This is a genomic window from Janthinobacterium sp. NKUCC06_STL (assembly GCF_019345455.1).
Lineage (GTDB): Bacteria > Pseudomonadota > Gammaproteobacteria > Burkholderiales > Burkholderiaceae_D > Janthinobacterium > Janthinobacterium rivuli.
On the sequence record NZ_JAHKQY010000004.1, the window covers coordinates 1 to 228,157 of the forward strand.

Genomic DNA, 228,157 nt, shown 5'->3' on the forward strand with positions numbered 1-228,157 from the left:
TGACGTCATCACTGGCAAGCGCAATAACGGCTGGCAGCTGTCGGCATTCCACCGTCAAGGTAAAGTGTTTGGCGGCGGCAATACCTTCGGCGTGCAGTACGGCGTCGGTCCCGGCACCGGCAAGGGCGCACAGTTCGGCGCTTCGGGCGACACCGGTTTGGGTTCGGACGTGAAACGCACGCGTATCTTCAATGACATGGCGATCCAGCCGATGGCCAACTTCGGCATGGAATTCGTCGCCCTGTGGCAAAAAGACGAGTCGAACGCCAACGGTTCCTCGACCTGGACCTCGGTCGGCGTGCGTCCCGTGTATGCCTTCACCGACAACTTCAAGCTGGTGGGCGAACTGGGCACGGACCGCGTGACGCAAGCGGGCGGCCAGCCGGCCAAGCGCTTGACCAAGCTGACCATCGCCCCGACGATCTCGGCCGGCCCTGGCCTGTGGTCGCGTCCTGAACTGCGCGCTTTCGTCACCTACGGCAAGTGGAACGATGCAGCCACCGCCTCGGTCAACGCGTCGAACAACGGCGGCCCGATCTACAACAACAATACCAGCGGCACCTCGTACGGCTTCCAAGTCGAAACCTGGTTCTAAACACAGAACCAAACCTGCTGCGCGGCGCGCTTTGCGGCCTGCGATGCTCACCGTGCTCCAGCACGGCTGCGCTTCTCGGCCACAAATCACTGCCGCTCGCGACGGTTTTGTTCAGTGTTGATGTTTGTAAGTGCAGATCAACCTGGCGCATCCTTCGCGGATGCGTTTTTGGCGCCGTCCCGTGATATAAATGCAGTGTAGTCATGTCATGGATCACGGCGCCGTCTTTACACCAAGATGATGCCCGTTTATAAGCGGGTCTGAGCACAAGAGCGCCGGTACAGGCGCAGATTTCACCTTTTTCGGCCCCCGTATGCCGAAGCCCCCTAAAAGCTTGATCAAAAAAGGAATGTGGAGATGAAACTGAAATTCAAGATTACCCAACTGGCCGCATTGACCACCCTGGCATTTGCCGGCAGCGCGTTTGCGACCGACGTGGAAGTGTTGCACTACTGGACCTCCGGCGGTGAAGCGAAGTCCGTGGGCCAGTTGCAGCAAATCGTGAAAGAAAGCGGCTTCGGCTGGAAAGACTTCGCCGTGGCCGGTGGCGCTGGCGAAAACGCCGCGACCGCGCTGAAAACCCGCGTCATTTCCGGCAACCCGCCGACGGCCGCCCAGATCAAGGGCCCATCGATCCAGGAGTGGGGCGCTGAAGGCGTGCTGGCCAATATCGATGATGCCGCCATTCCAGGCAAATGGGATGCCGTGCTGCCGAAAGTCGTCGCCGACATCATGAAATACAAGGGCCACTACGTTGCCGCTCCCGTCAACGTCCATCGCGTCAACTGGATGTGGGTCAATCCGGAAGTGCTGAAAAAAGCCGGCGTGGCCACCACCCCGACCACTTGGGATGCGTTCTTCGACGCGGCCGAGAAGATCAAGAAATCGGGCGGCATCGCGATCGCCCACGGCGGCCAGCCTTGGCAGGACGCCACCGTGTTTGAATCCGTCGCGCTGGGCGTGGGCGGCACGGAGTTCTACAAGAAAGCCATCCTCAAGCTGGACCAGAAGGAATTGACCGGCCCGACCATGCTCAAGGTGTTCGACACCCTGGGCAAGGTGAAGACCTACATCGACAAGGATGCGGCCGGCCGTGACTGGAATCTGGCCACCGCCATGGTCATCAACAACAAGGCCGGCTTCCAGTTTATGGGCGACTGGGCCAAGGGCGAGTTCACGGCTGCTGGCAAGGTGCCTGGCAAGGACTATCTGTGCGTGGCAGCGCCTGGCACGGACAAGGCCTACACCTTCAACATCGATTCGTTTGCCATGTTCACGCAAAAGGATGCAAATGCGAAGAAAGGGCAGATCGCCCTGGCCAACGCCATCATGAATCCGAAGTTCCAGTCGATCTTCAACTTGAACAAGGGTTCGATCCCCGTGCGTTCCGGCGTATCGAAGGACAAGTTTGACGCTTGCGCCCTGAAATCGATGGAAGACATGGACGCCACCAACAAGACCGGCGGCCTGGTGCCATCGTTCGCCCACGGCATGGCGCTGCCATCGGCCACGCAAGGCGCCGTGACCGACGTCATCGCCAAGTTCATGAACACCAACATGAGCTCGAAAGACGCGGTTGCAGCCCTGGCCAAAGCGGCAAAAGTGAAATAATCACGACGGCGCCGGCACGCTCGCCGGCGCCCGCTGCATTGCATGCATCGCCGGCGTCCGCCCTGGCTTCGACCAGGCCGGCGCCACACGCAGTTCTCTCTACGGCTCTCCTATGTCCATACGCAAGCAATTCGACCGATGGATACCGCAGATGGTGTTGGGCCCCACGCTCATCGCCAGCCTGGTATTCGTCTATGGTTTTATCTTTTTGACCGGTTGGCTATCGCTGACCGAATCGCGGCTGATGCCGAACTACGAGTTCGCCGGCCTGGTGCAATACTATGAGCTGTTCGACAATGAGCGCTGGTGGACCTCGCTCAAGAACCTCGGCATCTTCGGTGTCCTGTTCATCGGTTGCAGCATCGCCATCGGCCTGTTCCTGGCGATCCTGCTGGACCAGAAAATCCGCGCCGAAGGCGCGCTGCGCGCCATCTACCTGTATCCGATGGCGCTGTCCTTCATCGTCACCGGCACGGCCTGGAAATGGATGCTCAATCCCAGCCTGGGCCTGGAAAAGGTCATGCACGACTGGGGCTGGACCTCGTTTACCTTCGACTGGCTGGTGAACTCCGACATGGCCATTTACACGGTGGTGATCGCCGGCGTGTGGCAGTCGTCGGGCTTTGTCATGGCCCTGTTCCTGGCCGGCCTGCGCGGCATCGATGACGAGATCATCAAGGCGGCGCAAGTCGATGGCGCGTCCTTGCCGACGATCTACTGGCGCATCGTGATTCCCGCCATGCGTCCCGTGTTCTTCAGCGTGCTGCTGATCCTCGCGCATATCGCCATCAAGAGCTTCGACCTGGTCATCGCACTGACGGCTGGCGGCCCTGGCAATTCGTCGTCCGTGCCGGCCATCTTCATGTACCAGTTTTCCTTCACCCGCGGCCAGCTGGGCCTGGGCTCGGCATCGGCAATGATGATGCTGGCCACCATCGTGGCCGTGCTCGTGCCGCTGATGTACCTGGAAACGCGCAGCGCAAAGGCGATGAGATGACACACACACCTACACGTAACAACAAACTCACCCTGGGACGGGTGGTGCTATACCTGCTGCTGATTCTGTTCGCGGTGTATTACATCGTGCCCTTGTACGTGACCCTGTCGACGTCGTTCAAGTCGCTCGACGAGATCCGCAGCGGCAACCTGCTGGCACTGCCGCACGTGTGGCAGTTCGATTCCTGGGCCAAGGCCTGGTCTTCGGCCTGCACGGGCGTTACCTGCGACGGCATGCAGCCATTCTTCTGGAACTCGATCAAGATGGTGATTCCCGCCGTGCTGATCTCGACCTTCCTGGGCGCCTTCAACGGCTATGTGTTCGCGCACTGGCGCTTCCGCGGTTCGGAAATCCTGTTTGCCGCCTTGCTGGTGGGCTGCTTCATTCCTTTCCAGGTGGTGATCCTGCCGATGGCGCGCTTGCTGGGCGAATTCGGCCTGGCCAATACCACCACGGGCCTCGTCTTCGTGCACGTGGTGTATGGCACGGCGTTCACGACCCTGTTCTTCCGCAATTACTATATCGGTGTGCCGGAAGAACTGATCAAGGCGGCGCGCATCGACGGCGCCGGCTTCTTCCTGATCTTCCGCAAGATCGTGCTGCCGATTTCGGGTCCGATTTTCGTCGTCTGCATCATCTGGCAATTCACGCAGATCTGGAACGACTTCCTGTTCGGCATCGTCTTCGCCAGCGGCGATTCGCAGCCGATCACGGTGGGCTTGAACAACCTGGTCAACACGTCCACGGGCGTGAAGGAATACAACGTCAACATGGCTGCCGCGGTGATTGCCGCGCTGCCGACCCTGCTGGTCTATCTGGTCGCAGGCCGTTATTTTGTGCGCGGTCTGACCGCAGGCGCAGTCAAAGGTTAAGGAAAGAATATGTCCAGTTTATCGATACGCAGCATCCGCAAGGTGTACACGAATGGCGTCGAAGTCTTGAAAGGCATCGACATCGAGATCAAGGATGGCCAGTTCCTGATCCTCGTCGGCGGCTCCGGCTCCGGCAAGTCGACCTTGCTCAACATGGTGGCCGGCCTGGAAAGCGTCACGTCCGGCGAAATCCTCATCGACGGCAAGGTCGTCAACGACCTGCCGCCGAAAGACCGCGACATCGCCATGGTGTTCCAGTCGTATGCGCTGTACCCGTCGATGACGGTGCGCGAAAACATCGCGTTCGGTTTGAACGTGAAAAAAGTGCCGAAGGCGGAGCAGCAGGAAATCGTCGCGCGCGTCGCCGAAACCCTGCAGATCACGCACTTGCTGGACCGCCGTCCGGCGCAGCTGTCGGGCGGCCAGCGCCAGCGCGTGGCCATGGGCCGCGCCATTTCGCGCAAGCCGTCGCTGTTCCTGTTCGACGAACCGCTGTCGAACCTGGACGCCAAGCTGCGCGTGGAAATGCGCGCCGAGATCAAGCTGCTGCACCAGCGCCTGAAGGCCACCATCGTCTACGTCACGCATGACCAGATCGAGGCGATGACCATGGGCGACCTGATCGCCGTCATGAAGGATGGGGTGGTGCAGCAACTGGGCACGCCGCAGGAAATCTACGACAACCCGGCCAACCTGTTCGTGGCCGGTTTCATCGGCTCGCCGTCGATGAATTTTATTACCGTCAAGCCTGTCATCGAGGGCAACGAGGTGTTTGTCGCCATCGAGAACGCGGGCAAGAGCCTGCGTCTGGCCCTGCCGTTCGCGGCCGACAAGCTGCGCAGCTATGCGGGTCGCGACGTGGTCCTGGGCGTGCGTCCGGAGCAGATCACGGACATGAGCAGCGCGCACGGCGACGTGGGCCAGGAACTCGGTTGTTTGATCGACCTGGTCGAGCCGACCGGCCCCGACACCCTGCTGACGACGCGCCTGAACGGCGCCGCCGTCACTTGCCGCACGCATCCGCGCGAAGCCGTGCTGCCGGGGCAGACCATGCAACTGTCGTTCAACCTGTCGAAAGCGGCCATGTTTGACCCGGCCAACGGCGAACGCATCGCCTAAGCGGTACCTGCAATAGAAAACGGCCCGCTTGTCGCATGACAGGCGGGCCGTTGTCGTTTACGCCACCGTGGTTATCGTGCCAGCGATTTCTTGTACATGATGGACTGGCGCAGCTTACCCTTGTCGTCGATCAGCTCATCGAACTCTTCCCGGTTGACTTCCCGCAGCGCGCCCAGGTCCGCCGCGCGCTTGCCGTCGCTGACGCTGTCGCCGGGTTGCAGCGCCACCATCGCCTGCGCGGCCAGCAGGATGGCATTGGCATACGCGGCGGGGTCGCGCAGGTCGACCCGCGCCAGATCCGGCGCCGGTTTGCGGCGCAGCCAGTCGGCCCAGTAAAACTCGAGAAATTCCGTGGCGTGCTGCGGCGGCTCGTAGCCGATCTCGCGCGTAAAGTAGACGAGCGAGCGGTATGGGTCGTCGCCCAGCGCTGCGAGGCCGATGGCCGATGGCAGTTGCTGCGGCGTGATGGCCTGGTTGCGCCCATCTTTCAGCCACACCTTGTTTTCCGCGCGCATGCGGGTCCAGAAGGCCGCTTCGTCCAGCGCGCTGAAATTGTCGCTGACCTTGACCCACACCTTCAATTGATGATTGCGCCCGCCATCGGCATCCCAGAAGGTGGAAAACGTGTGGTGGCCATCGGTCAGGTAGACGATGCCGCGCGGGCCGATGACGACGGTCTTCATGTCGTCGGGACGGCTGCCCACGGCCGCCTTGCAGCGGTAGCCGGCCGGTGGCGCGGCCAGGGTGGCACCTGGCACATTGGCCGTGCCGGGCAGGACGTCGTGCTGGCCATTGGCTTCGCACAGGTCAGCGAATTTCCTGGGCTTGGCGATGTCGGCGAGGTGCTTTTCTTCGGCCGCATAGCGTCCCAGCTTGTAGTACACCTGGTCGTAGCCGATGGCCGGCTGGGTCGGATGCAGTTCATCAAGGCGTACCTGCAGGATGCGCGGATGGGCGGCGCTGCCCACCACGGTGGACATCAGCGCCTGCTGGCGCGCGCTCAGGGCGGGCAGCGTGGCGGCATCGCGTGCCAGTGCCGGCGGCAGGAATGCCGACTGGCAGCCCAATGCCAGCAGCAGGGCAGGGGAACGGTGGAAAATCCGGAGCATTGCATCCTCGCTAAAAGACACAGTATCGCTGATGCCATGCACCGCAGCTTGATGCCGCGCAGGCTGGCGTCAATTCATGCGGCCCGCCGTCAGCGGCCCAGCATGCGCAGGCAGGCGTCGGCGACGTCGGCGGCAAAGGCGCTGCTGTCCTGCAGTCGTGCGGCGATGGCGTCGTCCGTCACGCCATGCACGGCCGAGTAAATCATCAGGGCGGCCAGGCGCGGCTGCGGCAACGGCCATGCGCCCGCTGCCGCGCCGCCAGCGAGGATGGCGTCCAGCCGGGCTAGGACGGGCGCGCGCGCCGCGCCATGGCGTCGGCCATCATGAATGCCTTGCGCCAGGCAGGCATGACCCTGGGCGTGGCCATGCTGGGTAGCGTGATGAGCTTGCGTGCCGCCGCCATGCTGGAGCGGTCGGGACAGGTTGCCGCACTCGCCGCCGGCTTCCAGCTGGCCATGCTGCTGGCGGGGCTGGCATGCCTGGCGGTGGCCTTGCCGCTGTACTGGCTGCCAGCCAGGCAGCCCTAGGCGAGCAAGCCGCTGGGCACGCGCGGCGAAGACATCAAATCGCGGAACGCGGCCCAGTGTTCCGCGCGCGTCGCGCCCTGGCGCTCGACATAGGCTTTCGCCATGTCCTGGCCCAGGTTGTAGTTGATGACATAGGCGCCCATGGCGTCGTAGAACTGCAGGCGCTGCGCGGATTTTTCGGCCGGGTACAGGCGCACGTTGACCAGCCATTCCAGCGCTTCCTCGCGCGTGATGCTGCCTTCGAGGTACTGGCGCGCGATGTCGTTGTCGGCGTAACTCAGTTTGGCCAGCAGCGCATTGAGTTGTGCATAGCGGGGCGCCAGCGCCGGGTCGAGGCCGGCCAGCGGGTACAGCACCTGTTGTTCGAAAGCCAGCCGTTCTTCATCCGTAAAGCTCAGTTCGATGCCGTAATTGGCCGTGCCTTCGGCGATCAGGGATTGCGGCGAGTACAGCGGATAGATGCAGTATTCCAGCCAGCCCTTGCCACGCACCAGGTCGCGCTCCAGCAGCACGTTGTAGACGTGGTGGCCCGGATAGGCTTCATGGCAGCCGAGGTCGACGGCGCGATCGATGTACACGGGCAAGTCGGTATTGATCTGGATCACGCTCTGGTAGTTGCCCTTGTACCAGTTGTAGCCGCTCCATGGCTTGTCGCTGACGAATTCCAATATAAAATCTTCGCCTTCGGGCAGGGCGATGTAGCGCAAGGTGCGCTCGCGGCCCGCGCGGATGGCCGCATCCATGACGGCGCGCAGCTTGTCGGCGGGAATGACGAGTTGCGCGCGCAAGGCGTTGACCCGGTCGCTGACCGTGCCGTCGCCGGGCAGCAGCGCGTCGATCTGCGCCATCAGTGCTTCATAGTATGCGCGGCTGTGATGGGGCGAGACGGCGTCGTACAGGCGCGTGCTTTCCGTATCGAAATCGAGGCGTGTGCCTTGCAGCATGCCCGCCTTGGCCAGCACGGCTTGCAACTGCTTGCGCAGGTTGACGGCGCGCAGGCAAGTTTCACCGGCCAGCAGGGCCAGCGCCTTGTCTGTCGCGGCCTGGATATCGCTCAAACTCAGTTGCTGTGCCACCGCTTCCTGTTGCCACGCGGGCGGGCCGTAATACGCGTCCACATACGAGGCATCGTGCTGACCCATGGCCAGGACCAGCTTGACGTAGCGTTCGGCCATATCGGCGTGAAGTGGGGAGTTGCTGTCGTTGTTCGTCATGGCGGCCTGATTGTGCGGTTGGGCAGGCGCTTATTGTATAGCGCAACAGGTTGGAGTGAAGCACGGACTTGAGGCATCATTTCTCTATAACAATTAGGAAAACGCATCTTGATGTAGCTCAGTGAACCCGGCATTCACGGACTGCGTGCGCGGGTTTGGTAGCAAGATGGCGTGGTCTTCTTTTTTATGCGTGCACGTGATTTTCCCCTTGATCTTTCTTCGTTTATGGACGAATATGATGTACGAGATCCGGCACTACCTGACATCATCGGGCAGGGATTTATATACGGAATGGCTGAAACGCCAGCGCGACAATACGGCCAGGGTGGCCATCGTGCGACGCGTGCTGCGCATGATGCCCGGCAATTTTGGCGATCACAAGTTTTGCCACGACGGCGTGTGGGAGTTGCGCATCGATGTGGGCGCCGGTTATCGTATTTACTATGCCATCGACGGCGGCCAGATTATTTTATTGCTGTGTGGTGGCGACAAACGCACGCAGTCGAAAGATATCGAATACGCCTGTGCCTGCTGGCACGATTGGAAGGAGAGAGGACATGAAAGAGGACGTGAAACAGGTCATGAGCAAACCACCAAGAGACCGCTCGCATGACGAAGCGATGGCCGAACTGTACCGCGATGATCCCGATCTCGCCCTTGAACTGATCAACAATATCCTCGTCGATGGCGACCACGGCGAACTGCTGGCCGTGCTGCGCCAGCTGACGCGCGCCTTTGGCGGCGTGCCTGCCGTGGCGCAGGCGGCCAAGCTCAACCCTACCCAGCTATACCGCACCCTGTCGCCCGATGGCAATCCGTCCCTGAGCACCTTGACGGCCATCCTCGATGCCATGGGCTTGCGCCTGGCCGTGGAACCCAGGCAGCCCGAACGTTCATTTCCCGCACCGGCTGCTTGAGTTCTTGGCACGCGGCTAGAATTCCACCGGGCGCGCTTCGCGCATCGCTTGCGTCATGGCCAGGCCGATGCGCGTCGCTTCCGTCGCGTCGTGCAAGGTCAGCGACAAGGTGCGCCGGCCCAGTGCCGCATCCGTGAACTCCTGCGCCTCGATCAAAAAGGCGTCGGCGAAGCGGGCATAGAAATCCGGCGTGCATTCGTTGCGCACGCCATGCGCATCCGAGATTTCCACCCTGTTCAGGCGCGGGTTGCTGCCCACGGCCAGGCGGCCGCCCGTGCCGAACACTTCCGTCAGGGTTTCATGGCCATGCGCCATGGTGCGCGAGGCCATGAAGCTGGCCATGCTGCCATCTGAAAATTCGACCGTTGCCAGCCCGTTGTCGACGTCGCCGAAGGCCTGCAAGCCCGTGTGGATGGCGTTGGTGCCGCTCGCATACACGCGTTTGGGCACGGGATTGCCCAGCAGCCAGCGCGCCAGGTCGATATCGTGCACGCTGCAATCGAGGAAGATGCCGCCGCTGGTGGGGGCGAAACGCATGAAGGCACCGCTGGGGTCGTTCTGGTCGCAGGTTTGCGAACGCACGAGATACGGCTTGCCGATGAGCCCTTGGGCGATCTTTTGCTGCGCGTCGTGATAGCTGGCGTCGAAACGGCGCACGAAGCCGATCATGATGGTCAACTGCGGGTGGCGCGCCGCTTCCGCTTCCACCTTCAGGCAGTCGGCCAGGTCCAAGGACAGCGGCTTTTCGCAGAATACGTGCTTGCCTGCGCGCAAGGCGGCGATGATCTGATCCGCATGCAGCGAGGTGGGCGTGACGAGAAACACGGCGTCCAGGCCCGGATGGGCCAGCAGGGCGTCGTAGTCCACATAGCCGGTGGTGATGCCGAGCGTGCTGGCGGCCCAGTCCAGTTCGGCCGGCACGGGGCTGCAGGCGGCCACGACTTCGGCGTTGGGCACGCGCTGCGCCAGGTTGATGGCGTGGCGCTGGCCCAGCCGGCCCAGGCCGACGATGCCGACTTTTAATGTTGGGGATGACATGGTGTCTCCAGATATTTTTATTATTTGTTTATAAAGTGACCACGCGCTGTTCGCGCCAGGACAGCGTGGCCGCCTCGGCCAGTTCCAGTGCCTTCAAGCCATCGTGCACGGTGGTGCGCAGCGGCGTGCCGTGGCTGAGGGCGTCAAAGAAGTGCGTCATTTCCTGTGCGTAAGCCACGCGATAACGTTCCAGGAAAAAATCTTCCGGCTTGTCCACGCTGACGTTCACTGAGCCATACGCCGTCACTTCCGTCGGCTTGTGGTTGCCCGCTTGTAGCATGCCGGCACTGCCCAGCACCTCAAAACGCTGGTCGTAGCCGTAGGCGGCGCGGCGCGAGGCATTGATCTGGCACAAACGTCCCTTGGCCGTGCGGATGGTGACGACGGCCGTATCGAGGTCGCCCGCCTCGCCGATGGCCGGATCGACCAGGCAGCTGCCCGTGGCGTGCACGCTGACGGCTTCATCGGCAAGTATCCAGCGGAAGATGTCGAAATCGTGGATTAGCATATCCTTGAAGATGCCGCCCGAGACCTTGATGTAGCTCACGGGCGGCGGGCCCGGATCGCGGCTGGTGACGACCAGCAACTCCGGCGTGCCGATTTCGCCCGCTGCGATGCGTGTCTTGACGGCATTGAAAGTCGGGTCATAGCGGCGCTGGAAACCCAACATGCACAGCACCTTGGCTTCCTTGACGGCGGCGGCGCAGGCACGCGCGCGGTCGAGGGTCAGGTCGACGGGTTTTTCGCAAAAGATGGCCTTGCCGGCGGCTGCCGAGCGCAGGATCAGGTCCGCGTGCGTGTCCGTGCTCGAAGCGATGACGACGGCCTTGACTGCCGGGTCGGCCAATGCCGCCTCGACCGTGGCGCTGCTGCCGCCATGCAGGCCCGCCAGCGCGGCGGCCGCTTCCTGGTTGACGTCGACCACATACTTGAACTGCACGCCGGGTTGGGCAGCCAGGTTGGCCGCGTGGATTTTGCCGATGCGTCCGGCGCCGAACAACGCTACTTCAATCATCATGTTCTCCTGGGGTGTGGATTTCTTCGATGTCGAGCTCTAATTTGTATGCCAGTGCGATGAATAGCGCCTGGCACAGGCAGATGGTGCTGGTCAGCGAGCGGAAGGCGAAGGCGCTGCCCTCGGTGACGGTGAGCAGCGCGTCGGCGGCCCGCGCGAGCGGGGCCAGCTTGCTGTCGGTAATCACCAGGACCTTGGCGCCCTTGTCTTGCGCCGCTTTGATGCACTGCTGGGTTTCCTTGCCGTAAGGCGAGAAACTGATGGCGATCGCCACATCGCGTTCGCGCACGCTGCGCATCTGTTCGCGGTGCATGCCGCCCAGTCCGCTAATCAGGTGCACGCGCTTGTCCGTGTGTTCCAGCGCGTAGGCGATGTAGGAGGCGATCGGAAACGACCGGCGCACGCCGATCACATAGATGTTTTCCGCTTTCAGCAGCAGGTTGACGGCTGCTTCCAGCTGGGCGTCGTCGAGGCCGGCGGCCAGGTCGTCGAGGCCGGCGCGGCTGGCGCCGACGAATTCGCGCGTCAGGTCGCCCGCGCTCAGCGCCGCGTCGCGCGTGGAAATGAGCTTGCGGATGCGCTGCTGGTAGTCAGGCGTGGCGCCGGCCTGGTCCGTATAAGCCTGGCGGAAGACATCCTGCATTTCACTGAAACCTGTGTAGCCGAAGCGCTGCGCGAAGCGCACGATGGCGGACGGCTGCACCTCGCAGGCGGCAGCGATGTCGCTGATGCGCTCGAGCATCAGGCTGGCCCGGTGCTTCTCGATGTATTGGGCGATGACTTTCAGCTGGCGCGACAGGTTGTCGTACTCGGCGGCAATGTGCTGCATCAGCTGTTCGATGGGGGCGGTGGCTGCCATGTTGTTTCCTTTGGGCTGGTTCTGGCGAGAATTATAGGAGTGAATCCAGAAAATAGAAATGATTTTCTATTTAAATTTATTTTGAAAATTTTATTGCATTTGTCTTTTTTGTGGCCTAAGCTGTGCGCAGTGCATCGGGTCTTGCCAGTTTTCCGGCGCCCCGCTGACACGCGACAAAAGCTGGCAACTATAAAAATTAATCCTTCAAGGAGACATTCATGCAAAGCAATAAGCGTAAGGGATTTCTGAAGCGCCTGGCCGTGCTGGGCCTCGGCCTGGGACTGGGTCTGGGCATGAGCGCCAGCCACGCGGCGGGCGAGAAATTCGTGTTGATCAGCCATGCGCCTGATTCCGATTCCTGGTGGAATACGATCAAAAATTCCGTCAAGCAAGCTGGTGAAGACTTCAATGTCACCGTTGACTACCGCAATCCGCCGAATGGCGACCTGGCCGATATGGCGCGCCTGGTCGAGCAATCGGCAGCCCGCAACTACGATGGCGTGATCGTCAGCATCGCCGACTTCAGCGTGCTGCAAAAACCGCTGGGTCTGGTTGCCGCCAAGAAGATTCCGTTTGTCACGATCAACTCCGGCACTTTGGCGCAAAGCGAGCAGCTGGGCGCGGTGATGCACGTGGGCCAGCCTGAATTCGAGGCAGGCAAGGGCGCCGGCGAAAAAGCCAAGGCGGCCGGCATCAAATCCTTCGTCTGTGTCAACCATTACGCGACGAATCCATCGTCGTTCGAGCGCTGCCGCGGCTTTGCCGAGGCCATCGGCGTCGATTTCAAGGCCGCCACCCTGGATGCGGGCGAAGATCCGACCACCATCGAGAGCAAGCTGAGCGCCTTCCTGCGCAACAACCCGAAAACCCAGGCCGTGCTGGCGTTGGGACCGACCTCGGCCCACGCTTCGCTGAAGGCGCTGGAAAAAATGGGTTTGAAGGGCAAGATGTGGTTCGCCACGTTCGACCTGTCCGATGACATCTCGAAAGGTATCAAGGATGGCAGCATCCAGTTCGCCATCGACCAGCAGCCGTACCTGCAAGGCTATATCCCCGTTGCCGTGCTGGCCATCATGAAGCAGGACAAGACCACGGATCTGGCCAAGGTGCGCGAAAAGCTGATCAATAACGCCAAATTCAAGGCGCGCCTGGCCGAGTACGGTCTGGCACCATCGTATGGCCCGCGCCATATCGGTTCCGGTCCTGGTTATGTCACCAAGGACAATATCGGCAAGGTGGAGAAATACGCCGGCCAGTTCCGTTAAGCACCCGCTTTTCAATTCAATCAATACTTAGTTGTAGTCCCCGCGCGCAGGCCAAGCTTGCCGGCGCGCGGGTCCTGCCGCCCTGGAATTGTTGTCGAGGCTGGCAGGTTGCTATAAAACAAGGGAGACATAGCATGAGTACCGTGAAATTAAGCGTGGAGCAGGGTGGCATGGCAGCCTCGGGCACGCCGCCGCAAAAGCAGGGCGTTGATGAGCGCGTGGGGCAGGTCAGCTGGCTCAAGCGGCTGTTCAGCCGCCCGGAATTCGCCTCGATCTCGGGCGCCATCCTGGTGTTCGCCTTCTTCATCCTGACGGCCGGCGACTCTGGCATGTTCAACCTCGACGGCGTGATCAACTGGGCGCAAGTGGCCGCCTACCTGGGCATCATCGCCATCGGCGCCTGCGTGCTGATGATCGCCGGCGAATTCGACCTGTCGATCGGTTCCATGATCGGCTTTGCCGGCATGATGATCGCCATTCCTTCCGTCTACTTCCACTGGCCCGTATGGGCCGCCATCCTGTTCGCCTTCGCCGGATCGATGGCGCTGGGCTGGCTTAACGGCTACCTGGTCATCAAGACGCGCTTGCCGTCGTTTATCGTCACTCTGGCCTTTCTGTTCATCCTGCGCGGCCTGACCCTGGCCCTGTCCATCATGTTTGCCAACCGCACCATCGTCAGCGGCATCGGCGCGCTGGCCGCCGACGACTGGCTGGCCACGACCCTGTTCCACGGCGAAGTGGGCACCTCGCTGTTCGCCTGGATGGCCAAGGCGGGCTGGATCACGGCGCTCGACAATGGCGCGCCGCTGGTCAAGGGCATCCCCAAGGTCATCGTCTGGTGGGCCGGCCTGGCGCTGGTGTCCGGCTTTGTGCTGGCCCGCACCCGCATCGGCAACTGGATCTTCGCCGTCGGCGGCGACGCCAACGCGGCCAAGAACGTGGGCGTGCCCGTGAAAACCATCAAGGTATCGCTGTTCGTCTTCACCGCCTTCTGCGCCTGCCTGTTTGCCACGCTGCAAGTATTTGACGTGGGCTCGGCCGCCGCCGACCGCGGCATGCAAAAGGAATTCGAAGCCATCATCGCGGCCGTCATCGGCGGCGCCTTGCTGACGGGCGGCTACGGTTCCGTCGTCGGCGCCTGCTTCGGCGCGCTGATCTTTGGCGTGGTGCAGATTGGCATTACTTATACGAATATCAATTCGGACTGGTTCCGCGTCTTCCTCGGCGTCATGCTGCTGATCGCGGTACTGTTCAATAACTTTGTCCGTGCCCGTGTCACGGAAGCGAGATAAGCCATGAGCGAATACATCCTTGCGCTGGAAAACATCAGCAAACGTTTCGGCTCCGTCATCGCGCTGCAAAACGTCACCCTGCGCTTGAAACCGGGCGAAGTGCATTGCCTGCTCGGTGACAACGGCGCCGGCAAGTCGACCCTGATCAAGACCCTGGCCGGCGTGCACCGGCCCACCAGCGGGCAATACCTGGTCGATGGCAAGCCCGTCAGCTTCAATTCGCCGAAAGAGGCGCTCGACCTGGGCGTGGCCACCGTCTACCAGGATCTGGCGTTGGTGCCCCTGCTGTCCGTGGCGCGCAATTTCTTCATGGGCCGCGAACCGATGCGAAAAATGTTCGGCGTGCTGCCCGTGATGGATATGGAATACGCGGCTACCACGGCGCGCGACAAGCTGGCCGAGATGGGCATCATGGTGCGCGATCCGCACCAGGCCGTGGGCACCATGTCGGGCGGTGAACGGCAATGCCTGGCCATTGCCCGCGCCATCCACTTCGGCGCGCGCGTGCTGATCCTCGACGAGCCGACAGCAGCGCTGGGCGTGAAGCAGTCGTTCAATGTGCTGAAACTGATTTACAAGGCGCGCGAACGGGGCTTGTCCGTGATCTTTATTACCCACAATGTGCACCATGCCTATCCCGTGGGCGACTCGTTCACCCTCTTGAACCGGGGCAAGTCGCTGGGCACTTACACCAAGGAAACCGTTTCCAAGGACGAAGTACTCGACATGATGGCGGGCGGTGCGGAAATGCAAACGCTGATGAGTGAACTCGACGGTGTCACGATTTAAGGATAGCCATGAATAATTCCACACAATTTGCCCAGGGCCGCGCGCTGGACGTCATCTGCCTGGGTCGCCTGGCGGTGGACCTGTACGCGCAGCAGATCGGCAGCACGCTGGAAGACGCGACCAGTTTCGCCAAATACCTGGGCGGTTCCTCGGCGAACATCGCCTTCGGCACGGCGCGCCTGGGCCTCAAGTCCGCCATGCTGTCGAAAGTGGGCGACGACCACATGGGCCGTTTCCTCACCGATACCTTGTCGAAGGAGGGCTGCGACGTCAGCCACGTGGGCATCGACCGCGACCGCCTGACGGCATTAGTCATGCTGGGCATCAAGGATAAAAACACCTTTCCCCTGATTTTCTACCGTGAAAATTGCGCCGACATGGCCATCGACGCATCGTCGGTGGATGCGGCCTTCATTGCGTCGAGCAAAGCCTTGCTCATTACAGGAACGCATTTCTCCACGTCTGCCATGCACGCCGTCAGCACGCAAGCCTTGCAACTGGCCCGCGCGAACAATGTGCGCACCGTGCTCGACATCGATTACCGGCCCGTGCTGTGGGGCTTGTCGGGCAAGGCCGATGGCGAAACGCGTTTCGTCTCGAACGACGGCGTCACCAAACACTTGCAGGCGATCCTGCCGCAGTTCGACCTGATCGTCGGCACGGAAGAGGAATTCATGATCGCCGGCGGTGGCGCCGACATCATGGCGTCCTTGCGCGCCGTACGGGCCGCCACCCTGGCCACCCTGGTCGTCAAGCGCGGGCCGCTGGGCAGCGCCGTCATCGACAATGTGGTGCCGGCCAGTCTCGATGACGCCTATAACTACTGCGGCGTGCGCGTGGAAGTGCTGAACGTGCTCGGTGCGGGCGACGCTTTTCTGTCCGGCTTCCTGAAAGGCTGGCTGCGCGGCGAGGATTACGAGGCGTGCTGCCGCTATGCGAACGGCTGCGGCGCCCTGGTCGTGTCGCGGCATGGCTGCGCGCCGGCCATGCCGTCGCCCGTCGAGCTCGACTATTTCCTCGCCAATGCGGCGAAACTGACGCAGCCGGACCAGGACGCGACCTTGTCGCGCTTGCACCGCACCACGGTGGCGCGCAAGCAGTGGGACGAGTTGTGCGTGTTTGCCTTTGACCATCGCACGCAATTCTTTGAGCTGGCGCAACAGACTGGCGCGCCCGAGTCGCGTATTTCGGCCCTGAAGCAATTGATGGTGCAAGCCGTGGCGCAGACGGAAACGGCCTTGCAGCTGGCCGGCAAGACGGGCGTGCTGATCGATGGCCGCTATGGCGTCGATGCGCTCAACGATGCGACGGGGCGGGGCTGGTGGATCGGCCGTCCCGTGGAGTTGCCGGGATCGAATCCGCTGCAATTTGACTGGGGCCGTTCCATCGGTTCGCACCTGCTCAGCTGGCCGAAGGAACATGTGATCAAGTGCCTGGTGCAGTTGCACCCGGACGATGCCGTGGAAAACCGGCTGGAACAGGAAGCGCAGATCAAGGCCTTGTACGATGCGGCGCAAGTGAGCGGTCACGAACTGTTGCTGGAAGTCATACCGTCGGAAGCCTTGCCTCAGGGCGACGATACCGTCTTGCGCGCCGTCAAGCGCCTGTACAACCTCGGTATCTACCCGGAATGGTGGAAGCTGGAAAGCATGTCGGCCCAGCAATGGCAAGCCATCGATGCCCTCGTACACGAGCGCGATCCGTATTGCCGTGGCGTCGTGCTGCTGGGCTTGAACGCGCCGATTACCGCCCTGGCCGCCAGTTTTGAGCAAGCCAGTGCCAGCCGTACTTGCAAGGGTTTCATGGTCGGCCGCACCATCTTCCAGGAACCTAGCCGCCGCTGGCTGGCCGGCGAACTCGACGATGCGGGCCTGATCGCCGCAGTGCGCGCCAACTTCGAACAGCTCATTAGCTTGTGGCAACGCACGCGCAACCGCCTGGAGCGTGCAGCATGAGCGCCACCATCCGCTTGACCATGGCCCAGGCCCTCGTGCGCTACCTGGCTGCCTTGCGCACGGACGATGGACAGCCGCTGTTCGGCGGCGCCTTCGCCATCTTTGGCCATGGCAATGTCGCCGGCATCGGCGAGGCGCTGTACCAGTACCGCGACAGCTTCCCGACTTACCGCGCCCACAACGAACAGGCGATGGCGCACTCGGCCATTGCCTATGCGAAAGCCCATATGCGCCGGCGCATGATGGCGGTGACCAGCTCCATCGGTCCCGGCGCCACCAACTTGCTGACGGCGGCCGCGCTGGCCCACGTGAACCGCCTGCCGGTATTGCTGTTGCCGGGCGACGTGTTCGTCTCGCGCGCGCCGGACCCGGTGCTGCAGCAGCTGGAAGATGCCACGGATGGCAGCGTGTCCGTCAACGATGCGTTCAAACCTTTGTCGCGCTACTTTGACCGCATCGTGTATCCGGAACAGTTACTGACCGCCTTGCCGCGCGCCATTGCCGCCTTGACGGACCCGGCTGCCTGCGGTCCCGTGACTTTATCTTTGCCGCAAGACGTGCAAACGATGGCGTATGACTATCCGGCCGATTTCTTTGAGCCGCGCATCGTGCGTTTCCGTGCCGTGCCGCCCGTCGAGCAGGAACTGGAAGAGGCGGCAGCGTTGTTGAACAACGCGAAACAACCGCTGATCGTGGCTGGCGGCGGCGTGCTGTACGGCCAGGCCAGCGCCGCCTTGCAGGCGTTTGCCGAGCGCCATGGCATTCCCGTGGCGGAAACCCAGGCGGGCAAAAGCTCCTTGCCATGGGACCACCCTTTGCAGCTGGGCGCCATCGGCGTGACGGGCTCGCCTGCAGCGAACGCGCTGGCGGCGGAGGCGGACGTGGTGCTGGCCATCGGCACGCGCCTGCAGGATTTCACGACGGGGTCGAATTCCCTGTTTGCGCAAGCACAACTGGTGAGCCTGAACGTCAACCATTTTGACGCCCTGAAACGCCGTGGCCTCGGTGTGCAGGCGGATGCGACGCTGGGCTTGCAAGGCCTGTCGCGCCTGCTGGGCAGCTGGAACAGCGCGGGCCAGTGGATGGACCGGGCGCAGCAGGCGGGCCACGCGTGGCGCGTGGCGGTCGCAAGCATCACCGGCAAGCGTGACGTGGCCGGCTTGCCGTACGACGGCGAAGTCATCGGCGCCGTGCAACGGTCTTCACCAGATTCCACCTGCAACGACATCGTCGTCTGCGCGGCAGGGACTCTGCCGGCCGAACTGCACAAGCTGTGGCGCACCAGTACGCCGGGCGGCTACCACATGGAATACGGCTACTCGTGCATGGGCTATGAAATCGCTGGCGGCCTCGGCGTCAAGATGGCCAAGCCCGATGCAGAGGTCATCGTCATGGTCGGCGATGGCAGTTACTTGATGATGAATTCGGAAATCGCCACTTCCGTCATGCTCGATAAAAAACTCATCATCGTCGTGCTCGACAACCGGGGCTATGGCTGCATCAACCGCCTGCAGCAGGCGTGCGGCAATCCTTCGTTCAACAATATGTTGCCCGATAGCGCACCCCGTATCGACTTCGCCCTGCATGCCCAATCGCTGGGGGCGCTGTCCGAACACGTGGCCAATATCGTCGACCTGGAACAGGCGATGCTGCGCGCCCGGGAAGCCAGCCGCACGTATTTGATCTGCATCAATACGGATGACACGCGCACGACCGAAGAGGGCGGTTGCTGGTGGGAAGTGGCCGTGCCCGAGGTTTCCACGCAAGCCGGCGTGCAAGCTGCGCGCGCCCGTTATGAACTTGACCGCCAAGGACAAATACAATGAACGCACCGACATGGAATGTGAAGATCGGCATCAACCCGATCTCGTGGATGAACGACGACTTGCCCAGCCTGGGCGGTGAAACGCCGCTGGAAACAGCGTTGAAGGAAGGCGCCGAGATCGGCTATGTGGGCTTTGAACTGGGCAACAAGTTTCCGAAAGATGCCCCGGCCCTGAACGCCGTGCTAGGGAAATACAATCTTGCCTGTGTTTCCGGCTGGTATTCGGGTCGGTTGGCGCACCGCTCAGTGGAAGAGGAAATCGCCGCCGTGGCATCGCACTTGCGCCTGCTGGCCGACAGCGGCGCCACGGTGATGGTCTATGGCGAAGTGGCCGACGCCATCCAGGGCGAAGCGCGTCCTTTATATAAGCGCCCCCGTTTCCAGTCGCAGCAGCAATGGCAGGAATACGCCAACAAATTGACGGCCTTTGCCGCCCATCTGCTGGCGCACGGCGTACGCCTCGCGTATCACCACCACATGGGCGCTTACGTGGAAACGCCGGCCGACGTGGATCAATTGATGGCCTTGACGGGAGCCGAGGTCGGCTTGCTGTTCGACACGGGCCACATCACGTTTGCCGGCGGCGATGCGCTGGCGGTGCTCAACAAACACATCGAACGGATTTGCCACGTGCATTGCAAGGACGTGCGCCCCAACGTGGTGAAACTGGCGAGAAATGGCCATTGGAGTTTCCTGCAGGCCGTCATCAATGGCGCCTTCAGCGTGCCCGGCGACGGCAGCATCGACTTCCCGGCCATCCTCACGCGCCTATACTTGCACGGCTATGAGGGCTGGCTGGTGGTGGAAGCGGAGCAAGACCCGGCCGTCGCCCCCAGCTACGAATACGCGAAGCTGGGCCACGATTACCTGGCGCGCCTGGTCGATGCGATTCCCCGCTTGAAACGGGAGGCTGCATGAGTCCGCTGCTGGTCAAAGCGGACAAGGCCGGCGGCAAGATCGTCGAGGTGACGCCCGAGTCGGCCGGCTGGACGCATGTCGGTTTCGTCGCGCACCGGCTGGCCACCGGCGAGTCCCTGAACCTGGAGACGGGCAAGCGCGAACTGTGCATCGTCGTGCTGACGGGCACGGTCACCGTGCAGGCGGGCGGGCAGCACTGGGAAGCCATCGGCGGACGCAGCAGCGTGTTCGAAGAACGCTCGCCGTATGCCGTGTATGTGCCGCTGGAAACACAGGTCAGCATCACGGCGGTGAGTGCTGCGGAAGTGGCGTTGTGCAGCGCGCCGGCCACGACCCAGCGTCCGGCGCGCCTGATCGAGCCATCGACCATGACGCGCTCCGTGCGCGGCAAGGGTGCGAATACCCGCTATGTGTGCGACATCCTGCCACAGACGGAAGAAGCGGACGGCTTGCTGGTGGTCGAGGTGGTCACGCCGTCCGGTCATTCGTCGAGCTATCCACCGCACAAGCACGACAGCGACAATGTGCCGCTGGAAAGCTCGCTGGAAGAAACGTATTACCACCGCCTCAATCCCGAGCAGGGCTTTGCCTACCAACGGGTCTACACGGATGACCGGTCCATCGATGAAGCCATGGCCGTGGAAAACCACGACGTGGTGATGGTGCCCAGGGGTTACCACCCCGTGACCGTGCCGTATGGCTACGATGGCTATTACCTGAACGTGATGGCGGGCCCCAAGCGGGTCTGGCATTTCAAGAACGACCCGGCCCATGAGTGGCTGATGCATACCAAATAAAGGAATCCCAATGACAACGCAACAGATCGGCCACTTTATTGGTGGCAACCCCATGGCTTCGCGCTCCGAGCGCACGAGCGACGTCTTCAATCCCGCCACGGGTGCCGTCACGGCGAAGGTGTCGCTGGCCACGCCGTCCGAACTGAACGCGGCCGTGGCCGCCGCCCACGCAGCGTTTCCCGCCTGGTCGCAAACCTCGCCCCTGCGCCGCGCCAGGGTCATGTTCAAGTTCAAGGAATTGCTGGAAGAGCATGCGGATCAACTGGCCGCCCTGATCACGGCGGAGCACGGCAAAGTCTTCACGGATGCGAAAGGCGAAGTGACGCGCGGCATCGAAGTGGTGGAATTTGCCTGCGGCATCCCGCAAATGATGAAGGGGGAGTATTCGGAGCAAGTGGCCGGCGGCATCGATGCCTGGTCGATCCGCCAGGCGCTCGGTGTCTGCGTCGGCATCACGCCCTTCAACTTCCCCGTGATGGTGCCGATGTGGATGTTCCCGATGGCGATTGCCTGCGGCAATACGTTCGTCTTGAAACCGTCGGAGCGCGATCCGTCGGCCAGCTTGCTGCTGGCGCAACTGCTGACGGACGCGGGCTTGCCCGACGGCGTCTTCAACGTGGTGCAGGGAGATAAAGAGGCCGTGGACGGCTTGCTGCACCACCCGGACGTGCGCGCCGTCAGTTTTGTCGGTTCCACGCCGATTGCCGAGTATATTTATGCGACGGGCTGCGCGCAGGGCAAGCGCGTGCAAGCCTTGGGCGGCGCGAAGAACCATATGGTTGTCATGCCGGACGCCGATATTCCCCAGACGGTCGACGCCCTGATGGGCGCCGCGTTTGGTTCGGCCGGCGAGCGCTGCATGGCCATATCCGTCGTCGTGGCGGTGGGCAATGTGGCGGACCAGCTGGTCGAAGCGCTCGTGCCGCGCATCGCCGCCCTGAAAATCACGCAAGGGATGGATATGTCGGCCGAGATGGGACCCGTGGTGACGCAAGTGCACAAGGAGAAGATTGCCGGCTATATCGCCAAGGGGGTGGAAGAGGGTGCCAAGCTGGTGGCCGACGGGCGCGGTTTCGTGCTGCCCGGCCATGAACAAGGCTTCTTCCTTGGCGGCAGCCTGTTCGACCATGTGACGCCGGAAATGACGATTTATAAAGAGGAAATCTTCGGCCCCGTGCTGTGCATCGTGCGTGTACCCGATTTCGCCACGGCGCTGGACCTGGTCAATGCGCATGAATATGGCAACGGCACGGCCATCTACACGCGCGACGGCAATACGGCGCGCGAATACACGCACCGGGTGCAGGTCGGCATGGTGGGAGTCAACGTGCCGATCCCCGTGCCGATGGCCTTCCACAGTTTCGGCGGCTGGAAGCGCAGCCTGTTTGGCGACCACCATGCGCATGGCCCGGAATCCGTGCGTTTCTATACGAAACAAAAGGCCGTGACGCAGCGCTGGCCCGCCTCGACGGCGGCTGGCGCCGAGTTTGCCATGCCGACCCTGAAGTAAAGCCCATGTAAATCCGGCTGGTTCGCTTCTTGCTTACTGCAATGGTTGTGTTTAGCCATTGCAGATCGCTCCCATGACGTCCAGCCGTACCCAGCCTTTGCGCATCGTTGTCGTCAACACCATCGTCGAGCACGGCGTGCACGAGAACGCGGCCCTGGCTGCCCAGGTGCAGCGCGGCAATGCCTTGCGCATCGGTTTGCTGGAATCGGGTTTCGACATCGTCGCCTCGCTGCCAGCCGACCTCTACCTTCCCGAGCGCATCGCGCAACTGCAGCCTGACCTTATCATCATCGACGCCGATTCGGACGCGCGCGACGTGCTCGAGCACATCGTCATCGCCACGCGCGACGAGCGCCGTCCCATCGTCCTGTTTACCGAAGACGGCGCCACGGCCAGCATCGACGCGGCCATGGCGGCCGGCGTATCCGCCTATATCGTGGCCGGCTTGCAGGCCGAGCGCATCCAGCCCGTGCTGAACGTGGCGCTGGCGCGCTTTCGCCAGGAAGAAAAATTGCGCGCCGAATTGCTCGACACGCGGCACAAGCTGCAGGAACGCAAGGTGATTGAACGGGCCAAGGGCCTGTTGATGACGCATCACGGCTTGACGGAAGAGCAGGCTTACCAGCGCTTGCGCAGCATGGCCATGAACAAGAAACTCAAGCTGGCGGACATCGCCCAGCGCATCCTCGACGTGGAAGATTTGCTGGGATGAGCGGGTATGCCAATTTTATGACGTGGTTTTATGACATATCGTGGTGCAGTGCACTGTATTGGTGCAGTGCACTGTATTGGTGCAATGCTGCCAGCAAGGTCAGGTAAAGGAATCCAGTATGACAGAGCAAGCGGGTAGCCCGGTGGCAAGCAGCGCCCACGTGATGCGATCGCTGCATCCGGAAAAACAGACGATACGCATCGGCTATCTGCCGCTGACCGATTGCGCCTCGCTGGTGATGGCGGCTAAGCTGGGCCTCGATGAAAAATACGGCATCAAGATCGAACTGAGCCGGGAGATGTCGTGGGCCGGCGTGCGCGACAAATTGAACAGCGGCGAGCTCGACGCTGCCCACGTGTTGTATGGTCTCGTGTATGGCGTGCAGATGGGCATCGGCGGGCAACAGCACGACATGGCCGTGCTGATGAACCTCAATCACAGCGGCCAGGCCGTTACCCTGTCGGCGGCGCTGGCGCGCGAGGGCGCCCACGATGGACCATCGCTGGCGCGGCATATGCGCGGCGCATCGCGGCCATTTGCGTTTGCGCATACTTTCCCGACCGGTAACCACGCGATGCTGCTGCAGTACTGGCTGGCCGCGCACGGTATCGATCCGCTGCGCGACGCGCGCGTGATGACGGTGCCGCCGTCGCAAATGGTGGCCGCCTTGCGCGCGGGCCAGATGGATGGCTTTTGCGCTGGCGAACCGTGGGGCTACAAGGCCATCGTCGATGGCGTCGGTGTGACGGCCGCGACCAGTGGCGCCATCTGGCCCGACCATCCTGGCAAGGTGCTGGGTACCAGCGCCGCGTTTGCGCAGCAGCATCCGAACAGCTGCCGCGCCCTGATCGCCGCCGTGCTCGAGGCGGGGCGCTGGATCGACGCCAGCGACACCAACCGCTTGGCCATGGCGGCCACCCTGGCCGAGCCCGCTTATCTGCATACGCCGCAGGAAACCCTGGCGCCGCGCATCCTCGGCCATTACCAGGATGGCCTGGGCAAGACTTGGGACGAGGCGCACGGTTTGCGGTTTTACGGCGATGGCGCCGTGAATTTCCCGTATTTGTCCGACGGCATGTGGTTCATGACCCAGCACCGGCGCTGGGGCTTGCTGCGCGACGAACCTGATTATCTGGCCGTGGCGCGCCAGGTCAACCGCATCGACCTGTACCGCCAGGCGGCGGAAATGACGGCCACGCCCGTACCAAAGGCCCCCATGCGCAGCTCGACCCTGTGCGACGGCGTCGTGTGGGACGGCAGCGCGCCGGAAGCGTACGCGGCATCGTTTGCCATCGGCCATTTTTTCTGATTGGAGAGTGCATCATGACGCAATGTGGTAGCGTGACACTGGTCGGCGCCGGGCCCGGCGACCCGGACCTGCTGACGATCAAGGCGGTGAAGGCCATCGCGCGGGCCGACGTCGTGCTGATCGACGACCTCGTCAACCCGGCCATCCTCGCCCATGCGGCACCAGGCGTGCGCGTGGTCGAGGTGGGCAAGCGGGGCGGCTGCGCGTCCACGCCGCAAGCGTTCATCGAGCGCCTGATGCTGGCCGAAGCGCGCGCCGGCCTGCACGTGGTGCGCCTGAAAGGGGGCGACCCGTATTTGTTCGGGCGCGGCGGCGAAGAGCGCGCCTACCTGCGCGGCCATGGCGTGGCCGTCGACGTGATCCCCGGCATCAGCAGCGGCCTGGCCGCGCCAACGGCCATCGGCGTGCCGCTGACGCACCGCGGCTGGAGCCAGGGCGCCATCTTCGTCACGGGTCACGGCAAGGATGCCGTGTCCGAGCCGAACTGGGCGGCCCTGGCGCAAAGCGGCCTGACCCTCGTCATCTACATGGGCGTGGCCCGAGTGGCGGCCATCCAGGCCGGCTTGCTGGCCGGCGGCATGGCGCCCGGCACGCCCGTGGCCGTGGTGCAATCGGCCAGCCTGCCGGCCCAGCGCCAGTTGCTCAGCACTTTGCTCGCCTTGCCCGGCGACTTGCAGGCCAGCGGCCTGGGCAGCCCCAGCATCATCGTCGTGGGCGAGGTGGTGCGCTGCGCCGATGCCTGGGATGACCATGGTGCCGGCGCCTTGCTGGCCGGGGCGCTGCGGGAAGCTTAAGCACCCGGTGTTTTCCAGTGCAACCTCGTGCGCGCTTTTTTTCTTGCGCAAGCGCGTCGGGCAGGAGCTTTGATAGTATCCTCGTACTTGCTGGGCGGCCGGAGCGCAGCACATTCGAGGAAACCGGAATAAGCGATCGACAATGCACACTTTGAGCAAGGGCGGGGCGGGATCAGGCATCAGGATCTGGGCGGGTGGCCTGTTGCTGGCCCTGGCGGTGGGCGGCGCCCTGTACGCGGGCGCGGCGCGCACGGTCAATGACGACGCCGAACAGCGTTTCGACAATCTCACGCATAGTGCCCAGCATAGCCTGATCACGCGCGTCAAAAGCTATTCCGACCTGCTGCGCGGCCTCGAAGCCCTGTTTCGCACCAGCGAGCACCTGACGCGGCGACAGTTCCACGATTACGTGGCCGGCCTCGATATCGCGCGCCAGTTCCCCGCCATCGAATCGGTCAACTATGCGGTGGCCGTCCCGTCTGCGCAGCGCGCCGCCTTCATCGAGGCCGTGCGCAAAGACACCAGTCTGTCGCCGCGCGGCTACCCCGCCTTCACCATCCGGCCTGCGGGGGAGCGGCCGGAACACACGGTGCTCACCTACCTGGAACCCGATTCCCTGCTGGCCGAACGCATGGGCGTCGATATCGGCGCCAACCCGCTGGTGGCGCAATCGCTGGCGCAGGCGCGCGACAGTGGCGAGGTCAGCGCGTCGGGCCAGGTGATCATGATCAAGGGGCCGCCCGCGCACGTGGGCCTGGGCATGCGCCTGCCCGTGTACCGCAACGGCATGCCGCAGGGCAGCGTGGCCGAGCGCCGCGCCGCCTACCAGGGTTCCGTCGGCATCGGCTTTGGCGTGGCGCAACTGGTGCACAGCGCGCTCGAACGCAGCGCTCTGGAACCGCTGCACCTGACCCTGTACAGCGCGGGCGAACCTCTGCCGGCCCAAGGCGTCCTGCGCATCACGCCGCAGGACCGCCTGCTGTTCAATGATGACGGCGATCTGGCGGCGGCGCCGCCGCAACCGGGCAGCGATGCCGGCTATTTCGACCAGGTGCTGCCCGTGGCGTACCAGGGAGGCCTGTGGAAAGCCCATTTCCGCGTGCGCAAGGCGGAGCTGTACAGTCCCTTCGACCGCTATTTTCCATGGCTGGCGCTGGCCGTCGGCGTGGCCGGCACCCTGCTCATTTACGGCTATATCTTTACCCTGTACCGTTCGCGCCGCAACGCGGTGGCGCAGCGCACCCTGCTCGATACGGTGCTCGACAGCGTCGACGCCTACGTCTACATGAAGGATGCCGACCTGCGCTACCGCTATGTGAACGCGCGCACGGCGAAGATACTGGGCCGTCCGGCGGAGCAGCTGATCGGCCGCCAGGATGGCGAATTGATGCTCGGCGATGCGGCCGCATCCGCGCAGCGCACGGAGCGCCAGGTGTTCGACAGCGGCGCCAAGTTCGTCGGCGAGGAGCGCTTCGTCGATGCGCAGGGCCAGGTGCATCATTTGTGGAGCGTGAAGGTGCCGCTGGGCTTGCCCGGTCCCGTCACGGGCCTGATCGGCCTGTCCACCGACGTGACGGAACTGCACCGCCTGAAGGAGCAGGCCGACGCGGCCAGCCAGGCCAAGAGCGACTTCCTGTCGAACATGAGCCATGAAATCCGCACGCCGATGAACAGCATCATCGGCATGGCGCACCTGGCGCTGAAATCGGTGGCCGACGCGCGCCAGCGCGACTACCTGCAAAAAATCTTCCATTCGGGCCAGCATTTGCTGGGCCTGATCAACGACATCCTCGATTTTTCCAAGATCGAGGCGGGCAAGCTGGAACTGGAAGTGCTGGACTTCCGTCTCGATACCCTGCTGGCGAACATCGCCAGCCAGCTTGGCGACGCGGCCGCCGTCAAGGGCCTGGCGCTGCAGTTCGATATCGCGCCGGAGCTGTCGCAGCGCTGGCGTGGCGACCCGCTGCGCCTGGAACAGGTCTTGCTGAACCTGACCAGCAACGCCATCAAGTTTTCCGACAATGGCAGCATCTTCGTGCGCGTGCGCCAGTCCGAGGAGCGGGGCAGCCACAGCATGCTGCGCTTCGAGGTGCAGGACCGCGGCATCGGCATGAACCAGGAAGAGGTGGCGCAGCTGTTCCGCTCCTTCCACCAGGCCGACCCGTCGACCACGCGCAAATATGGCGGCAGCGGCCTGGGACTGGTGATCAGCAAGCAGCTGGTCGAGCTCATGGGCGGCAAGGTGGGCGTGTACAGCCAGCCGGGCCTGGGCAGCACCTTCTGGTTCACCGCGCGCCTGGAGAAAAGCGCGCAGGCGGCCGACGAGCGCATCGCCGAAGTCGAGCCGGAAGTACTGGGGGTGATACGCGGCGCGTCCATCCTGCTGGTGGAGGATAACGTTTTCAGCCAGCAGGTGGGCTGCGAATTGCTGGAAGACGCCGGCGCCACCGTCTGCGTCGCCTGCAATGGCCGCGAAGCGCTGGAATTGCTGGCGCACCAGCGCTACGACTGCGTGCTGATGGACGTGCAGATGCCGGAGATGGATGGCTTCGAGGCGACGCGCCGCATCCGCGCCGACCCGCAGCTTGCCGGCCTGCTGGTGATCGCCATGACGGCCAACGCGGGCAGCGAAGACCGCGCCCGCTGCCTGGCGGCGGGCATGGATGAATTCGTGACCAAGCCGATCGCCCCGAATCTGCTGTTTCGCCTGCTGGCGAAATGGTTCCGGCTGCGCGGCGGCATCGGCAACATCGGCCGCATGCGCGCAAGCGACAGGCTGGCGGCGCCGACAGCGCCGCCAGCGGGCGCCGCGCCGGAATCGCGCGATACGGCCATCCTCGACCTGGGCACCCTGGCGCTCACGTTCAGCAATGACGCCGCGAAGATGCGCAAGTACACGCAGCTGTTTCTCGACACGGCGCGCGACGGCATCGCCGAAATGGAGCAGGCCATGGCGCTGGAAGACCTGGGGCGACTGGCCGACCTGGGCCACCGCAGCAAATCGTCGGCGCTGGCCGTGGGCGCGCATGCCTTTGCCGGCCTGTGCACGTCGATCGAAGGCTTGCGCGTGGGCGGCGACCTGCAGCAGGCGCGCACCCTGCTGACGGCCCTGAGGCCGGCGCTGGCGCAGGTGGCGGAACAAATTTCCCTGGAATTTGCCGCCAGCGACACTCCCTGACGCAGGCAGCGGCGATAATATGCGTTTGACGCCTGCGGCCACCCGGCCGCAGGCGCGGCAACCCATCGGATCAGCATGCATACTCCCGTCACGCCCGGCCTCCTCATCCTGCATGGCAACCAGCTGGAACAGCTGCGCGCCGCCGTCTTCCAGTGGCTGCGCCAGCATCCGCTGGCACCCCTGGAAACGGATATTTTCCTGGTGCAGTCGAACGGCGTGGCCGAATGGCTGAAGATCGCCCTGGCCGAGGAGATGGGTGTGTGCGCCGCCACGCGCATCGCGCTGCCGGCGCGCCTGCTGTGGGAAAGCTACCGCGGCATGCTGGGGCGCGAGCGCGTTCCGCGCGTGTCGCCGTTCGACAAATCCCCGCTGACGTGGCGCTTGATGCGTCTGTTGCCGTCGCTGCTGGCCGACCCGGTGTTTGAGCCGCTGCGCTACTTCCTTGCCGATGGCGATAGCGAACGCCGGCTGCAGCTGGCCGAGCGCCTGGCCGACTTGTTCGACCAGTACCAGGTCTACCGCGCCGACTGGCTGGCCGACTGGGCGGCGGGGCGCGACCAGTTGCGCACGGCGCGCGGCGAAGCGGTCGTCTTGAAGGAAGACCAGCGCTGGCAGGCGCAGTTGTGGCGCGCCGTGGCGGCCGACGTCGAGGCCTTCGAGCGCGACACGGGCCGCGCCGACATCCACGACGCCTTTCTGGCGGCGATTGCCGCCGGTGATGCGCCTGCCGGCAAGCTGCCGCGCCGGGTGGTGCTGTTCGGCGTGTCGGCCTTGCCATATCAAACCTTGCAGGCGCTGGCCGCGCTGGCGCGCCACACGCAGGTGGTGCTGGCCGTGCCGAATCCGTGCCAGTTCTACTGGGGCGACATCATCGACGGGCGCGACTTGCTGCGCGCGCAAAACAAACGCCAGCGGCAGCGCAACGGCACCGACCTGGCCGGGATTCCGCTGGAAGAACTGCATGCGCACAGCCACCCGCTGCTGGCCAGCTGGGGCAGGCAAGGACGCGATTTCATCCGCATGCTCGACGAATTCGACGAACACGCGCAAGCCGAAGGGCGCGACGACAGCCTGCGCATCGACCTGTTTGGCGAGGAGGTGGGCGAGACCTTGCTGCAGCAGGTGCAGGTGGCCATCCGCGAACTGCGCCCGCTGGCCGAACACGAGCAGACACCGCCCGAGGCAGGCGACCGCTCGATCGAATTTCACGTGGCGCACAGCGTGCAGCGCGAAGTGGAAGTGCTGCACGACCAGCTGCTGGCCATGTTCGCACACAGCGCCGAGACGGGCTTGCGCCCGCGCGACGTAGTGGTAATGGTGCCCGACATCGACACGTTCACGGCCGCCATCCACGCCGTCTTCGGCCAGTACCGGCGCAACGACGAGCGTTTCATCCCGTTCGAGATCGGCGACGTGAAGGACCGCAGCGTCAATCCGCTGCTCGTCGCGCTCGAGTGGCTGCTGCAGCTGCCGCAGCAGCGCTGCCGCCAGAGCGAAGTGCGCGACCTGCTCGACGTGCCGGCCCTGGCCACCCGCTTTGGCCTGCAGCCGGACGACCTGGCCACCCTGGGCGCCTGGATCGAAGGGGCGGGCGTGCGCTGGGGCCTGGACCAGCAACACCGCGCCGGCCTGGGATTGGGGGCTGCCGGCGAGCAGAATGCGTGGATCTTCGGCGTGCGGCGCATGCTGCTTGGCTACGCCAGCGGCAGTGGCGCCAGCTTTGGCGGCATCGAGCCGTATGCGGAGGTGGGCGGCCTCGATGCGGCGCTGGCGGGCTCTTTGGCGCAGCTGGTCGAGGCGCTGCTGCACTGGCGCGGCGTGCTGGCCAGCGCGCGCACGCCGGCCGAGTGGGGCGTGCAGGCGCGCGCACTGCTGGCCGCCTTCTTTGATGCCGACGACGAAGGCGACCGCCTGACCCTGGCGCAGCTGGAAGGCGCTTTGCAGGGCTGGCTGGAAACCTGCGAACACGCGGGATTTGTCGAGCAGGTGCCGCTGTCCGTGCTGCGCGTGGCGTGGCTGGGTGCGCTGGACGAGCCGACCCTGAACCATCAATTCGTCTCCGGCGGTGTGACCTTCTGCACCCTGATGCCGATGCGCGCCGTGCCATTCCGCGTCGTGTGCCTGCTGGGCATGAACGATGGCGACTTCCCGCGCCGCGCGCAAAAGGCCGATTTCGACTTGCTGGCATTGCCCGGCATGGCGCGCCCGGGCGACCGCTCGCGCCGCGACGATGACCGCTACCTGATGCTCGAAGCCTTGCTGGCCGCGCGCGACAAGCTGTACGTGAGCTGGGTGGGGCGCAATGTGCGCGACAATTCCGAGCAGCCGCCTTCCGTCCTCGTGTCGCAGTTGCGCGATTACCTGGCCGCCGGCTGGTCGCTGGACCGCCACCTGGTCTCGCTGACGACCGAGCATGCGCTGCAGCCGTTCAGCCGCCGCTATTTCGAGGCCGACGGTTTGCTGACCTATGCGCGCGAGTGGCGCGTGGTGCATACCGATGCCGATGCGCAGGCCGCCGTGCTGCCGCTGGGTCCTTACGAGCTCGATCCCGGTACGCGTTTGAAACTGGGCGAACTGGCCAGCTTTTTGCGCCAGCCCGTCAAATACTTTTTCCGCCGCCGCCTGAGCGTGTATTTTGCCGACGCGGCCATGCTGGGCGAGGATGAAGAGCCGTTCGGCCTGAATGCGCTCGAACGCTATCTGCTGGAAGACACCATGCTCGACGACGGCGGCGCCGTGGAAGCCTTGGACGACGTGCGCGCCAGCCTGGAAGTACGCGCGAAAAAGCTGGCGCGCGAAGGCGTGCTGCCCATCGGCCTGATCGGCCGGCAGGTGCAGGCGCAGCTGGTCGAGGCGCTGGTGCCCGTGCGCAGCGCGTGGCTGTCCTTGCGCGCCTCGTTCCCGCTGGCGGCCGACAAGCGCGCCATCAATTTGCCCTTCGGTGAGCTGCAGATCGACGACTGGCTCGATAAATTGTGCAGCAACGGGCAGGAGACGGCCTGGCTGATGCAGATTTCCTCGAAGGTGACGGACAAGAGCGGCCTGGCGCGCGGCGACAAGCTGATGCTGATGTGGCTGCGCCAGCTGGCCGCCGCCGCCCTCGGCTTTCCCGTCACCGGCTATCTGGTGGCGCGCGACGCCATCGTCAGTATGGCGCCGCTCGACCCGGCCAGCTCACGCGAGGCGCTGGCCACCTTGCTGGCGCTGTGGCGCGAAGGCATGAACCATCCGCTGCCGACGGCCTGCAAGACGGGCCTGGCGCTGGTGCAGCAAGGCGACCCGCGCGCCGTCTACGATGGCGGTTTTGAACTGTCTGGCGAGCGCGAAGAACTGTGCCTGGCGCGCCTGTGGCCCGAGTTTTCCGCGCTGGCCGCGGAGGAAGCATGGGAAGACTGCACGTGCGAGCTGTATGGCCCGCTGGCCGACTGGCTGCAGCAGCACATCACGATAGACCCGATCAGCGCGCCCGATGATGGCGCGGGAGAAGAACAATGACGAGCCATCTGCTCAACCCCCTGGCGTTCCCGCTGCACGGCTCGCGCCTGATCGAGGCGTCCGCCGGCACCGGCAAGACCTGGACCATCGCCGCGCTGTACGTGCGGCTAGTACTTGGTCACGGCGTGGGCCACGGCGGCGAAGGCACGGCTTTTACCCGTCCCCTGCTGCCGGCCGACATTTTGGTGATGACGTTTACCCGCGCCGCCACGCGCGAATTGTCGAACCGCGTGCGCGAGCGCCTGATCGAGGCGGCCGCATATTTCCGCCACGAGTCTGGCGGCAGCGACCCGTTTCTCGACGCCTTGCTCGAGTCCTATCCGGACGAGAGCGAACGGCAAAAGGCCGCGCACCGGCTGATGCTGGCTGCCGAGACGATGGATGAAGCGGCCATTTTCACCATCGACGCGTGGTGCCAGCGCATGCTGCGCGAGCATGCGTTCGACAGCGGCAGCCTGTTCGACGAAGAACTGGTCAGCGACGAGCAAGCGCTGTTCGAGGATGCCGCCCACGATTACTGGCGCCAGCAAGTCTATCCCTTGCCGCCGCAGGCGCTCGACGTGCTGCTGGCCTGCTGGCCCGACGTGAGGGCGCTGAAGAAGGGCGCGCGCGAGCTGGCGCGCCGCGCCGACATCATGGGCATGGCGGACGAAGAACCGTTATCCATGCTGATCGCGCGCGAACAGCGGGCGCTGGCCGCCCAGCTGGCCACCCTGAAGGCGGGCTGGGTCGAGCGCGTGGAGCAGATGGCCGTGTGGATCAACGACCACCGCGCCGCCAATCCCAAGTGTTTTAACGGCGTCAAGATGAAGCCGGAGAACCTGGCGAAGTGGTTCGACGGCCTGCGCAAGTGGGCGCAGGATCCGCTCTTGCTGCTGCCGGCCATCACGGCCAAGGCGTGGGAGAGATTGACGCCGTTCGGTATCGAGGATGCGTTTGCCAAGAGTTTCACGGCGCAGGTGCCCGAATGCTTCGAGCATACGGAGGCGCTGGGGATCGCCCTGGCGGGTATCACGCCGCTGGCGCACAAGCTGCACCTGCATGCGGCGGCGGCCATCGCGCGGCGCATGGATCAGTTGAAGCGCCAGTCGCGCCAGTTCGGCTTTGCCGACATGCTGCAGCGATTGCACGACGCGCTGGCTGGCGAGAACGGCACTGCACTGCGCCAGCGCATCATCGACCAGTATCCGCTGGCCATGGTCGATGAATTCCAGGATACGGCGCCGGCCCAGTACCGGATTTTCAACCTGCTGTACCGCATCGCCGACAACGATCCGGCCCTGGGCCTGTTCCTGATCGGCGACCCGAAACAGTCGATCTACGGCTTTCGCGGCGCCGACATTCAGAGCTACCTGGCGGCGCGCCGCGCGACAACCGGGCGCCACTACCAGCTGGGTACCAACTACCGCTCCACGGCGCCGCTGGTGGCGGCCGTCAACCAGCTGTTCCTGCACGCCGAGCGCGACGAGGTGCCGCTTGGCGCCTTCCGCTACCGTCAAGGGGGCGAGAATCCGCTGCCGTTCGAGGCCGTCGACGCCAAGGGCCGCGCCGAGCACCTGGTGAACGCCAGCGGCCCGCTGCCGGCGCTGCTGGCCGCCTGCGCCAGCGATGAAGGGCTGCGCGGCGACAGCTACCGCGAGTATTTCGCGCAGCACTGCGCCGAACACATCGTCGCCATGCTGGGCGATGCACAAGCTGGTTTCGATGGCCCCGATGGTTTTGTGCGCTTGCAGCCGGCCGATGTCGCCATCCTCGTGCGCGACCGCAAGGAGGCGGCGGCCATCCGCCGCGCGCTGGCGCGCCGCCGGGTCGCCAGCGTCTACCTGTCCGACAAGGATTCCGTCGTCGATAGCGAGGAAGCGCAAGACGTGCTGCGCTGGCTGGCGGCGCTGGCCAACCCGCTCGACGGGGGGCTGGCGCGCGCCGCCTTTGCCACGCGCACCATCGGCCTGTCGCTGGGCGAACTGGCGCGCCTGTCGAGCGATGAGCTGGAATGGGAGCGCCGGGTCGAGCAACTGAAGGCCTTGCATGTGATCTGGCAGCGCCAGGGCGTGCTGGCCATGCTGCGCCGCTTCATCCACGAACTGCAGTTGCCCGCCATGCTGCTGCAGCAGACGGGCGGCGAGCGGCGCTTGACGAATCTGCTGCATCTGGCCGAATTGCTGCAATCGGCCAGCCGCCAGCTCGATGGCGAGCAGGCGCTGATACGCTGGCTGGCCGAGCAGATCGCCGGCGAAGGCGAGGGCGGCGACGAGCGCGTGCTGCGCCTGGAAAGCGATGCGGAGCTGGTGAAAGTCATCACGGTGCACAAGTCGAAAGGACTCGAATACCCGCTCGTGTATCTGCCGTTCGCCGTCACGGCGCGCAAGGTGGACAAGCGCAACCGCAGCTTCTTCGAGTATGCGGGCGAGGATGGCGAACGCCGCCTCGACTTGTCGCTGTCCGACGAGGCCATGGCGGAGGTCGAAGAGGCGCGCATCGAGGAAGATTTGCGCCTGCTGTACGTGGCGCTGACGCGCGCGCGCCACTTCCTGTGGCTGGGCGTGGCCGCCCAGGCGGCGCGCAAGGCGGGCGAGAACACCTTGCACGAATCGGCGCTCGGCTACCTGCTGACGGGCGGCGACAAGCTGCCGTTCGACCAGCTGCTGCTGCGCTGGCAGCAGGTGGCGGGCAGTTGCGACGCCATCTACGTGGGTTCTTTGGCGCAGCCCGATGCCTGCACGGTGCTGGACCGCGTCGAGCGGCGGCCCGCGTTGCGGCCCGCGCCCGTGTTCGTGGGCGAGTTCGAGCGCGACTGGTCGGTGGGCAGCTTCACGTCGCTGACGCGCCAGATCGGCGCCGTGACGGCCGCGCACGTGCCGCAGCGGGCGCTGGAAGAAACCTTGCTGGAAGACGGCACGGCGGTGGCCGTGGCCTCGCCGCTGCACATGGGCGACGCGCCGTGGCACCGTTTTCCACGCGGTTCCGTGCCCGGCAATTTCCTGCACGAGCAGCTCGAATGGATGGGCGGCGAAGGTTTTGACTGCGTCAACGATGAAAACTTTGACACCCGCCTGGCCGCGCGCTGCGAGCGGGCCGGCTGGGGCCACCGCCAGGAAGACGCCATCGCCTGGCTCAGGGAAATCGCCATCACGCCGCTGCCGCTGCTCGATGCCTCGCTGTCGCAGTTGGACAGCACCCTGTCCGAGATGGAGTTCTGGTTCCCCAGCGAGCATTTGTCGACGGGGGCGCTCGATCAGCTGTGCACGCGCTTGCTGCTCGATGGCGCGCCGCGTCCCGTGCTGCCGCGGCGCCAGCTGCACGGCATGCTGAAAGGCTTTGCCGACCTGGTCATCGAACAAGATGGCCGCTACTGGGTGCTCGACTACAAGTCGAATGCGCTGGGCGCCAACGACGCCGCCTACCACACGCAGGCACTGGCGGCCGGCATGGCGCAGCACCGCTACGATATCCAGGGCGCCATCTACATGCTGGCCCTGCACCGGCTGCTGAAAAGCCGCATGGGCGACGCGTATGACCCGGCCGAGCACCTGGGCGGCGCCATCTTCCTGTTCCTGCGCGGCATAGCGAATGCGGACACGCATGGCTGCTACTGGCTGGCGCCGCAGCTGGAACTGCTGGACGGCCTCGATCAATTATTGTCAGAAGAAGTGGAAATAGCATGAACCATGACGTGGCCCTGGACGCCCTGTTTACCCATGTAGACGGCGTCGCCGAAGCGGGCCATCTGCGCCGCCTGAGCGCCGCCTTTGCCCGCTTCATCGCCAGTCTGGACGAGCAGGCGCCGCATGCGTCCGCCGTGGCAGTGGCCTGCGTGGTGCTGTCCGAGCTGGAAGGGCGGGGGCATAGCTGTCTGATGCTCGCTGACCTGTCTGGCGAACCGTCGCAGTTGCTGGGCTGGAGCGAGGAATTGTGGCATGGCGTGCTGGCCGTTTCCGGTCCGCTGCCGGACAGCGTCGCTGGCTGGCGCGCGCTGCTGGCCGGCGCGCCGCAGGTGTGGCAGGTGGGTGCGCTCGACGTGAAACAGCCGCTGGTGCTCGATGGCGACCGCCTGTATTTGCGCCGCTACTGGCGCGATGAGAGCCTGGTGGGCGAAAAAATCGCCGCGCGCGCACAGGATTTGACGAATCCGCCGCTGGCGCAGGTGCGGCAATGGCTCGACATCCTGTTCGACCTGCCCACGCAGGATGGTGGCCCGGACTGGCAAAAGGTGGCGTGCGCCATCGCCCTGCGCGGCAAGGTGGCCATCATCACAGGCGGGCCGGGGACGGGCAAGACGTACACGGTAGCCAGTTTGCTCACCTTGCTGTTTGCCGTCTCGCCGCAGCCGGAGCAGCTGCGCATCGCGCTGGCCGCGCCCACGGGCAAGGCGGCCGCGCGTTTAAAACAGTCGATCGACAAGGCCTTGAGCGGCTTGGCGAAAAAGGTCGGGGAAGCGCTGCCCTTGCTGGAACTGGCGCGGCGCATGGGCGCGGCCCGCACCCTGCATAGCTTGCTGGGCGCGCGGCCCGATACGCGCGCCTTTGCCCATCACGCGGGCAATCCGCTCGACGTCGACGTGCTGATCGTCGATGAAGCGTCGATGGTGCATCTGGAAATGATGGCGTCCGTGCTTGACGCCTTGCCGCCCACGGCGATCCTGATCCTGCTGGGCGACAAGGATCAACTGGCGTCCGTGGAAGCGGGCGCCGTGCTCGGTGACTTGTGTCATGACGCGCAGGCGGGCGGCTATACGGACGCCACCATCGCGTATGCGCAGGCGGCCAGCGGCGTGGCCATCCCGCCCGACTTTGCGGGAGCGGCCGGCGCGCTGGCGCAGCAGACGGTGATGCTGCGCCACAGCCACCGTTTCAGCGGCCCGATCGGCGAACTGGCGCTGGCCGTGAATGGCGGCAGGCCCGATCTGGCCAGGGCCTGCTTCGCCGGCGACAGCGGTGGCCAGCTGGCGTGGACGGTGCTGGCGCAGCAGGAAGACGTGCTGCGCCTGGCCTTGCGCGGACGGCTTGACGCGCCGGGCGGGTATCAGCCGTATCTGCAACTGGTGAATGCCGGCGAGGCCGCGTACGCGCAGCATGACGACTGGGTGCGCGCCGTGCTGCACGCGTTTGAAGCATTCCGCATCCTGTGCGCCGTGCGCGAGGGAGAATGGGGCGTGGCCGGCCTGAACACGGCCATCGAGCTGCGGCTGGAAAAGGAAGGCTTGATACGCCGCAGCGAATGGTATGTGGGGCGTCCCGTGATGGTCACGCGTAACGACTACGGCACGGGCGTGTTCAATGGCGACATCGGCCTGACCTTGCGCGACCCGGCGCGGCCGGGATCATTGCGCGTGTACTTCCTGGAAGGCGAGAACGTGCGCAGTGTGCTGGCCACGCGTTTGCGCCATGTGGAGACGGCATTCGCCATGACCGTGCACAAGTCGCAGGGCTCGGAATTTCGTCACACGGTGCTGGTGCTGCCGCAGGAAGGTGGCGCCATGCTGGCGCGCGAACTGGTCTACACGGGCATCACGCGCGCGCGCGACTTCTTTACCCTCGTCTCGCCCACGCAGGCCGTGCTGTTCGACGCGATTCTGCGCCGCACGCAGCGGGCCAGCGGGCTGCGCGGCTTGATCGGCTGAGTTACTTCGCCAGCTTCGCCTTGGCCACCAGCGCCTGCACCACTTGCAGGGTCGCCTGATCGACGCCCTGGCGCGGCAAGGCCGGGTTGGCGCCGGCCACCATCGACGGATTGGTCAAATAGCGCCCGCCCACGATCAGGGTGGGCGTGCTGTCGACCTGGTAGCTGGCGGCCAGTCGCGGCAGGTTTTTCAGCCTGGTTTGCACGCCAAACGACTGGTAGGCGCCTTCGAAGGCAGCCTTGTCCAGGCCATTTTTCAGCGCCCAGTCGAGGTTATCCTTGTCGCTGGCCAGGCGCTTGCGTTCTACATGCCAGGTATGCATGACTTGCGCGTGCAGCGCTTCTTCCTTCTTCAACGCCTCCAGGGTCAGGAACAGATGCGCTTCCGGATCATTTGCCGGCGTGTGCGGCAAATGGATGCGGCGGAACGACACCGTGGCGGCATTGTCCTTGACCCAGCGCGCCAGGTTCGGTTCCAGCGCGTTGCAGGCAGGGCAGTGGTACATGAAAAATTCGATCACTTCCACTTTGCCCGGCGCCGTTTGCACGGGCTGCGGCGTGGCCAGCACCAGGTAGTCGGCGCCCTGCACGGGTGCTTGCGGCGAGGCGAAGGCGCTGGCGGCGGCGAAGCTGGCGCAGGCCAGGATGAGGTGGTGCAAACGCATGGCGGCTCCTTTGAAAAGATTGACTATGAGGCAATCGTTGTAGAGCGTCAACGGTTGATGGTGTTGCTTTGATGTAATAAACGTTTATTATTCCAAATATTGAATGATAATGTTCCGATTTTTGTGTGAGAATGCTAGTGAAGTGTGCGTGGCAAGGCTGCTGCTTCACACCATAAAAATCACTACAAGGGAGTACACCATGTTTTCATCGTTGCGTACGCGTCTGGTGCTCATTTGCGTGGCCATCGTCGTATTGTCCATGCTGGCCCTGTCGGTCGCCAATTACGTCACCACGCGCAGCAGCATGCTGGCGTCGTCGGACCAGCAGATGCAGCAGCTGCTGCACAGCCAGTCGGCCGTGCTGGCGCAATGGGTCGATGGCAAGAAAAAGGTCATGGCGTCCGTCGTCATGTCGGCCGAGACGCCCGATCCGCTGCGCGCCTTCCAGATCGCGGAAAAGGCCGGCGATTTCGCGGAAGTGTTCATCGGCTACGCGGACAAGCGCTCCGTGTTTACCCATCCGGGGCGCCCGGCCGATTTCGATCCCACGGCGCGCGCCTGGTACACGGACACCGTCAAGGCGGGCGTGCCGATGCTCACGCCGCCGTACGTGGACGCGGCCAGCCACAAACTCGTGGTGTCGTTCACGGCGCCCGTCGGACCGAAAGAGACATTGGTCGGCGTGGCGGGCGCGGACGTGCTGCTCGATACGGTGATCGCCAACGTGGTGGCAATCAAGCCGACGCCGCACAGCTTTGCCTTCCTCGTCGACCAGAGCGGCACCATCATCGCCCATGCGAACAAGGACCTGAGCCTGCAGCCGGTGGCGAAACTCGATGCGGCGCTGTCGGCCGCGCAGGTCAACCGCCTGGAAAGCGCGCGCACCAGCGAGGCCGTGCGACTGAATGAGCGCGACGGCAAGCTGTACGTCACGCGCGTGGCGGGCACCGACTGGCTGCTGGCCGTGGTGCTGGACCAGCAGGAAGCCATGCAAGCTTTGCAGACGATGCTGACGACGGCCACCGTCACGGCCGCGTTGCTGACAGGCCTGGCGGCGCTGCTGCTGTCGCTGCTGGTGTTCAGGATGCTCAAGCGCCTGGAACTGGTGCGCGATGCGCTCGACGACATCGCCTCGGGCGAAGGCGACCTGACTCGCCGCCTCGACGCTTCCGGCGTGGATGAACTGGCGCAGATCGCCGGCGCCTTCAACCGCTTCATCGACAAGATCGCCGCCGTGCTCGTGAAAATCCGCTCGGCCAGCGAATCGGTGAAAGTCTCGTCGTCGGAAATCGCCGCCGGCAACCAGGACCTGTCGTCGCGCACGGAACAGCAAGCCAGCTCGCTGGAAGAAACGGCCGCCTCGATGGAGGAGCTGACCAGCACCGTCAAACAGAACGCCGACAATGCGCGCCAGGCGAATCAGATGGCGCAATCGGCGTCCGGCGTGGCCAGCAAGGGCGGGCAAGTGGTGGCGCAGGTGGTCGATACCATGGCCTCGATCAATGATTCGTCGAAAAAGATCGTCGACATCATCAGCGTCATCGACGGCATCGCCTTCCAGACGAATATCCTCGCGCTCAATGCGGCCGTGGAAGCGGCGCGCGCGGGCGAGCAGGGACGCGGCTTTGCCGTGGTGGCAACAGAGGTGCGCAGCCTGGCGCAACGCTCCGCTGGCGCAGCGAAGGAAATCAAGCTGCTGATCGACGATTCGGTGGGCAAGGTGGACTCGGGTGCGCGCCTCGTCGACGAGGCCGGCGCGACGATGCAGGAAATCGTCGACAGCGTGCGCCGCGTCACCGACATCATGGGCGAGATCACGGCCGCCAGCGCCGAGCAAAGCTCGGGCATCGAGCAGGTGAACCAGGCGATTGCGCAGATGGACCAGGTGACGCAGCAGAACGCGGCCCTGGTGGAAGAGGCGGCCGCCGCGGCCGAAAGCCTGCAAGACCAGGCCAGTACCCTGGCGCAGGTGGTGGGCGTGTTCAAGCTCGATGAGGGGCAGGCGCCGGCGCCTGTCAAACCGGTGCTGCGCGCACCTGCCGCGCCGCGCCTCGCCAGCAGTCCGGCAAGGACGGCTGCCGTCAAGCCGGAGCGCGGCGAGGAGTGGGAGACGTTTTAAGCGCGGCTAGGCGCGCCGTGGCGCCAGGGTCGGCGCCATCTGTTTCGCCACCTCGAAAAAGGCATTGGTGGCCGGCGTATTCTGGCGCCGGTCGCGCACGGCCAGGCCCACCTTGCGGCTGACGGGCGGATTCAAGGGCAGGGCGACCAGCTCCGGATACTGCTCGCGCAGGCGCTGCGGCAGGGCCAGTTCGGCGACGATGGACAGGCCGTCGCCGCGGCTGACCATATCGAGGATGGTGATCACCTGGCTGATGCGGTAGGGCACGTTCGGCTGCAGGCCCGCGTTGGCGAACAGCGGTTCGATCAGGCAGGCGCAGCCCGCCTCGGACATGATGAACGGCCCTTCGCACAGCTGCGCCAGGGTGATGGCCGTTTCGCTGGCCAGCGGATGGCTGCGCGGCACCAGCGCCATCATCTGGTCTTCCACCAGCGGCGCCGTATCGAAACGCTCGTCGGGCAGCACGACAAAGCCGACATCGACCCTGCGTTCGCGTATCCACTGCACCACTTCATGGTCGGCGCCTTCGTCGATGCGCAGGTCGATGCCCGGATAGCGCAGACGGAATTGCGCCGTGATGGCAGGCAGCAGATTCAGCGACGACGTCGGGCCGAAGGAGCCGATGCGCAGGGTGCCCTGGCGCTGGCCCAGCACGTCGGCCGCTTCCTGGCGCATGGCTTCCGACAAACCGAGGATTTCGCGCGCACGCACGAGCAGCTGGCGGCCCACATCGGTCAGTTCGGCCGAGGCCTGGTGGCGCACGATCAGGTCCACGCCCATCTCCTTTTCCAGCGCTTTCAAGGCATGCGAGACGGCCGACTGGCTGATGCCCAGCTGCGCGGCGGCGGCGGAAAAGCCGTGCAGTTCGGCCACCAGGGTAAAAATTTCCAGTTGCGTGAAGGTCATGCTGTGGCTTTCCTGTGCTATGAGTATTTGCTCATTATTTCATGAGTTGATATTAGTATTAATATATATCTACAGCGTCCGCTGTACAAGCGATATCATAGGACTTTCCATGCGCACTACCGCCATCCCTTCCGCCGCCTTGCCTTCCGTGCAATCGCCGCTCGTTTACCTCAAACTGATTTTCGTCGCCCTGTTCTGGGGCGGTACCTTTATCGCGGGCCGCGTGCTGGCGCAGCAGATGCCACCGATGACGGCGGCCAGCGGGCGCTTCGGCGTGGCCGTGCTCTTGCTGCTGGTGCTGGCGTGGAAACTGGAAGGCGGTTTGCCGCGCCTGGACCGCAAGCAGCTGATGACGACGGCCGCGCTGGGCCTGACGGGCATCTTTCTGTACAACCTGTGTTTCCTGGCGGCCCTGTCGCGCATGCCGGCCGGACGCACGGCCCTGTTCGTGGCCCTGAACCCCATCGTCACGGCGCTGGCCTCGGCCTTCCTGTTCCGCGAACGGCTCGGTTCCTTCAAGTGGCTGGGCATCATGCTGGCGTTTTGCGGTACGGCCATCGTCATCACGCGCGGCGACCTGGCCGGCGTGCTGCACGGGAATGGCGGCGGCATCGGCATGGGCGAGGTGTTCATGTTTTGCGGCATTTCCAGCTGGGCCGCCTACACCCTGATCGGCCGGGTCGCGCTGAAGGGCTTGAGCCCGATCGCCGCCACCACGTATGCGTCGATGTGGGGCCTGGCCTTTTTGCTGGTAGGCGCGGCCGTGGAATTCCCCACCGTGCCATGGCACAGCTTTGGCTGGCAAGTGTGGGCCGCCATCGGCTACCTGGGCGTGTTCGGCACGGTGATCGGCTTTGTCTGGTATTACGAGGGCGTGAAAGCGCTGGGCCCGTCGCGCACGGCCGTGTTCAACAACCTCGTGCCCGTGTTCGGCATCGTGCTGGCGGCAGCGCTGCTGGGCGAACCCGTGCTGGTTTCGATGCTGGTGGGCGGCGCGGTGACGATAGCCGGCGTCATCATGACCAACCGGCAAGCGAAATAGTTATTTGGCGCGGCGGCGCTTCGACGGTTTCGCCGGCGCCTTCTTGTGCCGGCTGACCGAGGCGCGCATCACTTTCGGCTCTTCGATGCCGTTCTCGGCCGCCAGCATGCGGCGGATGTTGACGGCGTCCATGGCGCGCACGGAATTGGCGCGCGCGTTGAGCAGGATCATGGTGGCGAACTTGCCGGCCGACTTGATGCGCATGATCAGGCAGCGGCCCGCTTCATTCGTGTAGCCCGTCTTCGACAGGCCGATATCCCAGCCCTTGGCGCCCACCAGGCGGTTCGTGTTGTGGTATTCCACGTCGCGGCCCTTGATCTGGATCACGTCCTTCGAATCCGTCGTGATGCGGCTGATTTCCGGGTAGCGCGAGGCGGCCACGGCCATCTTGACGAGGTCGGCCGCCGTCGACTGGTTGTTCGGCGACAAGCCCGTCGGCTCTTCGATCACGGTCTGGCGCATGCCCAGGGCCTTGATCTTGGCGTTGACGGCCACGGCAAACGCCGTCGGGCCGCCGGGGAAGGTGCGCGCCAGCGAGGCGGCGGCACGGTTGTCGGACGACATCAGCGCCAGTTGCAACACGTCGTGGCGGCTCAGGGTGGCGCCCACGGGTACGCGCGACGTGCTGTGCTTCAAGGTGTCAACGTCTTCACGGTCGATGCTGATCTCTTCCTGCATATTCGCCTTGGAATCGAGCACGACCATGGCCGTCATGAGTTTGGTCAGCGAGGCGATGGGTACCACCACGTTGGAATTTTTTTCAAGCAAGACTTTGCCTGTGCCGTCTTCGACCACCAGGATCGACTGGGAACCGAAGGGCACGGCGATGGCCGCTGTCGAAAGCGTCATCAGCACCGCGGCGAACATTTTTTTGAGCATGGGATTGTATGTGGGAAAGCAGTTTTGGGGCGCCATCGTGGGCGCTGCGCGCAAATCCGGAAACGGGCCGTGCGGGGACGCGGCGTGTATCTCGGAGGCAATATTTGCCAAGCTTAAACAATACCATTAAAGATCAAGCGATGTCTACGGTATAAGCCCATGACAAGCGGCGTTGCGGCCAATTTGGCAAATAAATGGGGCTAATCTTGCCGTAGTGAAAATTGTTGCGCGATTATTGATTTCGTCTTGGAAACTTCGTATTATTTCAGCAATATTGGCAGCGCGAATCCGGCAGGCGCCGTGCGCTTCGTCGTTGATGCCTGCCGCTTCGTGCTTCGTCGCCCCACGCTATGCCCTGCAACAGGGGCGCCGTAGACTGCGTTCATGCCTGATTGACACGACAAGGAGAACGCAGCATGTGGAAAAAATTTGCCGGATGGTATCGCTGTTACGACGATGAAACCCTCAGGGTGCTTGCGCATCCGGACACGGCGGCCCAGGTCCCGCAGGGCTGGCGGCGCTGGGTGGCGTTGCGGCTCGTGACTTTGACGCCGATCGAGCGCCAGCAATTCCACGCCTTCATGCTCAAGTACCGGGGCGCCGGCTTTTACCTGGCGGCGGCCAGGCTGGTGCTGTTGTTCAGCATCATCGGCGTCGTGCTGCATCTGCTGCTGCCCGACAAGGTGGGCTGGACCAAGGCCGTGGTGCTCAGCAATGTGCTTGGCCTGGCGATGGCCTGGGGCGTGCTGGGGGTCTGGTTCAATTACCGCAAGCTGGCGCAAAAGAAGTTCAAGACGCTGCTGTTGCTACTGCTGGTGCCGGCCCTGGGCGGTGTGGCGATCGGTGTGCTGCGCGCCATGCTGGAAGGTCATGGTTCCATCGGCGTGGCCATTGAGCGCGGCGCGCGCGTGGGCGGCTGGGCCGCGCTCACTGCCGGGCTGGTCTACATGGTGCCGATGACCATCGTTGTTCTGTGGCGCAACCGCCAGTACGAAGCGCTGGCCCTGCAGCTGCAGCAGGATGCCGAGCGCGACCGTCTGGCGCGCGAGCTGAGCGAATCGCAGCTGCGTTTGCTGCGTGCGCAGATCGAACCGCATTTCCTGTTCAACACCCTGGGCGCCGTGCAGCAGCTGGCCGAGCAGGGCGCCAGCGGGGCGGCGCAGGCGGCCGCGCTGACGGCCAACCTGATCGCCTTCTTGCGCGCCAGCCTGGCCGAGATGCGCGCCGACCAGGTGCCCTTGCAAACGGAATTTGACGTGGTGCAAGCGTATCTGCAGGTTATGCAGGTACGCATGGGCGCGCGCCTGTCCTTCCGGCTGGACTTGTCGCCCGGCCTGGCGCAGATACAGGTGCCCAGCATGATCTTGCTGACCCTGGTGGAAAACGCCATCAAGCATGGCATCGAGCCATCGCTGCGGGGTGGCGAGATCGTCGTCTCGGCCCTGCTCGATGCGGACGGCGCCATGCGCTTGCGCGTGCAGGATACCGGTGTGGGCCTGGGCGCCGCGAGTGCGCCCGGAGGCGGCCTGGGCCTGGAAAATGTGCGCCGCCGGCTGCAGCTGGCCGCGGCCGCTGCCACCCTGCACGTGCAAAACGGCGAGGAGGAGGGCGTGCTCGCTGAGATCGTATTGCCGATGACTACCAAGGAACTTGCCGCATGAACACCACCATCCTGATCGCCGAAGACGAGCCCCTGATGCGCGAACGCCTGCAAACGATGCTGGCGCTGGCCTGGCCCGAGGCGCGCATCGTGCTGGTGGCGGAAAACGGCAACGATGCCTGGGATGGTTTTCTCGAGCATGAGCCGGACGTGGTCTTCCTCGACATCCGCATGCCGGGTCTGTCGGGCCTGGAAGTGGCCGAGCGCATCGGCACCCGGGCGCACGTGGTGTTTGTCACCGCGTATGACCAGTATGCCGTCGATGCCTTTGACGCGGGCGCCGTCGATTATTTGTTGAAGCCCGTGCAGGCCGAACGCTTGCAGCGGGCGCTGGCCCGGCTGCGCGACAAGCTCGGTGCCCAGCCGGCCGATATGGCCAATTTATTGCAATCGCTGCGCGCCGCCTTGCCAGCGCCGCCGCGCGAAAAGCTGAAATGGATCAGGGCCAGCGTGGGCAAGCAGATCCGTTTGATCGACATCAACGATGTGCTGTTCTTCCAGGCCGACACCAAGTACACGCGCGTGGTGCTGGCCGGCTCGGAAGCGCTGGTGCGCACGCCGCTCAAGGATTTATTGGGCGGCCTCGATCCGGAACAGTTCTGGCAAATCCACCGTGGCACCATGGTCAACGTGAAAGCCATCGAAGCGGCCGAACGCATCGATGCCGAGCGCATGCAGGTGTTGCTGCGCGGCAGCACGGAAAAACTGCCCGTCAGCCGCACGTTTACGTATTTGTTCCGCGATTAGCGTGCAAGGCAAACCGCGCGCTTACTGGATCTTGGCGATCGACACTTCCGTCGATTTCACCAGCGCGATGACTTCGCTGCCCACTTTCAGGTCCAGGTCCTTGATCGAGCGCGAGGTGATGACCGAGGTGACGATGCCGTGCGGCGTTTCCACGTCCACTTCCGAGACCACGGGGCCGAAGATGATTTCCTTGATCTTGCCGCGAAACTGGTTGCGTACATTCACTTCCGAGATAGCCATGATATTTCCTTTATGCCCGTAATACGCCATGCGGCGCGACAAGGCCAGAGTACGGCGCGTGCGGAGTTTTGACCACGAATCGATGCGCATATCGATATACGAAAGTGTTCCGATGCACGCTGTTTTCATTCGGTCATCATCAGTGTTTTTTGATCCGGGTTCTCCAGGTTTTTTTTGATGGCTGCCTCGAATACCTTTGCGCACAGCGCCGTCATGGCCTGAATCGGCGCGTCGCTGCGCTCCGGCTGCTGTTCTCGTATGGCACTCATGAAATTGATGCAGTTGTCGGTCATGTGACCTTTCTCGAGCACGGCTTTCACAATCTCGACGCTGGCCCTGGCCAGATGGCGCGCCGTGTCGGGCGACACATTGCTGCGGCCTCGGCCGCCGCTGAACTGTGCCTTTCCCGCTGCCGATGCGCTGCTGTCGGCCAACGCCACATCGAGCTTTTTCTCCAGGGTATCTCTTTCGCTTGCGGCCTTGTCGACGGCCTGCTGGGCGGCGGCCAGACGCGCATCGAGCTGGCTCAATTTCAGCTGTGCGGAACTTGCCGCATCCTGCAAGGTCTTAATTTCGGTCGCTGTTTTTTTGGGATCTGCCTTGGCTGCGTCCCGCAGAGCCTGTTGTGCCTGCTCGTTTGCGCTGGCTTGGGCAATGCGCGCATCGCGGACATCGTCGAGGTCGCCTTCGCGCTCGGCGAGGCGTTCCTCCTCCTTGTCGAGCTGCGCCTGGGTTGCCAGGACGCCGGCCGATGCGGTGGACTGGCCTTGTCCCGTCAATGCCGGCTGGCGCGCCACGACCGCACCCGTTAGCTGTTCGATGGCGAGCACGCCCATTGTCAGGTCTTGCGAGCGTTCCATCAGCAGCATGGTGTCGGCAGGGTTGATCGACTTGTTTTGCGCGTATTCGCAGATACGGAACAGATGTTCGCGCATCAGGGTGATCGATTGCGAATGCAAGCCGACGCTGGCGGCATTGGCGCTCAGGGCGGTTGAAATGGAGGCGGCGTTCTGGCCACTGTTAACGCCGGCGCCGGCGGACGAAATATAGGCTTGCAGGGCATCCGGCGTTGGCTCCGCACAGGTATGTCCTTTGGCATTGGAGTACACGAGGCGCTGGGGGGCGTCCAGATGGATGGCCTTGCCATTGCCCGGCAGTTCCGTCGTGCGGTTGATGGTGTGCAGGTTGGCGCAGCCGGACAGCGCCAGCAGGAGGGAGGCGCTCGCGGCCATGCGCAAGGGCTTGTTGCTTGCGTGGACCAAATGGAGAGTGCTGCGACCGGTATCGATTGAAGGCATGATGCTGCTCCTTGATGAGGACGAAGTTGCGGAAAACACTGGCGATGGCATGCGCATGGCGGCAGCCGTCGATGCCATGGTGCGTGCCGGAGCGTTGCCGCGCATCCTTCAAGTGAAGGATGCGGAATCGGTTTGCCGTTTTTTTTACAGGTAGGGAACGATGGACAAGGACGGCGCGGATGCCGTTATCGCCGCTTTTTACCGGGCGGCATTGGAGCCATTGCAGTGGAGCGTGGCCATGCGCGCGTTCGCCCTGCTGGCGGGCGGCGAAGTCGCCTGCTGTTTCCTGAAAGCGGAAACGGGCGCGGTGCCGTCGCGCGGCTATGTGACCGGGCTGGATCAGGGCGCCTGGGAGGGCGGCTACCGGCGCTACTACCACGCGCTCGACCCAGGCTATGCGGTGCTCACGCGGGCGCCGCCCGGGCGCATGCATCTGATGCAGGAGTATTTCAGCGAGCAGGCCGTGGCGCGCAGCGAGTATTTCCAGGATTTCTATTTGCGCGCAGGCGTGCGCTATTCCTGCAGCGGCGTCGTGCGCGACAGCGGCGCGCTCACCATCCTGTCCGCGCACCGTGCCGCCGGCCAGGGGCCGTATGACGGGAACACGCGGGGCCAGCTGCAGCGCGTGCTCGACCATCTGCCGAATGTGTTTCGCCTGCGCGATACGGCGCAGCAAGCCCAGGCGCATGGCGCGCTGGCCTGGGAGGCGCTCGATGCCTTGCCGCGCGCCATCTTGCTGACCGACGCCTGCCTGCGGCTGGTTTTCCTGAACCTGGCGGCGCAGCGCTTGCTGGCCGCCGCGTCGCCGCTCGCCTCCGTGATCACCATGCACGGCGGTAACGTGGCTCTGCGCATGAGTCCCTTGCAACAGCAATTGGCGCAGCGCGTGCGGCAGGCTTGCGTCGGACTGGCGTGCCAGCGTCCCGCTCCCTTGTATGCGAGTGACGCAGACGGCCGGCCGGCGCTGGAAATCGGCATCCTGCCGCTGCCCGTGCGTATCGGCGAGGCGGACGGGAATGGCGCCAGCCTGGCCATGCTGGCCTTGCGGCCGCTGTTCAGGGCAGGGCGGCGGCATTGGCCCGGCGCGGCCGAGCGGCCGTGCGGCTTGACGGGCGCGGAGTGGTCGCTGGCGCTGGCTCTGGCAGATGGCATGGAGCCGGCAGAGTACGCCTTGCGCCAGGGCGTGCGCATCAGCACGGTGCGCAGCCAGATCCAGGCCATCCTGGCCAAGACAGGCACGCACCGCAGCAGCGAGATCGCCAGACTGTTCAGTGCGCTCGAGTGGCACGCTGGCGCGCCTCCATAAAAAAACCGGGACATGTCCCGGTTTTGAGCTGATGCGGCGAATTTACTTTTGATAAATCTTATCGAACTCACCACCATCGTCAAAGTGTTTCTTTTGCGCCTGTTTCCAGCCGCCAAAGACGTCATCGATGGTGAACAGGGTGATCGGCTTGAAGCTGGCCGCGTATTTCTTGGCTATTGTTGCCGAACGGGGGCGCAAATAGTGCTTGGCGACCAGTTCCTGGCCTGCTTCCGAGTACAGATATTGCAGGTAGGCCGTGGCTTCCTTGCGGACGCCGCGGCGGTCGACGACCTTGTCGACGACGGCCACCGGCGACTCGGCCAGGATCGAGATGCTTGGATACACCACTTCAAAGTTGTCGCCGAACTCGGCGCGCACCAGTTGCACTTCATTTTCAAACGTCACCAGCACGTCGCCGATTTCACGCTGGGTGAAGGTGGTGGTGGCGCCACGGCCGCCGCCATCGAGCACGGGCACGTTCTTGAACAGCTTGGTGACGAGCTCGCGCGCCTGCGCTTCGCTGCCGCCTTTTTTCACGGCATAGCCCCAAGCCGCCAGGTAGGTGTAGCGGCCGTTGCCCGAGGTTTTCGGGTTTGGCACGATGACCTTGATGCCGGGCTTGGCCAGGTCGTCCCAGTCCTTGATGTGTTTCGGGTTGCCTTTGCGCACCAGGTACACCATGGTCGAGTAGAACGGCGCCGCATTGTTCGGGAATTTCTTGGCCCAGTCGGCCACCACGAGGCCGCGGTCGACGAGGATGTCGATGTCATTCGCCTGGTTCATGGTCACGACGGACGCTTCCAGGCCATCGGCGACGGAGCGCGCCTGCTTGCTGGAACCGCCATGCGATTGCTTGATGGTAATCGTTTCACCCGTTTTGGCTTTCCAATCAGCAATAAATGCGGGATTCACATCCTTGAACAATTCGCGCATCACGTCGTAGGACGCGTTCAGCAAGACCACCGGTTCAGCGGCGCTGGCGGCCATCGGCAGGCTCATGGCGGCAGCGGAAGCGGCCAGGGCGCTGGCCAGGAACCAGCGGCGCGAGCGTTGGGTGAGCGTTGCTGCGGCAGTCGATACGGCGTTGGAATGGGTCATGTTGAACTCTTGTTGTGAGAATAGATAGACATAGTCTAAAATTCCGGCCGGAAAAGAAACGAATTTTTCGTAATATGCTTAGATTCGATTCCCGTTTGCGCTAAAAAACAGATATCGATTTCTGGAAACATTCGTGGGCAAGATGCGCATCAGCACTTAGTCTGCAGGCATCGCGCCATAGGCAAAACCGGCCCGTGGCGTGCGGCAAAAAACCCGAAAGCGCCGCTTGGTGTATAGTCGAATCGCACGATACAGGGGTAAAACCGTCTGCATCGGCAACTGGAATATTTTGTGAGCGTACATGAGTCTTGAAATTCGTATTGCAACATCGACCGACGCTTTCGAGGCGTGCAACGTATTACGACGCTCCATCGTCGAATGCTGCAGCCTCGATCATCGGGACGATCCGGCCATCCTGGAAGCCTGGCTGGGCAATAAAACACCGCAGATGGTGGCGTGCTGGTTCGCGTCGCCCACCAATTTTTCGCTGGTCGCAGTCGAGGCGGGCGCCGTGGTCGGCGTCGGCTTGCTGACGCGCGCCGGCAAGCTGGCCCTGTGCTACCTGTTGCCCGAGGCGCAAGGCCGCGGCGCGGGCAAGGCGCTGGTGGAGCAGCTGGAGGCGCAGGCGCGCGAGTGGGGCATCAAGGCCCTGCAACTGCACAGCACGGCCAGCAGCCAGGCCTTTTTCGTCAAGCAGGGGTATGTCGAGGCGGGCAATGTGCGTTCGCCATATGGCGTGGAAACGATTTTTTGCTGGAAACAGATTGACCCCGCGGGTATCGCCAGCGGCGACCCCAAGCGCAAACGCTTTTGCAACTGCAATTCGGCCTGACGGTTTTGCTGCACCTCAGCCCGCCCATCCGGCGGCGGGCCATTTCCTCCATTTGAATATTCCCTTCAGTAACTGATCTGGATATATATGCCTTGCGGCGCGGCATCGTTTGCCGGCAGTAAGGTGCCGCCGGCAAACAGTTTCAGTTCGCCCGGCGCGAACGCCAGCCAGTCCTCGTTTTGCGTCAGCGGATGCGTGGCGATGACGGCGATGCGGTCGTCCAGGTGGTTGTGCTGGCGAAAGTCGATGCTGCGCTCGCAGTCGATCAGTTGCGCCACGGAAAACGGGTATTCGCGTATCACGTAGTGCAAATGCGTGGAACAGTGGGCAAACAGCAGCTCGCCGTCCGACAGGATGAAATTGAAGGTGCCGTGCGCAGCGATTTCCGTGGCGACCTCGGCGATGGCGGCGCGCAAGTCGGCGCGCGCGGGTTCACCGAGGGGGAAGCGCGTGCGCAGGCGGGCCAGCAGGTGGCAAAAGGCTTGTTCGCTGTCCGTGTCGCCGCTGGCGTGGTAGTGCGCATTGGCGGGCGCGCGCCACGTTTTCAAGTCGCCATTGTGGGCAAACGACCAGGTCTTGCCCCACAGTTCGCGGGCAAACGGGTGGGTGTTTTCCGGGGCGATGCGGCCCTGCGTGGCCTTGCGGATGTGCGCGACGATGTTTTTCGCCTTCACGGGATGCCGCTGCACCTGGGCCGCCAGCGGCGAATCGATGGCAGCCAGGTGATCCGTCAGCAGGGTGCAGCCGCTACTGGAATGATAGGCGATGCCCCAGCCGTCGCGGTGCTCGTCCGTGCGTCCGCCCCGTTCGGCAAAGCCGGCAAAGGAAAATCCCAGCGCCGCGGGCTTGCTGCTGTTCATTGCGAGTAACTGGCACATGGCGGCCCTTCCTGATGGTATCGGTACATGCCCACAGTAAGGGTGCTCGCCTGGGGCGGGAAGGAATATTTGCATCTATCGTTATGCGCTGGCCGTCGCACCTCTTATGTGCTGGGCGCATATCAAATGGCGAAACCATTCGTTCTCCTTTGCCTGGCGCTGCCTTACTCTGCACACTTTGGCGCCGTCTTCCCCATGAGGGCAGCTGGCGCAGCCCGATGAAGGAGCATGTATGCCATTTCCCGTCCTGAAAAATTACCTGGCCCGCCTGTCGCACCAAACCCAGGCCGGCACCAGCGTCTGGCTCGACGGGGAGGGCAGGGCGCTGGGGCGTTTTTTCAATTGCACCATGACCAGCGCCTTCCAGCCACTGCGCGAACTGGACAGCGGCAAGCTGGTGGCGTTCGAAGGGCTGGCGCGCAGCGTGTCGAAGGCGGACGAGGGCTTGTCGCTGTGGCGCTTGCTCGATCACGCGGCCAGCGACGATGAATCGGTCGAGCTGGACCGGCTGTGCCGCATGTTGCACGCGATCAATTTCTTCCGCCAGAGCGAAGCGGAGGAAGCCGACCTGTACCTGAACGTGCATGACCGCTTGCTGAGCGCCGTCAGCAGCAATCACGGCCACGCCTTTCAGCGCATCCTCGACGCGTTGGGTTTGCCCATCGAGCGCATCGTGCTGCAATTGCCGACGGTCACGCCGAACCAGGGCTGGCTGCTCAACTATGTGGCCGACAATTACCGCCGCAACGGTTTCCGCCTGGCCATCAACGTGGCCAGCGTGCAGGAGGCCACGGGCATGCTGGAGCGCCTGCACCCGCATGCGTTCAAGCTCGACGCGGGCAACCTCAGCGACGAGCAGGCCGTCGCCAGCTTCGTCACCGTGTGCCATGCGGCGAAAATCCGCGTCATTTTCAAACGCCTCGACACGCCGGCCGCGCTGGCTGCGCTGCAGCGCATCGCCGCCACCACGGGCTTGCCCATCGTCGCCCAGGGTTATCTGCTCGACAAGCCATTGACTGCGCTGGCGCAGGCGAAAGGCGCCGGCGTCGCCGTCGCAGCTGCCGCCTGAGGCAAAATGCCTTGAAATGAGGGCGACACGATAGGCATTGAGGGTTTTTCTTCGCGGCACAATACGCTATAGTATTCCCATCGTTATATTGGACTGACTATGGCATCGCGCAGAAATTTTCTACACCACGGTATGGGCCTGGCCGCGCTGGGCCTGGTTGCCACTCCTCTCATCGGCTGCGCCTCGCGCACGGCCGCTCCCGCCTCGGCTTCGGCCAGCGCCAAGCCGCGCGCGCCGCGTACGGCCGTGCCGCCGCAGCCGACGCAACTGGCCAGCATCGACCGCTCGGTCACCTCGCAGTCGCGCTCGGTCATCACCGAGATGGAACCGCCACCCGACATTTTTGATGCGCAGGCGCTGGACCTGGAATTCTGGCTCAAGCCCCGCACCCTGGAAGTGGTGCGCCCGGCCAGCAATGAAAAAGCCAAGCTGCTGTACTGGAAAGATGGCGAAGTCATCGATTCGGCCTACCAGGAACTGTGCCACTTGCTGCGCGACGTGAACGGCAAGAAGACGGCGCCGATCGACCCGAAACTGCTGGAAACCCTGTGGGGCACGCAAGCGTTCGTGGCCCGCTACGGCATCGAGCAGCCGCTGGAGATTTTGTCGGGCTACCGCACGGCCGAGTCGAACAGCCGCCTGCGCGAAGCGGGCGTGCCGGCCGCGCGCCAGTCGCTGCACATTTCCGGCCGCGCCGCCGATATCCGCGTGGCGAACCTGAATGCGGAAGTGCTCGGTTCGCTCGTGCGCAGCTTCAAGCAGGGCGGCGTGGGCTTCTATTACCGCAACGGCCCCCGTGGTGGCTGGATCCATGCCGATACGGGATTGCAGCGCGTCTGGAAAGGCTAGGAGCTTTTTAGTCGTAATGGTAGGGCGGCTCCGGCACGCTATCGCGTTCGGTGCGCCGCCATTCATCGAAATTCACGGGGCGTTCCCAGTAAATGCGCCAGCCCAGGCGCTGGCTGGTTTGCGCTTCTGGATGGTCGCGCAGGTAGCCGTCGATAAAGCGCGTGAATTCCGAGACATAGCCGCCGCGGCGGTAGGGAAGTGGATGAGTCATGGCTCCTCCTGCTATCGAGATTTCTTTCATTCTATCGCCGGCGGCGCAAACGTGCCGCCCGCTTTCCGCTTCCCATTTTCCGATTCCATGAAACTCTCCAGCCATAACATCGAACTGTTCCTGGCCGTCGTCGACGGCGGCTCGTTTTCGGCCGCCGCGCGCGCCTTGCGGCGGGCGCCGTCGGCCGTCAGCATGGCGATGGCCAATATCGAGGCGGAACTGGGCATCACCCTGTTCGACCGCGGCGCGCGCGAAGCCGTGCCCACGCCGGCCGCCATGGCCCTGATACCGCATGCGCGCCTGATCGCCGAGCAGTTGAAACAGTTGCACCTGCACGTGCAGGAATTGTCGCAGGGACTGGAGAGCCGCATTTCGCTGGGCATTGCGGCCGAGCTTGACCATACGCCATTCCTGGCCGCCGTGCGCGCGCTGTCGCAGCGCCATCCGCTGCTCGACATCGAAGTGCTGACGGCGCCGCAGGACGATGTGCTCGACATGCTGCACCGTGGCCGCATCAGCGCCTGCATGGCTTTCGCAGGCGGACGCATCAATCACGAGGAACAGTTCCAGCTGGTGGGCAGCGATGCCTTGCTGGCGATTATCTCGACCCGGCATCCGCCCAGCGCGGCGGGCCAGCCCTTGTATATCGAGGAATTGGTGAATTTGCGTCAGATCATCGTCGCCAGCCGCGAACTCGACCTGGCCGATGCGCGTCCCGTGGTGGGGCTGTCCTATTGGCGCACGGACAGCTTGCCGATGGCGCTGGCGATGGTGGAAGCGGGCTTGGGATGGGGCAACTTTGCCGCCTCGGCCATCCAGCACTCTCTGGCGGCGGGGCGGGTACGCTGCGTGGCGTTCAAGAATACGGGCAATGGCCTGGTCGTGCCCATCCATCTGGTGTGGATGAAGGACCGGCCGCTGGGCATGGCGGCGCGGTCCTTTCTTCAGTTGCTCAGCGAAGCGGCCTGAACATTCCCTGGCTCTTCCTTCGGCTGCTGCGCCGACAGGGGCACGCCGAACAGGCCGTCGAAGAAATAGTTAAAAATGAAGCTGTAGCACGGGATGATCAGCATCAGGGCAAAGTCCAGCACGAAGGCTTGCCACAGGCTGATGTCGAGCCACCAGGCGATCAGCGGGATCAGATAGATGACCAAGGTGATCTGGAAGCCGATCGCATGCAGGATGCGGCGCCAGACCGTGCGCGTGCGCGACACTTGCCGGATTTCCCAGTATTCGAACGCCGTGTTGTAGAGCAGGTTCCAGATCACGGCGATGGTGGTGATCATGATGGCCAGCGGGCCCGTGCTGGTGGGCGACTCGCCCGAAAGCAGAGTCAGCCAAGCCGTGGAAATGGCCATGCCGATGATTTCAAAGGCGGTGACGTAGACGATTTTGCGTTTGATGCCTTGCATGTAAAGCCTGTAAAGAAGAGATGGCGCGTATTTTAAGTCAGTCATGCTGATGTTTGAAGTCGATAGCTGTCAGTTTTTCTGACGAATTCGCCATGGGAATACCATGCGCGCCATGAACGGTGGATAATGGCGGCTGGCAGGCAACCGGTCCCGCCGCATCACCGCAGAAAAGGTCAACCAGCATGCAAGGCGCAGCAGACAGCAACATCCCCGATGTTCCCGACATTCCCGACACGCCGGCCAGCGCGGACGAACGTCCCCGTTTCCGCCCCCGTCCGTGGGAGCACCTGGAAACGCCGTACGACGTGGAAGTGTGGATCGAAGAACATAACCGCAGCATGCAGGACAATATCCGTGCCACGGAAACGGGCGTGGGCATCTGCTTTACCCTGGCCGAAGGGGGAGATATCTATATGCAGACGAGCGCCGACGGCGCCGTCGTGCTCGACGTGACGCCGGACGCGGCCTGGGTCTCTCCCCTGATCAGCGCGGCCACGGGCTGCGAGGCGCCGGACTCGTCGCTGTGGATCTTGCCTGACGATAAATTGATCCAGCTGATCGTGGGCTTATCGAGCCTGGTGGCCAGCACCTTGCTGGTGGTGGGCCATGATTTCGGCTTGCGCCGGCGCGGCATGGGCCGCTGAGCCGTCCGCACGCCGATGGGGCCGGGCGGCCACGCCCCTTGTCCGGCTCCCGTTTGCGCTGTATCATGCGGGCGTTGCAAAATATGCCATGCCCGCGCCTCGCATGCCTTCCACCTGCACTCCGATGAAAAGCCTGTAATGCATAATGACAAACTGGACCTTCGCAACATCAGCCTGGTGTGCGTGGAAACGCGTTATCCCGAGCTGGCCAGCTTTGCCATCGAGCGCTGCCTGGCCGGTGCCGATTTCAAGGAATGCCTGCTGTTCACTTCCCGCCTGCATGACTTGCCCCCGCATATACGCCAGGTACTGATCGCCCCCATCGAGAGCGTGGAAGCGTATTCGGCATTCATGGTGCATGAGCTGGGCGCCCATTTCAGCGGCACGCATGTGCTCGTCATGCAGTGGGACAGTTTCATCGTCGATGCGCGCCAATGGCAGGACGCTTTCCTGGACTGCGATTATATCGGTTCACCGTGGTCGCATCGCCCGGTGGCCGTCGGCAATGGCGGCTTTTCGCTGCGTTCGCGGCGCCTGTATGATGTCTTGCCGCAGCTGGCCATCACGCAGCCTCATCCAGAGGATTATGCGATCTGCGAATTGCATGGCGACCGGCTGCGCCAGGAGTTTGGCGTGCGTTTCGCCGATGCGGGCCTGGCCTCCAGCTTTGCCTTCGAAGGCATTATGCCGGCCGGTCCCACGTTCGGTTTCCATGGTTTTTTCAACTTTGGCGAAGTGCTGGACGACACGGAACTGACCGACTACCTGCGCAAGTGCGACGATGCCACGCTGCATGCGCCAGTCGCGCGCGGGCTGATCAAGCAGTTGTATCGCTCCGGCCGCTACCGGATGGCGCTACGGGTATTGCGGCGGCGCCTCAACGGCGGCGCGTCGTTATTCGGCGATGCATGCCTGCTTGCCTTGCGGACAGGCATGCACGCGCTCAAGCATGGCCGCTCGCGCCCGGCTTCGCCGCGCGCCTAGTCGTCCTGACGGCCGCCGCGCTTGGGCGGAAGTGTCATGCTGGCATGCATCGCTCGACACTGCGCGTTGCGCATGCTAGTCTCGGGACAGCGTCCGCCTGATTGCCTGGGCGGTGGTGCAAAGGATAGCCATGGACAATACGCCGCATGCGGTCTCAGCTCCTGATTCCTCCCTGCATGGCCACGACCCCGTGCCGTGGCCGGCCATGTCTTTGCTTGACGATGGCGTCTTCAGCCCGGAACGGGTGAAGGCCGAACGCGAACAAGCCTATTTCAATGATTTATACCTGCTGGCGCCCGTCGCCTATTTCGTGCTGGGCATCGATGGCGCGATCGTGCAGGTCAACCTGGTGGCGGCCGAATTGTTCGGCCTGGTACGCGAGCGCCTTGGTCACGTGCTGTTCCGTTCGTATGTGCACGAGGCGTTCCGCCACGATTTCGAGCAGTTCGTGCAGCGCGTGCTCAATAGCAGCGAGCCCGAGCGCATCCAGCTGCAGGTACGGCTGCGTCCGCCATGTCCCGGCGCGCGCGAGGCCGGCTTGCCCGTCAGCCTGCTGGGCAGCGCCGATCCGAACGGCCAGGCGTTGCGGCTGGTGCTGGAGCAGGCCGAAGGCAAGCTGGCCGCGCTCGAACGCAGCGAAGAGCGCTTCCGGCGTATCGTGCACAGCGCCGAGGAGGGCATCTGGGAAATCGATGCGCAGGCGCTGACCAGCTTTGTCAATCCGAAGATGGCGCAGATGCTCGGTTGCCGGATCGAGGATATGCTGGGCCAGCCGCTGGCCGCCTTCATGGATGACGAGGGGCGCGCCATCCTGGAGCGCAACATCGCGCGGCGCCAGGATGGCATTGTCGAGCGCCACGAATTCAAATTCCAGCGGCGTGACGGCAGCACCTTGTGGGCCACCCTGGCCACCAATCCCATCTTCGACTCCGGCGGCACCTATTTGGGCGCGCTGGCGCTGGTCAGCGACATCACGGCGCAGCGCGCGGCGTCCGAGCGTATCTGGCGGCAAGCCAATTTCGATCCCTTGACGGGATTGCCGAACCGCCACATGTTCCTCGACCGCTTGCAACATGAGGCGCGGCGCGCCAAACGGGAAGGCGCTTGCCTGGCCCTGCTGTTCATCGACCTCGACCATTTCAAGCAGGTGAATGACCGCTTCGGTCACGAGAAGGGCGATATGCTGCTGCGCCAGGCGGCGCTGCGCATCAGCGAGCGCGTGCGCGCCACCGATACGGTGGCGCGCCTGGGCGGCGACGAGTTCACCGTCATCCTGGCCGGCGTGGGGCAGTTGGGCGGCATCGAGCGCGTGCTGCAGGACTTGACGACGGCGCTGGCCCTGCCGTTCGTGCTCGACGGCGATACGGCGCAAGTGTCGGCCAGCGTGGGCGTGGCCCTGTATCCGGCCGACGCCGAGGCGCCGGACAGCTTGCTGCGGCATGCCGACCAGGCCATGTATGCGGCCAAGAGCGCGGGGCGCAACGGCTACAGCTATTTCACGCCGGCCTTGCAGCAGGCGGCCGACTTGCGCCGCGCCACGGTGCGCGAGATGCGCCTGGCGCTGGCGCAGGACCAGTTCGAAGTGCATTACCAGCCCATCATCCGCCTGTGCGATGGCACCATCGAGCGGGCCGAGGCGCTGTTGCGCTGGCGCCATCCGCTGCGCGGCTTGCTGCTACCCGCCGATTTCATTGGCTTTGCCGAGGCCAACGGCCTGATCATCGATATCGGCGAGTGGGTGTTTCGTCAGGTCGTGCGCCAGGCGCGCCAGTGGCAGGACGAGCATGGCGCCATGGTCCAGATCTGTATTAACAAGTCGGCCGTGGAATTTCGCTGCGACGCCGCGCTGTACCAGGATTGGGGCAACGCCCTGGCGCGCGCGGGCCTGGCGCCGGGCGCCATCGTCATCGAAACAACGGAAGCCGTGCTGCTCGACGAGGCGCGCCAGGTGATCGACCGCTTGCGCCAGTTCCGCGCCATGGGCCTGGCGCTGGCGCTCGACGACTTTGGCGTCGGCAACATCTCGCTGGCCTGCCTGAAGCGGGGCGATCTCGAAGTGCTCAAGCTCGACTCCTCGCTGGTGCGGGATCTGGGGCCGGGAGACGCTGCGCTGGCCGTATGCGCGGCCATCATCAGTCTGGCGCAGCAGCTGGGCCTGACAGTGGTGGCGGAAGGTGTGGAAACGGCCACGCAGCGTAACTTGCTGCGGGCCGCCGGTTGCGATTATGCGCAGGGTTATGTATTTTCAGGCGCGGTGCCTGTGGAGCAGCTGAGCGCAATGCTGGCCGCGGGCCGGCGTTTTTAATCCAGGCCCAGCAGCGCGACGACGCGCTCGCGGCTGATGCCGACCAGCGCCGAGCTGATCGCCAGCAGCGATTCATAGCCGGGCTGGCTGGCCTTTTCCGTGAAGTTTTCCGCCAGGGTATCCATGCTGACGTGCACTTGCACCGGTTGCGCGCGGGCCACCCGTCCCGTCGCTTGCGCCAGGGCCAGGCTGACAGAGCTGCGCGCCGCCTGCAACTGCGCCAGCGCCTGCACCACTTGCTGCAAGGTGGCGCGCAGGGCTTCCGTGTCGCCGGTATGCCATTCTTCCGGGGCGATGGCGGCCGGTTCCGCATCCGTGCGCACGCGGCTCATCTGGCCGGTCGGGTAGCGGATGCCGCTGCCGCGCACGGACAGGCTGTCGCGCACGCTGGCCCAGGCCGCTTCCGATGTGCTGAATACCAGTTCGCCATTCTTGCCCAGCTTGACGCCGATGCCGGATGGCATCAGGGCACGGTCGAAGCGCGAGACGATTTCACTTTCGCTCAGGCCAGGTTCGATATTCACCGAGCGCAAGGCCTGGTTCGCGCCGCCGACGGAAAATGCCAGCACTTCCTGCGGGCCTTCCTGCAGGCTGGCCATGGTCAGGCCGCGGATGCTGAAGTTTTGCTGCGCTGCCTGCGGGCTGGTATAGCTGAGCTGTGCATCGAGCGTGCCACCCGAGGCGCTGGCGCGCTGGCGCCAGGTATTGCTGAACTGGCGTACTCTGGCCTCGACTTGCCCTTCGCGGCCCTGGCGCGCGGCCAGCTTGGCCGCCAGTTCGCTTTTCAGCGCCTGCAACTGGCTGCTGCTGCGTTCCAGATAGTCAAGCGTTTGCTGCGCGTTAGAAATTTCGCCTTGCAACTGGTGATCCCAGTTGCTCAGGCCACGTTGCAGGCTCGCCGTCGACTTCTTCGCCGCCGGCGCATCGCTGCGCGCGCTGGCGTTGATGGCGGCGGATGCGTCATCAACGACGCGGGCTGTGCCGGCACCTTTGGCATTGACGCCGGAAGAGGAGGAAGTCTGAACGATTTGCATGATGGTCAGAGAAGATCAAACAGGGAAAGGGTGCCAACCTTGGCGTACGCTTTGTATGTTGCCTGCAGGGCAGTCTGGTAGCCGTTCAGGTCGATGGCGGCCGCGCCCATGTCGGTCTTTTTCAAATCGGACAAGGCCATGTTGTTCGACAGCGAGACATTGTCCAGGTTGCCGGCGAGCGTGGTGAGGATGTTTTGCGCGCCGCCAAAGATGGCGATCTTGCCAGAGAGTAAATCCATGCCGTCATCGGTGCCATCGAGCGCCGCGCCCACCACGCTGCGCACGGCCGGATCGTTCGGGCTGACGCCGGTCACGCTCAGCGTGGTGATGGCCTGGTCGATCTTGTTCAGCCATGCTTCCAGGTTCTTCACGTCCACGTTGGCCGCCTGCGTCACGCCATTGCCCACCACCACGGTTTGCGTGGCGGTGTTGCCGTTGTAAGTGTAGCGCAAGCCGGGGCCTGCGGCGGAATTGAAGGCGATGGCCGGCTTGTCGGTATCCGTGCCGGAAAACATGTAGCGGCCTTCCTGGTCCTTCAGGTTGGCCGTGTACAGCACGCTGTCGCGCATGGCGATCAGCGATTGCGTCATCGCATTCAGGTCGTCCGGCGCATTGCCGCCATCGGCAGCCCACACCAGCAGGTCGCGCGCCTGGCCCATGTCGGTGACCATGCTCGACAGGTAGTTTTCATTCTTCAGCAGGCGCACTTTCACCGTGGCGATATTGTCCTTGTACTGGGCCATCATGGCTTCTTCGCGCATCAGGCGCGAAATGCGTACGTTGCCGATAGGATCGTCCGAAGGCAGCTGAATGCGCAAGCCCGAGGCCATCTGCTGGGTCAGGTAATTGATGCGTTCCTGATTTTGTTGAATAGAAATATTAATCAGCGATTGGTACTGGCTGCTGGCGACACGCATGATCTTCTCCTTAACCCATCATTTGCAAAGTGGCATCAAACAAGGTATTCGCCACGGAAATGACTTTCATGTTCGCCTGGTACATATTCTGGAATTCGACCAGGTTCATCGCTTCTTCATCCTTGTTCACGCCGCTGGTGGACTTCCAGTCGTCGATGGCTTGCGCGCGCACCGTGTTGGACGTCTTCAGCAGGGACTGGTTCTGCTGGCTGTAGATAGCCAGCTTGCCGACCAGCTGCGTATCTGCATCGCTCATCAGGACGGAACCCACCCAGCTGACGTTGATCGATTGATTCTTGATATCGATCAATTTCTGCAAGTTGCCGCTGTCGCCGGCCGCGCCCGTCAGCGACAGGGCCAGGTCCTTGGCGTTGAAGCCGGGAGTAATGCTCAGCTTGCCATTCGCGTAGACCAGCAGGGGACCGCCGTTGTTGCCAGGAGGCGGGGCCATGGTCGTGCCAAGTGCCAGCTGTGCGTTGACCTTGCTGGTCAACTGGGTGGCCATGTCTTGCAGCGACTGCTGCAGCGGTTTCAGGGTATTTCTCTCGAATTCGCCCAGGCCGCCCATCTGGCCGCCGATGGCGACCATATCGAGGGTATATGATGACTTGGCGAAATCGAGGCTCAAGGTCTGGTCGCCCGTGTTCGTCATGGTGCTGGTCAAGGTGCCGGCCAGGCTGCCGATGACCAGGGGCTGGCCCGACTTCAGCGAGACATTGCGCGAGCCGTCCGGCTGGTCGAGCACATCGATACCCATCTGCGCCGCCAGGCCGTCGATCAGCTGGTCGCGCGCATCCATCAGCGACGACACGTTCGTGCCCGAGGCCGTGGAGGTGCTGATGCGCTGGTTCAGTGCGGCGATATTGGCCAGCGTGGTATTGGCTTGCGGCACGATCGCTGCGCGTTGTTGCTGCAGCGACAGCAACTGGTTGCCCATCACGGTGCTGATGCTGTTGAAGCGCTGCGACATGGCGTCGGCGGAGGTGATGATCTGCTGGCGCAGCGGCGTCGACGTCGGGTCGACGGCCGAGGCATTGAGCGCAGCGAAGAAGCCGTCGATGCCGTTGCTGATGCTGGAGGCATCGTCGCCCATCACGCGCTCAAGCTGGGTCAGGTAAGGCTGGGTCTGCGAACGGGCGCCCTGGTCGGACGCGGCGCGCCACATTTGCTGGCTTTTATAAGCATCGGCAAAGCGCAGCAGGGCGGACACTTCCACGCCATTGCCGGCCGAGCGTACGCCGGCGGTGGCGCCAAGCGAAGACAACAACACGCCTTGACGGGTATAGCCCGCCGTTTGCAGGTTGGCGATGTTCTGGCTGGCCGCATTCAGTGCGGCCTGGGCGGCGATGCTGCCTGACAATGCATTGCTGATGATGCTCATTGGGCAAGTTTCTTTCGTGAAGAGTGTGGCGCGTGCGGGAGGGCATGCCTTGAATCGTTGTTACCTTGTACAGGCGACGCTTCAGGCGGATTTATTAAGCGGCGCCGCAATATTGTCGGTCTTGACAGTGCTTTTGGCTGCCACGGCAGCGCTGGCCGCCGGCAGCAGCTGGCGCAGGATGGCGTCGGCGATGCCGAAGGCGCGCTGGCCGGCCATCTTGTCGGCTACCAGGTTGTCGGCCATTTCCAGCATGTCGCTGTTGACGGGGTCCTTGAAAACGCTGTCTTCGCCCGCCATCTCGCGCGTGCCCGAGCGCATCTGGCGCAGCATGTGCGAGATGAAAAACGCTTCGAACTTGACGGCCGCCTCGGTGGCCTTGGCCGCATAGCGGGGATCGGCCGGCGTGGCCGCCGCAGGAGACTTGTCGTCGAGCGCCGAGGGCAGGGCGCTGCTGCTGTCATTGATATTAATCATCAAATTACCACCAGTTCGCCTTCGATGGCCCCGGCTTGATCCAGGGCTTGCAAAATTGCCATGATGTCATCGGGCGAGGCACCCAGGCTGTTGACCACGTCGATGATCGATTGCAGCTTGGCGCCGGCCGGCCATTTGAACATATTGCCGTTGCCCTGGTCGACCGACACTTTCGATTGCGGCGTGACGGTGGTCTGGCCGCGGCCGAACGGCGCCGGCTGGCTCACTGCCGAGCTTTCGGAAATGACGACTTTCAGCGAGCCGTGCGTGACGGCGGCCGCCTTCACGCGCAAGCCTTCGGCGATGACCACGGTGCCCGTGCGGGAATTGAAGACCACTTTCGGCGTATCGACGCCCACATCGACGGACAGCGCTTCCAGTTTGGCCATGAAGGCCACGCGCTGGGTCGGGTTTTCCGGCGCCAGCACTTCCACGCTGGTGGCGTCGCTGGTGGTGGCAACGGCGCCAAAGCGGCGGTTGACGGCTTCGACGATATTGATGGCCGTCTCGAAATGCGGGTGGCGCAAGTTCAGGGTGACGGTCGGTTTGGTCGAGAAATCGCTGAGGATTTCGCGCTCGATGTTGCCGCCGTTGGGGATGCGGCCCGAGGTGGGCGTGTTGACGGTAACGGACGAGCCGCTCTTGCCGGTGGCGTTCAGGCCGCCGACGACGACGTTGCCTTGCGCCAGCGCATACGTTTCATTGTCGGCCGCGCGCAACTGCGTCAGCAGCAAGGTGCCGCCGCGCAAGCTTTTCGCATCGCCCAGGGACGACACGGTGACGTCGATGGCCTGGCCACGGCGGTATCCTGGAGGAAATACCGCGCTGACCATGACGGTGGCGACGTTCTTGCTTTTCGATTCGGCGCCGTCCGGCATTTTGACGCCGAACTGCTTGAGCATGTTGACCACGGACTGGCTGGAAAACTTCACCTGGGTGGTGTCGCCGCTGCCGTTCAGGCCGACGACGAGGCCATAGCCGACCAGCGGGTTGTCGCGCACGCCCTCGATGCTGACCAGGTTGCGCAGCACTTGCGCGGCGCTGGCGGGCAGGGCAAAGCCGGACAGCGCAGCGAGCATGGCTGCCAGGGGCAGGGCGGAACGAAATTTCATGAGCTCACCTTAAAACGGCATCCATGGGCCGACGAAGAAGCGCGTCAGCCAGCCTGGTTTGTTGGCTTCGGCGAGGGTGCCCTGGCCGGAATAGGCGATCTGCGCATTGGCGATGCGCAACGATGACACCTGGTTGTTGGAATCGATATCGGCCGCGCGCAGGTAGCCGCGCAGGCGCACGAATTCCTCGCCCTGGTTCAGGGTCAGGGTTTTTTCGCCCTGCACGCGCAGCAAGCCGTTCGGCAGCACTTCCTGCACGATCACCGTGATGGCGCCGGACAGTGCGTTTTGCTGCGTGCTGGTCGAGTCGCCGGCGAAGTTGCGGTCGGCCGACAGGTCGATGCCCGTCTTGGGGAAAGTCTTGCCGAGGATGTTGGCCGCCTGCACGCCGACGGACGAGCCCTTGTTGAACGAGGTGCCCGCCTTCTTGCTCGCTTGCGTGGTTTCCTGCAGGGCCACCGTGACGACGTCGCCGACGCGGAAGGCGCGGCTGTCGGAAGTCAGTGCCAGGCCCGCGTCGGGATTGAAGACGCCGCCCGCGATGCCGCCGCGCGCAGCGCTGCGCGGCGCCACGGGCAACGGCGTATCGGAAAAGCTGGGCGCCAGAGGGGCCACCGGCTGGCTGGCGCAACCGGCCGCCAGCACCAGCAGCAGCACCGCTCCGGCTTTCAGTGCGGCCTTCATCAACGTGCCGCTTGCGCCAGGTATTGCAGCATATTGTCGGCGGCCGACAGCACCTTGGTATTCATTTCATAGGTGCGCTGGGCTGCGATCATGTCGACCATCTCTTCGACCACCTGTACGTTCGAGCCTTCCAGCGCGAACTGTTTCAGCTTGCCCAGGGCGCCTTCGCCGGGACGGCCTTCCGTCGGCGTGCCGCTCGATGCCGTTTCCTGGAACAGGTTTTCACCGAGTGCCAGCAGGCCGGTCGGGTTGACGAAGCTGGAGAGGTTCAACTGGCCCAGTTCGGTACCGGCGACATTGCCCGGTACGGTGGCCGTGACCATGCCGTTTTCGCCGATGGTGATGGCCGTGGCGTTGTTCGGCACGGTGATTTGCGGCACCAGGGGCAAGCCCTGGGCGTTGACCATCACGCCATTTTCATTCAGGCTCAGCTGGCCGGCGCGCGTGTAGGCTGCCTCGCCGTTCGGGCGCAGCACTTGCAGGAACCCGTTGCCGGTGATGGCGACGTCGAATTCGCGGCTGGTCGTTTGCAGGCTACCGGTGGTAAACACCTTTTGCGTGCCGACCATGTGGGTACCGTTACCCAGCTGTACGCCCGAGGGCGAGAGGGTGTTGTCGGCGCGCTGCGTGCCCGGTTGCTGCTCGACCTGGTAAAACAGGTCTTCGAAGACGACGCGGTCGCGCTTGAAGCCGACGGTGTTGACGTTGGCCAGGTTATTCGCGATGGCTTGCAGTTTGGCATCTTGCGCCTGCACGCCGGTCTTGCTGATCCACATTGCTGGATTCATGGTTTACTCCTGGTAATTGGTTGGCGTTCGGCTTAGGCGCCCAGCAGGCGGTTGCCAGATTCCGTCATGGAATCGCTGGCCTTGAAAATTTTCATCTGCATCTCGAAACTGCGGTTCAGGCTCATGGTAGCGACCATTTCCTCGACGGCAGAGACGTTGCTGCCTTCCAGGTGGCGGTCGCGGATGCGTACCGCCGGATCGGCTTGCAAGTCTTCGCCGCCGCGCGCCACGATCAGACCCGCCTCGTTCTTGGTCAGCTCGCCCGCTTCCGCGTTGACCAGCTTGAGCTTGTCGACCGTCTGCATTTGCGCGGTGCCTGGCACCTGGATGGAAATCGTGCCATCGCCGCCGATCGACAGGCTGGTGTGCTCTGGAATCGTGATCGGACCGCCTTCGCCCAGCACGGGCCGGCCATTGATGGTCAGCGCGCCCGTTTCATCGAGGTCCATGGCGCCGGCGCGCGTGTAGGCTTCGCCGTTTTGCCACTGTACCGCGAGAAAGCCGGGGCCCGTGACGGCCACATCGAGTTCGCGTCCCGTTTCCTTGATGGCGCCCGTGCGCGTGCCGATGGCGCTCGACTGCGTCTGCGTCATGTGGCGGTCGTCGTAGCCATAGCCGTTTTGCAACGGCTGGGCGGTGGACACCTCCAGGTTGGCGCGAAAGCCACCCGTCTCGATGTTGGCCAGGTTGTTGGCGTGTACCTGCTGTGCCCGCAGGGCACGGTCGGCCCCGCTCATGGCGGTATAAATCAGCGCATCCATTGCTCTTTACCTTTGCGTGGTGGCGATTACAACGCTTGCATCAGCGATTGCAGCATGGCGTTCTCGGTCGAGATGACTTTCGAGTTCGCCTGGTAGTTACGCTGCGACGTCATCAGGCCCACCAGTTCGGAGGTGATGTCGACGTTCGACTGTTCCAGCGAGCTCGTCACCAGTTTGCCGGCCATGCCGACGCCCGGGCGGTCATAGATGGCCGTGCCGGAGGTGGTCGAGGCGACCCAGCTGGTATCGTTGACGGCCGTCAGCGCGCCTTCGTCGGGGAAGGTGGCCAGGGCGATCACGCCGATGCTTTGCTTCTGGCCGTTGGTGTATTTCGCCACGACGGAGCCGTCATCGGCCAGTTCCACGCCCGTATAGGTGCCCGAGGCATAGCCGTCGGCGCGGTCGGTCGAGGTGGTGGCTTCGCCGGCGAACTGGGTCGTGCCCGTGTAGTCGATGGCGATCGACAGCGGCGCGGCGCTTTGCGGCGTGCCCAGCGCCAGCGGGACAGGCGCGGTCGTCGTCAGCTTGCCGTTCAGGTCGAAGGCCATGTTCGTCACCGGTGTCAGATCGACGTTGTCCAGGGTGTAGTGCACGGAGACGCCCGCTGCCGTCTTGACGAAGTACTGGCCCAGCGAGTGCTTGGCGCCCAGCGAATCGTAGACGATCGAGGACTTGGCGCTGTTGTAGCTCAGTTCGTTGGTCTTGTCGAAGGGCACGGCCTTGATGGGCCATTCGGACGACATGTTGGCGGCATATGCCAGCTTGGTCGACGCCACGGCGGGAATCTGGCCCGTCGGAATGTTCATGTCGCCCAAGGTGCCCAGCGTGGTGCTGCCCTTGACGGCGGCATAGCCCTGCACCAGGCGGCCGTTCGAGTCGATCAGCTTGCCGTCACTGCTGGCCGAAAAGATGCCGACGCGGCTGTAGCTCATGGTGTTTTGCGCATCGCGCGCGACGAAGTAGCCGCGGCCATCGATGGCCGCGTCGAGCGCGCGGCCCGTGTTCAGCACGCCGCCATTGAGCGACATGCTTTGCGTGATCGAGCCGATTTCCGTGCCCGTGGCGCGCGAACCGGCGTACATGGCCGAAAAGTTGGCGCGGCTGCTCTTGAAGCCGTAGGTGCCGGCGTTGGCGATATTGTTACTGGTGCTGTTCAACTGTTGGTTGATGGACTGGATACCGGACAGGGCGATGTCGAAACTCATGTTGACTTCCTTTAGTGAAGGACGAGATTAGTGTGCAGGGAGCGAAGGGGCGGGCGGATCAGGCCGTCTTGCCGTTAAAGCCGGTGATCGCGCCAGGGTTGACTTCGCCCAGGTTCGACACGCTCAGTATCATGCTGCCGCCGGACGACAGGCGCACGCTGTTGAGTTTGCCTGCGATGTCGACCGATGGCTTTTCGGCGCCGCTGGTGCTGACCTTCATGCTGTAGGTACCAGCAGGCAAGCCCAAGGCCACGGGATCGATGGTGAACGGCACCGTGCCCGGCGCCTTGGCGCCCAGTTCGATCTTGTATTCCTTGTCGTCCAGCCCTTTCAGGGTGACGGTGGTCTTGGTGGTGCTGGCGGCCAGCGCGATGGTGCCGCTGACCTTGCTCTTGTCGAGCTGCACCGTTTCGCTGTTGACCATGACTTCGGAGCCCACTTGCGCGCCCAGGGCCAGCACCTGCATCGATTGCAGTACGCTGGCATTGGCGCTGGTCAGCGCCGACAGGTTTTGCATCGCTTCCGTCTGCGCCTGCTGCGTCAATTGATTGACGAACTGGCTAGGATCGGTTGGCGCCAGGGGATCCTGGTTCTTGATCTGTGCGACCAGCAATTTGGTGAACATATCCTGGGTGGCATTGCTTTGCGACTTGACGGCATTGCTGCCGCTGTTGCTGCCGCTGGTGTTGTTTGTAAAGAGATTGGTTTCCATGGATTATGCTTCACCTAATTTGAGGAGCGATTGCTGCATCGACTTGATGCGGCCCAGAACTTCGACATTGGTTTCAAAGGCGCGCGACGCCGACATCATGTCGGTCATCTCGGCGACCTGATTGACGTTGGGGTAGAACACCATGCCGTCGGCATTGGCCATCGGGTGGCCCGGCTCATATACCTTGCGCAACGGCTCGTCGCTTTGCACCACGTCGAGGACCTGTACCCGTCCACCGGCGCCGCTGGCGCCCGGGCCGTCCATCACGGCCGCAAACACGGGTTTGCGCGCGCGGTAGGTTTCGCCTTCGGAACCGGCAACGGAATCGGCATTGGCCAGGTTGCTGGCGATGGTATTGAGGCGCACGGTTTGCGCCGCCATCGCCGAACCGGCGATCTTGGAAATATCCTGGAAGCTCATGCTGATCCTTATTGTCCGGAAATGGCCTTGGACAGACCCTTCAGTTTCATGTTGACGAAAGTGAGGCTGGTCTGGAAGTCGGTGGCATTCTGCGAGAACGCCGCCTGCTCGACGCCGATTTCGACGGTGTTGCCGTCGCGGCTGGGGTGGTAGGGGACGCGGTACAGGGCGCTGGCATCGTCATCGGTCGACAGCAGGCCGGCCTCGTTGTCCTGCAACTGCTGCAGGGCGCTGCCGAAATCCATGTCCATGGCCTGGAAGCCGGGCGTGTTTTCATTGGCGATGTTGGCGGCCAGTACGCGTGTACGGTCGGCACGCAGCGCGAGTGCATCGGCGTGCACGCCCAGCGCATCCTTGAAATTAATCCCCATGGTCATCCTTTGTGTTGAATTCGTTCGTGCTTTTTGCGGTTCGGGCTATAAAACAGGTAGTGCAGAGGTAAAATCCCAGCCAGGTCATGTTGACGCATGGTAAGGTCATGCCGCTTCAGTATCTTTGATTAAGGTTAGCAATGATTTACTTTGAGAACTATTCCGTGATGTGGAACAAGGCGCAATGTCGTCACATACTGCTGCCAAGCCTATTTTTACTGACCAGCCTATATAGTAGTGCAGGACGCGCAGAATTGCCAGCCGACAATATATTTTCGCGTGTGGAACAATTGGCGCGCGAGCAATTAACACGGCAAGCAGCCGCGGCGGGGCTGCTGGAACCGCAGTTCCAAGTCGCCGTGGTAAAAAGCACGCGCCCCGTGCCGGCGTGCGCGGCGCCCGTCGCACTGGAAACGGCGGACAGCCGTTCGGCGCAGCGCATGCGCTTTGTGGCGGTGTGTCCTGGAAGCAACGGTTGGCGCTATGAAATGCTGGCGCGCGGCAGCATCACGGCCCAGGTGGCCGTCACCACCGTCCCCGTGACGGCGAATACGCCGTTGCAATCGGGCGACGTGACCCTGGCGCGGCGCGACGTGACGATGGTGCCCGACAGTATTGCTTCCTTGCCCGGCGCCGTCGGTCTGTCGAGCCGGCGCAGCTTGCGTGCCGGCGAAGTGTTGCGACAAGGGCAACTGGCGTCGCCCGTGTTGATCAAGCGGGGCAGTACGGTCAATATCGTGGCGCGCAAGGAGCAGGTGGAAGTGAGCATGGCCGGCGAAGCGATGGATCCGGGCGCGCTGGGCGAGGTGATTCGCGTGCGCAACGCCACCAGCGGCACGGTGATACGTGCCAGGGTGGTCGATGCGGGCGTGGTGGAACCGGCCGACATTCCCGGCCGTTAAGGAGCATCAGTCTGCGGCGGCCGTGCGCTGCAGACGTGTCGCCAGCTGCGTCAGCTTGGCGGCGTAGTTGGGATCGGTGGCATAGCCGCCACGGGCCAGGCCTTGCGCGAACGCGCCCGCGTCGGCACCCGTGTTCAGGGCGGCGCGGTAGCGCGGGTTGTCGAGCAATACCTGCGCATAGTCGCGGAAGGCGCTGGCCTGGTCCGGGTAGCTGCGGAAACGCTCGGTTTTCTTCAGGGCCGTGCCGCTGCCCGCCTCGTATTCCGTGGTGACATTGCTGGCCACGTCACCCTGCCATTTCCCGCCGGCCTTGATGCCGAACAGATTATTCGTGTCCGCGCCCGTGCCCTGGCGCAGCGGACGCTGGCCCCAGCCCGATTCCAGCGCCGCGTGGGCGGCGACGATTTCCGGCGCCACGCCCAGGCGCGCGCCCGTTTCTTGCGTCCATGGCTTGATCGAGGCAAGGAATTGCTGCTGCGTTTCGCCGATCTCGCCGCCCTGGCTGATGCTGCCCAGCACATTGACGGGCTGGCTTTGCTCCAGGTAGGCGCGGCCTTGCGGGTTCAGGCTGGTGGCGTTGCCGCCGCCCTGTTCGATGAAGCGGGCCACTTCGCCCTGTACTTGCCGGAACACGCTGCTGAAGTTGCCGCTGGAGCCCGTGGCGCGCATATTGCTCTGCACGGCGGATGTGGCTGCCGTCGATGGCGTTGCCGCCGTGGCGCGGGTGGTCAGGAAATCAGCCTGGCGCATAGGTATCTTCCTCGCCATGCAGCACGCGCTGCATGATGCTGTACTGCTCTGTTAATAAATCGCTGTTGCGGGCGTTCAGGCGCTTGCATTCAAGCACCATCTGCTCGAGCGCGGCCCAGTCGCGCTCGGCGGTGGTGCGCGCGCTTTCTTGCAACAACGCAAACAATTGTGGCATATCGCCTTGCGGGCCCAGCAGGGCAGTGACGAGGCTGACCCGCTGGCGGCGGCGCGCATCGAGCGGCTCGACGGCGGCGATGACCTGGTCTGCCAGTGCCGTTAGCTGCGCGCTCTGGTGGTGCAGGGTGGCCTGGAATTGCTCTTCCAATAAGGTGTGCAGGGCGGCATAACCGGCGCGGTCGTCCGCCATGCCTTGCAATACGCGGCGCATGGCTTCCTGGCGCGTGATGCCCTTGCGTGGCGCGGTCACGATTCGCCGCCGTGGAAACGCTGGATCAGGCCTGCCAGTTTCGACGGATCGAATGGCAATTCGCCCTTGGCCAGCGCATCGCGCAGCATGGCCACGCGCTCATGGTCTATCTCGGGCATGGCGCGCAGGGCGGCCATGGCCGGTTGCAGCACGGCCGATTGCAGTTCCGCTCCGGCCGAGGAGCCGCCCATGGCGCCAGCGGCGCCCGCGTTCTCGGCGATCGCCTCGGCCGGCGCGACGGCGCTGCTGCGTACGGCAGCACCGGTATTGCCGGAGGAGATTTTCATACGTTGTCCCTTGCCCTTAATTTGCATGCTCATCCCGCTCCTTCTTGGCGGGCAGGCCCAGTTTCTCGCGCAGGCGCTGCAAGGTGCCCGAGTCCGGTTCGCCCACTTGCAACTCTTCGCCCTGCGCCTTTTGTCCGGCCATGCCGAACATGGCGGCGATGCTGTCAGCCTGGCCACGCGTCAATATTAACAGTTCGATGCGGCGGTTGATGCCGGCGCTGGCATTTTTCACGTCCAGCGGCGCGCGGTCGGCCATGCCGACTACTTGCAGCACGCTGTCAGGACTCATGCTGCCGATCAACAATTGCGCGCGCGCCGACATGGCGCGGTTGGCCGACAGGGTCCAGTTGGAAAAGCCTTCATAGCCGGTATTGGCGTATTGCATCGAATCGGTGTGGCCGACGATCAGCATCTGGTTCTCCATTTGCGCAAACACGGGGCCCATCTGGCGCAACAGCTTGCGGAAACGGTCGGTCGGCACGGCGCTGCCGCGCACGAACATGCCTTGCTTGTCCGTATCGTGCAGCATGACGCGCAAACCGTACGGCGTGATCACCGACTGCAGGTTGCTCTTCAATCCCGCTTCGTCGCTGAGCTTGTCGAGCGCGCGCGACAGGGACAGCAAGTCTTCCGGCGACTGGTAGCTGACCTTGGTCTGATTCGGCGGGGCGGAGCCAGCCTTGCCATCCTGCATCTGCTTGCCTTCCGTGCGCGTGTCGCCCGTGCCCTTGCGGGGCATGGGGAAGCGCTCGATCAGGCTGCCGCGCGGGCCGCCTTTCTGTTCCGGCATGACGCCCTGGCCTTCGCCCTGGCGGCTGCCTGCCGACGCATCCATCATGATTTCCTTCATCGCCTGCTGCTCGCGCGCGGCCATCAGCCACAGTACGAGGAAGAGCGACAGCAGGGCCAAGCAAAAGTCGGCAAACGCTACTTTCCAAGCGCCGCCATGGCCATCGTCATCGTGCTTGCGACCGGCACGCTTGATGATGGCCTGTTCATGTTTCTCATGCGGCTTTAGCACGGCGGCCTCCCCGGCCTTGGCCTTGCTCTTGTTCGGCGCCGCCATCTTCCAGCGCATTGATCCAGCTTTCCAGCTGGGCGAAGCTTGGCTTGATGTTCAGCTGCACCAGACGACGGCCCGCATCGATGGCCAGCAGGGGCGGTTTGCCCGCCACGTGCGTGACCAGCACGACCTTCACGCATTCCATGGTCGAGCCTTCCTCGCCCACCAATTGCTTCATCATGTTGCACATCGGATCGAGCACGCCGTAGCAAAAGAAGATGCCGATGAAGGTGCCGACCATGGCGGCGCCCACTTTTTCGGAAATTTCCGCCGCATCGGCGCCGTCGGCCACGGAATTCATGGCCATCACGATGCCGAGAACGGCAGCCAGAATACCGAAACCAGGCATGGCTTCGGCGATCTTGTGCAAGGATTTCGACGGTTGCAGCAATTCATCGTGGATGGCTTCCAGTTCCTGCTCCAGCACGCCTTCGAGTTCATGCGCGTTGATCTTGCCCATCGCCATCAAACGGAAGTTGTCGACGATGAAGGCCAGCAGCTTCGGCTCTTCCAGCACCAGCGGGTAGCGCTGGAACAGGGCGCTTTCGCGCGGTGCCTCGACGTGGGCGTCGAGCGCCTTCAGGCCGCCGGCGGCCGTTTGCAGCAGTTCATACATCAGCAGCAGCAACTGGCGCTGGAATTCCGAGCCTTGCTTCTTGTGCGTGACGATCTTGCGCATCTGGTGCAGCATTTCACCGAGTACATGCTTGGGGTTGCCCAGCACCAGCGCGCCGACGGCGGCGCCTATGATGATGATCAACTCGACCGGTTGCCAGATCGCATGGACGGTGCCGCCCATCAGGGCGAAGCCTCCGAATACACACCCCATCACGATTAAGATACCGATAATTACCATGTCAACTGCCTTTCTGCGTCATTGTGCTGCGTCAATTTGATGGATAGTGCTGAAACTTATGCGTCTTGCAGCATGGCTTTCATCTTGCCCAGCGCCGTCTTGTTGAGCTGGCAGACGCGGGCGTCGCTCAGGTCCAGCACGGCGGCAATTTCTTTGTAGCTCAGTTCGAATTCGTAATACATCTGGATCACGCGCTGCTCGCGTTCGTCCAGCGTGCGCAGCGCCTGTTCCAGGCTGCGCCGCACCATCAATTGTTCTTCCGGGCTCGGTGCGCTGTCCGCTTGCCCCAGGCTTTCCTGCAGCACTTCGTCAAAACTGGCGATCAGCTCGGCGTTTTCCGCCAGCTGGTATTCCTGGAAGGCTTCCGGCGTCAGCTTCAGGGCGGCCATGATTTCCGCTTCCAGCGGCTCGCGTCCCAGGCGCCGGGTCAGGGCGCGCACGCTGTCGCGCAGGCGGTGGCTTTCCTGGCGCACGGCGCGCGGACGCCAGTCCTGGCGCCGCAGTTCATCGAGGATGGCGCCACGGATGCGCAGGCTGGCATAGCTGCCGAACGACTGGTCCGGCACGCCGTAGCGGCGCAAGGCTTCGAGCAAGCCCATCAGGCCGATCTGTTCCATGTCGTCGCGGTCGATGGCGCCCGACACCTGCGAATTGAGCTGGCGCACGATGCGCTTCACCAGCGGGGAGTACGCCACCAGATGTTGTTGCTCTTCAGCAACGCTGAGCACGGCCGCGCAAGCGCTGGCGGCGGCATATTCGCCGGCGCCATACGCTTCCTGGTATTGCTCTACATAGGCCAAGGGATCTCCCACTAGGTCGGCTGGCGTGTCGGCTTATTCAATGATCAGCTTGCCGACCATGACTTCGGTGAACGGCTTTTCCATTTGCTCGCGTTCATAGCTGACATTGAAGGCCTTGTTGATCTGCTCGGCAAATTGCTCCACCGTCATGGTCTGCGCCTTGTCCATTGGGAAACTCGACAGGGTGCTGACGGCGATCGAGCGCATCAGCGGCAAGTGGTCCTTGGTCAGCTTTTCCTTTTCCTCGGTGGTGGCGATCACCAGGTCGGCCGACAGGTAATGCGTTTCACCTTCGCCGGGGCCGCGGCGCAGCATCACGATGACCTTGTCCAGCGTGATGAACTTGCGCGCCTTCTTGCCTGTGGCGGGGGGCGGGGCTTTCGCTTCGGCCACCTCGGCATGGCCGGCAACTGGCTTGGCCAGATACCACATGGCGCCGCCAGCCGCGCCGGCGGCCAGGACGGCCACGGCGACAAAGCCGCCTATCAGTTTCATTTTCATATTCATCAGGCAGTTTCTCGCTCATGCATGGCGTAAGTGGTACCGGCTGTGCTGCCGTCGGACAGTGCGCGGCCCGGCTCGGCATCATCGTTCTGGCGGCCCGGTTGGCGCTGGCCTCGCGCATCGCCTTCGGCAAATGCCTGGGCGGCCGGGCTGCGCGGGGTGGCGCTGATATTCACGGCCACGTCGGTGTACTGGCGCTGCGCCAGGTCGCTGCGCATGTTTTCGCCGATGCCTTGCAGCTGGCGCAACACTTCCGAGTTCGACGCGGTGACGTTCACCTGCAGCGCGCCGGCCGTGTGGCGGATGGAAATTTCAATGCGGCCCAGCATCGGCGGGTCGAGGCGGATCGTCGCGTGTTCGCTGTTGCGGCCGAGTTGCGTCTGCAGGCGTTCGCCCAGCGCTTCGCGCAGCGGTTCCTGCCATTGCTGGGCAGGGCCGCTGAGCTTGATGGTATCGCCGGCCGGGGCCGCCGCAGCCGTATTGCCGACCGCGCCCGTCAGGCCCAGGTTCGGCGTAACGGGGGCTGACGTCGCGGCGCCACGTTCGCCCTTGCGCGCGGCAGGGGCCGCTGCGGCGGTCACCGGAGCGGCTTGCTGCAGCAGCGATTCGAACGGCTGTGCCGGCGCATTGCCTTTGGCGGCCGTCGCCGGGTTGGCCGCTGCCAGCGGCTCGCGCGTATCGCGGCCTGCCGGCTGCGCCGCTCCCTGTGCGGTGAGGGTGATTGCCGCCGGGTGCAGGCTGATGTTGAGTGCAGGGTTGGCTTGCGCCACATTCGCCTGCGTTTGTGTCTGCGCTTGTGCGGCGGCGCGTGCCTCGGCGGCGGCCGCGTCCGTTGGCGGCAGCATCGTCACCGGCAAGCCGATGACGGGCGCGGCCATGGCTGGCAGGCTGTTATCGACCTGGCTGTCGCTGTCGCTATCCTTGGCGGGTACGGGCGCGGGCGTGCCCGCATCGGCCGTTTCCACAGCAGTCACGTCGAGCACCTGCGCAAACAGGGGCAGGGCGGAGGGCGCGGCGCCAGTGCTGCCGTAGCCTGGCGTGCCGGGCAAGGCAGCGGCCTGTGCCGACGCTGGCGCCGGTGCGGATGCCGTAGTGGTGGCCGGTGCCGGAGCGGCCGGCGCCTTGTTGAAGTTCATGATCATGCTTGATACCCTTCAGAGTCGTATTCGCCGAGCGCGGCGTAGGCGACCCAACCTTCCTTATTTGCCTGTAATGCACCCAGGTGTTGACCCAGGCGTTCTTTTTCCTCAGAGCAAATTTTAACCGCTTGCGCGTGAATTTTGCGCAATTGCAACAATTCTGTTTGTTCCAGCGCATTCCATGCGCCCCGCTCAGCCAGCAGCGGGATGTTTTTCGCCAGGCTGGCCGAGAGTTTTCCCATCGCGTCCCAGTCCGGCTGCGCGATGGCCGCGCTCAATTGCCGGCTCAACTGCTGCAGCGCAGCGCGCCTAGGCATTGTTAGCCTGGACGCCCACCCAGCCGCGCTTGATGGTGGTCATCAAGGTCGTCACCTCGTCGATCAGGGTCGGGTCGAGCTTGATGCCGGCCGTGTACAGGCGCGCCACACAGTAGTCGTACAGGCGCGCCAGGTTGACCACCACTTCGCCGCCATTGTCGAAATCGAGCGAGCTCGACAGACCGTTGATGATCTGCGTGCATTTATCCAGGCTGATGGCCTTCTGTTCGTAGCGCTTGCCCACGATATGCCCACGCGCGCGCGCCAGTTCTTCCAGCAAGCCATCCGTCAGGACCAGCACCAGTTCCACGGGCGAGGCGCGCGAGGTCTGGGCATCCAGGTTGACTGCATGGTAGTTGCCGTAAGCTTCATTGTTTAACATTGTTGTATTCTCGCTATGTTAACTGTGGCGGCGCGGCAGGCGCATCCGCCTTAGGATTTATTGTTGCTGAACATGGCATCGAACATATCGGACGTCTTGCTCATTTGTTCCTGCATGACTTGCAGGCGTGAAAATTGATCGAGGAAACGTTTGTATGCCGTGTCATATTGGGCCGTGAGGCGCTCGCCGCTCTTGACCAGGCTTTTCTGCAGCTTGTCCGTGGCCGCTTGGCGCTGGGTGATTTGGCCCTTGGTGATATTGCTCCACTGGCCCAGTACCTTGTCCATGCTGCCGAGCACGCCGGCAGGGGCGGACAGGCTGTTGTTGCCAAAAAGCTTGTCGAGGCCCGTCGGGTTGTCGGCCAGCTTGGTCGTCAGCTTGGCGGCGTTGAGGCTGATCGTGCCGTCGCGCTGGGCCGTAATGCCGTAGGACACCAGCGATACGCCATTGACGTTCAGGCGCAGGGCATCGCCCATGCTGCTGCGCAGGGCATTCAGGCCGGAATCATGGGCGAAGATGCCCGCGGCAATTCCCTTTTCCGGGTTGCCGGGACTGGCCAGGCCATCCATCAGGCTTTTCAGCTTGTTGTAGGCATCGACGAATGCCTGCACGTTGGCGGCGGTGCCGCTGCTGTCCGTGGCGACAGTCAAGGTCACGGGCGCTTCGGCGGCACTCATGGCGCGGGTGAAGGTGATTTTCACATCCTGCACGTTGGTGAAGGTATTCGATGCTTGCGTGATGGCCGTGCCGCCGGGTTTGCCGCCCAGCCAGACGGTGGCGTCGTCAGCCTTGACGACTTCCTTGATGTTGGCCGGAGCGATCAGCGCGCCTTTCAGCGCGATATTGTCGACGCCGCTGGCGTCGAGCGTGGCGGCGTTTGCAATGCCCGTCGCATTCGACGTCAGTACCAGTTGCGCCTGGTTGTTGATGGTCACGATGGACGCGGTGACGCGCGAATTGTTCTTGCTGTTGCCATTGATGGCGGCAGCGATTTCCTGGGGTGTCAGTGTGCCGTTGCCATCCTTGTCGGCCGCGGCCAGGTCGATGTCGAGCGTGTTGTCGCCCACGCCATCGCCAATTTTCACTTTCAGCGTACCCGTGCCATCGGCGGTATTTACGCTGCTCAGGCCGCCATACGACATCTGGCTGGCCGTGGCCAGTTTTTCAACGAAAAAGGAATAGGTGCCCGGCGTCGCATTGATGCCGGCCGTGGCAGAACCGTAGCCGGCGGCCGGGAAGGTGGCGGACTGGCTCAGCACCGATTTGCTGCTGGTCATGCTCGACATGGCGCTCTGGAAGGTCGAGATGGCCGACTTCAGGTTGCCCAGCGCCGTGCTGGTGTTGCTGGCCAGCGTGTTCTGCGCCTGCAGGGCTGCCTTTTGCGCAGCGACAGCCTTGGTAGCCAGTTTTTCGGCCGTTGGGATCGGATCGTATTGCGGTGCAGTAATTACGCTTGCCATGCCAGACTCCTGAATAAAGGGATATACCGGTACAAGGCGACCCCCATTCCCGTTTTGTGAAGTTTTCCTGAAAGAAACTTACACAAACCTCATTTTACCTGCCCGCGGAACCAGAATTGGGTCGCCAGCTCGTCTTGCCGCTTGGCATCAACTCGTTGTTGCTCATTTGCAACATGCTTTTGTTTTTGCGTCAGCACCTGGTCCAGCACTTCGCGTTTGGCCCAGGCCGTATTGAGCGCGCGTTGCGAAACGGCCATGTTGGCTTCGTGCAAGTGCAAATCGGTACGGTGCTGGTCGGCCATCTGCATCACGGCTTGCTTGAAGTTGCCGCAGTTGACGGACAGGGCCAGGGGCAGGGCGCCGCTGGGGCCGCTATCCGTGTACAGGCCCGTCAGGCGTTCCAGGTTTTTCTGGTAGCGCTCGCGCACGGCCGTCTGCGCCGCCATTTCACCTTGCAGGCGTTCCACTTCGGTGCTGCGCAGGCCGACCAGGGTGGTCAGGTTGCGGATGGTATGCGCGTCGCTCACGTATGCTCCTAGGCCATGATCTGTTCAAGTTGTTCGATGCAAGGCCCCATCGGCGCCTCTTCCTTGGTGCCCTGGCACAGGAAGGCTTCGATGGGCGCGTGCAACTGGACGGCGCGGTCGGTGATCGGATCGGCGCCGGGCACATAGGCGCCCAGCGGAATCAGGTCGCGCACGCGCGCATGGCGCGCCATCGATGCTTTCAGCGCGCGCGCCGCCTGCATGTGGGGCGGCGTGATCACCTGCGCCATGCAGCGGCTGATCGAGGCGGCGATGTCGATGGCGGGGTAGTGGCCCCGCTCGGCCAGTTCGCGCGTGAGCACGATGTGGCCGTCGAGAATCGCGCGCGCCGTGTCGACCACGGGATCCTGCTGGTCGTCGCCCTCGGCCAGCACCGTGTAGATGGCGCTCATGCTGCCTTCCGGGTGGGCGCCATTGCCGGCGCTTTCCACCAGTTGCGGCAAGTTCGAAAAGACGGACGGCGGATAGCCGCGCGTGGCCGGCGGCTCGCCCAGGGCCAGCGCCACTTCGCGCAGGGCCATGGCATAGCGCGTCAGCGAGTCGACCAGCAGCAGCACGTGCTTGCCCTGGTCGCGGTAATGGGCGGCGATCGAATGGCACAGTTCGGTGGCCATGATGCGCATCAAGGGCGATTCATCGGCCGGCGCGATCACCAGCACGGCCTTTTTCAAGCCTTCGGCGCCGAGCGACTTTTCCACGAATTCGCGTACTTCGCGGCCGCGCTCGCCGATCAGGCCGACGACGACGACATCGGCTACCGTCTGGCGCGTGATCAGGCCCAGCAGCACGCTCTTGCCGACGCCGGAACCGGCCATCAGCCCCACGCGCTGGCCCTTGCCCAGGGTCAGCATGCTGTTGATGGCGCGCACGCCCACGTCCAGCGGCTCGATCACCGGTTGTTTCTTCAGGGGATTGATTTTTGGCGGCGTGACTTCCAGCGTATGTTCGCCACCGAGGCGGCCCAGGTCGTCGATCGGCTCGCCCAGGCCATTGACCATGCGGCCCAGCCATGACGGGCCGATCTGCAGGCTGGCCTTGTCGGGCAGGGGCAGTACGCGCGCGCCAGTGGTCAGACCGGTGGCTTTCTTGAACGGCATCAGGTAGGACAGTTTTTCGCGAAAGCCGACGACTTGCGCGTCGAGCCATTCGCCGCTGACAGTTTCAATTTGACAACGCTGGCCCGTGTGCAGGCGGCAGCCGGCGCTTTCCAGCAGCAGGCCGGACGCGCCGACCAGGCGGCCGGTCGGCGTCGCGACCGGGATGTCGCCGATCTCGAAACTGCGCAGCGTGTCGGCGATCATGCAGGCGCGCCCTGGTCCGCGTGTTCGGCGGCCAGCGCCAGGTGGCTGCTGACTTGCTCCATGCAGGCCGACAGGCGCTGATGGCAGCCCGCGTCGACTTCATTGTCGCCCGCCTTGATGCGGCATTCGCCCGCGTCGAGGCGCGCGTCGGCGATCAGGTTCCAGCGCTTGGCGCGCTTCGGATCGAGCTCGCTGATGCGTTTCAATTCTTCCGGATTGAGGAAGACGTCGATTTCTTCGCGTGTGGGCGGCATCGAGGCCAGGGTCTCGTCGACCAGGGCCAGCAATTGCACGGGCTGCAACGCCAGTTCCGCGCGGATCACCTGGCGCGCCACCTTGGCCACTAGGTCGACCACTTCCTTGCGCTGCGCTTCACGGTAATCGGCGCGCACTTTTTTCAGGTCGCGCAAAATCGCGTCGACAGGGCGCGCCAGGCGGTCCAGCGCCACCAGGGTTTCATTGCGGCCTTCTTCGCGGCCCTGCGCCATGCCGTCGCTGCGTCCGGTGTCGTAGCCGTCCTGCTGGCCTTGCACCAGGCCCACTTCGTAGCCGTCGCGCTGGCCCTGCTCGAAGCCTTCCGAGACGGACGCCTGCCACTGGCCATCCGTGTCCTCGTTGGAGGAACGCTGGCCGGCGGCGATGAATTGCGACAGGGGAGGGAAGCGATACGAGCGGAAGTGTTTCATTCGATCACCGCTTCGGCAAACAGTTGCACTTCGATCTCGCCTGCATCGGCGAGGCCCTTGACGGTGGCCATGATTTCCTGGCGCGTCTGTTCGATGCGCGACAGCGGCACGGGGCCGGAACGGCGCATCATGTCTTCGAAGCTCTGCGCCTGGCGGCGCGGCATGGTTTTCAGCACGGCGTCGCGGATCGACGGTTCCGCGCCCTTCAGTGCAATCGCCCACTGTTCCATCGGCACGTCTTCCAGGATGCGCGTGAGCGTGACATCGCTCTGCGTGGCCAGGATCAGGAAGTCGTACATGCTCAGTTCGATTTCCGAGACCACGTCCGGATCGTGCGCGCGCAGCAGTTCGACCAGCGCGGCGCGGTTGCCCGGCATGCGGTTGAGAATCTCTGCCGCCTGGCGGATGCCTTCCACGCTGGTGCTTTGCGTGTCGAGCGTGCCCAGGCAGCGGCCCACCAGTTCGTCGAGCTCGACCAGCAAGTCGCGGTCTATCTCGTCCAGGCGCGCCAGGTTCAGCAATACCAGGTCGCGGCCTTCGACGGGCAGGGCGTCGAGGATCTGGCCAGCCAGCGCGGGCGGCAAAAAGGCCAGGAACACGGCTTGCATCTGCACGTGTTCGTTGACGATGTATTCGGCCAGCCATTTTGGCGAGGCCCACTGCAGGCGCGCCATTTTGGGACGGATCGCGTCGCCGTAAATGTTGTTCAGCACGCTATTTGCGATATCGCTGCCCAGCGCCATGTCCAGCGAGCGCTTCAGGTAGCTGCGCGAGGCGCCATGCACGCCGCTTTGCTGGCGGTAGTCGTCGAAGAAGGTCTGCATGGCCGTTTTCACGGATTCGACCTTGATGCCGCTCATGCGCGACATCACTTGCGTGACTTCCAGCAATTCTTCACGCGACAGGCAGCGCAGCACGTTGGCGGCCTGTTCTTCGCCGATGCTCAGCAGCACGATGGCCGCCTGTTCCACGGGATTCAGGCTGGCACTTTCGTACTCGGCGCCGTCGGAGGGATTATTGTTGTTGAGTTCGGCCATTTTTCTGCATCCATTGTTTGACGACTTCGGCGACACGCTCGGGTTCTTTTTCAGCCAGCACTTTCAGGTGGTCGACCATCACGTCGACCGCCGAGCCTGGTGGCGGCAAATCATAGTTTTCCAGCAGCGGTACAACCGGCATGTTGCCGCCGGCGGACTCGCCTTCGAGCGCCAGCGGGCTGCCATTCACGCCCAGGGCTGGCGCGCCGGCAACGGCCGCGCCATTTGCGCCGGCGGCGCTGCTGCCGCCCAGTGCCATGGCGGGATCGAGCTGTTTCAGTGCCGGCGGCGCCAGGCGCGTGGTCAGCAGGCGCAGCAGCGGACGCAGGATCAGGAAGTAGCCGAGGATGGCGCCCAGCGCGTACAGCAGCCAGCTGCTGAAATCGACGACGGTGTCGCGCTCTTCCCACCACTGCGCCACGGGCGGCTTGGCCGGGAAGGCCAGCGCCGTCAGGCTCAGGCTGTCGCCGCGCTGGGCGTTGATGCCCAGGCCGCTGCTCAGCATTTTTTCGATATTGCCCAGTTCGGCAGGGGTCCAGCCCGTTTTTGGATTCGGAGCGGCGGCGCTGTTGAGGACGACAGCGACGCTGAGTTTTTCCAGGCGGCCACGGCTGCGCTTGATCTGCGTGATGCTGCGGTCGTAGGCGTACTGGCGCGTGGTGGCGTTCTTGCGGGCCGTGCCATCGTCGGATGGCTTCGGTGCGCCATCGGCGGGCGCGGCGCCAGCTGCGTCGGCCGGTGCCGGCACGGCGGCCGCTGGCGGACGGTTCGACAGGCTGCCGGGAATGCCGGCCACGGTGCGGTTGCGTTCCTGCTCTTCGCGCATCGCTTCGCTTGTCACTTTCGGGGCTTCGCCGTATTTTTCCAAGGTTTCGTCCACGCGGTCGTTGTTCACGGCGGCCGTCACGCTGAGCTTGAAGTTGTCTTCGCCGATGACGGGACCGAGCAAGCCCGTGACGTTGCGGCGGATTTCATCCTGAAAACGTTTCGCGCCTTCATTGCCGGCGGCCGAGGCGTCGAAGCCGTCCGTCAGGTCGACGTGCGCGGACAGCAGGTTGCCGCCCTGGTCGACCAGGCTCACGCGCGTGGGCGCCAGGCTGGCGACGCTGCCGGCCACCATGTTGATGACGGCGGCGATCTGTTCCGGCGCCAGGGTGCGGCCCGGTTTCAGCGCCACGACGATCGAGGCGGACGATTTGTCGCCGTCGCTGGCGACAAACGACGTCGATTTCGCAATCGACAGATGGACGCGCGCCGAAGCGATCGCGTCCATCGTCATGATGCTTTGCGCCAGTTCGCCTTCCAGGCCGCGGCGGAAGCGCACGTCCTGCACGAATTGTGACACGCCCAGCGGGTCGTTCTTGTCCATCAGCTCCAGGCCGGCCGGCAGCTGCGCCGTCACGCCCTTCGAAGCGAGCAGCATGCGCACCTTGCCCAGCATGGCGTCGGGCACCAGCACCTGGCCGCTGTCCGGATGCAGGCGGTAGGGGATGTGTTCGGCGTCCAGGGTGGCCATCATGTCCGTCACGGCCACTTTTTCGCGCGCGCCAAACACCGGCTTGTAGTTGGCCTGGTCGCGCCAGGCATACATGGTCACCATGGCGGTGATGCCGATGGCCAGCACGACGATGGGAACCAGGTTTTTCAGCAGGGCGGGCGGGATGGCGGGCTGGGCGCCAAGGCGCCAGCGCGCAAATGCGGACTTCATGGGGGTAATCACTTGGGATAACTTTCGCTGGGAGGCTGGGCGTGGTTCAGGACGTGAAGATTACAGAGGCAGTTTGATGAGTTCGTCGACGGCGCCCATGACCTTGTTGCGCACTTGCATCAACATGGAGAAGGACAGGCTCGCTTCCTGGCTGGCCAGCATGGCGCCGACCATGTCGTCGCTCTTGCCGCTGTCGACGTCGCTCATTTTCTGCGCCGCCATGCGGTCGTCGCCGTTGACCTTGCCAATGGCGTCTTTCATGCTTTGCGCAAAGGAGAAGCCCGATTGTTCCGGGGCGCCGAATTGGGCGGCAGGCGCGATGCTGGCGCCCAGGGCGCGCGCGTCGTTGCTCAGTGCTGCCAGATCGGCCTTGATCAGACCTGCGAGTTCGTTGCTCATCGTGCCCTCTACTTTCAATATGCGGTGACGTATCAATCAGAAATTACTGGTGTTGCCATTCCGGCAGGCATTTCATTGAATGCCATCGCGCCCGGCCCGAATGACAGGGCCCATCAGTTTTATCAGTTGCCACACCATCCGCTCAAGCAGATTCAAACAAACCCGGCAGACCCGCGCCGATATGATTTACATGGCCATGACAACTAATAATTATCTGATAAAAGTTTCTTCTGGCGGCAATAAGGAAACTGAAAACTGCCATAAAAACCGGAATCAGGTAAGCGGAATGGCGCACTGCAAATCACTATTTTCTCGCTATAAGCTTACCTCGCGGCAACTATAAAGTAAAGAGAGGATTGCCTCAAGGAATATTGATACATGGCAATATTTAGCTTTTTCATGTATTGTTCAGCACCGTAGTCATCTAGCATGCGATACGATGCGCAATCGTTTGCTTGCGGACCAGTACCCTGGGTCAAGATGATGCTGTATTTAATTTCGGGCGATCCGTATAATTTGTTCTGCCACCGCAATACCGACATGACCACTACATGACAATCCTTACCAAGACAGATCAAACTGTGCGCCATCAAGTCCTCGATTCCTGTCTGCTTGGACGTCCTGTCCATTTGCTGCATGTATTCGGCGCCCAGCTGCGCGACGACCTGGCCGTGGCCCTGCGCCAGCCGATGAGCCGTCGCTACTGGGGCAATTTCCAGATCGACGCCGTCACCTTGTCGCGCGTGGAAAACGAGGACAGCGTGAACCGCTGGCTGAGTTTTTCCACGCCGGCCAGCCAGACGGGCTTTGCCCTCGAGCGGCAGATACTCTTGAGCGTGCTGAACTATCGCTATGGTAGTGCCGGCGCCAAGGGCGCGTTGCCCGATCCGGCGCAGGTGCGCGTGACGGCCACGGAAGAGCGCCTCGCTGTGGTGCTGGGACAACAGTTGGTCAACAGTTTGATTTCCCGCGTCCACAAGAATCTGCAAACCCTGGGCAAAAGCAGCGACATCGACACCAGTGCCGAGGTCGCCGTGCAGTCGGGCGTGCATCCGGTGCGCGGCAGCTGGATCGTCACCGTGGCGCTCAGCGACGTCGAGGCGGGGCAGAGCGGCCAGTTCTGGTTCTCGCTGGACAAGCGTCTGATGGCCGACGTGCTGCGCGGCTTGCTGCCCGAGCGCGCGCAAGCGAAGAAGGCCCTGCGCGGCAGCGTGCGTCCGCTCGCGTCGCGCCTGCAAGTGACCCTGGAAGGCCGCCTCGTCAGCAAACAGGTGCAATTGGGCGCCTTGTTCGACCTGCGCGTGGGCGACGTGATTCCCGTCAGCCTCAGCCGTACCGACGTCATGCTCGACGACTCCCGTTTATTTACAGCTGCTGTTTCCGAACACAAGGGCAAGCTCTGTTTAACCTCCTTTGAAGATGTCGAATAATATGAATATGACCGATACCAACCAGAGCGAAACCCTGCTGGAAGACCTGGGCGATGACATGATCATCGAGCAGGGCGATGTGTCCGACGTGGCCAGCGGCCGCGCGCGGCGCGACATTCCGCAGATGATGCGCAAGATTCCCGTCACCCTGACCCTGGAAGTGGGCTCGGCCCGCATCTCGCTGGAAGAGTTGATGGCCATCGGCCCGGAAAGCGTGATCGAACTCGACATGCTGGCCGGCGAACCGCTGGTGATCAAGGTCAACGGCACGCCGATCGGCCGTGCCGAAGTGGTGGTGGCCGGCGAGAACTATGGCCTGAAAGTCATCGACCTCGACGGCCTCAATCTCGACCTGATGACAGCATGAAGCTGGCGGTACCCGGTTTGAGCCGGCGCCGCGGCGCGCTGGCTGCCGCGCTGGCTGTTCCCGTCCTGATGCTGTGCTGCGCCACCGCTGGCGCGCAGGATTTATTGGCCGGCGTGGTGCCGGGCGCGAAGACCGACCTGTCGGTCAAGATGCAGATCCTCGTCGTCATGACCCTGCTCGGGCTGCTGCCCGTGATGGTCATGATGATGACCAGCTTTACCCGCTTCGTCATTGTGCTGTCCCTGCTGCGCCAGGCCCTGGGCCTGCAGCAGGGCTTGCCCAACCGCATCGTCACCGGCATCGCCCTGATCCTCACCTTGCTGGTCATGCGCCCCATCGGCGACCAGGTGTGGAAGGAAGCGTTCGTGCCGTACGACCGCGACCAGATCGGTATGCAGGAAGCGCTGAAGATCGCCGAAGTGCCGATTTCGCGCTTCATGCTGGCGCAGACGAGCAAGGCGGCGCTGGCGCAGATCGCGCACCTGGCAGGCGAACCGGCAAGCATGCGCCCGCAAGACCATAGTTTCACGGTCAAGCTGGCCGCGTTCGTGCTGTCCGAACTGAAGACGGCGTTCCAGATCGGCTGCATGCTGTTCATACCGTTCCTCATCATCGATCTGGTGGTGGCGTCCGTGCTGATGGCCATGGGCATGATGATGCTCTCGCCGCTCGTCATTTCGCTGCCGTTCAAGCTGCTGCTGTTCGTCCTGGTCGACGGCTGGACCCTGACCGTCAACACCCTAGTTACCAGCATACAGGGCTATTGACCGATGTTTACCCCTGAAGTCGCCGTCGACCTGATCATCGAAGCATTGCATGTCGTCATGCTGCTGGTGGTGATCCTGGTCGTGCCGGGTTTGCTCATGGGCCTGCTGGTCGCGCTGGTGCAGGCGGCCACCTCGATCAATGAACAGACCATGAGTTTCCTGCCGCGCCTGCTGGTCACCCTGCTGGCCCTGATCCTGGCCGGACGCTGGATGGCCGGTTATCTGATGGATTATTGCGTGTCCATCTTTCAGCGCGCCGCCACCCTGGTCGGATAGCGCCGCGCGCCATGGATCAGATTTTCAATCAGGTGCTGCCGTTTCTGCTGGCCGTGTGGTGGCCGTTCTGCCGCATCCTGGCCATGCTCAGCGCCTCGCCCGTGATCGGCGACGCCATGGTGCCCGTCCCCGTGCGGGTGCTGCTGTCGCTGGTGCTGGCGATCCTGATGCTGCCCGTGATGCAGGCCTCGGGCGTGTCGCAGGACTTGCTGAAGATCGATCCGTTTTCGCTGCACGCCCTCGTCGCCACCCTGGAGCAAGCCATCATCGGCTTCGTCCTGGGCCTGGCCTTCCACTTCGCCATGTCCGTCATGTCGGTGCTCGGCTACCTGGTGTCGAGCCAGGTCGGCTTTTCCATGGCCGTCATGAACGACCCGCTCAATGGCACCTCGTCGGACGTGATCACGGGGATGCTCACCATCATGTGCATGATCGTGTTTTTCGCCATCGACGGCCACCTCGTGCTGACGGGCGTGATCGGCGCCAGCTTCACGGCCTGGCCCGTGGGGCAGGGCTACGGGCCGCTGCTGCTGCAGACGGTGGCGTACAACGTGGCGTGGATTTTCGCCGCCGCCATGCTGCTGGCCTTGCCCATCGTCTTTTCCACCATGGTGGTGCAACTGGGTTTCGGCTTCCTGAACCGCGTGGCGCCGTCGCTGAACCTGTTTTCGCTGGGCTTTTCCATGATCACCGTGTTCGGCCTGCTGATGCTGGGGCAGATCGTGCGCTTTATCCCGGAGCACTACATCGCCATGACGAACCGGGTGCTCGATATGATCGCCGAACAGATGCGGGTGGCCCATGGATAGCGCACGTACCAACAAGCTACTGCGCAGTCCACTTCCGGGCATCCGTTGCTCGCTGTACCTCCGTACAGCTGCGCTACTCAACCCGGCATTGAACTTGCTCGCTACGCTTGTAGGGCACGTGCGGAAAGGGGTGGCGCATGGCGGATAGCAGCACCGGCGACAAGACCGAAAAGGCGTCACAGCAAAAGCTGAAGAAGTCGCGCCAGGAAGGGCAGGTGGTGCGTTCGCGCGACCTGTCGACGGCGCTGGGCATCCTGATCAGCATGAAGGTTTTCATTTACCTGCTGCCAGGCTATCTGGTGAGCTTTCGCGAGCTGTTCGCCATGGCCTTCATGCCGCTCGACAGCAAGGGCGCACTGGAAAATGCCATGTCGATGGCGTTTACGACGTCGGTGGGCTTGCTGATCAAGATGATCGTGCCGCTGTTCTGCGTGCCTCTGTTTGTTGTGCTTGGTTCCCTGATTCCCGGCGGCTGGGTCATCAGCTCGAAGAACTGGATGCCGAAGATGGAGCGTCTGAGCCCGGCCAAGAATCTGGGCCGTCTGTTTGCGCCCAAGCATGCTTTTGAATTCGGCTTGTCGATCGCCAAGGCTGCCGTGCTGGGCATGGTGCTGGTGCATGTGAGCCGCTCCAGCCTGGTGCAATACGTGGACTTGCAACACCGGCCCCTGCAGCAGGCCATGCTCGACGGCTCGGCGCTGATGCTCGACGGCCTGATGGCGCTCATTTCCGTCTTCGTCCTGTTTGCCATCATCGACGTGCCGGCGCAGGCGTTTTTCTTTGCCCGCAACCAGCGCATGAGCAAGCAGGATGTCAAGGAAGAGCATAAAAGCAGCGAAGGCCGCCCCGAAGTGCGCCAGCGCATCCGCCAGTTGCAGCAGCAGATCGGCCGGCGCAGCGTGCGCAAGACCGTGCCCGACGCCGACGTGGTGATCGTCAACCCCGAGCATTACGCCGTCGCACTGAAGTATGACCAGGACCGCGCCGAGGCGCCGTTCGTCGTTGCCAAGGGCGTCGACGAGATGGCGCTGTATATCCGGCAAGTGGCGAAGGAACACAATATTGAAACGCTGGAGTTGCCGCCGCTGGCGCGCGCCATCTACAACACCAGCCAGGTGCAGCAGCAGATTCCCGTGCAGCTGTACCAGGCCGTGTCGCAGGTGCTGAACTACATCCTGCAATTGAAAGCATTCCGGTCCGGGCAGCGTGCCGCCCAGCCCGTATTACCCACCGAGATGGCCGTGCCATCTCATCTGAGCGAGGTAGTCCCTTCATGAATTTCCTGAACCGCGTGGTTGCTGAAATGCGCCGCCACAAGTTCGCCACGCCGCTGTTCCTGCTGGTGATCCTGGCAATGATCATCCTGCCGCTGCCGCCGGTGCTGCTCGATATCTTGTTCACTTTCAATATCGTGCTGGCACTGATCGTCATCCTCGTCAGCGTGTCGGCCAAGCGGCCGCTCGATTTCTCCGTCTTCCCGACGGTGATCCTGGCCACCACCATGCTCAGGCTGACCCTGAACGTGGCGTCGACGCGCGTGGTGCTGCTGCACGGTCACACGGGCGCGGATGCGGCCGGTAAGGTGATCGAGGCGTTTGGTAACGTGGTGATCGGCGGCAACTTCGTCGTCGGTATCGTGGTCTTCGTGATCTTGATGATCATCAACTTCGCCGTCGTCACCAAGGGCGCCGAGCGTATATCCGAGGTGTCGGCGCGCTTTACCCTCGACGCCTTGCCGGGCAAGCAGATGGCCATCGACGCCGACCTGAACGCCGGCCTGATCAATCAGGAAAAAGCCCAGATCCGCCGCAAGGACGTGGCTGCCGAAGCGGATTTCTATGGCGCCATGGACGGCGCGTCGAAGTTCGTGCGCGGCGACGCCGTTGCCAGTATCCTGATTTTGATCATCAATATGGTCGGCGGCGTGGCCATCGGCTCGCTGATGCACGACTTGTCGTTCGGCGATGCCTTCCGTCAATACGCACTGCTGACCATCGGTGATGGCCTGGTGGCGCAGATTCCGGCGCTGCTGCTGTCGGCCGCGGCCGCCATCCTGGTCACCCGCATCAGCGATTCGGGCGACTTCGAACAGCAAGTGGCAGGCCAGGTGCTGACCTCGCCAACGGTGATCTACAGCGCGGCCGGCATGATGGTGGCGCTGGCCCTGATTCCAGGCATGCCATGGTTTATGTTCATGACCTTCGCCGGCGTGCTGGCGTTTGTCGCCTGGCGATTGACCAAGCGCGTGAAGGGTCCCGATGCGGCCGGCATGGCGGCCATCGAGGCGGCCTTGCGCGACGAGCGTCCGGCCGAACTGGAGTGGCAGCAACTGCCTGCCGTGCAGCCGCTGATGGTGATGCTCGGCTATAAACTGGTCGGCATGGTGGATAAAACGCAAGGCGAGCCATTGAACAAGCGCGTCAAGGGCGTGCGCCAGAGCCTGTCCGAGGCGATGGGCTTGCTGCTGCCGAATATCGGCGTGCGCGACGACCTGGCCCTGAAGCCGTCGCAATACGCGATCGTGCTGTCGGGCACCGTCGTGGCGCAGGCGGAGGTGCAAGCCGACCGCCTGATGGCGATCCCGTCGCCGAACGTGTATGGCCAGCTGGACGGCATTCCCGGCATCGAGCCGGCCTACGGCATGCCCGTGACGTGGATTGAGCCGAGCGAGAAGGCGCATGCGCTTGGCCTCGGCTACCAGGTCATCGAGGCGCCCAGCGTGATCGCCACGCACTTGTCGAAGATGGTGCGCGAATACTTGCCGGAACTGTTCCGCCACGAAGATGTCTCGAACATGATGGAGCGACTGACGGCTCTGTCGCCCAAGCTGGCCGGCGCGCTGGACAAGGCGCTGACGCACACGCAGCTGCTGCGCGTGTTCCGCGTCTTGCTGGCGGAAAATGTGTCGCTGAAGGATATCGTGCCCATCGCCACCACCTTGCTCGACAGTTCGGAAACGACCAAGGATCCGATCCTGCTGGCGGCCGAAGTGCGCTGTGCGCTGCGGCGCCAGATCGTCAGCGGCCTGTTTGGCCAGAAGATGGAAATGCAGGCGTTTAACTTGGGTGGCGAGCTGGAAAACATGCTGCTCGGTTCGCTGAACCAGGCGCGCCAGTCGGGCAAGGTGACCCTCGATAATTATCCGATCGACCCGCACCTGCTGTCGCAGCTGCAAGTGAACATGCCGGTGGCGCGCGAACAGATGAAGCAGCAGGCCACGCCGCCATTGTTGCTGGTGCTGCCGCAGATCCGTCCGCTGCTGGCCCGCTACGCGCGCCTGTTCGCGCCGGGCCTGCACGTGCTGTCGTATAACGAGATCCCGGAAAACCGCGAAGTGAGCATCATCGGCACGGTGGGGTAATCGATGGACTAACAAAAACGGCGCTTCGGGCGCCGTTTTTTTTGTGCTGGATCAATCCTGCTCGTCGATGGGTGGCAGTAGCTCGTGTTCCTGGCCATCGGCCAGCAGCAGCACGGTGCTGGCTTGCGCCGTGTCTTCTTCGTCGCCATAGTCGTAACCGAGCGGCGCCGCCACTTCCTTCGAGACGATGATTTCTTCCTCCGGCTCGGCCGCGGGCGCCTCTGCAGGCGCCTCCGGATCGGCTGCCGCTTCCGCTTCGGGCCGCGTCAGCAGCAGGGCCACTTCGGCCATGGCGCGGAACAGGGCCAGCGACAGCGACGCGGCGCCCGCCTGCATCGGGTAATTGCCGTGCACGCGCTGCGCATGCAGCTGGCGGTTCAGGCGGCAGCGCACCACGCGCAGGCCGGCGCGCCGCACGGCGTCGGCGATCTCGGGCAGGGCCAGGCGCAAATGGCGCAATGCCGCTTCCTCGTCGGCAGCCAGTTCCAGCAGCACGCCGTCGCCGGACGGCTCCATCTGGATCACGACCCGGCCGATGCCGATGATGATCAGCTCGACGCGCAGCGCCACCTTGCCGCGCCGCCTCGGTGTTGCTTCTTCGTCTTCGTCGCTGGCCAGCACGCGCAGCAGCAGGCGCTGGCCGCCCCAGCCATACACGGCAAAGCGCCACGCTTCGCTGTCGACCGTCAACGGCGGACGGGCGCCTTCGCGCAGCAGGGCCGGTTGCTGCTCAGCCATGAACAGATTGCCCGGCACGTGCTGGCCGCGCGCCTGCTCCTGCAGCGCCGCGTATTGCTCGCCATACGTTTTGACCATCACGCGCCACGAGGCGGCCAGCTGCGCCGCGTCGGGCGGCTGCCAGACCAGCTGGCGCGTGAAGAATAGTTGATTGACCTGCATGGCGCTGCTGTCGCGCGGCATGGCGCCGCCCGTGCCGTCGGCATTGGGCTTGATGAGGGACGCCAGGCTGTCCTGTCCCTTCTGCTGCAGCTGGGCGGGCAGGGTGCCGGCGTCGGGGGCGGGCGCCATGTAGGGGCCGATGGGCACCAGCGGCTGGACCACGCCCGGCACCATCGGCGTAGCGGGGCTGACGTCGAAGCGCTGGGTTATCAGGGGAACCGGGTTGCCCGATGAAATGCGGTCTATCGCCATGCCACTGTGTCCAGATGAAGGTCTATAAAAGCCGGTGAATCAGGCGGTATCAGCCATCATGGCTGCAACAGCGACAGTATCATTTTCTGCATGCTCTGGCTTTGCTTGAGCATCGCCGTGCTGGCCTGCATCAGCATTTGCGCCGACACCATGTTGGCGCTTTCCGCCGCGTAATCGACATCCATGATGCGGCCGATGGCGGCCTTGGTGTTGGTGACCATGTTGGCCAGGTTGTTGTGCACGTGGTCGAGGCGGTTGGCCGCCGCGCCCAGGGCAGAGCGCACGCCGCCGACCTGGTCGAGCGCTGCCGCCAGCTGGTCGATCATGCTGTTGGCGCTCCCATTCGTGCCGATCTCGCTGCCGGCCGTGCCGGTGGCGGCAAAGTTGGCGGAAATGGCTTTCAGTATCGTGTCCAGGCTGCCCATCTTGCCCGACACGTCGAAGTCCATGGTTTCGCTGCTGCTGGCGCCGATCTGGAAGGTCATCGCCTCCGACAGCGTGCCCTTGCCGACACCACCATTGCCCAGCAGCAGGCTGCCGCCGTAGGAGGTGTTGGTCAAGACGTTGTACAGCTCGAGCCCCAGCGCATCGTACTCGGCCTGCATGGCGTCGCGGTCGGTCTGGTTGGAGGAGGCGTCGGCCGCCTGCGTGGCCAGGTCTTTCATGCGTACCAGCATGTCGGTGACTTCGCCAAACGCGCCTTCGGCCGTCTGCAGCATCGAGGTGCTGTTCTGCGTATTGCGCATGGCCACCGTCATGCCGCTGACCTGGGCGCTGAGCCGCGTGGCGATCTGCAGGCCCGCAGCGTCGTCCATGGCCGAGTTGATGCGAAAGCCGGTGGAGAGGCGCATCATCGACGTCGACAGACGGCTTTGCGCACTGGCTGCGGCGCTTTGGGCGTACATTGCGGCGATATTGGTGTGAATGCTCAGCACGTGGCGGCTCCGGTGGGCGGTGAGGGTGAGTCGGGTCTATCTTGTATAGGCGACTACGGCGCCAGTATTGTTAAATCGAAAGGCAATATAGTCAAATAAATACGTTTTGCGCATAAAAAAAGCCAGACCGCGGTCTGGCTTGGCGTTGCTGGCCGCGGACGGCCAGGCAAAGATTATTGCAGCAAGGACATGACCATCGAGGACATGCTGTTGCTTTGTTTCAGCATCGCGGTGCCGGCTTGCAGCAGCATTTGCGACGACGTCATGTTCGAGCTTTCGGTGGCGAAATCGACGTCCATGATGCGGCCGGTAGCGGCTTTGGTGTTGGTGGCGATGTTCGACAGGTTGCTGTTGACGTGGTCGAGGCGATTGGCTGCAGCACCCAGGGCCGAACGCACGGTGCTGACCTTGTCGATGATGGTGGCCAGGTTGCCGATGGTGGTGTTTGCTTTGCCGGCTGCGGTCAGTTCGTCGCCGACGCCGGTACTGACAGCCAGGAAGTTCTTGGCGGAAGCGCCTGTCAGCAAGCCATCGAGTGCAGCCATGTCGGTTTGCACGGTGAAGTCCATGGTTTCCGATTTTGCGGCGCCGATCTGGAACGTCATTTTGGCTTCCGACAGGGTGCCGTTACCAGTCGTGCCTTTACCCAGCAATTTTTCGCCGCCGAACGTGGTGTTCGTCATCACGTTGTACAGTTCCAGGCTCAGTGCGTCGTATTCAGCTTGCATGGCGCCCTTGTCGGCCGTGTTCGACGAGGCATCGGCAGCTTGCGTGGCCAGATCCTTCATGCGCACCAGCATGTTGGTGACTTCGCCGAACGCGCCTTCAGCCGTTTGCAGTAAAGAGGTGCTGTTTTGCGTGTTGCTCATGGCGACCGTCATGCCGCTGGTCTGGGCTTTCAGGCGGGTGGCGATCTGCAGGCCGGCAGCGTCGTCCATAGCCGAGTTGATGCGGTAGCCGGTGGACAGGCGGGTCATCGAGGTCGACAGTTGCGATTGGGTCTTGGCGATCGAGTTTTGTGCGGACAGCGATGCGTTATTGGTGTGAAGGCTCAGCATTGTATTGCTCCTGGTAAGTAAATTCGTCGAGCGGCAGGTAATTTCTTGCCCTCACCCCTACAAGGCGACATGGGCGCGTATTTCATTAAATTCCACATGGAAATTTTTTATCTGGCGCGCCGCCATGAAAAAAGCCCCGGCAATCGCTTGCCGGGGCTTTCATGTGGCGCCAGGCGCCAGTGATTACTGCAGCAGGGACATGACCATCGAGGACATGCTGTTGCTTTGTTTCAGCATCGCGGTGCCGGCTTGCAGCAGCATTTGCGACGATGTCATGTTCGAACTTTCGGTGGCGAAATCAACGTCCATGATGCGGCCGGTAGCGGCCTTGGTGTTGGTCGAGATGTTCGACAGGTTGCTGTTGACGTGGTCGAGGCGGTTGGCGGCGGCGCCCAAGGCCGAGCGCACGACGCTGACGCTGTCGATGGCTGCTGCCAGGCTGCCGATGGCGGCATTTGCCGAAGCGCTCAGTTCGGTACCTGTTGCCGCTGCGTTATGATTGACGCTGGCGCTGGTCAGGCTGGTGGCAACGCTGGCCATTGCGGTATCCAGCTTGATGGTCATAGTTTCCGATGCGGCCGCGCCGATCTGGAAAGTCATGCCGGCGGCGGCGGCAATGGTGCCGCCCGTCAACAACGCTTGTCCGCCGAATGTCGTGTTTTTCATCACGTTACCCAGTTCCAGGCCCAGCGCGTCGTATTCTGCCTGCATGGCGCCTTTGTCGGCCGTGTTCGACGAGGCATCGGCAGCTTGCGTGGCCAGATCCTTCATGCGCACCAGCATGTTGGTGACTTCAGCGAAGGCGCCTTCGGCCGTTTGCAGCAGCGAGGTGCTGTTTTGCGTGTTGCTCATGGCGACCGTCATGCCGCTGGTCTGGGCTTTCAGGCGGGTGGCGATCTGCAGGCCGGCAGCGTCGTCCATGGCCGAGTTGATGCGGTAGCCGGTGGACAGGCGGGTCATCGAGGTCGACAGTTGCGATTGGGTCTTGGCGATCGAGTTTTGTGCGGACAGCGATGCGTTGTTGGTATGAAGGCTCAGCATTGTATTGCTCCTGGTAAGTGAATTCGTCGAGCGGCAGGTGATTTCTTGCCCTCATCCCTACAAGGCGACAAGTACGCGCCTTTCATTAAATTCCACATGGAAATTTTTTATCTGGCGCGCCGCCATGAAAAAAGCCCCGGCAATCGCTTGCCGGGGCTTTCATGTGGCGCCAGGCGCCAGTGATTATTGCAGCAGGGACATGACCATCGAGGACATGCTGTTGCTTTGTTTCAGCATCGCGGTGCCGGCTTGCAGCAGCATTTGCGACGACGTCATGTTCGAGCTTTCGGTGGCGAAATCGACGTCCATGATGCGGCCGGTAGCGGCCTTGGTGTTGGTCGAGATGTTCGACAGGTTGCTGTTGACGTGGTCCAGGCGGTTGGCGGCGGCACCCAGTGCCGAACGTACCACACTGACGCTGTCGATGGCTGCCACCAGGCTGCCGATGGTTGCGTTGGCCAGGGTTTTCAGTTCCGTGCCGCCGGCGGTGCCGGTGAAGTTGGCGGTGGCCGAACCCAGTGCGGTGCCAACGCTACCCATCGAGACGGACAGGTCGATCGACATGGTTTCCGATTTCGCGGCGCCGATCTGGAACGTCATGGGGTTGGTAATCGTGCCGCCGGTCAGCAGAGCCTGGCCGCCGAAGGTGGTGTTGTTCATCACGTTGGACAATTCCAGGCCCAGCGCGTCGTACTCGGCTTGCATGGCGCCCTTATCGGCAGTGTTCGACGAAGCATCGGCAGCTTGCGTGGCCAGATCCTTCATGCGCACCAGCATGTTGGTGACTTCAGCGAACGCGCCTTCGGCCGTTTGCAGCATCGAGGTGCTGTTTTGCGTGTTGCTCATGGCGACCGTCATGCCGCTGGTCTGGGCTTTCAGGCGGGTAGCGATCTGCAGGCCGGCAGCGTCGTCCATGGCCGAGTTGATGCGGTAGCCGGTGCTCAGGCGGGTCATCGAGGTCGACAGTTGCGATTGGGTCTTGGCGATCGAGTTTTGCGCGGACAGCGATGCGTTGTTGGTGTGAAGGCTCAGCATTGTATTGCTCCTGTAGGATATATTCAGCGAGACGCGCTATTTTTCTGCTCTCACAAGCACAAGGCGGCCATTTTTACTTATGCATTAAATGCTACATGGAAATATTTTTTATCTTGCCCTGAACCCGCGATGAATTTAGTTGTCATTGAAATAATGTCAAAAGATATACTTTTAACTATTTTTTTATCGCGTCCCGCGCGCGCAATTGCTCTTCTGCAATTAACAAACCCCGGTCGCGGCTTTTGATCCGCTTCGCGGGTGTGCCCGCATAGATTCCCCATGCCGGCAGCGACTTGGTGACCAGGCTGAGCGCGCCAACGGCGACGCCTTCGCCAAGCTGTGCGCCGGGCAGCACCACGCTGCCCGAGCCGATGATGACGTGCCTGCCCAGGTGGACGGCACCGCTTTTGCAGTTTGTAAATTCCGCCGGCACGGTGGGGTTGGTCATGCTCGCTCCGCTGTAGTCGTCGGTCCTGCTGTACAGGCGCACGCCTTGCGACAAGCCGACGTAGTCTTCCAGCGTGATGCCGGCGCCGCCGGAGAGAAAGCAGCCGCCGCCAATGTGAACGTAGCTGCCGATGCGGATATGGCCACCTGCCGCCACCAGGGTGCTATAGCCATCGATGCGCACGTTGTTGCCGATCGCGATATTGTCGATGCCGATGATGACGCAGTTCCTGGCGATGCGCACGTTGTGGCCGAGGCTGCGAAACCCCGCGCCGTGCAAGTCTTCTTCGGTGTAATAGCCGGGATTGAAAAGTTCAGACATGGTCATCCTTGTGCGGGTGTGCGGCGCGGGCGCCGGCTTCCAGGTGGCGGCGCTTGCTTTCTGCCAGTTCGGCAATGACGCGCAGCGCCTCGCCGTCGTCGGCCGTCATGTTTTGCAGGAAATGCGCGTTATTCTCGCGTATCCAGCTCAGCGGCAGTTCCCACCAGGCCAGCGCCAGCAGGGCTGCGCGCACTTCCTCGCTGAAGCGGAAGCGCAGCAGGCGCGCGGGCGTCCCTGCGTAAATGCCGTAGGGTTCGCTGCGGAAATTGGGCGGCACCAGCGTGCGCGCACCGATGACGCAGCCATTCTCGATGACCGCGCCGCCCAATATCATCGCCTCGTCGCCGATCCACACATCGTTCTTGATGACCGTATCGGCATATTGGGGAATCGGGCTGTTTTCCAGGCCCATGCCGCCCAATGCCAGAAGATACGTCGAAATGGTGCGCATGTCGTGCTGGCCGTTGAGGATGAAGCGCAGATTCGCGCCGCCGGAAACGTAGCGCCCGATTTGCAGGTGCTGCGCGGTCGAATCGTATTTGGCTTGCGAACCGATGCCGATGCCGGAACAGCGGCCGATGGTAAATCGCCCGAAGTCCGGCTCATTGCCCAGCCAGTTACGGAAAAAGCCATGCGGTATCAGGGTCTGTCCGCCGTCCTTGTAGGACAGCACGGTAAATTGTGCCGCCCAGCGATGGTCGTCGATGGTGCCGAAAAAGTCGGTGTCTGTGGAAATATTCATGGAATCAGGCCGGCCTGTGCATGCCGCTCGATGATGGCGCAGATGGCATCGACCTGATCGAGGCCCAGGCCGGGATAGATGGGCAGGCAGATGATTTGCCGCGATGCCTGCAGCGCGTTCGGCAGATTGCTGTGGGCGGCGGTCGGCATGCTGCGGTACATGGGGAAGTCGCTGATGAGCGGATAGAAATAGCGGCGCGCGTAGATATCTTGGTCCCGCAGCAGCTGGAACAGTGCGTCGCGGCTGGTGCCGTAGGCTTCCTTGACGAGAATGGGGAAGTAGGAATGGTTGGCCGATTCCTCTTCGCCAGCCGGCAGGCAGTCGATGCCGGCGATGGCCGCCAGCCGTTCCCGGTAACGGGCATCGATGGCGCGCCGCTGCAGCCGTGCCGCGTCGATGCCCTTCAATTGCAGGAGGCCGAATGCGGCGTTGATCTCGCTCATCTTGCCGTTGATGCCGGGTGCCACCACCGTCACTTCGTCGACGAAGCCGAAATTTTTCAGATGGTCGATGCGCTGCTTGGTCTTGGCGTCGGGGCAGACGATCGCGCCACCTTCAAAGGTATTGAAAATTTTCGTGGCGTGAAAACTCAGCACGGACAGGTCGCCGCAATTGAGCACGCTGCTGCCCTTGTGGCGCACGCCGAACGCATGCGCCGCGTCGTAGATGACTTTCAAGCCATAGTTGTCGGCGATTTTTTCGATGCGTTCCACCTCGCAGGGACGGCCATAGCAGTGCACCGGCATGATGGCGGTGGTGTGCGGCGTGATGGCTGCCTCGATCCTGGCGGGATCCATATTCAGGCTCAGCGGGTCGATATCGACAAAAATGGGCTTGATGCCATTCCAGAGCAGCGAGTGGGCGGTGGCGACGAAGGAGTAGGGCGTGGTGATCACTTCGCCGGTGATGCGCAGCGCTTGCAGGGCCGTGATCAGTGCCAGCGTCCCATTGGTAAACAGGCAGATGTGCTTGACGCCCAGATAGTCGCACAAAGCCTGTTCCAGTTGCTGGTGGAACGGGCCGCCGTTGGTGAGGATTTTATTTTTCCAGATATCTTCCAGATATGGCAGGAAGTCTTGCAAATCCGGCATAAGCGGCTGCGTGACGTAAATCGGCTTCTTGTCGCTCATGATGGCATCACCTGCTTGCAGGTGTCGCCTGGCGCAATGGCGAACGATGCCGGCGGCAAGCCGCTGCACCAGCGCTGCCACATGGTGCGGAACGCCTGTTCCATATTGTGTGCAATGGCCCGCGAGTCGGCCAGCGCCGACACTTGCATGCGGTTGCGCAAGTCTGCGCGCAGAACGGCCAGTTGCATGATGTTGCTAGATAGGAATATTCCCTTGCGGAGGAAATCCTCGTCGTCGGTCGTGATGAAGGCGTCGAGACCCACATGCTGCAAGATGCAGGCGCCGGCATGGCTCGGTACGCTTGTACCCTTGAGCGTCAGCGTGGGCACGCCCATCCATAGCGCATGCAGCGTGGTGGTGCCGCCCGTGTACGGGAAGGTGTCGAGGCAGACGTCGATTTGCTGGTGCAGGGCCAGGTAGCCGCTCAGGTGGGTGCGGCCGTGGAAAGTCAGGCGGTCGGCGGCGATGCCTTCTTGCGCGAACCAGGCTTGCAAGGTGGCGATATCGCTGTCTTTTTGCATGGCAGCAAGATGCATTTTCGCTTCTGGAAGGGCTCGCAGCAGCTTTGCCCAGCGAGCGATGACGCCTGGATTGAGCTTGCTGAGCCGATTGAAGCTGCCGAAGGTCAGGTAGCCGTTGCCCAGCGCTGGTGCGCGGACCAGTTCCGGGGAGTCGGACGATGGCAGGAAGGGCACGCTGGCAGGCAGTAGCACGACTTTTTCCGTGAAGTACTTTTCATCGACGTCGAATTGCGGATCGGTCAGATAGTAATCCATGGTTTTCAGGCCCGTTGTGCCGGGATAGGCGATCCAGCTGACCTGAATCGGCGCCAGTTTGCGGCCTAAGGCCGTCAGGCGGTTGAAGGCCGTATGGCTGGACAGGTCGACCAGGATGTCGATGCCGTCTTCCCGGATCTTTTCCTGCAAGCTGCTGTCGCTCACCTCGATGATGTTTTGCCAATGGGGGAAATAGCCGCGCAGGCGCTGCGTGACGGCGTCTTCCAGCGTATTGTTGTAATAGGCGTACAGGCTCAGGCCGGGGCTGGCGCTCAGGTGCGCCACCACGGGCACGACGAAGTTGGACACCACGTGCGAATTGAAGTCGCCCGAGACAAAGCCCACCCTGATGCGCCGCGCGGGATCGTTGTCGTTGCAGAAAACGTGGCCCTCCGCTGTCTCGTCCGTGGAAGGGCGGTCGAAGGCATCACCGAAGCGGCAATGCTCGTCAAACAGGCTTTGGGCGTCGATATCGACGCTATGGCTGAGGCAAAATAACAGCGCGCTGTGGCTCTCCGGAATGTGCGGCGCCACTGCCCGCGCGCGGTAGCCGCTGGCAATGGCTTCCTCCAGATGGCCTTCGGCGTGGAGCAGCGAGCACAGGTTGATTTCTGCCGCCGCGTAGTCGGGCTTGATTTCCAGAGCGCGCCGGAACGCGGCCAGCGCTTCCTTGCTTTTGCCCATGGTGCGCATGATATTACCCAAATGAAAATATAATTCTTCATCATCTGGCTCGGATTCCAGCGCCGTGTTCAGGCACGTCAATACATCCTGATACTGTTTCAGCACCAGGTAGGCGGCGACCAGATTGTTCCGTGCCGCCCGGTAATCGGGTTTGATCTGCAGCGCGCGCTGGAAGCTGCGCACGGCGTCCTGTACATTCCTGTCCTCGTGCAGCGCCTGGCCCAGCCGGTTATGCACCTCCGCGTCGTCCGGTAATGCAAGGGTGGCGGCGCGAAAGCTGTCGGCAGCGGCACCAAACTGTTTCTGGCGCAGCAGCGCATTGCCCAGATTAAACGTCGCCAGCGCGTAGTCTGGCTTCAAGGCCAGGGCGCGGCGGTAGCTCGCCACAGCCTCGTCCAGCCTGTTTTCCGCCTGGAGCAGGTTACCCAGGTTGCAGTGCGCCTCGGCAAACGCCGGCTCGATTTCGAGCGCCCGCAGATAGCAGTCGCGGGCTGCATCCAGTTTCCCGGCCGTTTGCCAGGCATTGCCCAAGTGTCCATGCGCCTGCGCATCGTGCGGCGCCAGTTCCACCGTCCGCTGCAGCGTGGCCAGAGCATCCTTGCCTTGCACCTGCAGGGCCGTCCCCAGCACGCTCCAGCCGAATGGCGAGTCTGGATAGATTTCCAGCAATTGCCGGCAGGCCGCTTCCATCTGTTCATGCTGGCCCGCCTGGTACAACTGCACGATGTGGTCCATTTCCGGCTGCGACGGCGACAGGGCCGCCAGCGCGACCGCCTCCCGCGCCTGCTGGCGCAGCGCTTGCGAGGCAGCATTGTCGAGGCCGCGGGCGATGGCGGTGTCGACGATGTCGAGCGCTTCGTCGGGCTGTCCCGCCTGCAGCAAGCCCTGCGCATAAGATAGCCAGAACTGGCCCTCGTCCGGGGCGACGGACAGCGCCTTGCGCAAATACGGCAAGCCGGCCACATGCTGGCCTACTTGCCCGGCCAGCAAACCCAGGTTGTGGTTGGCGATGGCATGGTAGGGCTGGGCCTGCAGGATCGACAGGTAGATTTCTTCCGCCTCGGCAAAATGCCCTGCTTGGTGTTCAGCGATGGCCAGCTGTAATTCGGTGTCGGGGGAGACTGCGGGAGGGAGGGTCGGGTGCATGGGCTGGGGCGGGCAGAAATGTTTAGCAACGGGAATTGTAACTGGTGACAGTGCCCGTGAGAAACTTTCCGAGGGGAATTTGTTGACGCACGCTGCCCGAATGTGCACTTGCTGTTGCAGTTAGTCCAAAGTGCGGGCAATTCTGATCCTTCTGACAAAAAAACAGCGCACTGCCGGACGGGAGCGCGCTGTTCTGGCCGATTCTCAGCCGGTGCTGCGATGCCTTGCAGTTACATATTCGGATAATTCGGCCCGCCGCCGCCTTCCGGTGTCACCCACACGATGTTCTGCGTCGGGTCCTTGATGTCGCAGGTCTTGCAGTGCACACAGTTCTGCGCATTGATCTGCAGGCGTTCGGCGCCGTCGTCGTTCTTCACGAATTCGTACACGCCGGCGGGACAGTAACGCGCTTCCGGACCCGCATACGTGGCCAGGTTGACGTCGACGGGCACGCTGGCGTTCTTCAACGTCAGGTGGATCGGCTGGTCTTCCGCGTGGTTCGTGTTCGAGATGAACACGGACGACATTTTGTCGAAAGTCAGCTTGCCATCGGGTTTCGGATACACGATCTTTTTCGACTGGGCGGCCGGTTTCAGGCATTCGTGGTCGCCATGCGAGTGGTGCAGGGTCCACGGCGCCTTGCCGCGGAAGATCAGCTGGTCGATGCCCGTCATCAGGCTGCCCAGGTACAGGCCCTTCGACAGCCATGGCTTGACGTTGCGCGCCACGTGCAGCTCTTCATGCAGCCACGATTTCTCGAAAGCAACAGGATAGCTCGTCAGTTCATCGTGCTGGCGCTGTTCGCCCAGCGCGCCGAAGGCCGCGTCCGCCGCCAGCATGCCGCTCTTGATGGCCGCGTGGCTGCCCTTGATGCGGCTCATGTTCAGGAAGCCCGCATCGCAGCCGATCAGCGCGCCGCCGGCAAACACCAGTTTCGGCAACGATTGCAGGCCGCCGGCCGCAATCGCGCGCGCGCCGTAGGAGATGCGCTTGCCGCCTTCGAAGAACTTGCGGATTTCCGGATGCGTTTTATAGCGCTGGAATTCCTCGTACGGCGACAGGTAGGGGTTCTCGTAATTGAGGCCCACCACATAGCCGACCATCACCTGGTTGTTTTCCAGGTGGTACAGGAAGGAGCCGCCGTAGGTTTTCGTGTCCAGCGGCCAGCCGCTCGAGTGGATCACCAGGCCCGGCTTGTGCTGGGCCGGGTCGATTTCCCACAATTCCTTGATGCCGATACCGTACGACTGCGGGTCCTTGCCGGCGTTCAAGTCATACTTGGCCATCAATTGCTTGCCCAGGTGACCGCGCGCGCCTTCGGCGAACAAGGTGTACTTGGCGTGCAATTCCATGCCCAGCTGGAAGTCGGGGCCCGGTTCGCCGTCGCGCTTGACGCCCATGTTGCCGGTCGCCACGCCTTTCACGGAGCCGTCGTCGTTGTAGAGGATTTCCGCGGCAGGGAAGCCCGGGAAGATTTCCACGCCCAGGTTTTCCGCCTGCTGGCCCATCCAGCGCACCACATTGCCGAGCGAGACGATGTAATTGCCGTGGTTTTCAAAGCAGGCCGGCACGGCGAAGCCCGGCGTTTTATACGCTTTCGTTTCGGTCAGGAACAAGATGCGGTCTTCCGTCACTTCCGTGTTCAGGGGCGCGCCCAGTTCTTTCCAGTTCGGAATCAGTTCGCTCAAAGCTTTCGGGTCCATGATGGCGCCCGACAGGATATGCGCGCCCAGTTCGCCGCCTTTTTCCAGCACGCAGACGGACACTTCCTGGCTCTTTTCAGCGGCCAGCTGCTTCAGGCGGATCGCCGCGGCCAAGCCTGCGGGGCCACCGCCGACGATCACCACGTCATACTCCATGGTTTCGCGCGGTCCGTACTGTTCAACTAAGTTATTAGGCTGTGTCATGGTCTCGATTGTTAGTAACTAAATAGGTAGCAAGGATAGGGAATAAAGCATCATCGGGGAAATTTAAGCACGAGTGTGCTTGTTTTTGGCGAGGATTGCAACTTTGGCGCCATTTTGCGTGACATTGCCCCTCGCCGCAATCTAAATCCGGCCATTTTGTGTAATGATGGCGTTTACCTTTGCTCAAGTGCGGCGCAGGGTATTTTGCCCCTGCGCCATCGGCACGGCGTAAAGTGTTATCTAAAATAAAACAGGAGTAGCTCGTGGGCATAGAAGTCAATTTCGAGGGCAAGATTGCCCTGATTACCGGCGCATCGAGCGGCCTCGGCGCGCGCTTTGCGAAAGTGCTGGCCCAGGCCGGCGCACAGGTCGTGCTGGCGTCGCGCCGCACCGAACGCCTGAAGGAGTTGCGCGCCGAAATCGAAGCGGACGGCGGCGCCGCGCACGTGGTGTCGCTCGACGTGACCGACTTCGCCAGCATCAAGTCGGCCATCGCGCATGCGGAAACGGAAGCTGGCCCCATCGATATCCTCGTCAACAATTCCGGTGTCTCCACCACGCAACGTCTGGTCGACGTCACGCCCGAAGATTACTCGTTCGTGATGGACACCAACCTGCGCGGATCGTTCTTCGTGGCCCAGCAAACGGCCAAGCGCATGATCGCGCGCGCCAAGGGCGACCCGAAGAAACAGCACCGCATCATCAATATCGCCTCGATGGCGGGCTTGCAGGTGCTGCCGCAGATCGGCGTGTATTGCATGAGCAAGGCGGGCATGGTGCACATGACGCGCGCCATGGCGGTGGAGTGGGGGAAATATGGCATCAACACCAACGCCATCTGTCCTGGCTATATTTCCACGGAAATCAATGAAGATTACTTCGCCACCGAGCAGGGCAAGAAGCTGATCGAAATGCTGCCGAATAAACGTCCGGGCAAGCCGGAAGACCTCGACGGCCTGTTGCTGCTGCTGGCGGGCGAGGATTCGCATTTCATCAACGGCGCCATCATTTCCGCAGACGGTGGAATGAGTACCTTCTAACGCTGCAACTGCAGCCCCACCAGCTTGTGCACGAGTTCCGACGACGTCGATGCGGCGAACTTGCGCATCAGCTTGGCGCGGTGCATTTCCACCGTGCGGGGGCTGAGGTCGATCTGGCGGGCGATGACCTTGCTGGTCTTGCCTTCCACCAGCAGGGCGGCGATTTCGCGCTCGCGCGGGGTCAGTTCGGCCGTCACGGGACGTTTCTCGCTGACATCCTCGAACGTCCAGATGCCCGCTCCCAGCGGTTTGTTCGGCAGCATGGCGTGGCCCGTGACGTGGCACCAGAACAATTCCCCATTACTGCGGCGCATGATGCGCTCGTCCGAATAGCGCCCTTTGGCGTTCATGATGGGGATGATGCGGTCACCCGTGCGCAGGAATTCGTCGTGCGTGGGGTAGAGTACTTCGAAGGACTGGTCGTCGAGCTGGGCGCGCGCATAGCCGAACATGGCTGCCAGCGCTTCGTTGCAGCTGCGCATGATACGGTTTTCCGACATGCACATGCCCACGGGCGCGTGCAGGAAGATGCTTTCATAATCGATGGCTGACGCGGCGTTCATCTGATACGTATCACTCTCACAGGGGGATTGCCGGCACGGCGCCGGTAGTTCTACGGTATTGTACTTTCCACTCGCGTATTTTATGCTGAGTCGCTGCCTGAGTCATGGACTCAAGACCAAAGCTTAACAAAAGATAGAGGGACACCCATGAATAAAGTTTATCCTGACGCCGCCTCGGCGCTGGCCGGTATCGTCCAAGATGGCCAGACCATCGCCGTCGGCGGCTTCGGCCTGTGCGGCATTCCCGAAGCCCTGATCGGCGCCTTGCGCGATTCGGGCGTGACGGGCCTGACGGCCATTTCGAATAACGCCGGCGTGGACGGCTTCGGCCTGGGCCAGCTCTTGACCACGCGCCAGATCAAGAAAATGATCGCCTCCTACGTGGGTGAAAACAAGGAATTCGCGCGCCAGTACCTGGCCGGCGAACTGGAACTGGAATTCACGCCGCAAGGCACTCTGGCTGAAAAACTGCGCGCCGGCGGCGCCGGCATTCCCGCCTTCTTCACCAAGACGGGCGTGGGCACCATCGTTGCCGACGGCAAGGAACTGCGCGAATTCGACGGCGAGCAATACGTGATGGAGCGCAGCCTCGTGGCCGACGTGTCGCTGGTCAAAGCCTACATGGCCGACCGTGCAGGCAATTTGGTCTACCGCAAGACGGCGCGCAATTTCAACCCGAACGTGGCCATGGCCGGCAAGATCACCATCGTCGAAGTGGAAAAACTGGTGGAAGTGGGCGAGATCGACCCGGACCAGGTCCACACGCCGAGCATCTTCGTGCACCGCATCGTGGTCAACGCGAACCCGGAAAAACGCATCGAGCAGCGCACCGTGCGCACTGAAGCATAAAACAGAATACGGAGATTATTATGGCTTGGACGAGAGATGAGATGGCCGCGCGCGCGGCAAAGGAATTGCAGGATGGCTTTTATGTGAACCTGGGCATCGGCTTGCCGACCCTGGTGGCCAACTATGTGCCGGAGAACATCGAAGTATTCCTGCAGTCGGAAAACGGCTTGCTGGGCATCGGCCCGTTCCCCACCGATGCGGAAGTCGATGCCGACCTGATCAACGCGGGCAAACAGACGGTGACGGCCTTGCCCGGCGCCGCCTACTTCAGCTCGGCCGATTCGTTTGGCATGATCCGCGGCGGCAAGATCAACCTGGCCATCCTGGGCGCCATGCAAGTGTCGGAAAAGGGCGACCTGGCAAACTGGATGATTCCAGGCAAAATGGTCAAGGGCATGGGCGGCGCGATGGACCTGGTTGCCGGCGTCAAGCGCGTGGTCGTGCTGATGGAACACGTGGCCACGGCCAAGGATGGCACGACGTCGCACAAGCTGCTGAAGCAGTGCGACTTGCCGCTGACGGGCGTGGGCGTGGTCGACGTCATCATCAGCGACCTGGGCGTGATCGATGTGACGGAAAACGGCTTGAAGCTGGTGGAGCTGGCGCCGGGCGTGACCAAGGAACAAGTGCAGGCGGCCACGGGCGCTGAGCTGGACGTCTCCGCCGTGTAAGCTCGGCGGATCGTCGTATGAAAGCAGGGCGGACAGCGATGTCCGCCCTTTTTTATGCGGCCGCCTTGCCGCGCAGCCCGTCCAGGCTGTAGGCGCCGGCGCCCGCTGCTGCGAAATACAGGAAGGTGAAGCAGTACATCACGGCCATTTCGCCGCCGTTCAGGATCGGCAGGAAACCTGCTGGCGCATGCGCCATGAAATAGGCGGCCGCCATCTGGCCCGACAGGATGAAAGCGACGGGGCGCGTGAACAGGCCAACCAGCAGCAAGGTACCGCCGACCAGTTCGATGACGCCGGCCGCGCCCATCACGGAAAACAGTTGCAAGCCATCGAACATGGCCACGTGCGGCGCGCCGAACAGCTTGGCCGTGCCGTGTTGCAGGAAGAGGAAACCGAGGATGATGCGCAGCAGGCCCAGCAAACGTGGGCTCCAGGTGGCGTAAAAGGCGGGCGAGAGGGACATGACGTACTCCATTCAAAGGTGGATGGTTCGGTGTCAGGCTTGCATTAACGCAATGTCATTATGCGCGAGCCTGGCGGCGAACAGGTGACAGTACTGTAATGGTTTTTGATTCATTGATCATCATGGTAAATATTGATGCATGATTTACTATTGGTTGATGATGCGATATAGCCCACGCGCAATGAAAAAAGCCCCGCGGATCGCTCCGCGGGGCTTTTCAAGTGCTTGAGGCGCTTACTTGACGATATTTACGGCCGGCGCAACAAACGCGTCATCGGCGGGATGGGTAGGATGGGCCAGCTCGCTGTGCAGCTTGTCCATGTCCAGTTCTTTTTCCCATTTCGACACGACGATGGTGGCCACGCCGTTGCCGACAAAATTGGTCAGCGCGCGGCATTCGCTCATGAAGCGGTCGATGCCCAGGATCAGCGCCATGCCGGCCACGGGAATCGTCGGCACGACGGCCAGGGTGGCGGCCAAGGTGATGAAGCCGGCGCCCGTGATGCCGGAGGCGCCTTTCGACGTCAGCATCGCCACGCCGAGGATGGTCAGTTCCTGCCAGATGGTCAGTTCCGTGTTGGTGGCTTGCGCCACGAACAGGGCGGCCATGGTCATGTAGATATTGGTGCCGTCCAGGTTGAACGAGTAGCCGGTCGGCACGACCAGTCCGACGACTGGCTTGGAGCAGCCCAGGCGTTCGAGTTTTTTCATCAGGGCTGGCAGGGCCGATTCCGACGAGCTGGTACCGAGCACGATCAGCAGTTCTTCCTTGATGTACAGCAGGAAGCGGCCGATGGAGAAGCCCGTGTACTTGGCGATCAGGCCCAGCACGACGAAGACAAACAGGAAGCAGGTCAGGTAGAACGAGCCCATCAGCTTGGCCAGCGGGATCAGCGAAGCCAGGCCGTATTTACCGATGGTAAAGGCCATCGCGCCGAACGCGCCGATCGGAGCGACTTTCATGATGATGTTGACCATGCCGAAGATGGCATGCGACAGGTCGTCGATCAGCTTGGTGACCGGACGGCCGCGCTCGCCCAGCAGGGACAGCGAGAAGCCGAACAGGATGGCGATCAACAGCACTTGCAGGATGTCGCCCTTGGCGAAGGCGTCAACGAAGGTCTTCGGGATGATGTTCATCACGAAGTCGACCGTCGACATGCCTTCGGCGTGCGTGTATTGCGCGATCGACTTGGCGTCCAGGTGGGCCGGATCGGCGTTGAAGCCGGCGCCCGGTTTGAGGATATTGGCGACCAGCAAGCCGATGGCCAGCGCGAAGGTGGAGACCACTTCGAAGTACAGCAGCGCCTTGCCGCCCACTCGGCCGATCTTCTTGACGTCCTGCATGCCGGCGATACCGGAGACCACGGTACAGAAGATCACCGGGGCGATGATCATCTTGATCAGTTTGATAAAGCCGTCGCCCAGCGGTTTCATGTCGACGGCGTTCGAAGGGTAGAACACCCCCAGCAGCACGCCGGCCACAATGGCGAACAGCACCTGTACGTACAGGATTTTATAGAATGGTTTTTTCACGAGTGGTCTCCTCTTGCGGGTTGATGCTGCGATCATCCGCCCATTGCCAGGCCGCCTCAATTGTGGATAACCGCAGATATGCAGTTTCGCTATATCGGGTATTGCGCCATGGCGACCGTGCCAGTGCTGTGCTGCGGCGCAGCATTTCAGGCGCGCGCTTGGAGCATTGCCCGCGCTGCGCTACACTGCCGTAGCGTCGCGCGCGGGACACCTCTTGGCGGGCAGGAAGCGGTGCTCTTTTTACATCGAATAAGGAAATCGCATGATCGAAGCGAGCATCAAGTCAGTGCAATGTATTTCCCCCGCAGGCTTGCATACCATGTCGTACAAGGAGTGGGGCGCGGCCGATAATCCGAACGTGCTCGTCTGCGCCCATGGCGTGACGCGCGTGGCGGACGACTTCGACAACCTGGCACGCGCCATGGCCAGCGATTACCGCGTGATCTGCCCCGACGTGGTGGGGCGCGGGCGCTCGGGCTGGCTGGCCAACCCGCAGTTTTACCGCGTGCCGCAATATGTGAGCGACATGGTGACCCTGCTGGCGCGCGTGCTGGCCAATGGCGAGCGCCAGACGGTGGACTGGTTCGGCACCTCGATGGGCGGCTTGATCGGCCTGGGCCTGGCGTCCTTGCCGCACAGCCCGATCAGCAAGCTGGTGCTGAACGATATCGGCCCGACCCTGGCGCCGGAAGCCTTGCAGCGCATCGGCGACTACATCGGCCAGGATCTGCGTTTCGAGACGTTTGAACAGGGCGCCAGGTTTGTGCGCGACGTGTCCGCCAGCTTTGGCCCGCACACGGACGCGGAATGGCATAAACTGGCGGTGGATGTGTTGCGGCAAGACAAGGATGGCCACTGGCGCCGCCACTATGATATGGGACTGGCCATGCCGTTCCGCTCGGCCACGCCGGAATCGGCGGCCAGCGACGAAGCCATGCTGTGGGCCGCGTATGATGCCGTACGCTGCCCGACTCTGCTGGTGCGCGGCTCGGAATCCGATTTGCTGTCGCACGAGACGGCGCAGATCATGCTCGGTCGCGGCCCGAAAGCGGAGCTGGTGGAAATCGCCGGCGTGGGCCATGCGCCCACTTTCGTCCATGACGACCAGATCGCCATCGCGCGCAAGTTTTTGCTGGGCAAGTAATAGTCAGTAACAATCAGTAACGCTGTACAGATTTTGAAACAACCGAAAGAAGAAGCATGGAAATTACACGACTGCACGTAGGCAAACGCCTCTCCGAAGTAGCCATACACAACAACACCATCTACCTGGCGGGCCAGATCGCCGAAGATACCACGCAAGGCATCGTCGGCCAGACGCGCGAAGTGCTCGGCCACGTCGACCGTTTGCTGATGGAAGCGGGCAGCGACAAGACTTGCATCCTGTCGTGCCAGATCTATATCGCCGACATGAAGGATTTTCCCGGCATGAATGAAGTGTGGGACGACTGGGTCGCCTCAGGCCACACGCCGCCGCGCGCCACGGTGGAAGCGAAACTGGCCAATCCGGCATGCCTGGTTGAAATCGTCATCATCGCTGCAGAACGCTAAGTTTTTCAAGCTGTTGAGTCATCAAGTTTATAAGGTAATACATGGTTTCCATCTCGGCCCCGAATAGCGTCACATCGGAACAACTGGTAGAGGGCTTGAGTGCGCCGGACTGCGCGCGCGTGCTGGACGCGCTCGCGTATGCCACCGAAGCGTATGGCGACAAGCAGACCTTTGCCGGCCGCTCCGCACTGGAGTTCGCCATCGGCGTGGCCACCACCCTGGCTTTCCTGCGTAGCGATGCGGAAACGCGCATCGCCGGCCTGATGTTCGAGCTGACCTTGCTGGAACCGGACACGGCGGCCGACATCGAGCCGCGCTTCGGCAAGCAGGTGTGTGACCTGGCCACCGGCGTGCGCCAGCTGATCCGCTTGCGCGCGCTGACCCAGGCGCAGCACGGCAGCGTCGGCGGGCGTGGCAAGAATGCGGCGCAGCAAGCCGTGGCCCAGGTGGAAACCTTGCGCAAGATGCTGCTGGCGATGGCCTCCGACATGCGTGTCGTGCTGGTGCGCCTGGCAGCTTGCGTGACGACCTTGCGTTATTTCGCTGAATTAAAACTCTTCAATGAAATGACGCGTGAATACGGCAAGGAAACGCTGGATTTGTACGCGCCGCTGGCCAACCGCCTCGGCATCTGGCAGCTGAAGTGGGAGCTGGAAGATTTGTCGTTCCGCTTCATCGAGCCGGAAGCGTATAAACGCATCGCCAAGATGCTGGAAGAAAAGCGCATGATGCGCGAGGGTTTTGTTTCCTCGGCGATCTTGCGCCTGCAGACGGAGCTGGCTTCGGCCGGTATCCAGGCGGAAGTGTTTGGCCGCCCGAAACACATTTACAGCATCTGGAACAAGATGCGCGGCAAGGAGCTGGACTTTACGGCTCTGTACGACGTGCGCGCCTTCCGCGTCATCGTTGCCGATGTGAAAACCTGCTACACGGTGCTGGGCGTGGTCCACAATATCTGGACCCCTATCCCGAAAGAATTCGACGATTACATTTCGCGCCCGAAACCGAACGGTTACCAGTCGCTGCACACGGTGGTGACGGCCGAGGATGGCCGCCCGCTGGAAGTGCAAATCCGCACCAATGAAATGCACAGCTTTGCCGAATACGGCGTGGCTGCGCACTGGCGCTACAAGGAAGAGGGCGGCTCGAACTTTGCCGGCCAGAAATACGACGAAAAGATCGCCTGGCTGCGCCAGTTGCTGGCCTGGAAAACGGAAGTGGCCGACGCCGTCGTGGGCCAGGAAGAAATCCAGCGCGAGTGGGTGGAAAAGTTGAAATCCGCCACGCTGGACGACCGCATCTTCGTCATGACGCCGCAAGCGCGCGTTCTGGAATTGCCGGTCGGCGCCACGCCCGTCGATTTTGCGTATCACCTGCACACGGACGTGGGCCACCGCTGCCGCGGCGCCAAGGTCGACGGCATCATGGTGCCGCTGAATACGCAATTAAAAAACGGCCAGACCTGCGAAATCATCACGGCCAAGGGCGCGCCGGGCACGGCCGGACCGTCGCGCGACTGGCTCAGCGCCGGCTACGCCGTCAGCACGCGCACGCGCTCGAAAATCCGCGCCTGGTTCCACGCTATCGACATGCAGGAAACCCTGGCCCACGGCCGCGCGCTGGTGGAAAAGTCCTTGCAGCGCGAAGGCAAGACGGCCGTCAATTTGGAAGCGCTGGCGCAAAAGCTGGGCTTTGCCAAGGTAGACGAGCTGTTCCTGTCGGTCGGCAAGGATGAATTCAGCCTGCGCCATGTGGAGCAGGCGCTGCACGACAATGGCGAAGTGGTGGTGCCGGAAGACGCGGTACTCGTGGGTAAAAGCCGCGCTTCCAGTGTGGAGCAGGGTGCCAAATCCGGCGTGCTGGTGGTGGGCACGGAAGGCCTCATGACCGTGCTGGCCAAGTGCTGCAAGCCGGCGCCGCCCGACAGCATCGTCGGTTTTGTCACGCGCGGCAAGGGTGTGTCGATTCACCGCGCCACGTGCAAGAACTTCGAGGAAATGCGCGCCAAGTCGCCCGAGCGTGTGATTTTTACCGAGTGGGGCAGCACGGGCGGGCATGACACCGTGTATCCGGTCGACATCTTTATTCTCGCTGGCGACCGCCAGGGCTTGCTGCGCGACATCTCCGAAATCTTTTCGCGCGAAAAGATCAACGTCATCGGCGTCAACACCCAAAGCGCCAAGGGCCAGGCCCGCATGACCTTTACGGCCGAGATCAGCTCGACGGCGCAGTTGTTGAAGGCGCTGAATGTGATCAAGGATGTGAGCGGGGTTTTAGAGGCACGCCGAAGTTAGCGTATTTTGGGGTCTGTCGCTGCGCGATCGCATTGCGCCCCATTGGGGCGCAATGCCCCGTCGGGTCTGACCCCGGTCCTTGCTAGTGGGTTTTGTCTCCCGCATGTAGTCCCGCCATTGTGGCCGTCTCCGGCTGCAGAGTGATGTGGTCTATCCCATGCTTGGCTAACAGCATCTTCTTGATCGCCCGCAATACCTTCGGCCAATGGTCGAGGTGTTCGATTTCCACGTGGCCGATCAGGGCTGGCTGGCCGGGCGACATGTCCCATACGTGCAGGTCGTGCACGGAAATCACGCCGTCCACTTGCTCCACGTCCGCGCCCACCTGGATGTAGTCGATGTGCATGGGCACGCCTTCCATCAGGAAGTGGTACGACTCTTTCAATACGCCGAACGTGGATTTCAGGATCAGCAGGGACACCAGCACGGACAGCAGCGGGTCGATTTGCATCCAGCCCGTGAAGTAAATCACGGCGCCGGCGACGATGGCGGCGACCGAGCCGAGCAGGTCGCCCATCACGTGCACGAGGGCGGCGCGCGTGTTGACGCTTTGCTTGTCTTTCGATAATACCCACGCCACCACCAGGTTGATGGCCAGGCCGATGAAGGCGACGACGAAGACCATGCCGCCTTGCACGGTTTGCGGCGCGGAAAAGCGCTGCACGGCTTCATAGCAGATCCAGCCCACCACGCACAGCATGGCCAGACCGTTGACGAAGGCGGCCAGCGCTTCGGCGCGGCCAAAGCCGAACGAGTGGCGCGGCGAGGGCGGGCGGCGCGCGATCAGTTGCGCCAGCAGGGCCAGGCCCAGCGCGGCCGCGTCCGTGACCATGTGGCCCGCATCGGAAATCAGGGCCAGCGAATTGGACATGAAACCGGCGATGACTTCGATGCCGGCGAATGACAGGGTCAGCCCCAGCGCCCACGCGAGGATGCTCTGGCTACGCCCCTCGAACGAGTGGGTATGCTTGGCGTCGCCCTTCAGGTGGGCGTGCAAATGGGTGGCGTCGTGTTCGGTGTTGTCGTGCGTGGGATGCATGGAATGCTTTGTGGAATGATGTTGCCGTCAGTGTAATTGAAAAGCAACAACATAGTCGGCACGTAAAAAAACCTGCAGGCCCGGAGGTGCTGCAGGTTTTACCTGGAACAAACAATTTTACTGTACCGCCGTCTCGCCAAACTTGCCTTCGCGAAAATCCTGCACGGCCTGGAATACTTCCGCCTGGGTATTCATGACAAACGGGCCATACTGCGCGATGGGCTCGTTCAAGGGCTGTCCGGCGACGAGGATCACGCGGCCGCCTTCGGGCGCCTCGATGCGCACGCCGTCGCTGCCCGGCGTGTTGGCGAAAATCGCCATGCGCAGGGCGGGCACGGCCTTGCCGTTGACCTGCACTTCGCCACGGAACGTGTAGATGAAGGCGTTATGGCCTGGCGGCAAGGGCTGCTCGAAACTGGCGCCGGCTGGCAGGTCGATATCGAGGTACAACGGTTCCGTCAGTTCGCGCTGCACGGCGCCCGTCACGCCATGGCTCTCGCCGGCGATCACTTGCACGGCCACGCCAGCCTCCGTCGTGTAGCGGGGAATGTCGCTGCTGGTGAAATCGCGGTACCACGGCGTGCGCATCTTGTCGCGCGCGGGCAGGTTCAGCCACAGCTGAAAACCTTCCATCACGCCTTCTTCCTGCTCCGGCATTTCCGAATGGATCACGCCGCTGCCGGCCGTCATCCATTGCACACCTCCCGACGTCAGCAAGCCTTCGTGGCCCGCGCTGTCCTTGTGGCGCATGCGCCCCGTGATCATGTACGACACCGTTTCAAAGCCGCGGTGCGGATGCTCGGGGAAGCCGGCGATATAATCGTTCGGCTTGTCGCTGGCGAAATTATCGAGCATCAAAAACGGGTCGAGACGGCGCTGCAGCTGCTGCGTCAGCACGCGGTTGATCTTCACGCCGGCGCCATCCATGACGGCCTGGCCGGCGATCACGCGCTCGACGGCGCGTGCTTTCGTGACAGTGGTGGTATCGCTCATTGTTCTCTCCTGTTTGGGGTCAGACCCGGCGGAACTCGGCGTCCCCGTCTGACCCCTTGTTGCGGCAGTCAGCTATTACACCAGGATCGCGTTGATCTCGGCGTCCGCCTGGGCTTGCGCCTTGGCCACGGCTTCCGGGCCCATGCCCATGCCTTCCGAATACACGTACTGCACGTCGGTCAGGCCCAGGAAGCCGAACATGGTGTTCAGATAAGGCACCTGGCTATCATTGGCGCTGTCGCGGTGCAAGCCGCCGCGGGACAGGCCCACGTAGACTTTCTTGCCGCTCAAGAGACCAACAGGGCCGTTTTCCGTGTACTTGAAGGTGACGTTGGCGCGGGCAATCGCGTCGAACCAGCTTTTCAGTTGCACGGTGATACCGAAGTTGTACATCGGCGCGCCGATGACGATCACGTCAGCTGCTTGTACTTGCGCAATCAATGCGTCGTCCAGGGCGATGCGGGCCGCTTGCTCCGGCGTGCGTTTGTCGGCTGGCGTGAACAGCGCTTGCAGGGTAGGCTCGTCGAGCACGGGGTGCGGTGCGGCAGCCAGGTCACGGCGGACGAGGGCGGCGCCCGGGTTGGCCGCTTGTACGCGGCTGACGATGGCGTCAGCCAGGCGGGTCGAGGCGGAACCGGTGCTGCGGGCGCTGGAATTGATTTGCAGGATGTTCATCTTGTTTTCTCCGTTGTGAGGTGTCTTGCGATGGATGAACTATAGCAATTCCAAAATTGATGCGGAAGCCGTTAAAATGGATAACATTAATCCACTCATGGAACAATCAAAAGTATGGATATCGATCCCGGAGATTTATTGCTGTTTGCCAGAGTCGTCGAATGCGGCAGTTTCAGTCGTGCCGCCGTGCGCGTGGACTTGCCCAAGTCGACCCTGTCGCGCCGCATCTCGCTGCTGGAAGCGAAGTTGGGCGAACGGCTGCTGCTGCGCACCACGCGCAAGCTGGCGCTGACGGAGTTTGGCGCCAGCCTGCTCGAGCATGCGCGCAAGGTGGTCGAGGAAACGGAGGCGGCCGGCGCGCTGGCGCAGCACCGCCAGGCGGGCCCCAGCGGCTTGCTGCGCATTTCCATGCCGGCCGATTTCGGCGACACCCTGATGCGCCAGGTGCTGGCCGAGTTCGTGCGCCGCTATCCTGCCATTTCGCTGGAACTGGACTTGTCGGCGCGCCGCGTGGATTTATTGGAAGAGAACTTCGACCTGGCCATCCGCATGGGCAACTTGCCCGACGATGCCAGCCTGTCCGCGCGCCGTGTGGCCTTCAGCACCCTGGCGCTGTATGCCTCGCCGCAATACACGAGCGTGCACGGCTTGCCCGAGCACCCCGACGATTTATATGGCCATGATTTGCTCAGCTTGCCACGGGCCGTGCATGGCCTCGTGCACTGGACTTTGATCCGCGGCAAGACGACGTGGGAACGCGATCTACCCGTGCGCCTGCTGGCCAATTCGCCGGAATTGCTGGTGCGCATGGCGTGCACGGGCGTGGGCATCGCGGCCAGCACAGACCGTTTTGCCAAGGCGTATGTGGCGACGGGGGAATTGGTGCGGGTGTTGCCGGAGTGGAGTTTCCCGCTGGTCACGGGTTGGGCCGTGTTTCCTGGCCGGCGCTTGATGCCGGCCAAGACGCGCGCGTTCCTGGACTTGATGGAAGAGATGTACCGCACGGACGCGCCCGTCTAGGCGCGCGTCCGGAGGCTTTACTTGGGCAGGTTGCCCATGACTTCGCCCAGCTGCACGGGGCCGGCCGGTTGCCAGTTGGCATTGAACGTCACGGTGTCTTTCGGGAACAGCATGACGACGGTGGAGCCGAGCAGGAAGCGTCCCAGCTCTTCGCCCTGTTTCAGCACCACATTGTCGTTCGCATAGCTCCAGTCGCGTATCTGGCCCGTGCGGGGCGGGTTGACGACGCCGTGCCAGACGGTGGCCATGCTGCCGACGATGGTGGCGCCGACCAGGGTCATGACGAAGGGGCCGTTGGCCGTGTCGAACACGCAGACGACTCTCTCGTTGCGGGCGAACAGGCCGGGAATGCCGCGCGCCGTCGTCGGGTTGACGGAGAACAATTCACCAGGCACATAAATCATGCGCGTCAGGCGGCCATCGCAGGGCATGTGGATACGGTGGTAGTCGCGCGGGCTCAGGTACAGATTGGCGAAGCTGCCGTGTTCGAACTGGGCCGCCAGTGCCGCATCGCCGCCGACCAGGGCCGTGGTGCTGAAGTTGTGGCCCTTGGCCTGGAAAATCTGGTCCTTGTCGATCGTGCCGAACTGGCTGATGCGGCCATCGACGGGGCAGACGTAGTCGGCCTGGGCCAGCGGACGGGCATCGGGGCGCAGCGCGCGCGTGAAAAAGTCGTTAAAGCTCGTGTAGTGCGTGATGTCCGGATCCAGCGCCTCATCCATGTTGACGTTGTAGCGGCCGACGAACCAGCGGATCAAACGCGTCGTCATGGCGCCGCCCTTGGCGCCGGCGATCCGGCCGGCAAAGTTGGTCAACGCTCCTTTGGGAAGCAGATATTGAGGCAGGACGGCAAGACGGTCAGACACGATGGGAAGCCTTTGACGGGGTGATGGGAACAATGGTGAAAACGCATTATAGCGGCGATGTGGCGCGCAATACTATGCGCCGTATGCAAGGGTGCGTATCGCAGCCCGCCGCCGAATTTAATTTGCTATAGGAAATATTTTCAGGAAACTGTGTCACTTGGAAAAAATTACAGCACAATACAGCGGCCTGTTTTTTAGCTTTTAGCCATTTTTATTCAGCCAACTTTTTTAGCCAGGTCATGATGCCACGCCGTTGCCTTCGCCTTACCGTCCTTTGTTCAGCCGTTTTACTTGCCTGGAATGCCCAGGCCCAGCAATCCGAAGCGCCAGCCGACGCTGCCGCCACCTCTGCGCCGCTGAAGGCTGAAAAGCCCGCCGCGCCCGCGATGCAAACCGTTGAAGTCAAGGGCAGCGGCTATGATCCGCGCCGCGACGATACGGCCAGCAAGATGGTCGTTGGCAGCGAGGAAATCCTCAAGTATGGCGACACGAATGTTACCGACGTGCTCAAACGCTTGCCCGGCATTACCGTGTCCGGCGCGGCCGGGCGCTCGGGCGGCGAAATCCGCATGCGCGGCCTGGGCAGCGGCTACACGCAGATATTGCTCAACGGCGAGCGGGCGCCGGCCGGTTTTTCGCTCGACACCCTGTCGCCGGACGTGATCGAACGCATCGAGATTTTGCATGCGGCCAGCGCCGAATACAGCACGCAGTCGATTGCCGGCACCATCAATGTGATGCTCAAGAAAGCCGTGAAGACGGCGCAGCGCGAACTCAAGCTGGGCGTGCAGGGCAGCGACGTGAGCTTTTCGCCCAGCGTGAACGTGCAACTGTCCGACCGCGACGGCAACTTCTCGTATTCGCTGGCCGGCTCGCTGTTCCGCTACGACTACCATTACGACAATCCCGGACTGGAACTGGGCTATGCGCCCGATGGCCGGCAAAACCTGCTGCGCCGCACGAATGGCACGGGCGATGGCCGCCCGGAAGGCATCAATCTGTCGCCGCGCCTGAACTGGGTGCTGGTCAATGGCGATAATGTGACGGCGCAATTCTTCTTCAATGGCGGGCGCTCGAACCACCGCAATTTCAGCCGCGCGGAAACGCAGCAGGGCATGCGCCCCGATTACGACACGAATACGGGCAGCTCGGGCAACCACAACGCCTTCGGCCGCAGCGACCTGACGTGGCTGCACAAGCTGGCCGGCGGCGCCCGGCTGGAACTGAAAGTTGGCGCCTCGGCCGCCCGCAATACGTCCGACAGCCTGCAGCAGGGCTTTATCGATGGCAGCGGCCTAGCGCTGGAGCGCCAGGTGGGCGTGAAGGCGACGGAAAACGGCGTCAGTTCCACCGGCAAGTATTCCACGCCCTTGCTGCCCGGCCATGCCCTGTCGATGGGCTGGGATGGCGCCTACACGGAGCGCGAGGAAACGCGCCGCCAGCGCGAAGCGGCACTGTCTGCCCTGGGTGCGCGCCCGCCCGTCGACAGCGACGAAGGTTTCGACGCCACCATCAAGCGCCTGGCCCTGTTTGTGCAGGACGACTGGGAAATCACGCCGCGCTGGTCCATGTATGCGGGCGTGCGCTGGGAAGGCATCGACACGCGCAGCGCGGGCAATACCTATGATGAAGTGAACCAGCGCACCAGCGTGTGGAGCCCGCTGCTGCAAACCCTGTGGAAGTTGCCTGATACCAAGGGCGACCAGGTACGCCTGGCCCTGACGCGCACTTACAAGGCGCAGCCCACGGCGAGCCTGATTCCGCGTCGTAATACCTCGACCAACAATAGCCAGACGGACCCCGACCGCGAAGGCAATCCCTACCTGAAGCCGGAGCTGGCGCTGGGCATCGACGCCTCGTACGAGCACTACTGGGCCGAAGGCGCTTTGCTCAGCGCGCGCGCCTCGGCCCGCCGCATCGATGGCTACACGCGCCAAGGCTTGCTGTTCATCAATGATCGCTGGGTGTCCACGCCCGTCAATGATGGCCGTGCGAATACTCAGACACTGGAACTGGAAGCGAAGTTCCCGCTGCGCGCCGTGCTGGCCGCGCCCGTGCCCGCCATCGACTTGCGCGCCAGCGTCAGCCGCAACTGGTCGCAGGTGGAGCAGGTGCCGGGGCCAAACAATCGGCTTGACCAGCAAACGCCCGTCAGCGGCAACTTTGGGCTCGACTACAAGACGCCGGATGGCGTGCTGACGACGGGCGGCAGCTTCAACTTCCGCAATGGCGGCCCCGTGCGCATCACCGAGCGCCAGAGCGCCTATACGTCGCCGCGGCGCGACGTCGACATTTATGCGCTGTGGAAATTCGATGCGAAGAACCAGTTGCGCCTGGCCGTGTCGAATTTGCTGGCGCAAGACTTCGAAAGCACCACCGCGTATGCGGACGCCAGCGGCACCATCGTGCGCAACAGCATTTCACCGAGTTCGCCGCAGGCGCGCGCGACACTGGAAATGAAGTTTTGACGCGTTTGTTTTAACGGTGAAACCCCGGCCGGCATCCCCGCTGGCCTATAATCTCGGCAATCGCGCGCACGGCCCGTCCGTGCGCGCCGCCTTTTACTTTGCCAAGATTGCTTTCCCCATGACGTTTTCCTCCCTCGGCCTGATCGATCCCCTGGTCCGCAAACTTGACGAGCTCGGCTATGCCAAGCCCACGCCCGTGCAGGCGCAAGCGATTCCCGCCGTGCTGGCCGGGCGCGACCTGATGGCCGCCGCCCAGACGGGCACGGGCAAGACGGCCGGTTTCGCCGTGCCGCTGCTGCAGCGCCTGACCCTGGAAGGTGTGGTGGCGCCCCAGTGCGTGCGCGTGCTGGTGCTGGTGCCCACGCGCGAACTGGCCGAGCAAGTCTACGCCAGCTTCCGCAGCTATGGCGGTAACTTGCCGCTGCGCAGTTTTGTCGCTTACGGCGGCGTGCCCATCGAGCCGCAGATCAGCAAACTGCGCAAGGGCCTCGACGTGCTGGTGGCTACGCCAGGCCGCTTGCTGGACTTGCAGACGCAGGGCGCCGTCAAGTTCGAGCAAGTGCAAACCCTGGTGCTGGACGAGGCCGACCGCATGCTGGACCTGGGCTTCGAGCGCGAACTCGATATATTGCTGATGACCATGCCCAAGCAGCGCCAGACCCTGCTGTTCTCGGCCACCTTCTCGGATGCCATCCGCGCCATGGCGAAAACCATGCTGAAAGACCCCGTCTCGGTCGAGGTCAGCGCGCGCAACAGCACGGTCAAGGCTGTGAAGCAATCGGTCATCGTGTGCGACAAGAAACGCAAGCCGGAACTCTTTTTGCACTTGCTGAAGAAAAAGCGCTGGGGCCAGGTATTGGTCTTCGTCAAGACGCGCAAGGGTGTCGAGCTGCTGGTGAACACTTTGCTGGAGCAGGGCGTGCGCGCCGACTCCATCCACGGCGACAAGACCCAGCCGAACCGTTTGCGCGCGCTGGCCCGCTTCAAATCGGCCGAGGTGCAGGTGCTGGTGGCCACCGACGTGGCTGCTCGCGGCCTCGACATCGACCAGTTGCCTGTCGTCGTCAATTTCGACTTGCCCACCGTGGCGGAAGACTATATCCACCGCATCGGCCGCACGGGCCGCGCGGGCGCCTCGGGCGAAGCGATCTCGCTCGTTTGCGCCGACGAGGTGGAATTGCTGTCGGCCGTGGAAGCGCTGACGCGGCAAACCCTGAAACGCAACGAGGAGCCCGGTTTCGAGGCCGAGCACCGGGTGCCGGGCACGTCCGCAGGTGGCGCGATCCAGAAAAAGGCCGTGAAAGTGCTGGCGCCAAAAGCTGCAGAGAGAGCGAAAAAGCGGCGCTTCTACAAATAATCGGGGATGCAAAGCGCGCAGCACGGATATGCCATTCGTGCCATCATGCGCTTATGACCTCGATACCTTTGTTCCCGCTCAATACGGTGCTGTATCCCGACGGCTATCTGCCCCTGCAGATCTTCGAGGTACGCTATCTGGACATGATACGTCAGTGCATCATGGGCGAGCAGCCGTTTGGCGTGGTGCAACTGCTGGACGGTACGGAAGTGCGCAAGCCGGGCCAGCAAGAGACCCTGGCGCCCGTGGGCACTATGGCGCGTGTCATCGACTGGGCCGCGCCCCTGTCGGGCTTGCTGCAAATCAAATGCATGGGCATGCAGCGCTTTCATATCGTTTCCAGCGAACAGCTGAAGCACGGCTTGTGGATGGCGCAGATCGAAACCTTGCCGCCCGATAAAACCGTTCCCATCCCGCAAGAGCAGCAGAACGTGGCCGACGCGCTCGGCGCCCTGATTCGCACCTTGCAGGAGCAAAAGATCCCGCCTGACCAAATGCCCTTGCAGCCGCCATACCGGCTCGACGAGTGCGGCTGGGTGGCGAACCGCTGGTGCGAGCTGCTGTCCTTGAGCGCCATGCAAAAGCAATTGCTGTTGAGCCAGGACAATCCCGTGCTGCGCCTGGAACTGGTGCAGGATATGCTCACGGAAAACGGCTTGTTAGAGGAATAAATTGCCTGAGGCCGCATGTTTTCTCATGCTTCCGTTGTGCAATTGCAATTTCTATTGAGAAATACTTTACGCTTTGCCGCCGCTGACATAAGATAATGCCCCTGGGCAAGATTGCCCTGGGCAACATTCAAGAGCAGACGACATGGCAAAAGTAAGCGCGGAACAGATCAATGCGGCAATGGAAGCGATGGCGGGCGAAGGCCAGGCCATCACGGTGCGCGCCTTGCGCGAACGGCTGGGCAACGGCGCCTGCCTGGGCACCATCAGCAAGCTCTTGCTGCGCCGCAAGGCCGGTGCGCAGCGCCAGATCGCTGCCGCCGCCGAACTGTCGCCCGTGCTGCAGCAAGCCATCCTCGATTATGTAGGACAGGAATTAAGCGCCAGCCATAGCGCGCATGAAGCCGAGATGAACGACAATCAACAGGAATTGATGGACCTGGCCAGCGAGAACGAGCGCCAGCAAGAGTTGCTCGACCTGCAGGCCGGTGAGCTGGAAACCTTGCGCGAGGAACTCGAACGCGAGCGGCAAGTGGCGAACCAGGCCCGCACGGACCTGGCCAAGGCGCAGCTGCGCCTGGAAGGCTTGCCGCGTCTGGAAGAAGCGGCCGAGCAGGCCCGCATGGACCTGGCCAAGGCGCAATTCAAGCTCGAAGGCATTCCGCGCCTGGAAGAGGCTGCCGAAGCGGCGCGTGCGGAACTGATCCAGGCCCAGCTGAAGCTGGAAAGCCTGACGCGCGTGGAAACGGAACTGGCTGCCGCGCGTCTGGAACTGGAAGCGGAACGCGAAGAGCTGGGCGAAACGCGCGCCGAACTCGACGAAGAGCGCACCTTGCGCATCAAGGCGCAGCAGTTCATCGTGGATCCGATTTTCAAAACACCTGTCTAAGGCCTCCTAAGCTGCTGCGTGACGTCCTAGGTTTGACGCTGCGTACAGTGTTAGCCGGCGCACAGAATCTTGTTGCGAGGCGCGGCAAAATAGTTCAGTGATCCAGGCGGGAAAGGGCCGGCATGGAAACGTTGATCGTCATGGGAGCCTCGGTGGGCGGCGTGAGCGCACTGTCCACCATCTTCGCCGCCTTGCCGGCGAATTTTCCCGCGGCAATCCTGGCCGTCATGCACGTAGGCGCGCGCAACAGCGTGTTGCACGAGATCCTAGGCAAAACCTCCGCCTTGCCCGTGCGCTTTGCCGAAGAACGCGAACCCGTGCGCGCAGGGCGCATCCTGCTGGCGCCGCCGGACCGGCACATGCTTGTTGCCAACCTGGCCGGCCAGGCGACGGTCGAGCTGACCCGGGGACCGAAGGAAAACCATACGCGTCCCGCCATCGACCCCCTGTTTCGCAGTGCGGCCGCCGCTTTCGGCCCGAAGGTGGTGGGCGTGGTACTCAGCGGCTACCTCGACGATGGCACGGCAGGCTTGCAGGCCATCAAGGCTTGCGGCGGCAGGGCGCTGGTGCAGGAGCCGCAGGACGCGGTGGCGCCGTCGATGCCGCAAAGCGCGATCGACTATGCCGAAGTGGACTGGCGTCTGCCGGCCGCCGAGATCGGGCCGGCCCTGCTGGCGCTGGCCAGCGGCAACTCGGCGCCGGCCAGCGCCGCGCCGTCCTTGCCGCCCGTACCCCAATGGATTGCCGTGGAAAACCGTTTTGCCCGGGGAGTGGGGAATATGGACCAACTGGAAAAAATTGCCACGCCATCGACTTTCACCTGTCCTGAATGCCAGGGCACCCTGTGGGAGCTGCATGGCCAGCAGCCGCAGCGTTTTCGCTGCCATACGGGCCACAGTTTCACGGCGAAGATGCTCGGTGAGTTGCAGCATGACAAGGCGGAAGACGCCATCTGGGCCGCCGTCAGGGCGCTGCAGGAAAAAGAAAAACTGTATCTGAACCTGGCCGCCAAGGCCCAGGTCTGGCAGCATCCAGGCACGGCCAGCGAGTATGCGGCCAAGGCGCGGCAGGCGGGCGAGCAGGCCGATGTGCTGAAACGGGCTCTGCTGGCTTAAAATAGCGCACGGTCGCGCCATGCCGCGCGACGCCTGATCGCAAAGAAGGATTATGTCTGCAGAAAAAAATGCGCCGCTTCCGCTTGCGGCAGCCCCCATATTGCCACGCGCACTGCCACCCCGGCCCCCAGCTGAATTCAGTTCGCCCGAAGCGGCCCTGGCGCGCAAGCAGGCGCGCGAAGACAAGGATGCACAGGTGCGCGGCGTGACCTCCATCGACGCCATGCGCGAGGCCATCAGGCAGGCGGCGCGTGACTTGCCGGCCATCACCGCCGTGCCATGCCTGGGCATGCTGGACGCCGCCGCCTTCCGCGCGCGCGCCGCGCTGGGCTTGCCTTTCCTGATGCGCGGGCTGGTGCGACGCTGGCCTTTGTCCCAGCTGGCGCCCGAAGTCTTGCGCGAGCAGTTCAGCCATGTGCCCGTGCGGGCGCGGGTGGGCGACTACATCAACACGGCCTTTGCGGCCGACCGCGCCATGCAGGACATGTCGATGGGGCAATACCTGGACCTGGTGGAAGGGGGCGCGCATGTGCTGCCGCCTTACCTGGGCAACCTGGAATTGCGCGAGCTGAACCGCCTGTGCCACTGGCCCACGTATTTCGACAAGATGGGCCCGCCGCGCTTCTGGGTCGGGCCGGCCGGCACGGTGACGCCCTTGCATTGCGACTACGATGACAATATCTTCGCCCAGGTGTGGGGCCGCAAGCGCATCTTTTTATCGCCGCCGCACCATGACGCCTTTCTGTATCCGAGCGAGGCGAACGCCATCCTGTTCGGTTCGCCGTTCGATCCGGAAGCGCCCGATTTCCAGCGCTTTCCGCTGGCGCGCCAGGCCACCATGATCGAGTGCCTCGTCGAGCCGGGCGACATGCTGTACGTGCCCGCCGGCTGGTACCACCAGGTGCGCGCGCTGACGTTTTCGCTGTCGTCGAACCGCTGGGCCAGGGCCGTGCCGCTGGCCTTGCATGGCGGGGCGGAGTTGCGGCGTACCGAGGCTTAATCTGATGACACGATGGCCTTGCCATCGGCACGCAAACGCTTGGGCCGCCACTCGCTGAGGATGCCCGCAGCGATGATCAATACCGCGCCCACGATGGCCAGGGCCGGCAGGCGTTCGCCGGCAATGCGGCCGATGACGCCCGCCCACACGGGTTCACCCGCATAGATCAAGGTGGCCTTGGTGGCGGAAATGCGCTTTTGCGCCCAGTTCATCACATACTGGATCAGCGCACTGGCGCAGCCCAGCGCCAGCACGCTGAGGATGAAAGTCTTGCCGAGTACTGGCGGCGCTTCGCCCAAGACGGGCATCAGCAGCAGGGCGATCAATGATGCCGTGGCCAGTTGCACGATGGTCACGCGCAGGATGTTCAGCTGCGGCGAGACGCGGCTGATCAGGATGATTTCCAGGGCAATGGCGATGGCGCCCACGGCCGTCATCAGTTCACCCTTGCCCAGACCCATGCTCAAGCCATCCGTTCCCGTCAGCAGCAATAACCCCACGAAGGCCAGCACCACGGCCGCCCACACTGCCGGGTGGGGCCGCTGCTTGAAGACCAGCCATTGCACCAGCGGCACGATGGGCACGTAGAAGGCCGTGATGAAGGCGGACTTGCTGCTGGAAATATGCATCAAGCCATAGGTTTGCAGCGCGTAGCCGCCAAAGATGCTCACGCCGATGGCCATGCCGGTGAATAACTCCGCCTTCGTCAACTGGCGCAACTGGCCCCGGCAAATCAGGGCGCCGATGCCCGCGGCCACGGCAAAGCGGGCGGCCACGAAGGCCAGGGGGCCGCTGACCGTCACGGCATGTTGCACGACGAGAAACGTCCCGCCCCAGATGAAGGTAATGGCGATCAGGGCCAGTTCGGGCAGACCAATGGCGGGTGGGGGACTTGCGTGTGTTTTCATGGGGCGCTATGCTATGAGCAAAATATTTCCCATCATAATAGGAGCAATATATTGCGCAGTCAAGCCGAAGCCAAAGCCGGTGGCGTGCTGGCATACCTAGCCACCAATCTGCGGCGCTTGCGCCTGGCCGCCGGCCTCAGCCAGGAAGAGCTGGCGCGCCAGTCCGGCCTGAGCCGGCGCATGGTCAATGGCGTCGAGGCGGGCAGCACCAACATCAGCCTGGCCAACCTCGACCATGTGGCGGCCGCCTTGAACGTGGCCTTTGTCGACCTGGTCCAGCCACCGCGGCAGCCGCACGACAGCCTGCGCGTGCTGATGTGGCAAAGTGCATCGCAGGCCAGCCAGGCCGTGCTGCTGGGCGCGGCGCCCGCCAGCCGCCAGGTGGAACTGTGGTCGTGGACCCTGGCGCCAGGCGAGCGCTACGATGCGCAAGCCGACCCGGCCGGCTTCAGCGAAATGCTCTACGTGCTCGAGGGCGAGCTGCAGCTCGTGCTGGCGGCGGAAACCAGACAGCTGGTCACGGGCGATTTTTTTGTCTTCAGCAGCGCGCAAGCGTATGCCTACGTGAATGCGGGCGCATCCACTTTGCGTTTTACGCGCAATGTGGCCAGCTAGGAATCAAGGGAGAATCATGATGACGTCAACTTTATACCAGCCGACTTTGCATGACCGTTATCTGGGTGCCATGCTGGGACTTGCTTGTGGCGATGCCGTCGGCACGACCGTGGAGTTTTCCCCGCGCGGCAGTTTTGCGCCCGTGACGGACATGACTGGCGGCGGCCCATTCGGCCTGCAGCCGGGACAATGGACGGACGATACCTCGATGGCGCTGTGCCTGGCCGAGAGTCTGGTATTGAAAGGGGCGTTCGATCCGGCGGACCAGATGGTGCGGTATTTGAACTGGTGGCAATGGGGTTACCTGAGTTCCACCGGCACCTGCTTCGATATCGGCGGAACGGTAAGGGACGCGCTGGCCAGTTTCCAGGAAACGGGCGACCCCTGGAGTGGTTCCACCGCGCCTGACACGGCGGGCAATGGCTCGCTCATGCGCCTGGCCCCGGTCGTGCTGTTTGCTTATCCGGATGTGGCGGCAGCCGTGGCCTGCGCCGCCGACAGTTCCCGCACCACCCACGCGGCGCCGGAAGCGGTCGAAAGCTGCCAGCTGTTTGCCGCCTTGCTGTGCAGTGCGCTGGCGGGCACGGCGAAGGAAGCGTTGATGGGCAGCATCGCGTACCGGCCTGCCGAACCGAAGCTGAGGGGGCTGGCAAGCGGCAGTTTCATCGGCAAAACGGAGCAGCAGATACGCGGCACCGGCTATTGCGTGGAATCGCTGGAAGCGGCGCTCTGGTGCTTCTTCAATACGGATTCACTGGAAGAGGCCGTATTGCGCGCCGTCAATCTGGGCGAGGATGCCGATACGACCGGCGCCATCGTCGGCCAGCTTGCCGGCGCCTATTATGGCGCCCAGGCAATTCCTGCGCGCTGGCTGGAAATGCTGGCCATGCGCGGAGATATCGAAGAGCTGGCGGGAAAATTGTTCGAGCGGGCGCGGGGCTAAGAAGCCGTCGTTGTCGTAGATATGCTGTGTCATATGCCGCGATCCTTGTGCTCTGTGCGCTTGGCATGGCCACGCCGCTGCGCCCGGTATATCCCCGCGTGGCCGGAAAACAGATACGCCACGACGCAGGCGATGGCCGCGTACACGCCGATCTCGGCGCCAAACAGTTCCATCGCCATCAGGGTCGAGGCGACGGGCGTGTTGGCCGCGCCCGCAAACACGGCGACAAAGCCGATGGCGGCCAGCAGGGCGACGGGCTGGTGCAGCAGCGGACCCAGCGCATTGCCCAGGGTCGCCCCGATGAAGAACAATGGCGTCACTTCGCCGCCCTTGAAGCCTGTGCCCAGCGAAACGATGGTAAACGCCATCTTGCCAAGGAAATCCCAGGCGGGCAGCGGTTCCTTCAGCGCATCGACGATGGTGGGGATGCCCAGGCCGTTATACTTGTCCGTGCCGATCAGCCATACGGCAAGCGCGACAACGAGGCCGCCGGCCAGCGGACGCAGCGGGGCGTAGGCGATCCAGCGTTTCATCAGGCCGCTCAAGCCGTGCGTGGCTTGCGCAAACAGTTTGCCCGTCACGCCGAACAGCACGCCAGCGATCACCATCGCGCACAAGGTCCAGGCGGAGAGGGCGGGGATCAAGGGCACGGCGTAATGCGTATGGTGAATGTTCAATAACTGCGCCCACAGCAAGCCCACCTGGTCGGCGATGACGGCAGCCAGCAGGCAGGGCAGCATGGCTTCATAACGCAGGCGGCCGATGGCCAGCACTTCCAGGCCGAAGATGGCGCCTGCCAGCGGCGTGCCGAAGACGGAGGCAAAGCCGGCGCTGATGCCTGCCATCAGGATGATGCGGCGGTCTTCATTGTTCAAGCGAAACATGCGGGTCAGCTGGTCGGCCAGCGCGCCACCCATCTGCACGGCCGTGCCTTCGCGTCCGACGGAAGCGCCAAACAAATGCGAAATGACGGTGCCGCCCAGCACCAGCGGTGCCATGCGCAAGGGGATGATTTTTTTCGGGTCGTGGATTTCATCGATCAGGAGGTTGGCCCCGCCTTCGACACTGCTGCCGTAGCGCAAGTATAGCCAGCCGACGGCAAAGCCCGCCACGGGCAGCAGCCAGATCAGCCACGCGTGCGCCATCCGCGTGCGCGTGGCCCAGTCCAGGGCGAACAGGAAGAAGGCCGAGGCCGATCCCGCCAGCACGGCCACGACCAAGGCCAGCAGCAGCCATTTCAACAGATGCTTTAACAGATCGGTGAGGGCGGTCAGGCGGTGCATTGTGCATCCAGTCAAGGCTGATGGGTGGGGGATTCCTTACAGGCCCAGTTCCGCCACCAGCGCCTGGCCGATGGCCCGCTGTTCGGCCAAAATGGCGCGCAAGTGGTGGGGGCGCGTCTTGACGTTGGTCATGACCACGCGCAGCACATTGGTCGGGCCGGGGTAGCGTGTCGATTCGAGTACCGTGCGCGACACGAAGCTGTGGCCTTGCGCCTTTTGCCGGTTCTGCAGCTTGGCGTTCAAGGTGTTGAGTTGCTTGTTCAGTTCGCTCGCCGCCTCCACTTCGCCGCTGGCCAGCAAGGCCTCCATGCGCTGGCGCAAGTGCGCGGGCACGTAGCGGTAAGTGAGAATGAAGGTGTCCGAGCGCGTGACCAGTTCGAAATCCTGCTGGTCGGCCAATAAATCCTGCAACTGGCCGGACAGGGTGGCCGCCTGCTGCAGCAAGGTGGTGTAGCCGGACACGCCGAGCACCTTGAACGAGGTCCACAGTTTCAGGGCGTCGAAGCGGCGCGAACCTTCCAGCGAGGTCTGGCCCAGGTCGCCCGAGTTGTCGCGCAAGATGTAGTTGGCGTTGTGTTTGAGCAAGTTCAGGCTGGCGCTGTCCTTGAACAGCACCATGCTTTGCGCCATCGGCACCCACAGCAATTTATGCCCGTCGATGACGACGGAGTCGGCCAGGGCAATGCCGTCGTACAGCGCGCGGTACTGTTCCGCGATCAAGAGCGCGCCGCCCCAGGCCGCATCCACATGGAACCAGATGTTTTCCCGCGCGGCAATCGCCGCCATGGCGGCCAGCGGGTCGATGGCGCCCGTTTCCGTCGTGCCGGCGATGCCGATCATGGCGACGACTTTGATCTTGCGCAATTTCAAGTCGGCAATGGTTGCTTCCAGCGCGGCAACGTCGATGCGGTTGTCGCGGTCGACGGCCACCAGCTGCAAGGCGTTTTCACCGAGCCCCAGGGTCGCCAGCGCCTTTTTCACGGAGTAATGGCTGCGGGCCGAACCGATCACGGCCAGTCCCGCGTAACCGGATTCCTGCATGGCGGCAAACAAACCGCGCTTGCGCGTGCCGGGCAACTGCTGTTCCAGCGCCACGGCCAGCGCCGTCAGGTTGCCCATGGTGCCGCCATTGACGACATTGCCCAGCGCGCCGCTGGTGGCGGCCATGGCCTGCGCGTAGACGGCATCCGATTGTTGGTACACCTGGCGGTGCAGCCAGCCGAGGATCTGCTTTTCGATCAGGGTAGACACATACGCCGTCTCGATCTTGACCTGGTTCTGGTTCAGGGTGGCCGTAAACGCTTCGGCCAGCACGCTGATCCACGGCAAGGCCTGCGTCATGTGGCCGATGTATTGCGGGTGGTTCAGCTGGGCCGTATTGGCCAGCACGGTGGTGTCGAGTTCTTGCAGGAATTGCGCCACGGGCATGCCGTGCGCGGGCAGGCAGGTGTCGGACAGTTGCGTCAGCAGTTCCGCATACGGCGTGTGCGGATAGGCCGTGTCGCGCTCGGCGGCCAGCCAGCCGCCCAGCATGCCCAGCGCCTGTTGCAGGGGCGCGGGCGAGCGTTGCAGCGCATCGATGGAAAAATGCTGCTGCAGCAGCTGTTCGATAGGGGTATCGGTCATGGCGCGTTGTCTTCTCTACGGATTGCTGGTGCCACGGTGACAAACGAATTGCGCCCAGGCGAAAGCGGGATTTTACCCGACTCCGCCTGAGCGCATCAGTTTGCTATTACTGCTATTGATCAGAAGTAGTTGAGACCCAGCGCCGACTTGACTTCATCGGCCGTGCGGGCCGCCACTTCGCGCGCCTTGAAGGTGCCTTCCTTGAGCATCTGGATGACTTGCCCTTTGTCCTTGGCGAACTCTTCGCGGCGGGCGCGGATCGGCGCCAGCATTTCCTGCAAGACCACGTCCAGGCGCTTCTTGACGATGCTGTCGCCCAGGCCGCCCCGTACATAATGGGCTTTCATTTCGGCCAGCGCCGCTTTTTCCGGATCAAACGCGTCCAGGTAGGTAAACGCGATATTGCCTTCCAGGTGGCCCGGGTCTTCCACGCGCAGGTGCAGCGGATCGGTATAGACTTTTTTCACGGCGGCCGTGATTTCGGCCGAGCTCGCGCCCAGGTTGATGGTGTTGCCCAGCGACTTGCTCATCTTCGCCTTGCCGTCGATGCCGGGCAGGCGGCCGATATCGGGCACCAGCGCCTTGCATTCCATCAGCACTTCGCGGTTGTACATGCGGTTGAAGCGGCGCACGATTTCATTCGTTTGCTCGATCATCGGGATCTGGTCTTCGCCCACGGGCACCACGCCCGCCTTGAAGGCCGTGATGTCGGCCGCCTGGCTGGCAGGGTAGGTCAGGAAGCCGGCTGGAATGTCGCGCTCGAAGCCGCGCAGGCGGATTTCTTCCTTGACGGTAGGGTTGCGCTCGAGGCGCGCCACGGTGACGATGTTCAGGTAGTAAAAGGTCAGCTCGGCCAGTTCCGGGATCTGCGACTGGATGAAGACCGTAGTTTTCGCCGGGTCGATGCCGACGGCCAGGTAATCGAGCGCCACTTCGACGACGTTACGGTGCACCTTGTCGATGTCATCCATATTGTCCGTCAGCGCTTGCGCGTCGGCCAGCATGATGAATTGCTTGTAGCTGTTCTGGTAGCGGACCCTGTCGCGCAGGCTGCCCACGTAGTGACCCAGGTGCAAGGGACCGGTCGGGCGGTCGCCCGTCAGGATCACGGATTGCGAAGCGATGGCGGCAGGGGACAGCGGCGCTGCCGGTGCGTCGTTCTGGTCTTGGGTATCGGGGGTATTAGGCAAGCTCATCAAGTTTCCTTTTGAGCCGCCTGCATCGGGGATGATCCAGGCTGAGCCTGTTACGCCACCGATCGAGGCGGCGTGGATCAGATTCACATCACTATGCAGTGGCCGCGCGAAAGTGAGCGGGACCACCAATTCAAGCAGGCGTGTTGTGAAGGGATAAATTTCATGGCGTTATGGTTGCAGTTCGCACGCGTTCTGTCAAGTTTGCGCCCCGATTTCTCTGCTGCGCCGCGTCAGAGGCTTGCCTTATGCAAAACTTGCTTTCCGGGTACTATTGCCGTTCGGCCACTTTTGCGTGGCATGAATCATTGGAGAACAGTATGCACGTGTCGTCCCCCGTCCGGCTCACCGGCCTGGCCTTGATTGTAAGTTCCCTGTTTACCGCGCCCGTGCTGGCGCAAACGCCGAAAACGCCGCCGATGACGCCCGATATCGGCGCCAAACTGGTGATGCCGGACCTGAACGACTACGTCAAGCGGGTGGTGATGATCCCCATGCGCGACGGTGTCAAGCTGTACACGGTGATCGTCGTGCCGAAAGGCGCGCAAAAAGCGCCGATCATGCTCACGCGCACGCCGTACAACGCGGCCCGCCGCGCCCAGCGCGCCGCCAGCCCCAGCATGCTGGTCACCTTGCCGCTGGGCGACGATACCCTGGTGGAAAACGGCTACATCCGCGTGTTCCAGGACGTGCGCGGCAAGCACGGTTCGGAAGGCGATTACGTGATGACGCGCCCCGTGCGCGGCCCGCTGAACAATACCAAAGTCGATAATGTCACCGATGCGTGGGACACCATCGACTGGCTGGTGAAAAACGTGCCGGAAAGCAACGGCAAGGTGGGCATGCTCGGTTCCTCGTACGAGGGACATACGGTGCTGATGGCCCTGGTCGACCCGCATCCGGCCCTGAAGGTGGCCGTGCCCATGAGCGCCATGGTCGACGGCTGGCGCGGCGACGACTGGTTTCATAATGGCGCCTTCCGCATGCCCAGCCTGTCGTACATCGCGGGCCAGACGAGCGTGCGCGGCAGCGGCGAATCGCCGGCGCTCGGTGTCTACGACGATTACGACGCGTATCTGCGCATCGGCTCGGCCGGTGATTACGCGAAGAAATTCGGCATCGACAAGCTGACCTACACGAAAAAGCTGTTCGAACACCCGGCTTACGACAGTTACTGGCAGGAACAGGCGCTCGACAAGATACTCGCAAAGCGTCAGCTGATCGTGCCCACCATGCACGTGGTGGGACAGTGGGACCAGGAAGATATCTATGGCCCCTACGCCACCTATTGGGCGATGGAAGGGCGCGACACGCGCAACAACCTCAATTACCTGGCCATCGGCCCATGGCGCCACAGCGGCGTCAACTATGACGGCTCCAGTCTGGGCGCCTTGAAGTTTGACGGCGATACGGCGCGCCAGTTCCGTGAAAAAGTCATGCAGCCATTCCTCAATCAATACCTGAAGGATGGCGCGCCGGAAGCGAACACGGCGCCCGTCGTGTCGTACCAGAGCGGCACCAACCAGTGGCAGCGCCTGCAGCAGTGGCCGCTGGCCTGCGAGACGTGTGATATCAAGCTGACGCCGATCTATCTGCAGGATGGCTACAAGCTGGGCTTTGCGGCGTCATCGGCCACAGCCGATGCAGCCAGCGGCGCCTTCGACGAATACGTGGCCGATCCCGCGAAACCCGTGCCGTTCGTACCCCGTCCCGTGCGCCTGAACGATGGCGACGTGTGGAAGCCATGGCTGGTCAGCGACCAGCGCGGCTATGCGGACCGCACCGACGTGCTCAGCTATGTTTCCGAACCGTTGAAGACGGCCGTGCGCATCGCCGGCGCGCCGATGGTCAACCTGTTCGCCGCCACCAGCGGCACGGATGCCGACTGGGTGGTAAAACTGATCGACGTGTATCCGGATGAAGTACCGTCGCAGCCGGCCATGGGTGGCTACCAGCTGGGCGTGGCGATGGATATCTTCCGCGGGCGCTACCGGGACAGCCTCGAACACCCGACGGCGATTCCTGCTGGTAAGGTCGAGCGCTATCGCTTCGCCTTGCCGAACGCGAATCACGTCTTCTTGCCCGGCCACCGCATCGCCGTGCAAGTGCAGTCGAGCTGGTTCCCCCTGTACGACCGCAATCCGCAAACCTTCGTGCCGAATATCTTCCTGGCCCAGCCAGGCGATTATAAAAAGGCGACGCAGCGCGTGTACCACGCGACAGGCGCTGCCAGCGCCATCGAGTTGCCGATAGCGCCGCTCGACGCCCGCTAGCCCATGCGCATGAGCACGGCGCCCGCCGCGATCAGGCCGATGGCCAGGTAGCGGCGGGGGCTGATTTTTTCGCGCAGGAACAGGGCCGCAATGGCGATGGCGAACAAAATCGATGTTTCGCGCAGGGCCGCGATGGCGGCCACGGGCGCCTGCGTCATGGCCCACAGGGCCAGGCCATACGAAGCGAGGGTGCCGAAACCGCCAACGGCGGCCAAACGCCATTGCGTTTGCGCATAGGCAAGCAAGTCGGCGGGGCGGCGCAACGCCGTCCACAGCAGCAGTCCGCTGCCGTTCAAGACAAAAATCCACATCGTGTAGGCGGCTGGCGCGCCGGACAGGCGCACGCCGATGCCGTCGATCAGGGTATAGCTGGCGATGACGCAGGCGTTGCCCAGCGCAAAGGCGGTGGCGCGGCCCGTGCTTTTCGGCGTCTTGCCGATGCCGCTCGTGCGCGCGGCAAGATACAGGCCGAAGATGCCCGCGCAGATGCAGGCGACGGCGCCCATCTGCATGGGAGACAGGCGCTCGCCGATCAGCGGCCAGCTGGCCAGCGCCACGAGCAATGGCGCGCTGCCGCGCATCAAGGGGTAGGCATGGCTCATGTCGCCCGCCTTGTAGGCGGCCGCCAGCAGCGAGTAATACGCCAGCTGCGCCACGGCCGAGGCGGCCAGGTAAGGCCAGCTGGCAGGGGCGGGAGGGTTGACGAAAGGCAGGATGGCCAGCGAAATCAGGGCCGCGCCCACGGAGACGAGCACCGTGCTGAGAAAGGTATCCTTGCCCGACTTGACGATGGCGTTCCAGCTGGCGTGCAGCAGGGCGGCAAACAGGACGACGGCGACGACCAGACCGGACATGCAGGCCTTAGCGGGGGCGTATGCTCAGCGACAACAGTTCCTGGCGGTGATGGCGCTGGAAGCCTTCCATCACGGAACCGGAGCGGCCCGCCTTGTCCAGCAGTTCGCGCAGCGTGGCCTGGTCTTCCGGCGTGAGGGACTTGCGCGACAGGTAGACGCCGCTCATGCCCCACGGCAGTTCCGGCAGCGCTTCCAGACGCAAGCGGTCGGCCAGGCCATATACGCGCGCATCGTTCTGCGCCACGCCGGCGAGGATGGTGGGGCTCATGATGGTGGCATCGATGAAGCCGCTTTGCATCAGGCGCGCCACGGACAGGGCGTCGACTTCGTAAAACAGGCGGCCCTGGCTGCTCAGTTCCTTCGCCAGTGCCTGGTACGGTGCGCCATAGTCGTAGCCGCGCACCAGCGCCACGCGCAATTCGCGCCGCTCGATCAGTTCCTGCATGGTGTTGATGGGCGCGCGTGCGCCCTGCAGCGAGATCAGCAGGGGGCGGCTGCCCAGCATGGGAATGAACAGGCCATGCTGGTCGCGCCGCAAGGTGCTGCTGGCCGGGATCAGCATATCGGCCTTGCCCGCTTCGAACATCGCTTCCAGGCGCGCGCGGGGCACGGCCGTGAAGATGAAATTGCAGCCGAGCTTGGCGCCCATGCTGCGCAGCAAGTCGGGATAGATGCCGCCTATCGTGGCGCCATTGACCACCACGCTGGCGCCGATGGCCGAGACGGGCACCTGGATGTCGCGCGAGCATTGCGCGCCCGCCAGCGGTGGCAGCGCCAGCGCCAGCATGGCCACGGTCCGGCGCCAGGCGCTGGAATAAAAGTCAGTCATACCCATCCTTGCTCACCATCGAATGCGGGGCGTCGGCAACGCTCCGCTGATTATCCCATTCTCGCCTATTTATTTCTCAAGTGCAATATTATACCGCCGACTACTTTGTGGTGGAAACCACAAGTCTTGCCTGGCGTTGCGCCTTGAAGTAGCGCCAGGCCACCAGGATGCCCAGAATTTGCATGATGGCGCACAGGTAGAAGGTGCTACCGATGCGCCAGTCCTGCGGCGGCAAGTGGCTCACTTCGCCCAGGATCATGCTGCCAAGCAAAGGCATGATGATGATGCCCAGGCTGCTGATCGATTGCAGCGAGCCCATCAGCTCTCCCTGTTCGCTGGCGTTCGATGATTTCGAGATGATGCCTTGCAGGGCGGGGCCGGCGGCAAAGGCCAGCAGGTTGCACAGGATCAGCGCATACATCATCCAGCCCTGTGTTGCCAGGCCGTACAGCAAATAGGTGAGGGCGCCCGAGGCCATACCCAGCAGGGACAGGCGCACTTCGCCAAAGCGCTTGATGAGTATGCCCAGCAAGCCCGCCTGCACGACGGCCGCGCACAGGCCCACGCAGAACAGGGCGATGCCGTTCTGGCGCGGCGTCCAGTCGAAACGGAAATGCGTGTACAGCACCCAGGTGGTGTTGAGCATCATTTGCGCAAATGTCATCAGGCCGAAGGCCAGCACCAGGCCGCGGATTTCCACGCGGCGCACCAGCTTCAGCAGGGCGGCAAACGGATTGATGCGCGCCAGGGTGAACGGCGCGCGCGGGCCCGGCCGCAGCGACTCGGGCACGCAGAAATAGCCGTAGATGAAATTGGCTGCCGACAGGCCCGCCGCCACGTAAAACGGCAGGCGCAGATCGATTTCGCCCAGCAGGCCGCCCAGCATGGGCCCGCAAATGAAGCCCAGGCCAAAGGCGGCGCCGATCTTGCCGAAACTCTTGGCGCGGTTGTCGGGCGTGGACACGTCGGAGGCATAGGCGGATGCGACCGACATGCTGGCCGACGAGACGCCGCCGATGACCCTGCCGATGAACAGGCAGGCCAAGTTCGGCGCCCAGCCCGTGGCGAGAAAGTTGATGCCCATGCCGGCCATCGAGTACAGCAGCACGGGACGGCGTCCCACGCGGTCGCTGATGGCGCCCAGCATGGGCATGAAGATGAACTGCAGCAAACCGAAGAGGGCCGCCATGATGCCGTACCAGAACGCTTGCGCATCCTTGCCATCGACAAAGTTGCCGATCAGGATGGGCAGCACGGGCACCACCAGGCCGATGCCCAGCATGTCGATGAAGACGCAGACGAGGATGAAATTGAGGTTGCCGGCGCTCTTTAGGGCGGGGGAGGACGGGGAATGGCTGTCGGGGCTGGTTTTATCGGACATGCATGCTTTCGGCGCGTTGGCATAGCGCCGGCGCGTGACAGGATGCTGCTGACGCGCGGCGCGATAGCTGAGGCTTGCATTATAGACAGCGGGAACCATGCTGGCTATCGCCATCCATGTCAGGGGGCATTCCCCATTCGTCGGCAAAGGCGGCGCGGAAGTCCGTCAACACGGCCAGTCGCTGTTCGGCCAGCGCGCGTCCTGCCGCCGTCTGCATCTTGCCGGGCAGCTTGTCGAGCTTGGTGACGATATGGTCGAGCGCATAGGCCTTGTCGTCGAGCGGACGCTGCTGCGCCAGCGGATCCGTGCCATGCGCCAGCGCGCTATCCATGCGCGCGGCCGTGTAAAACAGGCGTGCCAGTCCCACGGCGCCCAGCGCGTCGATGCGGTCTGCATCCTGCACAATTTTCGCTTCGATGGTGTGTGGCGGCAAGTTGGCGGAAAAACTGTGCGTCTCGATGGCGTGGGCCACGCCCGCCAATTTTTCTGCGGGGAAATCCAGTTCCGCCAACTGGCGGCACGCCAGCGCTGCCGCCTGACGAGAAGCCAGGTGGCGTTCGGGGTGGTTTTTCGGCAAGTTGACGAGGTCGTGCAAATAGCAGGCGGCCATCACGGTGAGGGAGTCCGCGTCCGCATGCTCTTGCAGCAGGGCACTGGCGTTGCGCCAGACGCGCTGCAGGTGGTTGAGGTCGTGGGCGCTGTCATCGCCCAGGCCGGCCGTGGCCAGCGCCAGCAGGCGTGGTTGCCATTGAGAAAGCAAAGAGTGCATGGTCAAGATCATAAAAAGCAGGGGCCGCCAGTGTGGCATAAAACGCCGCCGCCTGCGGCCGGTGGTCTGCTCTTCGGCGTGCCGTATTTGCTACATAGATTATATTTTTGGAAATCATTCCTCCAGCAATTGCTCTTTTTTAGTGCATGTAGAATTTACATGGGGTAACATTGCCGCACGGAAATTAGAAGCATAAGCTAATTGCGAGAAAGTATTTGCAAAAAACATACTAGTGGCAGTCATGCCATCGTGCATGCTGACCTGCGCCCCAGGCGAGTTAACTAAAGGATTATCATGAACACCATTTCCAGCGACACTGGCGCAACCGTTGCCAAGGCTGCCGAATACCTGGCTTTTACCCTGGGCCAGGAAGAGTATGGCATCGACATCCAGAAAGTCAGCGAAATCCGCAGCTATGAAACGCCGACCCGCATCGCCAACGCCCCCGAGTTCGTCAAGGGCGTGGTCAACCTGCGTGGCATCATCGTACCGATCGTCGACATGCGCATCAAGTTCAACCTGGGCACGCCCAGCTATGACCAGTTCACCGTCGTCATCATCCTCAATATCGGCAACCGGGTCGTCGGCATGGTCGTCGACCGCGTCTCCGACGTCACCACCCTGATGCCGGAACAGATCAAGCCGGCGCCGGACATGGGTCGTTCGATCAACACGGAATACGTGATCGGCCTGGGCACCATTGACGAGCGCATGCTGATCCTGGTCGATATCGACCAGCTGATGTCTAGCGCCGACATGGGCTTGATCGAAAAATTAGCCGCTTAATTCTCGCCGCGGTCATTTTGACTGGATTTGTCGGAAATAATTGACTCTCGGCATTGTTTGCTTTTTCTGCAAGGCGCACGCTAGCGCATTTCCTGGCGCACGGTTCAGCCGAACCGTGCGCCAGTTTCACTTCAGTTTCACTTTCACGCCCGTTTCGCCAAGGCAGCGATCCCACGCCAGCGCGAAACTGCCAGCCTGTCGCGACGGCATCAGGGCTTTTTAGGATAGTCACATGAATTTATTACGCAACGTCAGCATCGGTGTCCGCCTCGGACTCGGTTTTGCCGTGATTTTGCTGTTTTCCATGCTCATTACGGGCATCAGCGTCTGGCGCCTGCACGACGTGGCCAGCGCCACGCGCGTCATGATGGAACAACCGCTGGCGAAGGAACGCTATATTTCCGACTGGTACGGCCGTATCGACAGCGCCGTGCGCCGCACCATCGCGATTGCCCGCAGCAGCGACACCTCGCTCAGCGGCTATTTCGCGGAAGAATCGAAAGTCTCGTCGTCCAGCTCGGCTGAACTGCAAAAGAAAATCGAGGCGCTGATCGACAAGCCGGAAGAAAAAGCCATGTTCGCGGGCTTGCTGGAACAGCGCAAGGTGTACATCAGTTCGCGCGACCAGGTCTACAAGCTGAAGGGCGAAGCGCAGGCCGACGCCGCCAATGAGGTGTTTGAAAAGACCTTCGTGCCGGCCGCCGCCAAGTACCAGAAGATGGTGCAGGACTTGCTGGAACACCAGCGCGCCAGCATCGACACGACGGCGCGCGAAATCGACGGCGTCGCCAATACCAGCCGCAACCTGATGCTGGTGCTGGCTGCGCTGGCGCTGGGCTTTGGTGTCGTGTGCGCCTGGGTCTTGACGATGGGCATCGTGCGCCCACTGCGCACGGCCGTGGACATTGCCCGCAAGGTGGCCGATGGCGACTTGACGGCGCAGATCGACGCCAGCGCCAAGGATGAAACGGGCCAACTTTTGCTGGCTCTGAAGGACATGAACACCAGCCTGCTCAACATCGTGGGCGAAGTGCGCAGCGGCACGGACAGCATCGCCACGTCGTCGACGCAAATTGCCGCCGGCAACCAGGACCTGTCTTCCCGCACGGAAGAGCAGGCCGGTTCGCTGGAGGAAACAGCGTCGTCGATGGAAGAACTGACCAGCACCGTGAAACAGAATGCGGACAATGCGCGCCAGGCGAATCAATTGGCGGCCTCGGCCGCGCAAGTGGCCGTCAAGGGCGGCGAAGTCGTGGCGCAAGTGGTGGGCACGATGGAATCGATCAACGCTTCGTCGAACAAGATCGTCGACATTATTTCCGTCATCGACGGCATCGCCTTCCAGACGAATATCCTGGCGCTGAACGCGGCCGTGGAAGCGGCGCGCGCAGGCGAGCAGGGCCGTGGTTTTGCCGTCGTGGCGTCCGAAGTGCGCAACCTGGCCCAGCGTTCCGCTTCGGCCGCGAAAGAGATCAAGACCCTGATCGGCGCGTCCGTGGAGCAAGTCAACGCGGGCAGCATGCTGGTTGCGCAAGCTGGTTCGACCATGACCGACATCGTCGACAGCGTGCAGCGCGTGAGCGACATCATCACGGAAATCACGGCGGCGAGCAGCGAGCAAAGCGTGGGTATCGACGAGATCAACCGCGCCATCGGTCAGATGGATGCCGTCACGCAGCAAAATGCGGCCCTGGTGGAAGAGTCGGCTGCCGCCGCCGAATCGATGCAGCACCAGGCGCATAACCTGGCGCAGGTCGTCAGCGTCTTTAAGCTCAACGGCCAGCAGGCCGGCGCCAGTGCTGCCAAGACGCCAAAACGCCCGGCTGCGCCGCAAACCGCCTTGCGCATCGGCACACGCTGATGCCGCCGCGGCCGCCCCGTGCGGCCGCAATCCCTTTATATAGTCTGGTTCCGCTTTTTTAGGATATTCACATGAATTTGTTAAGAAACGTCAGTATTGGTGTGCGCCTCGGCCTGGGTTTTGCCGTGATCTTGCTGTTTTCCATGCTCATCACCGGTATCAGCGTGTGGCGTTTGCATGACGTGGCCACGGCCACGCGCACCATGATGGAATTGCCGCTGACGAAGGAACGCTATATTTCCGACTGGTACGCGAAAATTGACAGCGGCGTGCGCCGCACCACGGCCATCGCGCGCAGCAGCGACACGACTTTGGGCGCGTATTTTGCGGAAGAAGCCAAGCAATCGTCCATCGTCTCGGGCGAATTGCAAAAGAAAATCGAAGCCTTGATTTCCAGCCCGGAAGAAAAAGAACTGTTCCGCCTGGTGAGCGAACAGCGCAAGGTCTACCTTGATTCGCGCGCGCAAGTGTCGAAGCTGAAGGCGGATGGACAGGAAGCGGAAGCGGAGCAGGCTTTCCAGGGCATCTTCGTGCCCGGTTCGACGAAATACCTGAAAGTGGTCAACGACATGCTGCAGCACCAGCGTGCCAGCATCGATAAAACCGCGCGCGAGATCGACGAGGTCGCCAAGACGAGCCGCAACTTGCTGCTGACCCTGGCAGTGCTGGCGCTGGGTTTTGGCGTCGTGTGCGCCTGGTTGTTGACGATGGGCATCGTGCGCCCCCTGCGCACGGCCGTGGACATCGCCCGCAAGGTGGCTGATGGCGACTTGACGGCGCAGATCGACGCCAGCGCCAAGGATGAGACCGGGCAATTGCTGCAAGCGTTGAAGGACATGAACACGAGCCTGCTCAACATCGTGGGCGAAGTGCGCAGCGGCACGGACAGCATCGCCACGTCGTCGACGCAAATTGCCGCCGGCAACCAGGACCTGTCTTCCCGCACGGAAGAGCAGGCCGGTTCCCTGGAGGAAACAGCGTCTTCGATGGAAGAGCTGACCAGTACCGTGAAACAGAATGCGGACAATGCCCGCCAGGCGAACCAGTTGGCGGCCTCGGCGGCGCAAGTGGCCGTCAAGGGCGGCGAAGTCGTGGCGCAAGTGGTGGGCACGATGGAATCGATCAACGCTTCGTCGAACAAGATCGTCGACATTATCAGTGTCATCGACGGCATCGCTTTCCAGACGAATATCCTGGCGCTGAATGCGGCCGTGGAAGCGGCCCGTGCGGGTGAACAGGGACGTGGTTTTGCCGTCGTGGCGTCCGAAGTGCGCAATCTGGCCCAGCGTTCCGCTTCGGCCGCGAAAGAGATCAAGACCCTGATCGGCGCGTCGGTGGAGCAAGTCAACGCGGGCAGCATGCTGGTGGCGCAAGCCGGCTCGACCATGACCGACATCGTCGACAGCGTGCAGCGCGTGAGCGACATCATCACGGAAATCACGGCGGCGAGCAGCGAGCAAAGCGTGGGCATCGACGAGATCAACCGCGCCATCGGCCAGATGGATGCCGTCACGCAGCAAAACGCGGCCCTGGTGGAAGAGTCGGCGGCGGCCGCCGAATCGATGCAGCACCAGGCGCATAACCTGGCGCAGGTCGTCAGCGTCTTTAAACTGAACGGGCAGCAGGCCAGTGTCAGCGGTTTGAAGGGCAAGCAACGCCCTGCGGCGAAAGAGTCGAAGGAAGCATTGCGGATCGGCCGCGCCGCTTAATTTGATGGTTGCCGGGGGGACTTAAACCCTGCATCAACTGCTGGGGTCAGTCATTTCATGATCGGCATGTGTCCCATTGGGGCGCATGCCCCCGGCGGGTCTGACCCCCGATTGACCGCCAGCTGCGATAGCCGGTCCGCCTCGCCATTCCTGTGGCGAGGAATCCAGCGCAAGCTCACCTCCGTGAATTGTTCCAGCAGGGCCACTACGGTGGCCCTTTGCGTTTCCAGCCCTTTGGCGCCCACCGGCGTCGTTCCCAGCACGTCGTTGATCACCACCTGGCTGTCGCCGTATAGCAGCAATTGCACGGGCGGCGGGCGCACGGCTAGCGCCGCCTGCAGCACGGCCGTCAGGGCCGCGTATTCCGCGTCGCTGCTGCTGCCATAGCCGGCCGCTTCGCTTACCTCGATGCGTTCGCCGTTCGGCCCCAGCAGCAGGGCGCCTATGCCCAGCTTGCCCGGATTCGGGTGGGCGGAGCCGTCGAACCAGCCGCGCCAGGCCAGCGGGCCGCCATGGTCCTGGCGGCTGAGTGCCAGCTGCGCGCGGCGCGCCTGCATCCTGGCTTCCTTGCGTGCTTTACGCGCCGCTGCTTCTTCCGTCATGGCTTGATCAGGAAGGTGTCGATCAGGCTGGCTATCCAGCACGCCGCCAGCACACCCACGGCCACCGTCATGGCGGGCCCGTCATTGGCAGACAGGGCCTCGACTTTTTCCACGATCAGCTGCACGTCGAGGGGCAGGGCGCCGCTGTCGATCTGTGCCATTACCTGGTCCAAACGTGCCATGATCTGGCGTAATACGAGTACCAGCGCGACCAGGGCCGGCACGAGGAAGAGGCAGCCGCGCGCCTTGCGTTTCAATACAAAATGCCCGCTGCCGGGGAAGACGAGGGCGGACAACAGCAGGGCAAGATTACGTTTGGAAAGGGAAGAGCCGCTCATGCGTGCCTTTTGTAGGGGAAAGAGCGGCTCATCATACTATTGCCAGCCAAATTTGCGCAGATACACGCGTTTCATGAACGTCGTCAGCACCGTGTAGCAGACGAGGATGCCCAGCAGCCAGGGGAAATAGCCCAGTGGCAAGGCTTGCAGCTTGAAGTAGGTTGCCAGCGGTCCCATCGGCAGGAACACGCCCACGGCCATGATGAGGGTCGTGGCCACCAGCAGGGGCACGGAAGCGATGCTGTCGATGAAGGGCAGCTTGGGCGTGCGGATCAGGTGCACGATCAGAGTTTGCGTCAGCAGCCCCACGACGAACCAGCCGGACTGGAACAGCGTTTGCTGCTCAGGCGTATTCGCGCCAAACACATGCCACATCAGGATAAACGTGCTGATGTCGAAGATCGAGCTGATGGGACCGAAGAACACCATGAAGCGGCCGATGTCGCGCGGGTTCCAGCTCAAAGGCTGCTGGATCAATTCGGCGTCGACATTGTCGAAGGGAATGGCGATCTGCGACACGTCGTACAGCAGGTTTTGCACCAGCAAGTGCAGCGGCAGCATCGGTAAAAACGGCAAAAAGGCGCTGGCGACCAGTACGGAAAACACATTGCCGAAGTTCGAACTGGCCGTCATGCGGATGTATTTGAGCATGTTGCTGAATGTGCGCCGGCCTTCCAGCACGCCTTCTTCCAGCACCATCAGGCTCTTTTCCAGCAGGATGATGTCGGCTGCTTCCTTGGCGATATCGACGGCCGAATCGACGGAAATGCCGATGTCGGCAGCGCGCAGGGCGGGCGCGTCGTTGATGCCGTCGCCCATGAAGCCGACGATATGGCCATTGCCGCGCAGGGCGCGCACGAGGCGTTCCTTGTGCAGCGGGCTGAGCTTGGCAAACACCGTGTTGTCTTCGGCCGCCTGCGCCAGGGTCGCGTCGTCCATGTCGTCGAGCTGCGGGCCTTGCAGCACGCCATGCACGGCCAGGCCCACTTCGCGGCAAATCTTCGCCGTCACCAGGTGGTTGTCCCCCGTCAAGACTTTCACGGTGACGCCGTGTTCCGCCAGTGCGCGCAGGGCGGGCGCCGTCGATTCCTTCGGCGGATCGAGAAACGCCACATAGCCGATCAGGGTCAGCGCCGTTTCATCGGCCACGCCATACACGGTTTTATGCGGCGGCACTTCCTTGACTGCCACGGCGACCACTCTTAGCCCTTCCGCGTTCAGGCCATGCGTGGTTTCCAGCACCTTGGCCAGCAGGGCAGGATCGAGGGGAATGTTCACGCCGCCCAGGCGCAAATGGCTGCAGGCGGCGAGGATTTCCTCGACGGCGCCCTTGCAGATCAGTTCATGGTGATCATTCTTTTCGGACACGACGACGGACATGCGGCGGCGCACGAAGTCGAACGGGATTTCATCGACTTTCACGTAATCGCGGGCCAGCTGCATTTCCGTCTGCAATTCCACGTGATCGAGCACGGCGCGGTCCAGCAGGTTTTTCAGGCCCGTCTGGTAGTGGCTGTTCAGATACGCGAATTGCAGCACTTCATCGGAGGGCTGGCCGAACACGTCCGTATGGCGCTCGAGCACGATCTTGTCCTGCGTCAAGGTGCCCGTCTTGTCCGTGCACAGCACATCCATGGCGCCGAAGTTCTGGATGGCGTCCAGGCGCTTGACGACGACTTTCTTTTTCGACAGTTTCGCGGCGCCCTTGGCCAGGGTGCTGGTGACGATCATGGGCAGCATTTCCGGCGTCAGGCCCACGGCCACCGATAGCGCGAACAAAAACGCTTCCATCCAGTCGCCCTTGGTCCAGCCATTGATCAGGAACACGAGCGGCGCCATCACGAGAGCGAAGCGGATCAAGAGCCAGCTGACGCTGTTGACGCCCGCTTCGAACGCCGTTGGCGTGCGCTCGGTAGCCGTCACTCTCGTGGCGATGGTGCCGAAATAGGTGCGGTTGCCGGTCGCCAGGACCAGCGCCGTGGCCGCGCCCGAAATCACGTTCGTGCCCATGAACAGCAAATTGGCCAGTTCCATCGGATCGCGGCCAGGGCTGTCGGCCAGCTCGGCCATCTTTTCCACCGGCAAGGACTCGCCCGTCATGGCGGCCTGGCTGACGAACAGGTCTTTTGCGGACAGCAAACGGCAGTCGGCGGGGATCATGTCGCCGGCCGACAGCACGATGATGTCGCCCTGCACCAGCTGGCGGATCGGCAGCTCGATCTGCTGGCCATTGCGCAGCACGGTGGCCGTATTGCTGACCATGGCTTTCAGGCGCTCGGCGGCCCGGTTCGAGCGGCCTTCCTGCACGAAGCGCAGCAGGGTCGACAGAATCACCATGGTGCCGATGACGATGGTCGCCTTCGGATCTTCCGTCAGGTAGGAAACGATGGCCAGCACCGTGAGCAGCAGGTTGAACGGATTCTTGTAGCACAGCCACAGGTGCTGGTACCAGGCCAGCGGTTTTTCATGCTCGACCTCGTTCGGGCCCGTTTGCGCGCCGATGACTTGCGCCTCGGCATCGCGCAAGCCTTCGGCCCGCGTGTGCAGCCGGTTCAGCGCGCTGTCCAGCTCTTCATGGGCGGCGGCCAGCAGCTGGCGCGCCAGGTGGTCGGGCACGGGCCGGGCCGTGCTGTTTTCCAGCGGCATGGCGCGCCGGCGGAAATGGCCGGCCGTATGGCGCTTGCGCAGGAACGATTCAAATAAGCGGGTGAAGAGATTCATGGCTCTTCCTTTCACGACGAGGTGTTGGCGGGCGGCGCAGCCGCAGGCAAGACTTGCGCGCCGCCAACGCGGCATGACGAAGCATGGCGCTGGCGGGCAATCCGGGTCAGTAGCCGGTCGCGATCGGAAAGAGGGGGAGGGCGCGCAACCGGACTGGCCGCGCGAGACACCGCACCTTGCTCAGCAAGGCACGGAGGAAAGAAAGTTCCGCGTTGCTTGCTGCTTAGCTGCCGAGGCAATCACCGATACAAGATCGGCTACTGTCACTAGAACAAGTACCCACGTGGGACTCCGTAAATGAATAATGAGGGCATCTTATGGATGGGCTGACCAGGTGTCAACTGAAGAAATCTTAGGTTTCCAAAGTGTAATGTTGGTGGTGGAAATGCACTCGAAATGTGTAATTGAATTTACTTGCTAAGCCATTGTCAGGGCGTAGCACTGGACTATCTCAAGGAGGCGCGCAAGTGCATGCGCGCTGTTGTTTGGGGCTTCGTTGGCTATGTCGTGCCTCGCAAACGGAGGGTATTCTCTTACTCTCGTCTAATTTTTCTCAGCCAAGTGTCCCAAGACTCCACTCGTATAGGTGGATGAGTACTTCGCTCCACATCATGGCGCTTTCTGCTTTCCTCGAGATCGTCTCGAGTTCTTCCCCCTATGACGACAAATCGTATGTTGATGTCCTTATCTGGATCAACTTCAAGCGACCCGGCAGGTCCCAGCAGAGAGTTGTGAAGTAGCTTTCCATCTTCAACACTTTGACGGGTTTGATGAGTGTGCACCCTGAATTCCTGTATGTTATCAATGATATGTCTTGACCGTTTCCTGATCTGGTCAATAGCAATGTCAATTTTGGCGGAGAATTTGTCATAGTGCCCTTTATTTACCAAATCGAACTCTGCTCCCTTTATCTCAAACAGTGTGACGTCCATTCGAGACCGGCCTGAAAAAATGGCAAAATCAACCGCTCCCTCCGCTACTGGGAATTCGGAAAAACAAATGTACTCGTCCTTTGGTTGCGCGTAGACCTCGGCGAAGATTGAGAGGTCTTGCTTAAGGATACTTTGAAGTTCTTGTTCACCTGATCCCCGCGCCACGAGATCAACGATCATTTTTTTGCTGATCATGCGTGATTCGATGTCATTACGTCTTTTAGTGACTGCTGGTGACTCGAGCCATGGGGAATCAAGAAAAGGATCGATTTCATTTCGTAAGCGATCAATTTCATTGAGTAGGCGTGGTTCGTCTCGAGTTTTCGTATCTAGTTCTCTTTTGTCGCAGGCGATTAGAGTCTCAAGGTTGGCCCGCGTAATGGACTTCCACTTTGGGACTCCAGACTCAGTAAACGTGACTAAATCAAATTTGTCGCTCCCCAAGCTATCGGCTTCATAGTGCTCTACGAAACGGCATTGATTTGGCACAATTCCTTTTGTGACGAGTGAGCCGCATACTGTCTCGATAGCATTTGTTATTGATGCGGCGGTATTCTTATCATCAAGGTCTGTTAGCAGCGCGGACAGATTTAATTGTTCATCGACAAAAGTTCTGACGCGACAAATTCCATCTGTTCTGAGGCCAAGTTCAGTAGGGTAGCGATGAATAAAATCACTAATTTTCATAGGTAACCTCGTCCTGTCGTTAGTGTTGTCATGGTAGAGCTGCTTGCAAAGCAATATGCTTTTAGCGCTACCTGAAAAACTGGCACCCTGTCGCTATATAGCCAGCACATTAGAGCAACGAAATACCTTAGACAAGTGGAAGTCGATAGGAGTTTTCTAAATCATCGTCTATTTAATTTGTTTGCACTAAATTTTCTCCGTACAACTTATATCTTGGTTTGCGCCATCGCCAGCGAATCGGACAGGATGTACCATAACGCCGCGTGGCGCTGCTGCAGCGCGGCGCCGCCAGCGTAGATCAGTTCCACGTGCAGGCTGTCGACGATGCCCAGGTAGGCTTGCGCATACAGCTCGACGCGCTGCGGCGGCAGGGATGGCGCCAGGCGGCCCAGGCTGGCCACGTAGTGCCGCTGCAATTGCGCCAGCAAGGCTTCATAGCCCGTGCCGACTTCGATGCGCAGGGGCGCTGGCGGCAAATACGCCGTGCGCAGCAAGAAGCGCAAATGGGCCGACTCGGCGTAGCGCTGGGCCATGCGGTCGCAGTACACGGCGCCAGCTTGCTGGCCGCCGGGCGCCGCCAGCGCCGCCTCGTCGGCGAAGCAACTGTCCATGAAGGCTTGCTCTTCAGCCAGCGCGTCGGCAAAGACGTCCAGAAACAGGGCGTCCTTGCCGGCGAAATGCGAATACAGCGAAGCCTTGCGCATGCCCGCCTGCGCGGCGATGTCGCTGAGGGACGAGGCATCGTAGCCGTGCTCCGAAAAGTGCACGACGGCGACGGCACAGATGTTATCGGCCGAAGCCGAGCGTTTTTTCATCATTGGGGTGAGAGTGGGTGAGGCGTCAGTGCGCTCCCAGACTGCTGGCATGGACCGGATGGACGCGCGCAGTGGCCAGGGTCAGCCATGATACCAGCAGGCCGGCCACGGTCAAGAACAGCAGCCAGGGCAGCGGCCCCGATTCGGACAGGCTGGCCGCCAGCGGCGTGGCCAGGGACGACAAGCTCATCTGGATTGCGCCCAGCAGGGCGGCCGTGGAACCGAGCGTGCGCTGCTGCGAACCCATGGCCATGGCCATCAGCGCCGCTTCCGCGATGCCCAGGCCAAACAGGGCCACGAACATGCCCGGCACGACGGCCGTTATTCCCCCGCCCGCCCAGGCACCGAGCAGTGCCAGTCCCGCGCCGCCCAGCATGGCCACGCTGCCCGCCACGCTCAGGCGCGCCACGCCATGCTTTTCCACCAGACGGCCGCTGGCCATCGCGCCCAGCAGCACGGCCACGCCCGTGGCGCCGAACACCAGGCCGAAATTGCTGGCGGACAGGCCGAAATCGCGCTGGTACACGAGCGACGCGCCGCCGATATACGCAAACAGGAAAAAGAAAGCGGCGGACAGGGCCAGCGCAGGCAGCAGGAAGGCGCGGTCCAGTGCGATGCGCGCATAGGTGCGTTGCAAGCCTTGCGGCGAAACGCGCTTCTTCAGCGGCAAGGTTTCCGGCAGGAACAGCGCGCTATTGAGCAGGGTCACGGCGCCCAGCGCGGCCAGGGCCAGCATCACGGCGCGCCAGCCGTAGTGCGCGTCGAGCAAGCCACCCACGGCCGGCGTCAGCACGGGCGCCAGGCCGACAATGGTCATCAGCAGGGCAAACAGCTGCGCCGCTTTGACCCCATCGGCCACGTCGCGCACCATGCTCATCACTACGACCAGGGTCAGCGCCGCGCCCAGGCCTTGTACCAGCCGCGCCAGCAGCAGGGTGGCCAATTGATCCGCCTGCGACGCCCAGGCGGCCGCAAGTATATACACGGCGATGCCGGCCAAGAGCGGACGGCGCCGGCCCAGCATGTCGGTCAGCGGCCCGCACAGCAGCTGCCCGCCGCCCAGGGCCAGCAGGAAGACGGTCAGGCTCAGCTGCACATTCGCATACGAGGTGTGCAGCTCGCGCGCCATGGCGGGCATCGAGGCCAGGTACATGTCGATGCCGGCCGGGCCGAGCACGGCCACGAGGGCCAGGGAAGCCGCCAGCCCGAGACTGGCGGCGGGGAGAGTGGTTTGCTGCTGCATTGCGAATCCTTCGTGTCGTCAAAAAAACGGGGCATGGACGCCGCCGTGTTTTTTATTGTACACTTACTGCCTACCGGTAGGTAGTTTGTTCAATCAATGAAAAGGATGAGAACGATGAAAAAAGAATCAATGGCGGGAGAGCTGGCATGACGGAAGTGGGAATTGCGCTCAGCGGTGTCGCTGTCGCGTTGCTGTTTGCCGCCTGGAGCTCGCACCGCACCCGCTGCGAGCGGCGCGATGTCATGTTGCTGACGATACTCGGCACGACCCTAGGGCTGCCGGGCGCCGTCCTGCTGGCGTTGCCGGTTGCGTAGGTCGGATTAGCGGAGCGTAATCCGACAACATTGTTGGCGAGGCTGGTGGTGGTGTCGGATTACGCGCTCACGCGCTAATCCGACCTACGTAGCTGTAGGCGGCGCATAAAAAAACGGCAGACCTTGCGGCCTGCCGTTCTGGTTTAATGCTCCCGGTTTTCGCCAGGATTTTAATTCATGATGACCGAGTTTCGACGCCTGACAAAACCGTAGCGAGCGTCAGTGATTTGTGGCCGAGAAGCGCAACCGTACTCTAGTACGGTGAGCATCGCCGGCCGCAAAGCGCGACGCGCAGCAGGTTTGGTCTGGCGTTATTCCTCTTCGTACGAGCTGATCGGTGCACAGCCGCAGAACAGGTTGCGGTCGCCGTACACGTTGTCGGCGCGGCCGACCGGTGGCCAGTATTTGCGCTGGCGCAGGGACGCGACGGGGTAGGCGGCGATTTCACGGCTGTACTTGCGTTCCCAGTTGTCCGACATCAGCACCTGCGCCGTGTGCGGCGCGTTCCTCAAAGGGTTGTCGTCGTGGTCGAATTCACCGCTGGCGACCTTGGCGATTTCCGCGCGGATGGCGATCATGGCGTCGATGAAGCGGTCGATTTCCACTTTCGATTCGCTTTCCGTCGGCTCGATCATCAGGGTGCCCGGCACGGGGAAGCTCATGGTCGGCGCATGGAAACCGAAGTCCATCAAACGCTTGGCCACGTCTTCGTTGCTGATGCCGGTGGCATCCGTGATCGGGCGCAGGTCCAGGATGCACTCGTGCGCGACCAGGCCATCGTGGCCCGAGTACAGCACGGGGTAGTGCGGCGCCAGGCGGCGGGCGATGTAGTTCGCCGCCAGAATCGCCGTCTCGGTCGCTGCCGTCAAGCCCTCTGCGCCCATCATGGCGATGTACATCCACGAAATCGGCAGGATGCTGGCCGAGCCGAATGGCGCCGCGCTGACGGCGCCGATGCCTGCAGCATCGCGCTGGTAGCCGGACGAGCGCTGGTTCGGCAGGAATTTCGCCAGGTGGGCGCCCACGCCGATCGGGCCGACGCCTGGTCCGCCACCGCCGTGCGGGATGCAGAAGGTTTTGTGCAGGTTCAGGTGCGACACGTCGCCGCCAAACGAGCCGGGAGCGGCCACGCCGACCAGCGCGTTCATGTTGGCGCCGTCGATGTAGACCTGGCCGCCGTGCGCGTGGATGATCTCGCACAGTTCCTGGATGCCTTCTTCAAACACGCCGTGGGTGGATGGGTAGGTGACCATCACGCAAGCCAGGTTGGCGCTGTGCTTTTCCGCTTTCGCTTTCAGGTCGGCCAGGTCCACGTTGCCGTTGGCGTCGCAGCTGGTGACGACGACCTGCATGCCGACCATATTGGCCGATGCCGGGTTGGTGCCGTGCGCCGACGAAGGAATCAGGCAGATGTTGCGGTGGCCTTCGCCGCGCGATTCGTGATACGCCTTGATCACCAGCAGACCCGCGTATTCGCCCTGCGAGCCGGCGTTCGGCTGCAGCGAGACGGCAGCATAGCCCGTCAGCGCGCACAGCATCTCTTCCAGCTGCGAGATCATTTCGCGGTAGCCGACCGTTTGCGCGTCTGGCGCGAACGGGTGGATGTTCGAAAACTCGGGCCAGGTGACGGGAATCATTTCGCTCGTCGCGTTCAGCTTCATGGTGCACGAGCCGAGCGGGATCATGGTGCGGTCCAGCGCCAGGTCCTTGTCGGCCAGGCTGCGCAGGTAGCGCAGCATTTCGTGTTCCGAGTGGTAGCTGTTGAAGACCGGGTGCGTCAGATACGCGCTTTCGCGCGCCAGATTCGCCGGCAGCGCGCTGGTCACGGCTGCTTCAACGGCGTCCAGGTCCGGGGCGGCAGGCGCGTTGACCAGGCCGTGCGCGAACACTTTCCACAGCAACGCGATATCGTCGCGCGTGGTGGTTTCATCGAGCGACACGCCGACATGGGTGTTGTCGATCTTGCGCAGGTTGACGCCGTGGTGCATGGCCGTCGCGTGCAGTTGCGCCGCATCGGCCACGTTGATGGTCAGGGTGTCGAAGTAGCTCGCGTTGACGACGCCATAACCGAGGGTCTTCAGGTTCGCCGCCAGCACGCCGGTGAACCGGTGCACGCGCTGGGCGATCTGCAGCAGGCCGGCAGGGCCGTGGTAGACGGCGTACATCGAGGCCATCACGGCCAGCAGCACTTGCGCCGTGCAGATATTCGACGTCGCTTTTTCGCGGCGGATGTGCTGTTCGCGCGTTTGCAGGGCCAAACGGTACGCCTTGTTGCCTTGCGCATCGACGGTCACGCCGACCAGACGGCCCGACATATTGCGCTTGAATTCATCGCGCGTGGACAGGAAGCCCGCGTGCGGGCCACCGAAACCGAGCGGCACGCCGAAGCGCTGGCTGTTGCCGACGACGACGTCGGCGCCCCATTCGCCCGGAGGCGTCAGCATGGTCAGGGCCAGCAGGTCGGCCGCGACGATGACCATGGCGCCATTCGCATGCAGTTTTTCCACGCCGGCGCGGTAGTCGCGCACGAGGCCGTTCACGCCAGGGTATTGCAGCAGCACGCCGAAGCAGGCGTCCAGCGATTCGATTTCAGCCGGGTCGAAGGTACGCACTTCGATGCCGATCGGCTGGGCGCGCGTCTGCACCACTTCCAGCGTTTGCGGCAGCACGTCATTGGCGACGTACAGCACGTTCGACTTCGACTTGCCCACGCGCTGGATCAGGGTCATCGCCTCGGCGGCGGCCGTGCCTTCGTCCAGCATCGAGGCGTTCGAGATGCCCATGCCGGTCAGGTCCGTGATGACTTGCTGGAAGTTCAAAATGGCTTCCAGGCGGCCTTGCGAAATCTCAGGCTGGTAAGGCGTGTACGCCGTGTACCAGGCCGGGTTTTCAAAGATGTTGCGCAGCACGACGCCAGGGGTGAACGTGTTGTAGTAGCCCTGGCCGATCAGGGATTTGAGTACCTGGTTCTTGCCGGCGATGGCTTTCAGGCGCGACAGCGCTTCCTGTTCCGGCATCGGCTGCGAGTAAGCACCCAATGGCAGGGCGCCTTTGTTGCGGATGTTGGCCGGCACCAGGGCATCGATCAGCGCGGCGCGCGATGGATAGCCGAGGGTCGCCAGCATGGCTTGCTGTTCGGTGGCGGAAGGGCCGATGTGGCGGGCGATGAAGGCATCGCGTGCTTCGAGTTGGGTCAGGCTGGTGCGGGTCATGATATAGAGGCCAAAAAAGACTGAAAAACCGGGATGCGGCGCGCGGGCGCGGCGGCGGGGCATAGCTACAAAATTAAATGCAAACGGGCCGCAAACGCGGCCCGTGAGTCAAACGCGATTAGGCGCTGGTGGTGGCGCCATAGGCGGCAGCGTCGAGCAAGCCGTCCAGGGCCGACACGTCGGCTGGCTTGATCTTGAACAGCCAGTTGGCGTAGGCGTCGGCGTTGATCGACTCTGGCGAGTTGACGACGTCGTCGTTGACTGCCACGACTTCGCCGGCGATCGGCGCATAGATGTCGCTCGCTGCCTTGACCGATTCCACCACGGCGGCGTCGTCGCCGGCGCCGTAGGTATTGCCCACGGTTGGCAGTTCGACGAAGACGATGTCGCCCAGGGCGTCCTGCGCGTACTCGGTGATGCCGACGGTGATCGTGCCGTCGCCTTCAAGGCGTACCCATTCGTGGGAAGCGGTGTACTTCAGGTCTGCAGGAATGTTCATGTGTGGCTCCAGATGGTAAGTGTTCGTTATTGATTATGGTTGTACGGTCTTGCGGGCGGCTCTAATACGCTTACGCAGGCAGGATTTTACCGTTACGCACGAAAGGCAGCTTGACGACCGAAGCGGCCAGCTGCTTGCCGCGGATTTCCACGTGCACGCTGTCGCCCACGTTGACGCCGTTGGGCACGCGCGCCAGGGCGATCGCTTCCTGCATGGTCGGGCTGAAGGTGCCGCTGGTGATTTCGCCCGTGGCGTCATTGCCGGCGATGATGACTTTCTGGTGGGCGCGCAGCACGCCGCCTTTTTCGCGCAGGATCAGTCCGACGAATTGCGCGTTCTGGCCCTTGGCCAGCAGGGCGGCCTTGCCGATGAAGTCGCGCTCGCTGACGAGGTCGATGGTCCACGCCAGGCCCGCGTCGAGCGGGTTGACGGTTTCGTCCATGTCCTGGCCGTACAGATTCATGCCCGCTTCCAGGCGCAGGGTGTCGCGCGCGCCCAGGCCGGCCGGCTTGACGCCGGCGGCGATCAAGGCGTTCCACAGCGCTTCCACCTGGGTGGCGGCCACGCCGATTTCAAAGCCGTCTTCGCCCGTGTAGCCGGTGCGCGCCAGCATGACTTCGCCGAAGGCCGTGTCCTTGACGATGACGACATTGAACGGTTTGATGGCTTCGGAGGCGGCTTGCGTCTCCGGCAGCACTTGCCATACCTTGGCGCGCGCGTTCGGGCCTTGCACTGCCACCAGGGCCATCGGATCGTTGGCATTGCGGCGTTCGGTAATCGTCAGGCCGCTGTTGGTGGCGGCATTTTGCTGCTGCATCCAGGCCACGTCTTTTTCAGCCGTGCCCGCGTTGACGACGAGGCGGAACCAGTTTTCGTTGAAGAAGTAGACGATCAGGTCATCGATGACAGTGCCTTCGGCATTCAACATGCACGAGTACAGCGCCTTGCCCGACACTTGCAGCTTGTCAACATTGTTGGCCAGCAAGCCGCGCAGAAAGGCGCGCACGTTCGGGCCTTCGATATCGACCACGCACATATGGGACACGTCGAACATGCCGGCATCGCCGCGCACGGCGTTGTGTTCTTCGATTTGCGAGCCGTAGTTGACAGGCATGTCCCAGCCGCCGAAATCGACCATGCGGGCGCCGAGGGCACGGTGGGCGTTGTTGAGTGGGGTCGCTTTGAGCGTCATGGATTCCTCGGGACGAAGGTAATAGGGGAGTTAACAAAACATAGAATAGCCAAACACGGCTTTCCAGCGTGATCACTGACCCCCCTGTCCTTTGTACCTGAGAGATTACGGGGGCTTGCCCCGTGCGCCCCTTCGGTGGGCCGCCGGCAATAGCCGCGGCCGCTCTCCAGAGTTGAGCTAAAGATGTCGCCAAAGCAACAACTTCAGTCCGCCTGATCGGTCCTTTTGCCTGAGAGTTTTTGGGTAGTGCCCCTTCGGCGGCAACGCTGGGTTGCCCTCTCCCGATCAAGTGGGAGGAATATATGCCAGCAGGGTGTTTCTGTCAATCTGAAAAGACGTTGCCAAATTGCAGCAAAAGCCCCGGTTTGCGGGGCTGGGAGGGGCGCTGGCCCGTTGCAAAAGGGCGCCCGGCCGCGCGGGAATGCGCTATGATGAAATTCTGGCTTTCTTGCGGGTGCCTGCCATGAACACTACACAAAGCGAGACGCAAAACAACACCGAGCAGCACGGTTACTTTACCCTCTCGGGCGACGTCAACAGCGATATGGTACGGCGCGTCTTCAACGCCGTGGCCGACATCACGGAAGACAAGCTCACCACCGCGCACATTTTGATACAGTCCAACGGCGGCTATGTCAGCGATGGCATCTGTCTGTACAACTTCCTCAGCAAGTTGCCGCTCGACATCGTCACCTATAACGCGGGCGCCGTGGCCTCCATCGCCGTCACCCTGTTCCTGGCGGGACGCCGCCGCCATGCCAGCGACACAGCCCGCTTCATGGTGCACAAGTCGCATGCGACAGCTTCGCCCGGCTCGCGTCCCGATGCGCTCAGCATCATCGTCGAAGGTTTGCGTGCCGACGACATGCGCACCGAGCGCATCCTGCGCGGCCACGTCAACCTGACGGAAGAGCAGTGGCAGGTGCACGCGTATTCCGACCTGCATCTGACGGCCGACCAGGCGCTGGAAGTGGGCATGATCGAATCGATCCGCGACTTTGCGCCGCCCAAGGGCAGGCGCCTGACGAATATCTGACGCCCTCAGGCTGGCCAGGCGGATGGTGTTGGCGTGGGAATTTTGTAATCGAATGTAATTCTTCGCTGCAGCACAGCAAAAGCCGCGCGGAACAGGGCAGAGTCGTGGCATAGTGCAAGCTGATCATGAAATAAGCGCGTGCACGATGACTTGGTGGAATGGGATTTCTTTTGCGGCCGACATGTCCGTGATGGGGCCGGCTGGCGTGGCGATCGCCCTGTGGCTGCTCGTCTCGCGCCAATGGCGTCTGGTGCTCAGCTGGAGCTTGTGGTACGGCGGCGGCCTGGCCCTCGTGGTGCTGTCCAAGCTGGCCTTCATGAGCTGGGGCGTGGGCAGCAGCGCCCTCGATTTTACGGGTTTCAGCGGCCACGCCATGCGCGCCGGCGCCGTGTTTCCCGTGCTCATGTACGTGTTGCTGCAGCGGGCCGAACCGCGCTGGCGCCATGCCGGCGTGCTCGTCGGCGTCGCCTTTGCCGTGCTGGTGGCCATTTCGCGCGTGGTCGTGCATGCGCACAGCGTGTCGGAAGCCGTCAGCGGCTGCGTGCTGGGCCTGGCGCTGGCGCTGGGCTTCATATGGAATGCCCGCGGTGCCGTCCATTTCGCCGTCAGCCATGCGCTGGCACTGGCCAGTCTGGTGCTGATGGTGGTGCTGAGCTTCAAGGCCGAACCCATGCCGACCGAGCAATGGCTGCAAAAACTCGCCCTGGTGCTGTCCGGCCATGAGCGCGTTTTTTCCCGTGAAGACTGGAAACTGGCGCAGGATGGCCGCCCAGCCCCTTAAGATGGTGCCGGCTGGCACTTGACGCTGCTGTTTTTGGCCAGAAAAGTATCAGGAAATGGTATGATGAACCACTTTTTTGCGGTGAGTGGCCAGGCCTCCACCGTGCACCTGAACTGAGTATGAACCGGGTTCACCCATAATATAACCGCCAGCATAGGCCAGGAACTCTAAAACACGTGCGTCTCTCTTCCATCAAGTTGTCGGGATTTAAGTCTTTCGTTGATCCCACCAATTTCCAGGTGCCAGGCCAGCTCGTGGGCGTGGTCGGGCCGAATGGCTGCGGCAAGTCGAACATCATCGACGCCGTGCGCTGGGTGCTGGGCGAATCGAAAGCATCTGAATTGCGCGGCGAATCGATGCAGGACGTCATTTTCAATGGCTCCACGCACCGCAAGCCGGCCGGGCGCGCTTCCGTGGAACTGGTGTTCGACAATAACGATGGCAAGGCGTCCGGCCAATGGGGCCAGTACGCCGAGATCGCCGTCAAGCGCACCCTGACGCGCGACGGCACCTCCACCTATTACATTAATGGCCAGCCCGTGCGCCGGCGCGACATCCAGGATATTTTCCTCGGCACCGGCCTCGGCCCGCGCGCCTACGCCATCATCGGCCAGGGCATGATTTCGCGCATCATCGAATCGCGCCCGGAAGAATTGCGCGTCTTCCTCGAGGAAGCGGCCGGTGTCTCCAAATACAAGGAACGCCGCCGCGAGACGGAAAACCGCCTGCAGGACACGCGCGAGAATTTGCTGCGCGTGGAAGACATCTTGCGCGAACTTAACGCCAACCTGGAAAAGCTGGAAGCGCAGGCGGCCGTGGCCACGCGTTTCCACGCCTTGCAGGCGGACCAGGAAGAAAAGCAGAAACTCTTGTGGCTGCTGCGCAAGAACGAGGCGCAAAACGAGCAGACACGCTATTTCCGCGAAGTGGAACAGGCGCAGACGGATCTGGAAGAACAGACAGCCAAGCTGCGCAATGTCGAGCTGACCCTCGAGCAGATGCGCCAGGCGCACTTTGCCGTGGGCGACCGTTTGCATACGGCGCAGGGTCACCTGTACCAGACAAATGCGGAAATCGGCAGTCTGGAAGCGCAGATCAAGTTCGTCATCGAATCGCGCGCCCGCTTGCAGGCACAGCTGGCGACCCTGACGGCCCAGCGCGACCAGTGGACGCAACAGGGCGGCGAATACCAGGAACAGATCGAAGAGGCGGAATTCCACCTCGAAGAGCTGGCCGCGAAGGTCGAGCAATCGCAAATGATGGCCGAGCAGAAGGGCGAGCAATTGCCCGAGCTCGATGCCGCCTGGCGCGCCGCGCAAAACAAGAGCACGGAATCGCGCGCGCGGATTATGCAGGCCCAGCAGCAGCTGGAACTGGAATCGGCGCACCAGCGCAACGCTTCGAACATCCTGGCCAGTTTGCTGACGCGCCGCGAGCGCCTGCAGCAGGAAAAGAACAGCCTGAGTTTGCCCGACAGCAGCCACCTGGAAAACCTGAAACTGCAGCTGGAAGAAAAGCAGCAGACGCTGGAAGAGCAGGGTTTTTACCTGGAAGAAGCGCTGGAGCAGCAACCGAAGCTGGAGCAGGAGCGGGCCGAGGCGCAGGCGCAGGTAAATGCCGAAACGGCTGCCAACGCCCAGCTGGAAGCGCGTCTTTCCGCTTTGAAACAATTGCAGGAACGGGTGCAGACGCAGGGCAAGGTCCAGCCATGGCTGAAAAAGCACGAGCTCGACACCTTGCCGCGCCTGTGGCAAAAGCTGCAGATCGAGGCGGGCTGGGAAGCGGCCATGGAATCGATCTTGCGCGAACGCACGTCGGCCTTGCAATTGTCGAACATCGACTGGGCCAAGGCCTTCTTTGCCGACGCGCCACCGGCCAAGCTGGCCCTGTACGCGCCGTCCACCGTGGCGCCGCTGCCGCTGCCGGAAGTGCCGGGCCTGAAGCCTTTCCTGAATTTGCTCAAACTCAACGATCCAGGTCTGCGTGGCTTGCTGCAGGATTGGCTGTACAACGCCTACGCCGTGGAAGACGCGGCCGAAGCGCTGGCGGAACGCGCAAAATTGCCGCCGGGCGGCTATTTCGTCACGCGCGCGGGCCACGTGGTCACGGCCACCAGCGTGCGCTTCTACGCGGCCGATTCGGAGCAGGAAGGCATGCTGGGCCGCCAGCAGGAAATCGAGAATATCGGCAAACAGTTGCGCGCCCAGCAATTGCTGGCCGAAGAGGCGCGCGCCCGTTCCGTGCGGGCCGACGCGGCCGTCGCCACCTTGACGCGCAACCTGTCCGACTTGCGCCTGCGCATCCAGCAACTGACATCGTCCGTGCATACCCTGCAGCTGGATGTGGTGAAACTGTCGGAAGTGGAAGCGCGTTTTAATCAGCGCAGCACGCAGATCGGGGCGGACCTGGCGGAAATTGCCGCGCAGGAAGCGGAGCAGATGCAGACCAAGCTGGAATCGGAAGAAAAATTCGAACAGCTGGACATGGAACTGGGCAACTTGCAGGAAGCCTACGAAGACGGCCATACGGACTTCCTGCAAAAGGAACAGCGTCTGGCCGACGCGCGCGAAGCCTTGCGTGACCTGGAACGAAACGCCAAGGATACGGAATACGCGGAAAAAGCCCACCGCGCGAAGATCGAGGAATTGCGCCGCAACATCGCCACGGCCAGTACGCAGGCCCAGCAAGTGACGGCCAGCCTGCAGGCGGGCGAACTGGAACTGGCCAACCTGGAAAGCGGCGCGGCCGCCGACGGCTTGCAGGATCTGTTAGAACGCCGCACGACGCAGGAGCGGGCGCTGGCGGACGCGCGCCACGAACTGGACCAGATCACGCAGCAGCTGCGCCTGTCCGAAGATGCGCGCACGCAATCGGAACGCAGCTTGCAGCCGCAGCGCGACAAGATCATGGAAATGCAGCTCAAGGAACAGGCCGCGCGCCTGAACCAGGAGCAATTCGCCCAGCAATTGCTGGAGTCGGGCGCCGACGAGGCTGCCTTGACGGAAAAGTTGCACCCCGACATGCGTCCATCGTATCTGCAGGGCGAAGTCACGCGTTTGACGAACGCCATCACGGGCCTGGGCGCCGTCAACCTGGCCGCGCTGGACGAGCTGGCGCAGGCGTCCGAGCGCAAGAATTTCCTCGACGCCCAGAACGCCGACCTGACGGAAGCGATCAACACCCTGGAAGACGCGATCCACAAGATCGACAAGGAAACGCGCGACTTGCTGCAAGACACGTTCGACAAGGTCAACCATCACTTTTCCGAGCTGTTCCCGATTCTGTTCGGCGGCGGCCAGGCGAAACTGACCATGACGGGCGACGAGATTCTCGATTCCGGTGTACAAGTCATGGCGCAGCCTCCCGGCAAGAAAAATGCCACCATCCACCTGTTGTCCGGTGGAGAGAAGGCGCTGACCGCGACCGCATTGGTGTTTTCCATGTTCCGCCTGAATCCGGCGCCGTTCTGCCTGCTCGACGAAGTCGATGCACCGCTGGACGATTCGAACACGGAACGCTTCTGCCGCATGGTCAAGCGCATGTCCGACCAGACCCAATTCCTTTTCATTTCGCATAACAAGATTGCGATGGAAATGGCCCATCAATTGATCGGTGTGACGATGCAGGAGCAGGGCGTATCGCGCATCGTGGCGGTGGACATGGAGTCCGCCGCAAATTTTGCAACCGAGGCACAAGCAGCATGACAGACCTTCAAATTACCTTGTTCGGCGCCGGCGGCGTCTTTATCGTCGGCGTTTTTTCGTACAACAAATGGCAGGAATACAAGGCCAAGAAAAGCGTGGAACGGGCCTTTTCCACCGACCACGACGACGTGCTGATGCGCGAGGGCGACGCCCCCGCGGTGGAAGCCCAGGAGCCCGTGCTGCGCCAGGAGCCGCGCTTTGACGCGGCGCCCGCCGCCAAGGCGGAACCGTCGTTTGGCGCGCCGCCAGCGGCCCCGGTGTCCGACGCACCCGTGCATGCGGAACCGTCGCTCGGCGATGGCGGCATGGATGCGGCACCTGCTGCTCCTGCCGCGCCGGCGCAGCAGGAAGTCAGCGCCGCCAGCGAACAGGCGACCAGCCTGGTCGACCCGCTCATCGATTGCCTGCTGCCCCTGTCGCTGGAAGCGCCCGTGCGCGGCGACAAGATCCTGCCCGTGCTGCAAACCCTGCGCCTGGTGGGCAACAAGCCCGTCCACTTCATCGGTTTGCACGTGAATGGCGATTGGGAACCGATCACGCATGGCGGTGTCTACACCAAGATGCAGGGCGGCGTGCAGCTGGCCAGCCGCAGCACGGCCTTGAACGAGCTCGAATACTCGGAACTGGTCACGCGCCTGCGCGGCGTGGCTGACGAGATCGGCGCCGAGCCGGAAGTGCCCGACATGATGGAAGTGATGGCCGAAGCGCGCAATCTGCACCGCTTCGTGGCCGGTCACGATGCCCAGCTGGGCGTGAACCTGCACACGAATGGCGCGCCATGGGCCATTTCCACCTTGCTGTTCGCGCTGGAAAAGCAGGGCTTCGACGTGCGTCCGGACGGCCGTTTCGTCATGCCGGACGGCGACGGCGGCTATCTGTTCTCGCTGTCGACGAATGTGACGCTGGCCGAGGAAACCACGCCGCGCCTGACCCTGCTGCTGGACGTGCCTTGCGTGGCGCCTGCGCGTGACGGTTTTGGCGCCATGGTCGCTTGCGCCAAGGCACTGGTGGGCCGCCTGGACGCGACCATCGTCGACGATTACAACCAGGCCCTGTCCGATGCGGCGCTGGCCGAGATCGCTGGCCAGGTGCAAGAGTTTTACCAGGAAATGGACGCGGCCGACATTCCGGCCGGGTCTACCCGCGCCCTGCGTTTATTTAGCTGAAGAATCCCGCAACAATGACTGATCCGATCAACCAGGACGCCGCCCTGCGGAATGCCGCCCAGCGCGTCCTGGCACTCACGGCCGAACTCAATCGGCATCTGCACGCCTACCACGTGCTCGACAATCCCACCATTCCCGACGCCGAGTACGACAGGCTGTTCGTCGAACTGCAGGTGCTGGAAGCGGCCCATCCCGACTTGCGCACGCCCGATTCGCCCACCTTGCGTGTGGGGGCGGCACCGTTGCCGCAATTCGAGCAAGTCACGCACACGGTGCCGATGTTGTCGCTGAATAATGGTTTCACCGACGACGATATCGTCAATTTCGACCGCCGCGTGCGCGAAGGCCTGGGCCTCGATGCGCAGGACGTCGGGTATGCGGCCGAAGTGAAATTCGACGGCTTGGCCATCAACCTGCGCTATGAAAACGGCCTGTTCGTGCAGGCAGCCACGCGCGGCGACGGCGCCACGGGCGAGGACGTGACGGCGAATATCCGCACCATTTCCGGCATCCCTTTGCGCCTGCATGGCGACAAGATTCCTGCACTGCTCGACGTGCGCGGCGAAGTGATGATGTTCAAGGGCGATTTTGCCCGCCTGAACGAACGCCAGCGCGAGGCGGGGCAGAAGGAATTCGCCAATCCGCGCAATGCGGCCGCCGGCAGCCTGCGCCAGCTCGATTCGCGCATCACGGCGCAGCGCAAGCTGCGTTTCTATGCCTACGGCATCGGCGCTCTCGATGGCGCCGCCATGCCGGCCTCGCATTCGGCCTTGCTGGACTGGTACGAAACCCTGGGCATACCCGTGTCGAAGGAGCGCAAGGTGGTGCAGGGCGCGCAGGGCTTGCTGGCCTACTACGCCGATATCGGCGCGCGCCGCCCCGCCTTGCCGTACGAAATCGACGGCGTGGTCTACAAGGTCAACGCCACGGAAGACCAGCAGGAGCTGGGCTTTGTCTCGCGCGCGCCGCGTTTTGCGCTGGCGCACAAATTCCCCGCCGAAGAGGCGCTGACGCAGGTGCTGGGCATCGATATCCAGGTGGGCCGCACGGGCGCCATGACGCCCGTGGCGCGCCTGGCGCCCGTGTCCGTGGGCGGCGTGACGGTGACCAACGCCACCTTGCACAATGAAGATGAAGTGCTGCGCAAGGATGTGCGCGTGGGCGATACCGTCGTCGTGCGCCGCGCCGGCGACGTCATCCCCGAAGTGCTGAGCGTGGTGCTGGAAAAGCGCCTGGCGCCGGCACCGCTGCCGTTCAAGATGCTGGAAGCGTGTCCCGTGTGCGGCTCGCACGTGGTGCGCGAAGAGGGCGAGGCGATTGCCCGCTGCTCGGGTGGCCTGTTCTGCTCGGCACAGCGCAAGGAAGCATTCCGCCATTTCGCAGGCCGCCGCATGATGGATATCGAAGGCCTGGGGGAACGTTATATCGATACCCTGGTCGAACTGGAATACGTGCATGGCCTCGCTGACCTGTACAGCCTGACCCTGGATAAATTGCTGGAAATGAAAGTGCGCGCTGACGAGCGCGATGGTTCGACGCCAGAGACAGTGCAACAAGGCAAGATTCCCACCAAGTGGGCGGAAAACCTGCTCGCCGGCATCGAGGCGAGCAAGCGCCCGCCGCTCGAGCGTTTCCTGTTCGCGCTGGGCATCCGCCACGTGGGCGAATCGACGGCCAAGACCCTGGCCGAGTGGCTCGGTAGCCTGGCGTATGTGCGCAAAGCGCCGGCGGCTTTGCTGCGCGTGCTGCCCGACATCGGCGGCACCGTGGCCGAGTCGATCGCCGACTTCTTTGCCGAGGAAAAGAATCAGCAGGCGCTGCAGGCTTTGCTCGATGCCGGTGTCTCGCCGCAAGGCGAACATGCGCCCAGCGCCAAGTTGCGTACGCAACTCGAGGAAACCAAATTGCTGGCAGCCATCGGCATCCCGAAGCTGACGGAGCCGCGCAGCAAGCAGCTGGTGGAGCGGGGCGTGACCCTGGCCAGCCTGGCCGCGCAAGGGACCAGCTTCCACGCGGGCTTGCCCGCCGCCGTGGCCGAAGCGCTGGCGCAATGGCTGGCCGATGAGGGCAATGTCAAGCTGCTGGTTCAACTGGACGCCCTGCGCAATGAATTACTGTCACAATTACCTGAAATGCCAGCCGCTGGCGGCAAGCTGGACGGCAAGACTTTCGTCCTGACGGGCACCTTGCCCAATATGAGCCGCGACGAGGCCGCGGAGCTGATCGAGGCGGCTGGTGGCAAGGTCAGCGGTTCTGTATCGAAGAAGACAGGCTATGTCGTGGCCGGTTCTGACGCTGGCAGCAAGCTGGCCAAGGCGCAGGAACTGGGCGTGGCCATCCTCGACGAGGCTGGCTTGCTGGCCCTGTTGGCGCAGGACTAACCATTCAACATACTACAAAAGACCCATGAAAAAAATCAGAAAAGCAGTCTTTCCCGTCGCCGGCCTGGGCAGCCGTTTCTTGCCCGCGACCAAGGCGCAACCGAAGGAAATGTTGCCCATCGTCGACAAACCATTGATCCAGTACGCGGTGGAAGAAGCCGTGGCGGCCGGCATCACGGAAATGATCTTCATCACGGGCCGCAACAAGCGCGCCATCGAAGACCATTTCGATACGGCTTACGAGCTGGAGTCGGAACTGGAAGCGGCCGGCAAGCGCCAATTGCTCGACATGGTGCAAAACGTCATTCCCAAGCACATCAATTGCATTTACATCCGCCAGTCGGCGCCGCTGGGCCTGGGGCATGCCGTGCTGTGCGCCCGTCCCGTGATCGGCGACGAGCCGTTTGCCGTCTTGCTGGCCGACGACTTCATGGATGTGGAAGAGGGCGTGCGCCCCGTGCTGGCGCAGATGACCGATGTCTTCCAGTACGAAAATTGCTCGCTGCTGGCGGTGCAGGATGTGCCGCGCGCGGAAACCAAGCAGTACGGTATTGTCTCGGCAAAGAATTATCAGCCCGACCTGGAACTGGTCTCGGCCATCGTGGAAAAGCCCGCGCCCGAAGAGGCGCCATCGACCCTGGCCGTGGTGGGTCGTTATGTGCTGACCAGCCGTATTTTTAGCCACCTGGAAAATATCGGCACGGGCGCCGGCGGCGAAATCCAGTTGACGGACGGCATCGCCGCCCTGATGCGCGAAGAGCGCGTGCTGGCTTACCGCTACCAGGGGCAGCGTTATGATTGCGGCTCCAAGCTTGGCTACTTGAAGGCAACGACGGCGATGGGCATGAAACACCCTGAAACGGGCGCGGCCTTCCGCAGCTACCTGCAAGAACTGCAATCGGCACTGGACGCAAAATGACCGTACGTGAAATCCTCAAGATGGGCGATCCGCGCCTGCTGCGCATGGCCGAGCCCGTGCGTGAATTCGATACGCCCGAACTGCATGCCCTGATCGCCGACATGTTCGACACCATGCATGCGGTCAATGGCGCGGGCCTGGCGGCGCCGCAGATCGGCGTCAACCTGCAACTGGTGATCTACGGCTTCAAGCAGAACCTGCGCTACCCTGACGCGCCGCAAGTGCCGGAAACCGTGCTGATCAACCCGGTGCTGACGCCTTTGTCTGAACGCAAGGAAGAGGGCTTTGAAGGCTGCCTGTCCGTGCCCGGCCTGCGCGGCAGCGTGCCGCGTTGGAGCGAGCTGCACTACGAAGGCGTGGACCAGTTCGGCCAGCCCATCAGCCGCGACTGCGACGGCTTCCATGCGCGCGTGGTGCAGCATGAGGTGGACCACTTGCACGGCATTTTGTATCCGATGCGTATCGTCGATTTCACGCAGTTCGGCTATACGGAAGTCATGTTCCCGGATCTCGACCCAAACGACGACGACTAGGCGCCCGATACCTGTCGACGATAAAACAATGGCCGCGCAGCATGAGCTGGGCGGCCATTTTTTATGCGTGAAGCAAACCTGGCGAACCTAGCGCACCTTGCGGCTGCTGCCCAGATCATCGAGCAATACCTTCAATTCATCCTGCATTGCATCCGTCAGGTTCAGGAAGCGGCAGCCGATCTGCACTTGCTCGCCCAGCAGGAAGGAGCGGAAGGTGCGCGACAGGCGGATTTCCAGGTCGGCGATCATGACCTTGTTCGGTCCCAGCTCCAGGCGCACGCGCGACAGCTTGCGCCCCACGTACAGGCCGATCGTGTCGCGCGGATGGGCGCGCATGCCGATGCCGCCGGCCGAGAAATCATACAGCTGCAATTCATACGGACGTCCCTCGAGCACGAAGGCGGCCAGGTAGTACACGCCCAGCGGCGTTTCCAGGCGCGTCGATTCGCGCCGTTCCAGCACCAGGCAATGACTGGGGAAGTTGGTCAGATACACGTTCGGCCGCTCGGGATACGCTTGCCATTCGCCATTGATGGTAAATTGCAGCTTGGCGCTTTGCACCCACGATACAAATGTGGCGCCGCCTGCAGGCAGGGTGGCGCCTTCATTGAGTTCCAGCACGAATTGCGGCAAGTCATCGTCGACGGACAAAATGCGCGCCATGATGACGTCTTCGCCGCCTGTCGGGTAGATGGAAATGGCGTCGCCGTTGTCAGCCAGGCTGCACAGGGTTTCGCCGATATCCCACGGATCGCTCATATGGTGCGGCTTGGTGCCGGGCGCCATCGGCTCGGCCACGTCAGCCAGGCTGGGCGCGCCTTTGCGCAGGGGATTGGGGATGGGATCGTTCACGACAGCGTATCTCTTTTGTTCTAATGGGGAATAGTGTATAGGTTTAAAGCAATATTTACTAAGTAAATCACAATAATTGTTTTTATATCACTATGTTCCTGTTGCTTATGTGACTAGGCGCGCCGCGCGGCACGCCATCTTGACGTCGTAGCTTAAAATTGTTCGTCCGCGCTCAGGTAACGCCATTGACCCGTCGGCAAGTCGCCCAGCTTGACCTTGCCGATGCGCACGCGTTTCAGTCCCAGCACTTTCAAGCCCACGGCTTCGCACATGCGGCGGATCTGGCGTTTCTTGCCTTCGCGCAGGGTAAAGCTCAGCTGGTCTTCATTTTGCCAGCGCACCTTGGCCGGCAGCAGCGGCTTGCCGTCGAGCCACAGGCCGTGGTTGAGCTTTTTCAGCTCGCTGTCGGGCAGGGTGCCGCCCTTGGTGTAGCTCACGCGCACCAGGTATTCCTTGTCGATATCGGTATCGTGGCCGATCAGCTGCTTGGCCACGCGGCCGTCCTGCGTCAGGACCAGCAAGCCGACGGAATCGATGTCCAGTCGGCCGGCCGCCACCAGGCTGCGCAGCTGGGTCGGGTGGAACTGTTCCGGGCTGCGGTCTTCCGCCCAGCGGTTTTCCGCCTTGATCAGGGCCACGGCGGGCGTGTAGCCGTCTTCGGCCTGGCCGCTGACGTAACCGACGGGTTTGTTGATCAGCACGGTGACGCGCTTCGATTGCTCGGCTGCCGCCTGGCGTTCCACGGTGATTTTCTGGCTCGGGTAGACCTTGCTGCCCAGCTCGGACACCACCTTGCCATCCACGCGGACCCAGCCGCGTGCGATCCACTCATCGGCTTCGCGGCGGGAGGACAGGCCCAGTTCGGACATGCGTTTGGACAAGCGTAATAATTCTTCGGTCATGTTGTTTCAGTTTCAGTAAGGGTAGGCGCTGCGCGGAAAGTCTACACTTTCAGCGCATCGAGTAAATCGGTTTCCAGCAATATCTGGTTGCGGGCATTGTTGAGCGCGGGCCCGTCGACGAGGAAGACGTCTTCGACCCGCTCGCCCAGGGTCATGATCTTGGCCGTGTGCAAGTTGATGCGGTACTTGGTCAGCACGTTGGCGATCGCATACAGCAAGCCCGTGCGGTCGTTGGCCGCCACCGACAGCAAATAGTACTGGCCCTTTTCATCGGGCCGCAAATCCACGGTCGGCTGGAAGGGGAAGGTGCGCGACAGGCGCGACAGCCGTCCCTTGCCCGGCGGCGGCAGCGGCGTTTGCGACTGCAGCAGCTCGCCCAGCTCATGCTCGATCAGGCTGATGATGTCGCGGTAGCTCTTGGCGAAGTTCTGCTCGGTGACAAGGAAGGTGTCGAGCGCATAGCCGTTTTTCGTCGTGTGGATCTTCGCGTCGAGGATGCTGAAATTCTTGCGGTCGAAATAACTGCAGATGCGCGCGAACAGGTCGGGCTGGTCGGGAATGTACACGGCCACCTGCAAGCCTTCGCCGATGGGCGCCAGCCGGCATTTTACCACCGGCAACTTGCTGTCAAGCTTGTCATACAGCGAGCGCGTCTGCCAGGCGATGTCGGACGCGTCGTGGCGCAGGAAATAGGCCACGTCCAGTTGCTGCCACAGTTTCAGATGGGCATCGGGCGGCAAACCGTACAGGCGCAGGGTGGCCAGCGCTTCCTGCTGGCGGTTTTTCAGCTCGCGGTCGGCCGTGTGCGGCTCGCCGCCCAGCACGCGCAAGGTGATCTTGTACAGGTCTTCCAGCAGCTTGCCCTTCCAGGCGTTCCACACTTTCGGGCTGGTGCCGCGGATGTCTGCCACCGTCAGCAGGTACAGGCCCGTCAGGTGGCGCTCGTCCTTGACCACTTTCGCAAACGCGGCGATGACGTCGGGATCGGACAAGTCTTGCTTTTGCGCCACTTGCGACATGGTCAAATGATTTTCCACAAGGAATGCCACCAGTTCCGTGTCTTCTTCCGACAAGCCGTGATCCTGGCAGAACTGGGTGGCGTCGGCCACGCCCAGCTTCGAATGGTCGCCGCCGCGGCCCTTGGCGATGTCGTGGAACAGGGCCGCCACGTACAGCAGCCACGATTGCGAGAAGTCGGCCATCAGCTGGCTGCAGAACGGGTATTCGTGCGCGTGTTCGCTCATGGTGAAGCGGCGCATGTTGCGCACCACCATCAAAATGTGCTGGTCGACCGTGTACACGTGGAACAGGTCGTGCTGCATCTGGCCCACGATGCGGCGGAAATTCGGCAGGTAGCGCCCCAGGATGCTCATTTCGTTCATGCGCCGCAGCGCGTGGATGATGCCGACCGGCGCTTGCATGATGCGCAGGAAGAGGGCGCGGTTGACGGGATCCTGGCGGAAGGCGGCGTCGATCTTGAAGCGCGCGTGCCACAGGGCCCGCGTGGCGCGCGACGTCATGCCCTTCAGGGCCGGGCGTTCCGTCATCAGCACGAAGACTTCCAGCATGGCCGATGGGTATTGTTCGAAGGTATCGTCGGCGCTGATGTCGATCAGGCTGTTGACTTCATTGAAGCGCTCGTTGATGGGCACGGCCACGTCGTCTTGCGGAAACAGCCGTGCCTCGATGTTTTGCAGCAAAATCGTGTTGAGCTGGGTCACCGTCTTGGCGGCCCAGTAGTAGCGTTGCATCAGGAATTCGCTGGCGCGGCGCATGTGCGGCCCGCTGCCCGTCGCTTGCAGGCCCAGCGATTCGGCGATCGCCGTCTGCACGTCGAACACGAGGCGGTCTTCGCGCCGGCCCGCGTGCAGGTGCAGGCGCACGCGGATATCCTTGAAGGCGCGTTCCTTTTCCATCAGCTGGCGCGCTTCCGTCAGGGTGATCAGGCCGCCCGTGGCCAGGGTGCGCCACGAGTTCGCCAGGCCGGCTGCCTTGGCCACCCACAGGATCACTTGCAAGTCGCGCAGGCCGCCCGGGCTTTCCTTGCAATTCGGTTCCAGGCTGAAGGCCGTATCCTCGTATTTGGCGTGTCTCTGGCGCATTTCCGCCGTTTTTGCCTGAAAGAAGGCCTGCGGGTCCATGGCCGCGTCGTAGCGCTGCTGCAATTGCGCGAACAGATCCGCGTTGCCGCACACGAGGCGCGCTTCGAGCAAGCTTGTTTGCACGGTGATGTCAGCCTTCGATTCGATCAAACACTCATCGACCGTGCGGATGCTGTGGCCGATTTCCAGGCCCAGGTCCCACAGCAGTTGCACCAGTTCTTCGAGCTTTTCCTGCGTGGCGGCGTCCGGTGCTTGTTGCAGCAGGATCAGCAGGTCGACGTCGGAATACGGAAACAGTTCACCGCGGCCATAGCCTCCCACGCCCACCAGGGCCGTGCCGGGCGGCAAACCCGCTTCCTGCCAGGCGCGCGCCAGCACGCCATCGACGCTGTGGCGCAGGCTGCGCAGCAGTTTTTCAGGCTTGCCGTCAGCCTGGAAGGCCGCAATGACGACCTGGCGGTCGGCTTTCAGTTGCTGTTTCAGCTGTTCCCGAATCTGCTTTTTCATCTGGGCCCTGGGGTGGCGGTGCGTGGGATGGAGAATCAGGCTTTGTTCAGGATCAAGGCGGGTGGCGGCGGCATGCCGGGCGAGACGGTCAGCACTTCATAGCCCGTTTCCGTCACCAGCACCGTGTGTTCCCATTGCGCCGACAGGCTGCGGTCCTTGGTTTTGATGGTCCAGCCATCGTTCATTTCGCGGATTTCGCGGCGGCCCGAGTTGATCATCGGTTCCACGGTAAAAATCATGCCCGCTTCCAGGCGCTCCAGGGTACCTGGCTTGCCGTAATGCAGCACTTGCGGCTCTTCATGGAAGACCTTGCCGATGCCGTGGCCGCAGAATTCGCGCACCACGCTGTAGCCGGCCTTTTCGGCATGCTGCTGGATGGCGTGGCCGATATCGCCCAGGTGGGCGCCCGGCTTGATCTGGTCGATGCCCAGCCACATGCATTCATAGGTAATTTCCGACAGGCGCTTGGCCAGGATGGTCGGCGTGCCGACGAGGAACATGCGGCTGTTGTCGCCGTGGTAGCCATCCTTGATGACGGTGATGTCGAGGTTGACGGAGTCGCCGCTCTTGAGGACCTTGTCGCCGGGAATGCCGTGGCAAATGACGTCGTTGACGGAGGTGCAGATGGCTTTCGGGTAGGGCGTGTAGCCAGGAGGACAGTAGTTCAGCGGGGCAGGGATGGTGCCTTGCACGTTGACCATGTATTCGTGGCACAGGCGGTCCAGTTCGCCCGTCGTGACGCCGACCTTGACGAAAGGCGTGATGTAATCGAGTACTTCGGCGCCGAGTTTGCCGGCAACGCGCATGCCTTCGATGTCGGCGGCGGTATTGATACGGATGGTGGACATGGTGTAATTCGCAATCTGCAAGATGTTCGGGTGAAAAGCACAGACGAATCTCAGCGTATGAGGAAAAGTCTGCAAATATGTCGAAATTATAAACGAGGCGCCCGGCATCCGCCGCCTCCATCCTATGGCTGGCAGGCGATTTTTGCGGGAAAACCCATGGTCGATACGCCTTGCACCAGTGTGGTGCAACGCTTGCCGTCGCTGCGCGTGCGATTTGCGGCGCGGGCTTGATGAAATGGGCATTTCAGTGTAGAATCCCGGGTTGCTTGAATTCTCTTTTAAGCAATGCAGTAAAACAGTGTCTTTAATTTATATAAACACGCGAATCCGGTCGACAAGGGTGCCTGTATGGTGACTGATCGGATTCCAGACCCAACCCTGGAGTTAATAATGTCCGTAACAATGCGCGAAATGCTGGAAGCCGGTGTCCACTTTGGTCACCAAACCCGTTTTTGGAATCCAAAAATGGCACCGTTCATCTTCGGCCATCGCAACAAGATCCACATCATCAACCTGGAAAAAACCATGGCGATGTACCAGGACGCAATGAAGCACGTGCGTCAACTGGCTGCAAACCGTGGCACCATCCTGATGGTTGGCACCAAGCGTCAAGCTCGCGAAATCATCGCTGCTGAAGCACAACGCGCTGGCGTGCCTTTCGTTGATCAACGTTGGTTGGGCGGCATGCTGACCAACTTCAAAACGATCAAAACCTCGATCAAGCGTCTGAAAGACATGGAAGTCATGGTTGAAGACGGTTCGATCGAGAAGCTGTCGAAAAAAGAAGCGCTGATGTTCTCCCGCGAAATGATCAAGCTGCAAAAATCGATCGGCGGCATCAAGGACATGGGCGGCATTCCTGACGCAATCTTCGTCGTCGACGTCGGCTACCACAAAGGTGCGATCACCGAAGCAGCTAAACTGGGTATCCCGGTCATCGGCGTTGTCGATACCAATCACTCCCCAGAAGGCGTGAACTTCGTGATCCCAGGTAACGATGACTCCTCGAAAGCCATCATGTTGTACGCTCGCGGTGTTGCTGATGCAATCATCGAAGGCCGTGCAGCTGCCGGTAACGAAGTTGTTGAAATGGTTAAAGCAGCCGCTGGCGACGAATTCGTCGAAGTTAACGAACAGGCTTAATGGCCAGGCTATCGCAAGATAGCCGTTTGTAAGCACAGCAGTAAGGGAAAAGGGGGTGGCAGCAGCTCCCCCTTTTTTTTAACAAAAAAACGATAGTGACCGCTGGCGAGGCATGCATGCCCGGCCGCGACTATCGAATCACCGAATCAGGAGAAACACATGGCAGCGATTACAGCAGCGATGGTAGGCGAATTGCGCGGCAAAACCGACGCACCAATGATGGAATGCAAAAAAGCACTGACCGAAGCCGAAGGCGACATGGCTCGTGCGGAAGAGATCCTGCGCGTCAAACTGGGCGGCAAGGCATCGAAAGCATCGGCACGCATCACCGCTGAAGGCGTCGTGGCAACCTACATCGCCAATGGCGTAGGCGCCCTGGTCGAAGTGAACTCGGAAACCGACTTCGTTGCGAAAAACGACGATTTCCTGGCACTGGCCAACAACGCTGCCCGTCTGGTAGCAGAACACAACCCGGCTGACGTCGCTGCCCTGCTGGCCCTGCCACTCGATGGCAAGACCCTGGACGACGTGCGCGCTGCCCTGATCGGCAAAATCGGCGAAAACATGACCATCCGCCGCTTCCAGCGTTTCGAAACCAGCGCCAAGCTGGCTTCGTACCTGCACGGTTCGCGCATTGGCGTGATCGTCGAATTCGACGGCGCCGATGAGCAAGTGGGCAAAGACGTGGCCATGCACATCGCTGCCATGAAGCCAGTGTCGCTGTCGTCGAACGAAGTTCCAGCGGAACTGATCGAAAAAGAGCGCTCGGTTGCACAACTGAAAGCCGAAGAAGACGCAGCCAAAGCGGCCGCCGAAGGCAAGCCAGCGCAATCGCCGGAAATCCTGGCCAAGCGCCTGGAAGGTTCCGTACAGAAGTTCCTGAAAGAAGTTTCCCTGCTGAACCAGGCTTTCGTGAAAAACGACAAGCTGTCGGTTGAGCAAATGCTGAAGGCGGCTAACACCAGCGTCAAAGGTTTCGCCATGTACGTAGTGGGCGAGGGCATCGAGAAGAAGCAAGACGACTTCGCAGCAGAAGTCGCAGCACAGATGGCTGCCTCCCAGGGAGCGTAAGTAAAGCGGGCCGAGAGGCCCGTTTTTTTGGCCCGCCCGCACCTGTCGTGCCGGGCGGCGGCATGGGCAGCTTCCTCTCGCCTATCCGGCGCTGCAAGGCGCTGCGCCATGTCATACTCGAATAACCTCATTTATGGAGCCCCAGCTCATGTCAAAACCAGCCTACAAGCGCGTCCTCCTCAAGTTGTCCGGCGAAGCCCTGATGGGTGATGATCCCTACGGCATCAACCGCGCCACGATCGAGCGCATGGTGGCCGATGTGGCCGAGGTGGCGAAGTTGGGTGTGGAACTGGCAATCGTGATTGGCGGCGGCAATATCTTCCGCGGCGTCGCGCCTGGCGCGCAAGGCATGGACCGTGCCACCGCCGACTACATGGGCATGCTTGCCACCGTGATGAACGCACTGGCCCTGGCCGATGCCATGCGCCACGTCGGCATTACCGCGCGCGTCATGTCGGCCATCGGCATCGAGCAAGTGGTCGAGCCGTACGTCCGCCCGAAAGCCCTGCAATACCTGGAAGAAGGTAAAGTGGTGGTCTTCGCCGCCGGCACCGGCAATCCGTTCTTCACCACCGACACGGCAGCTGCCCTGCGCGGTGCCGAGATCAGCGCCGAGATCGTCCTGAAGGCCACCAAGGTCGACGGCGTGTACACGGCCGATCCGCAGAAAGATCCGAACGCCACCCTGTTCCACACGATTACGTTCGACGACGCCATCGCCAAGCACCTGCAAGTGATGGATGCCACGGCATTCGCCCTGTGCCGCGACCAGAAACTGCCAATCAAAGTGTTTTCGATCACCAAGCCAGGCGCGCTGATGCGCGTCATCATGGGCGAAGATGAAGGCACGCTGGTTCACGTATAGAAATAAGGAGCACCGAGAAACTGTCCATGGCTGCGTTGCAGCGCCTCGCCGTACATTCGTACTGTCTTCGGCGCTGCGCCTTGCCCTGAACGGTTTTCGGCACTCCCGACTGCGCGAACATTTACACTGCAGTGAATAATTGTAATACCCATTTATTATCAAGATATAGGAGGGCGTATGTCCTTAGCTGACGTTAAAAAGAACACCCAGGAACGCATGACGAAGTCGCTGGAAACACTGCGGGCCGACCTGGCCAAAGTGCGTACCGGCCGCGCCCATACGGGTATCCTGGACCACGTGATGGTCGATTACTACGGTTCGCCGACGGCGCTGACCCAGGTCGCCAACGTGACCCTGATCGACGCGCGCACCATCGGTGTGCAGCCGTACGAAAAGAAGATGGCCAACACCATCGAAAAAGCCATCCGCGACGCCGATCTGGGTCTGAACCCGTCGGCACAGGGCGACCTGATCCGCGTTCCGACGCCGCCGCTGACGGAGGAGCGCCGCAAGGAAATGGTCAAGCTGGTCAAGAGCGAAGCGGAAGACGCGAAGATTGCCGTGCGTAACATTCGCCGCGATGCGAACGAGTCGCTAAAAAAACTGGTCAAGGAAAAAGCCTGCTCCGAGGACGATGAGCGCCGCTCGTCGGAAGAAGTGCAGAAGCTGACGGACAAGTTTATTGCCGACATCGACAAGATGGTCGTCGACAAAGAAAAAGAAGTGCTGACGGTCTAGTTTTCAGTCCTTCGACGCTGCCCGGAAAAGCATGGCTTTTCCGGGCAGTGCTATTTGGCGCATAATAGCTATCTTTTATTTTTGGTATTCTTGTTTTCATGATCTATTCGAGTTCGACAACGGCAGTACCTGAGGTCGGTACGGTGCCGCGCCATGTGGCAATCATTATGGATGGCAATGGTCGCTGGGCAACCAAACGCTTCCTGCCCCGCGTGGCTGGCCACGTCAAGGGCGCCGACGCCGTGCGCGGCATCGTCGAGACTTGCCTCGAACGCGGTGTCGAGTACCTGACCCTGTTTGCCTTCAGTTCTGAAAACTGGCGCCGCCCGGAAGAAGAGGTGTCGATGCTGATGCGCCTGTTCGTCACGATGCTGGAACGCGAAGTGGTCAAGATGCATGCCAACGATATCCGCCTGAAGGTGGTGGGCGACCTGTCGCGCTTCAATGAGCAGCTGCAAACCCTGATCGCCAATGCGGAGCGCAAGACGGCGAACAACACGCGCCTGACGGTGTCCATCTGCGCCAATTACGGCGGCCGCTGGGACATCATGCAGGCAGTCAACAAAATGACGGCCGAGGCGGCAGCCAATGGCCAGCCCGCCGCGCACGCTTACACGGAAGAGCAACTGGCGCCGCACCTGGCCATGGCCTACGCACCCGAGCCCGACCTGTTCATCCGCACCGGCGGCGAGCAGCGCATTTCCAATTTCCTCCTGTGGCAACTGGCGTACACTGAGTTGTTTTTCACCGAGACTTTCTGGCCCGACTTCAATGACGAGTGCCTCGACGCGGCAATCGCGTCTTACCAGCAGCGCGAACGGCGCTTTGGCCGTACCAGCGCGCAATTAACTGAAAAGACAAACTGATGCTGAAAACACGGATAATCACCGCCCTGGTCTTGTTGGCGGTCTTGCTGCCGGTTCTGTATCTGAATTATTTCCCCGCCTTCGCCGTGATCGCCACGGCGTTCTTCGGCGCCGCCATCTGGGAAAGTTTCCGCATCTTCAAAAATCGCCAGGCGCTGCTGATTGCCGCCATCTGGACTGCCGCCTTCGCATATACGTTTTTTGTCGGTAACGGCATGGCGCAGCTCAATTTCTGGTTCGCCCTGTGCGTAGCCATCTGGCTGATCCGTTTCGTGCCTTCGCTGGCGACGGGCTTGCCGCCCACCGAAGGCCTGGGCAATACCTTGCTCAGCCTGGTGTACCCGGTGACCATCGTCGGCTGTTTTGTTGCCATCATCGCCCTGTTCCTGCATAGCCCCTTGTTCCTGCTGTCCGTCATGGCCCTCGTGTGGATCGCCGATATCGGCGCGTACTTCTCGGGCAAGGCTTTCGGCAAGCGCAAGCTGGCGCCAAGTATTTCCCCCGGTAAATCCTGGGAAGGCGCCATCGGCGGCGGCATCGCCGTGCTGGTCATCTCCGCCATCACCATCGTGGCCGCGCCATCGCTACCGGTCTTGCAAGACACCTTCGCCGTGCAGCTGCAATTGCGCCGCGGCTGGCCGGTGGCCTTGCTGGTGCTGCTGCTGATCGTCGCCGCCAGCATCGTCGGCGACCTGTTCGAATCCCAATTGAAGCGCCGCGCCGGCATCAAGGACAGCAGCAACCTGCTGCCTGGCCATGGCGGCGTACTCGACCGTATCGATGCCTTGATCCCGGTCCTGCCATTTGCCGCCCTCGTGGCCAGCTGGCTTTAAGGAAACTCATGCAATACATCACCATCCTTGGCGCGACCGGTTCCATCGGCGTGTCCACCCTGGACGTGCTCGCGCGTCATCCGGAGCAATACAGCGTGTATGCGCTGAGCGCGCACAGCCGTGTGGCCGAGCTGGCCGCCCAGTGTCTGCAATTCCGTCCCCAGCGCGCCGTCGTCGGCACGGCGGATGCCGCCCTTGAACTGACGCGCTTGCTGCGCGGGCAGGGCGTCGATACGCAGGTCGAGTACGGCGTGGACGCCCTGTGCGCCATCGCCAGCGCGCCGCAAGTGACGGGCGTGATGGCGGCCATCGTCGGCGCGGCCGGCCTGGCGCCCACCTTGGCGGCAGCGCGTGCTGGCAAGAAAGTATTGTTGGCCAATAAAGAAGCGCTGGTGATGTCCGGCCAGCTGTTCATCGATGCCGTGCATGACAACGGCGCCGTGCTGCTGCCGATCGACAGCGAACACAACGCTATTTTCCAATGCATGCCGCACGCCCATGGCCGCGCGCCGGGCGCCGCCGGCGTGGCGAAAATCGTGCTCACCGCTTCCGGCGGTCCCTTCCTCACGCGCGACGTCGAGACGCTCGACGCGGTCACGCCGGACCAGGCCTGCAAGCATCCGACCTGGGCCATGGGCCGCAAGATTTCCGTCGATTCGGCCACCATGATGAACAAGGGCCTGGAAGTGATCGAAGCGCACTGGCTGTTCGGCGCGCCGGCCGAGCAGATCGAAGTGCTGATCCACCCGCAAAGCGTGATCCATTCGATGGTGTCGTACATCGACGGTTCCGTGCTGGCCCAGCTGGGCAATCCGGACATGCGCACGCCGATCGCGCACGCGCTGGCGTATCCGCAGCGCATCGCTTCCGGCGTGGCGCAGCTGGACCTGGCGCAAGTGGCGACCCTGCAGTTCGAGCGTCCCGATTTCCGCCGTTTCCCTTGCCTGGCGCTGGCCTTCGACGCCTTGCGCGCGGGCGGCACGGCGCCGGCCCTGCTGAACGCGGCCAATGAAGTGGCCGTGCAAGCGTTTCTTGACGAGCAGATTGGTTTCCGCCAGATCGACCGGGTCATCGCGCACGTGATCGAGACGGTGCCGCACGGCGCCGCGTCCAGCATCGAAGCCGTGATGGAGCAGGACCGCCTGGCCCGAGCGGCCGCGCAAGCGTACATCGCCCAAAGGCTGGCCGCATGACCTTGATTACCACCTTGCTGGCGTTCATCGTTGCGCTGGGTTCGCTGATCACCTTGCACGAGCTGGGGCATTACCTGGTGGCGCGCTGGTGCGGCGTCAAAGTGCTGCGTTTCTCGATCGGCATGGGAAAAGTGGTGTACTCGCGCAAGTTTGGCAAGGACCAGACGGAGTGGGCGATTTCCGCGCTGCCGCTGGGCGGCTATGTGAGCATGCTCGACAGCCGCGCGCAAGACCTCAGCGATTTGCCGGAAAGCGAATTGCGCCGCGAATTCACGCGCCAGAGCGTGTGGCGCCGCATCGCCATCGTGGCCGCCGGCCCGCTGGCCAATTTCCTCGTCGCCATCGTGCTGTATGCGGGTCTGTTCATGCATGGCATCGAAGAGCCGTCGAGTAAACTCGGTCCCGTGGCCGAAGAGACGGCCGCCCATGCGGCCGGCTTGCGCAGCGGCGATACGGTTGAAGCGGTGAATGGCAAGGCCGTGGCCAGCTGGTCCGAGCTGCGCTGGGAATTGATCCAGGCTACTCTCGACAAGCAGCCGGCGCGCATCGAAGTGCGCCGTCCCGACCGCGGCCAGCAGGAAGCGACCTTGCCGACGGCCAGCCTGACGGAGACGGACTTGGAAGGCGACGTGCTGGGCAAGCTGGGCCTGACCCTGGCCCGTTCCGCGCCCACGCTGATGGAAATCATGCCCGGTGGCGCCGCCGCGCGCGCCGGCCTGCAGAAAAACGACCAGATCCTGGCCATCGACGAGCTGCCCGTGCACGACGTGGCGGCCGTCATCGCCACCCTGAGCCAGGCGCCGGGCAAGACCTTGCAATTGCGGCTCTTGCGCCAGGGCCAGGATCTGACCCTGTCCATCACGCCGGACGCCGTGCCGGGCGCCGGGGCGGAGGGAGCTGTAACAGTTGGTAAGATACAAGCGAAGCTGGGGCAGGTGCCGGATATGATCACCGTGGCCTCCGGACCGTTCGCCGCCGTGGGCAAGGCGTCCACCAAGGTCTGGGATACCAGTGTCATGAGCCTGAAAATGCTGGGCAAAATGATCACCGGCCAGGTCTCGCTGAAGAATGTGACGGGGCCGATTACCATCGCCGATTACGCGGGCCAGACGGCGCGCATCGGCCTGGTAAGCTACCTGAGCTTCATTGCCTTCATCAGTATCAGTCTGGGCGTGATGAATTTGCTACCCATTCCTGTTCTGGATGGCGGGCATTTGCTGTATTATTCGCTGGAAGTTTTGACCGGACGCCCCTTGCCGGAGCGCGTAGGCGAGATTGCCCAGCGCCTGGGGATCGGTTTGTTGCTGACCTTGATGGTGCTTGCCGTCTTTAATGACGTGTTGCGATTGCTGAATTAGGGCGGTGGTTGATGCCATTGCGTGAGTCGCACAAGCAATCTTTTGTGTATGTTGTCCATTGATTTACCCATTGAATAACCCCAATGAAATTACATTCTGCTCGTTTTGCCTTGCCTTCCTTTCGCCGCAGCCTGATCGGCGCCGCCGTCATGGCCATCTGTTCCGGCCACGCGCTGGCCGTCCAGCCATTTACTGTCAAGGACATCCGGGTCGAAGGGATCCAGCGTACCGAAGCGGGCACCGTCTTTGCCTACCTGCCTGTGCGGGTCGGCGAAACGTTCTCCGACGAGAAGAGTATCGCCGCCATCAAGGCCCTGTATGCGACGGGCATGTTCAAGGATGTGCGCCTGGAAGCCGACGGCGACGTGCTGGTGGTGCTGGTCGAGGAACGTCCGGCCATCGCTTCCGTGGCATTTACGGGTACCAAGGAATTTGAAAAGGATGTGCTGGTCAAGGCATTGAAGGAAATCGGCGTGGGTGAAGCCAAGATTTTCGACAAGGCATCCGTTGACCGCGCGGAACAGGAACTCAAGCGCCAGTACCTGTCGCATGGTTTGTACGGCGTGAAGATCACCACCACCGTCACGCCGATCGAGCGCAACCGCGTCAACGTGGTGTTCGCCGTCGACGAGGGCGACGTGGCCCGGATCAAGCAGATCAATATCGTCGGCAACAAGGCCTTCACCGACAAGGAGCTGCGCGAGCAGCTGGCCTTGAACACGGGCGGCTGGTTCAGCTGGTACACCAAGGCCGATCAATATTCGAAGACCAAGCTGACGGGCGACATCGAAGCGCTCAAGTCCTACTACCTGGACCGCGGCTATATCGAGATGCAGGTCGACTCGACGCAAGTGTCGATCACGCCCGATAAAAAAGACATTTACCTGACGATCAATATCACCGAAGGCGAGAAGTACAAGATCGCCGGCACCAAGTTCGAAGGCGAGATGTTCGGCCGCGAAGAAGAACTCAAAGCGCTGAACCTGATGCGCGAAGGCGAGATCTATTCGGGCGCGCGCCTGACGGCGACGAACAAGCGCATCCAGGACCGCCTGGCCACGTTCGGCTACGCCTTTGCCAACGTCAACGCCAATCCGGAAATCAACCGCGAAAAGCATGAAGTTGGTTTCACCTTCTTCATCGATCCGGGCAAGCGCGTCTACGTGCGCCACATGAATATCGCCGGCAATACCACCACGCGCGATGAAGTCATCCGCCGCGAATTCCGCCAGTTCGAATCGTCCTGGTACGACAGCAACAAGATCAAGCTGTCGCGCGACCGTGTCGACCGCCTCGGCTATTTCAAGGACGTGACCATCGACACGCCGGAAGCGCAGGGCACGACCGACCAGGTTGACGTCAACGTGACGGTGGTGGAAAAACCGACGGGTAACTTCCTGATCGGTGGCGCGTTCTCGCAATCGGAAAAATTCACGCTGTCGGCATCGATTTCGCAGGCCAACTTCGCCGGTAGCGGCAACACGGTCGGCATCGAACTCAATACCAGCCATTACAGCCGCACGATCGCGTTTTCGCAAACCAATCCGTATTTCACGGACGACGGCATTTCGCGCAGCTTTGAAGTTTACCTGCGCACGACGGAACCGCCAGCGCTGAACATCGGCAGCTACAAGATCAAGCAAACCGGTGGCCGCGTCAGTTTCGGCGTGCCGTTCTCGGAAGTCGATACCGTCTTCTTCGGTATCGGCGGCGAGCGCTCGCGCATCGAGACCGATATCACCAGCCCGATCCGCTTCAAGCAGTACGTGGTCGACAATGGCGGCCCGTCCGACGGCATCGGTTCGGCCACGACGAATTCCATCCCGCTGACGGCGGCTTGGCAGCGCGACAGCCGCGACAGCGCCCTGACGCCATCGATCGGCCGTTTACAGCGCGTCAATCTGGAGGCTGACCTGATCGGCGACCAGAAGTACTTCCGTGCCATCTACGAGCACCAGTATTTCCGTCCGCTGTTCAGCAAGGTCACCCTGGCGTTGAGGGGCGAACTCGATTATGGTCACGGCATCGGCAAGCACGTGTATCCGGTCTTCAAGAACTTCTACGGCGGCGGCATCGGTTCGGTGCGCGGCTACCTGAGTTCCTCGCTGGGCGCGGTCGAACCGAGCACCAACGATGCCTTGGGCGGCGCCTCGCGCATGTTCGGCAGCGCGGAGCTGCAGATGCCATTCCCCGGTTCGGGCAATGACCGCAGCTTGCGCTGGTTCGGTTTCCTTGACGGCGGCCAGGTCTACCAGGAAGGCGAAAAAATGCGTCTGTCGCAATTGCGCTATTCTGCTGGCTTGGGCATCAGCTGGATTTCACCGGTGGGCCCGCTCAAACTGAGCTATGCCAAGCCGCTGAACGCCAAGCCGACGGACCGCCTGGAGCGCTTCCAGTTCCAGATGGGCACCGGTTTTTAACCGGCCATCTGAACCGGGGCGAGAGCTTTTACTTTTTGACCATGGAGTATCATGAACACCGCATCCGCTACCCTGCCCAAGACCCTTGCCGTGATCGCATTGTGCTGGAGTTCGCTGTTGCCGGTGCAGGCGCAGGCTCAGGAGTCGAAGATCGCCTGGATCAGCAGCGAACGTATTTATAACGAATCGAGACTGGCCAAGCTGGCCAGCGCCAAGCTGGCCGAAGAGTTCCGCTCGCGTGAAAAGGCCGTGCAGGAACTGGCCAGCCGCTTCAAGGTCGCCAACGAAGCCCTGGAAAAGGACATGCCGACCCTGAGCGAGGCGGAGCGCGCCAAGCGCCAGCGCGAGTTTTTCGAGCTGGACAAGGAGCTGCAACGCCGCCAGCGCGAGTTCCGCGAAGACCTGAGCCAGCGCACGAACGAAGAGCGCAGCGCCATCGCGGAAAAAGCCAACACCATCATCCAGCAGATGGCGCATATCGAAGGATATGACATCGTGCTGCAGGAAGCCCTGTGGGCCAGCCCGCGCATCGACATTACCGACAAGGTCTTGAAGGCGCTGGACAAGTAATATTAGAATAGAGGTAATTAGATGGGCACTCGACTAGGAGAATTGGTCGAACGCTTCGGCGGGCAATTGGCGGGCGATGCCAACCTGGAAGTTACAGGCATCGCACCGCTGGCCGACGCCGGCGCTTCGCACATCAGCTTTCTCAGCAATAGCAAATTCCGCGCACAGGCGGCCCAGAGCGGCGCTTGCGCGCTGATACTCACGCCGGCCGACGACGCGTTGATCGGCGACGAGTACGCTGGCGCGCGTATCGTCACCCCGAATCCCTATGTGTATTTCGCGCGCGCGGCGCAGTATTTCGCCGCCCTGCACGAGATCAAGCCGCCCGTGGGTATCCATGCCAGCGCCATCGTCGATGATGGCGCGCAGGTCGACGCGACCGCATCGGTCGGACCGCGCACCGTGATCGAAGCGGGCGCCGTGATCGGCGCCGGCTGCGTCATCGGGCCTGGCTGCGTGGTGGGACGCGACGCCGTCATCGGCGCCGGTACCCAGTTGTTCGCCAACGTCACCTTCCATGCGCGCTGCGTGATCGGCCAGCGCGGCATCATCCATTCGGGCGCCGTGATCGGCACCGACGGATTCGGCTTCGCCAACGAAGGCGGCGTGTATATCAAGATTCCGCAGACGGGCAGGGTGGTGATCGGTGACGATGTCGACATCGGCGCCAACACCACCATCGACCGTGGCGCACTGGCCGACACCATCATCGAAGATGGCGTCAAGCTCGATAACCAGATCCAGATCGGCCACAACTGCCACATCGGCGCGCACACGGCCATGGCCGGCTGCGTCGGCGTGGCCGGCAGCGCCATCATCGGCAAGTACTGCACCTTTGGCGGCGCCGCCATGGTGCTGGGCCATTTGACCATCGCCGACCGCGTCCACGTGGGCTCGGGCAGCATGGTCTCGCGCTCGATAGCGGAGCCGGGCCAGTACACGGGCTTCTATCCGCTGGCCAAGAACGCCGACTGGGAAAAGAGCGCCGCCATCGTGCGCAACCTGTCAAGCATGCGCGAGAAGATCCGCGCGCTTGAAAAAACAATTAAAACACTGACCACGCAAGACGAAAAATGACTACTGAAAAAAAGACCCTCGACATCCTCGCCATCAAATCGCTGCTGCCGCACCGCTACCCGCTGCTGCTGGTTGACCGCGTGCTGGACTGGGAAGCAAACAAAACCATCACCGCCATCAAGAATGTGACGGTCAACGAAGAGTTCTTTCAGGGCCATTTCCCGCACAAGCCGGTCATGCCTGGCGTGCTGATGATCGAAGCGCTGGCGCAGACGGCGGCCTTGCTGTCGTTCCTGTCGATGGGCGTGAAACCGGACGAAAATTCGGTGGTGTACTTCGTCGGCATCGACAATGCGCGCTTCAAGCGTCCCGTCGAACCGGGCGACCAGCTGAAGATGGACGTGGAAATCCTGCGCGTTTCGCGCGGCATCTGGAAATACAAGGCCGTCGGTACGGTCGACGGCAAGCTGGCGGTGGAAGGTGAACTGATGTGCACCATCCGCAGCGCGCAGGATGCGAGCCAGTCTGCGAGCCAGCCAGCGGGGCAGTGATATGGCGGCCATCCACTCCACGGCAGTCATCGATCCGAAGGCCGAGCTCGACAGCTCGGTCGAGGTGGGTCCGTACACCATCATCGGTCCGCACGTGCGCATCGGCGCTGGCACCAAGGTTGGCCCGCACGTGGTCATCGATGGCCACACGACGATCGGCAGCGACAACCACCTGTTCCAGTTTTCCTCCATCGGCGCGCAGCCGCAGGATAAGAAATGGGCGGGCGAGGCGACGCGCCTGGACATCGGCGACCGCAACACCATCCGCGAATTTTGCACCTTCAACACGGGCACCGTGCAGGGTGGCGGCGTGACGCGCCTGGGCAATGACAACTGGATCTCGGCGTATGTGCACCTGGCGCACGACTGCCTGGTGGGCAACAACACCATCTTTTCGAACAACGCGCAGCTGGCGGGCCACGTGGAGATCGGCGATTGGGTCATCATGAGCGGCTTCGCCAACGTGCACCAGTTTTGCAAGATCGGCGCGCACGCCTTCGTCGGCATGAGCACCAGCCTGACGCAGGACGTACCGCCATTCGTGCTCCTGAACGGCAATCCTGCGCAGGCGCATGGCGTCAATATCGAAGGCTTGAAACGCCGCGGCTTTGCGCGTGAGCAGATCAACGGCATCCGCACCGCATATAAACTCATCTACCGCGCGGGACTGACCCTGGAAGAATCCAAGGCTGCCCTGTTCGAAGAAGAGGCGGCGTCGTCGCCCGAGGTGGCGCAACACATTCGCGCCATGCGCGAATTCCTTGGCGTGGCGTCGCGTGGCATCGTCCGCTGACCAGTCCAGCGGCCTGCCGGTCGCCAATGTCGCCATCGTCGCCGGCGAGGTGTCGGGCGACCTGCTGGCCAGCCGGCTGCTGTCCGGCCTCGTGCCGCAGCTGCCTGGAACGCGCTTCCACGGCATCGGCGGCGAGCACATGGCCAAGCAGGGTTTTGTCTCTGACTGGCCGCTCGACAAGCTGACCGTACGCGGCCTGTTCGAGATCATTCCCCGCTACCGCGAGATCAAGGGCATCCAGAACGCGCTGCGCGACCAGTTGCTGGCCGAGCGTCCCGCCGTCTTCATCGGCGCCGACTATCCGGGTTTTAACCTGGGACTGGAACAGCAACTGAAGGAAGGCGGCATCCCCACCGTGCACTACATCGGGCCGCAGATCTGGGCCTGGCGCGGTGGCCGCATCAAGAAAATCATCAAGGCCGTCTCGCACATGCTGGTGATCTTTCCGTTCGAGGAAGAGATCTACCGCAAGGCGGGCGTGCCCGTCACCTATGTCGGCCATCCGCTGGCCGAGATGATTCCGTTGCAGCCCGACGAAGCGGCCGCGCGCCGTACCCTGGGTTTGCCGGAAGACGCGAATGTCGTGACCCTGATGCCGGGCAGCCGCGCGGGCGAACTCAAATACAATACGGTGGCTTTCGTGACCGCCTGCAAATTGCTGCTGGCGCGCGACCGCTCCCTGCGTTTCGTCGCGCCCATGGCCGGCGAAAAACAGCGCCAGTACTTTTTGCAATTGATCGCGGAAGCGGGCTTGCAGGACGTCGAGATACTGCTCACCGACGGTGGCTCGCACACGGCCATCTGCGCCGCCGATGCGGTGCTGGTGGCGTCCGGCACGGCGTCGCTGGAAGTGGCGCTGTACAAGAAGCCCATGGTCATCGCCTACAAGATGATGCGCGCTTCGTGGGAAATCATGCGCCACATGGGCTACCAGCCGTGGATAGGTTTGCCGAACATCCTGGCGCGCGACTACCTGGTGCCCGAGCTGCTGCAAAACGCGGCCAGCCCCGAGGCGCTGGCCGAGGCCATGTGGCAGCAGCTGAGCGACGTGCCGGGCCGTTTGCGCCTGGTGCAGCGCTTCACGGACATGCATCACAGCCTGCTGCGCGACAGCGCGCAGGAAAGCGCGAATGCCGTCATGCAGGTCATCGCCGCACACCGCAAGTAAGCACCGTTTCAATCGCAGTTCCTACCAAAGATTCAACGTGAAAAATATCTATCCCGGCCTGTTTGACGACTTGCCATTCTCGCTCGATGAAATCATCTGTGGCGTCGACGAGGCAGGCCGCGGTCCGCTGGCCGGCCCCGTGTTTGCCGCCGCCGTGATCCTCGACCCGAACCAGCCGATCGACGGCTTGCGCGATTCGAAAAAACTCAGCGAAGCCAAACGCGACCTGCTGGCGCCGCAGATCAAGGCCAAAGCCCTGGCCTGGGCCATCGCCGAAGCGTCGGAAGAAGAGATCGACCGCCTGAACATTTTGCAGGCATCGATGCTGGCCATGCGCCGCGCCGTCGAGGCGCTGGCGACCGTGCCGACCCTGGCCCTGATCGACGGCAACCGCTGTCCCGTGATGCCGATACGCGGCATGGCCATCATCGGTGGCGACGACAAGGTCGATTCGATTTCGGCCGCCTCGATCCTGGCCAAGACGGCGCGCGACGCGGCCCTGGTGCATCTGCACGCGGCCTATCCCGAGTACTGCTTCGACCAGCACAAGGGCTATGGCACCAAATTGCACCTGGAACGCCTGCACCTGCACGGCGCCTCGCCCGTGCACCGCCGCTCGTTCGCGCCCGTGCGCAATGTGATCGCTCTGTTTGGCGGACAAGAGGTGGCGGCATGAAGACGATTACCTCGCGCGACAACGCGCAATACAAGGATTTGCTGAAACTGGCGGGCAGTTCGCAGGCGCGCCGCAAGTCGGGCCGCACCCTGCTCGATGGCGTGCATCTGTGCCAGTCGTATCTGCAGCTGCGCGGCATGCCGGAGCAATGCATCGTCAGCGAAAGCGCCTTGCGTAACCCGGAAGTGATGGAGATCGTCGGCCAGCTGGAAAGCCAGCGCGCGCACGTACTGGGCTTGCCCGACGCGCTGTACAACGCGGTGAGCCAGGTCGAACACGGCGTGGGCGTGATGTTCCTCATCGAGACGCCGGAGCGGGCCGTCACGCAGCCGCTGAGCGTGTCGGCCGTGCTGCTCGATAACCTGCAAGATCCGGGCAACGTGGGCTCGATTTTGCGCAGCGCGGCTGCCGCCGGCATCACGCAGGTGTACTGCAGCGCCGGCACGGCCTTCTGCTGGTCGCCGAAAGTGCTGCGCGCGGCGATGGGCGCGCACTTCGTGCTCGACATCTTTGAAAACGTCGACCTGGCGGCGCTCGTTGCCGGTGCCAAGGTGGCGACCCTGGCCACCAGCGGCTATGCCACGCAGCAGCTGTACGACGTCGACCTGCGCCAGCCGGTCGCCTGGCTGTTCGGCCATGAAGGGCAGGGCGTGGCTGACGATTTATTGTCGATGGCGACGCACCAGGTGGTCATTCCGCACCTGGGCCAGATCGAATCGCTGAACGTGGCCGCCTGCGCCGCCGTCTGCTTCTTCGAGCAGCTGCGCCAGGGCCAGGCCTGAACAAGATAGCCATGTCTTTCCCTGTGCTAGCCGACGGTGCTGCCCGTGACGCGGCCTGGTGGCGCCAGGTGGCCGCGTTGTATCCCGCGCCGCCGGACGCCATCGTCAATCTCGAACATGGCTATTTCGGCGCCATGGCCGCACCCGTGCAAGCGGCCTTCGAGCAGGCCGTGCGCTACACCAACGAGCAACTGAGTCCCTTTGTACGCGGCGAGTTTACGCGCACGCATGTGGATATCCTGCGCCAGCGCGTCGCGACGCTGATCGGCGCGCAACCGCACGAGATCCTGCTGACCCGCAGCGGCACCGAATCGATGCAGGTGCTGATCACGCAATACCACGGCCTGGCGCCCGGCGATACGGTGCTGTGGAGTAATCTCGACTATCCGGCCATGCGCACGGCCATGCGCTGGCTGGCGCAGCGCCGTGGCGTCACCAGCACGCAAGTCACACTGAGCCTGCCCATCGGCGATGACGAGATCATCGCCCGTTATGCGCAAGCCATGCGCCAGGCCGTCAATCCAAAATTGCTGCTGCTGTCGCAGGTGACGCCGGCCAACGGCCAGCAACTGCCGGTGAAAGCCATCATGGCGCTGGCGCGCGAGCATGGTATCGACGTGCTGCTCGACAGCGCCCATGCGCTGGGGCAGGTCGACGTGGACGTGCAAGCCATGGGCGTCGATTTCGCCGGTTTCAATCTGCATAAATGGCTGGGCGCGCCGGCGGGACTCGGTGTCGTGTATATCCGCGCGTCGCAGTTGCACAAGATCGAGCCGCACTATGGCGATGATGACTATCCGCTGGACGATATCCGCAGCCGCCTGCACATGGGCATGCCGCCGATCGGCGCCATCCTGGCAGCGCCCGCCGCGTTGGATTTTCATGCGCGCCTGGGCGGCACGCCGGCCAAGAACGAACGCCTGGCCTGGCTGCGCAATTACTGGGTCAGCCGCGCCGCGCAACTGCCCGGCGTGCGCATGCTGTCGCCGCTGGACGCGGCGCGCGGCACGGCGCTGGTCGCCTTTGCCGTCGACGGCATGGACGCGCGCGCACTACAGCAAGCCTTGCTGCAGCGCTTTGGTGTATTTACCGTGCAGCGCAATATCGGCGCTACCGATGTCGTGCGCGCCACGGTGGCCGTCACGACCACCACCGGTGAACTGGACCAGCTGGTCGCCGCGCTGACGGTGCTGGCCAGCGAGGCGTTCTAGTACTCGCGGCGGTTCGGCTTAATCTCTTGCAAAATGGTCGTGGAGATCTCCTCGATCGACTTGGTGGTCGACGACAGCCAGCGGATGCCCTCGCGTTTCATCATTTTTTCCGCCTCGTTGACCTCGTAACGGCAATTTTCGATGGCCGCATACTTGCTTCCAGCGCGTCTTTCGTTGCGTATTTCCGACAAACGTTCGGGCGTAATGCTCAATCCGAAAATTTTATTCTTAAATTCCAGTAAGGCGGAAGGCAGCTTGTCGCGCTCGAAATCGTCGGGAATCAGCGGATAATTGGCCGCCTTGATACCGTATTGCATGGCCAGGTACAGGCTGGTCGGGGTCTTGCCAGAGCGCGAAACACCCACCAGAATGACATCGGCCGAGGACAGATTCTTGTGCGACTGGCCATCGTCGTGCGCCAGCGAATAGTTGATCGCCTCGATGCGGTTCTTGTATTCCTCGCTGTCGACGATGTTGTGCGAGCGGCCGATGGTATGCGTCGACATCACGCCCAGCTCCTGCTCCAGCGGGGCGACAAAGGTCTGGATCAGGTCCATGTGCATGCCGCTGGACTTGCGGATCACGGCCGACAGGTCGTTCTTCACCAGGGTCGAGAAAATGATCGGGCGCTGGCCATCGGTGGCGAACGCTTCGTTGATCTTGCGCGCCGCTTCGTAGGCCTTGTCCATGGTGTCGATGAAGGGCAGGCGGATCTGGCGGAAGCGCAGATCGAACTGCGTCAGCACCGAGTGGCCGAACGTCTCGGCGGTGATGCCGGTGCCGTCGGAAACGAAGAAGACGGTGCGGGCCGCGGAGGGCAGAGGAGGGCGTGGTTCTTGTGTCATGGGTTTTCGGATCAAGATTGTGCGTCGTCAATTTGCGCCGCACAAGGTAAAATGGCTGCAACGGTATGATTGTGCTGCACGACGCCAAGAATAACAAGAAGACTGTCTGTGCGCCGCGCGTAAAGATTTCTATCATCAGTAAGGGTGTCATTATGACCAACGCAGTATCGCAACAGCAGGAAGACAAGGACGCGGTGTATGTTGCCTCGTTCGAGCATTTGCGCATGACGGATGTCGAATCCGTCGGCGGCAAGAACGCCTCCCTGGGCGAAATGATCAGCCAGTTGGCGGAAGCCGGCGTGCGCGTGCCCGGTGGCTTTGCCACCACGGCGCAGGCATTCCGCGATTTCCTGTCGTATAGCGCCAATGGCGGCTTGCCGCTGGCCGAACGCATCGCCCAGCGCCTCGAAGGGCTGAACATCGATGACGTGCGCTCGCTGGCGCAAGCCGGTGCCGAGATCCGTCAATGGATCGTGGAAACGCCATTCCAGCCACGCCTGGCCGCCGAAATCGACCAGTTCTACGCCAAACTGGTAGCCGATTCCGATACCGAAATGTCGTTTGCCGTGCGTTCCTCCGCCACGGCGGAAGACTTGCCGGATGCTTCTTTTGCTGGTCAGCAAGAAACCTTCCTGAACGTGGTCGGCATCGACAACGTGCTCGACGCCATGAAACAGGTGTTCGCGTCGCTGTACAACGACCGCGCCATCTCGTACCGCGTACACAAGGGCTTTACCCACGCTGAAGTGGCCTTGTCGGCCGGCGTGCAGCGCATGGTGCGTTCCGACCTGGGCGCGGCCGGCGTGATGTTTACCATCGACACGGAATCGGGCTTCAAGGACGTGGTCTTCGTCACCTCCAGCTATGGCCTGGGCGAAACCGTGGTGCAGGGCGCCGTCAATCCCGACGAATTCTATGTGCACAAGCCGATGCTGGAAAAAGGCAAGTCGCCCGTGATCCGCCGCAATATCGGCTCGAAGCTGCTGAAGATGGAATTCACGAACGAAGCGAAAGCTGGCCGTTCCGTGAAAACCGTCGACGTGCCCGTCGAAATGCGCAACCGCTACTCGCTGAACGACAGCGAAGTGGTGGAACTGGCCAAGTACGCCGTCATCATCGAAAACCACTACGGCCGTCCGATGGACATCGAGTGGGGCAAGGATGGCCGCGACGGCAAGCTGTACATCCTGCAAGCGCGTCCCGAGACCGTCAAGTCGCAGCAAAAGGCGACCGACGTGCAGGAACGCTTCAAGCTGAAAAGCACGGGTACCGTGCTGACGTCGGGCCGCGCCATCGGCCAGAAGATCGGCGCCGGCCCAGTGCGCGTGATTCACGACCCGGCCGACATGGAGCGCGTGCAGCCAGGCGACGTGCTCGTTGCCGACATGACCGACCCGAACTGGGAACCGGTCATGAAGCGCGCTGCGGCCATCGTCACCAACCGTGGCGGGCGTACCTGCCACGCAGCAATTATCGCGCGTGAACTCGGTGTGCCTGCCGTCGTCGGCTGCGGCAATGCCACCGACGTGCTGAAAGACGGCACGTTCGTCACCGTCGTCTGCTCGGAAGGCGACGAAGGCAAGATCTACGATGGCTTGCTGGAAACGGAAGTGTCGGAAGTGTCGCGCGGCGAATTGCCGAAGCTCGACACCAAGATCATGCTCAACGTGGGCAACCCGCAGCTGGCGTTCGACTTCCAGTCCGTGCCGAATGCGGGCGTGGGCCTGGCGCGCCTGGAATTCATCATCAATAACAATATTGGTGTGCATCCGCGCGCGATCCTCGAATACCCGAACATCGACGCCGACCTGAAAAAGGCCGTGGAATCGGTGGCGCGTGGCCATGCTTCGCCAAAAGCGTTTTACATCGACAAGCTGGCCGAAGGCATCGCCACCATCGCCGCCGCGTTCTGGCCGAAAAAAGTCATCGTGCGCCTGTCCGACTTCAAGTCGAACGAGTACAAGAAGCTGATCGGCGGTTCGCGCTACGAGCCGGACGAAGAAAACCCGATGCTGGGCTTCCGCGGCGCGGCGCGCTATCTGTCGGCCGACTTCTCCGAAGCGTTCAACATGGAATGCGAAGCGATGAAGCGCGTGCGCAATGACATGGGCCTGACGAACGTGGAAATCATGGTGCCATTCGTGCGCACCCTGGGCCAGGCCGAGAAAGTCATCGACCTGCTGGCGAAAAATGGCCTGAAGCGCGGCGAGAACGACCTGCGCGTCATCATGATGTGCGAAGTGCCGTCGAACGCCATTCTGGCCGACCAGTTCCTCGACCATTTCGACGGCTTCTCGATCGGTTCGAACGACCTGACCCAGCTGACCCTGGGCCTGGACCGCGATTCCGGCATGGAATTGCTGGCCGCCGACTTCGACGAGCGCGATCCTGCCGTGAAAGCCCTGCTGGCCCTGGCCATCAAGGCTTGCCTGGCACGCGGCAAGTACATCGGCATCTGCGGCCAGGGTCCTTCCGATCATCCTGACTTCGCCGTCTGGCTGATGGAGCAGGGCATCGAATCGATGTCCCTGAATCCCGACTCGGTGATCGACACCTGGCAAAAGCTGGCTGCGCTGAAAGCGTAAGCATCTTTATCGCCCTCTGAAAACCCGCTGCCGCTCACCTGGCAGCGGGTTTTTTTATGCCCGTCACGCAGGGACAGGCGATAACCATGCGGCGCACGGCAGTATTCGATGGGCTTGCGCCAGATCAGCTAAAATGATTCCACCAATACATTGAAACGGGAGTTCTCATGGCAAGCAAGAAACCGAGCAAAGTGGCAAAGATCGACATCGGCATTTCCGAGGCGGACCGCGCGAAGATCGCGGAAGGCCTGTCCGGCCTGCTGGCCGACAGCTACACCTTGTACCTGATGACCCATAATTTTCACTGGAACGTCAAGGGGCCGATGTTCAACACCCTGCACCTGATGTTCATGACGCAATACACGGAGCAGTGGGCCGCGCTGGATCTGATCGCCGAGCGCATTCGCGCCCTCGGCTATCCGGCGCCGGGTACCTACAAGGAATTCGTGAAGCTGGCCTCGATCAAGGAAATCGACGGCGTGCCGCCGGCGCTGGACATGGTCAGCCACCTGGTGTCGGCGCAGGAAGCGACCGCGCGCACGGCGCGCCGCCTGTTCCCTTTGCTGGAAAAGGCCAATGACCAGCCGACGGCCGACCTGATCACGCAGCGCCTCGATTTGCATGAAAAAACGGCATGGATGCTGCGCAGCCTGCTGGAAGAGTAATGCCGGGCCTGCGGCGCTAATTCGCCCCTGCCTATTGACGCCATCAGGAATTGCGTTAGACTGCTTGTATATAGGTGTTTGGCAAGAATAATATCAGGCAGTCATACGCATTAAACCCCGTCGCTTATATAGGCTGCGGGGTTTTTTATTTTCGGATTCGCAAAGATGGAGGCATCATGGCTGAATGGGTAGGCTGGTTTGTGGCGGCAGGCGCGGTATTGATCCTTGAGCTGTTTACGGGCACGTTTTATTTGCTGATGATCGCCATCGGCATCAGTGCCGGAGGACTGGTGGCGCTGGCGGGCGGCAATGGTGGCTGGCAAGCTCTGACGGCGGCCATTGTCGGCGTGGCGGCCACTTTGTTATTGCGGCGCAGCCGTTTTGGCAAGGCGGCGCGGCGCGATGCGGCGCAGGATCCGAATGTGAATCTCGATATCGGCCAAAGCGTGGCGGTCGCGCATTGGGTCGATGGCGCGGCGCGCGTCATGTACCGCGGCGCCTTGTGGGATGTGGAACTGATTCCCGGCAGCGATACGCAGGCCGGTCATTACACCATACGTGCCGTGCGTGGCAGCCGTTTGATTGTTGAATAACCTGGAGAGTAGATTATGGAAGTAAGCACTGGAAGCGTGTCGCTGATCTTGTTATTGCTGGCATTGGTATTTGTCTTCAAGACGGTCAATGTGGTGCCGCAGCAGCATGCCTGGGTGGTGGAACGCCTGGGCAAGTTCCATGCGGTATTGGGCCCTGGCCTGAATATCGTCGTGCCTTTTGTCGACCGCATCGCCTATAAGCACGTGCTCAAGGAAATCCCGCTCGACGTGCCGCCGCAGGTGTGCATTACGCGCGACAATACGCAATTGCAGGTCGATGGCATTCTGTATTTCCAGATTACCGATGCCATGCGTGCTTCATATGGCTCGTCGAATTATATTGCCGCCATTACGCAACTGGCGCAAACGACCTTGCGTTCCGTGATCGGTAAAATGGAACTCGACAAGACATTTGAAGAACGCGACCATATCAATACGGCCATCGTGAATGCCATCGATGAATCGGCGGCGAATTGGGGCGTCAAGGTATTGCGCTATGAAATCAAGGATTTGACGCCGCCCAAGGAAATCCTGCATGCGATGCAGGCGCAGATTACGGCCGAACGCGAAAAGCGCGCCCTGATCGCCGCTTCGGAAGGGCGCAAGCAGGAGCAGATCAATATCGCCAGCGGTGAGCGCGAAGCTGCCATTGCCCGCTCCGAAGGCGAAAAGCAGGCGTCGATCAACCGTGCCGAAGGTCAGGCCACGGCCATCGTCGCGCTGGCGCAGGCCAGCGCCGAGGCGCTGCGCCAGGTGGGGGCGGCCATACGTGAGCCGGGCGGGGAAGATGCCGTCAATCTGAAAGTGGCAGAGCAGTATGTGGGCGCGTTCGCGCAATTGGCAAAAACAAATAACTCGATTATCGTGCCGGCCAATCTGGGCGATATGAGCGGCTTGATCGCCACGGCGATGCAGGTGGTGAAAACGCAGAAGCCGAAAGGCGGCGTGGCGATTCCCTGATTGCCGCTGGATGGGTGAATAGCAAATCCGTAGCAAGTTTGTCGTCAAAAACTGCCCGCCGTATCGCGGGCAGTTTTCATTTGCGCCGCTGGAATATATGTCGGCAGCCGGGCTCGAGTATCTGCGCTTGAATCCATAACGTTGAAATATTTTCTTTATGCTATGCTGTGCGCACTTTCGGGATTATATGCTGTCGTGCGACGCTTATCTTTTTGATTGAAGTAGAATCTGCTGCGCATACGTGGCGATGATTGCGCCGATATCCGCGACGGATGCTTGGGAGGTGTTTGGGTAGCCGATGCTGAATTGGCGATAGTATTGCTCCCATGTATATTTTGAATTGCCATTTATAATTACTATAAATTGCAATGAAACAAAAAGTGCTGCAAAATAAATACTGCCGATGGCGCTGTATTGAATCGCAGTCGCCCAAAGCAGGGACGCTTGCGCAGACTGTTTGCGCGCGATGGATGTTCCGGGGATTGAAGGTTTGCAGTGTTCGAAAGCCAGGGAAGTCGGTTTTTTGGTAAAAGAATTGTAAAAAACAATCAAATCTGAAGAAAAATCACCTCAGTCGCGTTACAATTGGATAGAATTTAACTGTTCAGTTATATTTTTCAACTCACACAAGGAAATATCATGGATCTGTCCAGCTTATCCCTGTCCGAACTGCGCACCTTGCAGGACGACATCAAGAAGCAAATGAAGAAACGCGAACAGGACGATCTGTCCAAAGCGCGCGAGCAAATCCTGGCAATTGCCCAAAGCGTTGGCGTTTCCGTCAAAGATCTGGTTGGCACGGGTATCCGCGCTAAAACCGGCACGGTCGCAGTACGCTATCGCAATCCGGATGATGCGACGCAGCAATGGACTGGCCGTGGCCGTCAACCGAAATGGGTCAAAGAGTGGACCGATGCGGGCAAGTCGCGTGATCTGCTGAAGGTGTAATGTAATACGCCATTCATTCGGATGCTTGTCCTGTGGAGTAGTACAGGTGTAGTACAAGGCAGCATGCAAGCATCCGGAACTTTCCTGATTTATCGTCTTTGGCCAAGCAGGCAAAGCGGATTCGCATCGCTTATCTTCCCGGTATTTTCGCCCATACTAGTCTTATTTCCGCCGTATCTCTTTCCTTCTCCTGTTTTCATCCCGTCGCGCCATGTTTTTCATTTGCCGCAGGCACCGGCAAAAATAAAACCCGGCATATAGCCGGGCTTGATGGTGTCGGCGCAGCACGCTGCGTGCAGTACCGGATCAGCGGCGGTGCGATTTCATTGCCGCCTGTACTTCGCGCGCGCCATCGCGGTCGCGTTCCGCTGCCCGCTTGTCGTGCTGTTTCTTGCCCTTGGCCAGGCCGATTTCGCATTTCACGCGGCCGCCCTTGTAGTGCAGGTTGAGCGGCACCAGGGTATAGCCGGAGCGTTCCACCTTGCCGATCAGTTTATCCATTTCCGTGCGGTGCAGCAGCAGCTTGCGCGTGCGTACGGCTTCCGGGTGGATGTGGGTGGAGGCGGTCGGCAGGGCGCTGATATGCGCGCCGAACAGGAAGAGCTCATCGCCGCGGACGACGACGTAGGCTTCCTTGATTTGTACGCGGGCGTCGCGGATGGCTTTGACTTCCCAGCCTTCCAGCACGATGCCGGCTTCGTAGCGATCCTCGATAAAGTAGTCGTGGAAGGCTTTTCTGTTGTCTGCTATGGTCATGAGATGGTAAATGTGCGCGGGTCGGTTAAACTACTGTCTCGCGCAAGCGCGATAAAATCAAATGTATCCAACATCATAGCAAATGGTTCTTCAATGGCAGTAGTACATAAATCAGTTTTTCTCGGCTATAGCGCCGAACAAATGTTCGCGCTGGTGGCGGCGGTGGAAGATTATCCCAAATTCCTGCCCTGGTGCGGTGCGGTCGAGATTCGCGAGCGGGGCGAGAACACGGTCGTCGCCAGCGTGGGCATACATTACCACGGCGTGCGCCAAAGCTTCACCACGTCCAACGAGAACGTGCCGCCGACTTCCATCAAGATGAAGCTGGTGGACGGTCCTTTCAAGACCCTCGACGGCGTGTGGACCTTCAAGGCCCTGCGCGAAGATGCCTGCAAGATCGAACTGGACCTGCACTACGAGTTTTCCAGCCGCGTGCTCGAGCAGATCATCGGTCCCGTCTTCGGCATGATCGCCAACAGCATGGTCGATTCCTTCTGCAAGCGCGCGGAGACGGTGTATGGCTGAGGCCAACATCGAGGTGCAAGTCTGCTACGCCTTGCCTGATAGCAGCTTTCTGCGTGCCTTGACGGTGCCTCCAGGTACCACCATCGGGCAGGCGGTAGAGCAGAGCGGCTTGCTGCGGGAAATCCCCTCTATCGACTTGGCCGTGAACATGGTTGGCATCTATGGCAAGAAGAAGTCGCTCGATACCATCCTGCGCGAGCATGACCGGGTGGAAGTGTACCGGCCTTTGCAGGCGGACCCGAAAGAAGCGCGCCGGCGCCGGGCTGGCGGCAAGCCTGCCAAGGGCTGAGCGGGCAGGGGCGGCGGCAGCCTGGCCGCTGCCGGCCGAGCGCCATTTTTTGCTATTTTCAAATATCTTTTCTATGCTGCAAGGACGAAGGGTGCTTTTTTCTGTATAATCTGCTTTTGCGCCAATAGGAAATGCTATGCGTCTACTTCAAAAAGCACTCACATTCGATGACGTGCTGCTCGTCCCAGCCTACTCCAACGTTCTGCCCGCCGATACGTCCCTCAAAACTCGCCTGACCCGCAATATCACCCTGAATATTCCCTTGCTGTCCGCAGCCATGGATACGGTGACGGAAGCCCGTCTGGCCATCGCGATGGCCCAGGAAGGCGGCATCGGCATCATCCACAAGAATTTGAATCCGAAGGACCAGGCGCGTGAAGTGGCCCGCGTGAAGCGTTTCGAAGCTGGCGTGTTGCGTGATCCGATCACGATCCCGCCGGAAATGAAAATCCGCGACGTGATCGCGCTGACGGAACAATACGGCATCAGCGGTTTCCCTGTCGTCAAGGGCAAGGAAGTCGTCGGTATCATCACCAACCGCGATTTGCGCTTTGAGCAGGAACTCGACGCGGAAGCCTCCGCCAAGATGACCCCGCGCGAAAAGCTGGTGGTCGTCAACGAAGACGCCGATACGGCCGAAGCCAAGCGCCTGATGAACAAGCACCGCCTCGAGCGCGTGCTGGTCGTCAACGACGCATTTGAACTGCGCGGCCTGATCACCGTCAAGGATATCCAGAAGTCGACCTCGCACCCGTTCGCGTCGAAAGACAGCCAGGGCAAACTGCTGGTCGGCGCTGCCGTCGGCGTCGGTGCCAAGGATGAAGAACGCATCGACCTGCTGGTCGCCGCCGGTGTCGATGTGCTGGTGGTCGACACGGCCCACGGCCACTCGCAAGGCATCCTCGACCGCGTACGCTGGATCAAGACCAAGTACCCGCAAGTGGAAGTGATTGGCGGCAACATCGCCACCGCCGCCGCCGCCAAGGCGCTGGTGGAATACGGCGCCGATGCGGTCAAGGTCGGCATCGGCCCTGGCTCGATCTGCACCACGCGTATCGTCGCTGGTGTGGGCGTGCCGCAAATCACGGCCATCTCGAATGTCGCCGAAGCACTGGAAGGCACGGGCGTGCCATGTATCGCCGACGGCGGTATCCGCTTCTCGGGCGATATCTCCAAAGCGCTGGCCGCTGGCGCCTCGACCGTCATGATGGGTTCCATGTTTGCCGGTACGGAAGAAGCACCGGGCGAAGTGATCCTGTACCAGGGCCGCAGCTACAAATCGTACCGCGGCATGGGTTCCCTGGGCGCGATGTCCGATGGGTCGGCTGACCGCTATTTCCAGGACGCCACCATGAAGGCCGACAAGTTCGTGCCTGAAGGTATCGAAGGCCGCGTGGCTTACAAGGGCAGCGTGCTGGCGATCATCTTCCAGCTGGTGGGCGGCGTGCGTCAATCGATGGGTTACTGCGGTTGCGCCACCATCGACGAACTGCGCGAAAAAGCGGAATTCGTGGAAATCACCTCGGCCGGCATGCGCGAGTCGCATGTCCATGATGTGCAGATCACGAAAGAAGCGCCAAATTATCGCTCCGAGTAAGCGGTAACGAAAGTCCAGACCGGCGCCCAGTGCGCCGGTTTTGCAATTGACCTTGAATAAAGCTCCGACCATGCATTCTAAAATCCTCATTCTCGATTTCGGCTCCCAAGTCACCCAGTTGATCGCCCGCCGCGTGCGCGATTCCGGCGTGTTTTCCGAAGTCTTCCCGTATGACGTCAGCGATGAATTCGTGCGCAACTATGGCGCTGCCGGCGTGATCCTGTCGGGCAGCCACAATTCCACGCTGGACGGCGACTCGCCGCGCGCGCCGCAAGCCGTGTTCGAGCTGGGCGTGCCCGTGCTGGGCATCTGCTACGGCATGCAAACCATGGCGGCTCAATTGGGCGGCAAGGTGGAAAACGGTCTGGTGCGCGAATTTGGCTACGCCGAAGTGCGCGCCCGCAGCCATACGAAGTTGCTCAACGGCATCGCCGACTTCGTCACCGACGAAGGCCACGGCATGCTGAAAGTGTGGATGAGCCATGGCGACAAGGTGCTGGAAATGCCGCCAGGCTTCAAGCTGATGGGCAACACCCCGAGCTGCCCGATCGCCGCCATGGCCGACGAAGAGCGCCAGTTCTACGGCGTGCAATTCCATCCGGAAGTGACGCACACGGTGCAGGGCAAGGCCATGCTCGGCCGTTTCGTGCATGAAATCTGCGGCTGCAAGTCGGACTGGAACATGCCCGACTACATCAGCGAAGCGGTGGAAAAAATCCGCGCGCAAGTGGGCACCGATGACGTCATCCTGGGCCTGTCCGGCGGCGTCGATTCGTCCGTCGCTGCAGCGCTGATCCACCGCGCCATCGGCGACCAGCTGACCTGCGTCTTCGTCGACCACGGCCTGCTGCGCCTGGACGAAGGCAAGATGGTGATGGACATGTTCGCCAAGAACCTGGGCGTGAAAGTCATCCGCGTCGATGCGGAAGAGCAGTTCATGGGCCACCTGGCCGGCGTGACCGACCCCGAGCAAAAGCGCAAGATCATCGGCCGCGAATTCGTCGAAGTGTTCCAGGTCGAATCGGGCAAGCTGGTCAATGCCAAATGGCTGGCGCAAGGCACGATTTACCCGGACGTCATCGAATCGGCCGGCAAGGGTAAAAAAGGCCAGACCATCAAGAGCCACCACAATGTGGGCGGCTTGCCGGACACCATGAAGCTCAAGTTGCTCGAACCCTTGCGCGAACTGTTCAAGGACGAAGTGCGCAAACTCGGTGTGGCCCTGGGCTTGCCGCATGACATGGTCTACCGCCACCCATTCCCGGGCCCGGGCCTGGGCGTGCGCATCCTCGGCGAAGTCAAGAAAGACTACGCCGACCTGCTGCGCCGCGCCGATGCCATCTTCATCGAAGAACTGCGCAACACGCCATATGAGCCGGTCGTCGTTCCTGGCTTCGACCAGGATAGCGTGCCGACCAACTGGTACGAAGCGACGAGCCAGGCGTTTGCCGTCTTCCTGCCCGTCAAATCGGTGGGTGTGATGGGCGATGGCCGCACCTACGAATACGTGGTGGCCCTGCGCGCCGTGCAAACGCAAGACTTCATGACGGCCCACTGGGCGCACCTGCCGCACAGCTTGCTGGGCAAGGTCTCCAACCGCATCATCAATGAAGTGCGCGGCATCAACCGCGTCGTCTACGATATCTCGGGCAAGCCGCCGGCGACCATCGAATGGGAATAATCTCCCATCCGGCAGCGTAAGGTAACGCCGGGTCATTGAAACAGCTAAGCCCCTGATTTTTCAGGGGCTTTTTTTATTTTGTTTGGCAAACGCAAGCAAGCCACGGCAGAGCCAAGCGCGGCTTTTTGTGGGTATGTTTGTAGGTACTCAAATTGCCGTGAGGAATATTTAACATTTGGTTCTTACTGTCCATTTCCACGGCGAGGGTATCAATGAGGGTATTTTTTGTGCTAAGTAGTTGATTTTAAAGTTAATTTTAGGTTCATGGAAACCTCGGCGGGGTGAGGGTATCTGGGCCTCGTCGATGGTGGTTAAGGTGACTTTTTCGTACTCAGTGATTGATTGTTTGAAATGCGTCCGGTGCCGGTACAGACTTGTGAATGAATGGGAGGTGCCCATGTTGACCGATACGAAATTGAAAAATCTGAAACCTGCAGAAAAAGCCTACAAGGTGCCGGATCGTGATGGTATGTATGCAACGGTCCTTCCCAGTGGCACGATCTCGTTTCGCTATAACTACCGCGTCAATGGCCGATACGAAACCTTGGTTCTTGGACGGTACGGGGCGGGTGGCTTGAGTTTGCACGAGGCGAGGGAGCGCCTGCAGGAAGCGAAGAAAGCGCAATCGGAAGGCAAGTCCCCGTCGCGGCTCAAAGCCCAATCGCGCAATCAGCTGGCCGATGGGGAGCCTTTCAGCGTGTGGGCCGAACGTTGGTTAGTAAAGTACAAAATGGCGGAGTCGACGCGGGATATGCGGCGCTCGGTGTACGAACGCGATCTGAAACGCCCATTTGGCAGTCTCCTGCTGCATGAGATTACGCACAACGAGTTGCGTTCCGTATGCGATGCCATCCTCGCACGTGGCGCCCCTGCGACGGCCGTGCATGCGCGCGATATCGTCAAACTGGTCTTCAAGTATGCGGAACAACGCGGACAACAGATAATCAACCCGGCGGATCTGGTTGCTCCCTCATCCATTGCCGTATTTGAGCCGCGCGACCGCGCGTTGGGTGCCGAAGAGATCGCGCTGTTCTACGAATATATCGAATACGTGCAGTGCGCGCCGACCTTGCGCCTGGCTTGCAAATTACTGTTGCTCACCATGGTGCGTAAGTCCGAACTGACGGACGCAACATGGACCGAGGTCAATTTTACCGATGCTCTGTGGACCATTCCTGCCAGGCGGATGAAGCGTCGCAATCCCCATAACGTCTATCTGTCACGCCAGGCGCTCGATATGTTCGTCGCGCTACGTACCTGCGCGGGTACGTCTCCTTACATTTTGCCGTCGCGCTATGACCCTGATGTGCCGATGAATGGCGCTTCGCTTAATCGTATTCTGGTGTCTGTCTGCGCTATAGCGCGAGACTGCGGGAAGCCGCTGGCCGACTTCTCGCCGCATGATTTGCGTCGAACGGCATCGACCCTGCTGCATGAAGCCGGCTACAACACCGATTGGATCGAAAAATGTCTCGCACACGAGCAGAAGGGAGTGAGAGCTGTGTACAACAAGGCTGAATACTCAGTCCAGCGCCGGACCATGCTGCAGGAGTGGGCAGACATGATCGACGCCTGGACAAAGCCGAGAGATTAAGGTGTTACTTGGAAGGGCGGCGTGGTACTGGGTGTGCCTGCGGCACGCCGGGCAGACGGGCGGCCGTCTGCTGTTCGGCGATCCATGCGTCCACCTCTTTGAGGTCCCAGGCAACCAGGCGCGAGGTAATGGTAAAGCGCCGGGGAAATTGCCCTCTTTTTTCAAGGTTCAGGATGGTGCGCTCGCATAGCGGCACTTTTTGCAGCAACTGGCGGCGTTTGATGAGAACCCGGCCCGGTACCTTGAGTTCGCTCTCGGTCAGGACACGTGCCACGCGAAGTGGGCGGCCGACTTGCGGGGTGGAGCGACGCCGGCGTATGAGACCGCCGACATATGCCCGCTGGCCAGCGGTAGGGAGCATCGAGGTGGCAAAGGGCGATGGGTGCGAAGGGGGGATGTATTTCATGATGACTTGTCTCCATGAGCGATGAAAGATGAAAGATGATTCTGCGCCATGGTGTCTGTGCTGATCATGGACATCAAGTTGAAAACCGGCTTAGTCAGCTGGCAATTCAAGGCATTTGGTGGTTGGCGCGAGACCTATGTCAGTGACGCGTGGTGGGTGGACGATCACTCTGTGAGAAACGGTTGCCATGGCCATCGGCATAGCCTACGGGATGTCTTCTCCGCTCCGGACCCTTGTGAGGTGTCCCTGTGCGTCGAACACTGGTTACCGCGCTACTGCGATGCTGCTGGCAGCGTACGCCGGAACAACAGAGGTGGGCAGTGCGCTGGACGGCTTTTAGCGTTGGCACGAACATCTCTTCGAAAAGGTGGAGCGTGCCGGCGCAGGAACGCCATTCAATACAGAGCGGCGCATGTGTGGCGATGATGTCCAGTTCGATACTATGACTGAGTCCGTAGAATTCCCGCTCTTCCTCTGTTAAAACCCCGCATGCCAACACCACCTTGTCATGTGCATGGCACCATTCGATTAGGCGCCGAACATCCTGCGGGACGAACCTGGATACCTGCTCGATCACCATTGTTACTATGCCGCTTTGTAGTTGCGGCATGTCCAGAGGCGATATGCCGTCGCCCCCAGGTTCCACTCGATAGGACGGACCAAACGCGGTCTGCATCGCCGCTAAGCACCATGCCGGTGCCGCTGGCGCTTCACTGCGGAGTAACATTGTGAGGCACATGGCATCCTCCGTGCCGGCTGATTTGGGGGATAAACTTCCTATCCGGGATGCGGGCAGGAAGGCTTGTAAGGCTCGTCAGGGACTTGCCGGTACCTCTTCGCTGGGTGGGACGACTGGAATGTTTAAAACCCGCTCAGCGGCCGGATTTGGCGCCGGATGGTCTGCTCGTTGCGTCACTCCGGTGAACGCGGGAGCAACGGCTGAATCATCGCCCTGGGAGGGGAGACTGCTCGGTGCGGTGGGCTTGCGTTCAGATGCGGACAGTGCATTGATGCGTTTGAGCAGGCCGAGGGACAGCGCGCGCGTGGTAGCGGTCACTGCCCGTACGGTTTTCTTGATCTGCGATTTTTCGGTGATCAGTTCGCTTGTCGAGATCGCCTCGTCAATGCACAAGGTTTCGAGCATAGGCATGAGCTGGTCGACTTTGCTGATCAATTCCAGTAAGCGCCTGCCGAACATGGAAAACACTTTCGCTTCGATGGCAAGTGGTTCGATGTCATAGCTAGCCAAGTCGGTGATGCCGTGTTGATGGCACAGTTTCTCGAAAGCGACGATACGCTGGTTCGCCAGGGCGATGCGCGCGTCGAGCATGGTGCGCAATTCCTGTTCCACTTTATCGACATCCTCGGCTGGCAATTTCATCCTGGCAAAGACGGAAATAAAATGGAAATTCGCTTGTGATACATAGAAGCAACGCAAGTACAAGCGCTTGCCTTCCGGGCTGGCGAGCGTGATATTGACCTTGCGGCTCGCTGATTCGACGCGTGTCAGATCGGCGACGGCCTCCTTGGCCAGCAACTTCCTGTTGGTTTCGCCTTGATCACGCGTGACGATCAAATGGGTGGGAGCTGGGTGGTTCATGGTGATGTCCTCAATAATGCCCATGGGGCTACATGACATGGTGTACTCGCCATTCTGGTGATTCAAGAGGAATGCACGGAGCTTTGGAAGCGTATTTGCGAGTACTACGCACGTCAGCTAAGGAATGTCGAAAAACGTTCTGATGCGTATGCAACAGCGTGTTTCCACATCCGCCAATGTGCCGGTGGCGTTTTTCGTCGAACCTAAGTTGACACGCAGGTGAGGGCAGCCTAAAGTCAGTCAATGTTCGCAGTAGCTAGCCCTGCATCGTCCGGCAAGCCTTATCAATTGCGCCCATCGCGCTGCTGTACCGATTGGACAGTCACCTGTTACCAGGTGCGACGTCCGTGTTCCTCAATGCCGAGAGTGTTTTGACGCGCCACGCGCACCGCGCAGTTACGTCAAAGCACTTTGCATGCGTTTTCAGGACGGTAGCTGGCATCCCCGCCGAAACGGCATCAGCCGACAGTATCAAGCCAGTCAATTGAAGTTCCGGTGCATCGCAGCAACCGGATGATTTATTTCCCCCTTTGGGACGATGCGTCCCGGGAGGGAGTCGCCTCGTCTCTCTTTCTTGTGCGAGGCAATCATGAGCAGATCTCAGATCAACCATTGTCGCGTCCTTCAGGGTAGGACCACACCTTCCCGTCCGGGCGTGTTAAGGGCACCTGTGAGCAAGGTATCGGCGTGCGAAAGCAACGACGATGTGATTGAATTTTCGGAAGAGGAGTTGGTGGCATTGCACTGGTGGCTATTACGCAAAGTAAGTTTGCTCAGCGACCCACGCACGCCGCTGGATGAGAAGTTTGAATTGGTTCGTTGGGTGTTCACAGATCCGGTTCGCGATACGCAGCCGTTTTCCTTCGTCAATTGCATGAAGGTGGTGAGTGGTAGCCCATTGTCGCAGCTGCCGTTCATCGGCGCCGTTGATGCGCAGGAAGTGCGCGATTGGATTGGTTCCCATTTGTGCCGCTGGTTTATGGGTGCGCTGCACGACTATCCTGCGTGGGTTCGCCAAGCTGTCATGGCAAAGCCGGATTGGATTTCGGAGAACTTATTCAAAAATCCACAATGGATGAATGAGCAGATCAAGCTTCATGAGTCCGATCTTTTTGCTTCGTTGAATTCAACGGAGGACGTGGATTGCTTGAATGGCCATGGCGCTAAGGATGAACGCTTGGCTGGCAAGAAGGGAGAGCGCCATGCGTGATGCCACCATTGCCGCCGCATTTCCTCCCGTTCGCTTTTGTCGGATACGGGACATCGACGATTTGACGTTCAGCGTCAAGGAAAGCGAGATCGTTGCTGGACAGCAGGGTCGTGTTTTCTACCTCGGACAAGAACTACGGTCAGTACGGTTGTCCCTGGTACCGGGTGGCTTTCAGGTCGACCCACAGCGTGGCCGGCCGGAACGAAGAGAAATATTTCTCACTTTTAACGAACTGCTGTCGGGGCGAGTTGGCCTTGCCATTGAGCGTGGGGGGCTGTTTACGCGTCGCGTGTCGTACCGGAGCGTAGGCAATTCTCTCGGGGTCTACCTGGGGAGGTCGACATGAAGAGAAGCAAGGAAGAATTCAACGCGCATTTTCAGCAGGTCAAAGAGCGCGCGTTTGGACGGTGGACGGAAATCCTGCTGGCGCTGGGCGTGGATGCGAAAGTGCTCAACCAACGCAATCAGCCGTGCCCATTGGGAGATTGCGGCGGCACTGACCGGTTTCAATACACGGACAAGTTTGGCCACGGTAATTATATTTGCCGCGGCTGCGGCGCCGGTGGCGGATTTAAGTTGTTGATGGGCTGCCTAGGATTGAATGCGGTTGATGCGCTGAGTAGGGTGGATGCCTACCTTGGTACTACTGCGCCTAGGCCGCTGATCGCGCTCGCTCAGGACTCCTGCGCGGAACGCAAAAGCCTGATTCGGAAAATGTTGGCCGAAACGGTGCCAGTGTCGCCGGGAGACGAGGTCGACAGGTATCTGCAGAAACGTGGCGTCAACCTGGAGCGGTACCCATCGACGCTGCGTATGCATCCTGCGTTGGGTTACTACGAGCGCAATTCGCTCACTGGTCAAGCCGTGATGGTTCGACGGTACCCTGCCATGGTGGCCTGCGTGCAGGACAAGAGCGGCCACACGGTGTCGTTACATCGGACATATTTAAGCAATGGCGAGAAGGCCCGCGAATGCGCGGTCAAGAAGCTGCTGTGTGCTGGGATAGGTGGTGCGGCAATTAGACTCGCGCCATCCACAGAGGAATTGGCGGTGTGTGAAGGCATCGAGACGGCGCTGGCGGTCATGAAGCGCTCGCATCAGCCGGTGTGGGCGGGGATGAGTGCTGGAAACCTGGAAAAGCTGTGGATCCCGGAAACAGTCAAACACCTACGAATTTACGCCGACAACGATGCGCATGCATTTTTTGATGGGCAGGCTGCGGCCTATAGCCTTGCGCGACGCTACCTAAAATCTCATGCAGGACGGGCAAGGAAATTAGCCGAGGTGTTTGTGCCGAAGTCGGCGGGCGCCGATTGGGCAGAGGTGCTACTGACGATTTCACACCGTACGTTTCATGCGGCATGAGGTGCTCAGAGCAAAGCAGTGAATTTGGCGCGGTGGCCGTTTGGTCGCCGCATGTTGGCGCAATAGTGCGCCCACGTGGAACTCAGTGAATTCCGCGTGCTTGACCCTGCGGGGGATGCGCTCCCGCCAGGGAGTTGCATCGCCCGCTTTTTTCATGGAGGTTGTGATGAAAACAGGACGTCCTTTGGAACAACTCGTTGTCGAACTTGAGCGGCAGGCGGCGCTCAAGAAGGACATGATCGTACCGGCGACGAAGCTGGTGAGCGAGACGACAGCGGCAGGGCAGTGCAATCTCGTCATTGACGAACCCTATGGTAAAAAGCGCTACCTGATGAACGATTTTGCCTGCGCGCAGCTGGCAAAGAAACTGGATATCCCGTTGCTGTATTTTAAGCGCATGCGTTCGTTTGATACTGAACTGCTCGATGAAAATATCAATGCGTGGTTCAGAATTTGCGCCAAAGATAGCTATATGGTGCGAACCTTGGCGGGACAGGCCAGAGCCTTTTTGTCGTCGCGCTTCCGTCGGCTTGACAACATCGATCTGGCCCATAGTATTTTGCCGATCTTGCTCAAGCTGCCCGGTGCCCGTTTTGAGTCGGTGGAGCTGACTGAAACCAAGATGTATTTAAAGGTGGTCAGTGCCGAGGTGACGCATGAAGTTGCACCAGGTGACGTATTGCAGGCCGGCGTGGTGGTCAGCAACTCGGAGATTGGCGTGGGACGGCTGCGGGTCGAGCCGTTGATTTATCGCCTGAAGTGCAGCAATGGGCTCATCGCTTGTGAGCGCTCGATGCGGAAAAATCATGCTGGGCGTTTACTGGAGTGCGGCGATGACGTTGCTCTGCAAGATGACACAGTCGAGGCCGAAGATCGCGCGATCTTTCTGAAAGCGCGGGACATGGTGCAAACTGCGGTGTCGGAGACTACCTTTCAACTGATATCGGAGAAGATGCGCAAGACCATGGGCATCACATTGACGGGAGATCCGGTGAAGGCAGTGGAGGTATTAGCGAATCGCTTCGTATTAAATGAGTCGGAGCGGGCAGGCGTGTTACGCCATTTGATTGCCGAACAGCAGCTGAACGGCTATGGACTGCTCAATGCGGTGACAGGTTACTCGCAGGAAGTGGATGACTATGATCGTGCCACTGAATTTGAGGAGTTTGGTGGAAAAATGCTCGAATTTTCGCTGAAGGAGTGGAGCGAGGTTGCTGAAGCAAACTAGCTTGGCTTTCAACCTGGTGCTATGTCGATTGGATTCCCCGGTAGCTTGGCTGCCGGGGAATATTGGTGTATGAATAGAGAATTTAACTCAGGAAACGTTGAGACTGGCGTTTAAGGTAAGTATATGGAGTGTAAAAATAAGAAATGAAAAGAATTTTCATGAGGAAAAAGAAGTCGAATGCAAGCTTTAAGAAGTCGTTAACTAAGCCAAGTGGATATTCGAGAGCTGCAGAACAGAGGAGATTAAATAAAATATATTTGGGATTGTTTATTTTCTTGGCGATAATAATACAAGCAACAATCCTTGCATTTCCACTAGCTGGTAAAAAACAGAATTCTCAGCTCGCAGAGTTCAGAACATATCTGTTTTCACAGGAGACTTCTCTGTCCCAGTCTATAGAATTATTAAGAAGTGCGAGAGAAGGACTTCCTGGTGTTGTCTTGAAGGAATTTAAAGATTCTGAGTGGAATATAATAAGGAATCAAATTCAAGAGTATGATGCCTATATTTTCATTTTGATTAGACGTGCTGGAGTTATTGATTACATAAGAAACATTTCACAAGATATTGACAATCAAAGAAATATTGGTGTGATGGATAGTAAGAAATATAGTGATGTTGTAAATAAAATCAAGAAATTGGACACTGTACTTCAAGATAATATTTCTTGTTTGGCCGATGTTAAGAAGGACCGAGAAAAATTAATGAGTGGAATTCTGGATGAGAAATTGGCGGTAGAAACAAAGGTTTCGAGTCTTATAAACATGGTTAATCATGTACAAGGAAAGGACGTGGTTACACGTTGCGCTGGAGGGTTGGATAGCGTTGTCGGCTTGACCGAAGAGGTCATAGTTATTCACGATACCTACGTGAAGAAATTCAATAAGTTATCGACGGAGCAAGAATTTTGGGTAAATTCACTTCGCACTATATTTTCCATCTCCATTTTTTTTATAGGAGCATATGCCCGTGATTACGTGACAAGAATTTTAAATTCAAAACCACGTCCATCGAAGGTCGGTTGGCGACTGCGTTTTAAATTGTGGGGGAGGCGACCTGTTCGAATTTTCAGAAAAAGCGGCCGAGTTGATAGATGGTGGTGACCCGAGAAATTGTTTTCCCCTACTCAAACGCATTGAACCTTGGGCTGGTTTTTTTGAATTTTTTAAGGATGACAGAAATGAGAAAATCACTATTTATTGGAATTAATTAATTCCTTGGAATTTTCTTTATTGCTGGCATCATTGGTAATTTTCCAAAGTCACGATTCGCTCTGGAAGATTTTTTTGGTTCTTGAGTTTCAAAAAATTACTATTTTTTGTGGTGCTGTTTGTGGCTAAAGAAAATTCAACCCCGGCGACTGGATTAAAAACGATTGATGTTAATGGCTGCTTTAACACGTCCCAAAATTTTCAGGGTAAGCATTGCTTTGGATATCTTCACAAGAGTTGGGTTGTAGCGTTGGTTTTCGCAACGCAGTAATAGGCCTTCGCCTATGATGATTTCGATGTGTCGCACAAGGCGCCTTCCTTGGTAATCCAATACATAGATTCCGTTGACCTCCACCTCATTGACTGTCGCATCAAAAAAAAATGGGGCGCCATCATGGATGAGCGGAGCCATATCGTCTCCCTTCATCACTGCTACTTGATTAGGACCGGAGAACGATGCGGTTTGCCCGAGCATGTTGCCAATCCAGTCAAAGCTGGGTTCCTCATGACCGTACACCTGTTCCTGAACCTGTGGCGATAGTTGTTGCTTGGGGAACGGGAGACGATTCGATGTCAAGCCCAGGATCCAGTTCGCATCTATGTCGAACTGTAGGCAGACAATGGCGAGGGATTTCAGGTCGGGCAGACCTGGTTTTTCTTCGTCGATCCAGCGCGCCACTGTTTGCAGCGCTCGCCCGGTAATGTCACTAAGGAAGTGCTCGCGCTGGTTTGGAAGTACTTCCCGTCGGTCGAGTTCTGCAATCAGCCGTTTCCGGACACCTGGGACGATATCAACGTCGAGTTCGCGGACGGCATCTTTAGTAAGCGGGATGTTATTGCTTATCGTCACGGTTTTTGTCTCCTGGCAGGGGTAAAGTGAGAGACCTTGGTTTATTTGTAGATTATTTGTAGCAGTTGTTACGATCAGGTTTTCATTTGGTTGAGTTTGATTTTAGGACGGGAATCGCGTTTCCTCCAGTGAATTTTTGCCAAGGCGCACGTAAATATTTTAATTCAATTAGCAGTTGCTATTGACCTTTGGATTTTTGCGGAGTAGTCTTTTTCAATGTGCTATTGCCTTTGCGCGTAGTCCTCGTACCCATGACTTCGCCTATCAGTTGAGCGACACGGCAGATGTGCACAGCGGAAACCGGATGAATGACCACGCCCCGCCATTGCGGGGCAAAGCGGGGTGGACCATGGAAGACGCGATTCGATACACGGAAGTGCAGTACCTCAACTTGAATTACTTACTCACTATCCAGGTGGGTCTCAAGCATGACCCCCTGGCCACTTGTTGCACCTATCACCTTGACACTGCATCAGCCGAGACGCTCGCGGCAATGAGTGTTGACTCATTGCAACTATTGGCTGCGAACATGTCGCATGAAAGCCTTTTTAAGCCGATAGCTAATTTTAAAACTCTCCTTGAAACGCCGCCCGTATTGGCCATGACGTTGTGCCGCGTCGGGAATGTTGATCCGGCTCTCGCCCGTGGCGCAGCGCGTCTCGGCCAGGCCGTTGCAGCTCAAGTTCGTATGCCATAGGTGACCTATGGCATACGAACATGCGGAGCGGCACATACAGGCCCTGCAGCTTGCAAAGTCCTGTGTCGAACTGGGTGCACGGATGAAAACCGTCGCCTATTTGACCGGATTGAGTGGAACACTGCTGCGGGAATATTTCTACAATGACCGGGCGGCCACCGGAGGTCGATGGCCTAGTTCGCAGGATTGGTACCATATGGCAACGCTAGTGCAACGCGCTGAGGCGTCACTGATTGCTAGTATTTTTCAGTTCCTGCGCACACAGCATGCGTGTTCGGCACGGAAGGCCATGGTCTGCGCCTACAAGATGTATCGAGAGCGATGGAGTGGCCGTTCCAGCATCTCGTTTGACCGCGCTTTCGAATTGATCGCTAGTGTGGAGGGGATCTGGACCCAACAATCATCGCAGTTGGCTCTGCATATCTGCGCGCGGTGCCGTTGTCGTTATCTGATCGCACTCGGGGATACATCGGCGGATCACTCCGGGTGCGTTTTTTGCAAGCTCGTCAAACGCTATGCCACTGATTCTCGTATCCAATCGAGCTTTGTCGGTAAACCTGACTTACCCCTGTCCCTAGCACGGGTTCAATCACCGGATCGCTTGCTCAGTGATTCTCTATAGTTGAGCAGTAATGGTTGTGCGTATTTACCGATTGAATCCGCAGGCGAAAGCGGACGTACACGGCAGTCAGGCATAGAACGGGCAGCGTGCTCATTGTAGAGTAGTCCCGCTTGTTTCAGCATTGCTGACCGATAAGCTCCGATCCAATATCGCGGCTCACCTTACTTTAGATCTAGCGTCGCCAATAGGTCGTTCGCTACCCATCAATGATCAAACCAAGTTGAGCGGTATCTTGTTCGTGCTCTGAGCTGAAATATCTTGGGTGTATTTGCCTGCCGCGCGAGCTCGGACGAAGGAGCAGCAAGCCCTACTGGCGTCGACGACACGAATGGAGCAGCCAGAATCTGGCAGGGGCATTGTAGCGGCGAATTCCTCTATATGTTGTCGACGAATGATCGCAGTAGAAGTCAGGCTTTCACTTGGATGTATGTCGATTTGCATAGCCATAATGCTCATGTAGCCACGTGAGTGATCCTTATGGCCGCTGTGAATTTCCTCAAATACCTGGGTTGGCTTGGCCGCAATCGTCAATATGATCGCAGCCGTCAGGCCGCACCCATATGTCCGCAACGTTCACTGCCCCAAACTGGTCATGCGCGTGACGGCGGGATGCGTCCCCGCAGTGTCGATGCGATTTTGGACGACAATCGGGATATCCTGGGGCGCATCAAATTGGCTTATGGAGGCGACGCGAATACCTTTGCCGAGGAAATGCTTCCGCTCATCAGGAATTACACTGCCTACGTGAGTGTGTTGCCGGCGACGCAGGACAGTTTTTTTGCTCGCTCCGGAGGCCTACTACGATTATCTCTGGAGACCGCATTCTTTGCACTGCAAGCGACCGATTCGCAGATCTTTGCTGGGAGGGCGACGATATCGACTCGTCGACAGTTGGAGCCACGCTGGCGCTTTGGCACCTTTATCGCGGGACTATGCGCGTACCTATTCCGTGCGCTCGACAGCGTCGTCGTCAGTGATGCGCATGGAACCGTATGGCAACCATACCTGATAGCCCTCGGGGAATGGACCCACAAACACGAGGTCGGCCGTCTGTTCGTCAGATGGGGGGAGGCCAGGCAGGAATGTCGCGCCCTATCGTTGTTCGCGCTACCGATGATCCTGCCGACAGATGCCTTGGCCTACTTGACCCACGACGGTTCGATGATCGTCGCTCACATGCTCGCAGCGATCAGTGGAGAAGTGAGGTATCAGGATCACAACGTCATTGACCATCTCGTCAATCGAGCATCGACTTTGGTGATACACCGCGACTTGCGCGACGCTGATGCGCCGGCAGGTAGGGCGCGGGCGCGGGCCTACCTTGCGAGGTTTCTCCTAAACGCGATGCGCGAGCTGGTGCAGTCTCATCAGGGATGGGTGCCCAACGCGGATCGGTCCCGCATGTGGCTCGGGCGGGATGGTTTGTTTCTGGTGTGGCCGAACGGTATGAGCGACATACTCACCTTGTTGGAGGACGAGGGATTGTACGGCTTGCCTGCCTCGCCAGTCGATGCCATGGAAATTTTGAGCGATGCCGGGATCGTCCTGCCAAAGAATCCAAATGAGTGTGTTTGGTCGATCCGGCCACCAAGCGCCCCTGAGCCCTTGGAGGCGTTGAAGTTGGTGACGCCAGGCGTTGTCCTTGCTGTGTTACACCCGCCACCAGTGCCGCTGGACATGGATATTGCTGTCGACTGCACTCATGACGAGGTGCGAGCTACGGAGCATGATACTAAACCACGGCAGGCGAAGGCGGCGCCGTCCCAGGCTCAGGGAGAGAGCGGGGCACAGGAGATGCCGCCGGATGCTAGCGATCGTCAATTGTCGTTGCCAACCATCGCACCGATACCAACTGCGGGAGACACAGGTATCGAACCAAGTACAGATGGCCGCCAAGGAAAGGTGAAGAAAGTCAAGGATATCAAGTCAAGCCAGCCAGCAACGGAAACATACGCGTTACGCGCACCGATTCGCCTACATCCAGGCATTGCCAAGGTATTGCAGGCGATCGTGCAGTCTCTCAATGAGACGAGCTTGCCACCAGCATGTTATCCCCTGGCGTCCGGCCTGTTTGTCCCCTTAGACGCCTTCGTGGCGCGACTGGTGGATGCGAAGATGGCGCTACGCGCACTTGCCGATGCCAACATGCTGGTGGTGGGACCGGCAGGAACCGAATCTGTTGAATACCGCAACCCGCATGGCAAGCAACTGGCTGGAATGGTTATCGCTCGTCAATTCATCGACGGCATGGATGGAGTAGGGGAGACCCCAATCAATTCGAACGCAGGTTGACCATGTTGCTACGACAGTATGAAATGCCATGGCGTAGTCCCATTGAGGCCGTTGCCGCCCTGGCATGGATGCTCGCCGCCGCCATTTTTTACTTTCTGATACCCGATCATTTGCCACCGCGTGCGGGTTTTCTTCTCATCTTTTGTTCAATACTCATAGCGTTGATTCGCTGCCGGCAAGCCTTGCGCGTAGTACGTACGCGTGCCGCGCTGTCTGGCCGCGCGATGGAAATGGTTTCAATTTCCCGGCTGGTGACATGGACAGGCGATCCTGAACAAGTCGTGTTCGGTTTGGGTTTTATCTGGTTGCCACTGCACTCTCAGCGGCTTTATGAGTTGATCAAGATCGATTACCGCGCGATGACCATTTCTCCCTGGCTCATACGCGCTCTGGGATATCAGCCCAATCCACAATCAGACGTAGAGATTGGCTTGCCCTGGATTCATGGTGTTGAGTCGAAAGAGCGCTTGTTGGTGCGGCCGCTGCAGAACTTTGAAGGGGGGACATTGGTGGTCGGAACCACGCAATCCGGCAAAGGGGTATGCCTTGGCTGGTTGATTTTTCAAGCTATCCGCCGAGGCGATGTCGTCATTATTATTGATCCGAAAAATTCACGCCGCCTCAAGAGACTGGTCATGAAGGCCTGTCAACTGTATCGCGAGCCAGACAGCTTTCTTTGGTTTCATCCAGCCTTTCCGGAAACGGGTGTTCGTCTCGACTTTACGTTCAATTGGCAAAAGCCGACCGAAGTCGCTTCCCGTATTCAGTCAATCATGCCACCCGATACTGCTGGAACGTTCAGCGCATTTGGTTGGGACGCTGTGAATGTCGTCGTGCAAGGGATGGTGCAACTGGAGAAGCGTCCGAATTTGGCGAAGCTGAAGCAATACATTGAAGGAGGTGTCGAACCGATCCTGGAACAGGCACTCGAGCGTTTTTACGAACAGCTCCTTGGCATGCAGTGGCGTAGTACGCCCGACATGGCGCGCTTGCTCGATAAGGCGCGGAGAGGGCAGATCAAATCGCCGACACCCGCCGCGAGCCATGAACTCTTGGCGTATGTGACCTACTACGATCACCATGTGCATGAGGCTAGGCGTGATCCGGTGGTCAGTTCCCAAGTCCGGGTATTTCAGCATAACCGCGAACATTATCAAAAAATAACCGCCAATCTCTTACCGATCTTGTCCATGCTGACATCCGGGGATCTTGGAAAAAGCCTGTCTCCCGACCCGTTTGATGCGGATGATCAGCGGCCGATCATGAATCTGGAAAAGATCGAGCGCGCGGGACATGTACTACTTCTCTGTCTGGACTCGTTGCCGGATCCTTCTGTTGCAACGGCAATCGGCGCCATGGCGCTGGCCGACCTGGCTGCCCGTTCAGGCATTCGCTACAACCTGGGAGGAGAGCGGCGCATTTCCCTGTTTGTGGATGAGCTATCGAACGTGATCAATCAACCATTAATCGAAATACTGAATAAAGGTGCCGAAGGAGGGCTGTACACCACGGCTGCCATGCAGACGATTGCCGACCTGGCGAAACGCCTTGGTAGCCAGGAGGCGGCACGCATGGCATTGGGGAACTTGAACAACCTCATCGCCTTCCGAACCAAAGATCAGCCCACTCAGGAGTTCATCAATGAAACACTGGGGCAGACCACCATCCATAGCATGAAATTCGGGCACAACACGGCCAGGGATGGCCACTTTACGGATTTTACGGCAGTCGATTCAACGCAGTTGAGCGAGGAAGTCAACGAGTTGGTACCGGCATCGATTCTGGGTAAATTACCCAATTTGCAGTTCTTCGCCTCAGTGTCTGGCGGCCATGTCTACAAAGGGCGGTTTACGCTAATTGACCCGGGCGAGGACGATGTAAGCCGCGATCAGAAGGAGGAGGGTGAAGCATGTTGATTCGGTTGATGGCCATTGTTTCGCTGAGCGTGCTCCTGATGCTGGTGCTGTACCTGCCGTCAGCCTTCCCGCCTCAGCGATTTGTCGCGCAGATCCGCGCGGAACATATGGCCAGTGCAGACTGCTGGGGCGATCTGTATGCACGCCGCGTGTTGAGCCGCATGTTTCAGTATCAAGCCGCATTGGACTCACAACCGGCATCGTCCAACATCCACGAGGTGACGCGCGATCCGGTAGCACAACCCGTCGCCGATAGCCTGGGCCGGGTGCGTCTGCAGCTTTTTCAGAACAGCTATTTCCGCTCGCTCGATACGCTGACCATGCTGGCGCTGTATAGACTGGCAGGCCTTGTGCAGTGGTGGGCACTGTTCCTGGTGCTGATCACTGCCTGCATCGTGGACGCCTTGGTGCGCCGGCGTATTAAACGTTTGGAGTTCGCCAAGCAGCATCCTGAGTGGTTCGCGGCAGCCATGGGCACGGCGATTTTGCTGATTTGTCTGATGGCAGTAGCGTGTGTGCTTCCTGTTCCACTGTCCCCGCTTCTGTTGCCCGCCATGTTGTGTGTGGTCGCGTGGCTGGCAGGGCAAATGGTGGCACAGTATGCGTGAGTGTGAAGGAGAAGTCCCGTAGCTGTGGCTACATGCCTAGGGGGCCTGGGTTCATCCAAATAGTCCACAAAAAGCGCGACTATTTGGACAAACATTGGGGCTGCGATACGCTAGCATGATGTCATACGCAGTCCATTTTGATTTCGAGTCGCCATGAATACTGAATTTCGCTCGACGCCGTCCTCATCTTCTGCTCACACGGCCGCTGCCCATCGTTCTGCTGTCGCATCTACGCGGTGCGAGGATACAATCGGGACGCTGGTATGGATGGAGGAATTTCGTCACTTAGACCAACTGTTCAGCCATCAGCACAATTGTTCGCCAAAGTTGCGGCATCCCGATCTGATTAGTGCGTGTGTTGCGATAGTGTGCGCGCAGGCGGAACATGCGAAGCAGATTTTTTCTTTTTTGCATACCCAGTTGGTGTTGCGCGATCAATGCATGCCACGTCGACAGGAGGAAATTTGGCGTGCCCAGTATGTATTGTTGCTGGCGCTGCAGAAGTCAGAAATGAACCGGCATCCCCATCCTCGATTCGACTTGGGGCAGTTTACGACAGCATGCATCGCTCTGGCCCTGCAGGAAGAGGGGGCGCAAGGGAAAATATTTGAACAGGCACGGCGCAACATCGCCGAGCGAGCAATATCGCATCTGCCATAAAGGGCAGGTGCAAGGCATACCGTCAACGGATATGCGACCCGAACTGACCCTGCCAGGCTGATGCCAGGCTTACCCGATGTGCACCCTCGATGGTCTGGCGCCTGCGCGTGCCGGGTGGATCAACGCTTTCGGGTTTATGCCTGCTCCTTGCCATGGAACGACCTCTTTCATGCTTCATAGCGCTCCTCGTCGTTTGTCCGGGTCCTGCCTGGGCTTGCTGGGAACAAGCCGCCGTTCGCCACAACGTGCCGGCACCGCTGCTCTATGCGATTGCTCAAGCGGAATCGTCACTGGATCCGAACGCCGTCAATCGCCGCCATCTGCGCCAAACCGGTACCGTGGATGTCGGCTATATGGGTGTCAATTCTGATCCACGGGTCCTACGTAATTTGGGGGTGACCGAGCAAGAACTGTATGAGCCCTGTAAAAACATTCATGCTGGTTCCCGCATTCTCGTGGAAAAGCTGCATAGGTACGGCAATACCTGGGAGGCGATCGGCGCATACAACGCCTCGTGTACCAAACTTGATGCGGCCCAATGCCAGGCTACGCGCACCCGCTACGCCTGGCGCGTATACGGCTTTCTGACCAATACCAAGCCGCCGACAGTACACCGCGCTACGCCGCAGGCCAAGTACCGGACTCAGAAAAATGGGCGAGCTGAATCGGTCGTCCCAACGCAGCCCGCGCTGGTGGCAGTGGGGTTGACATGAGACGCACCATTGCTCATGCCACACTAGCTGCCACAGGAATGGCTGCAGCCAGCTTGCTGATAGCCTCCTGCGAAAATGTGCATACCCAGCCACAAGCTGCAGGGCTGTCTACTCGCGCAGCCACGCCTGGGTCCCACATGCAGCACATCACCCAGCTTCACTACGGTAGACAGGCACGCTACGGCCTGTGTATCGATCCAGCTTGCCCTACGCGCACGCCCAAGACGCTGGCAAGACGGGATGCGCACATTGAAGAGGTGCCGCAAACCACGATCGCGGCAGCCAGCACCCAGCGGACACTGGCAGGGGTACCCGTAGGTACCAGTGCAGCGAACGAAAGTGATTTGTCTGATGTCACCGAACTTGCGGTGTACTTTGCGCCGGGCTCATCCCGTCTCGATAGAACGGCCCAACAGATTCTGCAGCAATTTCTCACGCTGGTGCCGCCAGCATCCCATATTCGTATCGCTGGCAGAACAGACAGCACCGGGACGCCGGCCCTGAACGATGCCATCGCACACCAGCGCGCGACCAGGGTCGAGCGCTATCTGCGCCGCCATCTGCACATACCTGCAGTTCAGCTTGAGGTAGGAAGCAGCGGCGCCTGCTGTTATGCCGCCGCCAATGCGACCGAAACGGGCCGCCAGAACAACCGGAGGGTGGAGCTCAGCCTCACCGCCGACGCGCCTCGGCAGGTGCCGAGATGAGGAACGAAGCTCACCTGGTCAACCTGACCTCGGCATGGGTAACGTGCCGGCCGGGCAAGATCGCGTGGTACTGCCCCGTGCGTGGTCCCCCTATGCCGCCATGCCGCATCCCCTAGCCGCCCGCACAGACAGTTTTAGACAGTTTTCTTCACTATCACGATTGGAATGCACATGAACACCCTGCAATACGTCACCGTTCTCCCTTTTAAACACCACGGCAAGCGGCCGCTTGGCCTGCGCGTCTCCACTGCGGCCAAGGTCCTGGCACTGCTGACCCTGATCACCCTGGGCCTGCTCGCCGCTATTCCCGCCACCGCCATCGACCTCGTCGCGTTCACCGGCATCACCGGCCCGCTGACGTCAGCACTGACGCAATTGGCCGCACTGGCCCCCGGTGTGAAAGCACTGGTCGGCTTCATCGGCTTCGTGGTGGCCCTGATCTCGCTGACTGCCCTGCGCAACTTCGGCCCGGTGCTGTTCTACATCGGCATGGCCATCTTCGGTGCGGTCGGGCTGATCATCGGCGGCGCGATTATGGGCGCCACGATGTGAACCAAGCTGGCGCAGACACCGCACATTGAGAAAAGGAGGACGCCATGCAAGCCGACACCTATATTCCCCGGCGGCTAGACGACCAATGGAAGATTGGCCTATGGGACTTTGATGTCGCCTTTCCCGTCCTCCTTTCGATCTTTGTCGGCTATCTGGCCAGCAGCAAACTCGGATTTTTCCTCGCGGTCTGCGCCGGCGTCGCCGTGTCGCGCTGGCTCAGCCGCAAAAAAGCGGACAAGCATCCGGCCTTTGTCCTGCATTGGGCGTACTGGTACCTGCCTGTCAGTCCGCTGACGTCCATGCGTTCGACCCCGCCTTCGCATATCCGCAAGATGGTCGGGTAGGACCAAGGAGAGCACCGTGAAACTGGAAACCTATCAGGATGACCTGGCCGCCCTGCGGCGCCGCGTGTTCGACCAGCGCCTGGCCATTGGCATCCTGTCTGTTTGCTTGATGCTGGCATTGACCATCATTGTCCGCATCGCGGGCACGGAACGCACTGTCATTGTGCCGCCGGCCATCAATAAAACATTCTGGATCGAGGACGGCAAAGCCAGCAACGACTACCTGGTGCAGATGTCGGGCTATATCGCCTACCTGATGCTGGACGTCACGCCGAAGTCCATCGAATGGAAGAAGGACATGCTGCTCAGCTGGTGCCTGCCGGAGAACGCCGGCAGCATCAAGACCCGCCAGGATCTGGAGGCGGCAAGACTGAAGAAGCTCAATGCGAGCACCTACTTCCAGATGCAGCAGCTCGTACCTGACGAAGAAACGCAATCGGTGACGATGACCGGTTACCTCAAAACCCAGGTGAACGGGGCCAATACCTCTGACAACCTCAAGACCTACCGTGCGGACTTCGTCTTCCGTGGCGCGCGCGTGCATTTGAAAGATTTTAAGGAGTTGAAAGATGGAAAACCGGATACTGCCATTGGCGTGGCTGCTGCTGGGGCTCGTTGAGCTTCCCGCTTGGGCCGACCAGACCAGAGAGGTGAGGGACGGCGCCACCATTGAGGCGGTCATCGCCGCACATGAACCGACGCGCATCCGCATCGAGGGCAGCAAGATCATCGACGTCGTCGGCAACATTTATTCAAGCAGCAACTGTGCGTCCAAACCTGCCGACGCCAGCCTGCCCGTAGCGCCAGGCGCCGGCACGGCCGTCAATCCCGGCGGCCAGCTGTCGCTTGCCTGCGATCTGGCAAAAGGCGTGATCTATATTCAGCCGGTGGGCACTGCTGCCAAGCCGATAAACCTGTTTATTTCTTCCGCTACGGCCACCTACACCTTGCGCCTGAACCGCGCGGAGATTCCCGCAGACACCATCGTGATCTCGGACAAGGCGGCCAGACGCCAGAGCAAAGCAGCCAATGCCACTGGCCAGGCGCCGGCAAGGTCCGCCACGTTCATCCGCTCCCTGAAATCGATGCTGATGTTCATGGCTTCCGAGCAGGTGCCCGACGACGTCCGGATGGAAGAGCGCGACGAAGCGCGCCTGTTGTGGGCGGAAGCGGAAATGAAGCTCATCCGCCAGTTTGAAGGCCGTGGCCTCATCGGCGAGACCTATGTACTCAGCAATGTCAGCGGCGCGCCGCTGGTGCTCGCAGAACAGGAATTTGACCGCGACGATGGCGATGTCCTGGCCGTCGCCATCGACAACCTCAACTTGCGTCCGAACGAGAGCACGCGGGTCTACGTCATTCGGGCAGGGGAGTGAACCGCCATGCGCATCATGCCAACATTGAAATCCTTCACGGCTCGGTTGACGCCCAGGCAGCAGCAGTACCTGGCCGCCGCCAGTATCGTGACAGCCTGCATTGGCGTCCTATGGGCGGTACTGGCCTATTCCGAGTCCGGCAGCCCCGCCCGGCAGCTTCCCAAGTCGACCGACAAACGCGCCACCGTCAATGTGGATGATGCCAGCATGATGGTGCCGGGCCAGATCTCGCCAGAAGATCAATGGGTCGGCAATGCCGGCAAGAAGCTGGCCCAATATGACAGTGACAAGGAAGTGCAAGACAAAATCAACAGCGATCGCAAGGCCGTCGAAGCGGCCTTGCTCAAGCGCCTGGCAGATCTGGAAGCAAAAACGGCCGCTCCGGCAGAACAAGCGCCGCCACCAGCGCCGCCCGCGCCCGTCACGCCGCCCATTCCCCAGCCATCGGCACCGGCTCCGTTGCAGTACCCTCCCGGCACGCCACTCGGTGGCAACGCGCCGCCAGGACCACCCGCCACCGACGTAGCCAGTGGCAACACCGGCGTACTGCGGCCAAACGAGCCACCGGAGACGCCCGCGCCGATGATCCGCGTGTCCCTGGGCGCCGCGACAGACTCCGGTGGGAACACCGGGGCCGCCAAGGAGGCCGGGGGCAATGGCGTAAAACCGGCCAACACGCTGGACGACTTCCTACCAGTCGGCATCCTGCCGGGAGAACTGCTCGGCGGGATCGATGCGCCGACGGGCGGCCAGGCCCAAAGCAATCCGCTGCCGGCACTCATCAAGATTTCAGCCGCTGCCATCCTGCCTAATCAGTTCCGCGCGGACGTCAAGGAATGTTTTGTGGTGGCCTCCGGCTATGGCGACATCAGTTCCGAACGCGCGTACTTGCGCACCGACGTGCTCTCCTGCATCCGCTATGACCGCTCGGTGGTCGAGGTCAAGATCGAGGGCAACATCTTTGGCGAGGACGGCAATCTGGGATTGCGCGGCACGCTCGTCTCCAAACAGGGCCAGCTGCTGGCCAACAGCCTGCGCGCAGGCATCGTCAGCGGCATCGGCCAGGGCTTCGCCCAAGGCAACAGCTCATTTACGACCTCGCCGTTTGGCACCTTGTCGACGACGACCGGCGGCACCGGCGACCAGTTCCGACGCGGCATTGGCAGTGGCATGGGGAGCGCACTCAACAACCTGGCCAACTATTACATCCGGCTGGCCGAACAGACGTTTCCCGTCATCGAGGTGCATGCGGGCCGCAAAGTGGACGTGGTGCTGACCCGCGGCGTGCGCCTTCCTGCACGGCCAATGTCACGCAGCGACGCGGACCGGCAGGATCAGCTCGGCCTTGCCGAGCGCACGATGGAGGTTCCCAATGAAGATGCCGACTAGACTGGCCCTCGCCGCACTCGCTTGCACGGCCGCGCTTGGCACACAGGCACGCACCACTGAAGACGCACTGCTCGCCGCGCTCAAGCAAGCCTATCCCGGCACGGCCTTTGATACGGTCACGGCGACGCCGATCCCCCACGTCTTCGAGGTGTGGATGGGAGACAACGTCGGCTTCGTCGTCGATACGCGCCCCAACTACATGATATTTGGCCGGCTGGTCGATCTGCGCGCCATGCGCGACCTGACCGCACCGAAACTGCAGCAGCGGAGCAACGCTGCCAGCCCGGCAGCACCGACTGCAGCGGCGATCGATGTACGCCAGCTGCCGTTGGCCGATGCGATCGTCACCACGCAGGGCAAGGGCGAACGCGTCCTTTATCTCTTCACCGATCCGCATTGCCCGTATTGCCGCCAGCTCGAACCAGAACTGGCGAAGATCCCCAATCTGCGCAGCTACAACTTCATGGTGCCATTCCAAGACCAGGCTTTACCTTTGCGCATCTGGTGCGCTCCCGACCGCCTGGCTGCCTGGCGCAGCGCCGTCAAGGGCACGTTGGACGGGCAGGGCGCACCTGTCCCATGTACCCATCCGCTTGACCGTAACCTGGCCCTGGCCAGCAAGTTGGGCGTGCAGGGCACGCCGACTCTCTTCTTTGCTGACGGCTCGCGGGAAACCGGTTTGATCAGTGCCAACGAAATTGAAGCCCATCTGGCGCAAGCCGCCTCCAGCCTTCCATCCGGCAAGAACCTCAAGGAGTAATCATGCAACGGATCCCATCGATTTCATTCCGCGTCAACAACCTGTCCGCCGCAACGGTATGTCTGACGCTCCTCGCCGGGTGCGGCGACATGACAGGCCTGGGCGGCAAGTCGGAATATGCCTGCAAGGCGCCGGAAGGCGTGCAGTGCAACTCTGTCTCCGGCAATTACTACAACTCGTTTCCATCGGGCGGCGGTGGGACGGCCACTGGGGCACCCACAAAGGGAACGCCGCGTGCCGCCCCGCGCAGCATGTACACGATGCTAAAAGCTGCAACTAGCGGCAGCGCCATGCAGGGATCGCCTGCGTTCGAGCCCGCCGCGCTGCGCTCGCCGCCGCGCGTCATGCGGCTCTGGATCAAGCCTTGGGAGGACAGCGACCATGATCTCCACGATCAGTCCTTTGTCTACCTGCAGACAGACCTTGGCAGGTGGCAGATCGCCCATGCGCAGCGGCAGATCCGTGATGCCTATGCGCCCTTGAAACCGCCCGCACCTCAGCGGGCGTCATCTCCGGGTACAGCGTCTCCCTCCGGACAGGCCAACTCCGGCGCCGAAACACGGCCAACCTCGCTGCCAGCGGGAGCGCTTGCCGATCCTCCAGTCGGGGCCGTCACGCCGGTTCCAGAAGGCGCGCCGTCTCCAATGCCGGCAACAAACCAATAGCGATATTGCATTCAGAGAGGACAAATATGCTCAAGTTCTTCATGCCAGAAAACGATGGCGAAGGGATCCGCGCTGGCCTCTGGGATCTGTTTGGATTAAGCCGAGGCGAGGCATTTTCCAAGGATCAATTTGCCAGCTGGCTACCGTACGGTCCGTATGTCGACAGCGAGCAGCTGTTCATCAATCGCCATCACCAGCTTGGTTTCATGCTCGAACTCATGCCCCAGGCCGGCGCCGATGAGCGCATGGTGGAAGTACTGCAAAGCCTGTATACCAACTGTCCCGCCAACACGGGTGTGCAATTTCACCTGTTTGGCTCGCCGGACATCCGCGCCCCGCTGATCCAATATGCCAACATGCGCATGGAAGACGAGGATCAGTATGAAAACTCGCAGCAGTGGGGGCGGCCGGCACGGAACAGCAACCTGTACCGCCAGCTGGCACGCCAGCGCGTGCACCATCTGCTGGCCGGGAGCCAGAAATCCCTGACCAAGGGATTTCATTTTACGCTGCGCGACTTTCGACTGATGATGAGCGTCACGACGGATGGGCGCGCCGATGATATCGGCAAGCGCGAAGCGGCGATCAGTTTGCGCGACTCGATGGCAAGCACCCTTGACGCCGCGTCTATACCCAGCAACGTATGCGAAGCGGCCGACTTAATCAACTGGTGCGCACTGTTCACCAATCCCCACCGGCTCACAGATGGTGTCACCCCATGGATTCACTACGATGAGGGAAGAGAACTGCGAGATCAGATTGTCGACTTCGATACCGTCCAGGACCCGACCAACGAAGGTATCCGGTTTTCGAAGCCAGGCAAGCCGCAGCACGTAGAAGCACGCTTTTTCTCCATTAAGTCGTTTCCGGAACGTTTCCCCCTCTGGCAGATGGGCGCGCTCATCGGCCACGTCATGCAACCGGCACTGCAGTACCGTGCGCCGTTCCTGCTCACCATGGGCGTGCACATCCTCGATACGAACACGACGCGGACATTGATTACGGCGAACCATATCCGCGCGACACAGAACGCGGCCAGCAAGATGGCCGCCATCATGCCGGACGTGCAGAAGAAGCAGGAAGACTGGAATGCCGTCGCCAACGCCATGGATGTCGGCGGCAACCTTGTCTCGATGTACCACCAACTGGCCATTTTTTCGCCACCCGCCGAGGCGACGGCGGCGGCGGAAGCGGCCAAGGCCATCTGGCGTGCCAGCGGCTTTGAACTCAATGCCGATGTGTACATGCACCGCCAGGCGCTGCTGGCGAGCTTGCCCATGACCCTAACGCCCGCATTCCACAATGATATGAAGAAGATGAAGCGGGTAACGCGCAAATCCATGGCGAACGCCATCCATCTCGCGCCCCTGCTGGCGGAATGGCGTGGAACCGACACGCCAACGCTCATCTTTGCCGGCCGCCGCGGCCAGCTCGTGACGCTGGACCTGTATGACAACGACCTGGGCAACTACAATTTTGCCGTCGTCGGTGCTCCAGGGTCCGGCAAGTCCGTCACCCTCAACGAGATCGCCTGGTCATACCGATCCGGCGGTGCGCAAGTGCGCCTGCTGGATCTCGGGCGCTCATTCGAAAAACTGTGTAAGAAAGCCAATGGCACGCACGTGGAGTTCAGCCCCCGCTCGAAGATCATATTGAACCCGTTTACGGCGGTCAATGACATTCACGAAGACATCGATATGCTGTTACCCGCCTTGGCGAAGATGTGTTCCATGAGTCAGCAATTGCAAGAAGTGCAATACAAGGCCATTTCAACGGTCCTGCTGAAGCTATGGAAATCCTACGGCAATGATCTGACGATCACCGCTTTGCGCGACGCATTCAAGAGCGGCAGTATAGCCGAACTCGAAATCAAAGGTGATGACCGTATCCGCGATCTTGCCATCATGCTCAACCCATACTCGAAGGGCGGGCAACATGAACGATTCTTCGAGGGCAAGAATAACGTCGACTTCTCGAATGACTTCGTCGTGATCGAAAACGAAGAACTCAAACGCAAGCCAGATCTGCATGCCGTCGTCAATATCCTGCTGATGTACCAGATCACCGGCGAGATGTACCTGAACCGCGATCGCAAGAAGCTCCTGATCATCGATGAGCTCAAGCAGCAGCTTGGAGAGATCGGTGCAGACGACCCGGTCAAGGCCGCCGTGGTAGAAGAAGCAGCCCGGCGTGCGCGCAAGTATGGCGGTGCACTGGGCACGGCGACACAAGGTGCCGATGACTATTACGGTTCGGTGCAAATGACGGCCGCTTTCAATTGCTCCGACTGGGTTTTCCTGCTGCGGCAAAAACCGGAGTCGATTGAAATCCTGGAAAGCAACAAGCGCATCGTCATGGACGCCGCCAAGAAACGGCTATTGAACTCGTTACGCACCGAGGCGGGCGCCTTTGCGGAAATGTATGTCTCGTCGCCGATCGGTGAAGGCGTCGTACGCCTGGTCATTGATCCAGCCACACAGCTGCTTTTCTCGAACAAACTCGCCGATAACAAGCCGATTGATGCCTTGCGTGCCCAAGGCTACTCCATCGACGAGGCCATCGCCCGGGTACTGGCCGACAGGGGACTCCAATGAGACTCATGCTGATCAACATCTTCGTATCGGCCTGCTTCGTGGCGATCGGTATTGCGGCATATGACCGGCTGGTGCTGCGGCCGATGCTGGTCATCGGGGTCGTCGACGTGGCGAACGTCTTCAATGCAAAGCAGGAACAGGTCTTTAAAGCCATGACGAACAGCCGTACCGACATAGAGCGACGGCAGGCGATATCTGACGCTGAACGATTCGTCCCCCGTTTTGCTGCTGCGTTGGCGCAATTGCCGCAAGAGTGCGCATGCCTGGTGGTCGACAAGACGGCGGTGATCGGCAGCCGCGCGACGCTGATCGATCTCACTCCATTGCTCAGAAAAAAGGTGAAACTGTGACCCGCGATTTCTTTCAGCATGTGCGCAGACGCTGGTATCTGTACCTGGTGCTGGTCGTGATCTGGACACTCGCCTATGTGCGTCTGTTTATCGATGCCACACCGCGATTGCCCATCCTGTTTAACGTGACCCCCAGCTTGCCCTACATGGTCGCAGTGGTCGACTACCGGGCGGACGGCATCCGTCGCGGGGATTATGTGGTCTATGCATTCGAAGGGGCGGCTTACCGCATCTTCCCTGGCCTGTACCACCAACCGTTCTTCAAGATCGTGCGCGGCGTGGCCGGCGACAAAGTAACCGTCCGGGATCGCCACGTTTTCGTCAATGGCGAGGAGGTCGGTATTGCCAAGACGCATACCACCGTCAAGCACCTCCGGCTCGATCCCATCGCCGACATGGTGATTCCGCCATCGTATTTTTATGTACAAGGCACCAGTCCGGACAGCTTCGATTCACGCTACAGCATCAATGGCCTCGTACGCGCCGACGCGGTCTTGGGCGTCGTGATTCCGATCTTTTGACGCAAGGGGAAAATGATGGCATTGCTTGAGTCGACGTTAGTGACACGGCGCTTCCGCTGTCTGCCATGTGGTGAACTGGCCATGCGCGCCTTGTCGATCCTGTTGCTGGCCAGTGGCCTCATGGGAGCACTGGCAGATGCCGAGGAGCTGGCCGCGATCGGGCCGACGTATCCGATTGCCGAGCAAAACTTGCTCGAGATGATTGCCCAGCGCCTGCGCGCGCTGGAAAAGAGCGGCCAGCTTCACGCACTGCAGGAGCACGCGATCGCCAAAGGCAGGGCGGCCGTGGCCAACCCGGCACCGGTGGCAGGTTTGACGCCGGCGAAGGCACCACGAACCGTCTATGTTGATCCCACCTATGTGCTCGACAAGAACATCCTCGACGCACAAGGTCACGTCTTGTTCCCCGCCGGCACCCGTACCAACCCGCTTTCGATCACGTCCATGTCGAAAAAGCTGCTGTTTTTTGACGCGCGCGATCCTGCACAGACAAGGATGGCGCGCAGCCTGCTCCAGCGCGATGGCGCGCGGATCAAGCCGGTACTCGTCGGCGGTTCGTATCTGGAGCTGATGAAACAGTGGAAAACGCGGATCTACTTCGATCAGCAGGGCAGATTAGTAGGGCACTTTGGCATCCGGCATGTCCCCGCATTGGTGTACCAGGAAGGCATGCGCCTGCGCATCGACGAAATCGTGGTGGCCAGATGAGCCTACTAAAACACACCATCGGTTTGATCCTGCTCCTCATCGGGTCAGGCCATGCCCAGCCGGCGCCGGTCGGTACCTGCACTGGCGCCTTTCCGAATCCGATCACGGATATCTGCTGGTCATGCATCCTGCCGATTTCCCTGGGCAGCGTCACTCTGGGCAACCTGGGCGGCCAGGAAGACACCGCCAATCCGTCCAGTCCGATTTGTTCGTGCAAAGTCAATCCGGTGATCGGCCTGTCTATCGGCTTTTGGGAACCCGTGCGCCACGTGGAAGTGGTGCGCAAACCGTTCTGCCTGGTGTCCCTCGGTGGCATCGATCTCAATCCGGGCATCCCTGCGCCGGAAGCCGCCCGGGCCACGGACGCAGGCGGCGCCCAGGACGCCTTTTACCAGGCGCATTTTTATGTCAATCCTGTCATGTACTGGCTCAAGGCGGTCGCCGATTTTCCCTGCCTGGAGGCCGGCTCCTTCGATATCGCCTACATGACCGAGGTCGATCCTCTGTGGGGAGATGATGAGCTCACCTTAATTATCAATCCGGAAACGGTGCTGTTCGCCAATCCGGGTGCCGTCGCTGCCTGCGCCGCAGACTGCGTTGCCGCCACGGCGGGATTTGGCCGCTCGGAATTGTTCTGGTGCGCCGGCTGCCAGGGAGGTCTTTTCCCGCTCGATGGCCACGCGGCCTACCACGTAGGTGGGGTGCGCACCGCCGAACTGATGATGCAGCGCCTCACCGCCAAGATGCACCGCGAGCTGCTGACATGGGGCATGCATGGCCATAAAGGGCTGTGCGGCCCGTACTTCCTGCCGGAAATGGACAAGACGGCCTACAAATCCCAGCTGACATATCCCATTCCGTCCACCGACAAGGAACTGGGCAAATGCTGCCAGCCTTTTGGGCGCACCACCATCGCCTGGGGAGCGGGCAAAGAATACCCCGTCAAGGGCGAAGATTTTGCGTTTATGTTATTTCGTAAAAGGAACTGCTGTGTCGGCTACTAATCCAATCCAAGTGCCCCTTGCGGGCGCCAGGCCTGCTGCGCTGCGTGCCATGGCAGGGCTAGGTGTACTGTTTCTGGCCCAGGCCGTGGCGGCGCAGGCGATGCCAACGATCACCGACGCGGAGATCGAACGCGCCAAACAGCTCCAGCCGGTCATCACCGAGCAGGATATCGCTCGCGCGGTACGGGCCAATCCTGTGCCGCAAGACCTGCCGCCAGGGCCAACTCCCACTACGCCACGGATGCGGATCGACGCCTTGCCCCAGCCTCGACCCACGCCACCCGTCGATCTGGGCGCCATTGCCAAAGGCTACGAAGCGGCATCCAATCCAATCGCGCTCTCTGCGTTGAATGGCGACCGGCTGCTGGTCTTTGTGACCTTCGCTATGCCGGAAGCCGCTCTTCATATGCTGGCGATGCAGGCCGCGAAGCTGCACGCGACCCTGTTACTACGGGGGCTGGACGACGGATCACTGGTCAAAACTGTGGCGCATGCCCAAAAGATCATGGGTGAGCGCAAGGTGGCATGGCAAATCGATCCGCAGGCATATGACCGCTTTGCCGTACGCCAGGCACCGACCTTCGTTTTACTAAGTGCCGGCGCGCCCGCCCAGGTCTGCGGGGCAGGGAGTTGTTTCGCACCGGATGCCTATGTCCGCGTCGCCGGCGACGTCTCGCTTGAATACGCGCTCAAAACCATCCAGCAACGCGCACCGCGCTTTGCCGGCAGCGCCGGCCGCTTCCTGGACAAGATGGGGAAATAGCCATGCGCCGCCTGATCGCCCTGACGACCGCCTGCTGCCTGAGCAGCATGCAGCCTGCCATTGTCCTGGCGCAAGTCAACCAGGATCTGGCCGGCGCCACGGCTGCCAACCAGGCGGCCCGGGCCAGCGTCACCACCCAGAGCGCCACTGCCCACGTGCCCGGCTATACGCTGACGCCACCCGAAACCGTCTACCACGGCAAGAGTGACCTCAAAAGCGATGCCAGTACCCACCTGGCGGCCTGCGCCCTGACACCCGGCGACCCGGCCTGCGCGGCGCAAGTGGGCGCCCTGAACTCGGCCAACACGCCGCGCCCGCCCGTGCTGGCCACCGATCCGAGTATCGCCGCCGCGCAAGCCATTGCCCGCGATCCTTTGAGTGCCGAGACGACGCTGGCCGCGTACACCACCGGCTGCCCCGCTGGCGCCACTTGTGCGCCAAAAACGTTCTGCCTCGGTACGCAATGCTTCAGTACCAGCTATACGAACGACGTCGATTTTGCGCAGGTCATGACCTACATGGAGGCCGTGCGCGAGGCCGGCGTCTATCTCGATCCGAAGACCATGACCTTGTTCAATGGCGAGGGCAATACCTGCCGCAACCGGCTCCTCAAAAACTGCTGCTATACGGATGGCGCCGGGGCCCACTTTACTAACCAGTCCCTGTTTGGCATCGGCTCGCGCCTGGTATTCGACATCCTGATGAACAGTGGCAACCGCGAGTTCATCACGCAAGGCGCCAAGGCACTGCTGACCAGTGGCGGTTTTAGCGGCAGTTATACGACGTTCGGCGTGACGGTGGCCGTCAATGGCACGGCGCTGCCGGCGGGATCGATCACGCTGGCCACCACCGAACACCTGGCGATCGCGTTCAATCCGTGGAGCCTGGCGATGACGGCGGTGATGTACATCGCGGTCTCGATGATGTCCTGCAACGCCGGCGAGGGCAAACTGGCGATGAAGGAGGGCGCCCAGCTTTGTCACACCATCGGCACTTGGTGCAGCTCCTGCATCCGGGTATTGGGTAAATGCGTGTCGTGCATCGAGCACACGACCTCTAAATGCTGTTTTAACTCGCGCCTGGCCAGGATGATTAACGAACAGGGGAGGGCGCAGCTCGGCATGGGCTGGGGAGCACCCAAAAATCCTGCCTGTTCCGGCTTTAGCGTGGCGCAACTGCAAAGCATCGACTTTGCGAAGCTGGATCTGACCGAGTTCTATGCCTCGATCGTGCCGACGCTGCCCAACGTGGCGGCAATCAAGGACGCTGCCGGCCAGCGCGCGCCAAGCTGTTATCTGGGGAGAGGGAAATGCTGAATCGAACCACGACGTGCAAGGTTTTGCTTGCCCTTTGCTCCGCCATGCTCTGCGCCGCAACCAGTGCGGCTCCGGAAGCCACACCCCGCGTGGCGGTGAACGATCCGAGAGTACTGATGTTGGCGGCCATCGATGCACCCGACGGCCGTGCAGCCGGCATGCTGACGGGAGAACTGGCGGACGCGATCACCCGGCGCTTCTCTGCCACCTCTGCGCTCTTCATGGATGTCACGACACTGGCTCGTTACGCCCAGGACGGCTGCCGCCGGCTCAACGTCCGCTTGTGGCAGGAAGGCGTCAGGCTCGCACCGGGGCAGGCACCAAATAGGCAAACGATCGATATCGGCATCAATTACTGCCGCAATGGCCAGCCGCCCGCCAATCTGCGTCTGGAGAAAACGCCATGAGAAGGTATCCCTACTGTCTGGCAGTGCTGGTCGCCTGCGGCGCAGTACACGCCCAGGTTCCCGCCAGTGTCCCTGCAATAGGCCGCGCTGCTGGCGCGCAAGCCGATGTGCGGCGCGGCTGGCATTTTTATGACGACCCGGCAGTGCACGCACCGCAGAAGGAAGTGGTCCCGCCTGCGCCAGTCGCGCCGCCAAAGCCCACCACGCCGCAGCCACCGCCTGAAGTCAAGGCGCTGCGTGAGCTGCAGGTCCAGCTGGAACAGCTCAAGGCCGTCGCCGTCATGCATCCCACTGTCGCCAATGTGCGCCGCTACATGGAACTCGAATCGAAGGTCCTCAGGAATGCCTCGCTGTTCGCCGACCTGTCGCAGAAAG

Annotated in this window: 214 protein-coding genes and 2 riboswitches (1 of these 216 cut by a window edge); of the genes, 126 read left to right on the plus strand and 88 right to left on the minus strand. The window is 61.7% G+C overall.

The features are described from left to right. The 5 genes from KO539_RS15655 to KO539_RS15675 all read left to right on the plus strand — a co-directional run. Positions 1-595, plus strand: a 595-nt coding sequence (locus KO539_RS15655) for a carbohydrate porin (RefSeq protein WP_219310488.1), incomplete at its 5' end; no start/stop codon positions are given. A 357-nt stretch (positions 596-952) separates the two neighbouring features. Then, a complete protein-coding gene (locus KO539_RS15660; RefSeq protein WP_035817882.1) occupies positions 953-2,206 on the plus strand; it encodes an ABC transporter substrate-binding protein in 1,254 nt (417 codons plus the stop codon). 112 nt (positions 2,207-2,318) lie between these two features. Next, a complete protein-coding gene (locus KO539_RS15665; protein ID WP_034777935.1) occupies positions 2,319-3,203 on the plus strand; it encodes a carbohydrate ABC transporter permease in 885 nt (294 codons plus the stop codon). After that, a complete protein-coding gene (locus KO539_RS15670; protein ID WP_086147271.1) occupies positions 3,200-4,075 on the plus strand; it encodes a carbohydrate ABC transporter permease in 876 nt (291 codons plus the stop codon). The genes KO539_RS15665 and KO539_RS15670 overlap by 4 nt, the downstream gene beginning before the upstream one ends. A 9-nt stretch (positions 4,076-4,084) precedes the next feature. Beyond that, entirely contained in the window at positions 4,085-5,194 is a 1,110-nt protein-coding gene (locus KO539_RS15675; RefSeq protein WP_219310489.1) for an ABC transporter ATP-binding protein, read from the plus strand. A 71-nt stretch (positions 5,195-5,265) separates the two neighbouring features. Here the strand turns inward: KO539_RS15675 and KO539_RS15680 are convergent, their stop codons facing one another. Continuing rightward, entirely contained in the window at positions 5,266-6,303 is a 1,038-nt protein-coding gene (locus tag KO539_RS15680) for a ParB/Srx family N-terminal domain-containing protein (RefSeq protein WP_219310490.1), read from the minus strand. An 89-nt stretch (positions 6,304-6,392) separates the two neighbouring features. Then, positions 6,393-6,536 (minus strand): hypothetical protein, encoded by a 144-nt coding sequence (locus KO539_RS15685; protein WP_219310491.1) that lies wholly within the window; start codon positions 6,534-6,536, stop codon positions 6,393-6,395. 75 nt (positions 6,537-6,611) lie between these two features. Here KO539_RS15685 and KO539_RS15690 point away from each other — a divergent pair, with 75 nt between their 5' ends. After that, positions 6,612-6,830, plus strand: a complete 219-nt coding sequence (locus tag KO539_RS15690; RefSeq protein ID WP_219310492.1) for a hypothetical protein — start codon at positions 6,612-6,614, stop codon at positions 6,828-6,830. Here the strand turns inward: KO539_RS15690 and KO539_RS15695 are convergent. Continuing rightward, the gene (locus KO539_RS15695; protein WP_219310493.1) at positions 6,827-8,044 is read right to left on the minus strand and encodes a hypothetical protein; all 1,218 of its coding nucleotides are present in this window, start codon (positions 8,042-8,044) and stop codon (positions 6,827-6,829) included. The two genes, KO539_RS15690 and KO539_RS15695, sit on opposite strands and share 4 nt — an antisense overlap. Positions 8,045-8,282: 238 nt before the next feature. Between KO539_RS15695 and KO539_RS15700 the strand changes: the two genes are divergently transcribed. Beyond that, positions 8,283-8,657 carry a type II toxin-antitoxin system RelE/ParE family toxin gene (locus KO539_RS15700; RefSeq protein ID WP_219310685.1) on the plus strand — a complete coding sequence of 125 codons (375 nt, stop codon included), beginning with the start codon at positions 8,283-8,285 and terminating at the stop codon, positions 8,655-8,657. Beyond that, positions 8,626-8,961, plus strand: a complete 336-nt coding sequence (locus tag KO539_RS15705; protein ID WP_035826871.1) for a DNA-binding protein — start codon at positions 8,626-8,628, stop codon at positions 8,959-8,961. The genes KO539_RS15700 and KO539_RS15705 overlap by 32 nt, the downstream gene beginning before the upstream one ends. Positions 8,962-8,976: 15 nt before the next feature. Here the strand turns inward: KO539_RS15705 and KO539_RS15710 are convergent, their stop codons facing one another. From KO539_RS15710 to KO539_RS15720, 3 genes are read right to left on the minus strand one after another with little or no spacing between them, the layout of a single operon-like run. Continuing rightward, positions 8,977-9,999, minus strand: a complete 1,023-nt coding sequence (locus KO539_RS15710; RefSeq protein ID WP_219310494.1) for a Gfo/Idh/MocA family oxidoreductase — start codon at positions 9,997-9,999, stop codon at positions 8,977-8,979. Between the two features lie 28 nt (positions 10,000-10,027). Then, on the minus strand, positions 10,028-11,014 hold the full coding sequence (iolG, locus tag KO539_RS15715) for an inositol 2-dehydrogenase (RefSeq protein ID WP_219310686.1): 987 nt from the start codon (positions 11,012-11,014) through the stop codon (positions 10,028-10,030). Continuing rightward, positions 11,007-11,873 (minus strand): MurR/RpiR family transcriptional regulator, encoded by an 867-nt coding sequence (locus KO539_RS15720; protein ID WP_219310495.1) that lies wholly within the window; start codon positions 11,871-11,873, stop codon positions 11,007-11,009. The genes iolG and KO539_RS15720 overlap by 8 nt, the downstream gene beginning before the upstream one ends. Before the next feature lie 218 nt (positions 11,874-12,091). Here KO539_RS15720 and KO539_RS15725 point away from each other — a divergent pair, with 218 nt between their 5' ends. The 15 genes from KO539_RS15725 to recD all read left to right on the plus strand — a co-directional run bounded on the left by KO539_RS15725 (position 12,092) and on the right by recD (position 37,332). Next, complete coding sequence (locus KO539_RS15725) at positions 12,092-13,138, plus strand: sugar ABC transporter substrate-binding protein (RefSeq protein ID WP_219310496.1); 1,047 nt, start codon at positions 12,092-12,094, stop codon at positions 13,136-13,138. 170 nt (positions 13,139-13,308) lie between these two features. Next, positions 13,309-14,430 carry an ABC transporter permease gene (locus tag KO539_RS15730; RefSeq protein ID WP_219310687.1) on the plus strand — a complete coding sequence of 374 codons (1,122 nt, stop codon included), beginning with the start codon at positions 13,309-13,311 and terminating at the stop codon, positions 14,428-14,430. A gap of 3 nt (positions 14,431-14,433) precedes the next feature. Continuing rightward, entirely contained in the window at positions 14,434-15,219 is a 786-nt protein-coding gene (locus KO539_RS15735) for an ATP-binding cassette domain-containing protein (protein ID WP_099402336.1), read from the plus strand. Between the two features lie 8 nt (positions 15,220-15,227). Beyond that, entirely contained in the window at positions 15,228-17,174 is a 1,947-nt protein-coding gene (iolC, locus tag KO539_RS15740) for a 5-dehydro-2-deoxygluconokinase (RefSeq protein WP_219310497.1), read from the plus strand. Next, positions 17,171-19,000, plus strand: coding sequence for a 3D-(3,5/4)-trihydroxycyclohexane-1,2-dione acylhydrolase (decyclizing) (gene iolD, locus KO539_RS15745; RefSeq protein ID WP_219310498.1), 1,830 nt, complete (start codon positions 17,171-17,173; stop codon positions 18,998-19,000). The genes iolC and iolD overlap by 4 nt, the downstream gene beginning before the upstream one ends. Next, positions 18,997-19,917: a myo-inosose-2 dehydratase gene (gene iolE / locus KO539_RS15750; RefSeq protein ID WP_219310499.1), complete on the plus strand. Its 921-nt coding sequence runs from the start codon at positions 18,997-18,999 to the stop codon at positions 19,915-19,917. The genes iolD and iolE overlap by 4 nt, the downstream gene beginning before the upstream one ends. Further along, positions 19,914-20,714 (plus strand): 5-deoxy-glucuronate isomerase, encoded by an 801-nt coding sequence (gene iolB, locus KO539_RS15755; protein WP_219310500.1) that lies wholly within the window; start codon positions 19,914-19,916, stop codon positions 20,712-20,714. Before iolE ends, iolB begins: the two co-directional genes overlap by 4 nt. 10 nt (positions 20,715-20,724) lie before the next feature. Next, positions 20,725-22,224 carry a CoA-acylating methylmalonate-semialdehyde dehydrogenase gene (locus KO539_RS15760; protein WP_219310501.1) on the plus strand — a complete coding sequence of 500 codons (1,500 nt, stop codon included), beginning with the start codon at positions 20,725-20,727 and terminating at the stop codon, positions 22,222-22,224. 73 nt (positions 22,225-22,297) lie between these two features. Continuing rightward, complete coding sequence (locus KO539_RS15765; RefSeq protein ID WP_219310502.1) at positions 22,298-22,936, plus strand: ANTAR domain-containing response regulator; 639 nt, start codon at positions 22,298-22,300, stop codon at positions 22,934-22,936. 118 nt (positions 22,937-23,054) lie between these two features. After that, positions 23,055-24,245: a CmpA/NrtA family ABC transporter substrate-binding protein gene (locus tag KO539_RS15770; RefSeq protein WP_219310503.1), complete on the plus strand. Its 1,191-nt coding sequence runs from the start codon at positions 23,055-23,057 to the stop codon at positions 24,243-24,245. A gap of 14 nt (positions 24,246-24,259) precedes the next feature. Further along, positions 24,260-25,039, plus strand: a complete 780-nt coding sequence (gene cobA, locus KO539_RS15775; RefSeq protein ID WP_219310504.1) for a uroporphyrinogen-III C-methyltransferase — start codon at positions 24,260-24,262, stop codon at positions 25,037-25,039. Positions 25,040-25,181: 142 nt separating this feature from the next. After that, complete coding sequence (locus tag KO539_RS15780; RefSeq protein ID WP_219310505.1) at positions 25,182-28,217, plus strand: CHASE domain-containing protein; 3,036 nt, start codon at positions 25,182-25,184, stop codon at positions 28,215-28,217. 75 nt (positions 28,218-28,292) lie between these two features. After that, entirely contained in the window at positions 28,293-31,712 is a 3,420-nt protein-coding gene (gene recC, locus KO539_RS15785) for an exodeoxyribonuclease V subunit gamma (protein WP_219310506.1), read from the plus strand. Beyond that, on the plus strand, positions 31,709-35,377 hold the full coding sequence (recB, locus tag KO539_RS15790) for an exodeoxyribonuclease V subunit beta (RefSeq protein ID WP_219310507.1): 3,669 nt from the start codon (positions 31,709-31,711) through the stop codon (positions 35,375-35,377). Before recC ends, recB begins: the two co-directional genes overlap by 4 nt. Beyond that, entirely contained in the window at positions 35,374-37,332 is a 1,959-nt protein-coding gene (recD, locus tag KO539_RS15795; protein ID WP_219310508.1) for an exodeoxyribonuclease V subunit alpha, read from the plus strand. The genes recB and recD overlap by 4 nt, the downstream gene beginning before the upstream one ends. Position 37,333: 1 nt before the next feature. Here the strand turns inward: recD and KO539_RS15800 are convergent, their stop codons facing one another. Beyond that, positions 37,334-37,996, minus strand: a complete 663-nt coding sequence (locus KO539_RS15800) for a thiol:disulfide interchange protein DsbA/DsbL (RefSeq protein ID WP_219310509.1) — start codon at positions 37,994-37,996, stop codon at positions 37,334-37,336. Between the two features lie 199 nt (positions 37,997-38,195). Between KO539_RS15800 and KO539_RS15805 the strand changes: the two genes are divergently transcribed. After that, positions 38,196-40,115 (plus strand): methyl-accepting chemotaxis protein, encoded by a 1,920-nt coding sequence (locus KO539_RS15805; protein ID WP_219310510.1) that lies wholly within the window; start codon positions 38,196-38,198, stop codon positions 40,113-40,115. Between the two features lie 6 nt (positions 40,116-40,121). Here KO539_RS15805 and KO539_RS15810 read toward each other — a convergent pair whose 3' ends face one another. Next, complete coding sequence (locus tag KO539_RS15810) at positions 40,122-41,021, minus strand: LysR family transcriptional regulator (RefSeq protein ID WP_219310511.1); 900 nt, start codon at positions 41,019-41,021, stop codon at positions 40,122-40,124. 109 nt (positions 41,022-41,130) lie between these two features. Between KO539_RS15810 and KO539_RS15815 the strand changes: the two genes are divergently transcribed. Further along, positions 41,131-42,063 (plus strand): DMT family transporter, encoded by a 933-nt coding sequence (locus tag KO539_RS15815; protein ID WP_219310512.1) that lies wholly within the window; start codon positions 41,131-41,133, stop codon positions 42,061-42,063. On the opposite strand, the gene KO539_RS15820 is transcribed toward KO539_RS15815, so the two are convergent. After that, the gene (locus KO539_RS15820) at positions 42,064-42,942 is read right to left on the minus strand and encodes a serine hydrolase (protein WP_035826880.1); all 879 of its coding nucleotides are present in this window, start codon (positions 42,940-42,942) and stop codon (positions 42,064-42,066) included. Between the two features lie 416 nt (positions 42,943-43,358). On the opposite strand from KO539_RS15820, the gene KO539_RS15825 reads away from it, so the two are divergent. Together KO539_RS15825 and KO539_RS15830 are read left to right on the plus strand one after the other, a co-directional pair. Next, a complete protein-coding gene (locus KO539_RS15825) occupies positions 43,359-44,603 on the plus strand; it encodes a sensor histidine kinase (RefSeq protein WP_219310513.1) in 1,245 nt (414 codons plus the stop codon). Next, entirely contained in the window at positions 44,600-45,349 is a 750-nt protein-coding gene (locus KO539_RS15830) for a LytTR family DNA-binding domain-containing protein (RefSeq protein WP_219310514.1), read from the plus strand. The genes KO539_RS15825 and KO539_RS15830 overlap by 4 nt, the downstream gene beginning before the upstream one ends. A 21-nt stretch (positions 45,350-45,370) precedes the next feature. Here the strand turns inward: KO539_RS15830 and KO539_RS15835 are convergent, their stop codons facing one another. Continuing rightward, positions 45,371-45,589 (minus strand): molybdopterin-binding protein, encoded by a 219-nt coding sequence (locus KO539_RS15835; protein WP_034757699.1) that lies wholly within the window; start codon positions 45,587-45,589, stop codon positions 45,371-45,373. A 125-nt stretch (positions 45,590-45,714) separates the two neighbouring features. Continuing rightward, positions 45,715-46,887 (minus strand): hypothetical protein, encoded by a 1,173-nt coding sequence (locus tag KO539_RS15840; protein WP_219310515.1) that lies wholly within the window; start codon positions 46,885-46,887, stop codon positions 45,715-45,717. Between KO539_RS15840 and KO539_RS15845 the strand changes: the two genes are divergently transcribed. Together KO539_RS15845 and KO539_RS15850 are read left to right on the plus strand one after the other, a co-directional pair. Then, entirely contained in the window at positions 46,886-47,041 is a 156-nt protein-coding gene (locus KO539_RS15845; RefSeq protein WP_219310516.1) for a hypothetical protein, read from the plus strand. The two genes, KO539_RS15840 and KO539_RS15845, sit on opposite strands and share 2 nt — an antisense overlap. A 6-nt stretch (positions 47,042-47,047) precedes the next feature. Further along, positions 47,048-48,193: a helix-turn-helix transcriptional regulator gene (locus KO539_RS15850; protein ID WP_219310517.1), complete on the plus strand. Its 1,146-nt coding sequence runs from the start codon at positions 47,048-47,050 to the stop codon at positions 48,191-48,193. Positions 48,194-48,235: 42 nt separating this feature from the next. Here KO539_RS15850 and KO539_RS15855 read toward each other — a convergent pair whose 3' ends face one another. Beyond that, entirely contained in the window at positions 48,236-49,291 is a 1,056-nt protein-coding gene (locus KO539_RS15855; RefSeq protein ID WP_307789137.1) for a sulfate ABC transporter substrate-binding protein, read from the minus strand. Positions 49,292-49,592: 301 nt separating this feature from the next. Between KO539_RS15855 and KO539_RS15860 the strand changes: the two genes are divergently transcribed. Further along, positions 49,593-50,123: a GNAT family N-acetyltransferase gene (locus KO539_RS15860; protein WP_099402317.1), complete on the plus strand. Its 531-nt coding sequence runs from the start codon at positions 49,593-49,595 to the stop codon at positions 50,121-50,123. A gap of 65 nt (positions 50,124-50,188) precedes the next feature. On the opposite strand, the gene KO539_RS15865 is transcribed toward KO539_RS15860, so the two are convergent. Next, entirely contained in the window at positions 50,189-51,001 is an 813-nt protein-coding gene (locus KO539_RS15865) for a class II glutamine amidotransferase (RefSeq protein WP_219310518.1), read from the minus strand. 232 nt (positions 51,002-51,233) lie between these two features. Between KO539_RS15865 and KO539_RS15870 the strand changes: the two genes are divergently transcribed. Then, positions 51,234-52,070 carry an EAL domain-containing protein gene (locus tag KO539_RS15870; RefSeq protein WP_219310519.1) on the plus strand — a complete coding sequence of 279 codons (837 nt, stop codon included), beginning with the start codon at positions 51,234-51,236 and terminating at the stop codon, positions 52,068-52,070. 99 nt (positions 52,071-52,169) lie between these two features. Continuing rightward, the gene (locus tag KO539_RS15875) at positions 52,170-52,919 is read left to right on the plus strand and encodes a YcbK family protein (RefSeq protein WP_374106421.1); all 750 of its coding nucleotides are present in this window, start codon (positions 52,170-52,172) and stop codon (positions 52,917-52,919) included. A gap of 7 nt (positions 52,920-52,926) precedes the next feature. Here the strand turns inward: KO539_RS15875 and KO539_RS15880 are convergent, their stop codons facing one another. Next, positions 52,927-53,130, minus strand: a complete 204-nt coding sequence (locus KO539_RS15880; protein ID WP_035817978.1) for a DUF3460 family protein — start codon at positions 53,128-53,130, stop codon at positions 52,927-52,929. Positions 53,131-53,217: 87 nt separating this feature from the next. Between KO539_RS15880 and KO539_RS15885 the strand changes: the two genes are divergently transcribed. Continuing rightward, the gene (locus KO539_RS15885) at positions 53,218-54,099 is read left to right on the plus strand and encodes a LysR family transcriptional regulator (RefSeq protein ID WP_219310520.1); all 882 of its coding nucleotides are present in this window, start codon (positions 53,218-53,220) and stop codon (positions 54,097-54,099) included. Here KO539_RS15885 and KO539_RS15890 read toward each other — a convergent pair. Then, positions 54,075-54,542, minus strand: a complete 468-nt coding sequence (locus KO539_RS15890) for a PACE efflux transporter (protein ID WP_219135544.1) — start codon at positions 54,540-54,542, stop codon at positions 54,075-54,077. The two genes, KO539_RS15885 and KO539_RS15890, sit on opposite strands and share 25 nt — an antisense overlap. Before the next feature lie 182 nt (positions 54,543-54,724). Between KO539_RS15890 and KO539_RS15895 the strand changes: the two genes are divergently transcribed. From KO539_RS15895 to KO539_RS15905, 3 genes are all read left to right on the plus strand, one after another. Next, positions 54,725-55,186, plus strand: a complete 462-nt coding sequence (locus KO539_RS15895; RefSeq protein ID WP_257626310.1) for a hypothetical protein — start codon at positions 54,725-54,727, stop codon at positions 55,184-55,186. A gap of 138 nt (positions 55,187-55,324) precedes the next feature. After that, positions 55,325-56,170, plus strand: a complete 846-nt coding sequence (locus KO539_RS15900) for a DUF5672 family protein (protein ID WP_219310521.1) — start codon at positions 55,325-55,327, stop codon at positions 56,168-56,170. Positions 56,171-56,300: 130 nt separating this feature from the next. Further along, positions 56,301-58,475 (plus strand): EAL domain-containing protein, encoded by a 2,175-nt coding sequence (locus tag KO539_RS15905; protein WP_219310522.1) that lies wholly within the window; start codon positions 56,301-56,303, stop codon positions 58,473-58,475. On the opposite strand, the gene KO539_RS15910 is transcribed toward KO539_RS15905, so the two are convergent. The 12 genes from KO539_RS15910 to flgB all read right to left on the minus strand — a co-directional run bounded on the left by KO539_RS15910 (position 58,472) and on the right by flgB (position 68,334). Continuing rightward, on the minus strand, positions 58,472-59,509 hold the full coding sequence (locus KO539_RS15910; RefSeq protein WP_257626311.1) for a hypothetical protein: 1,038 nt from the start codon (positions 59,507-59,509) through the stop codon (positions 58,472-58,474). The two genes, KO539_RS15905 and KO539_RS15910, sit on opposite strands and share 4 nt — an antisense overlap. A gap of 5 nt (positions 59,510-59,514) precedes the next feature. Next, positions 59,515-60,426, minus strand: coding sequence for a flagellar hook-associated protein FlgL (gene flgL, locus KO539_RS15915; protein ID WP_219310523.1), 912 nt, complete (start codon positions 60,424-60,426; stop codon positions 59,515-59,517). Positions 60,427-60,436: 10 nt separating this feature from the next. Beyond that, complete coding sequence (flgK, locus tag KO539_RS15920) at positions 60,437-61,807, minus strand: flagellar hook-associated protein FlgK (RefSeq protein ID WP_219310524.1); 1,371 nt, start codon at positions 61,805-61,807, stop codon at positions 60,437-60,439. Positions 61,808-61,888: 81 nt separating this feature from the next. Then, a complete protein-coding gene (locus tag KO539_RS15925) occupies positions 61,889-62,281 on the minus strand; it encodes a rod-binding protein (RefSeq protein ID WP_257626312.1) in 393 nt (130 codons plus the stop codon). Next, positions 62,281-63,393 carry a flagellar basal body P-ring protein FlgI gene (locus KO539_RS15930; RefSeq protein WP_034787825.1) on the minus strand — a complete coding sequence of 371 codons (1,113 nt, stop codon included), beginning with the start codon at positions 63,391-63,393 and terminating at the stop codon, positions 62,281-62,283. Before KO539_RS15930 ends, KO539_RS15925 begins: the two co-directional genes overlap by 1 nt. 9 nt (positions 63,394-63,402) lie before the next feature. Beyond that, entirely contained in the window at positions 63,403-64,077 is a 675-nt protein-coding gene (gene flgH, locus KO539_RS15935; protein WP_219310525.1) for a flagellar basal body L-ring protein FlgH, read from the minus strand. Next, positions 64,077-64,865, minus strand: a complete 789-nt coding sequence (flgG, locus tag KO539_RS15940; protein ID WP_170846442.1) for a flagellar basal-body rod protein FlgG — start codon at positions 64,863-64,865, stop codon at positions 64,077-64,079. Before flgG ends, flgH begins: the two co-directional genes overlap by 1 nt. Positions 64,866-64,897: 32 nt before the next feature. After that, positions 64,898-65,626 carry a flagellar basal body rod protein FlgF gene (locus KO539_RS15945; RefSeq protein ID WP_035817998.1) on the minus strand — a complete coding sequence of 243 codons (729 nt, stop codon included), beginning with the start codon at positions 65,624-65,626 and terminating at the stop codon, positions 64,898-64,900. 26 nt (positions 65,627-65,652) lie between these two features. After that, positions 65,653-66,831, minus strand: a complete 1,179-nt coding sequence (locus KO539_RS15950; RefSeq protein WP_219310526.1) for a flagellar hook protein FlgE — start codon at positions 66,829-66,831, stop codon at positions 65,653-65,655. Positions 66,832-66,889: 58 nt separating this feature from the next. Further along, entirely contained in the window at positions 66,890-67,543 is a 654-nt protein-coding gene (locus KO539_RS15955; protein WP_219310527.1) for a flagellar hook capping FlgD N-terminal domain-containing protein, read from the minus strand. Between the two features lie 3 nt (positions 67,544-67,546). Continuing rightward, positions 67,547-67,963, minus strand: a complete 417-nt coding sequence (gene flgC, locus KO539_RS15960; protein ID WP_034757795.1) for a flagellar basal body rod protein FlgC — start codon at positions 67,961-67,963, stop codon at positions 67,547-67,549. 8 nt (positions 67,964-67,971) lie between these two features. After that, complete coding sequence (gene flgB / locus KO539_RS15965; RefSeq protein ID WP_034758109.1) at positions 67,972-68,334, minus strand: flagellar basal body rod protein FlgB; 363 nt, start codon at positions 68,332-68,334, stop codon at positions 67,972-67,974. Positions 68,335-68,588: 254 nt separating this feature from the next. Here flgB and flgA point away from each other — a divergent pair, with 254 nt between their 5' ends. Then, complete coding sequence (flgA, locus tag KO539_RS15970) at positions 68,589-69,236, plus strand: flagellar basal body P-ring formation chaperone FlgA (protein ID WP_219310528.1); 648 nt, start codon at positions 68,589-68,591, stop codon at positions 69,234-69,236. 6 nt (positions 69,237-69,242) lie between these two features. On the opposite strand, the gene KO539_RS15975 is transcribed toward flgA, so the two are convergent. The 17 genes from KO539_RS15975 to KO539_RS16055 all read right to left on the minus strand — a co-directional run bounded on the left by KO539_RS15975 (position 69,243) and on the right by KO539_RS16055 (position 82,897). Then, on the minus strand, positions 69,243-69,986 hold the full coding sequence (locus KO539_RS15975; protein WP_219310529.1) for a glycoside hydrolase family 73 protein: 744 nt from the start codon (positions 69,984-69,986) through the stop codon (positions 69,243-69,245). Next, positions 69,973-70,413 (minus strand): flagellar export chaperone FlgN, encoded by a 441-nt coding sequence (gene flgN, locus KO539_RS15980; RefSeq protein WP_081922385.1) that lies wholly within the window; start codon positions 70,411-70,413, stop codon positions 69,973-69,975. The genes KO539_RS15975 and flgN overlap by 14 nt, the downstream gene beginning before the upstream one ends. Next, the gene (flgM, locus tag KO539_RS15985; RefSeq protein ID WP_034757812.1) at positions 70,410-70,700 is read right to left on the minus strand and encodes a flagellar biosynthesis anti-sigma factor FlgM; all 291 of its coding nucleotides are present in this window, start codon (positions 70,698-70,700) and stop codon (positions 70,410-70,412) included. The genes flgN and flgM overlap by 4 nt, the downstream gene beginning before the upstream one ends. A 16-nt stretch (positions 70,701-70,716) precedes the next feature. Beyond that, complete coding sequence (locus tag KO539_RS15990; protein ID WP_051958386.1) at positions 70,717-71,778, minus strand: flagellar motor protein MotB; 1,062 nt, start codon at positions 71,776-71,778, stop codon at positions 70,717-70,719. Further along, positions 71,705-72,619 carry a flagellar motor stator protein MotA gene (gene motA, locus KO539_RS15995; protein ID WP_034757817.1) on the minus strand — a complete coding sequence of 305 codons (915 nt, stop codon included), beginning with the start codon at positions 72,617-72,619 and terminating at the stop codon, positions 71,705-71,707. Before motA ends, KO539_RS15990 begins: the two co-directional genes overlap by 74 nt. 56 nt (positions 72,620-72,675) lie before the next feature. Further along, positions 72,676-73,419, minus strand: a complete 744-nt coding sequence (locus KO539_RS16000) for a FliA/WhiG family RNA polymerase sigma factor (protein ID WP_219310530.1) — start codon at positions 73,417-73,419, stop codon at positions 72,676-72,678. Between the two features lie 33 nt (positions 73,420-73,452). Further along, positions 73,453-73,920: a flagellar basal body-associated FliL family protein gene (locus KO539_RS16005; RefSeq protein WP_035826908.1), complete on the minus strand. Its 468-nt coding sequence runs from the start codon at positions 73,918-73,920 to the stop codon at positions 73,453-73,455. Positions 73,921-73,925: 5 nt separating this feature from the next. Continuing rightward, positions 73,926-75,065: a flagellar hook-length control protein FliK gene (locus KO539_RS16010; RefSeq protein WP_219310531.1), complete on the minus strand. Its 1,140-nt coding sequence runs from the start codon at positions 75,063-75,065 to the stop codon at positions 73,926-73,928. Beyond that, on the minus strand, positions 75,062-75,340 hold the full coding sequence (locus KO539_RS16015; protein WP_225240933.1) for a hypothetical protein: 279 nt from the start codon (positions 75,338-75,340) through the stop codon (positions 75,062-75,064). The genes KO539_RS16010 and KO539_RS16015 overlap by 4 nt, the downstream gene beginning before the upstream one ends. Before the next feature lie 31 nt (positions 75,341-75,371). Continuing rightward, positions 75,372-75,761 (minus strand): flagellar export chaperone FliS, encoded by a 390-nt coding sequence (fliS, locus tag KO539_RS16020; protein WP_092802392.1) that lies wholly within the window; start codon positions 75,759-75,761, stop codon positions 75,372-75,374. Between the two features lie 50 nt (positions 75,762-75,811). Further along, positions 75,812-77,221 (minus strand): flagellar filament capping protein FliD, encoded by a 1,410-nt coding sequence (gene fliD, locus KO539_RS16025; protein ID WP_219310534.1) that lies wholly within the window; start codon positions 77,219-77,221, stop codon positions 75,812-75,814. An 89-nt stretch (positions 77,222-77,310) separates the two neighbouring features. Next, positions 77,311-77,748 carry a flagellar export protein FliJ gene (locus KO539_RS16030; protein WP_070289072.1) on the minus strand — a complete coding sequence of 146 codons (438 nt, stop codon included), beginning with the start codon at positions 77,746-77,748 and terminating at the stop codon, positions 77,311-77,313. An 8-nt stretch (positions 77,749-77,756) separates the two neighbouring features. Further along, the gene (gene fliI / locus KO539_RS16035) at positions 77,757-79,067 is read right to left on the minus strand and encodes a flagellar protein export ATPase FliI (RefSeq protein WP_035818012.1); all 1,311 of its coding nucleotides are present in this window, start codon (positions 79,065-79,067) and stop codon (positions 77,757-77,759) included. Next, positions 79,064-79,753, minus strand: coding sequence for a flagellar assembly protein FliH (fliH, locus tag KO539_RS16040; protein WP_219310535.1), 690 nt, complete (start codon positions 79,751-79,753; stop codon positions 79,064-79,066). Before fliH ends, fliI begins: the two co-directional genes overlap by 4 nt. Next, complete coding sequence (locus KO539_RS16045; RefSeq protein ID WP_176388762.1) at positions 79,750-80,790, minus strand: flagellar motor switch protein FliG; 1,041 nt, start codon at positions 80,788-80,790, stop codon at positions 79,750-79,752. The genes fliH and KO539_RS16045 overlap by 4 nt, the downstream gene beginning before the upstream one ends. Beyond that, a complete protein-coding gene (gene fliF / locus KO539_RS16050) occupies positions 80,768-82,498 on the minus strand; it encodes a flagellar basal-body MS-ring/collar protein FliF (protein WP_219310536.1) in 1,731 nt (576 codons plus the stop codon). Before fliF ends, KO539_RS16045 begins: the two co-directional genes overlap by 23 nt. A 60-nt stretch (positions 82,499-82,558) precedes the next feature. Then, positions 82,559-82,897: a flagellar hook-basal body complex protein FliE gene (locus KO539_RS16055; RefSeq protein WP_034787870.1), complete on the minus strand. Its 339-nt coding sequence runs from the start codon at positions 82,895-82,897 to the stop codon at positions 82,559-82,561. A 551-nt stretch (positions 82,898-83,448) separates the two neighbouring features. On the opposite strand from KO539_RS16055, the gene KO539_RS16060 reads away from it, so the two are divergent. The 7 genes from KO539_RS16060 (at position 83,449) to KO539_RS16090 (ending at position 89,907) form a co-directional block, all read left to right on the plus strand. After that, positions 83,449-84,327: a FliM/FliN family flagellar motor switch protein gene (locus KO539_RS16060; protein ID WP_225240935.1), complete on the plus strand. Its 879-nt coding sequence runs from the start codon at positions 83,449-83,451 to the stop codon at positions 84,325-84,327. A gap of 1 nt (position 84,328) precedes the next feature. Beyond that, the gene (locus tag KO539_RS16065; RefSeq protein WP_035818022.1) at positions 84,329-84,694 is read left to right on the plus strand and encodes a FliM/FliN family flagellar motor switch protein; all 366 of its coding nucleotides are present in this window, start codon (positions 84,329-84,331) and stop codon (positions 84,692-84,694) included. Then, positions 84,691-85,461 carry a flagellar type III secretion system pore protein FliP gene (gene fliP / locus KO539_RS16070; protein WP_035818023.1) on the plus strand — a complete coding sequence of 257 codons (771 nt, stop codon included), beginning with the start codon at positions 84,691-84,693 and terminating at the stop codon, positions 85,459-85,461. The genes KO539_RS16065 and fliP overlap by 4 nt, the downstream gene beginning before the upstream one ends. A 3-nt stretch (positions 85,462-85,464) precedes the next feature. Next, a complete protein-coding gene (locus KO539_RS16075) occupies positions 85,465-85,737 on the plus strand; it encodes a flagellar biosynthetic protein FliQ (protein ID WP_034757874.1) in 273 nt (90 codons plus the stop codon). A gap of 11 nt (positions 85,738-85,748) precedes the next feature. Beyond that, entirely contained in the window at positions 85,749-86,546 is a 798-nt protein-coding gene (locus KO539_RS16080; RefSeq protein ID WP_219310537.1) for a flagellar biosynthetic protein FliR, read from the plus strand. A 137-nt stretch (positions 86,547-86,683) separates the two neighbouring features. Next, the gene (locus KO539_RS16085; RefSeq protein WP_099402300.1) at positions 86,684-87,823 is read left to right on the plus strand and encodes a flagellar biosynthesis protein FlhB; all 1,140 of its coding nucleotides are present in this window, start codon (positions 86,684-86,686) and stop codon (positions 87,821-87,823) included. Next, a complete protein-coding gene (locus tag KO539_RS16090) occupies positions 87,820-89,907 on the plus strand; it encodes a flagellar biosynthesis protein FlhA (RefSeq protein ID WP_035818030.1) in 2,088 nt (695 codons plus the stop codon). Before KO539_RS16085 ends, KO539_RS16090 begins: the two co-directional genes overlap by 4 nt. 51 nt (positions 89,908-89,958) lie before the next feature. Here the strand turns inward: KO539_RS16090 and KO539_RS16095 are convergent, their stop codons facing one another. From KO539_RS16095 to KO539_RS16140, 10 genes are all read right to left on the minus strand, one after another. Beyond that, positions 89,959-91,059 carry a hypothetical protein gene (locus tag KO539_RS16095; RefSeq protein ID WP_219310538.1) on the minus strand — a complete coding sequence of 367 codons (1,101 nt, stop codon included), beginning with the start codon at positions 91,057-91,059 and terminating at the stop codon, positions 89,959-89,961. 56 nt (positions 91,060-91,115) lie between these two features. Further along, on the minus strand, positions 91,116-91,994 hold the full coding sequence (locus tag KO539_RS16100; RefSeq protein ID WP_219310539.1) for a flagellin: 879 nt from the start codon (positions 91,992-91,994) through the stop codon (positions 91,116-91,118). A 173-nt stretch (positions 91,995-92,167) separates the two neighbouring features. Further along, the gene (locus tag KO539_RS16105; RefSeq protein WP_219310540.1) at positions 92,168-93,052 is read right to left on the minus strand and encodes a flagellin; all 885 of its coding nucleotides are present in this window, start codon (positions 93,050-93,052) and stop codon (positions 92,168-92,170) included. A 183-nt stretch (positions 93,053-93,235) separates the two neighbouring features. After that, complete coding sequence (locus tag KO539_RS16110) at positions 93,236-94,093, minus strand: flagellin (protein ID WP_219310541.1); 858 nt, start codon at positions 94,091-94,093, stop codon at positions 93,236-93,238. 183 nt (positions 94,094-94,276) lie between these two features. Then, entirely contained in the window at positions 94,277-95,128 is an 852-nt protein-coding gene (locus KO539_RS16115) for a flagellin (protein WP_219310542.1), read from the minus strand. 175 nt (positions 95,129-95,303) lie between these two features. Continuing rightward, positions 95,304-95,897 carry an acyltransferase gene (locus tag KO539_RS16120; protein WP_219310543.1) on the minus strand — a complete coding sequence of 198 codons (594 nt, stop codon included), beginning with the start codon at positions 95,895-95,897 and terminating at the stop codon, positions 95,304-95,306. Beyond that, on the minus strand, positions 95,890-96,639 hold the full coding sequence (locus tag KO539_RS16125; protein WP_219310544.1) for a CatB-related O-acetyltransferase: 750 nt from the start codon (positions 96,637-96,639) through the stop codon (positions 95,890-95,892). The genes KO539_RS16120 and KO539_RS16125 overlap by 8 nt, the downstream gene beginning before the upstream one ends. Then, entirely contained in the window at positions 96,636-97,769 is a 1,134-nt protein-coding gene (locus tag KO539_RS16130) for a DegT/DnrJ/EryC1/StrS aminotransferase family protein (RefSeq protein ID WP_219310545.1), read from the minus strand. The genes KO539_RS16125 and KO539_RS16130 overlap by 4 nt, the downstream gene beginning before the upstream one ends. Further along, entirely contained in the window at positions 97,766-100,375 is a 2,610-nt protein-coding gene (locus tag KO539_RS16135; RefSeq protein WP_219310546.1) for a tetratricopeptide repeat protein, read from the minus strand. The genes KO539_RS16130 and KO539_RS16135 overlap by 4 nt, the downstream gene beginning before the upstream one ends. 230 nt (positions 100,376-100,605) lie before the next feature. After that, positions 100,606-102,282: an electron transfer flavoprotein-ubiquinone oxidoreductase gene (locus KO539_RS16140; protein ID WP_181877842.1), complete on the minus strand. Its 1,677-nt coding sequence runs from the start codon at positions 102,280-102,282 to the stop codon at positions 100,606-100,608. Between the two features lie 263 nt (positions 102,283-102,545). Here KO539_RS16140 and KO539_RS16145 point away from each other — a divergent pair, with 263 nt between their 5' ends. Continuing rightward, positions 102,546-103,322, plus strand: coding sequence for an SDR family oxidoreductase (locus KO539_RS16145; protein WP_034752351.1), 777 nt, complete (start codon positions 102,546-102,548; stop codon positions 103,320-103,322). Here KO539_RS16145 and KO539_RS16150 read toward each other — a convergent pair. Then, complete coding sequence (locus tag KO539_RS16150; protein WP_035818062.1) at positions 103,319-103,885, minus strand: LuxR C-terminal-related transcriptional regulator; 567 nt, start codon at positions 103,883-103,885, stop codon at positions 103,319-103,321. The two genes, KO539_RS16145 and KO539_RS16150, sit on opposite strands and share 4 nt — an antisense overlap. Positions 103,886-104,032: 147 nt before the next feature. On the opposite strand from KO539_RS16150, the gene KO539_RS16155 reads away from it, so the two are divergent. Then, positions 104,033-104,734, plus strand: coding sequence for a CoA transferase subunit A (locus KO539_RS16155; protein WP_034784215.1), 702 nt, complete (start codon positions 104,033-104,035; stop codon positions 104,732-104,734). A gap of 20 nt (positions 104,735-104,754) precedes the next feature. Next, positions 104,755-105,405 (plus strand): CoA transferase subunit B, encoded by a 651-nt coding sequence (locus KO539_RS16160; RefSeq protein WP_035818065.1) that lies wholly within the window; start codon positions 104,755-104,757, stop codon positions 105,403-105,405. Positions 105,406-105,457: 52 nt separating this feature from the next. Here KO539_RS16160 and KO539_RS16165 read toward each other — a convergent pair whose 3' ends face one another. Together KO539_RS16165 and KO539_RS16170 are read right to left on the minus strand one after the other, a co-directional pair. Beyond that, positions 105,458-105,868: a DoxX family protein gene (locus tag KO539_RS16165; protein ID WP_219310547.1), complete on the minus strand. Its 411-nt coding sequence runs from the start codon at positions 105,866-105,868 to the stop codon at positions 105,458-105,460. A gap of 234 nt (positions 105,869-106,102) precedes the next feature. Next, entirely contained in the window at positions 106,103-107,440 is a 1,338-nt protein-coding gene (locus KO539_RS16170) for a dicarboxylate/amino acid:cation symporter (RefSeq protein WP_257626313.1), read from the minus strand. Between the two features lie 226 nt (positions 107,441-107,666). On the opposite strand from KO539_RS16170, the gene KO539_RS16175 reads away from it, so the two are divergent. The 3 genes from KO539_RS16175 to KO539_RS16185 are packed head-to-tail and all read left to right on the plus strand — an operon-like array spanning position 107,667 to position 111,249. Further along, a complete protein-coding gene (locus KO539_RS16175; RefSeq protein ID WP_219310549.1) occupies positions 107,667-108,548 on the plus strand; it encodes an alpha/beta fold hydrolase in 882 nt (293 codons plus the stop codon). A gap of 56 nt (positions 108,549-108,604) precedes the next feature. Beyond that, complete coding sequence (locus KO539_RS16180; RefSeq protein WP_034784210.1) at positions 108,605-108,955, plus strand: RidA family protein; 351 nt, start codon at positions 108,605-108,607, stop codon at positions 108,953-108,955. A 41-nt stretch (positions 108,956-108,996) separates the two neighbouring features. After that, positions 108,997-111,249, plus strand: coding sequence for a bifunctional (p)ppGpp synthetase/guanosine-3',5'-bis(diphosphate) 3'-pyrophosphohydrolase (locus tag KO539_RS16185; RefSeq protein ID WP_035818071.1), 2,253 nt, complete (start codon positions 108,997-108,999; stop codon positions 111,247-111,249). Between the two features lie 82 nt (positions 111,250-111,331). Here the strand turns inward: KO539_RS16185 and KO539_RS16190 are convergent, their stop codons facing one another. From KO539_RS16190 to KO539_RS16200, 3 genes are all read right to left on the minus strand, one after another. Next, positions 111,332-112,288: a cation diffusion facilitator family transporter gene (locus KO539_RS16190; protein ID WP_219310550.1), complete on the minus strand. Its 957-nt coding sequence runs from the start codon at positions 112,286-112,288 to the stop codon at positions 111,332-111,334. Positions 112,289-112,405: 117 nt separating this feature from the next. Continuing rightward, a complete protein-coding gene (locus tag KO539_RS16195; protein WP_219310551.1) occupies positions 112,406-113,281 on the minus strand; it encodes a pirin family protein in 876 nt (291 codons plus the stop codon). Between the two features lie 75 nt (positions 113,282-113,356). Then, complete coding sequence (locus KO539_RS16200; RefSeq protein ID WP_099402284.1) at positions 113,357-113,956, minus strand: FMN-dependent NADH-azoreductase; 600 nt, start codon at positions 113,954-113,956, stop codon at positions 113,357-113,359. A gap of 114 nt (positions 113,957-114,070) precedes the next feature. Between KO539_RS16200 and KO539_RS16205 the strand changes: the two genes are divergently transcribed. After that, positions 114,071-114,976 carry a LysR family transcriptional regulator gene (locus tag KO539_RS16205; RefSeq protein WP_035818083.1) on the plus strand — a complete coding sequence of 302 codons (906 nt, stop codon included), beginning with the start codon at positions 114,071-114,073 and terminating at the stop codon, positions 114,974-114,976. 17 nt (positions 114,977-114,993) lie between these two features. Here KO539_RS16205 and asd read toward each other — a convergent pair whose 3' ends face one another. Then, positions 114,994-115,842 carry an archaetidylserine decarboxylase gene (asd, locus tag KO539_RS16210; RefSeq protein WP_219310552.1) on the minus strand — a complete coding sequence of 283 codons (849 nt, stop codon included), beginning with the start codon at positions 115,840-115,842 and terminating at the stop codon, positions 114,994-114,996. A 386-nt stretch (positions 115,843-116,228) separates the two neighbouring features. Here asd and KO539_RS16215 point away from each other — a divergent pair, with 386 nt between their 5' ends. The 6 genes from KO539_RS16215 to KO539_RS16240 all read left to right on the plus strand — a co-directional run bounded on the left by KO539_RS16215 (position 116,229) and on the right by KO539_RS16240 (position 123,339). Further along, the gene (locus KO539_RS16215; RefSeq protein WP_225240950.1) at positions 116,229-118,310 is read left to right on the plus strand and encodes a TonB-dependent siderophore receptor; all 2,082 of its coding nucleotides are present in this window, start codon (positions 116,229-116,231) and stop codon (positions 118,308-118,310) included. A 118-nt stretch (positions 118,311-118,428) separates the two neighbouring features. Then, complete coding sequence (locus KO539_RS16220) at positions 118,429-119,667, plus strand: DEAD/DEAH box helicase (RefSeq protein WP_219310553.1); 1,239 nt, start codon at positions 118,429-118,431, stop codon at positions 119,665-119,667. A gap of 53 nt (positions 119,668-119,720) precedes the next feature. Then, entirely contained in the window at positions 119,721-120,338 is a 618-nt protein-coding gene (locus tag KO539_RS16225; RefSeq protein WP_219310554.1) for an LON peptidase substrate-binding domain-containing protein, read from the plus strand. Positions 120,339-120,480: 142 nt separating this feature from the next. Next, positions 120,481-121,224, plus strand: coding sequence for a DNA-binding protein (locus KO539_RS16230; RefSeq protein ID WP_035818092.1), 744 nt, complete (start codon positions 120,481-120,483; stop codon positions 121,222-121,224). Between the two features lie 122 nt (positions 121,225-121,346). Further along, positions 121,347-122,339 carry a chemotaxis protein CheB gene (locus tag KO539_RS16235; protein WP_219310555.1) on the plus strand — a complete coding sequence of 331 codons (993 nt, stop codon included), beginning with the start codon at positions 121,347-121,349 and terminating at the stop codon, positions 122,337-122,339. A 52-nt stretch (positions 122,340-122,391) separates the two neighbouring features. Beyond that, positions 122,392-123,339: a cupin-like domain-containing protein gene (locus tag KO539_RS16240; RefSeq protein WP_219310556.1), complete on the plus strand. Its 948-nt coding sequence runs from the start codon at positions 122,392-122,394 to the stop codon at positions 123,337-123,339. On the opposite strand, the gene KO539_RS16245 is transcribed toward KO539_RS16240, so the two are convergent. Next, positions 123,336-124,247: a DMT family transporter gene (locus KO539_RS16245; protein ID WP_219310557.1), complete on the minus strand. Its 912-nt coding sequence runs from the start codon at positions 124,245-124,247 to the stop codon at positions 123,336-123,338. The two genes, KO539_RS16240 and KO539_RS16245, sit on opposite strands and share 4 nt — an antisense overlap. 51 nt (positions 124,248-124,298) lie before the next feature. On the opposite strand from KO539_RS16245, the gene KO539_RS16250 reads away from it, so the two are divergent. Continuing rightward, positions 124,299-124,862, plus strand: coding sequence for a helix-turn-helix domain-containing protein (locus KO539_RS16250; RefSeq protein WP_219310558.1), 564 nt, complete (start codon positions 124,299-124,301; stop codon positions 124,860-124,862). Positions 124,863-124,878: 16 nt separating this feature from the next. Further along, on the plus strand, positions 124,879-125,805 hold the full coding sequence (locus KO539_RS16255) for an ADP-ribosylglycohydrolase family protein (RefSeq protein WP_257626315.1): 927 nt from the start codon (positions 124,879-124,881) through the stop codon (positions 125,803-125,805). A gap of 29 nt (positions 125,806-125,834) precedes the next feature. Here the strand turns inward: KO539_RS16255 and KO539_RS16260 are convergent, their stop codons facing one another. The 3 genes from KO539_RS16260 to trpS all read right to left on the minus strand — a co-directional run bounded on the left by KO539_RS16260 (position 125,835) and on the right by trpS (position 129,910). Further along, positions 125,835-127,088 (minus strand): voltage-gated chloride channel family protein, encoded by a 1,254-nt coding sequence (locus tag KO539_RS16260; RefSeq protein WP_219310559.1) that lies wholly within the window; start codon positions 127,086-127,088, stop codon positions 125,835-125,837. Positions 127,089-127,124: 36 nt separating this feature from the next. Continuing rightward, complete coding sequence (locus KO539_RS16265; protein ID WP_219310560.1) at positions 127,125-128,714, minus strand: pyridoxal-dependent decarboxylase; 1,590 nt, start codon at positions 128,712-128,714, stop codon at positions 127,125-127,127. A gap of 119 nt (positions 128,715-128,833) precedes the next feature. Further along, entirely contained in the window at positions 128,834-129,910 is a 1,077-nt protein-coding gene (gene trpS, locus KO539_RS16270) for a tryptophan--tRNA ligase (protein WP_219310561.1), read from the minus strand. A gap of 317 nt (positions 129,911-130,227) precedes the next feature. Between trpS and KO539_RS16275 the strand changes: the two genes are divergently transcribed. Continuing rightward, complete coding sequence (locus tag KO539_RS16275; protein ID WP_219310562.1) at positions 130,228-132,180, plus strand: CocE/NonD family hydrolase; 1,953 nt, start codon at positions 130,228-130,230, stop codon at positions 132,178-132,180. Here KO539_RS16275 and KO539_RS16280 read toward each other — a convergent pair. The 4 genes from KO539_RS16280 to KO539_RS16295 form a co-directional block, all read right to left on the minus strand. Next, the gene (locus KO539_RS16280) at positions 132,177-133,034 is read right to left on the minus strand and encodes a DMT family transporter (protein ID WP_219310563.1); all 858 of its coding nucleotides are present in this window, start codon (positions 133,032-133,034) and stop codon (positions 132,177-132,179) included. The genes KO539_RS16275 and KO539_RS16280 overlap by 4 nt on opposite strands. A gap of 7 nt (positions 133,035-133,041) precedes the next feature. Then, positions 133,042-133,863, minus strand: a complete 822-nt coding sequence (locus KO539_RS16285) for an ABC transporter substrate-binding protein (RefSeq protein WP_219310564.1) — start codon at positions 133,861-133,863, stop codon at positions 133,042-133,044. A 100-nt stretch (positions 133,864-133,963) separates the two neighbouring features. Further along, a complete protein-coding gene (locus KO539_RS16290; RefSeq protein WP_099402506.1) occupies positions 133,964-135,244 on the minus strand; it encodes a TCR/Tet family MFS transporter in 1,281 nt (426 codons plus the stop codon). Between the two features lie 79 nt (positions 135,245-135,323). After that, positions 135,324-136,013 carry an HD domain-containing protein gene (locus tag KO539_RS16295; protein ID WP_219310565.1) on the minus strand — a complete coding sequence of 230 codons (690 nt, stop codon included), beginning with the start codon at positions 136,011-136,013 and terminating at the stop codon, positions 135,324-135,326. A 294-nt stretch (positions 136,014-136,307) separates the two neighbouring features. Between KO539_RS16295 and KO539_RS16300 the strand changes: the two genes are divergently transcribed. The 3 genes from KO539_RS16300 (at position 136,308) to KO539_RS16310 (ending at position 140,369) form a co-directional block, all read left to right on the plus strand. Beyond that, positions 136,308-136,799, plus strand: a complete 492-nt coding sequence (locus tag KO539_RS16300; RefSeq protein WP_035818113.1) for a chemotaxis protein CheW — start codon at positions 136,308-136,310, stop codon at positions 136,797-136,799. A 232-nt stretch (positions 136,800-137,031) separates the two neighbouring features. Continuing rightward, positions 137,032-138,660, plus strand: coding sequence for a methyl-accepting chemotaxis protein (locus tag KO539_RS16305; RefSeq protein WP_219310566.1), 1,629 nt, complete (start codon positions 137,032-137,034; stop codon positions 138,658-138,660). Between the two features lie 71 nt (positions 138,661-138,731). After that, the gene (locus KO539_RS16310; RefSeq protein WP_219310567.1) at positions 138,732-140,369 is read left to right on the plus strand and encodes a methyl-accepting chemotaxis protein; all 1,638 of its coding nucleotides are present in this window, start codon (positions 138,732-138,734) and stop codon (positions 140,367-140,369) included. Positions 140,370-140,419: 50 nt separating this feature from the next. Here KO539_RS16310 and KO539_RS16315 read toward each other — a convergent pair whose 3' ends face one another. From KO539_RS16315 to KO539_RS16340, 6 genes are all read right to left on the minus strand, one after another. After that, positions 140,420-140,971, minus strand: coding sequence for a ribonuclease HI family protein (locus KO539_RS16315; protein ID WP_219310568.1), 552 nt, complete (start codon positions 140,969-140,971; stop codon positions 140,420-140,422). After that, on the minus strand, positions 140,968-141,309 hold the full coding sequence (locus tag KO539_RS16320) for a DUF6677 family protein (RefSeq protein WP_219310569.1): 342 nt from the start codon (positions 141,307-141,309) through the stop codon (positions 140,968-140,970). Before KO539_RS16320 ends, KO539_RS16315 begins: the two co-directional genes overlap by 4 nt. A gap of 36 nt (positions 141,310-141,345) precedes the next feature. Then, positions 141,346-144,030 (minus strand): magnesium-translocating P-type ATPase, encoded by a 2,685-nt coding sequence (mgtA, locus tag KO539_RS16325; protein WP_219310570.1) that lies wholly within the window; start codon positions 144,028-144,030, stop codon positions 141,346-141,348. Between the two features lie 533 nt (positions 144,031-144,563). Next, on the minus strand, positions 144,564-145,649 hold the full coding sequence (locus KO539_RS16330) for a Shedu immune nuclease family protein (RefSeq protein WP_035818124.1): 1,086 nt from the start codon (positions 145,647-145,649) through the stop codon (positions 144,564-144,566). Between the two features lie 206 nt (positions 145,650-145,855). Continuing rightward, positions 145,856-146,467, minus strand: a complete 612-nt coding sequence (locus KO539_RS16335; protein WP_219310571.1) for a TetR/AcrR family transcriptional regulator — start codon at positions 146,465-146,467, stop codon at positions 145,856-145,858. A 22-nt stretch (positions 146,468-146,489) separates the two neighbouring features. After that, the gene (locus KO539_RS16340) at positions 146,490-147,707 is read right to left on the minus strand and encodes a Bcr/CflA family efflux MFS transporter (protein WP_219310572.1); all 1,218 of its coding nucleotides are present in this window, start codon (positions 147,705-147,707) and stop codon (positions 146,490-146,492) included. Positions 147,708-147,853: 146 nt separating this feature from the next. On the opposite strand from KO539_RS16340, the gene KO539_RS16345 reads away from it, so the two are divergent. Continuing rightward, a complete protein-coding gene (locus tag KO539_RS16345; RefSeq protein WP_219310573.1) occupies positions 147,854-148,021 on the plus strand; it encodes a hypothetical protein in 168 nt (55 codons plus the stop codon). 311 nt (positions 148,022-148,332) lie between these two features. On the opposite strand, the gene gcvP is transcribed toward KO539_RS16345, so the two are convergent. The 3 genes from gcvP to gcvT form a co-directional block, all read right to left on the minus strand. Continuing rightward, a complete protein-coding gene (gene gcvP, locus KO539_RS16350; RefSeq protein ID WP_219310574.1) occupies positions 148,333-151,233 on the minus strand; it encodes an aminomethyl-transferring glycine dehydrogenase in 2,901 nt (966 codons plus the stop codon). A gap of 118 nt (positions 151,234-151,351) precedes the next feature. After that, on the minus strand, positions 151,352-151,732 hold the full coding sequence (gene gcvH, locus KO539_RS16355) for a glycine cleavage system protein GcvH (protein WP_035818129.1): 381 nt from the start codon (positions 151,730-151,732) through the stop codon (positions 151,352-151,354). A 70-nt stretch (positions 151,733-151,802) separates the two neighbouring features. Next, complete coding sequence (gene gcvT, locus KO539_RS16360; protein WP_219310575.1) at positions 151,803-152,924, minus strand: glycine cleavage system aminomethyltransferase GcvT; 1,122 nt, start codon at positions 152,922-152,924, stop codon at positions 151,803-151,805. A gap of 74 nt (positions 152,925-152,998) precedes the next feature. Next, positions 152,999-153,104: riboswitch (glycine riboswitch) on the minus strand. 27 nt (positions 153,105-153,131) lie between these two features. Beyond that, positions 153,132-153,218, minus strand: a riboswitch (glycine riboswitch). A gap of 169 nt (positions 153,219-153,387) precedes the next feature. Between gcvT and KO539_RS16365 the strand changes: the two genes are divergently transcribed. From KO539_RS16365 to def, 7 genes are all read left to right on the plus strand, one after another. Next, positions 153,388-153,960: an ATP-dependent Clp protease proteolytic subunit gene (locus KO539_RS16365; RefSeq protein WP_035826947.1), complete on the plus strand. Its 573-nt coding sequence runs from the start codon at positions 153,388-153,390 to the stop codon at positions 153,958-153,960. 145 nt (positions 153,961-154,105) lie between these two features. Next, positions 154,106-154,741: a phosphatase PAP2 family protein gene (locus KO539_RS16370; RefSeq protein ID WP_225240961.1), complete on the plus strand. Its 636-nt coding sequence runs from the start codon at positions 154,106-154,108 to the stop codon at positions 154,739-154,741. A 176-nt stretch (positions 154,742-154,917) separates the two neighbouring features. After that, positions 154,918-158,445: a chromosome segregation protein SMC gene (gene smc, locus KO539_RS16375; protein WP_219310576.1), complete on the plus strand. Its 3,528-nt coding sequence runs from the start codon at positions 154,918-154,920 to the stop codon at positions 158,443-158,445. Beyond that, complete coding sequence (locus tag KO539_RS16380; RefSeq protein ID WP_219310577.1) at positions 158,442-159,611, plus strand: cell division protein ZipA C-terminal FtsZ-binding domain-containing protein; 1,170 nt, start codon at positions 158,442-158,444, stop codon at positions 159,609-159,611. The genes smc and KO539_RS16380 overlap by 4 nt, the downstream gene beginning before the upstream one ends. Positions 159,612-159,625: 14 nt before the next feature. Further along, positions 159,626-161,992 (plus strand): NAD-dependent DNA ligase LigA, encoded by a 2,367-nt coding sequence (gene ligA / locus KO539_RS16385; RefSeq protein WP_219310578.1) that lies wholly within the window; start codon positions 159,626-159,628, stop codon positions 161,990-161,992. A 25-nt stretch (positions 161,993-162,017) separates the two neighbouring features. Further along, positions 162,018-162,911, plus strand: a complete 894-nt coding sequence (gene galU, locus KO539_RS16390) for a UTP--glucose-1-phosphate uridylyltransferase GalU (RefSeq protein ID WP_035818146.1) — start codon at positions 162,018-162,020, stop codon at positions 162,909-162,911. Beyond that, positions 162,908-163,444: a peptide deformylase gene (def, locus tag KO539_RS16395; RefSeq protein ID WP_219310579.1), complete on the plus strand. Its 537-nt coding sequence runs from the start codon at positions 162,908-162,910 to the stop codon at positions 163,442-163,444. Before galU ends, def begins: the two co-directional genes overlap by 4 nt. A gap of 87 nt (positions 163,445-163,531) precedes the next feature. Here def and KO539_RS16400 read toward each other — a convergent pair whose 3' ends face one another. The 4 genes from KO539_RS16400 to map all read right to left on the minus strand — a co-directional run bounded on the left by KO539_RS16400 (position 163,532) and on the right by map (position 168,655). Then, complete coding sequence (locus KO539_RS16400; RefSeq protein ID WP_219310580.1) at positions 163,532-164,296, minus strand: flagellar brake protein; 765 nt, start codon at positions 164,294-164,296, stop codon at positions 163,532-163,534. Positions 164,297-164,448: 152 nt separating this feature from the next. Further along, on the minus strand, positions 164,449-165,198 hold the full coding sequence (locus KO539_RS16405) for a pseudouridine synthase (protein WP_219310581.1): 750 nt from the start codon (positions 165,196-165,198) through the stop codon (positions 164,449-164,451). A 41-nt stretch (positions 165,199-165,239) separates the two neighbouring features. After that, the gene (locus tag KO539_RS16410; RefSeq protein ID WP_219310582.1) at positions 165,240-167,807 is read right to left on the minus strand and encodes a [protein-PII] uridylyltransferase; all 2,568 of its coding nucleotides are present in this window, start codon (positions 167,805-167,807) and stop codon (positions 165,240-165,242) included. A 35-nt stretch (positions 167,808-167,842) separates the two neighbouring features. After that, positions 167,843-168,655 carry a type I methionyl aminopeptidase gene (map, locus tag KO539_RS16415; RefSeq protein ID WP_035826955.1) on the minus strand — a complete coding sequence of 271 codons (813 nt, stop codon included), beginning with the start codon at positions 168,653-168,655 and terminating at the stop codon, positions 167,843-167,845. 390 nt (positions 168,656-169,045) lie between these two features. Here map and rpsB point away from each other — a divergent pair, with 390 nt between their 5' ends. The 17 genes from rpsB to KO539_RS16500 all read left to right on the plus strand — a co-directional run bounded on the left by rpsB (position 169,046) and on the right by KO539_RS16500 (position 185,910). Then, positions 169,046-169,798 (plus strand): 30S ribosomal protein S2, encoded by a 753-nt coding sequence (rpsB, locus tag KO539_RS16420; protein WP_071077760.1) that lies wholly within the window; start codon positions 169,046-169,048, stop codon positions 169,796-169,798. 159 nt (positions 169,799-169,957) lie between these two features. Further along, a complete protein-coding gene (gene tsf / locus KO539_RS16425) occupies positions 169,958-170,869 on the plus strand; it encodes a translation elongation factor Ts (protein ID WP_099379866.1) in 912 nt (303 codons plus the stop codon). A gap of 148 nt (positions 170,870-171,017) precedes the next feature. Beyond that, positions 171,018-171,734 (plus strand): UMP kinase, encoded by a 717-nt coding sequence (gene pyrH / locus KO539_RS16430; protein WP_035818156.1) that lies wholly within the window; start codon positions 171,018-171,020, stop codon positions 171,732-171,734. A gap of 177 nt (positions 171,735-171,911) precedes the next feature. Beyond that, on the plus strand, positions 171,912-172,472 hold the full coding sequence (gene frr, locus KO539_RS16435) for a ribosome recycling factor (protein ID WP_034784152.1): 561 nt from the start codon (positions 171,912-171,914) through the stop codon (positions 172,470-172,472). Between the two features lie 98 nt (positions 172,473-172,570). Then, positions 172,571-173,338, plus strand: coding sequence for a polyprenyl diphosphate synthase (gene uppS / locus KO539_RS16440; protein WP_035818158.1), 768 nt, complete (start codon positions 172,571-172,573; stop codon positions 173,336-173,338). Then, positions 173,338-174,171 carry a phosphatidate cytidylyltransferase gene (locus tag KO539_RS16445; protein WP_219310583.1) on the plus strand — a complete coding sequence of 278 codons (834 nt, stop codon included), beginning with the start codon at positions 173,338-173,340 and terminating at the stop codon, positions 174,169-174,171. The genes uppS and KO539_RS16445 overlap by 1 nt, the downstream gene beginning before the upstream one ends. A gap of 8 nt (positions 174,172-174,179) precedes the next feature. Continuing rightward, positions 174,180-175,364, plus strand: coding sequence for a 1-deoxy-D-xylulose-5-phosphate reductoisomerase (ispC, locus tag KO539_RS16450; RefSeq protein WP_099402255.1), 1,185 nt, complete (start codon positions 174,180-174,182; stop codon positions 175,362-175,364). Continuing rightward, entirely contained in the window at positions 175,361-176,722 is a 1,362-nt protein-coding gene (gene rseP, locus KO539_RS16455) for an RIP metalloprotease RseP (protein WP_219310584.1), read from the plus strand. Before ispC ends, rseP begins: the two co-directional genes overlap by 4 nt. Before the next feature lie 83 nt (positions 176,723-176,805). Beyond that, a complete protein-coding gene (gene bamA / locus KO539_RS16460) occupies positions 176,806-179,142 on the plus strand; it encodes an outer membrane protein assembly factor BamA (RefSeq protein WP_219310585.1) in 2,337 nt (778 codons plus the stop codon). A gap of 51 nt (positions 179,143-179,193) precedes the next feature. Then, positions 179,194-179,712 (plus strand): OmpH family outer membrane protein, encoded by a 519-nt coding sequence (locus tag KO539_RS16465; RefSeq protein ID WP_051958405.1) that lies wholly within the window; start codon positions 179,194-179,196, stop codon positions 179,710-179,712. 21 nt (positions 179,713-179,733) lie between these two features. Then, positions 179,734-180,789, plus strand: coding sequence for a UDP-3-O-(3-hydroxymyristoyl)glucosamine N-acyltransferase (gene lpxD / locus KO539_RS16470; protein WP_219310586.1), 1,056 nt, complete (start codon positions 179,734-179,736; stop codon positions 180,787-180,789). Next, positions 180,786-181,280 carry a 3-hydroxyacyl-ACP dehydratase FabZ gene (fabZ, locus tag KO539_RS16475; protein ID WP_046684969.1) on the plus strand — a complete coding sequence of 165 codons (495 nt, stop codon included), beginning with the start codon at positions 180,786-180,788 and terminating at the stop codon, positions 181,278-181,280. The genes lpxD and fabZ overlap by 4 nt, the downstream gene beginning before the upstream one ends. A gap of 1 nt (position 181,281) precedes the next feature. Further along, positions 181,282-182,073, plus strand: a complete 792-nt coding sequence (gene lpxA, locus KO539_RS16480) for an acyl-ACP--UDP-N-acetylglucosamine O-acyltransferase (RefSeq protein WP_219310587.1) — start codon at positions 181,282-181,284, stop codon at positions 182,071-182,073. Further along, positions 182,057-183,241 carry a lipid-A-disaccharide synthase gene (gene lpxB / locus KO539_RS16485; protein WP_219310588.1) on the plus strand — a complete coding sequence of 395 codons (1,185 nt, stop codon included), beginning with the start codon at positions 182,057-182,059 and terminating at the stop codon, positions 183,239-183,241. Before lpxA ends, lpxB begins: the two co-directional genes overlap by 17 nt. A gap of 37 nt (positions 183,242-183,278) precedes the next feature. Then, positions 183,279-183,917 (plus strand): ribonuclease HII, encoded by a 639-nt coding sequence (rnhB, locus tag KO539_RS16490; protein ID WP_035818175.1) that lies wholly within the window; start codon positions 183,279-183,281, stop codon positions 183,915-183,917. Further along, positions 183,914-184,699 carry an RNA methyltransferase gene (locus KO539_RS16495; protein ID WP_176388945.1) on the plus strand — a complete coding sequence of 262 codons (786 nt, stop codon included), beginning with the start codon at positions 183,914-183,916 and terminating at the stop codon, positions 184,697-184,699. The genes rnhB and KO539_RS16495 overlap by 4 nt, the downstream gene beginning before the upstream one ends. 11 nt (positions 184,700-184,710) lie before the next feature. Beyond that, positions 184,711-185,910, plus strand: coding sequence for an aminotransferase class V-fold PLP-dependent enzyme (locus KO539_RS16500; RefSeq protein WP_219310589.1), 1,200 nt, complete (start codon positions 184,711-184,713; stop codon positions 185,908-185,910). Here the strand turns inward: KO539_RS16500 and KO539_RS16505 are convergent. Next, positions 185,907-186,755: a pyruvate, water dikinase regulatory protein gene (locus KO539_RS16505; protein ID WP_035818186.1), complete on the minus strand. Its 849-nt coding sequence runs from the start codon at positions 186,753-186,755 to the stop codon at positions 185,907-185,909. The two genes, KO539_RS16500 and KO539_RS16505, sit on opposite strands and share 4 nt — an antisense overlap. A gap of 152 nt (positions 186,756-186,907) precedes the next feature. Here KO539_RS16505 and ppsA point away from each other — a divergent pair, with 152 nt between their 5' ends. From ppsA to KO539_RS16525, 4 genes are all read left to right on the plus strand, one after another. Next, complete coding sequence (gene ppsA / locus KO539_RS16510; RefSeq protein ID WP_219310590.1) at positions 186,908-189,340, plus strand: phosphoenolpyruvate synthase; 2,433 nt, start codon at positions 186,908-186,910, stop codon at positions 189,338-189,340. A gap of 167 nt (positions 189,341-189,507) precedes the next feature. Further along, entirely contained in the window at positions 189,508-190,005 is a 498-nt protein-coding gene (locus KO539_RS16515) for a Dps family protein (protein WP_034752224.1), read from the plus strand. 176 nt (positions 190,006-190,181) lie between these two features. Continuing rightward, the gene (locus KO539_RS16520) at positions 190,182-190,598 is read left to right on the plus strand and encodes an NfeD family protein (RefSeq protein WP_035818188.1); all 417 of its coding nucleotides are present in this window, start codon (positions 190,182-190,184) and stop codon (positions 190,596-190,598) included. 15 nt (positions 190,599-190,613) lie between these two features. Next, entirely contained in the window at positions 190,614-191,558 is a 945-nt protein-coding gene (locus KO539_RS16525) for an SPFH domain-containing protein (RefSeq protein WP_035818190.1), read from the plus strand. Positions 191,559-191,762: 204 nt separating this feature from the next. On the opposite strand, the gene KO539_RS16530 is transcribed toward KO539_RS16525, so the two are convergent. Next, the gene (locus KO539_RS16530) at positions 191,763-192,110 is read right to left on the minus strand and encodes a hypothetical protein (RefSeq protein WP_219310591.1); all 348 of its coding nucleotides are present in this window, start codon (positions 192,108-192,110) and stop codon (positions 191,763-191,765) included. Positions 192,111-192,197: 87 nt separating this feature from the next. On the opposite strand from KO539_RS16530, the gene KO539_RS16535 reads away from it, so the two are divergent. Further along, the gene (locus tag KO539_RS16535; RefSeq protein ID WP_035818192.1) at positions 192,198-192,506 is read left to right on the plus strand and encodes an H-NS family nucleoid-associated regulatory protein; all 309 of its coding nucleotides are present in this window, start codon (positions 192,198-192,200) and stop codon (positions 192,504-192,506) included. Positions 192,507-192,812: 306 nt separating this feature from the next. Here the strand turns inward: KO539_RS16535 and smpB are convergent, their stop codons facing one another. Then, positions 192,813-193,262 carry an SsrA-binding protein SmpB gene (gene smpB, locus KO539_RS16540; RefSeq protein WP_034752217.1) on the minus strand — a complete coding sequence of 150 codons (450 nt, stop codon included), beginning with the start codon at positions 193,260-193,262 and terminating at the stop codon, positions 192,813-192,815. Positions 193,263-193,355: 93 nt separating this feature from the next. Between smpB and KO539_RS16545 the strand changes: the two genes are divergently transcribed. The 5 genes from KO539_RS16545 to KO539_RS16565 all read left to right on the plus strand — a co-directional run bounded on the left by KO539_RS16545 (position 193,356) and on the right by KO539_RS16565 (position 198,948). Then, entirely contained in the window at positions 193,356-193,787 is a 432-nt protein-coding gene (locus KO539_RS16545; protein ID WP_035818194.1) for a type II toxin-antitoxin system RatA family toxin, read from the plus strand. Continuing rightward, positions 193,780-194,076: an RnfH family protein gene (locus KO539_RS16550; RefSeq protein WP_219310592.1), complete on the plus strand. Its 297-nt coding sequence runs from the start codon at positions 193,780-193,782 to the stop codon at positions 194,074-194,076. The genes KO539_RS16545 and KO539_RS16550 overlap by 8 nt, the downstream gene beginning before the upstream one ends. 136 nt (positions 194,077-194,212) lie before the next feature. Further along, a complete protein-coding gene (gene guaB / locus KO539_RS16555) occupies positions 194,213-195,673 on the plus strand; it encodes an IMP dehydrogenase (RefSeq protein ID WP_035818200.1) in 1,461 nt (486 codons plus the stop codon). Between the two features lie 70 nt (positions 195,674-195,743). Further along, a complete protein-coding gene (guaA, locus tag KO539_RS16560) occupies positions 195,744-197,354 on the plus strand; it encodes a glutamine-hydrolyzing GMP synthase (RefSeq protein ID WP_035818203.1) in 1,611 nt (536 codons plus the stop codon). Positions 197,355-197,751: 397 nt separating this feature from the next. Beyond that, the gene (locus KO539_RS16565) at positions 197,752-198,948 is read left to right on the plus strand and encodes a site-specific integrase (protein ID WP_219310593.1); all 1,197 of its coding nucleotides are present in this window, start codon (positions 197,752-197,754) and stop codon (positions 198,946-198,948) included. A 4-nt stretch (positions 198,949-198,952) separates the two neighbouring features. On the opposite strand, the gene KO539_RS16570 is transcribed toward KO539_RS16565, so the two are convergent. Next, the gene (locus KO539_RS16570) at positions 198,953-199,354 is read right to left on the minus strand and encodes an AlpA family transcriptional regulator (protein ID WP_257626316.1); all 402 of its coding nucleotides are present in this window, start codon (positions 199,352-199,354) and stop codon (positions 198,953-198,955) included. Positions 199,355-200,168: 814 nt separating this feature from the next. After that, on the minus strand, positions 200,169-200,954 hold the full coding sequence (locus KO539_RS16575; protein WP_219310594.1) for a DUF1845 domain-containing protein: 786 nt from the start codon (positions 200,952-200,954) through the stop codon (positions 200,169-200,171). Positions 200,955-201,624: 670 nt separating this feature from the next. Between KO539_RS16575 and KO539_RS16580 the strand changes: the two genes are divergently transcribed. From KO539_RS16580 to KO539_RS16595, 4 genes are all read left to right on the plus strand, one after another. After that, on the plus strand, positions 201,625-202,164 hold the full coding sequence (locus tag KO539_RS16580; RefSeq protein WP_219310595.1) for a hypothetical protein: 540 nt from the start codon (positions 201,625-201,627) through the stop codon (positions 202,162-202,164). A 342-nt stretch (positions 202,165-202,506) separates the two neighbouring features. Continuing rightward, a complete protein-coding gene (locus KO539_RS16585) occupies positions 202,507-203,529 on the plus strand; it encodes a toprim domain-containing protein (RefSeq protein WP_072453984.1) in 1,023 nt (340 codons plus the stop codon). Between the two features lie 166 nt (positions 203,530-203,695). Then, positions 203,696-204,757 carry a DUF932 domain-containing protein gene (locus KO539_RS16590; RefSeq protein WP_219310596.1) on the plus strand — a complete coding sequence of 354 codons (1,062 nt, stop codon included), beginning with the start codon at positions 203,696-203,698 and terminating at the stop codon, positions 204,755-204,757. Between the two features lie 158 nt (positions 204,758-204,915). Further along, a complete protein-coding gene (locus KO539_RS16595) occupies positions 204,916-205,860 on the plus strand; it encodes a hypothetical protein (RefSeq protein WP_219310597.1) in 945 nt (314 codons plus the stop codon). Between the two features lie 262 nt (positions 205,861-206,122). On the opposite strand, the gene KO539_RS30705 is transcribed toward KO539_RS16595, so the two are convergent. Beyond that, positions 206,123-206,818 carry a S24 family peptidase gene (locus KO539_RS30705; protein ID WP_219310598.1) on the minus strand — a complete coding sequence of 232 codons (696 nt, stop codon included), beginning with the start codon at positions 206,816-206,818 and terminating at the stop codon, positions 206,123-206,125. 349 nt (positions 206,819-207,167) lie between these two features. Between KO539_RS30705 and KO539_RS16605 the strand changes: the two genes are divergently transcribed. From KO539_RS16605 to traF (KO539_RS16720), 24 genes are all read left to right on the plus strand, one after another. Continuing rightward, positions 207,168-207,515: a hypothetical protein gene (locus tag KO539_RS16605; protein ID WP_072453981.1), complete on the plus strand. Its 348-nt coding sequence runs from the start codon at positions 207,168-207,170 to the stop codon at positions 207,513-207,515. Between the two features lie 7 nt (positions 207,516-207,522). Continuing rightward, the gene (locus tag KO539_RS30710) at positions 207,523-208,137 is read left to right on the plus strand and encodes a FlhC family transcriptional regulator (protein WP_072453980.1); all 615 of its coding nucleotides are present in this window, start codon (positions 207,523-207,525) and stop codon (positions 208,135-208,137) included. 477 nt (positions 208,138-208,614) lie between these two features. Then, positions 208,615-210,429 (plus strand): MobH family relaxase, encoded by a 1,815-nt coding sequence (gene mobH, locus KO539_RS16615; protein WP_219310599.1) that lies wholly within the window; start codon positions 208,615-208,617, stop codon positions 210,427-210,429. A gap of 2 nt (positions 210,430-210,431) precedes the next feature. Further along, complete coding sequence (gene traD, locus KO539_RS16620; RefSeq protein WP_219310600.1) at positions 210,432-212,345, plus strand: conjugative transfer system coupling protein TraD; 1,914 nt, start codon at positions 210,432-210,434, stop codon at positions 212,343-212,345. Then, positions 212,339-212,953 carry a DUF4400 domain-containing protein gene (locus KO539_RS16625; protein WP_219310601.1) on the plus strand — a complete coding sequence of 205 codons (615 nt, stop codon included), beginning with the start codon at positions 212,339-212,341 and terminating at the stop codon, positions 212,951-212,953. Before traD ends, KO539_RS16625 begins: the two co-directional genes overlap by 7 nt. A 153-nt stretch (positions 212,954-213,106) precedes the next feature. Beyond that, complete coding sequence (locus KO539_RS16630; RefSeq protein ID WP_072453977.1) at positions 213,107-213,613, plus strand: hypothetical protein; 507 nt, start codon at positions 213,107-213,109, stop codon at positions 213,611-213,613. A gap of 89 nt (positions 213,614-213,702) precedes the next feature. Next, positions 213,703-214,326: a lytic transglycosylase domain-containing protein gene (locus KO539_RS16635; protein ID WP_081368093.1), complete on the plus strand. Its 624-nt coding sequence runs from the start codon at positions 213,703-213,705 to the stop codon at positions 214,324-214,326. Between the two features lie 137 nt (positions 214,327-214,463). Beyond that, complete coding sequence (locus KO539_RS16640) at positions 214,464-215,033, plus strand: OmpA family protein (protein WP_219310602.1); 570 nt, start codon at positions 214,464-214,466, stop codon at positions 215,031-215,033. 171 nt (positions 215,034-215,204) lie between these two features. Continuing rightward, positions 215,205-215,585, plus strand: a complete 381-nt coding sequence (locus tag KO539_RS16645) for a hypothetical protein (RefSeq protein ID WP_257626317.1) — start codon at positions 215,205-215,207, stop codon at positions 215,583-215,585. 44 nt (positions 215,586-215,629) lie between these two features. Beyond that, positions 215,630-215,929 carry a type IV conjugative transfer system protein TraL gene (gene traL, locus KO539_RS16650; protein WP_092715502.1) on the plus strand — a complete coding sequence of 100 codons (300 nt, stop codon included), beginning with the start codon at positions 215,630-215,632 and terminating at the stop codon, positions 215,927-215,929. A 16-nt stretch (positions 215,930-215,945) separates the two neighbouring features. After that, positions 215,946-216,548: a type IV conjugative transfer system protein TraE gene (traE, locus tag KO539_RS16655; protein ID WP_176386445.1), complete on the plus strand. Its 603-nt coding sequence runs from the start codon at positions 215,946-215,948 to the stop codon at positions 216,546-216,548. After that, positions 216,499-217,305, plus strand: coding sequence for a type-F conjugative transfer system secretin TraK (locus KO539_RS16660; protein WP_219310603.1), 807 nt, complete (start codon positions 216,499-216,501; stop codon positions 217,303-217,305). The genes traE and KO539_RS16660 overlap by 50 nt, the downstream gene beginning before the upstream one ends. A gap of 6 nt (positions 217,306-217,311) precedes the next feature. Further along, positions 217,312-218,694 carry a TraB/VirB10 family protein gene (locus KO539_RS16665; RefSeq protein ID WP_219310604.1) on the plus strand — a complete coding sequence of 461 codons (1,383 nt, stop codon included), beginning with the start codon at positions 217,312-217,314 and terminating at the stop codon, positions 218,692-218,694. After that, complete coding sequence (locus KO539_RS16670; protein ID WP_219310605.1) at positions 218,678-219,454, plus strand: DsbC family protein; 777 nt, start codon at positions 218,678-218,680, stop codon at positions 219,452-219,454. Before KO539_RS16665 ends, KO539_RS16670 begins: the two co-directional genes overlap by 17 nt. A gap of 2 nt (positions 219,455-219,456) precedes the next feature. Further along, entirely contained in the window at positions 219,457-220,119 is a 663-nt protein-coding gene (locus KO539_RS16675) for a TraV family lipoprotein (protein WP_219310606.1), read from the plus strand. Between the two features lie 26 nt (positions 220,120-220,145). Beyond that, on the plus strand, positions 220,146-222,713 hold the full coding sequence (gene traC / locus KO539_RS16680; protein ID WP_257626318.1) for a type IV secretion system protein TraC: 2,568 nt from the start codon (positions 220,146-220,148) through the stop codon (positions 222,711-222,713). A gap of 5 nt (positions 222,714-222,718) precedes the next feature. Further along, positions 222,719-223,063 carry a hypothetical protein gene (locus KO539_RS16685; RefSeq protein ID WP_249936330.1) on the plus strand — a complete coding sequence of 115 codons (345 nt, stop codon included), beginning with the start codon at positions 222,719-222,721 and terminating at the stop codon, positions 223,061-223,063. Continuing rightward, a complete protein-coding gene (gene traF, locus KO539_RS16690) occupies positions 223,060-223,584 on the plus strand; it encodes a conjugative transfer signal peptidase TraF (protein ID WP_374106429.1) in 525 nt (174 codons plus the stop codon). The genes KO539_RS16685 and traF (KO539_RS16690) overlap by 4 nt, the downstream gene beginning before the upstream one ends. Before the next feature lie 12 nt (positions 223,585-223,596). Then, positions 223,597-224,292, plus strand: a complete 696-nt coding sequence (gene traW, locus KO539_RS16695) for a type-F conjugative transfer system protein TraW (RefSeq protein ID WP_257626319.1) — start codon at positions 223,597-223,599, stop codon at positions 224,290-224,292. Then, a complete protein-coding gene (locus KO539_RS16700; protein WP_219310608.1) occupies positions 224,289-225,296 on the plus strand; it encodes a TraU family protein in 1,008 nt (335 codons plus the stop codon). Before traW ends, KO539_RS16700 begins: the two co-directional genes overlap by 4 nt. 100 nt (positions 225,297-225,396) lie before the next feature. Further along, on the plus strand, positions 225,397-226,059 hold the full coding sequence (trbC, locus tag KO539_RS16705) for a type-F conjugative transfer system pilin assembly protein TrbC (RefSeq protein WP_219310609.1): 663 nt from the start codon (positions 225,397-225,399) through the stop codon (positions 226,057-226,059). A 2-nt stretch (positions 226,060-226,061) separates the two neighbouring features. Continuing rightward, positions 226,062-227,375: a conjugal transfer protein TraN gene (traN, locus tag KO539_RS16710; protein ID WP_219310610.1), complete on the plus strand. Its 1,314-nt coding sequence runs from the start codon at positions 226,062-226,064 to the stop codon at positions 227,373-227,375. Next, on the plus strand, positions 227,369-227,782 hold the full coding sequence (locus KO539_RS16715) for a hypothetical protein (RefSeq protein ID WP_257626320.1): 414 nt from the start codon (positions 227,369-227,371) through the stop codon (positions 227,780-227,782). Before traN ends, KO539_RS16715 begins: the two co-directional genes overlap by 7 nt. Next, a protein-coding gene (gene traF, locus KO539_RS16720) for a conjugal transfer protein TraF (protein ID WP_219310611.1) crosses the window boundary here: on the plus strand, positions 227,779-228,157 show its beginning. It continues 476 nt past the right edge of the window; the window shows 379 of its 855 coding nt (coding positions 1-379); the start codon lies at positions 227,779-227,781; its stop codon lies beyond the right edge, outside the window. The genes KO539_RS16715 and traF (KO539_RS16720) overlap by 4 nt, the downstream gene beginning before the upstream one ends.

Bases quoted from the DNA above. Each gene is read 5' to 3' on its own strand.
- KO539_RS15660 (WP_035817882.1), top strand. From the start codon at position 953: ATGAAACTGAAATTCAAGATTACCCAACTGGCCGCATTGACCACCCTG.
- KO539_RS15665 (WP_034777935.1), top strand. From the start codon at position 2,319: ATGTCCATACGCAAGCAATTCGACCGATGGATACCGCAGATGGTGTTG.
- KO539_RS15670 (WP_086147271.1), top strand. From the start codon at position 3,200: ATGACACACACACCTACACGTAACAACAAACTCACCCTGGGACGGGTG.
- KO539_RS15675 (WP_219310489.1), top strand. From the start codon at position 4,085: ATGTCCAGTTTATCGATACGCAGCATCCGCAAGGTGTACACGAATGGC.
- KO539_RS15680 (WP_219310490.1), bottom strand. From the start codon at position 6,303: ATGCTCCGGATTTTCCACCGTTCCCCTGCCCTGCTGCTGGCATTGGGC.
- KO539_RS15690 (WP_219310492.1), top strand. From the start codon at position 6,612: ATGGCGTCGGCCATCATGAATGCCTTGCGCCAGGCAGGCATGACCCTG.
- KO539_RS15695 (WP_219310493.1), bottom strand. From the start codon at position 8,044: ATGACGAACAACGACAGCAACTCCCCACTTCACGCCGATATGGCCGAA.
- KO539_RS15700 (WP_219310685.1), top strand. From the start codon at position 8,283: ATGTACGAGATCCGGCACTACCTGACATCATCGGGCAGGGATTTATAT.
- KO539_RS15705 (WP_035826871.1), top strand. From the start codon at position 8,626: ATGAGCAAACCACCAAGAGACCGCTCGCATGACGAAGCGATGGCCGAA.
- KO539_RS15710 (WP_219310494.1), bottom strand. From the start codon at position 9,999: ATGTCATCCCCAACATTAAAAGTCGGCATCGTCGGCCTGGGCCGGCTG.
- iolG (WP_219310686.1), bottom strand. From the start codon at position 11,014: ATGATTGAAGTAGCGTTGTTCGGCGCCGGACGCATCGGCAAAATCCAC.
- KO539_RS15720 (WP_219310495.1), bottom strand. From the start codon at position 11,873: ATGGCAGCCACCGCCCCCATCGAACAGCTGATGCAGCACATTGCCGCC.
- KO539_RS15725 (WP_219310496.1), top strand. From the start codon at position 12,092: ATGCAAAGCAATAAGCGTAAGGGATTTCTGAAGCGCCTGGCCGTGCTG.
- KO539_RS15730 (WP_219310687.1), top strand. From the start codon at position 13,309: ATGGCAGCCTCGGGCACGCCGCCGCAAAAGCAGGGCGTTGATGAGCGC.
- KO539_RS15735 (WP_099402336.1), top strand. From the start codon at position 14,434: ATGAGCGAATACATCCTTGCGCTGGAAAACATCAGCAAACGTTTCGGC.
- iolC (WP_219310497.1), top strand. From the start codon at position 15,228: ATGAATAATTCCACACAATTTGCCCAGGGCCGCGCGCTGGACGTCATC.
- iolD (WP_219310498.1), top strand. From the start codon at position 17,171: ATGAGCGCCACCATCCGCTTGACCATGGCCCAGGCCCTCGTGCGCTAC.
- iolE (WP_219310499.1), top strand. From the start codon at position 18,997: ATGAACGCACCGACATGGAATGTGAAGATCGGCATCAACCCGATCTCG.
- iolB (WP_219310500.1), top strand. From the start codon at position 19,914: ATGAGTCCGCTGCTGGTCAAAGCGGACAAGGCCGGCGGCAAGATCGTC.
- KO539_RS15760 (WP_219310501.1), top strand. From the start codon at position 20,725: ATGACAACGCAACAGATCGGCCACTTTATTGGTGGCAACCCCATGGCT.
- KO539_RS15765 (WP_219310502.1), top strand. From the start codon at position 22,298: ATGACGTCCAGCCGTACCCAGCCTTTGCGCATCGTTGTCGTCAACACC.
- KO539_RS15770 (WP_219310503.1), top strand. From the start codon at position 23,055: ATGACAGAGCAAGCGGGTAGCCCGGTGGCAAGCAGCGCCCACGTGATG.
- cobA (WP_219310504.1), top strand. From the start codon at position 24,260: ATGACGCAATGTGGTAGCGTGACACTGGTCGGCGCCGGGCCCGGCGAC.
- KO539_RS15780 (WP_219310505.1), top strand. From the start codon at position 25,182: ATGCACACTTTGAGCAAGGGCGGGGCGGGATCAGGCATCAGGATCTGG.
- recC (WP_219310506.1), top strand. From the start codon at position 28,293: ATGCATACTCCCGTCACGCCCGGCCTCCTCATCCTGCATGGCAACCAG.
- recB (WP_219310507.1), top strand. From the start codon at position 31,709: ATGACGAGCCATCTGCTCAACCCCCTGGCGTTCCCGCTGCACGGCTCG.
- recD (WP_219310508.1), top strand. From the start codon at position 35,374: ATGAACCATGACGTGGCCCTGGACGCCCTGTTTACCCATGTAGACGGC.
- KO539_RS15800 (WP_219310509.1), bottom strand. From the start codon at position 37,996: ATGCGTTTGCACCACCTCATCCTGGCCTGCGCCAGCTTCGCCGCCGCC.
- KO539_RS15805 (WP_219310510.1), top strand. From the start codon at position 38,196: ATGTTTTCATCGTTGCGTACGCGTCTGGTGCTCATTTGCGTGGCCATC.
- KO539_RS15810 (WP_219310511.1), bottom strand. From the start codon at position 41,021: ATGACCTTCACGCAACTGGAAATTTTTACCCTGGTGGCCGAACTGCAC.
- KO539_RS15815 (WP_219310512.1), top strand. From the start codon at position 41,131: ATGCGCACTACCGCCATCCCTTCCGCCGCCTTGCCTTCCGTGCAATCG.
- KO539_RS15820 (WP_035826880.1), bottom strand. From the start codon at position 42,942: ATGCTCAAAAAAATGTTCGCCGCGGTGCTGATGACGCTTTCGACAGCG.
- KO539_RS15825 (WP_219310513.1), top strand. From the start codon at position 43,359: ATGTGGAAAAAATTTGCCGGATGGTATCGCTGTTACGACGATGAAACC.
- KO539_RS15830 (WP_219310514.1), top strand. From the start codon at position 44,600: ATGAACACCACCATCCTGATCGCCGAAGACGAGCCCCTGATGCGCGAA.
- KO539_RS15835 (WP_034757699.1), bottom strand. From the start codon at position 45,589: ATGGCTATCTCGGAAGTGAATGTACGCAACCAGTTTCGCGGCAAGATC.
- KO539_RS15845 (WP_219310516.1), top strand. From the start codon at position 46,886: ATGATGCTGCTCCTTGATGAGGACGAAGTTGCGGAAAACACTGGCGAT.
- KO539_RS15840 (WP_219310515.1), bottom strand. From the start codon at position 46,887: ATGCCTTCAATCGATACCGGTCGCAGCACTCTCCATTTGGTCCACGCA.
- KO539_RS15850 (WP_219310517.1), top strand. From the start codon at position 47,048: ATGGACAAGGACGGCGCGGATGCCGTTATCGCCGCTTTTTACCGGGCG.
- KO539_RS15855 (WP_307789137.1), bottom strand. From the start codon at position 49,291: ATGACCCATTCCAACGCCGTATCGACTGCCGCAGCAACGCTCACCCAA.
- KO539_RS15860 (WP_099402317.1), top strand. From the start codon at position 49,593: ATGAGTCTTGAAATTCGTATTGCAACATCGACCGACGCTTTCGAGGCG.
- KO539_RS15865 (WP_219310518.1), bottom strand. From the start codon at position 51,001: ATGTGCCAGTTACTCGCAATGAACAGCAGCAAGCCCGCGGCGCTGGGA.
- KO539_RS15870 (WP_219310519.1), top strand. From the start codon at position 51,234: ATGCCATTTCCCGTCCTGAAAAATTACCTGGCCCGCCTGTCGCACCAA.
- KO539_RS15875 (WP_374106421.1), top strand. From the start codon at position 52,170: ATGGCATCGCGCAGAAATTTTCTACACCACGGTATGGGCCTGGCCGCG.
- KO539_RS15880 (WP_035817978.1), bottom strand. From the start codon at position 53,130: ATGACTCATCCACTTCCCTACCGCCGCGGCGGCTATGTCTCGGAATTC.
- KO539_RS15885 (WP_219310520.1), top strand. From the start codon at position 53,218: ATGAAACTCTCCAGCCATAACATCGAACTGTTCCTGGCCGTCGTCGAC.
- KO539_RS15890 (WP_219135544.1), bottom strand. From the start codon at position 54,542: ATGCAAGGCATCAAACGCAAAATCGTCTACGTCACCGCCTTTGAAATC.
- KO539_RS15895 (WP_257626310.1), top strand. From the start codon at position 54,725: ATGCAAGGCGCAGCAGACAGCAACATCCCCGATGTTCCCGACATTCCC.
- KO539_RS15900 (WP_219310521.1), top strand. From the start codon at position 55,325: ATGCATAATGACAAACTGGACCTTCGCAACATCAGCCTGGTGTGCGTG.
- KO539_RS15905 (WP_219310522.1), top strand. From the start codon at position 56,301: ATGGACAATACGCCGCATGCGGTCTCAGCTCCTGATTCCTCCCTGCAT.
- KO539_RS15910 (WP_257626311.1), bottom strand. From the start codon at position 59,509: ATGCAAATCGTTCAGACTTCCTCCTCTTCCGGCGTCAATGCCAAAGGT.
- flgL (WP_219310523.1), bottom strand. From the start codon at position 60,426: ATGCGTGTCGCCAGCAGCCAGTACCAATCGCTGATTAATATTTCTATT.
- flgK (WP_219310524.1), bottom strand. From the start codon at position 61,807: ATGAGCATCATCAGCAATGCATTGTCAGGCAGCATCGCCGCCCAGGCC.
- KO539_RS15925 (WP_257626312.1), bottom strand. From the start codon at position 62,281: ATGATTAATATCAATGACAGCAGCAGCGCCCTGCCCTCGGCGCTCGAC.
- KO539_RS15930 (WP_034787825.1), bottom strand. From the start codon at position 63,393: ATGAAATTTCGTTCCGCCCTGCCCCTGGCAGCCATGCTCGCTGCGCTG.
- flgH (WP_219310525.1), bottom strand. From the start codon at position 64,077: ATGAAGGCCGCACTGAAAGCCGGAGCGGTGCTGCTGCTGGTGCTGGCG.
- flgG (WP_170846442.1), bottom strand. From the start codon at position 64,865: ATGAATCCAGCAATGTGGATCAGCAAGACCGGCGTGCAGGCGCAAGAT.
- KO539_RS15945 (WP_035817998.1), bottom strand. From the start codon at position 65,626: ATGGATGCGCTGATTTATACCGCCATGAGCGGGGCCGACCGTGCCCTG.
- KO539_RS15950 (WP_219310526.1), bottom strand. From the start codon at position 66,831: ATGAGTTTCGACATCGCCCTGTCCGGTATCCAGTCCATCAACCAACAG.
- KO539_RS15955 (WP_219310527.1), bottom strand. From the start codon at position 67,543: ATGGAAACCAATCTCTTTACAAACAACACCAGCGGCAGCAACAGCGGC.
- flgC (WP_034757795.1), bottom strand. From the start codon at position 67,963: ATGAGCTTCCAGGATATTTCCAAGATCGCCGGTTCGGCGATGGCGGCG.
- flgB (WP_034758109.1), bottom strand. From the start codon at position 68,334: ATGGGGATTAATTTCAAGGATGCGCTGGGCGTGCACGCCGATGCACTC.
- KO539_RS15975 (WP_219310529.1), bottom strand. From the start codon at position 69,986: ATGCGCCAGGCTGATTTCCTGACCACCCGCGCCACGGCGGCAACGCCA.
- flgM (WP_034757812.1), bottom strand. From the start codon at position 70,700: ATGAAAATCTCCTCCGGCAATACCGGTGCTGCCGTACGCAGCAGCGCC.
- KO539_RS15990 (WP_051958386.1), bottom strand. From the start codon at position 71,778: ATGCGCTGGAAGATGGCGGCGCCGAACAAGAGCAAGGCCAAGGCCGGG.
- motA (WP_034757817.1), bottom strand. From the start codon at position 72,619: ATGGTAATTATCGGTATCTTAATCGTGATGGGGTGTGTATTCGGAGGC.
- KO539_RS16005 (WP_035826908.1), bottom strand. From the start codon at position 73,920: ATGAAAATGAAACTGATAGGCGGCTTTGTCGCCGTGGCCGTCCTGGCC.
- KO539_RS16010 (WP_219310531.1), bottom strand. From the start codon at position 75,065: ATGATCATGAACTTCAACAAGGCGCCGGCCGCTCCGGCACCGGCCACC.
- fliS (WP_092802392.1), bottom strand. From the start codon at position 75,761: ATGTTAAACAATGAAGCTTACGGCAACTACCATGCAGTCAACCTGGAT.
- fliD (WP_219310534.1), bottom strand. From the start codon at position 77,221: ATGGCAAGCGTAATTACTGCACCGCAATACGATCCGATCCCAACGGCC.
- fliI (WP_035818012.1), bottom strand. From the start codon at position 79,067: ATGATCGCCGACACGCTGCGCAGTTTCGAGATCGGCGACATCCCGGTC.
- fliH (WP_219310535.1), bottom strand. From the start codon at position 79,753: ATGAAACACTTCCGCTCGTATCGCTTCCCTCCCCTGTCGCAATTCATC.
- KO539_RS16045 (WP_176388762.1), bottom strand. From the start codon at position 80,790: ATGGCCGAACTCAACAACAATAATCCCTCCGACGGCGCCGAGTACGAA.
- fliF (WP_219310536.1), bottom strand. From the start codon at position 82,498: ATGAAGTCCGCATTTGCGCGCTGGCGCCTTGGCGCCCAGCCCGCCATC.
- KO539_RS16055 (WP_034787870.1), bottom strand. From the start codon at position 82,897: ATGAGCAACGAACTCGCAGGTCTGATCAAGGCCGATCTGGCAGCACTG.
- KO539_RS16060 (WP_225240935.1), top strand. From the start codon at position 83,449: ATGACAATCCTTACCAAGACAGATCAAACTGTGCGCCATCAAGTCCTC.
- KO539_RS16065 (WP_035818022.1), top strand. From the start codon at position 84,329: ATGAATATGACCGATACCAACCAGAGCGAAACCCTGCTGGAAGACCTG.
- fliP (WP_035818023.1), top strand. From the start codon at position 84,691: ATGAAGCTGGCGGTACCCGGTTTGAGCCGGCGCCGCGGCGCGCTGGCT.
- KO539_RS16075 (WP_034757874.1), top strand. From the start codon at position 85,465: ATGTTTACCCCTGAAGTCGCCGTCGACCTGATCATCGAAGCATTGCAT.
- KO539_RS16080 (WP_219310537.1), top strand. From the start codon at position 85,749: ATGGATCAGATTTTCAATCAGGTGCTGCCGTTTCTGCTGGCCGTGTGG.
- KO539_RS16085 (WP_099402300.1), top strand. From the start codon at position 86,684: ATGGCGGATAGCAGCACCGGCGACAAGACCGAAAAGGCGTCACAGCAA.
- KO539_RS16090 (WP_035818030.1), top strand. From the start codon at position 87,820: ATGAATTTCCTGAACCGCGTGGTTGCTGAAATGCGCCGCCACAAGTTC.
- KO539_RS16095 (WP_219310538.1), bottom strand. From the start codon at position 91,059: ATGGCGATAGACCGCATTTCATCGGGCAACCCGGTTCCCCTGATAACC.
- KO539_RS16105 (WP_219310540.1), bottom strand. From the start codon at position 93,052: ATGCTGAGCCTTCACACCAATAACGCATCGCTGTCCGCACAAAACTCG.
- KO539_RS16110 (WP_219310541.1), bottom strand. From the start codon at position 94,093: ATGCTGAGCCTTCATACCAACAACGCATCGCTGTCCGCACAAAACTCG.
- KO539_RS16115 (WP_219310542.1), bottom strand. From the start codon at position 95,128: ATGCTGAGCCTTCACACCAACAACGCATCGCTGTCCGCGCAAAACTCG.
- KO539_RS16120 (WP_219310543.1), bottom strand. From the start codon at position 95,897: ATGTCTGAACTTTTCAATCCCGGCTATTACACCGAAGAAGACTTGCAC.
- KO539_RS16125 (WP_219310544.1), bottom strand. From the start codon at position 96,639: ATGAATATTTCCACAGACACCGACTTTTTCGGCACCATCGACGACCAT.
- KO539_RS16130 (WP_219310545.1), bottom strand. From the start codon at position 97,769: ATGAGCGACAAGAAGCCGATTTACGTCACGCAGCCGCTTATGCCGGAT.
- KO539_RS16135 (WP_219310546.1), bottom strand. From the start codon at position 100,375: ATGCACCCGACCCTCCCTCCCGCAGTCTCCCCCGACACCGAATTACAG.
- KO539_RS16140 (WP_181877842.1), bottom strand. From the start codon at position 102,282: ATGACACAGCCTAATAACTTAGTTGAACAGTACGGACCGCGCGAAACC.
- KO539_RS16150 (WP_035818062.1), bottom strand. From the start codon at position 103,885: ATGAACGCCGCGTCAGCCATCGATTATGAAAGCATCTTCCTGCACGCG.
- KO539_RS16155 (WP_034784215.1), top strand. From the start codon at position 104,033: ATGAATAAAGTTTATCCTGACGCCGCCTCGGCGCTGGCCGGTATCGTC.
- KO539_RS16160 (WP_035818065.1), top strand. From the start codon at position 104,755: ATGGCTTGGACGAGAGATGAGATGGCCGCGCGCGCGGCAAAGGAATTG.
- KO539_RS16165 (WP_219310547.1), bottom strand. From the start codon at position 105,868: ATGTCCCTCTCGCCCGCCTTTTACGCCACCTGGAGCCCACGTTTGCTG.
- KO539_RS16170 (WP_257626313.1), bottom strand. From the start codon at position 107,440: ATGATCGCAGCATCAACCCGCAAGAGGAGACCACTCGTGAAAAAACCA.
- KO539_RS16175 (WP_219310549.1), top strand. From the start codon at position 107,667: ATGATCGAAGCGAGCATCAAGTCAGTGCAATGTATTTCCCCCGCAGGC.
- KO539_RS16180 (WP_034784210.1), top strand. From the start codon at position 108,605: ATGGAAATTACACGACTGCACGTAGGCAAACGCCTCTCCGAAGTAGCC.
- KO539_RS16185 (WP_035818071.1), top strand. From the start codon at position 108,997: ATGGTTTCCATCTCGGCCCCGAATAGCGTCACATCGGAACAACTGGTA.
- KO539_RS16190 (WP_219310550.1), bottom strand. From the start codon at position 112,288: ATGCATCCCACGCACGACAACACCGAACACGACGCCACCCATTTGCAC.
- KO539_RS16195 (WP_219310551.1), bottom strand. From the start codon at position 113,281: ATGAGCGATACCACCACTGTCACGAAAGCACGCGCCGTCGAGCGCGTG.
- KO539_RS16200 (WP_099402284.1), bottom strand. From the start codon at position 113,956: ATGAACATCCTGCAAATCAATTCCAGCGCCCGCAGCACCGGTTCCGCC.
- KO539_RS16205 (WP_035818083.1), top strand. From the start codon at position 114,071: ATGGATATCGATCCCGGAGATTTATTGCTGTTTGCCAGAGTCGTCGAA.
- KO539_RS16215 (WP_225240950.1), top strand. From the start codon at position 116,229: ATGCAAACCGTTGAAGTCAAGGGCAGCGGCTATGATCCGCGCCGCGAC.
- KO539_RS16220 (WP_219310553.1), top strand. From the start codon at position 118,429: ATGACGTTTTCCTCCCTCGGCCTGATCGATCCCCTGGTCCGCAAACTT.
- KO539_RS16225 (WP_219310554.1), top strand. From the start codon at position 119,721: ATGACCTCGATACCTTTGTTCCCGCTCAATACGGTGCTGTATCCCGAC.
- KO539_RS16230 (WP_035818092.1), top strand. From the start codon at position 120,481: ATGGCAAAAGTAAGCGCGGAACAGATCAATGCGGCAATGGAAGCGATG.
- KO539_RS16235 (WP_219310555.1), top strand. From the start codon at position 121,347: ATGGAAACGTTGATCGTCATGGGAGCCTCGGTGGGCGGCGTGAGCGCA.
- KO539_RS16240 (WP_219310556.1), top strand. From the start codon at position 122,392: ATGTCTGCAGAAAAAAATGCGCCGCTTCCGCTTGCGGCAGCCCCCATA.
- KO539_RS16245 (WP_219310557.1), bottom strand. From the start codon at position 124,247: ATGAAAACACACGCAAGTCCCCCACCCGCCATTGGTCTGCCCGAACTG.
- KO539_RS16255 (WP_257626315.1), top strand. From the start codon at position 124,879: ATGATGACGTCAACTTTATACCAGCCGACTTTGCATGACCGTTATCTG.
- KO539_RS16260 (WP_219310559.1), bottom strand. From the start codon at position 127,088: ATGCACCGCCTGACCGCCCTCACCGATCTGTTAAAGCATCTGTTGAAA.
- KO539_RS16265 (WP_219310560.1), bottom strand. From the start codon at position 128,714: ATGACCGATACCCCTATCGAACAGCTGCTGCAGCAGCATTTTTCCATC.
- trpS (WP_219310561.1), bottom strand. From the start codon at position 129,910: ATGAGCTTGCCTAATACCCCCGATACCCAAGACCAGAACGACGCACCG.
- KO539_RS16275 (WP_219310562.1), top strand. From the start codon at position 130,228: ATGCACGTGTCGTCCCCCGTCCGGCTCACCGGCCTGGCCTTGATTGTA.
- KO539_RS16280 (WP_219310563.1), bottom strand. From the start codon at position 133,034: ATGTCCGGTCTGGTCGTCGCCGTCGTCCTGTTTGCCGCCCTGCTGCAC.
- KO539_RS16285 (WP_219310564.1), bottom strand. From the start codon at position 133,863: ATGACTGACTTTTATTCCAGCGCCTGGCGCCGGACCGTGGCCATGCTG.
- KO539_RS16290 (WP_099402506.1), bottom strand. From the start codon at position 135,244: ATGTCCGATAAAACCAGCCCCGACAGCCATTCCCCGTCCTCCCCCGCC.
- KO539_RS16295 (WP_219310565.1), bottom strand. From the start codon at position 136,013: ATGCACTCTTTGCTTTCTCAATGGCAACCACGCCTGCTGGCGCTGGCC.
- KO539_RS16300 (WP_035818113.1), top strand. From the start codon at position 136,308: ATGAACACCATTTCCAGCGACACTGGCGCAACCGTTGCCAAGGCTGCC.
- KO539_RS16305 (WP_219310566.1), top strand. From the start codon at position 137,032: ATGAATTTATTACGCAACGTCAGCATCGGTGTCCGCCTCGGACTCGGT.
- KO539_RS16310 (WP_219310567.1), top strand. From the start codon at position 138,732: ATGAATTTGTTAAGAAACGTCAGTATTGGTGTGCGCCTCGGCCTGGGT.
- KO539_RS16315 (WP_219310568.1), bottom strand. From the start codon at position 140,971: ATGACGGAAGAAGCAGCGGCGCGTAAAGCACGCAAGGAAGCCAGGATG.
- KO539_RS16320 (WP_219310569.1), bottom strand. From the start codon at position 141,309: ATGAGCGGCTCTTCCCTTTCCAAACGTAATCTTGCCCTGCTGTTGTCC.
- mgtA (WP_219310570.1), bottom strand. From the start codon at position 144,030: ATGAATCTCTTCACCCGCTTATTTGAATCGTTCCTGCGCAAGCGCCAT.
- KO539_RS16330 (WP_035818124.1), bottom strand. From the start codon at position 145,649: ATGAAAATTAGTGATTTTATTCATCGCTACCCTACTGAACTTGGCCTC.
- KO539_RS16335 (WP_219310571.1), bottom strand. From the start codon at position 146,467: ATGATGAAAAAACGCTCGGCTTCGGCCGATAACATCTGTGCCGTCGCC.
- KO539_RS16340 (WP_219310572.1), bottom strand. From the start codon at position 147,707: ATGCAGCAGCAAACCACTCTCCCCGCCGCCAGTCTCGGGCTGGCGGCT.
- KO539_RS16345 (WP_219310573.1), top strand. From the start codon at position 147,854: ATGACGGAAGTGGGAATTGCGCTCAGCGGTGTCGCTGTCGCGTTGCTG.
- gcvP (WP_219310574.1), bottom strand. From the start codon at position 151,233: ATGACCCGCACCAGCCTGACCCAACTCGAAGCACGCGATGCCTTCATC.
- gcvH (WP_035818129.1), bottom strand. From the start codon at position 151,732: ATGAACATTCCTGCAGACCTGAAGTACACCGCTTCCCACGAATGGGTA.
- gcvT (WP_219310575.1), bottom strand. From the start codon at position 152,924: ATGACGCTCAAAGCGACCCCACTCAACAACGCCCACCGTGCCCTCGGC.
- KO539_RS16365 (WP_035826947.1), top strand. From the start codon at position 153,388: ATGAACACTACACAAAGCGAGACGCAAAACAACACCGAGCAGCACGGT.
- KO539_RS16370 (WP_225240961.1), top strand. From the start codon at position 154,106: ATGACTTGGTGGAATGGGATTTCTTTTGCGGCCGACATGTCCGTGATG.
- KO539_RS16380 (WP_219310577.1), top strand. From the start codon at position 158,442: ATGACAGACCTTCAAATTACCTTGTTCGGCGCCGGCGGCGTCTTTATC.
- ligA (WP_219310578.1), top strand. From the start codon at position 159,626: ATGACTGATCCGATCAACCAGGACGCCGCCCTGCGGAATGCCGCCCAG.
- galU (WP_035818146.1), top strand. From the start codon at position 162,018: ATGAAAAAAATCAGAAAAGCAGTCTTTCCCGTCGCCGGCCTGGGCAGC.
- def (WP_219310579.1), top strand. From the start codon at position 162,908: ATGACCGTACGTGAAATCCTCAAGATGGGCGATCCGCGCCTGCTGCGC.
- KO539_RS16405 (WP_219310581.1), bottom strand. From the start codon at position 165,198: ATGACCGAAGAATTATTACGCTTGTCCAAACGCATGTCCGAACTGGGC.
- KO539_RS16410 (WP_219310582.1), bottom strand. From the start codon at position 167,807: ATGAAAAAGCAGATTCGGGAACAGCTGAAACAGCAACTGAAAGCCGAC.
- map (WP_035826955.1), bottom strand. From the start codon at position 168,655: ATGTCCACCATCCGTATCAATACCGCCGCCGACATCGAAGGCATGCGC.
- rpsB (WP_071077760.1), top strand. From the start codon at position 169,046: ATGTCCGTAACAATGCGCGAAATGCTGGAAGCCGGTGTCCACTTTGGT.
- tsf (WP_099379866.1), top strand. From the start codon at position 169,958: ATGGCAGCGATTACAGCAGCGATGGTAGGCGAATTGCGCGGCAAAACC.
- pyrH (WP_035818156.1), top strand. From the start codon at position 171,018: ATGTCAAAACCAGCCTACAAGCGCGTCCTCCTCAAGTTGTCCGGCGAA.
- frr (WP_034784152.1), top strand. From the start codon at position 171,912: ATGTCCTTAGCTGACGTTAAAAAGAACACCCAGGAACGCATGACGAAG.
- uppS (WP_035818158.1), top strand. From the start codon at position 172,571: ATGATCTATTCGAGTTCGACAACGGCAGTACCTGAGGTCGGTACGGTG.
- KO539_RS16445 (WP_219310583.1), top strand. From the start codon at position 173,338: ATGCTGAAAACACGGATAATCACCGCCCTGGTCTTGTTGGCGGTCTTG.
- ispC (WP_099402255.1), top strand. From the start codon at position 174,180: ATGCAATACATCACCATCCTTGGCGCGACCGGTTCCATCGGCGTGTCC.
- rseP (WP_219310584.1), top strand. From the start codon at position 175,361: ATGACCTTGATTACCACCTTGCTGGCGTTCATCGTTGCGCTGGGTTCG.
- bamA (WP_219310585.1), top strand. From the start codon at position 176,806: ATGAAATTACATTCTGCTCGTTTTGCCTTGCCTTCCTTTCGCCGCAGC.
- KO539_RS16465 (WP_051958405.1), top strand. From the start codon at position 179,194: ATGAACACCGCATCCGCTACCCTGCCCAAGACCCTTGCCGTGATCGCA.
- lpxD (WP_219310586.1), top strand. From the start codon at position 179,734: ATGGGCACTCGACTAGGAGAATTGGTCGAACGCTTCGGCGGGCAATTG.
- fabZ (WP_046684969.1), top strand. From the start codon at position 180,786: ATGACTACTGAAAAAAAGACCCTCGACATCCTCGCCATCAAATCGCTG.
- lpxA (WP_219310587.1), top strand. From the start codon at position 181,282: ATGGCGGCCATCCACTCCACGGCAGTCATCGATCCGAAGGCCGAGCTC.
- KO539_RS16495 (WP_176388945.1), top strand. From the start codon at position 183,914: ATGAAGACGATTACCTCGCGCGACAACGCGCAATACAAGGATTTGCTG.
- KO539_RS16500 (WP_219310589.1), top strand. From the start codon at position 184,711: ATGTCTTTCCCTGTGCTAGCCGACGGTGCTGCCCGTGACGCGGCCTGG.
- KO539_RS16505 (WP_035818186.1), bottom strand. From the start codon at position 186,755: ATGACACAAGAACCACGCCCTCCTCTGCCCTCCGCGGCCCGCACCGTC.
- ppsA (WP_219310590.1), top strand. From the start codon at position 186,908: ATGACCAACGCAGTATCGCAACAGCAGGAAGACAAGGACGCGGTGTAT.
- KO539_RS16515 (WP_034752224.1), top strand. From the start codon at position 189,508: ATGGCAAGCAAGAAACCGAGCAAAGTGGCAAAGATCGACATCGGCATT.
- KO539_RS16520 (WP_035818188.1), top strand. From the start codon at position 190,182: ATGGCTGAATGGGTAGGCTGGTTTGTGGCGGCAGGCGCGGTATTGATC.
- KO539_RS16525 (WP_035818190.1), top strand. From the start codon at position 190,614: ATGGAAGTAAGCACTGGAAGCGTGTCGCTGATCTTGTTATTGCTGGCA.
- KO539_RS16535 (WP_035818192.1), top strand. From the start codon at position 192,198: ATGGATCTGTCCAGCTTATCCCTGTCCGAACTGCGCACCTTGCAGGAC.
- smpB (WP_034752217.1), bottom strand. From the start codon at position 193,262: ATGACCATAGCAGACAACAGAAAAGCCTTCCACGACTACTTTATCGAG.
- KO539_RS16545 (WP_035818194.1), top strand. From the start codon at position 193,356: ATGGCAGTAGTACATAAATCAGTTTTTCTCGGCTATAGCGCCGAACAA.
- KO539_RS16550 (WP_219310592.1), top strand. From the start codon at position 193,780: ATGGCTGAGGCCAACATCGAGGTGCAAGTCTGCTACGCCTTGCCTGAT.
- guaB (WP_035818200.1), top strand. From the start codon at position 194,213: ATGCGTCTACTTCAAAAAGCACTCACATTCGATGACGTGCTGCTCGTC.
- guaA (WP_035818203.1), top strand. From the start codon at position 195,744: ATGCATTCTAAAATCCTCATTCTCGATTTCGGCTCCCAAGTCACCCAG.
- KO539_RS16565 (WP_219310593.1), top strand. From the start codon at position 197,752: ATGTTGACCGATACGAAATTGAAAAATCTGAAACCTGCAGAAAAAGCC.
- KO539_RS16570 (WP_257626316.1), bottom strand. From the start codon at position 199,354: ATGAAATACATCCCCCCTTCGCACCCATCGCCCTTTGCCACCTCGATG.
- KO539_RS16575 (WP_219310594.1), bottom strand. From the start codon at position 200,954: ATGAACCACCCAGCTCCCACCCATTTGATCGTCACGCGTGATCAAGGC.
- KO539_RS16585 (WP_072453984.1), top strand. From the start codon at position 202,507: ATGAAGAGAAGCAAGGAAGAATTCAACGCGCATTTTCAGCAGGTCAAA.
- KO539_RS16590 (WP_219310596.1), top strand. From the start codon at position 203,696: ATGAAAACAGGACGTCCTTTGGAACAACTCGTTGTCGAACTTGAGCGG.
- KO539_RS16595 (WP_219310597.1), top strand. From the start codon at position 204,916: ATGAGGAAAAAGAAGTCGAATGCAAGCTTTAAGAAGTCGTTAACTAAG.
- KO539_RS16605 (WP_072453981.1), top strand. From the start codon at position 207,168: ATGGAAGACGCGATTCGATACACGGAAGTGCAGTACCTCAACTTGAAT.
- KO539_RS30710 (WP_072453980.1), top strand. From the start codon at position 207,523: ATGGCATACGAACATGCGGAGCGGCACATACAGGCCCTGCAGCTTGCA.
- mobH (WP_219310599.1), top strand. From the start codon at position 208,615: ATGGCCGCTGTGAATTTCCTCAAATACCTGGGTTGGCTTGGCCGCAAT.
- traD (WP_219310600.1), top strand. From the start codon at position 210,432: ATGTTGCTACGACAGTATGAAATGCCATGGCGTAGTCCCATTGAGGCC.
- KO539_RS16625 (WP_219310601.1), top strand. From the start codon at position 212,339: ATGTTGATTCGGTTGATGGCCATTGTTTCGCTGAGCGTGCTCCTGATG.
- KO539_RS16630 (WP_072453977.1), top strand. From the start codon at position 213,107: ATGAATACTGAATTTCGCTCGACGCCGTCCTCATCTTCTGCTCACACG.
- KO539_RS16635 (WP_081368093.1), top strand. From the start codon at position 213,703: ATGGTCTGGCGCCTGCGCGTGCCGGGTGGATCAACGCTTTCGGGTTTA.
- KO539_RS16640 (WP_219310602.1), top strand. From the start codon at position 214,464: ATGCAGCACATCACCCAGCTTCACTACGGTAGACAGGCACGCTACGGC.
- KO539_RS16645 (WP_257626317.1), top strand. From the start codon at position 215,205: ATGAACACCCTGCAATACGTCACCGTTCTCCCTTTTAAACACCACGGC.
- traL (WP_092715502.1), top strand. From the start codon at position 215,630: ATGCAAGCCGACACCTATATTCCCCGGCGGCTAGACGACCAATGGAAG.
- KO539_RS16660 (WP_219310603.1), top strand. From the start codon at position 216,499: ATGGAAAACCGGATACTGCCATTGGCGTGGCTGCTGCTGGGGCTCGTT.
- KO539_RS16665 (WP_219310604.1), top strand. From the start codon at position 217,312: ATGCGCATCATGCCAACATTGAAATCCTTCACGGCTCGGTTGACGCCC.
- KO539_RS16670 (WP_219310605.1), top strand. From the start codon at position 218,678: ATGAAGATGCCGACTAGACTGGCCCTCGCCGCACTCGCTTGCACGGCC.
- KO539_RS16675 (WP_219310606.1), top strand. From the start codon at position 219,457: ATGCAACGGATCCCATCGATTTCATTCCGCGTCAACAACCTGTCCGCC.
- traC (WP_257626318.1), top strand. From the start codon at position 220,146: ATGCTCAAGTTCTTCATGCCAGAAAACGATGGCGAAGGGATCCGCGCT.
- KO539_RS16685 (WP_249936330.1), top strand. From the start codon at position 222,719: ATGCTGATCAACATCTTCGTATCGGCCTGCTTCGTGGCGATCGGTATT.
- traW (WP_257626319.1), top strand. From the start codon at position 223,597: ATGATGGCATTGCTTGAGTCGACGTTAGTGACACGGCGCTTCCGCTGT.
- KO539_RS16700 (WP_219310608.1), top strand. From the start codon at position 224,289: ATGAGCCTACTAAAACACACCATCGGTTTGATCCTGCTCCTCATCGGG.
- trbC (WP_219310609.1), top strand. From the start codon at position 225,397: ATGCCAACGATCACCGACGCGGAGATCGAACGCGCCAAACAGCTCCAG.
- traN (WP_219310610.1), top strand. From the start codon at position 226,062: ATGCGCCGCCTGATCGCCCTGACGACCGCCTGCTGCCTGAGCAGCATG.
- KO539_RS16715 (WP_257626320.1), top strand. From the start codon at position 227,369: ATGCTGAATCGAACCACGACGTGCAAGGTTTTGCTTGCCCTTTGCTCC.